Annotated in this window: 218 protein-coding genes and 6 tRNA genes (2 of these 224 only partly in view); 135 read left to right on the top strand and 89 right to left on the bottom strand. The window is 67.5% G+C overall.

The features are described 5' to 3' along the window. Both FOC84_RS20215 and lnt read left to right on the top strand, forming a co-directional pair. Positions 1-807, top strand: the 3' portion of a protein-coding gene (locus tag FOC84_RS20215; RefSeq protein ID WP_173145997.1) for an HlyC/CorC family transporter. 84 nt of this gene lie to the left of the window's left edge; only the last 807 of its 891 coding nucleotides appear in the window; its start codon lies beyond the left edge, outside the window; the stop codon is at positions 805-807. Next, a complete protein-coding gene (lnt, locus tag FOC84_RS20210; protein WP_173145996.1) occupies positions 804-2,432 on the top strand; it encodes an apolipoprotein N-acyltransferase in 1,629 nt (542 codons plus the stop codon). Before FOC84_RS20215 ends, lnt begins: the two co-directional genes overlap by 4 nt. Before the next feature lie 7 nt (positions 2,433-2,439). On the opposite strand, the gene FOC84_RS20205 is transcribed toward lnt, so the two are convergent. After that, on the bottom strand, positions 2,440-3,495 hold the full coding sequence (locus tag FOC84_RS20205; protein ID WP_173145995.1) for an aldo/keto reductase: 1,056 nt from the start codon (positions 3,493-3,495) through the stop codon (positions 2,440-2,442). 355 nt (positions 3,496-3,850) lie between these two features. Here FOC84_RS20205 and FOC84_RS20200 point away from each other — a divergent pair. The 9 genes from FOC84_RS20200 to FOC84_RS20160 all read left to right on the top strand — a co-directional run bounded on the left by FOC84_RS20200 (position 3,851) and on the right by FOC84_RS20160 (position 8,470). Continuing rightward, positions 3,851-3,926: transfer RNA gene (locus FOC84_RS20200), tRNA-Ala, on the top strand. Between the two features lie 39 nt (positions 3,927-3,965). Beyond that, positions 3,966-4,041 (top strand) — tRNA-Glu (locus FOC84_RS20195). A 63-nt stretch (positions 4,042-4,104) separates the two neighbouring features. Then, positions 4,105-4,181: transfer RNA gene (locus tag FOC84_RS20190), tRNA-Asp, on the top strand. A 102-nt stretch (positions 4,182-4,283) separates the two neighbouring features. Beyond that, a tRNA-Ala gene (locus tag FOC84_RS20185) sits at positions 4,284-4,359 on the top strand. Between the two features lie 39 nt (positions 4,360-4,398). Then, positions 4,399-4,474: transfer RNA gene (locus FOC84_RS20180), tRNA-Glu, on the top strand. A gap of 71 nt (positions 4,475-4,545) precedes the next feature. After that, a tRNA-Asp gene (locus FOC84_RS20175) sits at positions 4,546-4,622 on the top strand. 219 nt (positions 4,623-4,841) lie between these two features. Then, a complete protein-coding gene (locus FOC84_RS20170; RefSeq protein WP_173145994.1) occupies positions 4,842-6,335 on the top strand; it encodes a PAS domain S-box protein in 1,494 nt (497 codons plus the stop codon). A gap of 243 nt (positions 6,336-6,578) precedes the next feature. Continuing rightward, positions 6,579-7,598 (top strand): biotin synthase BioB, encoded by a 1,020-nt coding sequence (bioB, locus tag FOC84_RS20165; protein WP_173145993.1) that lies wholly within the window; start codon positions 6,579-6,581, stop codon positions 7,596-7,598. Further along, on the top strand, positions 7,595-8,470 hold the full coding sequence (locus FOC84_RS20160) for an EamA family transporter (RefSeq protein ID WP_173150296.1): 876 nt from the start codon (positions 7,595-7,597) through the stop codon (positions 8,468-8,470). Before bioB ends, FOC84_RS20160 begins: the two co-directional genes overlap by 4 nt. An 18-nt stretch (positions 8,471-8,488) precedes the next feature. Here the strand turns inward: FOC84_RS20160 and FOC84_RS20155 are convergent, their stop codons facing one another. Continuing rightward, positions 8,489-9,874, bottom strand: a complete 1,386-nt coding sequence (locus FOC84_RS20155) for an MFS transporter (protein WP_173145992.1) — start codon at positions 9,872-9,874, stop codon at positions 8,489-8,491. Positions 9,875-9,960: 86 nt separating this feature from the next. Continuing rightward, entirely contained in the window at positions 9,961-10,464 is a 504-nt protein-coding gene (locus FOC84_RS20150) for a peroxiredoxin (RefSeq protein WP_013395780.1), read from the bottom strand. A 243-nt stretch (positions 10,465-10,707) separates the two neighbouring features. Here FOC84_RS20150 and FOC84_RS20145 point away from each other — a divergent pair, with 243 nt between their 5' ends. Continuing rightward, a complete protein-coding gene (locus FOC84_RS20145; protein ID WP_173145991.1) occupies positions 10,708-11,130 on the top strand; it encodes a hypothetical protein in 423 nt (140 codons plus the stop codon). An 815-nt stretch (positions 11,131-11,945) separates the two neighbouring features. Here the strand turns inward: FOC84_RS20145 and FOC84_RS20140 are convergent. Together FOC84_RS20140 and FOC84_RS20135 are read right to left on the bottom strand one after the other, a co-directional pair. After that, positions 11,946-12,824: a dienelactone hydrolase family protein gene (locus FOC84_RS20140; RefSeq protein ID WP_173145990.1), complete on the bottom strand. Its 879-nt coding sequence runs from the start codon at positions 12,822-12,824 to the stop codon at positions 11,946-11,948. Positions 12,825-12,888: 64 nt separating this feature from the next. Then, entirely contained in the window at positions 12,889-16,578 is a 3,690-nt protein-coding gene (locus FOC84_RS20135) for a DUF748 domain-containing protein (RefSeq protein WP_173145989.1), read from the bottom strand. Positions 16,579-16,749: 171 nt separating this feature from the next. On the opposite strand from FOC84_RS20135, the gene moaC reads away from it, so the two are divergent. The 5 genes from moaC to FOC84_RS20110 are packed head-to-tail and all read left to right on the top strand — an operon-like array spanning position 16,750 to position 19,685. Next, the gene (moaC, locus tag FOC84_RS20130) at positions 16,750-17,238 is read left to right on the top strand and encodes a cyclic pyranopterin monophosphate synthase MoaC (protein ID WP_173145988.1); all 489 of its coding nucleotides are present in this window, start codon (positions 16,750-16,752) and stop codon (positions 17,236-17,238) included. Further along, positions 17,219-17,470, top strand: a complete 252-nt coding sequence (locus tag FOC84_RS20125) for a MoaD/ThiS family protein (protein ID WP_054451574.1) — start codon at positions 17,219-17,221, stop codon at positions 17,468-17,470. Before moaC ends, FOC84_RS20125 begins: the two co-directional genes overlap by 20 nt. Positions 17,471-17,475: 5 nt before the next feature. After that, complete coding sequence (locus FOC84_RS20120) at positions 17,476-17,958, top strand: molybdenum cofactor biosynthesis protein MoaE (protein ID WP_173145987.1); 483 nt, start codon at positions 17,476-17,478, stop codon at positions 17,956-17,958. Further along, complete coding sequence (gene moaB / locus FOC84_RS20115) at positions 17,955-18,476, top strand: molybdenum cofactor biosynthesis protein B (RefSeq protein ID WP_173145986.1); 522 nt, start codon at positions 17,955-17,957, stop codon at positions 18,474-18,476. Before FOC84_RS20120 ends, moaB begins: the two co-directional genes overlap by 4 nt. Positions 18,477-18,479: 3 nt before the next feature. Further along, positions 18,480-19,685 carry a molybdopterin molybdotransferase MoeA gene (locus FOC84_RS20110; protein ID WP_173145985.1) on the top strand — a complete coding sequence of 402 codons (1,206 nt, stop codon included), beginning with the start codon at positions 18,480-18,482 and terminating at the stop codon, positions 19,683-19,685. Here FOC84_RS20110 and mobA read toward each other — a convergent pair. Genes mobA through FOC84_RS20095 form a run of 3 tightly spaced genes read right to left on the bottom strand, consistent with a single transcriptional unit; the run spans position 19,670 to position 22,495 of the window. After that, on the bottom strand, positions 19,670-20,224 hold the full coding sequence (mobA, locus tag FOC84_RS20105) for a molybdenum cofactor guanylyltransferase MobA (protein ID WP_438800891.1): 555 nt from the start codon (positions 20,222-20,224) through the stop codon (positions 19,670-19,672). The two genes, FOC84_RS20110 and mobA, sit on opposite strands and share 16 nt — an antisense overlap. 52 nt (positions 20,225-20,276) lie before the next feature. Continuing rightward, entirely contained in the window at positions 20,277-21,380 is a 1,104-nt protein-coding gene (moaA, locus tag FOC84_RS20100; protein WP_173145983.1) for a GTP 3',8-cyclase MoaA, read from the bottom strand. 35 nt (positions 21,381-21,415) lie between these two features. Beyond that, positions 21,416-22,495 (bottom strand): substrate-binding domain-containing protein, encoded by a 1,080-nt coding sequence (locus tag FOC84_RS20095; RefSeq protein WP_173145982.1) that lies wholly within the window; start codon positions 22,493-22,495, stop codon positions 21,416-21,418. A 140-nt stretch (positions 22,496-22,635) separates the two neighbouring features. Between FOC84_RS20095 and FOC84_RS20090 the strand changes: the two genes are divergently transcribed. The 7 genes from FOC84_RS20090 (at position 22,636) to FOC84_RS20060 (ending at position 31,854) form a co-directional block, all read left to right on the top strand. Further along, the gene (locus FOC84_RS20090) at positions 22,636-23,193 is read left to right on the top strand and encodes a formate dehydrogenase subunit gamma (protein WP_173145981.1); all 558 of its coding nucleotides are present in this window, start codon (positions 22,636-22,638) and stop codon (positions 23,191-23,193) included. A gap of 107 nt (positions 23,194-23,300) precedes the next feature. Then, the gene (locus FOC84_RS20085; protein WP_438800890.1) at positions 23,301-24,821 is read left to right on the top strand and encodes a formate dehydrogenase beta subunit; all 1,521 of its coding nucleotides are present in this window, start codon (positions 23,301-23,303) and stop codon (positions 24,819-24,821) included. Between the two features lie 13 nt (positions 24,822-24,834). Continuing rightward, on the top strand, positions 24,835-27,711 hold the full coding sequence (gene fdhF / locus FOC84_RS20080) for a formate dehydrogenase subunit alpha (RefSeq protein ID WP_173145980.1): 2,877 nt from the start codon (positions 24,835-24,837) through the stop codon (positions 27,709-27,711). A gap of 29 nt (positions 27,712-27,740) precedes the next feature. Then, positions 27,741-28,562, top strand: coding sequence for a formate dehydrogenase accessory sulfurtransferase FdhD (gene fdhD / locus FOC84_RS20075; RefSeq protein ID WP_173145979.1), 822 nt, complete (start codon positions 27,741-27,743; stop codon positions 28,560-28,562). Positions 28,563-28,580: 18 nt separating this feature from the next. Next, positions 28,581-28,838 (top strand): formate dehydrogenase subunit delta, encoded by a 258-nt coding sequence (locus tag FOC84_RS20070; RefSeq protein ID WP_173145978.1) that lies wholly within the window; start codon positions 28,581-28,583, stop codon positions 28,836-28,838. Positions 28,839-28,948: 110 nt separating this feature from the next. Continuing rightward, complete coding sequence (locus tag FOC84_RS20065) at positions 28,949-30,616, top strand: OFA family MFS transporter (RefSeq protein WP_173145977.1); 1,668 nt, start codon at positions 28,949-28,951, stop codon at positions 30,614-30,616. A 119-nt stretch (positions 30,617-30,735) separates the two neighbouring features. After that, positions 30,736-31,854, top strand: coding sequence for a methyltransferase (locus tag FOC84_RS20060; RefSeq protein ID WP_173145976.1), 1,119 nt, complete (start codon positions 30,736-30,738; stop codon positions 31,852-31,854). A 126-nt stretch (positions 31,855-31,980) separates the two neighbouring features. On the opposite strand, the gene FOC84_RS20055 is transcribed toward FOC84_RS20060, so the two are convergent. Genes FOC84_RS20055 through FOC84_RS20045 form a run of 3 tightly spaced genes read right to left on the bottom strand, consistent with a single transcriptional unit; the run spans position 31,981 to position 33,801 of the window. Then, complete coding sequence (locus FOC84_RS20055) at positions 31,981-32,667, bottom strand: DUF1345 domain-containing protein (RefSeq protein ID WP_173145975.1); 687 nt, start codon at positions 32,665-32,667, stop codon at positions 31,981-31,983. A gap of 34 nt (positions 32,668-32,701) precedes the next feature. Next, complete coding sequence (locus tag FOC84_RS20050) at positions 32,702-33,226, bottom strand: chromate transporter (RefSeq protein WP_173145974.1); 525 nt, start codon at positions 33,224-33,226, stop codon at positions 32,702-32,704. Further along, positions 33,223-33,801, bottom strand: a complete 579-nt coding sequence (locus FOC84_RS20045; protein ID WP_438800841.1) for a chromate transporter — start codon at positions 33,799-33,801, stop codon at positions 33,223-33,225. Before FOC84_RS20045 ends, FOC84_RS20050 begins: the two co-directional genes overlap by 4 nt. 125 nt (positions 33,802-33,926) lie before the next feature. On the opposite strand from FOC84_RS20045, the gene FOC84_RS20040 reads away from it, so the two are divergent. The 4 genes from FOC84_RS20040 (at position 33,927) to FOC84_RS20025 (ending at position 36,672) form a co-directional block, all read left to right on the top strand. Continuing rightward, on the top strand, positions 33,927-34,847 hold the full coding sequence (locus FOC84_RS20040; RefSeq protein ID WP_173145973.1) for a LysR substrate-binding domain-containing protein: 921 nt from the start codon (positions 33,927-33,929) through the stop codon (positions 34,845-34,847). A gap of 46 nt (positions 34,848-34,893) precedes the next feature. Next, positions 34,894-35,697 (top strand): glutamate racemase, encoded by an 804-nt coding sequence (gene murI / locus FOC84_RS20035; RefSeq protein WP_173145972.1) that lies wholly within the window; start codon positions 34,894-34,896, stop codon positions 35,695-35,697. Positions 35,698-35,801: 104 nt separating this feature from the next. Then, positions 35,802-36,227: a universal stress protein gene (locus tag FOC84_RS20030; RefSeq protein ID WP_173145971.1), complete on the top strand. Its 426-nt coding sequence runs from the start codon at positions 35,802-35,804 to the stop codon at positions 36,225-36,227. Positions 36,228-36,243: 16 nt separating this feature from the next. Further along, a complete protein-coding gene (locus FOC84_RS20025; protein WP_173145970.1) occupies positions 36,244-36,672 on the top strand; it encodes a universal stress protein in 429 nt (142 codons plus the stop codon). Between the two features lie 12 nt (positions 36,673-36,684). Here the strand turns inward: FOC84_RS20025 and FOC84_RS20020 are convergent, their stop codons facing one another. Genes FOC84_RS20020 through FOC84_RS20010 form a run of 3 tightly spaced genes read right to left on the bottom strand, consistent with a single transcriptional unit; the run spans position 36,685 to position 39,073 of the window. Next, on the bottom strand, positions 36,685-38,067 hold the full coding sequence (locus FOC84_RS20020; RefSeq protein ID WP_173145969.1) for a sensor histidine kinase: 1,383 nt from the start codon (positions 38,065-38,067) through the stop codon (positions 36,685-36,687). Then, positions 38,064-38,726, bottom strand: a complete 663-nt coding sequence (locus FOC84_RS20015) for a response regulator transcription factor (protein WP_173145968.1) — start codon at positions 38,724-38,726, stop codon at positions 38,064-38,066. Before FOC84_RS20015 ends, FOC84_RS20020 begins: the two co-directional genes overlap by 4 nt. Next, the gene (locus FOC84_RS20010) at positions 38,726-39,073 is read right to left on the bottom strand and encodes a PepSY domain-containing protein (protein WP_173145967.1); all 348 of its coding nucleotides are present in this window, start codon (positions 39,071-39,073) and stop codon (positions 38,726-38,728) included. Before FOC84_RS20010 ends, FOC84_RS20015 begins: the two co-directional genes overlap by 1 nt. A 190-nt stretch (positions 39,074-39,263) precedes the next feature. Here FOC84_RS20010 and FOC84_RS20005 point away from each other — a divergent pair, with 190 nt between their 5' ends. From FOC84_RS20005 to FOC84_RS19985, 5 genes are all read left to right on the top strand, one after another. After that, a complete protein-coding gene (locus FOC84_RS20005) occupies positions 39,264-39,584 on the top strand; it encodes a PepSY domain-containing protein (protein WP_173145966.1) in 321 nt (106 codons plus the stop codon). Between the two features lie 58 nt (positions 39,585-39,642). Then, positions 39,643-40,977 carry a PQQ-dependent sugar dehydrogenase gene (locus FOC84_RS20000; RefSeq protein ID WP_217278773.1) on the top strand — a complete coding sequence of 445 codons (1,335 nt, stop codon included), beginning with the start codon at positions 39,643-39,645 and terminating at the stop codon, positions 40,975-40,977. Between the two features lie 19 nt (positions 40,978-40,996). Then, positions 40,997-41,701 carry an SDR family oxidoreductase gene (locus FOC84_RS19995; protein WP_173145965.1) on the top strand — a complete coding sequence of 235 codons (705 nt, stop codon included), beginning with the start codon at positions 40,997-40,999 and terminating at the stop codon, positions 41,699-41,701. A gap of 99 nt (positions 41,702-41,800) precedes the next feature. Next, positions 41,801-43,366 carry a DUF1800 domain-containing protein gene (locus FOC84_RS19990; RefSeq protein ID WP_173145964.1) on the top strand — a complete coding sequence of 522 codons (1,566 nt, stop codon included), beginning with the start codon at positions 41,801-41,803 and terminating at the stop codon, positions 43,364-43,366. Next, the gene (locus tag FOC84_RS19985; protein ID WP_173145963.1) at positions 43,363-44,754 is read left to right on the top strand and encodes a DUF1501 domain-containing protein; all 1,392 of its coding nucleotides are present in this window, start codon (positions 43,363-43,365) and stop codon (positions 44,752-44,754) included. The genes FOC84_RS19990 and FOC84_RS19985 overlap by 4 nt, the downstream gene beginning before the upstream one ends. Before the next feature lie 22 nt (positions 44,755-44,776). Here the strand turns inward: FOC84_RS19985 and FOC84_RS19980 are convergent, their stop codons facing one another. Continuing rightward, positions 44,777-46,414: an acyl-CoA synthetase gene (locus FOC84_RS19980; RefSeq protein ID WP_173145962.1), complete on the bottom strand. Its 1,638-nt coding sequence runs from the start codon at positions 46,412-46,414 to the stop codon at positions 44,777-44,779. A 36-nt stretch (positions 46,415-46,450) separates the two neighbouring features. Continuing rightward, on the bottom strand, positions 46,451-47,740 hold the full coding sequence (locus FOC84_RS19975) for a hypothetical protein (protein ID WP_173145961.1): 1,290 nt from the start codon (positions 47,738-47,740) through the stop codon (positions 46,451-46,453). Between the two features lie 101 nt (positions 47,741-47,841). Here FOC84_RS19975 and FOC84_RS19970 point away from each other — a divergent pair, with 101 nt between their 5' ends. The 17 genes from FOC84_RS19970 to FOC84_RS19890 all read left to right on the top strand — a co-directional run bounded on the left by FOC84_RS19970 (position 47,842) and on the right by FOC84_RS19890 (position 62,046). Continuing rightward, positions 47,842-48,687: a GntR family transcriptional regulator gene (locus tag FOC84_RS19970; RefSeq protein WP_173145960.1), complete on the top strand. Its 846-nt coding sequence runs from the start codon at positions 47,842-47,844 to the stop codon at positions 48,685-48,687. Between the two features lie 73 nt (positions 48,688-48,760). Continuing rightward, positions 48,761-49,942 carry an ABC transporter substrate-binding protein gene (locus tag FOC84_RS19965; RefSeq protein WP_173145959.1) on the top strand — a complete coding sequence of 394 codons (1,182 nt, stop codon included), beginning with the start codon at positions 48,761-48,763 and terminating at the stop codon, positions 49,940-49,942. 64 nt (positions 49,943-50,006) lie between these two features. Further along, positions 50,007-50,936 (top strand): ferritin-like domain-containing protein, encoded by a 930-nt coding sequence (locus FOC84_RS19960; RefSeq protein WP_088142367.1) that lies wholly within the window; start codon positions 50,007-50,009, stop codon positions 50,934-50,936. Positions 50,937-50,951: 15 nt separating this feature from the next. Then, on the top strand, positions 50,952-51,857 hold the full coding sequence (locus FOC84_RS19955; RefSeq protein ID WP_173145958.1) for a hypothetical protein: 906 nt from the start codon (positions 50,952-50,954) through the stop codon (positions 51,855-51,857). A 26-nt stretch (positions 51,858-51,883) separates the two neighbouring features. After that, on the top strand, positions 51,884-52,762 hold the full coding sequence (locus FOC84_RS19950) for a branched-chain amino acid ABC transporter permease (RefSeq protein ID WP_254241714.1): 879 nt from the start codon (positions 51,884-51,886) through the stop codon (positions 52,760-52,762). 11 nt (positions 52,763-52,773) lie between these two features. After that, positions 52,774-53,790 (top strand): branched-chain amino acid ABC transporter permease, encoded by a 1,017-nt coding sequence (locus FOC84_RS19945; RefSeq protein WP_173145956.1) that lies wholly within the window; start codon positions 52,774-52,776, stop codon positions 53,788-53,790. Next, on the top strand, positions 53,783-54,562 hold the full coding sequence (locus FOC84_RS19940) for an ABC transporter ATP-binding protein (RefSeq protein ID WP_173145955.1): 780 nt from the start codon (positions 53,783-53,785) through the stop codon (positions 54,560-54,562). Before FOC84_RS19945 ends, FOC84_RS19940 begins: the two co-directional genes overlap by 8 nt. After that, the gene (locus tag FOC84_RS19935) at positions 54,555-55,268 is read left to right on the top strand and encodes an ABC transporter ATP-binding protein (protein WP_173145954.1); all 714 of its coding nucleotides are present in this window, start codon (positions 54,555-54,557) and stop codon (positions 55,266-55,268) included. The genes FOC84_RS19940 and FOC84_RS19935 overlap by 8 nt, the downstream gene beginning before the upstream one ends. An 18-nt stretch (positions 55,269-55,286) precedes the next feature. Continuing rightward, the gene (locus FOC84_RS19930; RefSeq protein ID WP_173145953.1) at positions 55,287-56,159 is read left to right on the top strand and encodes an alpha/beta hydrolase; all 873 of its coding nucleotides are present in this window, start codon (positions 55,287-55,289) and stop codon (positions 56,157-56,159) included. Positions 56,160-56,178: 19 nt separating this feature from the next. Beyond that, a complete protein-coding gene (locus FOC84_RS19925; protein WP_173145952.1) occupies positions 56,179-56,571 on the top strand; it encodes a RidA family protein in 393 nt (130 codons plus the stop codon). Positions 56,572-56,605: 34 nt separating this feature from the next. Next, complete coding sequence (locus tag FOC84_RS19920; RefSeq protein WP_173145951.1) at positions 56,606-57,367, top strand: SDR family NAD(P)-dependent oxidoreductase; 762 nt, start codon at positions 56,606-56,608, stop codon at positions 57,365-57,367. 14 nt (positions 57,368-57,381) lie between these two features. Next, positions 57,382-58,605 carry an acyl-CoA dehydrogenase family protein gene (locus FOC84_RS19915; RefSeq protein WP_173145950.1) on the top strand — a complete coding sequence of 408 codons (1,224 nt, stop codon included), beginning with the start codon at positions 57,382-57,384 and terminating at the stop codon, positions 58,603-58,605. Then, the gene (locus tag FOC84_RS19910; protein ID WP_173145949.1) at positions 58,602-59,645 is read left to right on the top strand and encodes a phosphotransferase; all 1,044 of its coding nucleotides are present in this window, start codon (positions 58,602-58,604) and stop codon (positions 59,643-59,645) included. Before FOC84_RS19915 ends, FOC84_RS19910 begins: the two co-directional genes overlap by 4 nt. Before the next feature lie 107 nt (positions 59,646-59,752). Beyond that, positions 59,753-60,217, top strand: coding sequence for a GNAT family N-acetyltransferase (locus FOC84_RS19905; protein WP_173145948.1), 465 nt, complete (start codon positions 59,753-59,755; stop codon positions 60,215-60,217). A gap of 100 nt (positions 60,218-60,317) precedes the next feature. Next, positions 60,318-60,686, top strand: a complete 369-nt coding sequence (locus FOC84_RS19900) for a COG4315 family predicted lipoprotein (RefSeq protein WP_173145947.1) — start codon at positions 60,318-60,320, stop codon at positions 60,684-60,686. A 30-nt stretch (positions 60,687-60,716) separates the two neighbouring features. Next, the gene (locus tag FOC84_RS19895) at positions 60,717-61,229 is read left to right on the top strand and encodes an RNA polymerase sigma factor (RefSeq protein ID WP_042794858.1); all 513 of its coding nucleotides are present in this window, start codon (positions 60,717-60,719) and stop codon (positions 61,227-61,229) included. A 1-nt stretch (position 61,230) separates the two neighbouring features. Continuing rightward, positions 61,231-62,046 carry an anti-sigma factor family protein gene (locus FOC84_RS19890; protein ID WP_173145946.1) on the top strand — a complete coding sequence of 272 codons (816 nt, stop codon included), beginning with the start codon at positions 61,231-61,233 and terminating at the stop codon, positions 62,044-62,046. Here FOC84_RS19890 and FOC84_RS19885 read toward each other — a convergent pair. From FOC84_RS19885 to atzF, 3 genes are read right to left on the bottom strand one after another with little or no spacing between them, the layout of a single operon-like run. Further along, complete coding sequence (locus FOC84_RS19885; protein ID WP_173145945.1) at positions 62,043-62,792, bottom strand: GntR family transcriptional regulator; 750 nt, start codon at positions 62,790-62,792, stop codon at positions 62,043-62,045. The genes FOC84_RS19890 and FOC84_RS19885 overlap by 4 nt on opposite strands. A gap of 2 nt (positions 62,793-62,794) precedes the next feature. After that, positions 62,795-66,427, bottom strand: coding sequence for an urea carboxylase (gene uca, locus FOC84_RS19880; RefSeq protein ID WP_173145944.1), 3,633 nt, complete (start codon positions 66,425-66,427; stop codon positions 62,795-62,797). Between the two features lie 44 nt (positions 66,428-66,471). Then, positions 66,472-68,292, bottom strand: coding sequence for an allophanate hydrolase (gene atzF / locus FOC84_RS19875; RefSeq protein WP_173145943.1), 1,821 nt, complete (start codon positions 68,290-68,292; stop codon positions 66,472-66,474). A 367-nt stretch (positions 68,293-68,659) separates the two neighbouring features. Here atzF and urtA point away from each other — a divergent pair, with 367 nt between their 5' ends. The 10 genes from urtA (at position 68,660) to FOC84_RS19825 (ending at position 79,849) form a co-directional block, all read left to right on the top strand. Next, entirely contained in the window at positions 68,660-69,913 is a 1,254-nt protein-coding gene (urtA, locus tag FOC84_RS19870) for an urea ABC transporter substrate-binding protein (RefSeq protein WP_088142350.1), read from the top strand. Positions 69,914-69,933: 20 nt separating this feature from the next. Next, positions 69,934-71,565 carry an urea ABC transporter permease subunit UrtB gene (gene urtB / locus FOC84_RS19865; RefSeq protein WP_173145942.1) on the top strand — a complete coding sequence of 544 codons (1,632 nt, stop codon included), beginning with the start codon at positions 69,934-69,936 and terminating at the stop codon, positions 71,563-71,565. Then, complete coding sequence (gene urtC, locus FOC84_RS19860; RefSeq protein ID WP_173145941.1) at positions 71,562-72,689, top strand: urea ABC transporter permease subunit UrtC; 1,128 nt, start codon at positions 71,562-71,564, stop codon at positions 72,687-72,689. Before urtB ends, urtC begins: the two co-directional genes overlap by 4 nt. Next, positions 72,686-73,525, top strand: coding sequence for an urea ABC transporter ATP-binding protein UrtD (gene urtD, locus FOC84_RS19855; protein WP_173145940.1), 840 nt, complete (start codon positions 72,686-72,688; stop codon positions 73,523-73,525). Before urtC ends, urtD begins: the two co-directional genes overlap by 4 nt. A gap of 1 nt (position 73,526) precedes the next feature. Then, complete coding sequence (gene urtE / locus FOC84_RS19850) at positions 73,527-74,225, top strand: urea ABC transporter ATP-binding subunit UrtE (protein ID WP_173145939.1); 699 nt, start codon at positions 73,527-73,529, stop codon at positions 74,223-74,225. A gap of 76 nt (positions 74,226-74,301) precedes the next feature. After that, positions 74,302-74,715, top strand: a complete 414-nt coding sequence (locus FOC84_RS19845; RefSeq protein ID WP_173145938.1) for a DUF2946 domain-containing protein — start codon at positions 74,302-74,304, stop codon at positions 74,713-74,715. A gap of 188 nt (positions 74,716-74,903) precedes the next feature. Beyond that, the gene (locus FOC84_RS19840; RefSeq protein ID WP_173145937.1) at positions 74,904-77,105 is read left to right on the top strand and encodes a TonB-dependent receptor; all 2,202 of its coding nucleotides are present in this window, start codon (positions 74,904-74,906) and stop codon (positions 77,103-77,105) included. 23 nt (positions 77,106-77,128) lie between these two features. Then, positions 77,129-78,658: a PepSY-associated TM helix domain-containing protein gene (locus FOC84_RS19835; protein WP_173145936.1), complete on the top strand. Its 1,530-nt coding sequence runs from the start codon at positions 77,129-77,131 to the stop codon at positions 78,656-78,658. A gap of 65 nt (positions 78,659-78,723) precedes the next feature. Then, a complete protein-coding gene (arsC, locus tag FOC84_RS19830; protein ID WP_173145935.1) occupies positions 78,724-79,152 on the top strand; it encodes an arsenate reductase (glutaredoxin) in 429 nt (142 codons plus the stop codon). A 91-nt stretch (positions 79,153-79,243) separates the two neighbouring features. Next, positions 79,244-79,849 (top strand): phosphatase PAP2 family protein, encoded by a 606-nt coding sequence (locus FOC84_RS19825; protein ID WP_173145934.1) that lies wholly within the window; start codon positions 79,244-79,246, stop codon positions 79,847-79,849. Between the two features lie 13 nt (positions 79,850-79,862). On the opposite strand, the gene FOC84_RS19820 is transcribed toward FOC84_RS19825, so the two are convergent. The 3 genes from FOC84_RS19820 to ogt all read right to left on the bottom strand — a co-directional run bounded on the left by FOC84_RS19820 (position 79,863) and on the right by ogt (position 82,682). Further along, positions 79,863-80,843, bottom strand: coding sequence for a Bug family tripartite tricarboxylate transporter substrate binding protein (locus tag FOC84_RS19820; RefSeq protein WP_173145933.1), 981 nt, complete (start codon positions 80,841-80,843; stop codon positions 79,863-79,865). Between the two features lie 120 nt (positions 80,844-80,963). After that, entirely contained in the window at positions 80,964-82,049 is a 1,086-nt protein-coding gene (locus tag FOC84_RS19815; RefSeq protein ID WP_173145932.1) for a tartrate dehydrogenase, read from the bottom strand. 87 nt (positions 82,050-82,136) lie between these two features. Further along, positions 82,137-82,682 (bottom strand): methylated-DNA--[protein]-cysteine S-methyltransferase, encoded by a 546-nt coding sequence (ogt, locus tag FOC84_RS19810; protein ID WP_173145931.1) that lies wholly within the window; start codon positions 82,680-82,682, stop codon positions 82,137-82,139. Between the two features lie 147 nt (positions 82,683-82,829). On the opposite strand from ogt, the gene FOC84_RS19805 reads away from it, so the two are divergent. Next, a complete protein-coding gene (locus FOC84_RS19805; RefSeq protein ID WP_173145930.1) occupies positions 82,830-84,275 on the top strand; it encodes an AlkA N-terminal domain-containing protein in 1,446 nt (481 codons plus the stop codon). Between the two features lie 13 nt (positions 84,276-84,288). Here the strand turns inward: FOC84_RS19805 and FOC84_RS19800 are convergent, their stop codons facing one another. From FOC84_RS19800 to FOC84_RS19760, 9 genes are all read right to left on the bottom strand, one after another. Next, a complete protein-coding gene (locus FOC84_RS19800) occupies positions 84,289-85,194 on the bottom strand; it encodes a LysR family transcriptional regulator (RefSeq protein ID WP_173145929.1) in 906 nt (301 codons plus the stop codon). Between the two features lie 48 nt (positions 85,195-85,242). Then, positions 85,243-85,725 carry a YajQ family cyclic di-GMP-binding protein gene (locus tag FOC84_RS19795; RefSeq protein ID WP_173145928.1) on the bottom strand — a complete coding sequence of 161 codons (483 nt, stop codon included), beginning with the start codon at positions 85,723-85,725 and terminating at the stop codon, positions 85,243-85,245. Between the two features lie 69 nt (positions 85,726-85,794). Next, complete coding sequence (locus tag FOC84_RS19790; protein ID WP_173145927.1) at positions 85,795-86,583, bottom strand: heme ABC transporter ATP-binding protein; 789 nt, start codon at positions 86,581-86,583, stop codon at positions 85,795-85,797. Further along, positions 86,580-87,554, bottom strand: a complete 975-nt coding sequence (locus tag FOC84_RS19785) for a FecCD family ABC transporter permease (RefSeq protein ID WP_438800889.1) — start codon at positions 87,552-87,554, stop codon at positions 86,580-86,582. The genes FOC84_RS19790 and FOC84_RS19785 overlap by 4 nt, the downstream gene beginning before the upstream one ends. 22 nt (positions 87,555-87,576) lie before the next feature. Next, positions 87,577-88,410, bottom strand: coding sequence for a heme/hemin ABC transporter substrate-binding protein (locus FOC84_RS19780; RefSeq protein ID WP_173145926.1), 834 nt, complete (start codon positions 88,408-88,410; stop codon positions 87,577-87,579). A gap of 10 nt (positions 88,411-88,420) precedes the next feature. Further along, the gene (locus FOC84_RS19775; RefSeq protein WP_173150286.1) at positions 88,421-89,467 is read right to left on the bottom strand and encodes a hemin-degrading factor; all 1,047 of its coding nucleotides are present in this window, start codon (positions 89,465-89,467) and stop codon (positions 88,421-88,423) included. Positions 89,468-89,546: 79 nt separating this feature from the next. Beyond that, positions 89,547-92,102: a TonB-dependent receptor gene (locus FOC84_RS19770; protein WP_173145925.1), complete on the bottom strand. Its 2,556-nt coding sequence runs from the start codon at positions 92,100-92,102 to the stop codon at positions 89,547-89,549. A 175-nt stretch (positions 92,103-92,277) separates the two neighbouring features. After that, positions 92,278-93,291, bottom strand: a complete 1,014-nt coding sequence (locus FOC84_RS19765) for a FecR domain-containing protein (protein ID WP_173145924.1) — start codon at positions 93,289-93,291, stop codon at positions 92,278-92,280. Continuing rightward, positions 93,270-93,779, bottom strand: coding sequence for a sigma-70 family RNA polymerase sigma factor (locus FOC84_RS19760; protein ID WP_173145923.1), 510 nt, complete (start codon positions 93,777-93,779; stop codon positions 93,270-93,272). Before FOC84_RS19760 ends, FOC84_RS19765 begins: the two co-directional genes overlap by 22 nt. Before the next feature lie 136 nt (positions 93,780-93,915). Between FOC84_RS19760 and FOC84_RS19755 the strand changes: the two genes are divergently transcribed. Together FOC84_RS19755 and FOC84_RS19750 are read left to right on the top strand one after the other, a co-directional pair. Further along, the gene (locus tag FOC84_RS19755; protein ID WP_173145922.1) at positions 93,916-94,383 is read left to right on the top strand and encodes a CopD family protein; all 468 of its coding nucleotides are present in this window, start codon (positions 93,916-93,918) and stop codon (positions 94,381-94,383) included. 143 nt (positions 94,384-94,526) lie between these two features. Next, positions 94,527-95,387, top strand: a complete 861-nt coding sequence (locus FOC84_RS19750; protein WP_173145921.1) for a hypothetical protein — start codon at positions 94,527-94,529, stop codon at positions 95,385-95,387. Here FOC84_RS19750 and FOC84_RS19745 read toward each other — a convergent pair. After that, positions 95,384-96,340: a LysR family transcriptional regulator gene (locus FOC84_RS19745; protein WP_173145920.1), complete on the bottom strand. Its 957-nt coding sequence runs from the start codon at positions 96,338-96,340 to the stop codon at positions 95,384-95,386. The genes FOC84_RS19750 and FOC84_RS19745 overlap by 4 nt on opposite strands. A gap of 162 nt (positions 96,341-96,502) precedes the next feature. Here FOC84_RS19745 and FOC84_RS19740 point away from each other — a divergent pair, with 162 nt between their 5' ends. The 4 genes from FOC84_RS19740 (at position 96,503) to FOC84_RS19725 (ending at position 99,733) form a co-directional block, all read left to right on the top strand. Further along, positions 96,503-97,513 (top strand): tripartite tricarboxylate transporter substrate binding protein, encoded by a 1,011-nt coding sequence (locus FOC84_RS19740; RefSeq protein WP_173145919.1) that lies wholly within the window; start codon positions 96,503-96,505, stop codon positions 97,511-97,513. After that, the gene (locus FOC84_RS19735) at positions 97,510-98,484 is read left to right on the top strand and encodes a hypothetical protein (protein WP_217278772.1); all 975 of its coding nucleotides are present in this window, start codon (positions 97,510-97,512) and stop codon (positions 98,482-98,484) included. The genes FOC84_RS19740 and FOC84_RS19735 overlap by 4 nt, the downstream gene beginning before the upstream one ends. 76 nt (positions 98,485-98,560) lie before the next feature. Continuing rightward, positions 98,561-99,253, top strand: a complete 693-nt coding sequence (locus tag FOC84_RS19730; RefSeq protein WP_173145918.1) for a helix-turn-helix transcriptional regulator — start codon at positions 98,561-98,563, stop codon at positions 99,251-99,253. Between the two features lie 66 nt (positions 99,254-99,319). Then, positions 99,320-99,733: a VOC family protein gene (locus FOC84_RS19725; protein WP_173145917.1), complete on the top strand. Its 414-nt coding sequence runs from the start codon at positions 99,320-99,322 to the stop codon at positions 99,731-99,733. A gap of 68 nt (positions 99,734-99,801) precedes the next feature. On the opposite strand, the gene FOC84_RS19720 is transcribed toward FOC84_RS19725, so the two are convergent. Both FOC84_RS19720 and kynU read right to left on the bottom strand, forming a co-directional pair. Next, a complete protein-coding gene (locus FOC84_RS19720; protein WP_173145916.1) occupies positions 99,802-101,208 on the bottom strand; it encodes an amino acid permease in 1,407 nt (468 codons plus the stop codon). 77 nt (positions 101,209-101,285) lie between these two features. Beyond that, positions 101,286-102,536 carry a kynureninase gene (gene kynU / locus FOC84_RS19715; protein ID WP_173145915.1) on the bottom strand — a complete coding sequence of 417 codons (1,251 nt, stop codon included), beginning with the start codon at positions 102,534-102,536 and terminating at the stop codon, positions 101,286-101,288. Positions 102,537-102,674: 138 nt separating this feature from the next. On the opposite strand from kynU, the gene FOC84_RS19710 reads away from it, so the two are divergent. Further along, entirely contained in the window at positions 102,675-103,148 is a 474-nt protein-coding gene (locus FOC84_RS19710; RefSeq protein WP_088142320.1) for an Lrp/AsnC family transcriptional regulator, read from the top strand. Between the two features lie 7 nt (positions 103,149-103,155). Here FOC84_RS19710 and trhA read toward each other — a convergent pair whose 3' ends face one another. Together trhA and FOC84_RS19700 are read right to left on the bottom strand one after the other, a co-directional pair. Then, a complete protein-coding gene (gene trhA, locus FOC84_RS19705; RefSeq protein ID WP_173145914.1) occupies positions 103,156-103,785 on the bottom strand; it encodes a PAQR family membrane homeostasis protein TrhA in 630 nt (209 codons plus the stop codon). A gap of 85 nt (positions 103,786-103,870) precedes the next feature. Beyond that, positions 103,871-104,956, bottom strand: coding sequence for a P1 family peptidase (locus FOC84_RS19700; protein WP_173150282.1), 1,086 nt, complete (start codon positions 104,954-104,956; stop codon positions 103,871-103,873). A gap of 194 nt (positions 104,957-105,150) precedes the next feature. Here FOC84_RS19700 and FOC84_RS19695 point away from each other — a divergent pair, with 194 nt between their 5' ends. The 3 genes from FOC84_RS19695 (at position 105,151) to FOC84_RS19685 (ending at position 107,450) form a co-directional block, all read left to right on the top strand. After that, complete coding sequence (locus FOC84_RS19695) at positions 105,151-105,933, top strand: amino acid ABC transporter substrate-binding protein (protein WP_173145913.1); 783 nt, start codon at positions 105,151-105,153, stop codon at positions 105,931-105,933. A gap of 84 nt (positions 105,934-106,017) precedes the next feature. After that, positions 106,018-106,698 (top strand): ABC transporter permease subunit, encoded by a 681-nt coding sequence (locus FOC84_RS19690; RefSeq protein ID WP_173150280.1) that lies wholly within the window; start codon positions 106,018-106,020, stop codon positions 106,696-106,698. Continuing rightward, on the top strand, positions 106,695-107,450 hold the full coding sequence (locus FOC84_RS19685; RefSeq protein ID WP_173145912.1) for an amino acid ABC transporter ATP-binding protein: 756 nt from the start codon (positions 106,695-106,697) through the stop codon (positions 107,448-107,450). The genes FOC84_RS19690 and FOC84_RS19685 overlap by 4 nt, the downstream gene beginning before the upstream one ends. 53 nt (positions 107,451-107,503) lie before the next feature. Here FOC84_RS19685 and FOC84_RS19680 read toward each other — a convergent pair whose 3' ends face one another. The 7 genes from FOC84_RS19680 to FOC84_RS19650 form a co-directional block, all read right to left on the bottom strand. Next, entirely contained in the window at positions 107,504-108,043 is a 540-nt protein-coding gene (locus FOC84_RS19680; RefSeq protein ID WP_173145911.1) for a hypothetical protein, read from the bottom strand. Between the two features lie 110 nt (positions 108,044-108,153). Continuing rightward, positions 108,154-110,313 (bottom strand): TonB-dependent receptor, encoded by a 2,160-nt coding sequence (locus tag FOC84_RS19675; protein WP_173145910.1) that lies wholly within the window; start codon positions 110,311-110,313, stop codon positions 108,154-108,156. A 55-nt stretch (positions 110,314-110,368) separates the two neighbouring features. Beyond that, positions 110,369-111,019 (bottom strand): hypothetical protein, encoded by a 651-nt coding sequence (locus FOC84_RS19670; RefSeq protein WP_173145909.1) that lies wholly within the window; start codon positions 111,017-111,019, stop codon positions 110,369-110,371. Beyond that, positions 111,016-111,621 (bottom strand): hypothetical protein, encoded by a 606-nt coding sequence (locus FOC84_RS19665; protein WP_173145908.1) that lies wholly within the window; start codon positions 111,619-111,621, stop codon positions 111,016-111,018. The genes FOC84_RS19670 and FOC84_RS19665 overlap by 4 nt, the downstream gene beginning before the upstream one ends. Positions 111,622-111,624: 3 nt before the next feature. After that, entirely contained in the window at positions 111,625-112,362 is a 738-nt protein-coding gene (locus tag FOC84_RS19660; protein WP_173145907.1) for an ABC transporter ATP-binding protein, read from the bottom strand. Further along, entirely contained in the window at positions 112,355-113,440 is a 1,086-nt protein-coding gene (locus tag FOC84_RS19655; RefSeq protein WP_254241712.1) for a FecCD family ABC transporter permease, read from the bottom strand. The genes FOC84_RS19660 and FOC84_RS19655 overlap by 8 nt, the downstream gene beginning before the upstream one ends. Further along, entirely contained in the window at positions 113,424-114,494 is a 1,071-nt protein-coding gene (locus FOC84_RS19650) for an ABC transporter substrate-binding protein (RefSeq protein WP_173145906.1), read from the bottom strand. The genes FOC84_RS19655 and FOC84_RS19650 overlap by 17 nt, the downstream gene beginning before the upstream one ends. A 112-nt stretch (positions 114,495-114,606) precedes the next feature. Between FOC84_RS19650 and FOC84_RS19645 the strand changes: the two genes are divergently transcribed. Continuing rightward, complete coding sequence (locus FOC84_RS19645; RefSeq protein ID WP_173145905.1) at positions 114,607-115,302, top strand: Crp/Fnr family transcriptional regulator; 696 nt, start codon at positions 114,607-114,609, stop codon at positions 115,300-115,302. Positions 115,303-115,305: 3 nt separating this feature from the next. Here the strand turns inward: FOC84_RS19645 and FOC84_RS19640 are convergent, their stop codons facing one another. Beyond that, the gene (locus FOC84_RS19640; RefSeq protein ID WP_173150276.1) at positions 115,306-115,989 is read right to left on the bottom strand and encodes a peptidoglycan DD-metalloendopeptidase family protein; all 684 of its coding nucleotides are present in this window, start codon (positions 115,987-115,989) and stop codon (positions 115,306-115,308) included. A 207-nt stretch (positions 115,990-116,196) separates the two neighbouring features. Here FOC84_RS19640 and FOC84_RS19635 point away from each other — a divergent pair, with 207 nt between their 5' ends. The 10 genes from FOC84_RS19635 (at position 116,197) to cyoD (FOC84_RS19590) (ending at position 124,548) form a co-directional block, all read left to right on the top strand. Then, positions 116,197-116,622: a DUF2946 family protein gene (locus tag FOC84_RS19635; RefSeq protein ID WP_173145904.1), complete on the top strand. Its 426-nt coding sequence runs from the start codon at positions 116,197-116,199 to the stop codon at positions 116,620-116,622. 61 nt (positions 116,623-116,683) lie between these two features. Beyond that, complete coding sequence (locus FOC84_RS19630; RefSeq protein ID WP_173145903.1) at positions 116,684-117,307, top strand: SCO family protein; 624 nt, start codon at positions 116,684-116,686, stop codon at positions 117,305-117,307. A gap of 31 nt (positions 117,308-117,338) precedes the next feature. After that, the gene (locus tag FOC84_RS19625) at positions 117,339-117,827 is read left to right on the top strand and encodes a copper chaperone PCu(A)C (protein WP_173145902.1); all 489 of its coding nucleotides are present in this window, start codon (positions 117,339-117,341) and stop codon (positions 117,825-117,827) included. Positions 117,828-118,078: 251 nt separating this feature from the next. Next, complete coding sequence (locus tag FOC84_RS19620; protein WP_173145901.1) at positions 118,079-118,438, top strand: DUF4148 domain-containing protein; 360 nt, start codon at positions 118,079-118,081, stop codon at positions 118,436-118,438. Positions 118,439-118,674: 236 nt separating this feature from the next. Beyond that, positions 118,675-119,877 (top strand): HAMP domain-containing histidine kinase, encoded by a 1,203-nt coding sequence (locus tag FOC84_RS19615; protein WP_173145900.1) that lies wholly within the window; start codon positions 118,675-118,677, stop codon positions 119,875-119,877. Between the two features lie 5 nt (positions 119,878-119,882). After that, a complete protein-coding gene (locus FOC84_RS19610; protein ID WP_042794894.1) occupies positions 119,883-120,434 on the top strand; it encodes a response regulator transcription factor in 552 nt (183 codons plus the stop codon). A 258-nt stretch (positions 120,435-120,692) separates the two neighbouring features. Then, positions 120,693-121,601, top strand: coding sequence for a ubiquinol oxidase subunit II (cyoA, locus tag FOC84_RS19605; protein ID WP_173145899.1), 909 nt, complete (start codon positions 120,693-120,695; stop codon positions 121,599-121,601). Positions 121,602-121,603: 2 nt separating this feature from the next. Further along, entirely contained in the window at positions 121,604-123,580 is a 1,977-nt protein-coding gene (cyoB, locus tag FOC84_RS19600) for a cytochrome o ubiquinol oxidase subunit I (RefSeq protein ID WP_173145898.1), read from the top strand. Between the two features lie 3 nt (positions 123,581-123,583). After that, entirely contained in the window at positions 123,584-124,198 is a 615-nt protein-coding gene (cyoC, locus tag FOC84_RS19595) for a cytochrome o ubiquinol oxidase subunit III (protein ID WP_173145897.1), read from the top strand. Further along, positions 124,198-124,548, top strand: coding sequence for a cytochrome o ubiquinol oxidase subunit IV (gene cyoD / locus FOC84_RS19590; RefSeq protein WP_173145896.1), 351 nt, complete (start codon positions 124,198-124,200; stop codon positions 124,546-124,548). Before cyoC (FOC84_RS19595) ends, cyoD (FOC84_RS19590) begins: the two co-directional genes overlap by 1 nt. Positions 124,549-124,629: 81 nt before the next feature. On the opposite strand, the gene FOC84_RS19585 is transcribed toward cyoD (FOC84_RS19590), so the two are convergent. Beyond that, positions 124,630-127,146 (bottom strand): ankyrin repeat domain-containing protein, encoded by a 2,517-nt coding sequence (locus FOC84_RS19585; RefSeq protein ID WP_173145895.1) that lies wholly within the window; start codon positions 127,144-127,146, stop codon positions 124,630-124,632. A gap of 168 nt (positions 127,147-127,314) precedes the next feature. Here FOC84_RS19585 and FOC84_RS19580 point away from each other — a divergent pair, with 168 nt between their 5' ends. Continuing rightward, positions 127,315-127,950: a nitrogen fixation protein NifQ gene (locus FOC84_RS19580; protein ID WP_173145894.1), complete on the top strand. Its 636-nt coding sequence runs from the start codon at positions 127,315-127,317 to the stop codon at positions 127,948-127,950. A 6-nt stretch (positions 127,951-127,956) separates the two neighbouring features. Here FOC84_RS19580 and FOC84_RS19575 read toward each other — a convergent pair whose 3' ends face one another. After that, positions 127,957-130,050, bottom strand: coding sequence for a TonB-dependent receptor (locus FOC84_RS19575; protein WP_173150274.1), 2,094 nt, complete (start codon positions 130,048-130,050; stop codon positions 127,957-127,959). Between the two features lie 78 nt (positions 130,051-130,128). Between FOC84_RS19575 and FOC84_RS19570 the strand changes: the two genes are divergently transcribed. The 3 genes from FOC84_RS19570 (at position 130,129) to FOC84_RS19560 (ending at position 131,603) form a co-directional block, all read left to right on the top strand. Continuing rightward, a complete protein-coding gene (locus tag FOC84_RS19570; RefSeq protein WP_173145893.1) occupies positions 130,129-130,344 on the top strand; it encodes a SlyX family protein in 216 nt (71 codons plus the stop codon). A 285-nt stretch (positions 130,345-130,629) separates the two neighbouring features. Next, positions 130,630-130,986, top strand: a complete 357-nt coding sequence (locus tag FOC84_RS19565) for a DUF4148 domain-containing protein (RefSeq protein ID WP_054451663.1) — start codon at positions 130,630-130,632, stop codon at positions 130,984-130,986. A gap of 236 nt (positions 130,987-131,222) precedes the next feature. Then, positions 131,223-131,603 (top strand): hypothetical protein, encoded by a 381-nt coding sequence (locus tag FOC84_RS19560; RefSeq protein ID WP_173145892.1) that lies wholly within the window; start codon positions 131,223-131,225, stop codon positions 131,601-131,603. 165 nt (positions 131,604-131,768) lie between these two features. Here FOC84_RS19560 and FOC84_RS19555 read toward each other — a convergent pair whose 3' ends face one another. Beyond that, positions 131,769-134,069: an NADP-dependent malic enzyme gene (locus tag FOC84_RS19555; protein ID WP_173145891.1), complete on the bottom strand. Its 2,301-nt coding sequence runs from the start codon at positions 134,067-134,069 to the stop codon at positions 131,769-131,771. A 107-nt stretch (positions 134,070-134,176) separates the two neighbouring features. On the opposite strand from FOC84_RS19555, the gene FOC84_RS19550 reads away from it, so the two are divergent. The 5 genes from FOC84_RS19550 to FOC84_RS19530 all read left to right on the top strand — a co-directional run bounded on the left by FOC84_RS19550 (position 134,177) and on the right by FOC84_RS19530 (position 138,205). Continuing rightward, positions 134,177-135,145, top strand: a complete 969-nt coding sequence (locus FOC84_RS19550) for a LysR substrate-binding domain-containing protein (protein ID WP_173145890.1) — start codon at positions 134,177-134,179, stop codon at positions 135,143-135,145. Between the two features lie 104 nt (positions 135,146-135,249). Then, a complete protein-coding gene (locus tag FOC84_RS19545) occupies positions 135,250-135,798 on the top strand; it encodes a hypothetical protein (protein ID WP_173145889.1) in 549 nt (182 codons plus the stop codon). Continuing rightward, complete coding sequence (locus tag FOC84_RS19540; protein ID WP_173145888.1) at positions 135,795-136,289, top strand: hypothetical protein; 495 nt, start codon at positions 135,795-135,797, stop codon at positions 136,287-136,289. The genes FOC84_RS19545 and FOC84_RS19540 overlap by 4 nt, the downstream gene beginning before the upstream one ends. Before the next feature lie 85 nt (positions 136,290-136,374). Further along, positions 136,375-137,181 (top strand): AraC family transcriptional regulator, encoded by an 807-nt coding sequence (locus FOC84_RS19535; protein WP_173150272.1) that lies wholly within the window; start codon positions 136,375-136,377, stop codon positions 137,179-137,181. Between the two features lie 82 nt (positions 137,182-137,263). Then, complete coding sequence (locus FOC84_RS19530; RefSeq protein ID WP_173145887.1) at positions 137,264-138,205, top strand: DMT family transporter; 942 nt, start codon at positions 137,264-137,266, stop codon at positions 138,203-138,205. Here FOC84_RS19530 and FOC84_RS19525 read toward each other — a convergent pair. Further along, positions 138,202-138,684 carry a MarR family winged helix-turn-helix transcriptional regulator gene (locus FOC84_RS19525; protein WP_173145886.1) on the bottom strand — a complete coding sequence of 161 codons (483 nt, stop codon included), beginning with the start codon at positions 138,682-138,684 and terminating at the stop codon, positions 138,202-138,204. The genes FOC84_RS19530 and FOC84_RS19525 overlap by 4 nt on opposite strands. A 140-nt stretch (positions 138,685-138,824) precedes the next feature. Between FOC84_RS19525 and FOC84_RS19520 the strand changes: the two genes are divergently transcribed. After that, the gene (locus FOC84_RS19520; RefSeq protein ID WP_173145885.1) at positions 138,825-140,228 is read left to right on the top strand and encodes an MATE family efflux transporter; all 1,404 of its coding nucleotides are present in this window, start codon (positions 138,825-138,827) and stop codon (positions 140,226-140,228) included. Between the two features lie 4 nt (positions 140,229-140,232). Here FOC84_RS19520 and FOC84_RS19515 read toward each other — a convergent pair whose 3' ends face one another. Next, positions 140,233-141,123, bottom strand: coding sequence for a LysR family transcriptional regulator (locus FOC84_RS19515; protein WP_173145884.1), 891 nt, complete (start codon positions 141,121-141,123; stop codon positions 140,233-140,235). A 124-nt stretch (positions 141,124-141,247) separates the two neighbouring features. On the opposite strand from FOC84_RS19515, the gene FOC84_RS19510 reads away from it, so the two are divergent. After that, a complete protein-coding gene (locus FOC84_RS19510; RefSeq protein WP_173145883.1) occupies positions 141,248-141,661 on the top strand; it encodes a sel1 repeat family protein in 414 nt (137 codons plus the stop codon). Then, the gene (locus FOC84_RS19505) at positions 141,658-142,428 is read left to right on the top strand and encodes a sulfite exporter TauE/SafE family protein (protein ID WP_173145882.1); all 771 of its coding nucleotides are present in this window, start codon (positions 141,658-141,660) and stop codon (positions 142,426-142,428) included. Before FOC84_RS19510 ends, FOC84_RS19505 begins: the two co-directional genes overlap by 4 nt. A gap of 9 nt (positions 142,429-142,437) precedes the next feature. On the opposite strand, the gene FOC84_RS19500 is transcribed toward FOC84_RS19505, so the two are convergent. Further along, entirely contained in the window at positions 142,438-143,253 is an 816-nt protein-coding gene (locus FOC84_RS19500; protein WP_173145881.1) for an SDR family NAD(P)-dependent oxidoreductase, read from the bottom strand. A gap of 180 nt (positions 143,254-143,433) precedes the next feature. Beyond that, positions 143,434-143,583: a hypothetical protein gene (locus FOC84_RS19495; protein ID WP_173145880.1), complete on the bottom strand. Its 150-nt coding sequence runs from the start codon at positions 143,581-143,583 to the stop codon at positions 143,434-143,436. Positions 143,584-143,828: 245 nt separating this feature from the next. Here FOC84_RS19495 and FOC84_RS19490 point away from each other — a divergent pair, with 245 nt between their 5' ends. Then, positions 143,829-144,161 (top strand): hypothetical protein, encoded by a 333-nt coding sequence (locus tag FOC84_RS19490; RefSeq protein WP_173145879.1) that lies wholly within the window; start codon positions 143,829-143,831, stop codon positions 144,159-144,161. A gap of 34 nt (positions 144,162-144,195) precedes the next feature. On the opposite strand, the gene FOC84_RS19485 is transcribed toward FOC84_RS19490, so the two are convergent. Then, positions 144,196-144,732: a GNAT family N-acetyltransferase gene (locus FOC84_RS19485; RefSeq protein ID WP_173145878.1), complete on the bottom strand. Its 537-nt coding sequence runs from the start codon at positions 144,730-144,732 to the stop codon at positions 144,196-144,198. Between the two features lie 7 nt (positions 144,733-144,739). Continuing rightward, complete coding sequence (locus FOC84_RS19480; RefSeq protein WP_173145877.1) at positions 144,740-145,312, bottom strand: helix-turn-helix domain-containing protein; 573 nt, start codon at positions 145,310-145,312, stop codon at positions 144,740-144,742. 110 nt (positions 145,313-145,422) lie between these two features. Here FOC84_RS19480 and FOC84_RS19475 point away from each other — a divergent pair, with 110 nt between their 5' ends. The 6 genes from FOC84_RS19475 (at position 145,423) to FOC84_RS19450 (ending at position 150,853) form a co-directional block, all read left to right on the top strand. Beyond that, complete coding sequence (locus FOC84_RS19475) at positions 145,423-146,967, top strand: phospholipase D family protein (RefSeq protein WP_254241711.1); 1,545 nt, start codon at positions 145,423-145,425, stop codon at positions 146,965-146,967. Positions 146,968-146,973: 6 nt separating this feature from the next. Continuing rightward, positions 146,974-147,633, top strand: a complete 660-nt coding sequence (gene alkB, locus FOC84_RS19470) for a DNA oxidative demethylase AlkB (protein ID WP_173145876.1) — start codon at positions 146,974-146,976, stop codon at positions 147,631-147,633. 95 nt (positions 147,634-147,728) lie between these two features. Then, entirely contained in the window at positions 147,729-148,721 is a 993-nt protein-coding gene (locus tag FOC84_RS19465) for a formylglycine-generating enzyme family protein (RefSeq protein ID WP_173145875.1), read from the top strand. A 67-nt stretch (positions 148,722-148,788) separates the two neighbouring features. Further along, entirely contained in the window at positions 148,789-149,598 is an 810-nt protein-coding gene (locus tag FOC84_RS19460) for an AraC family transcriptional regulator (RefSeq protein ID WP_173145874.1), read from the top strand. Positions 149,599-149,693: 95 nt separating this feature from the next. Then, a complete protein-coding gene (locus FOC84_RS19455; RefSeq protein ID WP_173145873.1) occupies positions 149,694-150,062 on the top strand; it encodes a cupin domain-containing protein in 369 nt (122 codons plus the stop codon). A 44-nt stretch (positions 150,063-150,106) separates the two neighbouring features. Next, complete coding sequence (locus FOC84_RS19450; RefSeq protein WP_173145872.1) at positions 150,107-150,853, top strand: SDR family oxidoreductase; 747 nt, start codon at positions 150,107-150,109, stop codon at positions 150,851-150,853. A 16-nt stretch (positions 150,854-150,869) separates the two neighbouring features. On the opposite strand, the gene FOC84_RS19445 is transcribed toward FOC84_RS19450, so the two are convergent. Further along, positions 150,870-151,388 carry an MgtC/SapB family protein gene (locus FOC84_RS19445; protein WP_173145871.1) on the bottom strand — a complete coding sequence of 173 codons (519 nt, stop codon included), beginning with the start codon at positions 151,386-151,388 and terminating at the stop codon, positions 150,870-150,872. Between the two features lie 152 nt (positions 151,389-151,540). Between FOC84_RS19445 and FOC84_RS19440 the strand changes: the two genes are divergently transcribed. After that, entirely contained in the window at positions 151,541-152,314 is a 774-nt protein-coding gene (locus tag FOC84_RS19440; RefSeq protein WP_173145870.1) for an SDR family oxidoreductase, read from the top strand. 2 nt (positions 152,315-152,316) lie between these two features. On the opposite strand, the gene FOC84_RS19435 is transcribed toward FOC84_RS19440, so the two are convergent. The 4 genes from FOC84_RS19435 to FOC84_RS19420 form a co-directional block, all read right to left on the bottom strand. Next, the gene (locus tag FOC84_RS19435; RefSeq protein ID WP_173145869.1) at positions 152,317-153,006 is read right to left on the bottom strand and encodes an HAD family hydrolase; all 690 of its coding nucleotides are present in this window, start codon (positions 153,004-153,006) and stop codon (positions 152,317-152,319) included. A gap of 78 nt (positions 153,007-153,084) precedes the next feature. Further along, positions 153,085-154,020: an alpha/beta hydrolase gene (locus FOC84_RS19430; protein ID WP_173145868.1), complete on the bottom strand. Its 936-nt coding sequence runs from the start codon at positions 154,018-154,020 to the stop codon at positions 153,085-153,087. A 2-nt stretch (positions 154,021-154,022) separates the two neighbouring features. After that, positions 154,023-154,895: an alpha/beta fold hydrolase gene (locus tag FOC84_RS19425; RefSeq protein WP_173145867.1), complete on the bottom strand. Its 873-nt coding sequence runs from the start codon at positions 154,893-154,895 to the stop codon at positions 154,023-154,025. 28 nt (positions 154,896-154,923) lie between these two features. Next, the gene (locus FOC84_RS19420; protein WP_173145866.1) at positions 154,924-155,979 is read right to left on the bottom strand and encodes a sugar phosphate isomerase/epimerase family protein; all 1,056 of its coding nucleotides are present in this window, start codon (positions 155,977-155,979) and stop codon (positions 154,924-154,926) included. Positions 155,980-156,114: 135 nt separating this feature from the next. Between FOC84_RS19420 and FOC84_RS19415 the strand changes: the two genes are divergently transcribed. The 3 genes from FOC84_RS19415 (at position 156,115) to FOC84_RS19405 (ending at position 160,358) form a co-directional block, all read left to right on the top strand. Further along, positions 156,115-156,711: a TetR/AcrR family transcriptional regulator gene (locus FOC84_RS19415; protein WP_173145865.1), complete on the top strand. Its 597-nt coding sequence runs from the start codon at positions 156,115-156,117 to the stop codon at positions 156,709-156,711. A 120-nt stretch (positions 156,712-156,831) separates the two neighbouring features. Further along, positions 156,832-159,465, top strand: a complete 2,634-nt coding sequence (gene acnA, locus FOC84_RS19410) for an aconitate hydratase AcnA (protein WP_173145864.1) — start codon at positions 156,832-156,834, stop codon at positions 159,463-159,465. Then, positions 159,462-160,358 (top strand): GntR family transcriptional regulator, encoded by an 897-nt coding sequence (locus FOC84_RS19405; RefSeq protein ID WP_173145863.1) that lies wholly within the window; start codon positions 159,462-159,464, stop codon positions 160,356-160,358. Before acnA ends, FOC84_RS19405 begins: the two co-directional genes overlap by 4 nt. A gap of 6 nt (positions 160,359-160,364) precedes the next feature. Here the strand turns inward: FOC84_RS19405 and FOC84_RS19400 are convergent, their stop codons facing one another. From FOC84_RS19400 to FOC84_RS19355, 10 genes are all read right to left on the bottom strand, one after another. Beyond that, positions 160,365-162,830 carry a TonB-dependent receptor gene (locus FOC84_RS19400; RefSeq protein ID WP_173145862.1) on the bottom strand — a complete coding sequence of 822 codons (2,466 nt, stop codon included), beginning with the start codon at positions 162,828-162,830 and terminating at the stop codon, positions 160,365-160,367. 96 nt (positions 162,831-162,926) lie between these two features. Continuing rightward, entirely contained in the window at positions 162,927-163,916 is a 990-nt protein-coding gene (locus FOC84_RS19395; RefSeq protein ID WP_173145861.1) for a FecR domain-containing protein, read from the bottom strand. After that, positions 163,886-164,404, bottom strand: a complete 519-nt coding sequence (locus tag FOC84_RS19390; RefSeq protein ID WP_173145860.1) for a sigma-70 family RNA polymerase sigma factor — start codon at positions 164,402-164,404, stop codon at positions 163,886-163,888. The genes FOC84_RS19395 and FOC84_RS19390 overlap by 31 nt, the downstream gene beginning before the upstream one ends. A 92-nt stretch (positions 164,405-164,496) precedes the next feature. Continuing rightward, the gene (locus tag FOC84_RS19385) at positions 164,497-166,959 is read right to left on the bottom strand and encodes a TonB-dependent siderophore receptor (protein WP_173145859.1); all 2,463 of its coding nucleotides are present in this window, start codon (positions 166,957-166,959) and stop codon (positions 164,497-164,499) included. Positions 166,960-167,080: 121 nt separating this feature from the next. After that, a complete protein-coding gene (locus FOC84_RS19380; protein ID WP_173145858.1) occupies positions 167,081-168,082 on the bottom strand; it encodes a FecR domain-containing protein in 1,002 nt (333 codons plus the stop codon). Positions 168,083-168,093: 11 nt separating this feature from the next. Beyond that, positions 168,094-168,603 (bottom strand): sigma-70 family RNA polymerase sigma factor, encoded by a 510-nt coding sequence (locus tag FOC84_RS19375; RefSeq protein WP_173145857.1) that lies wholly within the window; start codon positions 168,601-168,603, stop codon positions 168,094-168,096. A gap of 117 nt (positions 168,604-168,720) precedes the next feature. Continuing rightward, positions 168,721-171,072 (bottom strand): ferric-rhodotorulic acid/ferric-coprogen receptor FhuE, encoded by a 2,352-nt coding sequence (fhuE, locus tag FOC84_RS19370; RefSeq protein WP_173145856.1) that lies wholly within the window; start codon positions 171,070-171,072, stop codon positions 168,721-168,723. A gap of 211 nt (positions 171,073-171,283) precedes the next feature. Beyond that, positions 171,284-172,282: a FecR family protein gene (locus FOC84_RS19365; protein WP_173145855.1), complete on the bottom strand. Its 999-nt coding sequence runs from the start codon at positions 172,280-172,282 to the stop codon at positions 171,284-171,286. Next, positions 172,279-172,782 carry an RNA polymerase sigma factor gene (locus tag FOC84_RS19360; protein ID WP_173145854.1) on the bottom strand — a complete coding sequence of 168 codons (504 nt, stop codon included), beginning with the start codon at positions 172,780-172,782 and terminating at the stop codon, positions 172,279-172,281. Before FOC84_RS19360 ends, FOC84_RS19365 begins: the two co-directional genes overlap by 4 nt. A gap of 105 nt (positions 172,783-172,887) precedes the next feature. Then, positions 172,888-173,130 (bottom strand): hypothetical protein, encoded by a 243-nt coding sequence (locus FOC84_RS19355; protein ID WP_173145853.1) that lies wholly within the window; start codon positions 173,128-173,130, stop codon positions 172,888-172,890. A gap of 248 nt (positions 173,131-173,378) precedes the next feature. Between FOC84_RS19355 and FOC84_RS19350 the strand changes: the two genes are divergently transcribed. Next, positions 173,379-175,484: a PTS sugar transporter subunit IIC/EAL domain-containing protein gene (locus FOC84_RS19350; protein ID WP_173145852.1), complete on the top strand. Its 2,106-nt coding sequence runs from the start codon at positions 173,379-173,381 to the stop codon at positions 175,482-175,484. Here the strand turns inward: FOC84_RS19350 and FOC84_RS19345 are convergent. Further along, on the bottom strand, positions 175,477-176,358 hold the full coding sequence (locus tag FOC84_RS19345) for a prohibitin family protein (RefSeq protein ID WP_173150268.1): 882 nt from the start codon (positions 176,356-176,358) through the stop codon (positions 175,477-175,479). The two genes, FOC84_RS19350 and FOC84_RS19345, sit on opposite strands and share 8 nt — an antisense overlap. Positions 176,359-176,645: 287 nt before the next feature. Here FOC84_RS19345 and FOC84_RS19340 point away from each other — a divergent pair, with 287 nt between their 5' ends. From FOC84_RS19340 to FOC84_RS19330, 3 genes are all read left to right on the top strand, one after another. After that, entirely contained in the window at positions 176,646-177,113 is a 468-nt protein-coding gene (locus FOC84_RS19340; RefSeq protein WP_173145851.1) for an anti-virulence regulator CigR family protein, read from the top strand. 132 nt (positions 177,114-177,245) lie between these two features. Further along, positions 177,246-178,310, top strand: coding sequence for a M4 family metallopeptidase (locus tag FOC84_RS19335; RefSeq protein ID WP_173145850.1), 1,065 nt, complete (start codon positions 177,246-177,248; stop codon positions 178,308-178,310). After that, positions 178,307-178,636 carry a protealysin inhibitor emfourin gene (locus FOC84_RS19330; RefSeq protein ID WP_173145849.1) on the top strand — a complete coding sequence of 110 codons (330 nt, stop codon included), beginning with the start codon at positions 178,307-178,309 and terminating at the stop codon, positions 178,634-178,636. The genes FOC84_RS19335 and FOC84_RS19330 overlap by 4 nt, the downstream gene beginning before the upstream one ends. On the opposite strand, the gene FOC84_RS19325 is transcribed toward FOC84_RS19330, so the two are convergent. Continuing rightward, a complete protein-coding gene (locus tag FOC84_RS19325) occupies positions 178,560-179,846 on the bottom strand; it encodes an MFS transporter (RefSeq protein WP_173145848.1) in 1,287 nt (428 codons plus the stop codon). The genes FOC84_RS19330 and FOC84_RS19325 overlap by 77 nt on opposite strands. A gap of 82 nt (positions 179,847-179,928) precedes the next feature. Between FOC84_RS19325 and FOC84_RS19320 the strand changes: the two genes are divergently transcribed. Next, positions 179,929-180,726 (top strand): AraC family transcriptional regulator, encoded by a 798-nt coding sequence (locus FOC84_RS19320; protein WP_173145847.1) that lies wholly within the window; start codon positions 179,929-179,931, stop codon positions 180,724-180,726. On the opposite strand, the gene FOC84_RS19315 is transcribed toward FOC84_RS19320, so the two are convergent. Further along, positions 180,719-181,096, bottom strand: a complete 378-nt coding sequence (locus FOC84_RS19315; protein ID WP_173145846.1) for a DUF4148 domain-containing protein — start codon at positions 181,094-181,096, stop codon at positions 180,719-180,721. The genes FOC84_RS19320 and FOC84_RS19315 overlap by 8 nt on opposite strands. Positions 181,097-181,366: 270 nt before the next feature. Here FOC84_RS19315 and FOC84_RS19310 point away from each other — a divergent pair, with 270 nt between their 5' ends. Genes FOC84_RS19310 through FOC84_RS19300 form a run of 3 tightly spaced genes read left to right on the top strand, consistent with a single transcriptional unit; the run spans position 181,367 to position 185,418 of the window. Further along, on the top strand, positions 181,367-182,884 hold the full coding sequence (locus FOC84_RS19310; RefSeq protein ID WP_173145845.1) for an MFS transporter: 1,518 nt from the start codon (positions 181,367-181,369) through the stop codon (positions 182,882-182,884). Positions 182,885-182,899: 15 nt separating this feature from the next. Beyond that, positions 182,900-183,955, top strand: a complete 1,056-nt coding sequence (locus FOC84_RS19305; protein WP_173145844.1) for an HlyD family secretion protein — start codon at positions 182,900-182,902, stop codon at positions 183,953-183,955. Next, positions 183,952-185,418, top strand: coding sequence for an efflux transporter outer membrane subunit (locus FOC84_RS19300; protein ID WP_173145843.1), 1,467 nt, complete (start codon positions 183,952-183,954; stop codon positions 185,416-185,418). Before FOC84_RS19305 ends, FOC84_RS19300 begins: the two co-directional genes overlap by 4 nt. On the opposite strand, the gene tam is transcribed toward FOC84_RS19300, so the two are convergent. Continuing rightward, positions 185,393-186,166, bottom strand: a complete 774-nt coding sequence (gene tam, locus FOC84_RS19295) for a trans-aconitate 2-methyltransferase (protein ID WP_173145842.1) — start codon at positions 186,164-186,166, stop codon at positions 185,393-185,395. The genes FOC84_RS19300 and tam overlap by 26 nt on opposite strands. 126 nt (positions 186,167-186,292) lie before the next feature. Beyond that, positions 186,293-187,291 carry a TerC family protein gene (locus tag FOC84_RS19290; RefSeq protein ID WP_173150266.1) on the bottom strand — a complete coding sequence of 333 codons (999 nt, stop codon included), beginning with the start codon at positions 187,289-187,291 and terminating at the stop codon, positions 186,293-186,295. A 106-nt stretch (positions 187,292-187,397) separates the two neighbouring features. Here FOC84_RS19290 and FOC84_RS19285 point away from each other — a divergent pair, with 106 nt between their 5' ends. The 3 genes from FOC84_RS19285 (at position 187,398) to FOC84_RS19275 (ending at position 189,449) form a co-directional block, all read left to right on the top strand. Next, positions 187,398-188,291 (top strand): LysR family transcriptional regulator, encoded by an 894-nt coding sequence (locus FOC84_RS19285; RefSeq protein WP_173145841.1) that lies wholly within the window; start codon positions 187,398-187,400, stop codon positions 188,289-188,291. Between the two features lie 84 nt (positions 188,292-188,375). Continuing rightward, the gene (locus tag FOC84_RS19280; protein ID WP_054451706.1) at positions 188,376-188,774 is read left to right on the top strand and encodes a hypothetical protein; all 399 of its coding nucleotides are present in this window, start codon (positions 188,376-188,378) and stop codon (positions 188,772-188,774) included. 54 nt (positions 188,775-188,828) lie between these two features. Beyond that, positions 188,829-189,449, top strand: a complete 621-nt coding sequence (locus FOC84_RS19275) for a hypothetical protein (RefSeq protein WP_173145840.1) — start codon at positions 188,829-188,831, stop codon at positions 189,447-189,449. Positions 189,450-189,455: 6 nt separating this feature from the next. Here FOC84_RS19275 and FOC84_RS19270 read toward each other — a convergent pair whose 3' ends face one another. Beyond that, the gene (locus tag FOC84_RS19270; protein ID WP_173145839.1) at positions 189,456-189,857 is read right to left on the bottom strand and encodes a hypothetical protein; all 402 of its coding nucleotides are present in this window, start codon (positions 189,855-189,857) and stop codon (positions 189,456-189,458) included. Positions 189,858-190,003: 146 nt separating this feature from the next. On the opposite strand from FOC84_RS19270, the gene FOC84_RS19265 reads away from it, so the two are divergent. Together FOC84_RS19265 and FOC84_RS19260 are read left to right on the top strand one after the other, a co-directional pair. Next, complete coding sequence (locus FOC84_RS19265) at positions 190,004-190,585, top strand: XAC2610-related protein (protein WP_173145838.1); 582 nt, start codon at positions 190,004-190,006, stop codon at positions 190,583-190,585. Between the two features lie 108 nt (positions 190,586-190,693). Continuing rightward, positions 190,694-191,737 carry a histone deacetylase family protein gene (locus FOC84_RS19260; RefSeq protein WP_173145837.1) on the top strand — a complete coding sequence of 348 codons (1,044 nt, stop codon included), beginning with the start codon at positions 190,694-190,696 and terminating at the stop codon, positions 191,735-191,737. Here FOC84_RS19260 and FOC84_RS19255 read toward each other — a convergent pair. After that, a complete protein-coding gene (locus FOC84_RS19255) occupies positions 191,725-192,624 on the bottom strand; it encodes a LysR family transcriptional regulator (RefSeq protein ID WP_173145836.1) in 900 nt (299 codons plus the stop codon). The two genes, FOC84_RS19260 and FOC84_RS19255, sit on opposite strands and share 13 nt — an antisense overlap. 149 nt (positions 192,625-192,773) lie before the next feature. Here FOC84_RS19255 and FOC84_RS19250 point away from each other — a divergent pair, with 149 nt between their 5' ends. Continuing rightward, positions 192,774-194,102 carry an aspartate aminotransferase family protein gene (locus FOC84_RS19250; protein ID WP_173145835.1) on the top strand — a complete coding sequence of 443 codons (1,329 nt, stop codon included), beginning with the start codon at positions 192,774-192,776 and terminating at the stop codon, positions 194,100-194,102. 52 nt (positions 194,103-194,154) lie between these two features. After that, complete coding sequence (locus tag FOC84_RS19245; protein WP_173145834.1) at positions 194,155-195,171, top strand: amino acid ABC transporter substrate-binding protein; 1,017 nt, start codon at positions 194,155-194,157, stop codon at positions 195,169-195,171. A gap of 72 nt (positions 195,172-195,243) precedes the next feature. Here the strand turns inward: FOC84_RS19245 and FOC84_RS19240 are convergent, their stop codons facing one another. Continuing rightward, positions 195,244-196,566 (bottom strand): MFS transporter, encoded by a 1,323-nt coding sequence (locus FOC84_RS19240; RefSeq protein WP_173145833.1) that lies wholly within the window; start codon positions 196,564-196,566, stop codon positions 195,244-195,246. A gap of 222 nt (positions 196,567-196,788) precedes the next feature. Here FOC84_RS19240 and cyoA (FOC84_RS19235) point away from each other — a divergent pair, with 222 nt between their 5' ends. The 8 genes from cyoA (FOC84_RS19235) to FOC84_RS19200 all read left to right on the top strand — a co-directional run bounded on the left by cyoA (FOC84_RS19235) (position 196,789) and on the right by FOC84_RS19200 (position 204,797). After that, complete coding sequence (cyoA, locus tag FOC84_RS19235) at positions 196,789-197,829, top strand: ubiquinol oxidase subunit II (protein WP_173145832.1); 1,041 nt, start codon at positions 196,789-196,791, stop codon at positions 197,827-197,829. A 73-nt stretch (positions 197,830-197,902) separates the two neighbouring features. Further along, entirely contained in the window at positions 197,903-199,906 is a 2,004-nt protein-coding gene (gene cyoB / locus FOC84_RS19230; RefSeq protein WP_173145831.1) for a cytochrome o ubiquinol oxidase subunit I, read from the top strand. Continuing rightward, positions 199,899-200,540 (top strand): cytochrome o ubiquinol oxidase subunit III, encoded by a 642-nt coding sequence (gene cyoC / locus FOC84_RS19225; protein ID WP_173145830.1) that lies wholly within the window; start codon positions 199,899-199,901, stop codon positions 200,538-200,540. The genes cyoB (FOC84_RS19230) and cyoC (FOC84_RS19225) overlap by 8 nt, the downstream gene beginning before the upstream one ends. Further along, on the top strand, positions 200,537-200,941 hold the full coding sequence (gene cyoD / locus FOC84_RS19220; protein WP_173145829.1) for a cytochrome o ubiquinol oxidase subunit IV: 405 nt from the start codon (positions 200,537-200,539) through the stop codon (positions 200,939-200,941). Before cyoC (FOC84_RS19225) ends, cyoD (FOC84_RS19220) begins: the two co-directional genes overlap by 4 nt. Continuing rightward, positions 200,941-201,720, top strand: coding sequence for an SURF1 family protein (locus FOC84_RS19215; RefSeq protein ID WP_173145828.1), 780 nt, complete (start codon positions 200,941-200,943; stop codon positions 201,718-201,720). Before cyoD (FOC84_RS19220) ends, FOC84_RS19215 begins: the two co-directional genes overlap by 1 nt. Before the next feature lie 112 nt (positions 201,721-201,832). Beyond that, on the top strand, positions 201,833-202,939 hold the full coding sequence (locus FOC84_RS19210; RefSeq protein WP_173145827.1) for a porin: 1,107 nt from the start codon (positions 201,833-201,835) through the stop codon (positions 202,937-202,939). A 134-nt stretch (positions 202,940-203,073) separates the two neighbouring features. After that, on the top strand, positions 203,074-203,457 hold the full coding sequence (locus FOC84_RS19205) for a hypothetical protein (protein WP_173145826.1): 384 nt from the start codon (positions 203,074-203,076) through the stop codon (positions 203,455-203,457). 35 nt (positions 203,458-203,492) lie between these two features. Beyond that, a complete protein-coding gene (locus FOC84_RS19200) occupies positions 203,493-204,797 on the top strand; it encodes a ParB/Srx family N-terminal domain-containing protein (protein ID WP_173145825.1) in 1,305 nt (434 codons plus the stop codon). 24 nt (positions 204,798-204,821) lie between these two features. On the opposite strand, the gene FOC84_RS19195 is transcribed toward FOC84_RS19200, so the two are convergent. Further along, complete coding sequence (locus FOC84_RS19195; RefSeq protein ID WP_173145824.1) at positions 204,822-205,427, bottom strand: glutathione S-transferase family protein; 606 nt, start codon at positions 205,425-205,427, stop codon at positions 204,822-204,824. Positions 205,428-205,545: 118 nt separating this feature from the next. On the opposite strand from FOC84_RS19195, the gene FOC84_RS19190 reads away from it, so the two are divergent. From FOC84_RS19190 to FOC84_RS19175, 4 genes are all read left to right on the top strand, one after another. Then, positions 205,546-206,529, top strand: coding sequence for a helix-turn-helix transcriptional regulator (locus FOC84_RS19190; RefSeq protein WP_173145823.1), 984 nt, complete (start codon positions 205,546-205,548; stop codon positions 206,527-206,529). Positions 206,530-206,628: 99 nt separating this feature from the next. Next, positions 206,629-207,045 carry a gas vesicle accessory protein GvpU gene (gene gvpU / locus FOC84_RS19185; RefSeq protein ID WP_173145822.1) on the top strand — a complete coding sequence of 139 codons (417 nt, stop codon included), beginning with the start codon at positions 206,629-206,631 and terminating at the stop codon, positions 207,043-207,045. Positions 207,046-207,211: 166 nt separating this feature from the next. Then, complete coding sequence (locus tag FOC84_RS19180; RefSeq protein ID WP_173145821.1) at positions 207,212-207,862, top strand: response regulator; 651 nt, start codon at positions 207,212-207,214, stop codon at positions 207,860-207,862. Positions 207,863-207,901: 39 nt separating this feature from the next. Further along, a complete protein-coding gene (locus FOC84_RS19175) occupies positions 207,902-208,597 on the top strand; it encodes a pentapeptide repeat-containing protein (RefSeq protein WP_173145820.1) in 696 nt (231 codons plus the stop codon). Here FOC84_RS19175 and FOC84_RS19170 read toward each other — a convergent pair. The 3 genes from FOC84_RS19170 to FOC84_RS19160 form a co-directional block, all read right to left on the bottom strand. Next, positions 208,565-209,572: a bifunctional helix-turn-helix transcriptional regulator/GNAT family N-acetyltransferase gene (locus FOC84_RS19170; RefSeq protein WP_173145819.1), complete on the bottom strand. Its 1,008-nt coding sequence runs from the start codon at positions 209,570-209,572 to the stop codon at positions 208,565-208,567. The two genes, FOC84_RS19175 and FOC84_RS19170, sit on opposite strands and share 33 nt — an antisense overlap. 100 nt (positions 209,573-209,672) lie before the next feature. Then, a complete protein-coding gene (locus FOC84_RS19165; RefSeq protein WP_173145818.1) occupies positions 209,673-210,317 on the bottom strand; it encodes a DNA-3-methyladenine glycosylase I in 645 nt (214 codons plus the stop codon). An 8-nt stretch (positions 210,318-210,325) separates the two neighbouring features. Continuing rightward, positions 210,326-210,736 carry a lysozyme inhibitor LprI family protein gene (locus FOC84_RS19160; protein ID WP_173145817.1) on the bottom strand — a complete coding sequence of 137 codons (411 nt, stop codon included), beginning with the start codon at positions 210,734-210,736 and terminating at the stop codon, positions 210,326-210,328. Between the two features lie 85 nt (positions 210,737-210,821). Here FOC84_RS19160 and FOC84_RS19155 point away from each other — a divergent pair, with 85 nt between their 5' ends. Next, positions 210,822-211,640, top strand: a complete 819-nt coding sequence (locus FOC84_RS19155; protein WP_173145816.1) for a metallophosphoesterase — start codon at positions 210,822-210,824, stop codon at positions 211,638-211,640. Between the two features lie 29 nt (positions 211,641-211,669). Here the strand turns inward: FOC84_RS19155 and FOC84_RS19150 are convergent, their stop codons facing one another. Both FOC84_RS19150 and FOC84_RS19145 read right to left on the bottom strand, forming a co-directional pair. After that, the gene (locus FOC84_RS19150) at positions 211,670-212,101 is read right to left on the bottom strand and encodes a YciI family protein (RefSeq protein WP_173145815.1); all 432 of its coding nucleotides are present in this window, start codon (positions 212,099-212,101) and stop codon (positions 211,670-211,672) included. Positions 212,102-212,292: 191 nt separating this feature from the next. Further along, on the bottom strand, positions 212,293-213,342 hold the full coding sequence (locus tag FOC84_RS19145) for an NADP(H)-dependent aldo-keto reductase (RefSeq protein ID WP_173145814.1): 1,050 nt from the start codon (positions 213,340-213,342) through the stop codon (positions 212,293-212,295). A 210-nt stretch (positions 213,343-213,552) separates the two neighbouring features. On the opposite strand from FOC84_RS19145, the gene FOC84_RS19140 reads away from it, so the two are divergent. Continuing rightward, positions 213,553-214,329: a hypothetical protein gene (locus FOC84_RS19140; RefSeq protein WP_173145813.1), complete on the top strand. Its 777-nt coding sequence runs from the start codon at positions 213,553-213,555 to the stop codon at positions 214,327-214,329. A 32-nt stretch (positions 214,330-214,361) separates the two neighbouring features. Here FOC84_RS19140 and FOC84_RS19135 read toward each other — a convergent pair whose 3' ends face one another. The 5 genes from FOC84_RS19135 to FOC84_RS19115 form a co-directional block, all read right to left on the bottom strand. Then, a complete protein-coding gene (locus tag FOC84_RS19135) occupies positions 214,362-215,372 on the bottom strand; it encodes a Dyp-type peroxidase (protein ID WP_173145812.1) in 1,011 nt (336 codons plus the stop codon). Positions 215,373-215,461: 89 nt separating this feature from the next. Continuing rightward, positions 215,462-216,250, bottom strand: a complete 789-nt coding sequence (locus FOC84_RS19130) for an alpha/beta fold hydrolase (protein WP_173145811.1) — start codon at positions 216,248-216,250, stop codon at positions 215,462-215,464. A gap of 71 nt (positions 216,251-216,321) precedes the next feature. After that, on the bottom strand, positions 216,322-216,630 hold the full coding sequence (locus FOC84_RS19125) for a DUF1634 domain-containing protein (protein ID WP_173145810.1): 309 nt from the start codon (positions 216,628-216,630) through the stop codon (positions 216,322-216,324). Beyond that, positions 216,627-217,484, bottom strand: a complete 858-nt coding sequence (locus FOC84_RS19120; protein ID WP_173145809.1) for a sulfite exporter TauE/SafE family protein — start codon at positions 217,482-217,484, stop codon at positions 216,627-216,629. Before FOC84_RS19120 ends, FOC84_RS19125 begins: the two co-directional genes overlap by 4 nt. A gap of 10 nt (positions 217,485-217,494) precedes the next feature. Beyond that, positions 217,495-218,238 carry a GntR family transcriptional regulator gene (locus FOC84_RS19115; RefSeq protein WP_173145808.1) on the bottom strand — a complete coding sequence of 248 codons (744 nt, stop codon included), beginning with the start codon at positions 218,236-218,238 and terminating at the stop codon, positions 217,495-217,497. A gap of 138 nt (positions 218,239-218,376) precedes the next feature. On the opposite strand from FOC84_RS19115, the gene FOC84_RS19110 reads away from it, so the two are divergent. Further along, positions 218,377-218,886: a DUF1993 domain-containing protein gene (locus FOC84_RS19110; RefSeq protein ID WP_173145807.1), complete on the top strand. Its 510-nt coding sequence runs from the start codon at positions 218,377-218,379 to the stop codon at positions 218,884-218,886. A 43-nt stretch (positions 218,887-218,929) separates the two neighbouring features. Here the strand turns inward: FOC84_RS19110 and FOC84_RS19105 are convergent, their stop codons facing one another. Further along, a complete protein-coding gene (locus FOC84_RS19105) occupies positions 218,930-219,691 on the bottom strand; it encodes a class II aldolase/adducin family protein (RefSeq protein WP_173145806.1) in 762 nt (253 codons plus the stop codon). A 160-nt stretch (positions 219,692-219,851) separates the two neighbouring features. Beyond that, positions 219,852-220,218: the 3' portion of a Bug family tripartite tricarboxylate transporter substrate binding protein gene (locus FOC84_RS19100; RefSeq protein WP_173145805.1), read on the bottom strand. 626 nt of this gene lie beyond the right edge of the window; only the last 367 of its 993 coding nucleotides appear in the window; its start codon lies beyond the right edge, outside the window — the gene reads right to left on this strand; it ends in the stop codon at positions 219,852-219,854.

Raw genomic sequence — 220,218 nt, 5'->3', positions numbered from 1 at the left:
TCCCTTGTGCGCCGCCAGCCCGAGGACCGCGAAGGCATCAAGGCCGTTCTGGAAGCCGCGCACGAACGCCAGTTGCTCGACGCGGAATCCTACAAGATGATCAAGGGCGCGCTCGCCGTGTCCGAAGGCACCGTGGGCGACATCATGGTCCCGCGTTCGCGCATGGACCTGCTGGACGTCACGCAGCCCATCCCCTACCTGGTGGCCTCCGTCATCGAGACCGCGCACTCGCGCTTCCCCGTCTACGAAGGCGACCGCGACAACATCATCGGCATCCTGCTGGCCAAGGATCTGCTGCGCTGCATGCTGGAACCCGGCATCGAAGTGCGCTCGCTGGTCCGGCCCGCCGTGTTCATCCCCGAATCCAAGCGCCTGAACGTGCTGCTGCACGAGTTCCGCGCCAGCCGCAACCACCAGGCCATCGTCATCGATGAGCATGGCGGCATTTCCGGCCTGGTCACGATGGAAGACGTGCTGGAACAGATCGTCGGCGACATCGAGGACGAATTCGACGAAACCGAGGAAGATTCCATCTTCCCCGAAGGCGAGAATCAGTGGCGCGTCCTGGCCGCCACCGACATCTCGCACTTCAATGAAGTGTTCGGTTGCCAGTTGCCCGACGACGAGTACGACAGCGTCGGCGGCTGGATGGGCGGACAGCTGGGCCGCATTCCGCGCCGCGGCGACACCGCCGAATTCGACGGCCTGCGCCTGGAAGTGGCCCGCGGCGACGCGCGCCGCGCCATCTGGCTGCGCGTCAAGCGCAACACCCCGGCCCAAGCCACCCGCCCCTCCGACGAAGCATGACCCCAACTCCGCGCAGCCGTACCCTGCGCGGCGCCGCCGGCCTGATGCTGGCGGGCGCCGTGCACGCCCTGACTTTCTCGCCCGGTCCCTTGCCGGATTGGGCGCTGGCGGTCACCCAGGTCCTGATGCTGGCCATCGCCGCCCGCGTCACCCTGTATGCGCCTTCCGCCAAGCAGGCCTGGGCGCGCGGCTGGCTGTTCGGTTTCGCCAGCTATGCGCTGGGCCTGTACTGGATCTTCATCAGCCTGCACCGCTATGGCGACCTGGCCGCGCCGCTGGCCGTGGCCGCGGTGCTGGCGCTGTCGGCCTTCCTGGCGCTGTTCCCGGCCACCGCCAGCGCGCTGGCGCGCCGCTACGCGCCGCTGGCATCGGATTCACCGCCCGCCCGCATCCTGTCGGGCACGCTGGCCTGGGCCGCAATGTGGGCCGCGTTCGAATGGCTGCGCGCCGTGCTGCTGACGGGCTTCCCCTGGCTCAACATCGGCTACGCGCAGGTCGACAGCCCCATTGCCGGCTGGGCGCCGCTGCTCGGCGTGCACGGCATGGCCTTCCTGGCCGCCTTCGTCGCCGCGGCCCTTGCAAGCCTGTGGCAACCCTCGCGCAAGAACGGCACCGGCTCGCGCCATGCCCTGGCCGCCGGCATCGCGCTGGCCCTGGCGGCCGCTGGTTGGCCGCTGTCCCGCATCGACTGGTCCACGCCGTCCGGCGATCCGCTGAACGTGCGCCTGGTCCAGGGCAACATCGGACAATCCCAGAAGTTCGACCCCGCCCTGCTCGACCAGAGCCTGACGCGCCATCTGGACCTGGCGGCCATGCCGCCGGCGCCGGGCGTGCCCGCGCCGCAGTTGATCATCCTGCCGGAAACCGTGCTGCCCATCTTCCAGAACCAGCTCGACCCGCGCGTCTGGGCCGTCTGGCGCGACCTGGCTGCCCAGCGCAAGACAACCATCGCAATGGGCGTGCCGCTGCACGACCGCGTCGATGGCCGCGACCGCTACACCAACAGCGTCATGGGCTTTGACGGCAATACGCCGGTCGAACAGCTCGTGGCCGGCACCACCGCCATGCGCTACGACAAGCGCCACCTGGTGCCTTGGGGCGAATACGTGCCGCCCGGCTTCCACTGGTTCGTGGACATGCTGAACATTCCGCTGGGCGACTTCGACCGCGGCGCGGTGCGCCAGACGCCCTTCGCGGTCGGCGGCCAGCACATCGCGTTCAACATCTGCTACGAAGACCTGTTCGGCCCGGACCTGCTGCCCGCGCTGCAGCCCGGCCCCAACGGCGAACCGGGCGCGACGATACTGGTGAACGTCAGCAACCTGGGCTGGTTTGGCGATTCCTGGGCCTTGCGCCAGCATCTGCAGATCGGCCGCCTGCGCACCATGGAAACGGCGCGGCCCATGCTGACCTCCACCAACACCGGCATTACCGCCGCCATCGATGCCAAGGGCCGCGTGGCAGCCCAGCTCGCGCCGCTGCAGGCCGGCGTGCTGCCGGTCGCCGTGCAAGGCATGACGGGGCTGACGCCCTACGCCCGCTTTGGCGACAAGACCGCGCTGGCCCTGATCGGCCTGGCGCTGATCGCGGCGGTCGGCAGCGGCCGCAAGACGCGCCGCGCCTGAGGCCCCCTCAGGCGAACAGATTGGCCGGCAGCGCGCCGCTCTCTTCGAGCGGGCGCAACGGCCCCACCCCTGCTCCCGTGCGCTCGATCGCATCCGCGATGGCGTCCATGTCTTCGCCGTCCAGTTCGAGCGACGCCGCGCCGAGCAAGCCATCCACCTGAGCCGCGCTGCGGACGCCCACGATGGCGCCCGTCACGCCCGGCCAAGCCAACGTCCAGCCCGCGGCCACGGCCGCCACCGTGGTGCCATGGCGTTCGGCGATGGGCTTGAACGCATCGGCCAGCGCCAGGTTGCGCTCGATGCCCGGCGTAGTGAATTCCGCGTTGCGCGCGCGCCAGTCGTCCGCCGGCAAGGCGCGGGCGCGCTCCAGGCTGAAGCTGCCGGCCAAGAGGCCGGATTGCATCGGGCTGTAGACGATCACCCCGGTCCCGCTCCGCTCGCACCACGGAATCAGATCCGCGCCCGCCGCACGCTGGATGGCCGAGAACGGCGGCTGCAGCGTATCCACATGGCCCAGCGCCTCGGCCTGCTGCAACTGCGCCAGATTGTGGTTGGACAGCCCCACCGCCCTGACCTTGCCCTCCCGCTTCAGGTCCAGCAGTTCCTGCCAGTACACCTCCAAGGGCGTGCCGTCGCCCGCCGGCCAGTGCATCTGGTAGAGATCGATACGCTCCACGCCCAGCCGGCGCAGCGAGTCCTCGACTTCGCGCCGGATGCTGGCCGGCGCGCCGGTGCGCCGCGGCATCGCCTGTGGCTGCTCCGCGGACCAGGTCAGGCCGCATTTGGTGAACACATAAGGCCGCGCGTCCGGCGCCATCTGCGCCAGCGCGCGGCGCACGATTTCCTCGGAATGTCCCAGGCCGTATACCGCCGCGGTGTCGATCCAGTTGATGCCGCGCTCGACGGCGCGGCGGATCGCGGCCACCGATTCGGCGTCGTCCTGCGGCCCCCAGCCCACCGCCCAGCCATTGCCGCCGATGGCCCAGGCGCCCAGCCCGATGCGGGTGATGTCCATGCCGCTCTGGCCCAGCGGGCGCGTGGGGAACGAAGTCTTGCTGCTCATGGCGATGTCCGTGTGTGCGGGTCCGGCGCAAAAAATCTTCCGGATCGGCGAAAAAAATTTCCGTCCACGATAGCATTCCCACAAGTCTTTGATTTACTTGATTTCCGCATCAATCACCTTTGCCCGCCCTGAGCAAGAAAAGCGCAAAATCTGGCCAAAAATGCCTTCCATCCCCTTTTTTTTCCCAACTTTTGGGCTTTTTGTCGCGAAGCGACTTGCACACCAAATTTAGTTCGTGCATAATCTCGTTTCTTCGCCAACGGCACTAAACAAAACCGGCAACGAACTACGAAAAAGCACTCGGTAAAACGTGTGCTCGGTTTCGTAAAACATTGAACGGACTGATTAGAAAGACGGGGGTATAGCTCAGCTGGGAGAGCGCTTGCATGGCATGCAAGAGGTCAGCGGTTCGATCCCGCTTACCTCCACCAGTCAACGGCGAAGGATGTAGTACCAGTTTGCAAGTCCAAGTCCCCTTCGTCTAGAGGCCTAGGACATCACCCTTTCACGGTGAGTACAGGGGTTCGAATCCCCTAGGGGACGCCAGTTTTTCTGGCAGCAGTATGTAGTGATGCAGTTGAAGTGACAATGTTGTGAGTACGCCGCTGCGGAGCGGTAGTTCAGTTGGTTAGAATACCGGCCTGTCACGCCGGGGGTCGCGGGTTCGAGCCCCGTCCGCTCCGCCAAAGCTCTCGCTCAGAGTCTTTCAAGAGCTCCGTTTTCGGGGCTTTTTTGCTTTATATAGTGTGAGACCTTGTTGTCTGTAGTTTGGGACATCGAGGATCCTGGGGGGTATAGCTCAGCTGGGAGAGCGCTTGCATGGCATGCAAGAGGTCAGCGGTTCGATCCCGCTTACCTCCACCAGTCAGCAGTACGATAGTAAAGTAGTTCTGTTTTGTTCAGGTCCCCTTCGTCTAGAGGCCTAGGACATCACCCTTTCACGGTGAGTACAGGGGTTCGAATCCCCTAGGGGACGCCAGTCTTTCTGGCATGTGGTACCAAGCTGCCTTGACACCGCAGTGCATTGAAGAAGTCAAAGCAAACCGCTGCGGAGCGGTAGTTCAGTTGGTTAGAATACCGGCCTGTCACGCCGGGGGTCGCGGGTTCGAGCCCCGTCCGCTCCGCCAAGCACTTTGTGCACGGTTCAAAATTCAGCTTCCATCGAAAGCTCCGGTTCCCGGAGCTTTTTGCATTTCTGCCCGTGGTATTTGCCGTCATCATCAGTCGGCAGCCATCTTCTCTACCCTCCCCCCCTACGCTCAGACTCGTCCATTTCGCCATCTGGACAGCCTTTCAGTGCGCCTTCATTCTCTTTGCGTCGTGCCCTGCGAAAAGAAGAGGACTACGTGACCGCGAACGCCGCCGCTCCCCATCCGCACCGCCAGCATCTGCAACGCATCATCGCGGGCCTGAACGAAGGCATCATCCTGCTCGAAGCGGACGGCGCCATCGCCTGGGCCAATGCCAGCGCGCTCAGGCTGCATGGCGCCGACAAGCTGGAAGATCTGGGCGGCACGCCGGCCGGCTATCGCAAGCGCTATGCCCTCACCTACCGCAACCACCATCGCGTACCCCCCCGCCAGTACCCATTGGACCGGCTGGCCGCGACCGAGCCATTCGACGAACTGCTGCTGGACCTGCTGCGCAAGGACGACGCGGAGTTCCTGCGCAACATACGTGCCAGCGGGCTGAACCTGGACAGTGGCGATGGCGCCGAATATCGCGTCCTGATCCTGTATGACCAGACCGAGCAGATCAACGCCGAAGTACGCTTCGAACGGGCCTTCGGCGCCAATCCCGCGCCCGCCCTCATCTGCCGCCTGTCCGACCTGCGCTATGTGAAGGTGAACCAGGGCTTCCTCGAAATGACCGGCTACGCGCGCGACGCCATCGTGGGCAAGTCGGCCTATGAGCTGGACGTGCTGGACGGCGGCGAGGACAAGGACAACGCGGTCGCCAGCCTCAACGAAGGGCAAACCATCGCGCAGCGCGAGGGCGTGCTGAAACTCGCGGACGGCAGCGTGAAGTTCGTCATCGTCGCGGGCCAGCCCATCGACATGCAGGGCGAGCCATGCATGCTGTTCACCTTCATCGACCTGGAACCCCGCAAGCGCACCGAACTGGCCTTGCGCGAAAGCGAGGAGCGCTTCTCCAAGGCGTTCCGCCTGGCGCCCGTGCCCATGGCCGTCTGCGAGGGCGAAACGCTGCTCGCGCTGGACCTGAACGACGCCTTCGCCACAGTCACCGGCACCTCTGCGCAGGACGGCATCGGCCAGGCCTTGACCGGGTTGGACCTGCAACTTCCCGAAGACCTGGAGGCCAGCCTCAAGCGCGGCGAAAGCGCCCGCAACCGCGACGTGGCATTGGCGGCCAGGGACGGCAGCCGGCTGGACTGCCTGCTGTCGGCCGAACCCGTGACCATCGGCGGCCAGCAGCGCGTGCTGCTGGCGATCCAGGACATCACGGAACGCAAGCGCTCCGAAACCGAACTGCTGACGGCGATCGAGGCTGTCATGCAGGACACCTCCTGGTTCAGCCGCAGCGTCATCGAGAAGCTGGCGCAATTGCGCGAACCCGCGCCCGCCACGCGCGACGTGGCCGAACTGGCGCAGCTCACCTCGCGCGAACGCGAAGTGCTGGGCCTGATGTGCCAGGGCCATGACGATGAAGGCATCGCCCGACAGCTGAAACTGTCGCGCAACACCGTGCGCAACCACGTGGCCACGATCTACAGCAAGATCGGCGTGCACCGCCGCAGCGCGGCCATCGTATGGGCGCGCGACCGCGGCATCACCGGGCACGAGCGTACGCGGCCCCGCGACAAGCGGGCCAAGGACTGACGGCCAGAAACTTACAATTCGATTCAAAATAATCGACTACCCAGTGTCCCCGAAGATGTGCGCGACTTAGAAGTCGGCAACCGTCAAAATCCTCCATTTCCTGAAAAAATAGCGACAACAGGCGGCTAACTTTCGCCTGACGGCCAGCATTGCGCAAACCCTGCGCAGCTTCTTACGATCCGCCGATCCCGCCCTGCCCCATGCCAGCGGCGCGATCCCCGCAAGACCGAAAGGAGCCCACCCATGCAGACCGCCTACATCCCCGTCCCGACCGTCGCCAAGCCGGCCGTCGCCCCCGCCTGGAGCGCCGCCGACATCATGGCGCTCTACGAACTGCCATTCATGGATCTGGTGTTCCGGGCCCAGCAGACGCACCGCGCCCACTTCGATCCGAACGCCATCCAGCTGTCCAGCCTGCTGTCGATCAAGACCGGCGGCTGTCCCGAAGACTGCGCCTATTGCCCGCAGTCCTCGCACTACGACACCGGTCTGGACGCCGACAAGCTGATGCCCCTGGCAGACGTGGTGGCCGCGGCCCGCAAGGCCCAGGAAGGCGGCGCGCAGCGCTTCTGCATGGGCGCCGCCTGGCGCAGCCCCAAGCCACACCACCTGGAGGCGGTGGCCGAGATGGTCAGCGCGGTGAAGGCCCTGGGCCTGGAGACCTGCGTCACGCTGGGCATGTTGCGTGAAGGCCAGGCCGAACAGCTCAAGAGCGCCGGCCTGGACTACTACAACCACAACCTGGACACCTCGCCCGAGTTCTACGGCAAGATCATTTCCACCCGCACCTACCAGGACCGGCTGGACACGTTGGACCGGGTACGCGACGCCGGCATCAACGTGTGCTGCGGCGGCATCGTGGGCCTGGGCGAATCGCGCCGTGAGCGCGCCGGCCTGATCGCCCAGCTGGCCAACATGGAGCCCTATCCCGAGTCCGTGCCGATCAACAATCTGGTGCAGGTGGAAGGCACGCCGCTGGCCGGCGTGGAAGCCCTGGACCCGTTCGAGTTCGTGCGCACCATCGCCGTGGCCCGCATCGCCATGCCGCGCGCGGCGGTGCGCCTGTCCGCGGGCCGCGAAACCATGGACGACGCGTTGCAGGCGCTGTGCTTCATGGCCGGCGCCAACTCCATGTTCTACGGCGATGCCCTGCTGACCACCGCCAATCCGCAGATGGAAGCCGACCAGCGCCTGTTGCAGCGCCTGGGCATGCGCATCGACGCCGCCCAGCACCAGCACCACGACGCCGTGGCATGCCGCTGACCCCGGGCCTGCTCTATCTGCTGGCCAGCGTCGCCTGCAGCGTGACCGTGGCCGTGCTGCTGAAGCTGGCGCGGCGCTACCAGGTGGACGTGCGCCAGGCCATCGCCATGAACTACGCGGTGGCCGCCCTGCTTTGCTGGGCCGTGCTGCGCCCGGACCCGGCCGCGCTGCTGGCGCCGCAAACGCCCTGGCTGGTGCTGGCCGCGCTGGGCGTGCTGCTGCCCAGCGTGTTCCTGGCGATGGCGGCGGCCGTGCGCCATGCCGGCATCGTGCGCAGCGACGCCGCGCAACGCCTGTCGCTGTTCATCCCGCTGCTGGCGGCCTTCCTGCTGTTCGGCGAACCGGTAAGCGGCCGCAAGCTGGCCGCGACCCTGCTGGCCGCCAGCGCCTTGTACTGCCTGCTGCGCCGCGCGCCTCGCACGCAGGCGCCAGGCGAGGACACCCCCGCCAGCAGCCGCGCCATGTGGCTATGGCCGCTGGTGGTCTGGGTGGGCTATGGCGTGATCGACATCCTGTTCAAGCAGATGGCGCGCGCGGGCACGGCCTTCGCGGGCGGGCTGCTGCTGGCCTTCGTCATCGCCGGCCTGCTGATGCTCGCCTATCTGCTGTGGCGCCGGGTGCGCTGCCAGCCGCGCCACCTGGCCGCGGGCGCGGCGCTGGGGCTGGCGAACTTCGGCAACATCCTGACCTACATCCGCGCGCACCAGTCGCTGCCCGAACATCCCGCGCTGGTATTCGCGTCCATGAACATGGGCGTGATCACCCTGGGCACGCTGGTCGGCGCGCTGGCCTTCCGCGAGCCATTGACCCGTCTGAACCTGCTGGGCATCGCCCTGGCCCTGGCGGCCATCACGCTGATGGCGCCCTGGTAAGACACGCCAATGCGGCCGTCAGGTGCCCGTACGGACCTGCCGGCGATCCTCTGCCGCATCGTCCGCCGCATCCGTGGCAGGCGCCGCGCCAGGATCAGCCGCTGGCGGTTCGGCCGCGGCAGCGACCGGGGCCACCTCGGGCTGCACCATTTCCATGGCAATGTCGGTTGCCGGATCCACGCGTGGGTCCAGCACCGCCGCGGCGGGCGAACTCTGCAGCGTGTCCGGCATGGGCACGAAGTGCGTGGGCGCCTCGTCCACCTGGTGCGCGCCGGTGACGCGGGTGGGCCGCACCTGCCAGACCAGGATCAAGGCGCAGGCGGATATGAAGACGTAGTACATGCTGGGGCCGGCCAGCGACATCAGTATCCCGGCAATCATCGGACCGATGCAGGCCCCGACCCCGTAGGTCATGAGCAGCACGGCCGACAGGCTGACCCGGCGCTCGGACTCGACGTGATCGTTGGCGAAGGCCGCGCCCAGCGGATACAGCGTGAATTGCAGCACGCCGAAGACACAGGACATGGCCACCAGCGCCCAGTACGGCAGCACGATCCAGCCCCACATGACCACCGGCAGCACCACCAGCAAGAGCGCGTTGAAGCGGATCAGCCCGGCGCGGTTGATGCGGTCGGATAGCCAGCCCATGGGCCACTGTGACAACAGGCCGGCAGTCACCGCGGCAGCCACGAAAATGGCCGCCTGCGAGGTGGACAAACCATGCTTGGCGCCGTAGACGGCCGCCAGCCCGTAGAAGGCCCCGGAAAGATTGCCCGCCACGAACAGCACCGTCATCGACAGCGGCACGCGCCGCATGAAGAAACGTATGTCCAGCGGCGCCGGCAGCGGCGTGGGCGGGTGCGAACGGGCGGTGACCGCAATCGGCACCAGGCACAGCACCAGGCACATGGCCACCAGGGTCAGCGGCCGCAGATCCAGCGTGGCATAGGCGGTCAGGGCCAATTGCCCCAGCACGGTGCCCAGGCCGGACACGACCATGTAGACGGAGAAGACACGCCCGCGCTGGTGGTTTTCGGTCTGCTCGTTGAGCCAGCTCTCGATGACCATGAATTCGGTCACCATCACGATGCCCGAAATGACGCGGAACACCAGCCACAACGGCATGGAGTCGACCAGCGTCTGGGCCAGGATCATGCTGGTAGCCACGGCCGCACAGGCGACGAACGCCCGGATATGGCCGACGCGGATGATGAGTTTGTGCCCAAGGCGGGCGCCGCACACCAGGCCCAGGTAGTAGCCGGCGATCAAGGCGCCGATCCACACCTCGCTGACAGACTGCGCTGTCAGCCGGAGCCCCATGTAGGTGTTGAACAGACCCGTGCCGATAAGCATCAGCAAGGTCGCGAAGTAAAGGGACGAGAAGGAGGAGATGGTGGCGAGCATGGCGTCGGCAACCGCTGCTGGCGGCAGCGCAACAGGCCGTCGGAGCGGCCCGCTGCGCTAAGCGGTAAAACAGGAACTACGTGGGATCAGACTTGCGACAGCATCGTGGCGGCGTCGCTGACTTCGAACTTGCCGGGGCCTTCGACGTTCAGCTGCTTGACCACGCCGTCAACGATCAGGGCAGAGTAGCGCTGCGAGCGCACGCCCATGCCGCGCTGGATCAGGTCCAGCTCCAGGCCCAGTTCCTTGGTCCACAGGGCGGAACCGTCGGCCAGCATGCGGACCTTGCCTTCCGTCTTCTGCTCGCGGCCCCAGGCGCCCATGACGAACGCGTCGTTGACGGACACGCACCAGATTTCATCGACGCCCTTGGCCTTCAGGGCCGCGGCCTGCTCCACGTAGCCCGGCAGATGCTTGGCCGAGCAGGTGGGCGTGAAGGCGCCCGGCAGGGCGAACAACGCGATGGTCTTGCCGCGGGTCAGGTCGGCGACCTGGAACGCGTTGGGGCCCAGCGAGCAGCCGGCGGATTCGGTTTCGATGAATTCGGTCAGGGTGCCATCCGGCACGCGGTCGCCGACTTTGATCGTCATGTAGATCTCCAGGAATAAGGGGCAATGCATTGGGGCAGGAGCGCCCCACAGCCTCCATCATAGTTCCTGCGCGGCCGCCTTGCTGGCCGCCAAGCCCGCAAGAAAAAAAGATGCACAGTCTGAAACGACTCCATACCGCGCTTACACGGGTTCGAAACGGCTGCTTGCCATAATGTTGTGCTGGCGATCACCGCCCGCGCACGCCGCGCTGCCGGCTGGCGGGCTCCATGCGGAGGTTCATCGATGCGCAAGATCTTGACCAGCCTGGCCCTGACGCTGGCCTCGGCCGCCACGGCCTGGGCGGCTCCGGATGCCGCCGAACAGGCCCAGTACGACTCCTTCATCATCGCCGCCGGCGCCTCCAACGGCGCCGCCCGCGCCTGCGGGGCATCCGAACCCGATCTGGCCGAGCATCAGGCCACGTCCCGCAAGAACCTGCTGCGGTATGCGCAGGAATATGGCTTTTCCTCGGGTGGGTATGACGGGCTGTTCCAGAAGGGACAGGGCCAGGGGAAGACGATGATGGACGAGATGAAGCGCTCGGGAGTGGATGGGTGCCGGGGGGTGCTGGGCGGGTTTCAGAATGAGAGGGTGATGGAGTATGAGGATATGAAGAGGGCGTTGGCTGAGGTTAGCGATGGGTTGCCGGGGGAGAAGGCGCAGTAGTTTTTGACGGGTCGCGGTTCGGTTCTTGAGACGCCTGACGCGGCGGTGGCCTGGGGCGCGCCAGGCTCCTGCATTTGAAACTTGACGTCAGCAGGGACGAATTGCGTGCTTAGGGTTCTCGCCGCCGGTGGTGTGTGGCGATGGATCTTGCAGGGCCCGCCCCCGGCCGGCCGCGCGGGCGGCCTCTGGGGGCTTACGCGGTGTCTTGCGGTAAAGAATGGCGCTTCGCGCTGATGGGGGGGCTCCGATCTCACGAGCCATTTTTCGTGACGGCGCGCCGAAACCCGCTGCCAGATCAATCGCCATTTGAACTCCGATGCCGGATGGGTGGCGCGCGTATGGATCTTCATGCGCAAACGGCTGCCTGCCGCGCGCCACCCATCACCGCCCCCCCTGACGGCAACGCCATCAGAAAACCGACCTACGCATGCGCGCCAGCGATCACAATCACACTTAAAAAAATGACGTATGTGTTTTTCGGCCGCCCGCGCGGCCGAAAAACACGGGCCGCCCAAGACTCGCCCCCGACCACAGCCCTAGCAGCGCCACAAGCCAAGATAGCGGCAGCCCGTGGGCGCGGGCGGCGTGGCGGCTCGCAACCTCGATGCGCCCGACGGAATCCGAAGGAGTCGCCGCAGGCGAGGACGAGGATGAGGAAGGGGTAGTCCGGAGCGAACGCTCCGGACCGCAATCGTGGGCGCGAGCCGCCACGCCGCCCGCGCCGACGGGCGACCTACAAAGAGCGACGCAGGCCACCAAACACGTACGTAACCTAAAACACTACCTACGTACACCCATGAGCACCCGCCATCACCTCAAAGCCCGTTCTGCTTGAACCAATCCAGCATCCGCCCCCAAGCCTGCTCCGCCTCCGCCTTCCGATAAGACGGCCGATAATCCGCATGAAACGCATGCGGCGCCTCCGGATAGACATCGATCCGCGAAGCCTTCGCCGCCGCCGGCCCCTGCGCCAGTTCCAGCCGCATCTTGTCCACGTCCGCCATCGAAATCCCGGCGTCCTTGCCGCCATAGGCTCCCAGCACCTTCGCCTTCAGGTCGTTGACCTCGCTCAGCACCGACCTGGGCTTGAGCTCGCTCGGCTGTCCGCCCAACTGCCCGTACCAAGCCGCGCCCGCCCTCAGTTTCGGGTTGTGGGCGGCGTACAGCCAGACCTGGCGGCCGCCCCAGCAGAAGCCCATGATGCCCAGCCGGCCCGGATTGCCGCCGTTGGCTGCGGCCCAGTCCGCGGTCGAGTCCAGGTCTGACGTCACCTGCGCGTCCGGGACCTTGCCGATGATTTCGGCCTGCAATTTGGGAATCTCGGTGTACTTGGACGGATCGCCCTGGCGCGCGAACAATTCGGGCGCGATGGCCAGATAACCCTGGTGGGCCAGCCGCCGGCACACGTCCTGGATGTACTCGTGCACCCCGAAAATCTCCGACACCACCAGCACCGTCGGCAAGTCCTTCTTGCCCTTGGGCGCCGCACGGTACGCGGGCATCTTGCCGTCCTTGACCGGGATGTCCACCTTGCCGGCCACGAGGCCGCCGGCGTCCGTGGTGATCGTGGTCTGCGCCACGGCCTGGCCGGCCGCCAGCGAAAACCCCGTCGCCACCGTGGTGGCCATGAAACCCCGCCGGTTCAACCGCAGGGGCGGAAGCAGGCTGTCGAAGTGCGCGTCCTGGTCATTCATCGAGAATCTCCTGGCAAAAAACTGGCGCGGGGCGGCGAGTCGCCGCCCCTTGAACCAGCCTGGTTCACTTCAGGGAGAAGTCCACGCGCGAGGGTTGCCCCTCGTCCTTGATGCCATCCGCGTCCAGTTGCGGCGCAACGATGAACACGCGATCCGCGAGTCCTTCCTGGGCTTGCAGCTTCTCATAAACCGCCTGCGCGCGCGCATCGGCCAGTTGGCGCAACTGCTCGTCGCCAACGGGCGCCACGCTGCGCAGCATCTCCTCCATCTGCGCCGCCGGCACGGATTTGGACATGCCGATGAAGTTGCGCGGCTTGTCCTTGATGTCCGTATCGTCGTAGACCTCTTCCAGGTACTTGGCGCGTTCCGCGCCCGATACCTCGACGCCCGCCGGGTTCGGCTTCTTGCCGCGCGGCGTGGTGGCGGCGGCCTTGGCGGAGCGGATCTTGCCGTCCACCCAGGCCTGGCGCAGGCCTTCCATGTCGGTCTTGGGGTCGGCGCGGCCGCTGATGTCCATCTTCAGCGCCGGGCGATCCGTCAACGCCTTGGTCAGCGTGTCGATGCGCTGCTGGCTGTCCTCGGTCAGCACCGCGCTGCCGGGCGCGAATTCCACGTAGGACAGTTCTTCGCCGCCCCCGAAGGCCGAGGCCAGCAAGCTGAAGGGCGAGGTGACGGCCTTGACCACCAGATTCAGCAGCACGCGCACCACGATGCCACCCACCGAGAACTCGGGATCATCCAGCGAACCGGAAATCGGCAGATTGATGTCGATGTTGCCGCGCGAATCCTTCAGCAAGGCGACGGCCAGCAGCACCGGCAGCTTGGTGGCGTCGGGGCTGTTGGTCTTGTCGCCGAAAGTCAGCTGGTTCAGCACCACGTGGTTGGTGGCCTGCAGCGCACGGTCCTTGATCTTGTATTCCAGGTCCACCGACAGCTTGCCGCGCTTGATGGGGTAGCCCACGTACTTGGCGGAATAGGTGTTGAAACGCGGCAGGTCCACGCCCTTGGCCGAGGCCTTCAGGTCCAGCAACAGGAACTTGGCAAAGGGCTGCACCACGCCGCTGATCGACAGCGGCGCGGTGGTGTAGACACGGCCGGTGACCTTGACCTTGGCGGGCTGGGGATTGGTGGACGACACCGCCGTGATCGAGCCTTCGATGCTGGACAGCTCGGCCACGTAGTTGGGCTTGACGAAGCGGTCCGTGAAGGTCATGCGGCCGCGGTTCAGCGTGACGCTGTTCACCGAGATGTCGGGCATGCCACCGCCCCCCTTGGCGGCAGGCGCGGCAGGCGCCGCGGGCGGCGGCGCGGCGCTGCGGCCGGGCGTCTGGGTGTCCTGGGTGATGGAGCCGCCGGCCTGGCCCGGGGCCGCCACCAGGTCCATGACATTCAGGCGGCCTTGTGCATTGAGCAGCACGCGGCCGTAGAAATCCTCCAGCGCTATGTCGCCCAGCTTGGCGCCGATCTTGTCGCCCGCCACCGAGACGTCCATGCCGGTGAAGCCCAGGCGCTTCCAGTTCAGGAAGTCGTCCTTGTTGACGCGATCCTGCAGGTCCACGCCGGTGACTTCGACCCCGCCCTTCCAGTTGACCTTCATCGGCGCCGAGCCAGCGGCGGCGGCGAACTCCGCGTTGCCCTTGGCGCCCAACGTGATGGCGCGCACCGTGGCGTTCAGGCTGGAAGCGGCATACGGCGCGAAGGACGCGACGTTCAGTTCCGACAGGTCCACCGAGGTTTTCACCGTGAGCGGCTGCGGCGTGAACGCGCCCTTGAGGTCCAGCTTGCCGTTGCCCTGGATGCCGGCGGCGGCCAGCGTGAAATTGCTCTGGCCCGGCCCCATTGCCAGGCGGTCGGCGGTCACGCGCAGGCTCTGCAGCGCGATATCCACGGCGGGCTTGAGGGATTCGTCACGGGCCTTGAACTGCGTCAGGTCGGCCTGCACGGCGCTGGCCGATGCGTCCACCGCGCCGTTCTTTTCCTTCACATGGATCTGCGCGCTGGCGGCCAGACGGCCATCCAGCAGCGCGATGGGCGAGGCGTTGCGCACGGCCGGCGCCAGGGGCGCCAGCGCGATGTTGCCCAGGCGCACGCCCAGTTCCAGCGACAGCGGCTTCAGGACCAGCGGGCCCTTGGCGCGCAGCCAGCCGCCATCGGTGCTGTTGTCCATGGTCAGCCACAGGTTGATCGGCTGATCCGGCACCTGCGGCAAGGTGACGCCCTCGACCGTCGCGGCCAGACCGGTCATCACATAGTCCAGCTTGCTGACTGCATCCGCAACGTAGACCTCGCCTTCGTGCAGATTGAAGGCGTCCAGCTCGACCTTCCATTCCGTGGGCGCGGGCGCCGGCTGGGGCGCGGTGGCGTTCGCGGCTGGGGTGCCTGCAGGAGTCGTGGCGGACGAGGCCGCGGGAGCACCCGCGGCAGGGGCAGCGGGGGCAGCCGAAGACGCCGCCGGCGTGTCCGGCGAAGGCGCGGAAGCGGCAGGAGACGCGGCCGCAACGGTGGCGGCAGGCGTACCCGTCACCGCTGGCGCAGCGCTCTTGGCGGCGGCATCCGTAGTTGCGGCCGGCGCCCCCTTGGCCGGGGCGGCGGCCGGGCCGGCCTTGCCGTCCGCCTTGGCGGGATCCAGGCCGCTGGCCTTGCGCAGCTTGTCGGCCACCGGCGTGGCGGTCGGCTCGACGCCGCCCAGCCGCTTCAGCCCGGCGACCACGTCCAGCCAGTTCAGGTTTGCATTGGCGTAGCGCCGCACGTGGATTTGCGGCGCCCACAGGCCCACCTCGCCCACATAGGCGTGGCGCGCGATGGGTTCCAGCTCCAGGCGGCTGACGGTCAGCGCGCTCCAGGCGACGAGGTTGGCGCCGGCGGTGTCGCGCAGGTCCAGCCGCCGCAGGCCCAGGTCGCCGACGACGCGGATCTTGGGCGGCGCGTCCTTGGGCTGCTCGAACACCACTTGCAGGTTGGAATCCAGCAGCGCGCTCTCGACCTTGAAAGGCAGCGGCATGGGCCAGACGTCCGCCCACTTTTCCAGTTGCAGGCCATTGAAGGCCACGCGCAGCGTGGACGAGGGCACCTTGTCGAAGGGGCGCGCCACGCCGTTCAAATCGAAGGGGCTGCCGTTGATGCGCAGGTGCACGCGCGGCTGCACGTCGATATCGGTGGCGTAGCCGAAAGTGGAGATGAACGGCACGCCCACGCCCAGTTCGTCGACCACCTGCTTGCGGCCAGTGACCTTGTCATCCAGCGTGATCGTGCCGTTCTCGATCACCATGTTGTTCAGCGAAAAACGCGGCAGCCCTTCATCCGGCTTGGGCGGTTCCTCGGGCTGGGCGGCCGTCAATTCGGCCACTCGTTGCTGAATATCAGAGAAATTGAAGCGCGCGACGTCCTCGCGCACGATGGCGATGTTAGGCTCGCGCAGCGTCATTCGATCAACGACCGGCGCAAACCAGAACAGGGAAGTCCAGGCCGCGCTGACATCCAGCTCGGCCAGCGTCAAGAGCGGCGTCTGCGAATCGGGCTGGGCCACGGCCAGGTCGCGCGCCCGGACGGTCAGCGTGAAGGGATTGAAGCTGATGTCGCCGACGGAGACTTCCCGCCCGATCATCTTGGAGACGTCCTGCACCAGGACGTTGTGCAGCACTTTGGGAACCTGCCAGGCGGCAACCCCGAAAAGGACAAGTACGAATGCCGCGATACCCAGAAGAATCTTGCCGACCCGGCGGGTTAACCGAAGCTTGGGCATCCGCAAGGGCATTGCGCGTCTCCTGATACGAATTGAAGGACGTGCGTTTCCGTCCTTCTAATGACTACAGGCGCGATTATCGCGCCCCCTGCACCGCTCGTCTATCATAGGCGTATCGATGGGCCGATCCGGCCAGCCGGGACCGCCCTTTTCAATCATTAACAATTATCGCTCCCGATTCCCATGTCCACGCCCACCCCAACCTTGAGCCACCTGGATGAAGCCGGACAGGTCCGCATGGTCGACGTCATCGCCAAGACCGACACCGAGCGCGTGGCGATCGCCACCGCCAGCGTGCGCATGAACGCCGTCGCCTACGGCCTGCTGACCCAGCCGGGCCAGGGCAAGGGCGAGGTCCTCAACACCGCCCGCGTCGCCGCCATCCTGGCCGCCAAGCGCTGCGCCGACACCATCCCGCTGTGCCACAGCCTGCCGCTGGCCTTCGTCGGCATCGAATTCGCGCTGGACGACGCCGAGCATCGCATCGACGTGCTGGCCACCTGCCGCACCAGCTACAAGACCGGTGTGGAAATGGAAGCCATGATGGCCTGCAGCGTCGCCGCGCTGACCATCTACGACATGTGCAAGGCTGCCGACAAGGGCATCGTCATCGAGCAAGTTCGCCTTAAGTACAAGGCAGGAGGAAAAAGCGGTGAATGGCGCAACGATTAATCTTCTCTACTTCGCGCGCGTGGCCGAACTGGTCGGCAAGCGCTCCGAAGCCTGGCCCCTGGAAGGCGAATCCACCGGCGCGCAGCTGCTTGCCGCGCTGGGCGAACGCTACCCCCAGCTGGCGCCCTCCGCGCGCCTGAAACTGGCCATCAACCAGACCCACTCCAAGCCGTCGGCCCCCATCCGGGCAGGCGACGAGGTCGCGGTATTCGAACCCGTCACCGGAGGTTGAACGCCATGATCAGCGTCCAGGAAGCCGACTTCGACGGCGCCGCGCTCACGGCCGCGCTGCGGGAGAGCGCGGGTCCGGGCGTGGGCGGCATCGTCACGTTCGTGGGCTATGTGCGCGACTACGCGCCTGACACGCCCACCGACACGCTCTTTCTCGAACACTACCCGGGCATGTGCGAACGCGAGCTCGAGGAAATCGCCGCGACCGCCCGCGCGCGCTGGAACCTGGACGGCACGGTCATCGTGCACCGGGTGGGCGCGCTGCACCGCAACGCCCAGATCGTCTTCGTGGCGGCGGCCAGCGCCCACCGCGGCGACGCCTTCCGCGGCTGCGAATACATCATCGACGCGCTCAAGACCCGCGCGCCCTTCTGGAAGCGCGAGACCCTCGCGGGCGGCAGCAGCTTCTGGGTGGAACAACGCCAATCCGACCAGGACCGCACGCAGTCCTGGGATGAAGACACCACCTCGAAGAAGGAGCATCCATGAGCGACGAAAGCCTTGTTTCGCTGGCCTGCGCCGTGCTGACGGTCAGCGACACCCGCAGCGCGGGCGACGACACTTCCGGCAATCTGCTGGCCCAGAGCCTCGCGCAAGCCGGCCATCAGTGCGTGCGCCGCGACATCGTCAAGGACGACATCTATCAGATCCGCCGCGTCATGAGCGATTGGATCGCCGATCCCGAGGTGCAGATCATCCTGACCACGGGCGGCACGGGCTTCTCGCATCGCGACCATACGCCCGAGGCCATCCAGCCCTTGCTGGACCGCGACATCCCCGGCTTCGGCGAACTGTTCCGCCAGATCTCCTACACCGAGATCGGCAGCTCCACCATCCAGTCGCGCGCCTTTGCCGGCTCGGCCAACCAGACGCTGATCTTCTGCCTGCCCGGCTCCAACAACGCCTGCGAAACCGCTTGGTCGCGGATCATCCGCGAACAGCTGGACAGCAGCCAGCGCCCCTGCAATTTCGCCACCCAATTCAAGCAACGCGAAGAAGACAACTGACCCATGCTGGATTTTGATCAAGCCCAGACCCTGCTGGCCAATGCCGCGGGTCCGCTGCAACGCAGCGACGAGGTAAGCCTGGCCGATGCCGCCGGCCGCGTGCTGGCCGCCGATCTCACCGCCACCGTGGACATTCCGCCCGCCGACAACAGCGCCATGGACGGCTACGCCTTGCGCGTGGCCGACTGGGGCGCCGGCGTGCGCCTGCCCATCCAGCAACGCTGCTATGCGGGCGAAATGCCGGAACCTCTGAAGCCCGGCCACGCCATCCGCCTGTTCACCGGCAGCCTGATCCCGCAAGGCGCGGATACGGTGGTGATGCAGGAAGACACCACCGAAGCCGACGGTCAGGTGGAAATATCGCGCGCTCCCAAGCCCGGCCAGCACATCCGCCGCCGCGGCGAAGACACCATGGCCGGCGCCCCCCTGCTGGCCGCCGGCACGGTACTGGAAGCGGCCCACGTGGCGCTGATGGCTTCGCAAGGCCTGGCCCGCGTGCAGGTCTTTGGCCAGTTGCGCATCGGCATCCTGACCACGGGCGACGAGCTGGTGCTGCCCGGCCAGCCGCGCGCAGCCGAGCAGATCTACAACTCCAACGGCCCCATGCTGGCCGCGCTGGCGCGCGGCATGGGCGCCCTGCCCGTGCACGTGCTGCACGCCCGCGACACCGAGGCCGACCTGCTGACCGCCTTCAAGACGCTGCTGGCCGATTGCGACCTGGTGGTGAGCGTGGGCGGCGTGTCGGTGGGCGAACGCGATCTGGTCAAGCCCGCGCTGGCCGCGCTGGGCGGCGAACTGTCGCTATGGAAGGTACGCATGAAGCCGGGCAAGCCGGTGGCGCTGGCGCAGATCGACGGCAAGCCCGTGGTCGGCCTGCCCGGCAACCCCGTGTCGGCCTACGCCGTATTCACCCTGCTGGTGACGCCGCTGATGCGCCGCATGCAGGGCCGCGAGACGCTGTTCCCGCCGACCAGCCTGCTGCCCCTGCGCACTGAACACCCACGCCAGGACAGCCGCGAGGAATTCCTGCGCGTGCAGCGCCGCCTGGCCGACGACGGCAGCGCCGAACTGGTGCCTTACGGCCACCAGGGCTCGGGCGTGATCAGCTCGCTGCCGTGGTCGACAGGCCTGGCCCGCCTGACGGCCGACGTGCTGGTGCAGGACCAGGACCGGGTCGCCTACTACGACCTGCGTCACTGGCTGGCGTAACGCTCGGCCTGCGCCAGCTCCGCTGGCGTATTGACGTTCATGAAGGCGTCGGGCGCGTCGTCGAAACAGGCTTCGACCGCGCCCGTCCTCGCCTGCCACAGCCCCACCTTGCGGTCCCCGCTGCGCAGGTACGCAAGCAGATCCGGCAATAGCGACGTGCGCAAGGCCATGCAGGCCGAATGCCGCTGTCCGCCTGCCATCGCATAAGCCATGGGCGCGGCGCTGGACTCGGCCGCGCCGATCAGACGCGCGGCCAGATCAAGGGGCAGGAATGGCGTGTCGCAAGGGACCGCCACCAACCAGGCATCCTGCCGCGCCGCCGCCAGGCCTGCGGCGATGCCCAAGAGCGGCCCTTGCCAGGCCCCCAGCTCGGCTTCGCCGTCCTGCACCACCTCGCCATACCGGCCATAAAGGTCCAGGTGGCGATTGGCGCTGATGATCAAGCGCGACACCTGCGGCGCCAGCCGGCGCGCCACGTGCGCCACCATGGGCTCTCCGCGCAGCACGACCAGGCCCTTGTCCTGGCGGTTCATGCGCATGCCTTGGCCGCCCGCGAGGATCAGGCCGGCGATGCCCTTGCCGGCAGGCGCTTCAGCCACCGATGTAGCTCATCTCGATCTTGCGCGCCGGGTCGGCCATGTTGCGGCCGCGCAGTTCGGAGTAATGGTCGTTGCGCCCCGCCCAGATGCCCGCGATGATGCCGGCCAGTTCGGCGTCGCTGGCGCCGTCGCGCAGCGGCGCGCGCAAGTCGTAGCCGTCGTGCGCGAACAGGCACAGGAAGAGCTTGCCTTCCGGCGACAGGCGCGCGCGGGTACAGCCGCCGCAGAAGGCGTGCGTGACGCTGGAGATGACGCCGACCTCGCCGCCGCCGTCCAGGTAGCGCCAGCGTTCGGCCACGCGGCCCATTTCGCCGCTGACCACGGGCTCCAGCGGATAGGCCGCGCCGATGCGGTCCAGCACTTCCTGGCTGGGCACCACTTCGGCCAGATTCCAGCCATTGGTGTTGCCCACGTCCATGTATTCGATGAAGCGCAGGATGTGGCCGGAATGGCGGAAGCGTTCGGCCATGGGCAGGATCTGGCCGTCGTTCAGGCCGCGCCGCACCACCATGTTGACCTTGACCGGGGCAAGCCCCGCCTCGGCCGCGGCGTCGACGCCGCGCAGCACGTCGTCCGGCGTGAAGCCGCTGTCGCTCATGCCCTGGAACATGGCCGGATCCAGCGCGTCCAGGCTGACGGTGACGCGCGTGAGCCCGGCGCTCTTGAGCGCGGCGGCCTTGCGCGCCAGCATGCTGCCGTTGGTGGTCAGCGTCAGGTCCAGCGGACTTCCGGCGGGCGTGCGCAGTTCGGCCAGCAGGCCCACCAGGTTCTCGATGTGTTTGCGCAGCAACGGCTCGCCGCCGGTCAAGCGGATCTTCTCCACGCCCAGCTGCGTGAAGATGCCCGCCAGGCGGCTGATTTCCTCGAACGACAGCAACGCCGAATGCGGCATGAAGGTGTAGCTGCTGTCGAAGACTTCGCGCGGCATGCAGTAGGTGCAGCGGAAGTTGCAGCGGTCCGTGACCGAGATCCGCAGGTCGCGCAGGGGACGCGCGCGCTGGTCCAGCGCGGGCTGTCCGTGCGGCGGCAGTTCGCCGGGCGCCAGAGGGGCCAACGGGCCGCTGCGGCGATCGGCAAGAAAGATCACTTTGCTCATGGGAGCATCATATCCCGGCGCATCGCGTTGCGCGCTCATGGAAAGGCCTCCTGCAGCGACTGCAGCCGGCCGGTATCGCGGGCGTCGTAGCCCGCCAGCTGGCTGACGTAGCCGACATAGTCGGGGCTGCGCATGATGGAAAGCAGGTCGCGCATGGCGGGCGTCTCCAGCGAGGACTTGCGGATGGCGAAGAAATAGCGCTCGCGCACCAGCGGTATGAAGTCCAGGCCGAAGCGGCAGGCGGCCGTCTCCACCCCCACGCCCGTGTCGGCCATGCCGCTGGCGATGTGCGCGGCGATGGCCATATGGGTGAATTCATTGGTTTCGTAGCCCTGGACCTCGCTGATCGAGACCCCCGCGCGCTGCAGCATCAGCCCCACCAGATACCGGGTGCTGGAGCCGATCTGGCGGTTGACGAAGCGCACGTCGGGCCGCGCCAGGTCCGCCATGCCGCTTATGTGCTTGGGATTGCCCGCGGTGACGAACAAGCCGGCGTTGCGCACCGCCAGGTGGATCAGCATGTACTCGTCCGCGTGCAGCCATTGGGCATAGCGCTCCATGATGGGCGCTTCGAAATCGCCCAAGGGCACCTGGAAGCCGGCCAGGTCGCACTCATGCCGCTCCAGCGAGGCCAAGGCCTCGATGGCGGTGCGATAGCGCAGCTCCAGGCCAGGCTTGCGGTTGCCCATGTGCTGCATCAGCGATTCCACCGCGAAACCATGGCTGGCGTGCAGCCTCAGGTGCGGGCTGCTCTCGGGCAGCAGGCGCTCCAGTTCTTCCTGCAGTTCCGAGGCCATGCTGTCCAGCGTCGGCATCAGGCGCGCCTCGATGCGGCGGTTGGCCCACAGCAGGCGTTGCGCGAAGGGCGCCAGTTGCGTGCCCTGACGGCGGTTGGTGATGAGCAGCTGCGTGCCGAAGATGGCCTCGAAACGGCGCAGCACGCCCCAGGCGTGCCGGTACGACAGGCCGCAAGCGCGACAGGCCCCGGCAATATTGCCAGTGGCGTCGATCGCCGACAGCAGCGCCAGCATATCCTGCAGCGGTACGGGCGCCGGGTCGTCGTCTCCGCCCAGGCTCCATTGAGGCCGCAGCCCGATACGGAACTTATATGTCATTTATTTCTTATTGAAGACGGTGAATTACCCCGCTAGAGTACACAAATAACGCGGCTGGAAGGATTTTTATATGCTTTTTAAAACATATAAAACCGCAAAACATCCAGCCCGACACAACAGCAACACAGGAGGAGACCGACGTGCAACAGCGCGAGGCAACATCCGATCTGGCGTCCAGCGGCGGCGCCCGCGGCGGCCAGATGGCCCTGGACGCGGCCCAAGCGTCCCCCACCCCGGCCATCGCGGCCACCGCCCGCATACTCGCCCAGCTGAAGGACCAGCCCGGCCCGCTGCTACCCGTGCTGCATGCGGTCCAGCATGAACTGGGCTGTATTCCGGCCGCGGCGGTGCAGACCATCGCCGAGGCCCTGAACCTGTCCCGCGCCGAGGTCCACGGCGTCATCACCTTCTATCCCCATTTCCGCAGCGAACCCGCCGCGCGCCACACCCTGGAGGTCTGCCGCGCCGAAGCCTGTCAGGCCATGGGCGGCGAACACCTCGCCGCCCATGCCCGCACGGCGCTGGGCTGTGATTTCCACGCCAACAGCAAGAACGGCGATTTCACCCTGGAACCGGTGTACTGCCTGGGCCTGTGCGCCCAGTCGCCGGCGGTGATGATCGACGGCCGGCCCCATGCCCGCGTCACGCCGGAAAAGCTGGACCGCCTGCTGGCCCGCACGCTGGAGGCCCAATCATGAGCGCGCCGAGCCGCCTCAAGGGCGAATGCCGGAGTGCGCAGCACGAAGGTGATCCGATCCGCGCCCCCATCGTCATCTACGTACCGCGCGACGCCGCTGCGCTGGCCATGGACGCGGACACGGTCGCGCGCGACATCAAACGCGCCGCCGACGCCCGCGGCCTGTCCGTGCAGATCGTGCGTAACGGCTCGCGCGGCCTGCTGTGGCTGGAACCCATGGTCGAAATCAGTACCCCGCAGGGCCGCGTCGCCTACGGGCCGGTGCAGCCCGAGGACGTCGCCGCGCTGTTCGACGCCGGCTGGCTAAGTGGCGGCGAGCACCCGCTACGCCTGGGCCCGACGGAAGAGATTCCCTACCTGAAACACCAGGAACGCCTGACCTTCGCCCGCGTTGGCGTGACCGATCCGCTGTCCTTGCAGGACTATGCCGCCCATGGCGGCCTGCAGGGCCTGCAACGCGCGCTGGCCATGGAGCCGGGGCAGATCGTCGACGAAATGGTGGCCTCGGGCCTGCGCGGCCGCGGCGGCGCGGCGTTCCCCACCGGCATCAAGTGGAAGACGGTGGCCGGCACCCCCAGCGCCCAGAAGTACATCGTCTGCAACGCCGACGAAGGCGACTCCGGCACCTTCGCCGACCGCCTGCTGATGGAAGGCGACCCCTATGTGCTGATCGAAGGCATGACCATCGCCGGCCTGGCGGTGGGCGCGACCTACGGCTACATCTACGTGCGCTCCGAATATCCGCAAGCCATAGCCACGCTGGAAGCCGCCATCGCGCGGGCGCGCAGCGTGGGCTGGCTGGGCGATGACGTGCACGGCAGCGGCCGCCGCTTCGACCTGGAAGTGCGCAAGGGCGCGGGGGCCTACATCTGCGGCGAAGAAACGTCCCTGCTGGAAAGCCTGGAGGGCAAGCGCGGCGTGGTCCGCGCCAAGCCGCCGCTGCCCGCGATCTCGGGCCTGTTCGGCAAGCCCACGGTCATCAACAACGTGATTTCGCTGGCCACCGTGCCCATCATCCTGGCCAAGGGCGCGGCCTACTACCGCGACTACGGCGTGGGCCGCTCGCACGGCACGCTGCCGTTCCAGCTGGCCGGCAATCTGAAGCACGGCGGCCTGGTCGAAAAGGCCTTCGGCCTGAGCCTGCGCGATCTGCTGTACGGTTTCGGCGGCGGCAGCGCCTCCGGCCGCCCGCTGCGCGCGGTGCAGGTGGGCGGCCCGCTGGGCGCCTATCTGCCCGAATCGCAATGGGACGTGCCGCTGGACTACGAGGCCTACATCCAGATATCCGCCATGGTTGGCCACGGCGGGCTGGTGGCCTTCGACGATACCGTCGACATGGCGCGCATGGCGCGCTACGCGATGGAGTTCTGCGCCATCGAATCCTGTGGCAAATGCACGCCCTGCCGCATCGGCTCCACGCGCGGCGTGGAAACCATAGACAAGATCGTCGCGGGCGGCCCCGGCCGCGAGCAGCAGGTGCACCTGCTGCGCGACCTGTGCGACACGATGCTCGGCGGCTCGCTGTGCGCCCTGGGGGGCATGGCGCCCTACCCGGTGCTGTCCGCGCTGAACCACTTCCCGCAGGACTTCGGCATCGAGTCCTCCCAGTCTGCCGCGCACGCGGCCTGAACCCGAGACCGACATGCTAGAAACCGTCATCAAGCGCGATCGCGACCTGGGCACGCCGGCCCGCGAGTCCACCGTAACCGTCACCCTGACCATGGACGGCCAGGAAATCACGGTGCCCGAAGGCACCTCCCTGATGCGCGCGGCCGCCGAGGCCGGCATCAACATTCCCAAGCTGTGCGCGACCGACAGCCTGGAGCCCTTCGGTTCGTGCCGGCTGTGCCTGGTGCAGATCGAAGGCCGCCGCGGCTATCCCGCGTCGTGCACCACGCCGGCCGAGAACGGCATGGTGGTCCACACCGAAACCCCCAAGCTGCATGACCTGCGGCGCGGCGTGATGGAGCTGTACATCTCCGACCACCCGCTGGACTGCCTGACCTGCCCGGCCAATGGCGACTGCGAGCTGCAGGACATGGCCGGCGTGGTGGGCCTGCGCAACGTGCGCTACGGCTACGACGGCGCCAACCATCTGAAGAGCGAAAAGGACGAGTCCAATCCGTACTTCACCTATGACGCCTCCAAGTGCATCGTCTGCAACCGCTGCGTGCGCGCCTGCGAGGAGACCCAGGGCACCTTTGCCTTGACGATCTCCGGCAAGGGCTTCGAGTCGCGCGTGTCGCCGGGACAGGATCAGCCCTTCCTGGACAGCGAATGCGTGTCCTGCGGCGCCTGTGTGCAGGCCTGCCCAACTTCCACCCTGCAGGAAAAGACCGTCATCATGATGGGCCAGGCCGAGCACTCGGTCGTGACCACCTGCGCCTACTGCGGCGTGGGCTGCGGCTTCAAGGCCGAAATGAAGGGCCAGGAAGTGGTGCGCATGGTGCCCTGGAAGGATGGCCAGGCCAACCGTGGCCATTCCTGCGTCAAGGGCCGCTTCGCCTGGGGCTACGCCACGCACAAGGAACGCGTGCTCAAGCCCATGATCCGCAAGCACATCACCGATTCTTGGAAGGAAGTGTCCTGGGACGAGGCGATCAACTACGCGGCCTCCGAATTCCGCCGCATCCAGGACCAGTACGGCCGCGACGCGGTCGGCGGCATCACCTCGTCGCGTTGCACCAACGAAGAAACCTGGCTGGTGCAGAAGCTGGTGCGCGCCGCCTTCGGCACCAACAACGTCGATACCTGCGCGCGGGTCTGCCATTCGCCCACCGGCTACGGCCTGAAGCAGACGCTGGGCGAGTCCGCCGGCACGCAGACCTTCGATTCCGTCATGCACACCGACGTGGTGGTCGTGATGGGCGCCAACCCCAGCAGCGGCCATCCGGTGTTCGCCTCACGCCTGAAGCGCCGCCTGCGCCAAGGCGCGCGCCTGATCGTGATCGATCCGCGTCGCATCGAACTGGTCAGTTCACCCCACATCAAGGCCGACTTCCACTTGCAGGTGCGCCCCGGCACCAACACCGCGCTGCTGTCCTCGCTGGCGCACGTGATCGCCACCGAAAACCTGATCGCCGAGGACTTCGTGGCCGAACGCTGCGAGGCCAAGGCCTTCAACGAGTGGCGCGACTTCGTCTCGCTGCCAGAGAACTCGCCGGAGGCCATGGAAGAAATCACCGGCGTGCCGGCGCAGGCCGTGCGCGGCGCGGCGCGCCTGTTCGCCACGGGCGGCAACGGCTCCATCTACTACGGCCTGGGCGTGACCGAGCACAGCCAGGGCTCCACCACCGTCATGGCGATCGCCAACCTGGCCATGGCCACCGGCAACATCGGCCGCGAGGGCGTGGGCGTGAACCCGCTGCGCGGGCAGAACAACGTGCAGGGCTCCTGCGACATGGGCTCGTTCCCGCATGAGCTGCCAGGCTACCGCCACATCTCCGACAACACGGTGCGCGCGCAGTTCGAGCAGGACTGGGGCGTGACCCTGCAGCCCGAACCGGGCCTGCGCATCCCCAACATGTTCGAAGCCGCGTTGGGCGGGACGTTCAAGGGCCTGTACTGCCAGGGCGAGGACATCGTGCAGTCGGATCCCAACACCCAGCACGTGGCGGCGTCGCTCGCGGCCATGGAGTGCATCGTGGTGCAGGACCTGTTCCTGAACGAAACGGCCAAGTACGCCCACGTGTTCCTGCCCGGCTCCTCGTTCCTGGAAAAGGACGGCACCTTCACCAACGCCGAACGCCGCATCTCGCGAGTGCGCAAGGTGATGGAACCCAAGAACGGCAAGTCCGACTGGGAAGTGACGGTGGCGCTGTCCAATGCGCTGGGCTACCCCATGGACTACAAGCACCCGCGCGAGATCATGGCCGAGATCGCGCGCCTGACGCCCACCTTCGCCGGCGTCAGCTACGAAAAGCTGGACAAGCTGGGCAGCCTGCAATGGCCTTGCAACGACGAAGCGCCGGATGGCACGCCCATCATGCACATCGACGAATTCGTGCGCGGCAAGGGCAAGTTCATGATCACCAAGTACGTGCCCACGGACGAGCGCAGCACGCGCCGCTTCCCGCTGCTGCTGACCACCGGCCGCATCCTGTCGCAGTACAACGTGGGCGCGCAGACCCGGCGCACCCCCAACGTCATGTGGCATGGCGAGGACGTGCTGGAACTGCATCCGCAGGACGCCGAGGACCGCGGCGTGAAGGACGGCGACTGGGTCGGCATCCAGAGCCGCGCGGGCGAGACCGTGCTGCGGGCCACGCTGACCGACAGGGTGCAGCCGGGCGTGGTATACACCACCTTCCATTTTCCCGAGTCCGGCGCCAACGTCGTCACCACCGACAGCTCCGATTGGGCCACCAACTGCCCTGAATACAAGGTGACGGCCGTGCAGGTCACGCGCGTGTCGCAGCCTTCGGAGTGGCAACGCCAGTGGTCGCGCTTTGCGGACATCCAGCACAAGCTGCTGCGCGAGCGTTCGCGCGAAAACGAGGCGGCGCTGACCGGGAAATAACCGCCAGCCCGAACCGCCAGGACGCCGCCATGCCCACGCCCCCCCCCTCCCGCCCCGATTTCGCGCAGGTGCAGGTCACCCGCGTGCGGGGCGGCGCCCTGGTCCCCGAGGTCGAAACCGACTCCGTGGCCGAGGAAACGCCGGTGGCGTTGGAGTTCAACGGCATCAGCCACGCCACCATGCTGGCCACGCCGGCCGACCTGGAGGACTTCGCGGTGGGCTTCGCGCTGTCCGAAGGCATCATCGACGGCGTCAGCGACGTGCGCGGCATCGATCTGCTGCCGCAATGCGACGGCATCGTGGTCCAGCTGGAAATCTCCACTGCCTGCGAGGTGCGGCTGAAATCCCGCCGGCGAGCGATGGCCGGGCGCACGGGCTGCGGCCTTTGCGGCGTGGAAACGCTGCCCGAAGTGCTGCGGCCGGTGGCGCCGGTCACGAATGGAGCGCCCGTGCGCATCCAGGCGGTGCTGGCCGCCATGCGCGACATGCGGGCGCGCCAGGCACTGCACGACATCACCGGCGCCACCCACGCCGCGGGCTGGGCCGGCGCCGACGGCGCCGTGGCGCTGGTGCGCGAGGACGTGGGCCGCCACAACGCGCTGGACAAATTGATAGGCGCGCTGGCGCGCCAAGCCGTGCATGCTGGCGACGGCATCGTGGTGGTGTCCAGCCGCGCCAGCTTCGAAATGGTGCAGAAGACCGCCGCCGCCGGCGTCGCGGTGCTAGCATCCGTCTCCGCGCCCACGGCGCTGGCCATCCGCCTGGCCCGTGACGCCAACGTCAGCCTGCTGGGTTTTCTGCGCGGCGACGACGCCACGCTGTACTCACACCCCCAACGCATCATCTCCTGAACCGGACCTCACGCAAGCATGGAAATCGGCAACCTGATCCGCATGGCCAACCGCATCGGCCAATTCTTCGAAGCCATGCCCGACCGGCCAGAGGCGCTGGAAGGCGTGGCCAACCATATCCACAAGTTCTGGGAGCCGCGCATGCGCAATGAGCTCCTGAACTTTCTCGAACAAAGCCCCGACGGCGACGCCGGCAGCGAACGCCTGCACCCGCTGGTGCTGGAAGCGGTCACGCAGAACCGCCAGCGCCTCACGCCGCTGGCCCGCGTGGCGTAACCCGGCGGCGTCGGACAAGACAGCAAGCACATCACAAGAAAAAGGCGACGGGACTGGCCGATTGCCAGGCTACGCGCGCCATCGAGCGGCCCCCCCCAAGAGGAGAGAACATGCAAAGCACTGCCACGCTGGACCTGCCCGGTTCAAAGCCGGGATTTTTCGATAAGGAACGCACCATCGCCGGCCCTGGCTTCTCGCGCTGGCTGGTTCCGCCGGCCGCCCTGGCGATCCACCTGTGCATCGGCATGGCCTACGGCTTCTCGGTGTTCTGGTTGCCGCTGTCCAAGGTGGTGGGCGGCGCCAAGCCGCTGGCCTGCCCCGCGGACATGAGCCTCGTCGCCGAACTGTTCGCCACCAACTGCGACTGGAAAATTTCGACCATGGGGTGGATGTACACCCTGTTCTTCGTGCTGCTGGGCTGCTCGGCCGCGCTGTGGGGCGGCTGGCTGGAACGCGCGGGCCCGCGCAAGGCAGGCGTGGTGTCGGCCCTGTGCTGGTGCGGCGGCCTGGTCATCTCCGCCATGGGCGTGTACCTGCACCAGATGTGGATGCTGTGGCTGGGCTCGGGCGTCATCGGCGGCATCGGCCTGGGGCTGGGCTACATCTCGCCCGTGAGCACGCTGATCAAGTGGTTCCCCGACCGCCGCGGCATGGCCACGGGCATGGCCATCATGGGTTTTGGCGGCGGCGCCATGATAGGCGCGCCGCTGGCCGACCTGCTGATGCGCCACTTCGCCACCCCCGATTCGCCGGGCGTATGGCAAACCTTCCTGACCATGGCGGCGGTGTACTTCGTCTTCATGATGTCGGGCGCGCTGGGCTACCGCGTGCCGCCCACCGGCTGGAAGCCCGAAGGCTGGACCGCCCCGGCCAAGCATGCCGCCAACGCCATGATCACCAAGGGCCACGTCCATGTTCAGCGCGTCTGGGGCGTGCCGCAGTTCTGGCTGGTGTGGTGGGCGCTGTGCCTGAACGTCACGGCCGGCATTGGCATCCTGGGCATGGCTTCGCCGCTGTTGCAGGAAGTGTTCGGCGGCGGCCTGATCAACCAGCCTGAACTGGGCTACGCGCAGCTGGACAAGAGCCAGTTGGCGGCCATCGCCGCCATCGCCGCCGGCTTCACCGGCCTGCTCAGCCTGTTCAACATCGGCGGCCGCTTCTTCTGGGCCAGTCTGTCCGACAAGCTGGGCCGCAAGACCACCTACTTCATCTTCTTCGTGCTGGGCTTCGCGCTGTATTCGGCCATCCCCTGGACCGCGCATATCGGCGCGCTGGCCCTGTTCGTGGCCGCTTTCTGCATCATCCTGTCCATGTACGGCGGCGGCTTCTCCACCGTGCCGGCCTATCTGGCCGACCTGTTCGGCACGCAGATGGTCGGCGCCATCCATGGCCGGCTGCTGACGGCCTGGTCGGCGGCGGGCATCTTCGGACCGGTGCTGGTGAACTACATCCGCGAATACCAGCTGTCCATCGGCGTGCCGCGCGCGCAGGTGTACGACATCACCATGTACATCCTGGCGGGCATGCTGGTGCTGGGCTTCCTGTGCAACCTTGCAATCCGGCCCGTGAATCCCAAGTACTTCATGAACGACGAAGAACTGGCGCGTGAAAAGGCCCTGGCCCACGAACGCGCGGTCGCGACGGAAACGCACGGGGTCGGAACATCCGCGTTCCGCACGCCAGCGGCGCTGGTGGTATTTGCCTGGGCCTGCGTGGGTATCCCCATGGCCTGGGGCATCTGGATCACGCTGCAGAAGGCGGTGGTGTTGTTCCACTGAGCTGGGCGCCGCCCGCCGCGACGGGGCGCGAAGCTGCTACATTGGCAGCCCGCGCCCCTTCTTTTTGCTTTTTCCATGACCACCCTGCCCCGCGCGCCCCGCCTTGCTGGAGCGACACGTTGACCACCCCTGAAATCCACTGGGAAGAAAACCAGACCCCGCACGCCGCCCGCTGGCGCTCCGAATCCGGCGCCGCGCCGCCCAAGCGCGTGGTGGTCGCGGACGACACCATGACCGCCGACATGGCCTACCGCCAGGCCTGCGAAGGCGTCGGCCTGCTGTGGCGCGGCGACTTCCAGAACGCGCGGCAACTGCTGCAGGCCATCACGCGGCGAGTCGACAAGCGGCCCCGCAAACCCGTGGACAGCCTGCTGGACGCCTTCAACCAGCATCGCCAGATCCAGTCCCAGCGCGCCCGCATCCTGGGCATGCTGCTGATTCCTTTCGACGCCGGCCACGACATTCCGCTGCGCCGCGCGCCCGACGCCCGGCAGGCCTGCGAGGAGGCCCACGGCCCAGCCGCAGAGCCCTATGTCGCATCGCTGCGCGAGCTGCTGGGCCTGATCGGCGCCTTCGAATGGCGCAAGAAAGGCGTGGAAATTCCCGCCCTGAACGCCCGCATCCATCCGCACTACGGCGTGTTCTCGCCCCTGCGCGGCGAGTACGTCGACCTGGTGGCGCGCACCCCGATGCCGCGCGGCAGCGTGGCCTTCGACATCGGCACCGGCACCGGCGTGCTGGCCGCCGTGATTGCGCGCCGCGGCGGCAAGCGTGTCATCGCCACCGACATGGATCCCCGCGCGCTGGCCTGCGCCCGCGAGAATCTGGAGCGGCTGGGCCTGTCCAAGCAGGTCGACGTCGAAGAAACGGACCTGTTCCCCGAAGGCCGGGTGTCTCTGATCGTCTGCAACCCGCCGTGGCTGCCCGCCCGCCCCAGCTCGCCCGTCGAGAATGCGGTCTACGATCCCGACAGCCGCATGCTGCGCGGTTTCCTGAATGGCCTGACGGCGCATCTGACGCCCAACGGCGAAGGTTGGCTGATCCTGTCGGACCTGGCCGAGCACCTGGGCCTTCGCAGCCGCGAAACGCTGCTGGAAATGATCAGCCAGGCTGGCTTGCACGTGATCGAGCGCATCGACACGCGCCCCACGCACGGCCGCGCGCAGGACGCGAGCGATCCGCTGCATGCCGCCCGCTCTAAGGAAGTGACGTCCTTGTGGCGCCTGGGCGCAGCCTGACTCGCGGCCCGGCCTAACTCGCGGCCCGGCCTAACTCGCGGCCCGGCCTAACTCGCGGCCCGGCCTGACTCGCGGCCCGGCCTGACTCGCGGCCCGCCCCCCGGCCACGGCGCCGGGGAAGCGTCCCTAAGCCCGCCCCGCCGCCACATTCACGCTGATGGCGATGATGAAGACGTTGAAAAAAAAGGCGATGACGCTGTGCGTCAGCGCGGTGCGGCGCAGGCGCCGGTTGACGATCTGCACGTCCGACACCTGGAACGTCATGCCCAGCACCAGCGCGAAATAGGCGAAGTCCCAGTAATCCGGGTCTTCCGTGCCCGGAAAGTCCAGCCCCTTGTGCATGGCGTTGCGATGGCCGTAATAGCCATGCGCGTAGTGCAGCGCGAAGATCATGTTCATGTAGAGCCACGACAGGATGATGGTCGCGGCGGCGGCCAGCATGGCCAGCACGCTGCCCACGCCGCTCTCGCCCCGCAGCTCCACCCACAAGGCCATCATCACCATGCAGGACAGCGCCACGCTGCTCCACAGCACGCCGGTGCGCCCCACGTCCTGTTGCTGCGCATGCTGGCGCATGGCCGCCGCGCTGGTGCGGCCAAACACCCGCGCCGTCATCAGCAGGAATACCAGCGCCCCCGCATCGAATCCCAGCAACAGCGCCAGCACCCACGGCACGCCCAGGGCGTACAGCCCGCCCGCCATGACCAGCAGCAGCGCGGCGCAGCCGACCAGGCGGCGATGCGCATGGAAGAACGGCAAGGCTGCGCTGGACGAGGCATCGTCCTCGGGCTCGAAATCCTTGAGCGGCGGCATGCGGCGCTCCATTTAGTGTCAGCAGGCCCTAACGCTAACCGATGCCGAGCAAACCGACCAGTGCGCCGCCGAACAGCAGCCATAGCGGATGGATGCGGGTAAAGCTGCCCAACAGCGCCACCACGGCGGTGATGACACCCAGCAGCCAGGTATGCACGGAGGCCTCGGTGATGAGCGCCGCGCTGGCCGCCACCAGCCCCACCGTCATGGGGAAGATGCCCGCCTGAATCACCCCGCGCCAGGGGCGGTCCTTGAACCGTTCCCACAGCCCCAGGGCGATCACGGTGATGATGGAAGAAGGGCCGAACTTGGCGATGGTGGTGACCAGCATGCCCAGCCCGCCGGCCACGTGCCAGCCGACCAGCGTGACCACCATCAGGTTGGGCCCCGGGGCCGCCTGCCCCAGGGCGAACAGCGCGGAAAAGTCGGCCGCCGTCATCCAGCCATGCACGTCCACCACTTGTCGCTGCATCTCGGGCAGGATGGTGTTGCCGCCGCCGAATGCCAGCACGGACAGTTCGGAAAAGATCAGGGCCAGGGCGATCAGCGTGTGGATCATCGACGTTGCCTCCAGACCATCAGGATGCTCAGCGGCGTCAACACCGCCATGGTGGGCAGAAGCGGAATGCGCAGCACGGCGATGGCGATGAAGCAAGCCGTGGCCACCACGCCGGCCAGCCAGTCGCGGCGCTTGAGCACCGGCAGCCCGATCTTCACCGCCATCGAGATCAGCAGGCCCGCGGCGGCCGCGGCCAGCCCGGCGAACAGATGCTGGATATGCGGATCGTTCTGGAAACGGTCGTACACCATGCCCAGCAGCACCACGATTGCGGACGGCGCCAGGATCAGGCCCATCAGCGCCGCGAAGGCGCCGCGCGGGCCGCGGAATTTCATGCCCAGCGCCACCGACAGGTTGATGATGTTGCCGCCGGGCAGGAACTGGCATAGGCCCAGCAGGTCGGTGAACTCGGCGCCGCTGAGCCAGCGGTGCTTTTCGACGACCATGCGGCGCGCCAGCGGCAAGGCGCCGCCGAAGGCCGTCAGGCCGAGCATCAGGAAGCCGTAGAACAATTGCCCGCAAGTGGGCGGAGGCCGCAGATCGGCCTCTGAGAGGGAAGGTGCTGCGTTCATCATTTTCATGCCGGCGCCGCCGAAGAGGCGCGGGGTGGAACCAGGGGAAAGACAACGAGATTGCAGCCTACTCTTCGCCCTGGATAATGTCTAATATATGACTATCTATTTATTCATATCGGTTGAATATGGCATCCGTAGACTTGAGGCTGTTGCGCTACTTCCTGGCCGTGGCCGAGGAATCCCATCTGACCAAGGCCGCGGCGCGGCTGGGCATACGCCAGCCGCCGCTCAGCCAGCAGATCCGCGTGCTGGAGCAGGAACTGGGCGTGACGCTGTTCCACCGCCTGCCGCGCGGCATGGAGCTGACCGAAAGCGGCCGCGCGTTGCTGGACGACGCGCGCAACATCGTGGCCCTGGTGGACCAGGCCGTGGAAGGCGTGCGGCGCGTCTCGCTGGGCGAGGCCGGACGCCTGACCGTCGGCTTCACCGGATCCGCCGCCTTCCATCCCTTCGTGCCGTCCGTCATCCGACGTTTCCGCGAAGCCGCGCCCAACGTGCGGCTGGTGCTGGAGGAAAGCAGCACAGGCGAACTGATGGAGGCCGTCGGCGCGGGCCGCGTGGACGTGGCCTTCATCCGCGGTCCCTATGGGCTGGGGCCTGGCGTGGTGGTGGAGACCGTGCTGGAAGAGCCCATGCTGGCCGCGTTTCCCGCCGACCACCCGGCCGTCAAGGGCCGGGCGCGCAAGCGCATCGCACTGTCCGAACTGGCCGACGAATCCCTGATCCTCTACCGCCGCCACAGCGGCCCTGGCCTGTACGACGCCATCATTGCCGCCTGCGGCGCGGCCGGCTTCAGCCCCCGTGTGGCCCAGGAGGCGCCGCGCATGCTGTCCACCCTGAGCCTGGTGGCCGCCGGCTTGGGCGTGTCGCTGGTGCCCGCCTCGCTGCGCCGCGTGAACATCGAGGGCGTGGTCTACGTCAACCTGGCCCGGCCCGCGGAACTGCGCGCGCCGCTGAACCTGATCTGGCGCGACGAACCCCTGTCCGGCGCCACCCGCAAGCTGATCGACGAAGCACGGCGGCAACGGGAGGAATCCCTGCCCTGAGCGCGCGGCGCTACACTGCCCGGCACCCGCACTCCGCATTGCAGCCATGTTTCCAGATTCACCCATAGGCATTTACGACTCCGGCGTCGGCGGACTGAGCGTGCTGCGCGCCATCCGCGACGCCCTGCCCCGCGAATCCCTGTTGTACGTGGCCGACTCGGCCCACGTGCCCTATGGCGAAAAAACGCAGGACTACGTCGAGCAGCGCGCTGCCACGATCGCCGATTACTTCGTGTCGCGCCAGGCCAAGGCCATGGTGGTGGCCTGCAATACCGCCACCGCGGCCGCCATCGCCCAGCTGCGCCTGCGCCATCCTCAACTGATCATCATCGGCGTGGAACCGGCCATCAAGCCTGCCGCGCACCTGACCAGCAGCGGCGTGATCGGCGTGTTCGCCACCACCGGCACCCTGGCCAGCCCCAAATTTGCCGCCCTGGTCCAGCGCGAAGCCCCCGAGGTCCGCATCCTGTTCAAGCCCTGCCCCGAGTGGGTCCGGCTGGTGGAACAAGGCGTGCTCAGCGGCCCCGAGGCCGAGGCCGCCGTGCGCGCTCCCGTGGCTGAGCTGCGCGCGGCCGGCGCCGACGTGCTGGTGCTGGGCTGCACCCACTTCCCCTTCCTGCGCGACGCGATCCAGGCGGCTGCCGGCGCCGATGTGCCGCTGCTGGAAACGGGCGCGCCGGTGGCGCGCCGGCTGCGCCACCAGTTGCAGGAACGCGGCCTGTTGTGCGCCGACGGTCCGGGCGGGCTGCGCCTGGAGACCAGCGGCTCGGCCGAGGCGTTGAGCACTTTGGCCGCACGCCTGCTCGGGCAGGCGCCCGCCGCGCACACGCTGGAGCCGCACTGGCGCTGATTGCGTCCGGTTTGATCCCGCGCATGACGCGCCTGTCCGATTCGGCGAATAATTCGGATACAGTGGACTACAACGCCGCCCGCGGCGCGCACAAGGAGACGCTCATGAAACGCATCCTGATCCCCGTGGACGGCTCGCAGCCCGCCGTCCACGCGGTCCAAGCCCTGCTCGACGCCCGCAGCTACGATCCCGTCGAACGCGTGGAACTCGTGACGGTCCAGATCCCCCTGAAGGCGGGCAAGATCGGCCGCGGCCTGTCGCAAGCCGAAATCGACGCCTATCACGAGGAAGAAGGCCGCAACGCGCTGCAAGCCGCCAGCGAGCTGCTGACCCAGGCTGGCGTGCCCTTCCAGACCCGCATCGAGGTGGGCGCCGCCGCCGAGACCATCGTGCGCGTGGCCGACGAGTCCGGCGCCGACGAAATCTACATGGGGTCGCGCGGGCTGGGCTCGGTGTCGTCCTGGTTCCTGGGTTCGGTCGCGACCCGCGTCCTGCATCTGACGGAGTTGCCCGTCACCCTGGTCAAGTAACCGTCAAGGAGCATCCATGCTGAACATCCTGGTCCCTGTCGACGGCTCCGAGAACGCCAACCGCGCCGTCCTGTACGCCCGCCAGCTCGCCCAAGGCGCCGGCGCCGCGCGTATCCATCTGCTCAACATCCAGACGCCCGTGCAAGGCCGCGCGGGCCTGTCGCGCCTGATCACGCAGGACATGATCGACGAGTTCTACCTGCGCGAAGGCCAGGAGGCCACGGACGAGGCGCGCAAGCTGCTGGATGTGACCGGCGCCGACTACATCAGCCATGTCGAATTCGGCCACGTGGCGACGGAAATCGCCGGCTACGCCCAAGACCATGGCTGCGCCCGCATCGTCATGGGCACGCGTGGCAACGGCTCGCTGACGAACATCCTGATCGGCTCGGTCGCCAATCAAGTGCTGCAACTGGCCGAAGCGCCGGTCACGCTGGTGAAGTAGACGCCGGCCGCGTCAGGCAGCCGGCAGCCATAAGGACACTCTCAAGCCACCCAACGGCGAACGCTGCGCGCGCACGTCGCCGCCATAGGTGCCGGCCAGGTCGCGCACGATATCCAGCCCCAGGCCCGATCCCGGGCGCTGTTCGTCCATGCGCACGCCGCGCAGGAAAATGCGCTCGCGCTCGTGGTCTTCGATGCCTGGACCGTCGTCATCGACCTGGAGCAACAGACGCGCGGGCCCGATCCGTTCGGCCGTGATCAGCACTCGGCCACTGGCCCATTTGCAGGCATTGTCCAGCAGATTTCCCAACATCTCCTGGAGGTCCTGCTGTTCGCCCCGGAACATCAGGTCCGGCGGAAAATCCGCTGTTTCAATACGCAAGTCCCGCCGCGCGTACAAGCGCCGCATCACGCGCAGCAGACCCTCCGCCGTATCCCGCAGCGGGGTACGGCCGTCCGCCGCCCCGGACGCGGCAGCAGCCCGGGCGCGCGCCAGATGATGGTCGATCTGGCGGTTTGCGAGACCGACTTGTTCCCGCACCAGGGCCGCCAGCGCGTTATTGTCGCGCGCAGCGGCGTTGGCCAGGATCGTCAGCGGCGTTTTGACGGCGTGCGCCAGATTGCCCGCCTGCGTCCGCGCGCGCTGCACGATGCCGGCATTCATTTCCAGCACCTTGTTGAAATCATCGACCAGCGGCTGGATTTCGCTGGGAAAGCGGCCTTCTATCCGGCTGATGTCCCCGGCGTTCTGCGCGGCCAATTGGCGCCGCAGCCGGGCCAGAGGCTGCAAGCCTATCACCACCTGCACGATCGCCGCGATGGTCAGGCCCGCCGCCAGTGCGCCCAGCGCTATCGCCAGCATATGGTTGAAACGCCCTATGGGCTCCGCCAAAACCGCCCGGTCCGCGGCCACCAGCAGCCGCAACGGGGCAGCGTCCTCTTCAGCGGGCTTGAGGATGCGCGCCAACACCGCCACCTCACGCCCGGCAGGCCCGGCGACATCATGGAACCGGTCGCCCTCGCCCGTGTCCTGCAGAGGCAGCTCCAGCGTCTGGTCCCACAGAGACCGCGAACGCGCCACGCCGATGGCGGCCGGCCGCGAGCCATCGGCCAGCCGGTCGATCTGCCAGTACAGGCCGGACAAGGGCTGCTCCAGCCGCGGATCGCTCAGCGGTGGCGCGACCACGGGCCTGCCGTCCGGGCCGATGTTGACGGCAGCGGTCAATTGATTGAGATGCAGCGCCAATTCGGCCTGCAACTGCTGGGTGATGTGCTGGCGGAAGAGACTGGCCAGCCCCCAGCCCGCCAACGCCACCGACAGCAGGATCCACGCAAGCGTGCCGGCCAGCAAGCGCAGCCGCAGCGATCCCGCCAGGCTCGCCGCCGCCCGCGTCATGCGCGCGCCGCCAGGCGGTAGCCCAGCCCGCGCACCGTCTCGATGGTGTCCGGCGGCAGCTTCTTGCGCAGGCGGCCGATGAAGACTTCGATGGTGTTCGAATCGCGGTCGAAATCCTGCGCGTAGATGTGCTCGGTCAGCTCGCTGCGCGACACGACTTCGCCTGCGCGCTGCATCAGCACCGACAGCACTTTGAACTCGTGGCTGGTCAAGGCCAGCGCACGCCCGTCCACGGTGACCCGGGCCTGACGCGTATCCAGCACCAGCGGGCCGCAGCGCCACTCGGCGCTGGCGTGCGCCGTGCTACGCCGCAACAGCGCACGCACACGCGCCAGCAGTTCTTCCATGTGGAAAGGCTTGGTCAGATAGTCGTCCGCGCCAGCATCTATTCCCGCGACTTTCTCGTGCCAATTGTCTCGCGCGGTCAGGATCAGCACCGGCATGTTGCGTCCGGCGGCGCGCCACTTCTTCAGGACGGTCAGGCCGTCCAGGACGGGCAGGCCCAGGTCCAGCACCACGGCATCGAATGATTCGACGTCGCCAAGATAGTGCGCCGACTCGCCGTCGGCGGCGGCATCCACCGCGTAACCGGCGCCGCCAAGCGCCTCGGCGAGCTGAGCGGCCAGTGTGGGTTCGTCTTCCACCACGAGTATGCGCATCAGGGCCTGTCCTTGAATTTGATTTCGCGGCCCTTGACGCCCAGCAGGGCGCCGTCGCGCGCGTCGATCTTCAGCTTGAGTATGCCGCCGCCGGCTTGCAGCACACGGATCTCGTAGATGAATTCGTCGTCGTCTTCTTCGAACTCGACCTTGACCACCTGCCCCGGGAAATCGCGCTCGACGATGTCCAGCACCGCGCCCAGGGGCAGCACCTTGCCTGCCTGCAGGGCCTGGCGCGCGCGCTCGTGGTCGCTCTCGTCGGCCAGGCCCGCGCCTGGCCCCGCGGCCAAGGCCAGCGCAAGCGCGCAGGCGGACAATAGTATGCCGCCGCGCCTACGCCAGATCATGCTGAACTCCGTGATGCGGCAAGGCCGGGCCTCTCTGGAAATGGGGATGGATCCAGCGTCATTTATACCGCGCCGCGGATGAACCTCACATGAACGGCGGCTTCAGAATAGGTTCATGCGCCAAACCGAATAATGGCGGCATGGTTGTGAAGACGGCCAGCCCTTTTGAAAACCCAAGGAGAGATTCATCATGACGCGCATTCAGCAAACCCTGGCAGCACTGGCAATCGGCACCTCGGCCCTGGTTGCAGGCGCACCAGCCTTCGCCCAGGCCGCCGCGCCCGCGGCGCCGGCCGCGACGACCGCCCCGGCCACGGCGCCCGCGCCGATGCTGACGATACGTCAGGTCTACGACAAGATGGAAGCGGCCGGCTACCGCAACATCTCCGAGATCGAGCGTTCCAGCAAGCATGGCTACGAAGTGAAGGCCTATGACCCGCAAGGCCAACGCGTCAAGCTGTACGTCGATCCGCAATCCGGCGCCGTCACGCGCAGCCGTTTCGACGATTGACCCCATGCGGGCTTGCGCCCGCCTGAGTATGATGGGACACACCGATAGGAGTCGCATCATGCACATGTTGCGTATGTGGGCCGCGGCCGGCTTTGCGCTGGCCGCCCTCAATGCCTGCGGCGAAATGGCCACCTTGCCGGTCGAAGCCGGCATGGGCCCATCGCCCCAGTTGCCCGCCCCCAATCCCACCGCCATCCCCACGGTGAAGACAGCCAAGGCCGTGGGCTGGCCCGCGGGCGCGCATCCGGTGGCCGCCAGCGGCCTGGCGGTGACGCCGTTCGCCGGCGGCCTGGACCATCCACGCTGGCTGTACGTGCTGCCCAACGGCGACGTGCTGGTGGCCGAGACCAACGCGCCGCCCAAGCCCGAATCGGCCTCCGGCGGCTTCAAGGCCTGGGTCGCCGGCCTGGTGATGAAACGCGCCGGCGCCAGGGCCCCGAGCGCAAACCGCATCACCCTGCTGCGCGATGCCGACCATGACGGCGTCGCCGAAACGCGCAGCGTATTGCTCGACGGCCTGAACTCGCCCTTCGGCATGGCCTTGATCGGCAATCAGCTATACGTCGCCAATGCCGATGCCGTGCTGCGCTTTCCCTACCAAACCGGACAAGAGCGGATCAGCGCCCCCGGCGTGAAGGTCACCGACCTGCCCGCGGGCCTGAACCATCACTGGACCAAGAACCTGCTGGCCAGCCCCGACGGCAGCAAGCTGTACGCGTCCGTGGGCTCCAACAGCAACGTCGGCGAAAACGGCATGGACATTGAAGAGGGCCGCGCCGCCATCTGGGAAATCGACGTGGCCAGCGGCAGCAAGCGCCTCTATGCCACCGGGCTGCGCAACCCGGTGGGCATGGCCTGGGCGCCGGACGGCAAGACGCTGTGGACGGCCGTCAACGAGCGCGACGAACTGGGCAGCGACCTGGTGCCCGACTACATGACCTCGGTGCGGGACGGCGGCTTCTACGGCTGGCCCTACAGCTATTTCGGCCAGCACGTCGACACCCGGGTCCAGCCGCCGCGCCCCGACCTGGTGGCGCGCGCCATCGTGCCCGATTACGCGCTGGGTCCGCACACCGCCTCGCTGGGGCTGGCCTGGTCGGGCGGATCACGCCTGCCCGCCCCCTACACGGACGGCATGTTCGTGGGCCAACATGGTTCATGGAACCGCGATCCGCGCAGCGGCTACGAGGTCATCTTCGTGCCCTTCCGCGGCGGCAAGCCCGACGGCCCGGCGCGCGACGTGCTGACGGGCTTCCTCAATGAAAGCGGCGAAGCCCAGGGCCGTCCGGTAGGGGTGGCGATAGACCGCCAGGGCAACCTGCTGGCGGCCGACGACGTCGGCAATGTGGTGTGGCGAATCGCTCCCGCTTCTACAATGACCGCTCCCCAATGATTCAAGACCAGGAGTGAGCATGAGCACGGAAAAAGTGGCGATCGTCACCGCCGGCGGCAGCGGCATGGGCGCGGCGGCGGCGCGCAAACTGGCGGCCGACGGCTGGCGCGTGGCCATCCTGTCTTCCTCCGGCAAGGGCGCAGCCCTGGCGCAGGAACTGGGCGGCCTGGGCATCACGGGCTCCAACCGCTCGCCCGAGGACCTGGCGCGGCTGGTGGACGCCACACAGCAGAAATGGGGCAGGATCGATGCCGTGGTCAACAGCGCCGGCCACGGCCCCAAGGGGCCGCTGCTGGAGATCAGCGACGAAGACTGGCACCTGGGCATGGAGTACTACCTGCTGAACGTGGTGCGCATCGCGCGCCTGGTCGCGCCGGTGATGAAACAGCAGAAATCCGGCGCCATCGTCAATATTTCAACCTACGCCACCTTCGAACCCGAAGCGCTGTTCCCGACGTCGGGCGTGTTCCGCGCCGGGCTGGCCGCCTTCACCAAGGTGTTCGCGGACGAATACGCCGAGCACAATGTGCGGATGAACAATGTGCTGCCCGGCTTCATCGACAGCCTGCCCGAAAAGGAAGACCGCCGCACGCGCATTCCGATGGGCCGCTACGGCACCGCCGAAGAAGTTGCGGACCTGATCGCCTTCCTGGCTTCCGACGCGTCTTCCTACATCACCGGCCAGAACATCCGCATCGACGGCGGCATTACGCGCTCGGTCTGAATCTCATGCTTTTGGACTAGTCTCTCGTCCGAATGACGGTATTGAAGCCCGTGCCGGGCTTCAGTACCGTAGGTTTTCGCATTCGACGAGGTGCCGCGCATGTCCGCTACGCCGTCAGCGGCTGCGCCGCAGTCCGCCGATATTTCCCCCGCAAAACCGACCCCGGGCCAGGCCTCGCGTTTCCTGGCGCAGGCCACGTTCGGCCCCACGCCCGCCGACATCGACGCCGTGGTGCGCGAAGGCTACGCGGCCTGGCTGGACGCGCAGTTGGCCATGCCGCCATCGCAGACCCATTTCGACTGGCTGCTGCAGCAACGCAAGAACACCGAGGCGTTCAAAGGCAACGGCATCAACGCGCCCCTGGAATCCACGCTGTGGCGCAAGTTCATCTCCGCCCCGGACCAGGTGCGCACGCGGGTGGCGTTCGCGCTGTCGGAGATCTTCGTGGTGGGCGTGTCGTCCATCACCGCGTCCTGGCCGCTGTTCGGCGCCGCGGGCTTCATGGACCTGCTGGCCGAGCATGCCCTGGGCAACTACCAGCAGTTGCTGACGGCCGTGACCCGCAACCTGTCCATGGGCTGCATGCTGACCTACCGCGGCAACCGCAAGGAAGACCCCAAGACCGGCCGCCATCCCGACGAGAACTACGCCCGCGAGGTCATGCAGCTGTTCAGCATCGGCCTGCTGGAACTGGAACCGGACGGCGCCGTCAGGATGGTCCAGGGCGCGCCCGTGGAAACCTACACCAATGCCGACGTGCAGGGGCTGGCCAAGGTCTTCACCGGCTGGGACATCAACGGTCCGGAAACCGACGTGGAGTTCCACCGCCGTCCCATGGCCCTGAACAACGCGCTGCACTCGCTGGCCGAGAAGCGCTTTCTGGGTGCGGTGGTGCCGGCGGGCACCGACGGCCACCTGTCGCTCAAGCGCGCCATGGAGGTGATCTGCGCCCATCCCAACGTAGGGCCCTTCATTGGCACCCAGCTGATCCAGCGGCTGGTCACCAGCAATCCCAGCCACGCCTATGTCGCGCGCGTGTCCGCCGCCTTCAATGACGACGGTAGCGGCGCGCGCGGCAACCTGAAGGCCGTGGTGCGCGCCGTCCTGCTGGACCCCGAGGCGCGCCAACCTGACCTGGCCGCGCCCGGCTGGGGCAAGGTACGCGAACCCATCGTGCGCTTCGCGGCCTGGGCGCGGGCGTTCGGCGCCGCCTCCAACAACGGCGCCTGGGCCATGCCGGACACCACTGACAACACGATCCGGCTGGCCCAGAGCCCGATGCGCTCGGCCAGCGTCTTCAATTTCTTCCGCCCGCGCTATGTGCCGCCGGTGACCGAACTGGCGCGCCAGCACCTGGTGGCGCCGGAGTTGCAGATCACCGATGAAACCAGCATCGCCGGCTACCTGAACTTCCTGGCCATCTATGTGGACCGGGGTTGGGAGGATCTGCAGACGCCCTACGCCGCCGAGATCGCGCTGGCGCAGGATCCGACCGCGCTGGTGGCCCGGGTGCTGCTGCTGCTGGCGGGCGATGCCTATTCCGCCGAGACCGCCGGCAGCATCGCGCGCGCAGTGGCCACGATACCCGCGGACCGGCCGCGCGACCGCGTGCGCGCCACCATCATGCTGGTGGCCGCCAGCCCCGAATACCTGGTGCAGAAATGAAGACTTCCCGCCACGCCGCGCAAACCAGCCGCCGCGAATTCCTGCTGCGCGCCTGCGCGCTCGGCGCCTCCGGGGCCGCCGCGCCGCTGGCGCTGAACCTGGCGGCCCTGGGCGCGGCCGCGGCGCAATCGGCGCCGGCCTCCTCCTACAAGGCGCTGGTCTGCGTGTTTCTCTACGGCGGCAACGACCCCTACAACTCGCTGGTACCCTACGACACGGCCGCCTACAAGGCCTATGCCCAGGCGCGCACCGACATAGCGCTTCCGCGCAACGCCCTGCAGGCCACCGCGCTGCGCGGCAAGGAGCCCGCCCCCGGCGGCGCCCAGTTCGCGCTGGCGCCGTCGCTGGCGCCACTCAAGCCCTTGTACGAAAGCGGCGACATGGCGGTGCTGCTGAACATAGGCCCGCTGGTGGTGCCCACGTCCAAGCAGGAATACATAGGCGCGCGCGTGCCCCTGCCGCCCAAGCTGTTCTCGCACAACGACCAGCAATCGTATTGGCAGGCGCTGGCGCCGGAGGGCGCGGCATCGGGCTGGGCCGGACGGCTGACGGACCTGTACGCGGACGCCAACGCGCAGCGCACCTTCACGGGCATCACGGCGGGCGGCAGCAGCGTGCTGCTGGCCGGACGCAAGATCGCCGGATACCGCGTGGGCATCCATGGTTCGACGCAAATGGACCTGCTGACCCGCGACATGTATGGCTCCAGCGCCTGCACCGCCTTGCTGCGCCAGCTGATCACGCAGCCGCGCGAACACCTGATGGAGCGCGAAATGTCGCGCATCGCCGCGCAGTCCATCGACGCCGATGCGCGCCTGCGCGCGGCCCTCGCGGGCGTGGCCGTGCCAGGCGATTTCTCGACGCCCCTGGCCCAGCAGCTGAAGATCGTCGCCCGCATCATCGCGGCGCGGCAGGCGCTGGGCGCGCGCCGCCAGGTCTTCTTCGTATCGCAGAACGGCTATGACAACCACGCCGGTCTGAACGACACCCACCCCGCGCTGCTCAAGGAACTGGGCCAGGCCTTGGCCGCGTTCCAGCAGGCGCTGTCGGCAATCGGCGTGGCGGACCAGGTGACCACGTTCACGGCATCCGAATTCGGCCGTACCCTGGGCTCCAACGGCAACGGCTCCGACCACGGCTGGGGCTCGCACCACTTCGTGCTGGGCGGCGCCGTCAAGGGCGGCCGCTACTACGGCAGCCACCCGGAAATTGCCCTGGACGGCCCCGGTTTCGTCGACAACGGCCGCCTCTTGCCGACCCTGGCCGTGGACCAGCTCGGGGCGTCTCTGGGCGGCTGGTTCGGCGCCAGCCGCGACGATCTGGGCCTGGTGTTCCCGAACCTGCGGCGCTTCGACGCGCAGGCCCTGGATCTGCTGCCGCGCGCCTAGGGCCGCGCCGGCGGCGGCGGACTCACAGCTGCCGCGCCTGTTCGCGCAGCAGGTACTTCTGGATCTTGCCCGTGGCGGTCTTGGGCAGCGGGCCGAACACAAAGGTGCGCGGCACCTTGAAGCCCGCCAGGCGTCCCCGGCAGAAGCCGGCCAGTTCGTCCGCGGTCGCGGCGCAGCCGTCCTTCAGCGTGACGAAGGCGCAAGGCGTCTCGCCCCACTTGGCATCCGGCCGCGCCACCACCGCCGCTTCCAGCACGGCGGGATGCGCGTACAAGGCATCCTCGACCTCGACCGTCGAGATGTTCTCGCCGCCGGAAATGACGATGTCCTTGGCGCGATCCTTGATCTGCATGTAGCCGTCGGGGTGCACCACGCCCAGATCGCCGGTGTGGAACCAGCCTCCGGCGAAGGCCTCGGCCGTGGCCTGCGGGTTCTTCAGATAGCCCTTCATGAGCGTATTGCCGCGCATCATGATCTCGCCCACGGTGACGCCGTCCGGCGGCACGGGGTCCAGTGTGGCGGGATCCAGCACGCGGACCTGTTCCATCGTGTGCTTGCGCACGCCGATGCGGGCCTTCAGCGCAGCCTGTTCATCCAGAGGCAGATCGCTCCAGGCCTCATGCCAGGCGCAACTGATGGATGGGCCATAGCTCTCGGTCAGGCCATACAGGTGCGTAACGTCTATGCCCAGCTCGTCCATCGCCGCGATGACGGCGGCCGGAGGCGGGGAGCCGCCGGTAAGCACCTGCACCGGCCGGACGGCGCGCCGCTTGATCTCCGGCGGACTGTTGATGAGCATGCCCAGCACCACCGGCGCGGCGCAGAAATAATCGACCCCATGCGCCTGGATGGCGTCGAAGACGGCGCCGGCCTCGACCCGCCGCAGGCAGACATTGGTTCCCGCCAATAGCGCGATGGTCCAGGGAAAGCTCCAGCCATTGCAGTGGAACATCGGCAAGGTCCAGAGGTACACGGCATGCTGGCGCATATCGCAGGCCAAGGCGTTGCCTATCGCATTCAGATAGGCGCCGCGATGGTGGTACAGCACGCCCTTGGGGCTGCCGGTGGTGCCGGAGGTGTAGTTCAGGCACAGCGATTGCCATTCGTCCGCGGGCCAGGAAAACTCGGCCGCTGCATCGCCCGACGCCAGCAGCGTTTCGTAGTTCATTTCCCCGATCAGCTCGCCCGGCCCGCCGTATTCGGGATCGTCGATGTCCACCACCCGGATCCGCCTGCGGGTCTTGGCCAGCGCCTGCGCCATGACGGGCGCGTACTCGCGGTCCGTCAGCAGCACCGCCGCCGCGCCGTGCTCCAGGATGAAGGACAGCGTTTCCGCGTCCAGCCTGGTGTTCAGGGCATTGAGCACCGCGCCCGCCATGGCGACGCCGAAGTGGGCCTCGTACAACGCCGGGATGTTGGGCGCCATCACGGCCACCGTATCGCCGGGCCGCACGCCCAGGCGCGCCAGCCCGCTGGCCAGCCGGCGGCAGCGCGCATAGGTCTCGCGCCAGCTCTGGCGCAGCGCGCCGTGGACGATGGCGGTGCGCTGCGGATAGACCTTCGCCGCGCGCTCGATGAACGTCAGCGGCGAAAGCGCCAGATGGTTGGCGCTGTTGCGTTCGATATCCTGCACATGATGGTCGGGGGTGTCGGCGGGCATCGGAGTCTCACAGAAGCGAAACGCTCACCGCGCCCGTCAGGCGCCGGCTAGCGGGGACAGGCCGCGCAGCGTCGCGCGCAGCAGGGAATCGCTCAGGTCCGCGTCCGCCTGCATCAAGCGCTGCAGCAGGCGGTCGGGACTGTCGCCGGAAGTTTGCAGATGCCAGCCATACAGGTGCAGTCCATTCAGCACATAGGCATCGTCCAGGCCTTCCAGCACGGCCTGCCGGCGCGGCGCGCGCGCCGACGGAGGCAAGGCGTTGTCGGCGCAATCCGCGACCAGGATGGAGGTGGGCCGGGAGAAATAATCCGCCACCCGCAAGCGGGCTTCTTCCAGCCGACGCAGGGCCGCGGCGTCCAGCGGCTCATCCGCCAGGCGCACCTTGAGCAGCAGGTTGCGCTGGTCGAGTTCGACGATGTGCAGGTCTTTCTCGACCCAATCCGCATGCACCGGCACGCTCTTGCGGCGGAAGACTTCCGCGGCCGCCAGCCCCGCGCCCAGGCCTTCGCCGGCAAGCAGCTGCTTGAAGAAGTCCCGCTCGGCCATGGCGCGATCCAGTTCCTGCAGCTCCAGGTCTAGCGCATGGCGCTCGCGCAGGCACTGCGCGCGGCGGGCATGCAATTGCTCGTCTGCCGGGCCGCGCTGCAGGTCCAGCCACCCCGCCAGGCGCACGCCGCTGCGCTGGCCCAGGCGCTCGATGCAGCGGCGCAACTCCCGCAGGAACAGCGCCGCGCCCGCCTCGTCCTGCGCCATATCCGAGGCCAGCGCCGGAAGCAGCAGCAGGCGGCCCGGCGGTTCGCTGGCGTAGCTCGCCAACGTCATCCCCTGGCCGTCCTCGAGGATGCCCGCCCCCGGCGCCGCGGCCAGCGTCGCGCAGGGCTGGAAACAGCGCGCGGCTTCGGTGAAGAGCGTGCGGAAAGGCTCGCCCGCCTGGCGCGGCAGCGCATCGCCGTCCATCGGCTGGCTGCGCACCGTTCGCGGCCAGAGCGGATCGGACCAGTCGTAGGGAAGAATGTCTTGCAGGGTATGCACGCCCACCGTGCGCGGCGCGGGCACCAGCACCACCAGCGTGCCGCCCGCGCCCAGCAGGCGCTTGAATTGCTCGCGCCAGTGGCGGCTGGTGGCCAGCAGCCATTCCGACGCGCCCACGCCCAGCACCGGCGGATCGGCGCGTTCGCAGGCCGCTTCCAGCACCGGGTACAGGCCGGCCGGATTCCATATGAGCACGTCCGCCCGGTCCAGCGAGGCGGGCTGATCAAAGGACAGAACGGCATCCAGGCTGTGGGGCGCAAGCGCCAGCGCAAGGTCGAGCGTAGAAATATTCATATCGCTAATCCGTACTTGACTTTCGAAATCAATATATCATAAAGTCTAGTTAACTAGACAAATATACAAATCCTATATACATATTCCGGAATCCAGCTGTCATGTCTACCCTTACGAACGTCCGCAGCGAGTCCCCCGTCTCCAGCAGCCCCGTGGCGCTGGACCGGGACTCCCCTCTGCCGCTCTATGTGCAGATCAAGCGGCGCGTGCTGATGATGATCCTGAACTGGCAGCAGGAAAGCGACCGCTTTCATACCGACCACGAGCTGAGCGAACAATTCGACGTCAGCCGCATGACGGTCCGCCAAGCCATCCAGGAACTGGTGGACGAGGGCTATCTGCGGCGGGTCCGCGGCTCCGGGACCTTCGTCTGCGCCCCCAAGATCGACGAGCAGTTCAGCCCGGCCATGGACTTCATCGACCAGTGGTCCGCGCACGGCCGCCCCCTGAGCCTGCGCGTGCTGCACTGTGCCCAGGAACCCGCCACCGCCGCGGTGGCGCGCCAGTTGGACGTGACGCCGGGCACGCCGGTCTGGAGCATCCTGCGCCTGCGCACGGTCCAGCTGGTACCGATTTCCATCGACTACCGCTACGTGCGCGTCGACCGCATCCCCCGCATCGACGCCACCCAGGTCGAGGCCGGCTCCCTGCTGGAGTTGATCGGCCACCAGGTCGAACTGGCCTACGGCAACCTCAAGATCGAGGGCGGCGCGGTGCAGGCCGAGCATGCCGACTACCTCAGCCTGCTGCCCGGAGATCCCATCCTGACACGGCACCTGGTGTATTTCGACACGCAGGACCAGCCGGTCATGTCCGGTTTTTCCCACTATCGCGCGGACCAGGTCCGGTACTCGGTGCGCGTGCCGCTGCAGAACGGCGCAGGCAAAACGGACCAGGTGTCGGACTCGCTCGAATTCCGCAACCCACCCGGCGCGACGGAGAACTAGACCGCCGACGTTTTCGCTGTTCGTGGAAGTTGCTGCACCCCTCAAATCCCGCATCAGGCACAGGAGTAGCACCATGACTTGCATAAAGACGTTTCTGGAATTCTCGCGGCGCGCGGCCATTGCGCTTCCGGCCGCCGCGCTGATGCTGGGCATGCACGCGGCCGGCGCGCAGGATGCGGTGCGGATAGGCTCCATCCTGTCCGTGACCGGTCCCGCCGCCTTTCTCGGCGAAGACATGAAGGCCGGCATGGAAATGGCGATCGACGACATCAACGCCGCCGGAGGCATCGGCGGCAAGAACGTCGAATGGGTGTTCTACGACGCCGAAAGCCAGACCGCCAAGGCGATCAACGCCACCAAGCGGCTGCTGTCCCAGGACAAGGTGGACATCATCGTCGGCGGCGGCAACATGAGCGGCATCGCCATGGCCATGGTGCCGATGGTGGACAAGGCCGCCACGCCCTTCATTTCCACCGAGGGTTCGATGCAGATCGTGATGCCGGTGGCGGAACGCAAGTACGTGTTCAAGAGCACCGTGGACGACGACCAGGTGATCGACCGGGTGCTGGACTACTTCGACAAGAAGGGCATCAAGCGCGCCGCCCTGCTGGCCGACAACAGCGGCTTCGGCCAGAGCGCCGTCGAACAAATGAAGCGGCTGGCCGCCAAGCGCGGCATCGACATCACCTACGAATCCTTCAACCCCGCCGACACCGACCTGACGCCGCAACTCACCCGCATCAAGAACGCGTCGGTGCAGGCCATCATCTGCTGGACCGTCACCCCGGCCGGCGTGGTTTTCATCAAGCAGGCGCAGCAGCTGGGCCTGGACAAGCTGACGCTGGTGCATAGCTATGGCTTCGTCGACCAGCGCTACATGAAGCTGGCGGGCGACTCGGTCAAGGACCTGCTGCTGGTCAGCGTCAAGTTCCCGGTGGGCCAGGACCTGCCCGACGCCGATCCCATCAAGACCCGCATCATGGACCTCAGCAAGCGCTTCGAGGCCCGCTACAAGCGCAAGCCCAATCAGTTCGTGGCCCAGACCTACGACGCCATGATGCTGGCCCGCACCGCGCTGGAAAAGAGCGGCGGCGACAAGGAGAAGACCCGCGAACAGCTGGCCGCCATCACCGGTTACCAGGGTGTGGGCGGGGTCTTCAATTTCTCGCCCCAACGCCACTCCGGCCTGGCCAAGGACGACATCGTCATGCTGGGCTACCGGGACGGACAGTTCCGGCTGGCCGACTACAAGTAAGCAGTCCATCTCCGCAACCTCCACTCACGCGCGCCGCCGGCGCGGCAAACCTGGGAGTGCAGTCATGAACGTAGCAAGCGCCGAGCCGCGTACGATCCTCGACGATCCTGAAAGCATCTTTCCGCTGGATCTGGATACCCGGATCCCCAAGATCCGAGATCTCTACCACCTGGCAACGGTCAAGCAGTGGGACCCGCGCACCGACATCGACTGGCATCTTTTCGACGCCTCGCAGTACACGCCCGAGCAGCGCTACGCGGCCCGCCAGTACTGGAGCCGCCGCGCCTGGAGCGAGTACGGCGCCATCTCGGAAAGCCCGGCCTTGCAGATCCGCTTCTGCCACGACAAGTGCGAGCCCGACCTGCGCCTGTTCTTCACCATCCGCTCGCAGGAAGAAAGCCGCCACGCCGAAGCCTGCTACCGCATGGCCGAAGCGCTCGGCGGCTACATGGAGCAGCCGGCCCAGGCCGCCTACCAGGGCTCCGTCGCCACGCACGGCGTGCGCAAGATGGCGCTGGACCCCGAGGTGTCGGTCGAGGCAATCCTCGCCGCGCTGGTCTGCGCCGCCGAGGAAATCGCGTTCGACGTCTTCCGCCACCTGGTCGAAATCACCCGCGACCCCGTCGCCAAGCAGATCTGCGCCCGCATCATGCGCGACGAGGTGCGGCACTGCGCGTTCGGCTGGCGCTTCCTCGACCACCGCATTCCGCAGATGTCCGCCGCCGAAATCAAGGTGGTGGAAAACGCCGTGATCAACATGATGGAAAAGGTCGAGCTCAACGGCTATCACAGCGCATGGCTGGCGCCCGACAACCCGGCCTCGCGCGCCGAAATGGAAGTGGACCGGCTCACCTGGGAAGCCGGCCTGGGCTCCACGGTCGAGGAACTGGAAAAGCCCCTGTTCGTTGAAACAGTGCAGCGCGTGCGCCGCCAGATGGAGCCCTGGGGCGTGCGCCTGCCCCTGCTGCACCACCCGAAGATCGGCGAATTCTGAACCCGAGGACCCGCCATGAACGCAGCTACGACCAGAATTCCCGTTGAGCGCCGCTTCCCGCTGACGCTCAAGCAATCCATCACCTCGATCCGCGAACTGTACGAAACCGGCAAACAGCAGCGCTGGGCGCCTGAAACGGACATTCCCTGGGCCAGCCTGGACCTCGGCGCGCTCGATGCGCGGGTCCGCGACGCGGCCCGCCTGACCTGGAGCCGCCGCGCCTGGGTGGAATACGCGGGCCTGAGCGAAACGCCGGCGCTGCTGGTGCGCCTGTGCCTGGAGAGCGGCCGCGAGTCCGACCCCAAGTACTTCCTGACCGTGCGCAACACCGAGGAAGCCTGGCAGATCGAGTGCTTCCATCGCTACGCCACGCTGCTGGGCGGCTACCTGAACCGCCCGCCCAGCCCGCAGCAGGAAGCCATCTTCAACCAATGCCGGCATCGCCAGGTGCTGGATGCCGCCTGCAATGCCGACGCCTTCTTCACCACCCATGCCGCAGTGGAAGACGGACTGGAGCTGGAACTGTTCCGGGCCTACCTGGAAAACGCCAGGGAACCGGTGGCGCGCCGCATCCTGGAACAGTGCGTCCAGGCCAAGGAGCGCCACGCCACCTTCGGCTGGCTCTACGTCGCCGAACGCGCCGCCGCCTGGTCCGAAGCCGACCGCGCCGCCGTGGCCCAGGCCGTGTCGGGCTATCTGAACGACGTCGAACTGCGCGGCTATCACTGCCCCTGGCTGGCGGAACCCGATGGCCCCGAAAGCCGGGCCAACGCGCTGACGGCCGAGGCCGGCCTGGGCGCCGCGTCCGCCGACCGGGAGTACGAGGTCCTGTGGTCGTACCTGGAGACGGTGACGCGGCGCCTGGCCGAGTTCGGCGTCGAATTGCCGGGCATCGCGCTTACCACGCGCCGGCCCAACTGAGCCGGCGCCGGGGCCCTGCCATGGACATGTCCGCGCAAATCATCCAACTGCTGGTCGCCGGAATCACCACCGGCAGCATCTACGCCATCGTGGCGGTGGGGTTCAACGTCATCTTCAAGAGCACCGACGCCATCAACTTCGCCCAGGGCGAATGGGTCATGATGGGCGGCATGGTGGCGGCCGCCTGTTACGCGGTCGCCGAGCTGCCGCTATGGCTATCCTGCCTGGCCGCGGTAGCCCTGGTGGCCCTGGCGGGCGGCGTGTCCGAACGCCTGGTGATCCATCCGCTGAAAAAGCCCGCGCCCCTGCTGGTGACGCTGCTCAGCATCGGCCTGGCCATCTGCACCAAGAGCCTGGTGATGCTGGGGCTGGGCAAGACCCCCATGGGCTATCCCGCGTTTTCGGGCGACACCCCGGTGCCGCTGGCCGGCGCGCAGATTCCGCCGCAAAGCTTCTGGGTGATGGGGGTGGCGCTGGTCTTCATGCTGGGCACGCATTTCTTCTTCGAACGCACACTGCTGGGCAAGACCCTGCGCGCCACCGCCATCGACCGCGACGCCGCCGCCCTGGTCGGCATCAACGTGCGGCGATCGGTGACGGTGGCCTTCGTGCTGGCGGCGCTGGCCGGCGGCATCGCGGGCGTGATCATCGCGCCGCTGACCTTCACTTCCTATGACCACGGCACCATGCTCGGCTTCAAAGGCTTCAGCGCGGCCATGCTGGGCGGCCTGGGCAGCCTGCAGGGCGCTTTGCTCGGCGGCGTGCTGCTGGGTGTGATCGAGGCGCTGGGAGGCGGCCTGATTTCCTCGCAATACAAGGACGCGCTGTCCTTCATCGTGCTGCTGATGGTGCTGTTCTACCGTCCCCAGGGCTTGCTGGGCAAAGCCGAAATCAACAAGGTCTGAAGGGGGTGACGATGAAATCCGAAATCCATCCGCCCGGGGACGGCGCGCGCCGCGACCTGCGCATCCTGCTGGCGCTGTGGGGCCTTTTCCTCCTGTTTCCGCTGGTGGCGCCGAACAGCTATGCCGTGGGCCTGGCGGTGACGTTCAGCATCAACCTGATGCTGATCGCCAGCCTCAACTTGCTGATGGGCTACTGCGGACAAATCTCCATGTGCCAGGCCGGCTTCTTCGGCCTGGGCGCCTACGTCAGCGGCGCCTTGTCGGCCAAGTACGGCATTCCCGCGCTCGTCAGCATTCCGGCCGCGCTGGCGGTCGCAAGCACGGCAGCGCTGTTGATCGCCCTGCCCGTGCTGCGGCTGCGGGGTCACTACCTGGCGATGGCAACGCTGGGATTCAACGCCATCCTGTCGGTGCTGTTCGTCGAACTGGTGGATTTTACCGGCGGCCCCAACGGCCTGTCGGGGGTCGAATCCATCACGGTCGCGGGCTATGCCTTCGATACCGACCGGCGCTTCTTCTACCTGGCCTGGGCCGCGGGCCTGCTGCTGATGTGGGGTTTCCTCAACCTGACCCGCTCGCGCATCGGCCGCGCCATGATCAGCGTGGCCGGCAGCGAGGTCGGCGCGGCCAGCCTGGGCATCAACACCTATGCGCTCAAGGTGGCGGTATTCGTGCTCTGCGCCGCGGTCGCGGCCCTGGCGGGCACGTTCTACGTCCACTTCAACCAGTTCGCGTCGCCCGAGACCTTCAGCTTCTCCGCATCGGTGCTACTGCTGGTCATGGTTGCCGTCGGCGGCTGGGGCAAGTACTGGGGACCGCTGTTCGGCGCGTTGGTCTACACCGCGGTGCCGGAACTGCTGCGCGCCTTCCATGACGTCGAGCTGCTGCTGTTCGGGCTGGGCATGATCCTGGTCCTGATGTTCTTCCCCGGGGGACTGGCGGGACTGGCGCAGCGGCTGTGCCGGCGTTCAGCCCGTCTGCCGGCATCCCCGGTGGCGGCAACGAAGGGAAAGGTGCGCCATGGCTGATCACGATTTCCTGTCGGTGCGGGATCTGGGCATCAATTTCGGCGGGCTGGCCGCGCTTGCCGACCTGTCCTTCGACCTGAAGCAAGGCCAGATCAAGGGCCTTATCGGCCCCAACGGCGCGGGCAAGAGCACCTTGTTCAACATCGTCGCGGGGCTGCTGCAGCCGGGCAACGGCGACGTGCGCTTGCGCGGCCGCTCGGTGCAGGGCCTGCCGCCGCACCAGCGCGTCAGGCTGGGCATCGCCCGCACCTTCCAGAACCTGCAGATCTTCAAGGACCTGACGGTAATGGAAAACGTCATGGTCGGCTGCCATGCGCGCTTCGGTTCCGGCCTGTGGGCCTGCATGCTGCGCACGCCCCGCCAGCGCCGCGACGAGCGTCAGATGCGCGACATCGCGATGCAGCGGCTGGAACAGCTGCACCTGGCCCGCCACGCCGACGTGTTGGCCGCGGACCTGAGTTTCGGCCAGGCCAAGATCCTGGAAATCGCCCGCGCCCTGGCCGCCGACCCTGTGCTGCTGCTGCTGGACGAACCGGTCGCGGGCGTGCCGCATGCCGAAGTGGCGCAGGTGGCCCAGGTCATACGCGAAGTGAACGCCAGCGGGGTGACCGTGCTGCTGGTCGAGCACAACATGAGCTTCGTCATGCAGCTGTGCGACGACATCCTGGTCCTGAACTACGGCCGCAAGATCGCCGAAGGCCAGGCCGACGCGGTGCGCGTCGATCCCCTGGTCCTGAAGGCCTATCTCGGGGAGGACATGCCCGATGCTTGAGATCACCAATCTGTGCGCCTCGTATGGCGCTGGCGACGTGCTGCGCGAAGCCAGCCTGGAAATCCCGGCCGGGCAGATAGGTTGCCTGCTCGGCGCCAACGGCGCCGGCAAGACCACGGTCATGCGCAGCCTGAGCGGCCTGCTGCGGCCCCTGCGCGGCAGCGTGCGCTTCGAAGGAGAAGCGATAGAGGCGCTGCCCGCGGACCGCATCGTCGACCGCGGCATCGTCCTGGTGCCCGAAGGCCGGCGCGTGTTCGCGCCGCTGTCGGTCAGCGAAAACCTGGAGATGGGCGGCTACAAGCTGCTGAAGCAGCGCCGCCAGGCGGAGTTCCGCCGCAACCTCGAATTCGTCCTGGACCTGTTCCCGCGGCTGTCCGAGCGCGCCCGGCAGGCGGCGGGAACGCTGTCCGGCGGCGAACAGCAGATGGTCGCGATAGGCCGGGCGCTGATGAGCAGCCCGCGCCTGCTGATGCTGGATGAACCTTCCATGGGCTTGGCGCCCCTGGTCGTAAAGGATATTTTCCTGTCGCTGCGGCGGCTCAAGCAGGAAGGGCTGACGCTGTTCATCGCCGAACAGAACGCCAAGCTGACCTTGAGCGCCGCGGACTACGGTTACGTGCTGCAGGAAGGCCGAGTGGCGTATTCGGGCAGCGCCCAGGCGCTGCGCGACGATACACGGGTACAGGCTGCCTATCTGGGCGCCTGACAGGAGACAGGTGAAGCGATGATGTTTTCTTCCCAGGAGCAGGCGATCGATCCGGAGCAGGAAGCGCAGTACAACCTGCGCGCCCGGCATCCCGAACGCGAGGAAATCTACTTTACCTACGCGCGCCGCAGCGCGGACACGCGCAGCCGGCGCGAAGCGCGCCTGGACCTGCGCTTCGGCGAACGGCCCTCGAGCGTGTTGGACCTGTTCGTTCCCAGCCACGTGCCGGCGCCGCCGCTGCTGGTCTTCATCCACGGCGGCTATTGGCGCGCGCTGGACAAGCACGGCTTCTCCTTCATCGCCGACGAATACCTGGCGCGCGGCGTGGCCGTGGCGCTGCCCAACTACACGCTGGCGCCGCACGCGAGCGTCTCCGAGATCGTCGACGAGGCCTGCGCCGCCGTGTCCTGGCTGACCACGCAAGGCGAGCGCCACGGCTACGACGCCAGCCGCATCGTGCTGTCCGGCCACTCCGCCGGCGGGCACATGGCCGCCCGCGCGCTGCGCCGCGACCTGGTGCCCGCCCTGGCGGGCAGGATACGCGGCTATGTGGGGCTGAGCGGGCTGTTCGATCTGGAACCGTTGCTGCGCACTTCCATCAACCGCGATCTCCACATGAGCGCGGCCGAAGCCCGCCGCCTGGGGCTGTACCAGCAAGCCACGCTGTACGAAGTCCCCATGGTGTTCGCGGCCGGCGCCCTGGAAACCGAGGGTTTTCGCGGGCAAAGCCGGGATTTCTCGCAACATTGCGCCAGCCACGGCCACGCGGTCGAAAACCTGGTGGTACCGCAGCGCAACCATTTCGACCTGCTGACCGATTTCGCCGGCGACGGCTATCCGCTGTTCAACAAGACGCTCGATCTGCTGCTGTCAGGCGCGGGCCGGGCCTGATCTTTCACGAGGAGTCCCCATGGCAGGCCAACCACTCAATCCCGCGGGCGTCTGCGCCCCGTTGGGCCCCTACAGCCAGGGCGTGCTGACCGAAGGCGCCGGGCGCTGGCTGCACATCGCCGGCCAGGTGGGAGTATCGTCCGAGGGCGTGCTCGCGCCAGGCTTCGAAGCCCAGGCCCATGCCGCCTGGCGCAACATCCAGGCCATGCTGGAGGCCGCGGGGATGCATGCCGGCGATCTGGTCAAGGTCGTGACCTACATCACGGACGAAAGCCAGCTGCCCCTGCTCGGTCCCGTCAGGCTGGCCTATCTGGGCGAGGCCCGCCCCGCCGCGACGCTGGTCGTGGTGCGGGCCCTGGCGCGGCCCGAGTGGCTGATCGAAGTGGAAGCGTCGGCGTACAAGCCTGCATGACCCCCGTGGCGGCATCGCCCGAAGGAGAGTGAGCATGTTCGAGGACCTACGCAACAAGCGGGCCCTGGTGACCGGCGCCTTCGGCGGACTCGGCGAGGAGTTCGCGCGCACTCTGTCCGCCGCGGGCGCGCACGTGGCCCTGGCCGGACGCAGGCTGCAGGCCGGCGAGCAGCTGGCCGCGGAACTGGCGGCCACGGACCGGCAGGCATGCGCCATCGCGCTGGACGTGACCCAGCCCGACAGCGTCGCCGGCCTGTTCGATGCCGCGTCAGAGCGCCTGGGCGGCGCCATCGACATCCTGGTCAACAACGCCGGCATTACCGCCGCCCGCCCGGCGCTGGAACACACCGAAGCCGACTGGATGGACGTGATCGACGTCAACCTCAACGGCACCTGGCGGGTGGCGCAGGCGGCCGGCCGCCATATGCAGGCGCATGGCGGCGGCAGCATCATCAACATCGCCTCCATCCTGGGGCTGCGGGTGGCCCAGCAGGTGCCCGCCTACGCCGCCTCCAAGGCCGCCCTGATCCAGCTGACGCAAGCCCTGGCGCTGGAATGGGCGCGCCACGGCATCCGCGTCAATGCGCTGGCGCCGGGCTACATCGAAACCGACCTTAACCGCGAATTCTTCGCCAGCGACGCGGGGCAGGCGCTGATCCGGCGCGTGCCGCAGCGCCGGCTCGGGCAGGCGCGGGAGCTGTCGGCTCCCCTGCTGCTGCTGGCTTCCGATGCCTCCTCGTTCATGACCGGATCGGTCCTGGTGGTGGACGGCGGGCATCTTGTTTCCACGCTTTGACTCCGGGACGCAACATGGACTTCAGCCTCACACCAGAAATCGAAAGCTACCGCCTGCGCATCAAGGCCTTTGTCGAGACGCATATCCTGCCGGTGGAGGCGGACCCGTCCTCCTACGACGAACACGAGAACATCCGCGAGGAAGTCTTGCAGCCGCTGCGCCGCCGCGCGCAAGAAGCCGGGCTGTGGGCCCTGCAGATGCCGCGCGAACGCGGCGGCCAGGGCCTGTCGCGCGTCGGCATGGCGGCCTGCTACGAAGAAATGAACGTGTCGATCTTCGGACCCGTGGTGTTCAATAGCGCGGCGCCCGACGACGGCAACATGATGGTGCTGGAGAAGGTCGCCACCGAGGCGCAGAAGGCGCGTTGGCTGCAACCCATCGTGGACGGCAAGGTGCGATCCTCGTTCGCCATGACCGAGCCGCATCCGGGCAGCGGCTCCGACCCATCGATGATGCGCACCACCGCCACCCTGCAAGACGGCAAATGGCGGGTGCATGGCAAGAAGTGGTTCATCACCGGCGCGGGCGTGGCGCAGCATTTCATCCTGATGGCCAAGACTTCGGATGATCCGCGCAAGGGCCTGACGGCCTTTCTCTTCGACGCGGACCAGCCCGGCTGGCGCATCGAACGGCGCATCCCCATCATGGGCCCGGAGGAACACGGCGGCCATTGCGAACTGGTGTTCGACGGACTGGAGATCCCCGACGAGAACCGCCTGCTCGGCGTGGGCGACGGCCTGAAGGTCACGCAGATCCGCCTGGGCCCCGCGCGGCTGACGCATTGCATGCGCTGGCTGGGGCTGGCCCGCCGGTCCCTGGCGATCGCGCGCGACTACGTGGCGACCCGGCAGAGCTTCGGCACCGCGCTGGCCGAGCGCGAAGGCGTGCAATGGATGCTGGGCGAATGCGCCATGGCGATCGAGGTCGGCCGCCTGCTGACGATGCGCGCCGCCGTCGCCCTGGACCAGGGCAGCTACGCGCGCAAGGAAGTCTCGATGGCGAAGATCGTCGTCTCCGAAACGCTGCACAAGGCGGTCGACACCGCCATCCAGCTGACCGGCGCGCGCGGCTATTCCCGCGATACCGCCCTGGCCTGGATTTACCGTTACGCGCGCCAGGCCCGGCTGGTCGATGGCGCCTCGGAAGTGCACAAGATGGTGCTGGCGCGATTCCTGATGGACGAAGGCGACGACTTCTGGCATTGGCAGGCGCAGGAACCAAGCGGGGCGCAATCGTGACGGGCGCGTCGGAAGATGGGATCGCCGGCCACGACGCGCTGGCCGCCTATCTGGTGCGCGCGGGGTACGCCGGGCGGACGGAGGAAGTGGCGCTGCGCCGTCTGGCAGGCGGCCAGTCGAATCCGACCTACGTCGTGACGACTGCCCGCGGCCAGTACGTGCTGCGCAAGCAGCCCGCCGGCAAGCTGTTGCCTTCGGCGCACGCCATCGACCGGGAGTTCCAGGTCATGCGGGCGCTGGAGCGCAGCGAGGTGCCCGTGCCGCGCATGCTGGACTATTGCGCCGACGACAGCCTGCTCGGCACGCCCTTTTACCTGATGGACTACGTGCAGGGCCGCAGCTTCGTCGACCCGGCACTGCCGGGCCTGGAGCCGGCCGAGCGCAGCGCCATCTACGCGGAAACCAGCCGCGTCCTTGCCGCCCTGCATGAGCTGGACTACGTGGCCCTGGGTCTGGAAAACTACGGCCGTCCAGGCAATTACTACGCGCGCCAGATCTCGCGCTGGACGCGGCAATACCGCGAAAGCCGGCCGGCCGCCGACCTGCCCGCCATGGAATCGCTGATCGACTGGCTGCCCCGCAACATTCCCGCCAGCGACGAAACCCGCCTGGTGCATGGCGATTTCCGGCTGGACAACCTGATCTTCCACCCCACCGAGCCCCGCGCCCTGGCCCTGCTGGACTGGGAGCTTTCCACGCTGGGACACCCGCTGGCGGACCTGGCGTATTACTGCATGTGCTGGCGCGTATCGCCGCAGCTGTGGCGCGGCGTGGCCGGATCCGATCTCGGCGCGCTGGGCATCCCCACCGAGGACGAGGCCGTGGCGGCGTATTGCCGGGCGCGCGGGCTGGCCGGCGTGTCCGATTGGGGCTTCTACCTGGCCTACAGTTTCTTCCGCATGGCCGCCATCCTGCAGGGCGTTGCCGCGCGCGCCTCGAGCGGCAACGCCGCCGCCGACGACGCACTATCCATGGGCGCCAAGGTGGAACCGTTGGCCGAGCTGGGCTGGGAGTGCGCCCGCAACGGCGGCGCGGCTTGAACGGCGGACGCCGGCGGCGGGCTGGCGTCCGGAGCGCAACCGCTCTATAACCTGATAATCGGGCCGGCGCGGTAGCCGGACGCCCCCCCCCTACTTCCCCCGTTTCCATGAACCAGACCTGCTCCCTGGCGTTGCAACCCGCCACCGAAGACGACCTGCCCTTCCTGCTCACCCTGCGCAAGACCACCATGCAGGAACACCTGCAGCGCGCGGGCGCGCCGCTGGATGACGACCACCATCTGGCCCGCATCCGCTACCGCTTCGAGGATGCCCGCATCGTCTGGCTGGACGGCCGGCCCGCCGGCCTGTTCAAGCATGGCCGGGACCCGGCCGGCTGGCGCATCGTGCAGATTCAGATCGACCCCGCCTTCCAGGGCCGCGGGCTGGGCCGCCGCCTGCTGGAAGGCGTGCTGGACGAAGCCGACGCCGAAGGCGTCCCCGTCACCCTGAGCGTGCTCAAGGGCAGCCCCGCCCGGCGCCTCTATGAAGCGCTGGGCTTCATCCCCGTGGAGGAGACCGACCTGGAATATGAAATGCGTCATGAACCCGGCGCGGTCCGGCCGGCCGGCTGACCCTTTGCAACTTCTTTCAATCCGGCTGGAATAAAGCCGGAACCGGCAGCGTCTGTAGGGGGCAGTCTCCCACTTTCCCTATCTACGTACGAGGCACACCATGCGTAAACACATCGCCGCAGCCCTGGCCATCTCCGCCGCCGCCCTGTTTTCGGCCGGCGCCCAGGCCCAGGCCGTCAAGGCCCAGGACGGCATGCTGGTCAACAGCGCCGGCATGACGCTTTACACCTTCGACAAGGATGCCGGCGGCAAGAGCGCCTGCAACGACCAATGCGCCAAGATCTGGCCGCCGGTCATGGCCAGCGCCGACGCCAAGCCCATGGGCGACCTGACCGTCATCACCCGCGACGACGGCAGCAAGCAATGGGCCAGCAAGGGCAAGCCGCTGTACACGTTCGCCAAGGACGCCAAGGCGGGCGACAAGACCGGCGACAATTTCAAGGAAATCTGGCACGTCGCCAAGCCCTGATACGGTGCCCGCCATCCAACGCAGCCATCCATGCGCGCCGAAGACGAAGCCCTGATCCTGGCCTGCATCCCCAGCCTGCGGCGTTATGCCCGCGGGCTGACGGGCGACCCCCACCGGGCCGACGACCTGGTCCAGGACACGCTGGAGCGCGCATGGAGCCGCTATTCGCGCTGGCAGCGGCGCGGCGAGCTGCGCGCCTGGATGTTCGGCATCATGCATAACCATTTCATCGACGGCGTGCGCGCCAGCAGCCGGCGGGCCGAACAGACCGCCCTGGGCGAACTGCCCGACGCTCCGGTGCGCGCCACGCAGACCGACCACCTGGAGGTGCGCGACCTGGACCGCTGCCTGCAAGCCCTGCCCGCCGAACAGCGGGAAGTGCTGTTGCTGATATGCGTGGAGGACCTGTCCTATCAGGAAACCGCCCGGATACTGGACGTGCCGATGGGCACGGTCATGTCGCGCCTGTCGCGCGCCCGCGAAAAGCTGGGCGCGCTGATGCAGGCGCGCGATACCGTCAGCAAGCTCCATCGCGTGAAATGACATGAACGAAAAACACCTCCATGCGGTGCCCGGCGCGGGCACCCCGATTACCGAAGCCGACCTGCATGCCTATGCGGACGGCCAGTTGCCGCCGGCGCGCCGCGCCGAGGTCGAGGCCTTCCTGGCCGCGCATCCGCAGGACCAGGCCCGCGTCGACGAATGGCGCGAACAGCGGCGCCTGCTGCACGCCATGCTGGACCCGGTGCTGGACGAGCCGCTGCCGCTGCGCCTGCCCCTGGCGCGGCCCGCGAACCCCTGGCCCTGGCGGGCCCTGGCCGCCGGCGTGGCGATCGCCGCCGTCAGCGCCAGCGCCGCCTGGATCACGCGCGGCGCCATGGACGCCCGCCAGTTGCAGGCCGCGCTGGCGACCGCCGCGCCCGAGCGCATCGCGGGCGGCTATGCGCAGCGCGCCGCCATCGCCCACGCGGTCTACGCGCCCGACATGGGCCGGCCCGTGGAAGTCGGCGCCGACAACGAGAAAGGCCTGGTCACCTGGCTGACCAAGCGCATGGGCGCGACCATGCGCCCGCCGTCCCTGTCGCAGGCCGGCTATGAACTGGTGGGCGGCCGTCTGCTGCCCGGCGGCGCGGGGCCGGTGGCGCTCTTCATGTACGGCGCGGCCGACGGCCAGCGCCTGACGCTGTACGTCACCCGCGAGGCCGCCGGCGGGCAAACCGCCTTCCAGTTCACCCAGGAAGGTCCGGTGCGTGTGTTCTATTGGGTCGAAGGACAGTTCGGCTATGCGCTGTCCGGCGCAGTCAGCCGCGATGAGCTGCTGCGCGTCTCGCAGGAGGTCTACCAGCAGCTGCAGGGCTAATCCGGAGACGCAAGGCTCCGCCCGCCGGCGTGCTCGCGCGCCTGGTGCAGCATGTGCAGCGTGATCTTGCGCACCTCGGCGCGGCTCATGCCGATATGCGAACGCAGCATGCGCGCGGCCTCGTCGGCGCGGCGCGCCAGCACCGCGCGCAGGATGGCGGCGTGCTCGTCGTAGGTGGCGTCCACGCGGAAATCCTTGGTGAAGTCCAGCCGCCGCACGATGCGTATCTTCTCGGTCACGTCGCGATGGATCTGCGCCAGCTCGGGATTGCCTGCGGCGGCCACCAGCGAACAATGAAAAGCCTCGTCCAGCTGCGCCACCAGCCGCCCGTCCAGGATGCGCTGGCGCGGCGGCGCCAGCCACACGTCCTTCAGCGCGCCCAGGATGCCGCCCTCGTCCATGTGCTCGCGCGCACACAGCCGTTCCACCGCGGCCTGCTCCAGCACCACGCGCACGTCGTACAGCGCCTCGAAGCGTTCGAAGTCGAAAGGCCGCACCTGCCAGCCGCTGCGCGGACGGGGCAGCACATAGCCCTCGCGCTCCAGCCGCGCCAGTCCCAACCGCACCGGCGTGCGGCTGACGCCCAGCCGCGCCGCCACCTCGGCCTCGGTAAAGCGCTCGCCCGGCAGCACGCGGAAGTCGAACAGGTCGTCCTTCAGCCGCTGGTAGACCTGGTCGGCCAGCGAGCCGGCCAGGGCCGGCGCCTGGCGGATGGCCGGCGCGGCCTGCACGGATTCCAGGCGCATGGTCAGGCCACGGGGCAGGTCGCGTCTTCGGCCAGCACGATGAGCGGGTCGCCCGCGTTCACCGGTTTGCCGGGCACGCAGCGGATCGCGACCACGGTTCCCGAAGCGGGCGCGATGACGGACAGCTCCATCTTCATGGCCTCGACCACCACCAGCGTGTCGCCGGCCGATACGCTTTGGCCCACCTGCACCGGGATCTTCCAGATGTTGCCGCACATGTCGGCGCTGACCAGGCTTTCGCCTTCCTTCAATGCCGGCCCGGCTTCGGGCTCGGGCGCGGCCGCGTCCTGATCCACCGCGGCATCCTCGCTTTTCCATAAGGCGACCTCGGCATCGAAGGCGCTCTTCTGGCGCGTCTGGAACGCGGCGATGCTGTCGGCCTCTTGCGCCAGGAAGCGCTGGTGCGCGGCGAAGTCGAACACCTCTTCCTCGATGCGGACCGTGGCCCGGCCTTCGCGGAAGTCCTCGCGTAGCAGGTCGAGTTCGGCCTCGGTCACCGGATAGAAGCGCACCTGATCGAAAAAGCGCAGCAGCCAGGGCTTGCCATCCTGGAACACCGGATTCTTCAGGAACTTGTTCCAGATCGGCAAGGTGCGTCCGACCAGTTGATAGCCGCCGGGCGAATCCATGCCGTAAATGCACATGTAAACGCCGCCTATGCCCACGGTGCCTTCGGCCGTGTAGGTACGGGCGGGGTTGTACTTGGACGTCAACAGGCGGTGGCGCGGATCTATCGGCACCGCGCAGGGCGCGCCCAGATACACGTCGCCCAGGCCCATGATCAAGTAGCTGGCGTCGAACACGATGTCGCGGACCTGCTTGCGGCTGGCCAGGCCGTTGATGCGCTGGATGAAATCCACATTGTTCGGCAGCCATGGCGCGCTGGCGCGCACGGTTTCCTGGTAGCGCTGCACCGCGCCCAGTGTGGCCGAGTCCTCGAACGCCATGGGCAGATAGACCACGCGGGTAGGCACCTTGAGCGTGGCCACGTCGGCCAGGCCGGTCTCGATCCGCAGCAGACGCTCGATCAGCGCGCCTTGCAGGATGACGCGGCTGTCGTAGCGGATCTGCAGCGAACGCACGCCGGGCGACAGTTCCAGCACGCCGGCGATGGGCTCGGCGCTGAGCGCCTCCATCAGCAGATGGATGCGCATGCGCAGCGCCAGGTCCAGCACGTTGTCGCCATATTCCAGCAGCAGGTAGCCGTCGCCCGCCTGGCGGTAGGAAACCGAAGGGCGTGCGCCCTCGGCCGGCAGCGCCGCGATGATGGGTTCCGCCACGGCGGCCGGCGCCACAGTCCGCCCGGCCTGCGCGGGCGCCGACAGCTCGGCCACGCAGCGGTCCTGCGCCGCCTCCAGCGCCACCGCCTGCTGATAGTCGATGCGCACGAAGCGGATGCGGTCACCCGGCTTGACCTGCCCTACCTTCCACAGTTCGGCGCGGGCGATGGTGACGGGGCAAACGAATCCGCCCAGGCTGGGACCGTCGCGCGTCAGGATCACGGGGCTGTCGCCGGTGAAGTTGATGCTGCCGATGGCGTATTCGCAATCGTGGATGTTGGACGGATGCAGGCCGGCCTCGCCGCCGTCCTCCCGCGCCCAGGCGGGCTTGGGGCCGATCAGGCGCACGCCCAGCCGGTTGGAGTTGTAGTGGACTTCCCAGTCCGCGGCGAAGAAGGCCTCGATGGCTTCGGGCTGGAAGAAATCCGGCGCGCCATGCGGGCCGTAGAGCACGCCGATCTCCCAGGTGTTGCCATAGGCTGGGATCAAGCTTGCGGGCGCTGCCTGGGGCTCGGACACAGGCTCGGCGGCATTACTGGCCAGCTCCGGGCGGATCCGTGGCAGCATGTCGCCCACGCGCAAGGTGCGGCCGGCATGGCCGCCAAACTGGCCCAGCGCGAAGGTCGAACGGCTGCCCAGATAGACCGGCACGTCCAGGCCGTTGCGCACCGCCAGATAGCTGCGGCAACCTGACAGCGCGCGGCCGGTCGCCAGCACCTGGCCGGAACGCACGGCCAGCGGCGTCCACATGGGCACCGGTTCGCCGTCCAGGGTGGCGGCGCAGGCCGCGCCCGTCAGCGCCACGATGGCATCGCCGTGAAAGCGCAAGGTCGGGCCGACCAGCGTCGCCTCGATGCCGGCTGCGTCGGGCGCATTGCCGACGATGCGGTTGGCCATGCGGAAGGCGTAATCGTCCATCGGTCCCGAGGGCGGCACGCCGATGTCCCAGTAGCCCACCCGTCCCGGGTAGTCCTGCACGCTGGTGTAGGTGCCAGCGGCCAGCACCTCGATCGCCGCGGGCCGGTAGATGAAGGTCTCCAGGAAGCGCGTGGACAGCTCGCCGGCGCGAAAACGCGCGTCATCCACGATCTGCCGCAGATAGTCCAGGTTGGTGGCGATGCCGTGCAGGCGCGTGCCGGCCAGCGCGTGCGCCAGCTTGTCCTGCGCGGCCTCGCGCGTGTCGGCATGCACGATCAGCTTGGCCAGCATGGGGTCGTAGAACGCCGGCACCTCGGTGCCGGTCGCGACCCAGCCGTCCACCCGCACGCCTTCGGGAAAGAACACATCGGTCAATACGCCCGGCGAAGGCTGGAACTGGCGCAGCGGGTCCTCGGCATACAGGCGCACCTCGATGGACGCGCCTTGCGGCGCGCGCGACATGGCGGCGTAATCCAGCGCTTCGCCCGCGGCCACGCGCAGCATGCACTCCACCAGGTCCAGGCCCGTGACGGCTTCCGTCACGGGATGCTCGACCTGCAAACGGGTATTGACCTCCAGGAAATAGAAGCTGTCTCGCGCCGGGTCGTAGATGAACTCCACGGTGCCGGCGGAACGGTAGTTGACCGACTCGCCCAGCCGCACCGCGGCGGCGTGCAGCGCCTGGCGCGTGGCGGCGGGCAGCAGCGGCGCAGGCGTCTCTTCGATGACCTTCTGGTTGCGGCGCTGCACCGAACAATCGCGCTCGCCCAGGGCCAGCACGCGGCCGGCGCCGTCGCCGAAAATCTGCACCTCGACGTGGCGCGCGTTATCGACGTAGCGCTCGATAAAGGCGCCGCCGTCGCTGAAGAAGTGCTCACCCATGCGCTGCACGCTATCGAAGGCCGCGGTCAGCTCGGCCTCGCTGTCGCAGCGCGAAAGGCCGATGCCGCCACCGCCCGCCGTGCTCTTGAGCATCACCGGATAGCCGATGCGCTCGGCCTGCGACAGCGCGGCGCCCAGGCTGTCCAGCAGGCCCGTGCCCGGCGTCATCGGCACGCCGGCCGCGGCCGCCAGTTCTCGGGAACGGTGCTTCAGGCCGAACTCGCGGATCTGCAAGGGCGTGGGGCCGACGAACGCAATGCCCTCGTCTTCGCAGGCCTGCGCGAACTCGGCGCTTTCGGACAGGAAGCCGTAGCCGGGGTAGATGGCCTGCGCGCCATGCGCGCGGGCGGCGGCCAGCAGCAGGTCCATGCGCAGATAGCTGTCGGCGGCTTTTTCGCCGCCCAGGGCCACGGCCACGTCGGCTGCGCGCACGTGGGCGGCATTGCGGTCCGGGTCGGAGTAAACGGCCACGCTGCGGATGCCCAACCGCTTGAGGGTGCGGATGGCGCGGACGGCGATCTCGCCGCGGTTGGCAATCAGAACGGTATCGAACACGGTGCGACTCCCAGGTGTCTTGCGGGGGTTATCGAAAACGGAGATCAGGCCAGGCTGGCCAGGTAGGCGCGCCAGCCGCCGAACTCCGTGATGTCGCGCGCGCCCTCCAGGCCGCGCGGCTCGCAGATGAAGCCCTTGACCTGGCGGCCGTCCTCGAGCTCCAGCGTGCCGATGCCCAGCGGCGCCGGAATCTCGGCCACGAAGGCGCCGAAGGCGGCCAGCGGCACGTCCCAGAGTTCGACCTCGATGGGCGCGCCGCTCGCGGACTTCACCAGGCCGGGCTTGGGCGGCGTGGTATTGGCCAGGGCATACAGGCGGTAATCACCGGCCGTGCGCGCCGCTTCGACGAACACGGCGCGGCGCGAGGTCAGTTGATGGTTCAGCGGCATGCCGCGCAGGTGCGCACCCACCACCGACACGCGCACGGTGTCGCGCGCGGGCGCACCGGCATGGCCGGCAACTGGCAGCGGCGCGCCGGTGGCGCCCAACGGCAGGCCGAGGCACGCCTGCCACTGGCGTCCGAACTGCGCCAGCGCGTGGTCCTGCCATGCCATTCCGATCAGCGTGATGCCTGCGGGCAGGCCGTCGCCGCGCATGCCCGCGGGCAACGCCAGTGCCGACAGGTCTGCGAGATTGGCGAAGTTGGTGTAGACCCCCAGCCGCGAATTCAACGTCACCGGATCGGCTTCGAGTTGGGCAATGGTGTAGATCGAGGGCGCGGTCGGCACGACCAGCGCGTCAAAGCCTGCCAGCGCCTGATGGATGCGCCGCGCCAGTTCCGCGCGTCGGTACTCGGCCTTGAACGCGTCCAGCGCGCTGTAACCGGCGGCCTGTTCCACGATGCCGCGTACCACCGGATGGATGGCGCCTGGGTTCTGCTTCCACAGCGCTTCCACGGCGGCGAAGCGCTCGGCCACCCAGGGACCTTGATACAGCAAGGCCGCAAGCTCGTTGAACGGCGTGAAGTCGATCGGCTCGAGCGTCGCGCCGGACTCCTTCAGGACGCGCACCGCTTCCTCGAACGCGGCTGCCGCCTGCGCATCGCCGAAGAATTCCAGCTGCGCGGGTATCGCCAGCCGGGGCTGCGCGGGCCAGGGATGCCCGCTGCCGACAGGCTGGGCGCGCGAGTAGGGATCCCGCTCGTCCCAGCCCGCCGCGATGTCGGCCACCAGTTCGGCATCGTCCACCGTCAGCGCAAACACCGAGACGCAGTCCTGCGTGCGGCATGCCGGCACCACACCCGCCGTGCTGAGCCGCCCCTTGGTGGGCTTCAGGCCGACGATGTTGTTGAAGCCCGCCGGCACGCGTCCCGAGCCTGCGGTGTCCGTGCCCAGCGCGAACGCCGCCAAGCCGCGCGCCACCACGGAAGCGGAACCCGAGCTGGAGCCGCCGCTGACGTAGTCCGGATTGAAGGCATTGGCCACGGCGCCCAGCGGCGAACGCGTGCCCACCAGTCCGGTGGCGAACTGGTCCAGGTTGGTCTTGCCCACCAGGATGGCGCCGGCCGCGCGCAGGCAGCTGACCACGGTCGCATCCTGCTCTGGCGCATAGGCAAACTCGGGGCAGGCCGCCGTGGTGGGCCAGCCGGCGGCGTCGATGTTGTCCTTGACGGCGAACGGCACGCCATACAACGGCAAGCGCGTCAGGTCGCCGCCTGCCGCTTCGAGCAATCCGTGCAGCGCATCGAGCTGCCGTGCCAGCATGGCGCCGTCCACGCGCTTGATCCAGGCATTGTCCGGTGCGCTGCCGCGTTCGGCCCAGGCGGCCAACAAGGTCTCGGGCGTGGCGCCCTCGTTGCGGTAGGCGGCCTGCCACTGCGCGATCGTCCAGGCGAGCGGGCCCTTCTGCGTTGCTACGGCGTTCATGCTGGAATCCTTTCTTGTATACAAGTACGGATTCCCAAGCAATCGGCGTGCCATGTTGGCCGCCGCCTCGCGCCTGCCCCTGTTCCCTGCGGCAACGCGCCGCCTGCGGCCCGATGCCAGCGCGGCGGCGCGGCGCGCGCGCACCGCCAGCGGGCGGCGTGCGCACCCATGTTGTGCACGCGGCACCAGATCGGCTCCTGCCGCCTCGCGCGCCGCCATCGCAGGCGCGCGTTTCGTCTTCTCCCTACATATAGCGGACCGTGCGTGCGCGCGCGGTTGGCATGCCTTTTGCTTTTAGGTCCTCGTTGTCGGGTGTTTTCAGATCGTTCTCGCCGGCGCGGCCGGCACATTCCATTCAGGAGTCACCATGAAACGCAGACTAGCCCTTAAGCAACTGACCGCCGTGAGCCTGTTGGCCATGTCCGGATGGATGCCGCAGGTACTCGCCGCCGAGGACACCATCAAGGTTGGCATCCTGCATTCACTCTCGGGCACGATGGCGATCTCGGAAACGTCGCTCAAGGACGTGGCTCTGATGACCATCGACGAAATCAACGCCAATGGCGGCGTGATGGGCAAGAAGCTCGAAGCCGTGGTGGTGGACCCCGCGTCGAACTGGCCGTTGTTCGCCGAGAAGTCGCGCCAGCTGCTGTCCCAGGACAAGGTGGCGGTTGTCTTCGGCTGCTGGACCTCCGTGTCGCGCAAGTCCGTGCTGCCGGTGTTCAAGGAACTCAATGGCCTGCTTTTCTACCCCGTGCAATACGAAGGAGAGGAGCTGGAGAAGAACGTGTTCTACACCGGCGCCGCGCCCAACCAGCAAGCCATACCCGCCGTCGAATACCTGATGAGCGAAGACGGCGGCGGGGCCAAGCGCTTCGTGCTGCTGGGCACCGACTATGTCTACCCGCGCACCACCAACAAGATCCTGCGCGCCTTCCTGCATTCCAAGGGCGTCAAGGACAGCGACATCGACGAGGTCTACACGCCCTTCGGCCATTCCGACTACCAGACCATCGTCGCCAACATCAAGAAGTTCGCCACCGGCGGCAAGACCGCCGTCATCTCCACCATCAACGGCGACTCCAACGTGCCTTTCTACAAGGAACTGGGCAACGCCGGCCTGAAGGCCACCGACGTGCCGGTGGTGGCGTTCTCGGTGGGCGAAGAGGAATTGCGCGGCGTGGACGCCAAGCCGCTGGTGGGCCACCTGGCCGCGTGGAACTACTTCCAGTCGGTCAAGAACCCGGTCAACGACGCCTTCATCCAGAAGTGGAAGGCCTATGCCAAGGCCAAGAACCTGCCCAACGCGAATACGGTGGTGACCAACGATCCGATGGAAGCCACCTACATCGGCATCCACATGTGGAAGCAGGCGGTGGAACAAGCCAAGACCACGGACGTGGACAAGGTGATCGCAGCCATGGGCGGCCAGAAATTCAATGCGCCCGACGGCTACACCATCGAGATGGACCAGACCAACCACCACCTGCACAAGCCGGTCTACATCGGCGAAATCAAGGCGGACGGCCAGTTCAGCGTGGTGTGGAAGAGCAAGGGTCCGATCCGCGCCCAGCCCTGGAGCCCGTACATTCCGGGCAACGAAGGCAAGCAAGGTCTCTAACGCACTGGGAACAAGCAGCCATGCGCATCGCGGCAATCGCACTCTACTTGCGTCGTTTCCTGCTGGCATGGCTGGTGTCCCTGCCGCTCGCGGCCGCCCCGGCGGCGGCTGGTGGCGTGGACCCGGCCTTGCTTGCGCCACTAGCCGGCGACGACACGGACGCCAAGCTCCAGGCGATTGCCGCGCTGGGCCAGTTGCCCGAACCCGAGGCGGCAGCGGTGCTGCAGGCGCTGGGCGAGGACCGGCTCCATGCCGCCAATGATGGCCGCGTGCTGATCGGCAACGGCGGCGCGCGCGCCACCGACGCGGCCACCGGCGCCGCCGCCGAGCTGCCCGCGGACGCGGGCGCCATAGGCATCAACAACCGCCTGCGCCGCGCCATCGAGGCCGCGCTGGCCGGCTCGCGCCTGTACTCCGAACAGCCCGCCGAGCGACTGGCGGCGGCTCGTCGCCTGCAACAGACCGGCGACCCGGCGCGCCTGCCCATGCTGGAAAAGGCCTTGGCCGCGGAAAAGAACGAGGCCGTGCACGACGCGTTGCTGATCGCGCAGGCCAATCTCGAATTGAAAAGCAGCGATCCCGCCAAACGGCGCCACGCGGTGGAGCTGCTGGGCGGCACCCGCAACGCCGCATTCCGCCCCACCTTGGCGGCGCTGGTCCAGGATCGCGATGGCGTCCCTGCCGAACCGGATGCCGGCGTGCGCGCAGCCGCCGAACAGGCGCTCAAGCAAATCGACCGACACCTGGCCACCATCGAATGGGCCGGCAACCTGTTCTACGGCATCAGCCTGGGCAGCGTGCTGCTGCTGGCGGCGCTGGGCCTGGCCATCACCTTCGGCCTGATGGGCGTGATCAACATGGCGCACGGCGAGCTGCTGATGATCGGCGCCTACGTGACCTACGTAGTGCAGACGGCGTTCCGCGCCTGGTTGCCGGACTGGCTGGACTGGTACGTGCTGGCCGCGTTGCCGCTGGCCTTTGCCGTGACCGCGCTGGTCGGCATGGCGCTGGAGCGCACCGTCATACGCTGGCTCTATGGCCGGCCGCTGGAAACGCTGCTGGCGACCTGGGGCATCAGCCTGATGCTGATGCAGGGCGTGCGCACGCTGTTCGGCGCGCAGAACGTGGAGGTGGGCAATCCCAGCTGGATGTCCGGTGGCGTCACGGTGCTGGGCGGACTGGTGCTGAGCTACAACCGCCTGGTCATCATCGGCTTCGCGTTCTTCGTGGTGTTCCTGGTCTGGGCGCTGCTGAACCATACCCGCCTGGGCCTGTTCGTGCGCGCCATCACGCAGAACCGCCGCATGGCCGACTGCGTGGGCGTGCCCACCGGCCGCGTCGACATGCTGGCCTTCGGCCTGGGCTCCGGCATCGCCGGACTGGCGGGGGTGGCGCTGTCCCAGCTGGGCAACGTGGGCCCGGACCTGGGCCGCGGCTACATCGTCGATTCGTTCATGGTGGTGGTGCTGGGCGGCGTGGGCCAGCTGGCCGGCACCGTCATCGCGGCGCTCGGCCTGGGCGGCATCAACAAATTCCTGGAACCTTACGCGGGAGCCGTCATGGCCAAGATCACCATCCTGGCGCTCATCGTGCTGTTCGTCCAAAAGCGGCCGCAAGGCCTATTCGCCCCCCGCGGCCGGAGCGTCGAATGAAACAGAACGCGCTGACTGACCTGAATCTGCTGACCCGCCGCCCGCTGTTCTCTGGCCGGGTGTGGACCGCCCTGGCTGCGGCCGTGGCGCTCCTGGCGCTGCTGCCCCTGCTGAATCTGGTTTTCCCGCCCGGCCACGCGCTGCATGTGTCGGCCTATGCCGTGGCGCTGCTGGGCAAGTTCATGTGCTACGCCATGGCGGCGCTGGCGCTGGACCTGGTGTGGGGCTATGCCGGCATCCTGTCGCTGGGACATGGCCTGTTCTTCGCGCTGGGCGGCTATGCGCACGGCATGTATCTGATGCGCGCCATCGGCCGCGACGGCGTCTACCAGAGCGACCTGCCCGACTTCATGGTGTTCCTGGACTGGAAGAGCTACCCCTGGTACTGGTCCTTTACCGAGCACTTCTGGTACGCCATGCTGCTGGTCGTGCTGGCGCCCGGCGCGCTGGCCTTCGTGTTCGGCTACTTCGCCTTCCGCTCGCGCATCAAGGGCGTGTACTTTTCCATCATCACGCAGGCGCTGACCTTCGCCGCGATGCTGCTGTTCTTCCGCAACGACACGGGCTTCGGCGGCAACAACGGCTTCACCGACTTCAAGCGCATCCTGGGCTTCGACATCACCGCGCCCGGCACGCGCGCCGCGCTGTACTGGATCACGCTGGCCGCGCTGGCGGGCGCGCTGGTCCTGGCGCGCGCGGTCACGCAGAGCAAACTGGGCCGCGTGCTGACCGCCGTGCGCGATGCCGAAAGCCGCCTGCGCTTCATCGGCTACGACCCGCTGGGATTCAAGCTGTTCGTCTGGACGCTGTCCGCGGTGCTTTGCGGCATCGCCGGCGCGCTCTACGTGCCGCAGGTCGGCATCATCAACCCCAGCGAAATGTCCACCGAAACCTCGATTGAAATGGTGATCTGGGTCGCCACCGGCGGGCGCGGCACGCTGGTCGGCCCCATCATCGGCGCGGGCGCCGTCAACGGCCTGAAGACCTGGTTCACCAGCGTGCTGCCGGAGTTCTGGCTGTACGCGCTGGGCCTCATCTTCGTGCTGGTGACGCTGTTCCTGCCCACCGGCATCGTCGGCCTGGCGCGCCGCATCTCCGCCCGCATCCAGGGGAACAAGGCATGAGCAGCACGCACATCGAATCCACCGCGCTCGACGGCGGCCCCAGCGGCGACGCCGGCTACGGCCGCGTCAGCCCCAAGGGCCTGGACACCAGCCACGGCGCCATCCTCTACCTGGAAGGCATCACGGTCAGCTTCGACGGCTTCAAGGCCCTGAACGACCTGACGCTGGACATAGGCGTGGGCGAACTGCGCTGCATCATCGGCCCCAACGGCGCGGGCAAGACCACGATGATGGACGTCATCACCGGCAAGACCCGACCCACCTCCGGCACGGCCTACTTCGGCCAGAGCATAGATCTCACCACGCTGAACGAAGCGCAGATCGCGCATGCCGGCATCGGCCGCAAGTTCCAGCGACCCACGGTGTTCGAGCAGCACAGCGTGTTTGAAAACCTGGAGCTGGCGATGAAGACCGACAAGCGCGTGCGGTCCACGCTGTTCGCCCGGTTGAGCGGCGAACAGGCCGACAAGATCGGCGAGACGCTGGACCTGATCCGCCTGCGGCCCGAGGCGGCGCTGCCCGCCGGGCTGCTGTCGCACGGCCAGAAGCAGTGGCTGGAGATCGGCATGCTGCTGATGCAGGAGCCGCAATTGCTGCTGCTCGACGAGCCGGTGGCCGGCATGACCGACGCCGAGACCGAACGCACCGGTGAGCTGCTCAACGAATTGCGCGGACGCCATTCGCTGATGGTGGTGGAGCATGACATGGACTTCGTCAACCAGATCGCGGGCGACGGCAAGGTCACGGTGCTGCACGAAGGCTCGGTGCTGGCCGAAGGGCCGATGAGCAAGGTGCAGGCCGATCCGCGGGTCATCGAAGTCTATCTGGGGCGCTGAGATGCTGGACGTGAACGCGATCGACCAATACTACGGCGGCAGCCACACCCTGCGCGGCGTGTCGCTGTCCCTGCGCCAGGGCGAATGCCTGGCACTGCTGGGGCGCAACGGCGTGGGCAAGACCACCCTGCTCAAATGCGTGATGGGCGTGCTGCCGGTGGCGCGCGGCGACATCGCCTTCGACGGCGCGGATGTCACTCGCCTGGCGCCGCACCAGCGCGCCGCGCGCGGCATGGCCTATGTGCCGCAGGGCCGCGACATTTTCGCCCGGCTGACGGTGGAAGAGAACATCCTGATGGGCATGGCGGCCAAACCCGCGGCGCGCGCCCGCCGCATCAAGGACGAGGTGTACGAACTGTTCCCGGTGCTGCGGACCATGCTGTCGCGCCGCGGCGGCGATCTGTCCGGCGGACAGCAGCAACAGCTGGCCATTGCCCGCGCCCTGGTGGCCGAACCCAAGCTCATCATCCTGGACGAGCCCACCGAAGGCATACAGCCGTCCATCATCAAGGACATCGCCCGGGTCATCCACCTGCTGCGCCAGCGCGGCGACATCGCCATCCTGCTGTGCGAGCAGTACTTCGACTTCGCCCGCGAGCTGGCGGACCAGTTCGTGGTGCTGTCGCGCGGCGAAGTGGTGGCGCGCGGCGACCGCGGCGCCATCGACGGCGAGGACGTGCGGCGGCATCTGTCGGTCTAGACCCGGTTCGATGCGGCATTTTTTTGCCGCCAACCTCTGGACGGCAGCCCCATCTGCTCCGATATAATCGGGCGCCATGTGCTCCGCTGCCTACCTGACCCGCCCCGCCGTGTGGATCGCGCTCGTCGCGATCCTGTGGGCGTCGTTGGCGCCGTCGCTGGCGCATGCGTTGAACCTGTCTCCGGCCAGCCACAACGTCCATCGCATCAGCGTCGACTTCTGCACCAGCGAAGGCGCGGGGCAAGCGTCCTTGACCCTGGAGGTGCCGGGCGGCAGCAATGACGGCACCCAGGCCGACGATCATGGCGACAGCCATCATTGCCCGCTTTGCCGCAACCCCAACGCCGACGTGGGCATTCTGCCCGCGCCCGTTCCCGTCGTGCCCGCCCCCCTTGGGCGTGCCATCACGTACCCGCCGCTGTTCTTCCTTGCGGCGCATCCTCTTCATGCCTGGAGCGCGGCCCAGCCGCGCGCACCGCCCACGGTCTGAGCCGGCGCGTCCCGCCGCCTGACGGCGGCCGGTTTGCGTCCACAGCTGTTACCCCGCCGCCACGTTCCGTCCGCGCCCCCCCCGGCGCGTCCGGATGCGTGCAGTCATTCAGGCTCATGCGTCCCGGCCAGCCCCGCCCGCTTCCGCGAGGGCCGCCGGGCGCGCGGGCCGGACCACCGGTTCCAGACATGAAGAAAACCACGACCTACACCCTGCTGCTGGGCGCGCTCGCCAGCGGCTCCGCCCAGGCCCTGACCACCGAGCCCGCCGTGCCCACCCTGGCGCCCACCACCGTGCACGGCGCCGCCGCCGAAGAACCCGCGCCGAACGGCCCCATCGACCTGAACGTGCGCGACAGCACCGGCAGCCGCCTGGGCCTGACCCTGCGCGAAACCCCCGCCAGCGTCACGGTGATCTCGCGCGAACAGATCGAGGCGCGCGGGTCCTTGAACACGCAGGAGATCGCGCGCGGCATCCCCGGCGTGGACAATGCTTCCCCGCCCGGCAATGCCGGCGCGGTCAGCTACCGCGGTTTCTCCGGCGGCCAGGTCTCGCAGCTGTTCAACGGCATTTCCGTGCAGTACGACTCCATCGCCGCGCGGCCGGTGGACAGCTGGATCTACGACCGGGTCGAAGCGATAGGCGGCCCCTCCACCTTCCTGTTCGGCGCGGGCGCGGTAGGCGGCGCCATCAACTACGTCACCAAGCTGCCCGAGCGCGACACCTTCTACGACGGCCAGCTGCGGCTGGGATCGTTCGACAGCCGTCAGGCGTCGGTCGGCCTGAACCAGCAACTGGCGGGCGAACCCGGCGGCCGCGGCCACTATCTGCGCATCGACGCCAACACGGGATCCAGCAACGGCTGGGTCGACGGCAACCATTCCCGCGCCAGCCAGATCGCTGCCTCGCTGCTGTCCGACCTGGGCGCGGACGTGACCCAGACCTTTGCCTTCGAATACCAGCGCGAACAGGTCGACCGCCCCTACTGGGGCACGCCCCTGAAAACCGACGCCAACGGCGTGGTGCAAGGCACGGGCCGCATCCTGGATGGCACGCGCTTCAAGAACTACAACGTCAATGACGGCCTGTACGAGCAGTCGGTGCTGTGGGCGCGGTCCCTGACCGAATGGCGCGCGAGCTCCAATCTGACCTTCAAGAACACGCTCTACTACTACCGCGCCGAACGCGATTACCGCAACCTGGAAAACTACCGCCTGAATGCCGGCAACAGCCTGGTGCTGCGTTCCGGGGCGCTGTTGCAACGGCACGAACAAAGCCTGATCGGCAACCGCGTGGAAGGCCTGTACCGTTCCACCCTGGCCGGCCTGCCCAGCGACTGGTCCTTCGGCGTGGACGTCAGCCAGAACAAGATCACGCGCTATCCCACCAGCCTGCCCGCGCAGGTCGACGCGGTCGATCCCTACGACTTCTCGCCCGGCGATTTCTACGACATTCCCGGCATGAAGCGCGGCCATGTCGCCGACCGCGACAACCGCATCCGCACGCTGGCGCTGACGATGGAAAACCGCACCACGGTACTGCCGGGCGTGGCCATCGTATCGGCATTGCGCAAGGACTTCATCGACATGGACCTGACTAACCGCCGCGCCGTCACCGCCGCCTCGCCCGCCAGCGCGCAGCGCAGCTACTCGCCGCTGACCGGACGGCTGGGCGTGAACTGGGAGCTGAGTCCGGAAGCCTCGCTGTACGCGCAGTACGCCACGGCGGCCGATCCCCCCTCGGGCATCCTGGCCACCGCCTCGTTCGCCGACGTGCTGAACAATGACAAGCTCACCACCGGCCGGCAGGCCGAGGTGGGCGGCAAGTTCAACTTTTGGGACGGCCGCGGTTCGGCCACGGTGGCGCTCTACGAGATCAAGCGCAAGAACATGGCGACCTCGGACCCGAACAACCCCGGCGTCAGCGTGCCCGTGGGCGCGCAATCGGCGCGCGGCATCGAACTGGCCGGCGGCCTGCAACTGACCTCCCAACTGTCCCTGCAGGGCAACGTCGCCTTCGTCGATCCCAAGTACGACGACTTCTCGCAATCCGTGGGCGGCGTGGCGGTATCGCGCAATGGCAACGTGCCCACCAACACCCCGCGCCGCCTGGCCAACGTCTGGCTGGACTATGCCTTCCTGCCCGACTGGACCGCCAGCATGGCCGCGCGCTACGTCGGCCGCATGTACGCGGACGCCGCCAACAGCGTCTGGACGCCGTCCTACACCGTGTTCGACGCGGCGCTGTCGCACCGCATCAACCGCAACCTCAGCGTGACGGCGCGCGTGCGCAACCTGACCGACAAGGTCTATGCCGCGAACGCGACGCCGACCATGTACTACCTGGGCGCCCCCCGCTCGGTCGAGCTCACCTTGCAGGCCCGCTTCTAAGCGGCGCGCCAGGACAGACCGCCATGAACACGACGCTATCCTCCTCGTCCCGCCATCGCGCCGGACCGCCGTTGCCGGCGCGCGCCAAGCGCTGGCTGTACCTGATCCACCGCTGGGCAGGCATCGTGCTGTGCCTGTTCTTCGCCATGTGGTTCATCTCCGGCGTGGTGATGATGTACGTGGGCTATCCCAAGCTCACGCCACAGGAACGCCTGGCGCATCTGCCGCCGCTGGACGCGGCGTCCATCGCCGTGACGCCCTCGCAGGCGCTGGCCGCGGCGGACGTTCAGGACTCCGCCGGCATGGTTCTGGCCGCCGCTCGCGGCGGCGCGCCGGTCTATCTGGTGCCGGACGGGGCGCGCCGCGCGCCCAAGGTGGTGGACGCGGCCAGCGGCGCCCTGCTGCCTGCGGCCGATGCCGCGACCGCACTGGCGACGGCGCAAGTCTGGTCCGGCGGGCAGTACCCCGCCCGCTACGAGGGCACGGTGGAGGAGGACGCCTTTACCCATTCGCGCGCGCTGACCCCTGACCGGCCGCTGCACCGGGTAGATCTGGACGATCCCGCGGGCACGCGGCTCTACATCTCGTCCGCCACCGGCATGGTGGTGCTGGATGCCACGCGCGCCGAACGCGGCTGGAACTACGCGGGCGCCTGGATCCACTGGCTGTATCCGTTCCGCGGCAATGCGCTGGACGGCTGGTGGCATGACATCGTGGTGTGGCTGTCGGTGGCCGGCGTATTGCTGGCAGTGACGGGCACGGTGGTCGGCATCCTGCGCTGGCGCTTTTCGCGGCCCTATGCCAGCGGCAGCCGCTCGCCCTACCGTGAAAGCATGATGCGCTGGCACCACTTGAGCGGCCTGCTGTTCGCGGTCATCACCATCACGTGGATCTTCAGCGGGCTGATGTCCATGAATCCGTGGAAGCTGTTCAGCAGCGGCGCGCCGCCCTTGGCCCAGGCGGCCTATGCCGGCGCGCCGGGGGGCACGCTGGCCGCGCCCGGCGCGCTGATCGCGGCCCTACCCACCGCGCCGCGCGAACTGCGCTGGGCGCGCGCCGACGGCCAGGACGTGGTGCTGGCGCGTAGCGCCGCGGGCGCCCCGCTGGTGCTGTCCGCCGGCAACGCGCGGCCGCATGCGTTCGATCCGGCGGCCCTGCGCGCCGCGGCCGCCCGGCTGGTTCCCGGCGCCCGGCTCGCCAGCGCCGAAACGCTGGAGGCTTACGACTTCTATTACTACGCCCGCGACGAGCACGCGATGCTGGGCCATGTCGAAAAGCCCTTGCCCGTATGGCGGCTGGCCTATGACGATCCCCAGGCGACCTGGGTCTATCTGGATCCGCGCACGGGACAGATCGTGAGCCGGCAGGACAGCGGCGCGCGCGCCAGCCGCTGGCTGTTCGCGTTCCTGCATAGCTGGGACTGGACCGGCCTGCTATCGCGCCGTCCGCTGTGGGACGCCCTGCTGCTGTTCCTGAGCCTGGGCGGCGCCGCGCTCAGCCTGACCGGCGCGGTGATAGGCTGGCGGCGGCTGGGCAAGAAGCTGCGGGCCTGAAGCGCGGACACGGATGCACTATGCTCACAGCCTTGCATGACGATCTACCGGAAAGAGGAGCTTCCATGTCCGACGTAACCATCTACCACAATCCCAAGTGCGGCACTTCGCGCAACACCCTGGCCATGATCCGCAACGCCGGCATCGAACCCGAAGTCGTGCTGTACCTGGAAACGCCGCCCTCGCGCGCCGCCCTGAAGGCGCTGTTCAAGAAGGCCGGCGTCAGCGTGCGCGAGGCCTTGCGCGAAAAGGGCACGCCTTACCAGGAACTGGGCCTGGACAACGCGTCCCTCTCGGACGACGCGCTGCTGGACGCGATCGAACAACATCCCATCCTGCTGAACCGTCCCTTTGTCTCGACGCCGCTGGGCGCGCGCCTGTGCCGTCCGTCGGAACTGGTGCTGGACATCCTGCCGGCCCCGCAGCAAGGCGCGTTCGCCAAGGAAGACGGCGAAGCCGTGATCGACGCGCAGGGCAAACGCATCCAGAAGTAAAAGAACGCAGCCCGGCGCCTTTTGTAAGCGGACTGACGGCTGGGATCATTACCATCGCGGCAATCGTTTCATTACGCCGCGATGACAAGTCATGCATTCCCTTGAAAGCCTCAACCAGTCCCTTTTTCTTTCGATCAACGCCGACCCGGCCACCCCGGTCTGGCAGATCCACGCCGCCATGCTGGTGGCGAACCGGCTGATCCTGCTGGTGCCGGCCGTGCTGGCTGCCCTGTGGCTGTGGGGCGGCCGGCCGCAGCGCGATGTGGCGTTGAAGGCGCTGGCCAGCATCGCCGCAGCGCTGTTCGCAAGCTACCTGTGCGGCGCGCTGTGGCCGCATGCGCGGCCCTTCGCCATCGGGCTGGGACATGCCTTCTTCCCGCACAAGGCGACGTCCTCGTTTCCCAGCAACCACACCATCATCATCGCCACGCTGGCGTGCGCGCTGATCCACGACCGGCGCTGGGCCGGCTGGGGCTGGCTGACGCTGGCCGCGGCCGTCCTGGTGGGCGCTTCGCGCGTGTACCTGGGCGTGCACTTCCCGCTGGACATCGTGGGCGGACTCTTGCTGGCGCCGGTGGCCGCCGGACTGACCGCCATGGCATGGCGCCGCTGCGGCGAACCTGCCACGGGCGTGGCGCAGGGCCTGTACCGCAAGGTACTGGCCCTGCCGATCGCGCGCGGCTGGATCCGCGCTTGAAGGGAGACCGCGCTCAGTTGATCGCGACTTTGGCGTCCTTGACCAATTTGGCGTAGTTCTCGGTATCCGTGCCGATACGCGCCTTCATCTCGGCAGGCGTATCGCCGATCGGCACCGCGCCGATCTCGGCCATCCTCCGCGAGAAGTCGGGCGAACGGATGATCTTGACCATCTCGGCATTCAGCCGCGCCACCACATCCACGGGCGTGGCAGCCGGCGCCAGCACGCCGAACCAGGTCCCCATGTTGAAGGGCTTGAGGCCAGCCTCCTCCATGGTGGGCACATCGGGCAGCGCGGCCGAACGCTGATTGGTGGTGACGGCCAGCGCGCGCAGCTTGCCGCTCTGGATGTGCGCCAGCACCGGCGTCACGGTATCGAAGGACATGTCGATCTGGCCGCCCAGGAGATCGGTGGTCAGGGGACCGCTGCCTTTGTAGGGTACGTGCAGCAGTTGCACATGCCCTTCCTTTTCGAATTGCGCGCCGATCAGGTGCTGTCCCGTGCCCATGCCGTTCGAGCCATAGGTCAGCTTGCCCGGCTGGCCTTGCGCCAGCTTCAGCAGAGACTTCACATCCTGCGCCGGCAGCTTGGGATTGACCACCAGCACGTTGGGCACCAGGGCCACGGTGGTCACCGGCGCGAAATCCTTCTGGAAGTCGTAATGCAGGCTCTTGTAGACGCTGGTGGCGATGGTGTGGTGCACGGCGCCCATCAGCAGCGTGTAGCCGTCGGGCGCGGCGCGGGCCACGTAGTCCGCGCCCAGGGTCGAGCCCGCGCCCGGCTTGTTCTCCACCACCACCGGCTGGCCCAGGCTCTTGGCCAGCTCCTGGCCCAGCGCGCGCGCCAGCACGTCGGTGGTGCCGCCGGCCGGAAACGGCACCACCAGGTTCACGGGCCGGACTGGATAGCCCTGCGCCTGCGCGCCGCCGGCCAAGGACAGGCCCGCCAGGCAGGCCAGCGCCAGGACGCGCGCAGGGTTCGTTCTCTTGTGCATGCTTGTCTCCTCGGTACGAATGGAATTCGCTTTTTGTCGTGGAACCTGAAGCGGGCCTTGGGGGTTCGCGCCCCGGTCCGGCTTCGGGTCTGCTTCGGGTCTGCTTCGGGTCTGCTTCGTCTATGCAGCCTTGGCCTTGGCCGCAACCGCCAGCTTCGCGCACACAGCCGCCGTGACTTGCTCCGTGGTGGCGGTTCCGCCCAGGTCACCCGTATGCAGCGAGGGATCGGCGGTCACGTTCTCGATCGCCTGCATCAGCCGCGCGGCGGCCTGCGTTTCGCCCAGATGCTCCAGCAGCATGACCACGGACCAGAAGGTGCCGACCGGGTTCGCCAGGCCCTTGCCCATGATGTCGAAGGCGGACCCGTGGATGGGTTCGAACATGGACGGATAGCGGCGCTCGGGATCGATGTTGCCGGTGGGCGCGATGCCCAGGCTGCCGGCCAGCGCCGCCGCCAGGTCGCTCAGGATGTCGGCGTGCAGGTTGGTGGCGACGATGGTGTCCAGCGTTGCCGGGCGGTTCACCATGCGGGCAGTGGCCGCGTCGACCAGTTCCTTGTCCCAGGCCACGTCCGGGAACTCGCGGCTCACCTCCATGGCGATCTCGTCCCACATGACCATGGCGTGGCGCTGCGCGTTGGACTTGGTCACCACCGTCAGCAGCTTGCGCGGACGGGATTGCGCCAGCTTGAACGCGAAGCGCAGGATGCGTTCGACACCCGCGCGGGTCATGATGGACACGTCGGTGGCGGCTTCCAGCGGATGGCCCTGGTGCACCCGGCCGCCCACGCCGGAGTATTCGCCTTCGGAGTTCTCGCGCACGATGACCCAATCCAGCTGCCCCGGCGCGCAGCGCTTGAGCGGCGCGTCGATGCCGGGCAGGATGCGCGTCGGGCGCACGTTGGCGTACTGGTCGAAGCCTTGGCAGATCTTCAGCCGCAAGCCCCACAGGGTGATGTGGTCGGGGATGTGCGGGTCGCCCGCCGAACCGAACAGGATGGCGTCCTTGCCGCGCAGGGCGTCCAGGCCGTCTGCCGGCATCATCACGCCGTGCTTGCGGTAGTAGTCGCCGCCCCAGTCGAAATCCTCGAACTCGAAGCTCAGGCCGCCGTCCCGGGCCAGCTCCTGCATGATGCGCTGCCCGGCGGGAATCACTTCCTTGCCGATACCGTCGCCGGGGATGGTTGCGATGCGATAGGTCTTCATATGCCGACTGGGCTCCTTGCTGGTGAGATGCTGTCGGCACTGTACTGAGCCTCGCGGGCGGCGGGCGCAGTGGAATTCAAAACATTATTAACCTGGAGTTGAAGGTGGGGCGTTCCAACGCGCTTCGTGGTCCAGCAGCCAGCGCTTGCGATGCAAGCCGCCGCCGTAGCCGGTCAGCGAGGCGTCGGCGCCCACCACGCGGTGGCAAGGCACCACGATGCCGACGGGATTCGCGCCGTTGGCCAGCCCCACGGCGCGCACCGCCGAGGACCGCCCGATGCGGCCCGCGAGGATGCCGTAGCTGATGGGCTGCCCGCCCGCAATCTCCCGCAGCGCTTGCCACACCAGGCGCTGGAAATCGGTGCCGCCGGTGGCCACGTCCAGGGCATCGATGGCGCGCACATCGCCGTCGAAGTAATCCAGCAGCGCGCGCCGCGCGGGCGACGCCTGGGCCGCATCGCGCAGTTCGACGTGCTGATTGCGGTACTGCCTGCGCAACAGCAGGTGCATGCGCGATTCGTAGTCTTCCCAATCGACCGCCCGCAGGCGTTGCTGCTCGTCGCTCAGGACCAGCATCAGGCCGATGGGCGTGGGAACGCGTTCAAGAAAGAAGGCCTGGGTTCGGGCGGGCATGGCAGACTCCAGCGGAGGGGATCGACGCAAGCAATATAGGCGCGGACGCGGGCCTTGCGCTGGCGGTTTTCGGACAGGAATGCCACGTCCACAACACTGTCCGAAAACCGCTAGATCCTACACCCGCCACGGCGTTAGCATCATCCCATGGACCTGAACCACGACGCCTGCTACAGCGCCATCCAAGTGCGCGACTCCCGTTACGACGGCCGCTTCTTCACCGTCGTGAAAACCACGCGCATCTATTGCCGCCCGGTCTGCCCGGCGCGCACCCCATTGTCGAAGAACGTCACGTTCTATGCCACGGCGGCGGCGGCACAAGAAGCCGGCTACCACCCCTGCCTGCGCTGCCGGCCCGAGACCGCGCCGGAAGTCGGGCCGGGGCATGAACTGCCGGATGACGTCGCCCGCGCGCTGCAGCTGATCGAGCTGGGCGCGCTGGACGAGGACGGCGTGGACGTCCTGGCGCAGCGCCTGGGCGTGGGCGAACGCCAGCTGCGGCGCCAGTTCCGCCAGCACCTGGGCGCCTCGCCCGTGGCCGTGGCCCAGACGCGGCGCGTGCTGCTGGCCAAGCAGTTGATCCACGAGACCCGGCTGCCGATGGCGGAGATCGCCTTCGCGTCGGGCTTTGGCAGCATCCGCCGCTTCAATGAGATCTTCCACGACCTGTTCGCGCGCGCCCCCGGTGAACTGCGCCGATCCGGCAAGCCGGAAGTGTCCGCGGCGCAGGAAGGCGAGATCAAGCTGCTGCTGCGCTACCGCCCGCCCTACGACTGGGACGCGATGCTGGCCTTCCTGCGGCTGCGCGCGATTCCCGGGATCGAACAGGTCACGGACGACAGCTATGCCCGCACCGTCCTGCTGGACGGCTGCCAGGGCACGGTGACGGTGCGCCCGGGCCGCGGCGATGCGCTCGAGGCCACGGTGCGCTTTCCCCGGCTGCAGGCGCTGCCGGCCATCATCGCGCGCCTGCGCCGTGTCTTCGACCTGGCCAGCGATCCCGTCGCCATCGCCGCGCAATTCGCCAGCGATCCCGTCATGACGGAACTGATCCGCGCGCGGCCCGGCCTGCGCGTGCCCGGCGCCTGGGACGGCTTCGAACTGGCGATGCGCGCCGTGTTGGGCCAGCAGATCACCGTGGCCGCGGCCATACGCCTGGCGGGCAAGCTGGTGGCCGCGCACGGCGCGGCCATGGCGCGGCCCGAAGGCGCGCTGACGCACGTGTTCCCCTTGCCTGAAGCCGTGGCGGCCGCCGAGCTGGCGTCGCTGGGCATGCCGCGCAGCCGCGCCGCAACCTTGTCGGCGGTCGCCGCCGCGGCGGTGGCTGACAGGCACCTGTTCGAGGCCGCCGGCGGCCTGGACGACGCGGTGCGCCGCTTGCGCACCATACGCGGGGTGGGCGAATGGACTGCGCAATACATCGCCCTGCGCCAGCTGCGCGAGCCGGACGCGTTTCCGTCCGCCGACATCGGCCTGATCCGCGCATTGGAAAGGCTGGAAACGCGGACCTACACGCCCGCGCAACTGCTGGCCCGCGCCGAAACCTGGCGGCCCTGGCGCGCCTACGCGGCGCAGCACCTGTGGACGGCCTGAGCGAAGGCCGGGTTCACCACCGGTCTTCCGCGCCCTTCCTGAAGTACGCCACCAGGAAGTCCACGAACACGCGCACCTTGGCCGACAGGTGGTGCCGTTCCGGAAAGATGGCGTAGATGTCGGCCTGCGGCAAGGCGTAGTCTTCGAGCACCTGCACCAGCCTGCCGCTGCGCAGATAGCGCGCCAGGTCCCATTCGGCGCGCTGCAGGATGCCCAGGCCGGCCAGGCCCCAGGTCAGCGTCACTTCGCCGTCATTGCTGCTGAGGTTGCCGCGCACCTTCACGGTCTCGCTGCGGCGTCCCTTGGTGAAGCGCCACAGGCCGTACGCGGCTTCATTCTGCCGCAGCACGATGCATTGGTGCCGCGCCAGGTCGTGCGGCGTGGCGGGAATGCCGTGGGCCTTCAGGTAGCCCGGCGATGCGCAGACCAGCCGCCGGTTGGGTGCGATCTTGCGGGCGATGAGTCGGGTATCAGGCAGGTCGCCGAAGCGCACCGCCACGTCGACAGCGTCCTGCACGAAGTCCGCGGGGCTGTCGGTCAGCTGCAATTGTAGCGACACTTCGGGGTACTTCTGCGCGAACTCCGCCATGGCGGGCGCGATGTAGCTGCGGCCGAAGCCCAGCGGCGCGTTGACCTTTAGCAGGCCGCGCGGACTGTCCTGGCGGCTGGCGATGAGCTGGTCCAGGTCCTCGAGCTCGCCCAGGATGCGGCGGGCGTTTTCCAGGTAGACCTCGCCTTCCGCGGTCAGGCTCAGGCGCCGCGTGCTGCGGTTGACCAGCCGCACGCCCAGCCGGGCCTCGATCTGGGCCAGCCGCTTGCTGACCGCGGCCGGCGTGACGCCCAGCTCGCGGGCGGCGGCGGACATGCCGCCGGCGCGCACCAGTTCGACCACCAGCTGCAACTCGTTGGAATGTCCCATGGCCCCCTCGAGGTCCGCCGGACGCCAGGCGCCCCGGCGCGGGGCGGATCAGTCGCGGAAGTTCTCGAACTGCAGGGGCAGGTCGACGTCGGTCTTCTTCAGCAGCGCGATGGCGGTCTGCAGGTCGTCGCGCTTCTTGCCGCTGATGCGCAGCTTGTCGCCGTTGATCTGCGATTCCACCTTGAGCTTGGCGTTCTTGATGGCGGCGATGAGCTTCTTGGCCACCGGCTGTTCGATGCCCTGCTTGATGGTGACCTTCTGGCGCGCGCCGCCCAGGTTTTCGAGGGGATCGGCCACGTCCAGGCAACGCACGTCGATGCCGCGGGCCGCCAAGCGCCCGCGCAGGATGTCCAGCATCTGCTTGAGCTGGAACGCGCTGGAAGCGACCTGGGTCACGACAAATTCGTCGAGTTCGAACTTGGCGTCGCTGCCCTTGAAATCGAAGCGGGTGGCGAGTTCGCGGTTGGCTTGGTCGACAGCGTTGGAGAGTTCGTGTTTGTCGACTTCGGAGACGACGTCAAAAGTAGGCATGACACGGGGTCCTGTAATTGGGTGGGAAAAATACTTGCTGCCTCCATTTTACCGACCCCGCGCCCCGCGTCACGTCGTCACCACCAACAGCCGCTCCGGCCGCAGCGGATGCGCGATGACCTGCGCTTCGATGCCATAGGCCAGGTACAGATTGGCCGGCGTCAGCACCTGCGCGGGCGTGCCCGCGGCGATGGCGCGGCCCGCACAGAGCAGCAGCAGGCGGTCGCACCAGCGCGCGGCCAGGTTCATGTCGTGCAGGATCACCAGTACGCCCGTATCGCCGGCATGGGCCAGCTCCGCCGCGACCCGCAGCAGATCGCCCTGGTGCTTGGGGTCGAGGCTGGCGGTGGGCTCGTCCAACAGCAGGTAGCGCGGCTCGCCTGGCGCGCGCGCCGCCTTGCACTGCACCAGCACCCGCGCGAACTGCACCCGCTGCTGCTCGCCGCCCGACAGTTCGGGATAGCGCCGCGCTCGAAGGTGGAATACGTCGGCCCAGCCCAGGGCCAGATCCACCAGCGCGTCCACCTCGGCCGGCGACAGCTCCGGAAAGGGGTAGGCGCCCATCGCCACCACTTCACGCACGTCCAGATCGAAGGTCAGCCCGGGCTTTTGCGGCAGCACGGCGCGCTGCCGCGCCTGCTGCCGGTGCGGCAACCGTGCCAGTTCGGTATCGCCCAACCGCAATTGGCCGGCTTCCGGCGCCAGTTCGGCCGACAGCGCCCCCAGCAGCGTGGACTTGCCCGCGCCGTTGGCGCCCAAAAGGCCCACGACTTCGCCGGGCCGCAAGGCCAACGACACGCGGTCCAGGATGCGGTTGCCGCCGCGCACCAGTATCAGGTCTTCGGCCGCCAGCATCATCCCTGCCTCCGGCCGCGCGCCAGCAGCCACAAGAAGAACGGCCCGCCCACCAGGCTGGTGACCAGGCCGATGGGCAATTCGGCCGGCACCACCGCCACGCGCGATAGCCAGTCCGCCAGCACCAGCGCCAGCGCGCCGCCCAGCACGCAAGCGGGTAGCAACCAACGGTGATTCGCGCCCAGGGTCATGCGCACCAGATGCGGCACCACCAGGCCGACGAAGGCGATGCCGCCCGTGGCGGCCACCAAGGGTCCTATCATCAGTGCGCAGGCCAGCACCAGTTGGGCGCGCACGCGCTTGAGCGCGTAGCCCAGATGCTGGGCCTCGCGCTCGCCCAGCAACAAGGCGTTCATGACCCGCCACTGCCCCATCAGCCACAGTGACAGCAGCAGCACCCAAGGCCCCAGGAACGCCAGCAGCGTCCAGTTCGCCCCCGCCAGGCTGCCCATGCTCCAGAAGGTCAGGTCGCGCAGCTGGGCGTCATTGGCCACGAAGGTGAACAGTCCGATCAGGGACCCGGCCACCGCATTGATCGCAATGCCGGCCAACAGCAGCCCCGCCACGCCAGGCACCCTGCGGCCCAGCACATAGGCGCAGAACGTGGCCAGCAGGCTGCCCAGGAAAGCCGCCGGCGCCAGTATCCAGAAACCGCCCGAGGTCAGGACGATGGCGCCGACCGCGCCCAGCGCGCCGCCGGCGGAAATGCCGATCAGCCCGGGCTCGGCCAGGGGATTGCGGAACAGGGCCTGCATGGCGGCGCCCGCGACGGCCAGCGCGGCGCCTGCCACCAGCGCGAACAGCACCCGCGGCAGTCGGATGTCGATCAGCACGTTGCGCCAGAGTTCGCTGCCGGGAGCGGGCTGTCCCCACAACAGGGACGGCAACTCGCCCAGCGGAATGCGGACCGCGCCGCTGCTGCTGGCGGCCAGGGCCGCGACCACCAGGGCAGCGCCCAGCGCCAGCAAGGCCAGCGGCGCCGCCGTGCGCCCCGTGCTAGCGCGCCATGGCACCGGCCGCCTCCCGCTTGAGTTCGGTCAGCGCCTGCGGCAGCCGCGGCCCCATGCCCAGCAGCAGTAGGTCGTCCATGACGATCACGCGCTTGCGGGCAGCGGCGGGCGTCGAGGCAAGGCCCGGCATGGCCAGCAGTTTCTCCATGCCGCCGGAGGCTTCGAGCGAGGTCCTGGTCACGACGATCACATCCGGCGCCAGCGCGCTGACGGCCTCGGCCGACACGGGCTTGTAGCCCTGCTGGTCCTTCAGCACGTTGACCAGCCCCGCCATCGCCATGACCTCGTTAGCGGCGGTGCCGCGCCCCGCTCCCTGCAACGCGCCGGTACGGTTGAGCAGCAGGATGGCGCGGGCATTCGTGACCGGGATGGCTTCGACCGCCTTGAGGTCGCGCGTGATGTCCTGCACCATGCGCTCGCCAGCCGGGGCCACGTCCAGCGCCTCGGCGATGTTGCGGATGCGCGCCTTGAGCGAATCGACCGAGGGCGAATCCGGCACCGTCACCACCGGCACGCCCACCTCGCCCAGACGCTTGAGCGCGTCCGGCGGGCCGGCCTGCTCGGACGCCAGTACCAGGTCGGGCTTGAGCGCCAGCACGCCTTCCACCGGTACCGAACGGTAGTAGCCCACCCGCGGCAGCCTGGTCGCCGCCTCCGGGTAGAGGCTGGAGAGATCGTCTCCCACCAGCTTGCCGCCCTGCCCCAGCTGATACACGATTTCGGTCACGCTGCCGCCCAGCGTCACCACCCTTTCGGGCGGCGCCGCTTGCGCGGCGGCGGCCAGCGCCCATCCCACAGCCACTGCCAACCATGTCTTCATTGCGTCGTCCTCAGGCGGCCAGCGGCACGCTGCACAGGCTGATCATCAGTTCGCGCCATTGCGCCAGTTCCGGCTTGCCCGGCTTGCGTTCGCCGAAGAACTGCGCGATCAGGTCGCCGGTGGAGGAATACAGCTCCAGCGAGGTGACCCAGCCGTCCGAGGTCGGCTTGTTCACCACCCAGGCCGAGGCGATGGCGGTGGTGTCCAGGTGCAGGTTGAACTTGGGATCCAGCACGTTGTACCAGGGGCCGGTGCGGCGCAACTGCTGCACCGGGCCGGTATGGATCTGGATCATGCCCCGGTTGCCCACGAAGCACATGATGGACAGCCCGGACTGCGCCGCGGATTCCAGCATGCGTTCAACGGCGTCGGCCGGCACCGGCTGCGCCAGATCCTCGCCCGCGGCCGCCAGGGCCGCCAGGCGCGACACCTTGAACTTGCGCAGCAGGGGGAAGAACTCGTGCGTATCCTGCATGCCCAGCCAGGCCTCGCGCCATTGCGCGCTGTCCTCGACCCGGTCGGCGTCGGCGGCGGGCGCATAGGGCTGGGTCTCGGGCCATTGCGCCTCGCCCGCGAACTTGGCGACCAGAGCGTCGTAGGCGGTGGCATCGGTGGCCTCGGTGCGATAGACCTTGTGCACCGCCACGCCCGCGCCGTCGAAGAACTGCAGGCTGTGGCGGCCGTCCTGCTCGACTGCCCAGGCCGACTTCCAGGCCGTGAAGAACACACGCAGGTCGATGTCCGGCCCCAGCACCAGGCCTACCGGACCGTCGGCCTGGATGTCCTCATACACGCCGTGACGCTCGTGCACACACCAGTCGTTGCGCGTCAGCGCCATGACCGGACCCAGCGTGCCCAATTCGCGGAAGATCTCCTGGGGCGTGCCGTGCAGGGCCGTAGCCTTCAGGCCGCCGCACTCCGCCGCCACCCACTCGGCTTCGGACACTCCCAGCGCCTGCGCCAGGTTGCGGGCGCGCAGCTTGGGTTGCGAGGCGGCCAGGGCCTCGTTGCGGGCGCGCAGTTCCTGGGCGCGGGACGTGAAATCGGTATTGCTCATCATGGGCCCTCCGGCCGTTGCTAAGGTTTGCGTAGACCGCCGCCGCCCCGGTATTGCCCGGACCGGCGGCGGGTCTGGATCAATACTGGTATGTCAGTGAGACGCGCAGGCTGCGTCCCGGTTCCGTGTACCAATCGACCGGCCGCGGAATGGCGATGGCGCCGGCGGTCGGCACGTTGATGGCCTCCCAATACTTCTTGTCGAACAGGTTGAATACGCCTGCCTGCACCTGCAGCCCCTTCACCGCGGCCGGACGCCAATAGCCCATCAGGTCCACCACGCCGTAGCCGGGCGCCTGGAAATCGGGATTGCGCGCCGTGGCCGTGGGCTCGGGATACTCGACCTTGTCGCGCTTCAGGGCGGTGGTCAGCATGGCGTCCACCCCCCACGCGTCGCGGCTGTAGCCCAGACCCAGCACCGCCTTCAGCGGCGCCACCGAGTTCAGGTACTGCCCCGTGCCTTCGTCCTTGCCCACGGCCCACGCCAGCGAGCCCCAGGTGCGCCAGCCTGGCGAAAACTTCCAATGCGCGCTGGCTTCGGCGCCATAGATGCGCACCTTGGCGCGATTGACGTTGCCGGTCACGCCCAAGGGATACTGTCCGGCCCAGCCCGGCTGCCACTGGGGCGAGGACGCGTTCAGCGGCACATCGCCGTCGATGAAGTTCTGGTAGCGGTTGTCGAACAACGATACCGCGCCGCCCAGGGAATCGGAACCGATCTTGGCGCCCAGCTCCCAGCCCTTGCTGGTTTCGGGCTTCAGATAGGGGTTGCCCACGCGCAGGTAGGTGCCGGGGCCGCCGTAGTTGGTGTAGAGCTGGGTCGGGCTGGGCGCCTTGAAGCCGTAGGCGTACTGCGCATACAGGCTCAGCTCGTCCGCCGCCTTCCAGGTGGCCAGCAGCTTGGGCGAGAAGCGGCTGCCGCTGTTGGACGGCGGCAGCGCGCCCGCATTCGGGTTGCTTTCGTAGCTGGCCGTGGACTGCGGCTTCTGTTCGTAGTGGTCATAGCGCAGCGCCGGCATGATGGTGTAGCGGCCGTCGGCGAAACTGAATTCGTCCTGCACCCACAGGGCCCATTGATTGCCCTTGGACTGCGGCACGTCGGCCTGGTTGGTGTGCAGCATGTCGCACAGGCGCGGGCCCATGGGCGCCGCCGTGCCGGGGGGAATCGCGGGGCAATTGTCGTAGCCGCTGGAGTACTGCTCGGTCTTGTTGCCGTACCACTCGCCGCCTATCGTCCACAGCTGAGATGCCGTCGCGCCCGCCAGCCGCTTGGTGACTTCGCCGTTGAAGCCGAACATCGTCTGTCGGATGGAATTGCTACGGCCGTAGGGGCCGCTGGGATAGCCGTAGTAGTAGGGATCCCCCCGCCAGCGGTAGGCACGGGAATCGACGCTGCGCACGCCGCTCAGCGAGCTGTCCAGCTGCAGGCGCTGCCAATAGACGACCGCCGTGGCGGTGTCGATCAGGCTGCCCTCGCCAGGCGCCTTGTACGAATAATCGAAGGACACGCGCTGGCGCTCGGTTTCCTTGCGCGTGCTGTTCTCGCCGTACAGGTAGCTGGTGCCCGCGCCCTGCTCGAACATGCTGTCGATGTCGGCGTTGCGCTTGAAGTATTCGCCTGTCAGGCCGAAGCGGTGGCCGCCTTCGACGCGCTGCTGCAGCTTCAAGAGGAAGCTGCGCTGGTCATAGTCTTCCGGACTGGGTTCACTGCGCTTGGGGCCATAGCCGCCCACGTCGCCGCGGTTGTCCAGGGCATGGCCGTTGCGCACGCCGGCCTGCACCAGCCAGAACGTGTTGCTGTGGATCTGGCCGGCCAGCGCCGCGTTGGCACCCCAGCTGCTGTCGGCCGTGTCGTAGTCTGTCTTGGCCAGCGCGCCGAGGGTCTTGCCGTCGGTCAACAGGTCCGACGGCTGCAGCGTGTGCAGGTCGGCCATGCCGGAAATCGCGCCGGAACCGCCGCTGCTGGCGTCGGCGCCGCGCACGATGTCCAGGCGCGACAGGCTGTTGAAGTCCACCGCCTCCAGCCCGCCCTTCAGGCCGCGCGCGCCGTCGTCCAGCCACGGCAGGCGGATGCCGTCCACCCGCGTCAGCACGCGGTCCTGGTCCAGGCCGCGGATGTTGATGCTGTTGGTCGTGCGGTTGAAGTTCACGCCGGGCTCGGCGCGCCTGCCGAAGTCGGTCCAGTTCCTGACCTGCAGCTCGTCCAGGCGCTTGCGGTCGGTGCTGGTTTCCCAGGCCGGCGTGACCGGCGCACCCTCGCCGTCGACCTGGACAGGCGCCAGCTGCGTCACGTCCGCGGGCGTGACCGCCTGCAGCACGTAGACGCGGGCACTGCGCTCCTGCACGCCCAGGCCGCTGCCCGCCAGCAAGCGCGCAAAGCCGTCATTCACGGAATAGACCCCATCCAGCCCCGCCGTGCGGCGCTGGCCCACCAGCGCCGCATCGAACAGCACCGTCACGCCCGCGCTGTCGGCAAAGCGCGGCAGCGCCTCGGCCAGCGCGCCCGCGGGAATGCGATAGCCGCGCGCCTGCGTCTGCTGCGCAGGCTGGGCCCATGCGCCGCTCGCCGGCAGCAGAGCCGCGGACAGGGCGGCCAGCGCCAGCGCGGCATGCACGGCGGCGGCGACGCGGGTCATACGGCATTGCAGGCCTCGGGCGGGTCGGGAGCCGCTTGCGCGGCCGGCGGGTAGATAAGCCATGGTCGTCCTTTCGATCCAACAGGTGTCGGCATTCGTTTGCCTCTACAGACCATGACCCTCGTGAAATCCGAATCGGACAGCTGGCCCTCCAGTTTTTTGTAACAGCGCGGATTCAGGCCTCGGCGGCCGCGCGCAAGGTGATCGTCACCCAGTACGGCGTGCGGTAGCGCACCTGCACCGGCAGGGTCGCGGGCAGCGCCGCCAGGACCGCATCGGTGTCGCGCAGCTGGAACGCGCCCGAGATGCGCAGGTGCGCAGCCTCGGGGTCGCACCGCAACATGCCGGAACGGTAGCGGCCAAGTTCCGCCGCGAAGGCGTCCAGGCGCATGCGCTGGGCGTACAGCACGCCGCGCTGCCAGTCGCTGGCATGCGGGTCCGCGAGTGACGGCGGCGACGCGCCCTCGTCCGTCAAGCTGCTCTGTTCGCCAGCCGCCAGGCTGACCAGGCTGCGCGGATGCGCGGCGCTGCCGACACGGACCCGCCCTTCCTGCACGCTGACGCGGCACAACCCGCCCTCTTGCCGCACGCAGAAGCGCGACGCCTGCGCCTCGATGTCTCCCAGGCGGGTGCGCACCACGAAGGGCCGTGGCGCAGGCGCCGTATCGGCCACGGCATGTACCGCGATCTCGCCGGCGCGCAGGCGCAGCAGGCGGGCCGTGGAGCTGAACATCACGTCGACGGCGCTGGCCGTGTTCAACAGCAGCGTGGAGCCGTCCGCCAAGGCCACTTCGCGCCGCTCGCCCGGCGCGCTGCGATAGTCCGCGGTCCAGTCCAGCGGATCGGCGCGCCAGGCGGCCCAGCCGACGGGCCCGGCCACCACCAGCGCAACCAGCGTCTTGAGCGCGGCGCGGCGGCTGCCGAGTTCGGGGCGGTTCAAGGTCGCCATGCCCAGCGCCGCCGGAATCAGGCCGAAGCGTTCGTTCACGCGTTGCGCGCGCTGCCAGGCATGCTCGTGCTCGGCCTTGCTGGCGCGCCATTGTTCACAGGCACGCTGGTCGGCGTCGGTGGCGCGGCCCGAACTCAGCCGCAGCAGCCAGCGCGCGGCCTCGCGCGCCACGCTGCGTTCGACGGGCGGCGGCTCGGGCGCCGCCTCGGCCTGCGGGCTCAGATCGACGCCATGATGCATTGCTCGAATCCCTTGGCGATGTAGCGGTGCACGGTGCGCAGCGACACGTTGAGCCGGGCGGCGATTTCGCCATGGCTCAAGCCTTCGAGCTGCGCCATCAGGAATGCCTGGCGGGCCGGCAGGGACAGGCCCGCCAGCATCTCGTCGATTTCCTGCAGCGTTTCCAGGATGATCAGGCGCTGCTCGGCCGAGGGCGCCAGCGCCTCTGGCATCAGAGCCAGGGCTTCCAGGTAGGCCTGCTCCACCGAGCGCCGCCGATGGTGGTTCAACAGCAGGCGCTTGGCGATGGTGGTGAGATAGGCGCGCGGCTCGCGCAGGGCGTCCAGTTCGTGGCGGTGGCGCAGCACCCGCACGAAAGTGTCCTGCGCCAGGTCGGCCGCGTCGAAGGGGTTGCCCAGCTTGGCGCGCAGCCAGCCATGCAGCCATCCATGATGAGCGCGGTAAAGCAGATGGACGTTGTCGCTGGCTGCGACCGCGGGATTCGGCACGGAGGGCTCCCTGAACTATCAACTACAAATAGAAATCAATCTCATTCTAAATGCAAAACCATGATTCCGGTCAAGTCCGCGCGCAGCGCTTGACGGGGATATGATGGGGACGGATTCCCCCCTACAGGCCTGCCCCATGCTCTATGCCGCGCTCAAATTCATCCACCTGATGGCCGTGATCCTCTGGGTCGGGGGCATGCTGTTCGCGCACTGTTTCCTGCGGCCGGCGGCCGCGCAGCTGGAACCGCCGGTACGGCTGCGGCTGATGGCGTCCGTGCTGGGGCCGTTCCTGAACGCCGTGCTGGCGGCCATCGTGCTGATCCTGTTTTCCGGCGCGGTCATGATCGGCCAGGAAGCCAGCCAGGCCGCGCAGACGGGCGGCGCCTTCTTCATGCCGCGCAGCTGGACCCTCATGGCCTCGGGCGGCCTGGTCATGACGGCCATCTACGCCTATATCCGCTTCGTGCTCTACCCGCAGCTGCGGGCGGCGGTCGCAGCCGCGGACTGGCCCCAGGGCGGGCAAGCCATGGGCGGCATCCGCCGCTGGGTCGGCATCAACCTGCTGCTGGGCATCGCCATCGTGGCCATCGTCTTTCTGGGGTAGCTGGATATCAGCCGGCGCCCGCCAGCTATCGGTCATGCGATGACTGGTATCGGAATTCTTTTGCTTGGTGCAATACGCATTACATCCGCGCTGGCCACACTGCGGATGACTCTCGCGGGCCTACACAAACAAAAGGAATCTCCATGATCAAGCGTGTCTTCCAGCTGGCCGCCCTCGGCCTGTTCGTTTCCGCCTCGGCCGCGCATGCCGCCGCCCCCATCGACAACAGCTCCCTGGACCAGCCTGGGTTCCGCGAGCACAAGGCCACCTACGGCGTGGTCTACCGCCTGCCCCAGGACGTCAACGCCGTCCTGGATGCCAAGATCAACGGCACGCTGAAGGCCGACCTGCTCACACTGGGCCTGAAGACCGAAGCCGAGACGCCCAACATGCCGCACGTGACGGTGGTGCACATCCACAGCGCCGACCCGCAAACGCCTGCCCGCATGCTCAAGGCCCTGCCCAAGCCGCCGGCCCCCTTGCAGATCACGCTGAAGACTTTCTATCCCACCGAAGCCGCCAAGGGCGCGGGCCACCCGTGGTGGCTGGACCTGGGCGTGGTCAAGAGCGGCCAGGGCTTCGAGGACATGATGCGCTACAACACCGTGGCCACCGCCGCCCTGGCGCCGCTGCGCGACGGCCCGCTGCCGCGCGTCACCGGCCCGGTCTACGCCAAGATGGGCGATGCCGGAAAGGACCTGGTCAAGACCATGGGCGTGAGCGGCGTGAACATCATGCAGGACGGCAAGGAAGTGCGCGCGCACAACCCGCACACCACGCTGGTCTACAGCATGGCGCCGTACGACGCGCGCCTGCAGGACGCCATGAAGCAGGAGTCCGACAAGTTCAACGCCGTGCTGCCGGACGGCATCAACACCACCTTCAAGGACGTCTCCATCGTCGAGATCGGCTTCGCCGGCAACGTGGTGCGCGAAATCTACCGCGTCAGCCTGGAAGACGGCTCGGCCATCGACGTGGCCACGGGCAAGAAGGTCGGCTCCTAAGCCGCGCCGGCTGCGGGAGCGCCCGCGCGTTCCCGCAGCACCTCGCGGATCAGCCCGCGCAGCCAGGCCTGCAGCGGCGAGGTGTGCAGGCGCCGCGGCCACACCATCACCAGCTCGATCTTGCGCAGGCTGGCGGGCAGCTCCAGCGTCGCCAGCGGAAAATGCCGGGCGTGCGCGCGCGCCACGCTGGCCGGCATGGTGGTCGCGTAATCGGTGTCCAGCAGCACATAGGGCGTGATGCCAAAGCCCGACAGATAGGCCGAAAACTCCAGGCGGGCCGCGTCCGGCTTGAGCGCCCGGTCGAAGTTGGTCTCCCGGCCGTACATCTGGGCGAAGGCAAACCACTTGATGGACGGCAGGTCCGCCAGCGTCAGCGCGCCCCGCCCGGCCCAGGGATGTTTGGCCGACACCACGCAGACGCGCCGGTCCTTGAACAGCGTGTCGCGGTGGAACCGCGCCGGTACCTTGCCGAACAGGCCGATGGCCAAGTCCAGGCGTTCCGCGTCGAGATCGTCGGGAACGAAATCCCCGTGCACGGACTGGAAGCGCAGCGTGATGCCGGGTGCGGCGCGATGCAGGCGTTCGATCAGGGGCGCCGCCAACAGGATCTCGCTGTGCGCGCCGGTGCCGATATTGACCACGCCGCCGGCCTTGGCAGGATCGAAGGCTTCCGGCGGACGCAGCGCGGATTCGATCTGCGCCAGCGCGTCGTGCACCGCCGAATGCAGCTCCAGCGCGCGCTCCGTCGGGATGAAACGGCCTTTCACCACCACCAGCAAGGGGTCCTCCAGCCGCAGGCGCAAGCGCGCCAGGTCGCGGCTGATGGCCGGCTGCGTCTTGTGCAGCAGGGCCGAACTGGCCGTGGCGCTGCGCGTGCGCATGAGGGCGTCGAACGTCAGCAGCAGGTTCATGTCCAGCCGGCGCAGATAGGGCAAGGATTGGGCGTCGCTCATGCCACCCATACTATGCTCTAAAGGCATGCATTGGAAATTTCATATCATTTTTGGCATATATGGCTTGCGCAACCGGCATTGGGCAAGGCGGCCGGCCTTGGCTACAGTCCGCGGCAGATCGGGGCCTTCCGCACCCGACCCGACTTTCCGGAGACCGCCGCAATGAACCCCTTGGGCCTGACCGCCGCGCGCTGGCGCGCTTCCCCCCGCCGCTGGATGGCGGCCGCGCTGACCGGTGCGGCGCTGCTCATGGGCGCCGCCCAGCCGGCCGTGGCCGCCTTCCCCGAACGTCCCGTGACGCTGGTGGTGCCCTTCCCCGCTGGCGGCACGCCCGACATCCTGGCACGCCTCCTCAGCGACAGCCTGGCCAAGCGCTTGGGCCAGCCGCTGATCGTGGAAAACCGCGCCGGCGCCGGCGGCAATATCGGCGCGCAGGCCGTGGCCCGCGCCGCGCCCGACGGCTACACGCTGCTGATGTGCGCCTTCGGCTGCACGGTCGCGCCCTCGCTCTACCAGCCCGCCCCCTACGACATCGTCAAGGATTTCGCTCCTGTGGCCATGGTCGGCACGGTGCCCAGCGTGCTGGTCGTCAATCCCAAGGTGCCGGCGCAAACCGTGGCCGAGCTGCTGGCCTACGCCCGCGCCCATCCGGGCAAGCTGAACTCGGCCTCGTCGGGCGTGGGCGGCTCGGCCCACCTGGCCACGGAACTGCTGAAGCTGCGCACCGGCATCGACGTGGCGCACATCCCCTACAAGGGCGCCGGGCAGGTCGCGGCCGACCTGCTGGGCGGGCAGGTCGACATGTATTTCGACAACCTGCCGGCTTCGCTGGCGAACATCCGCGCGGGCAAGCTACGGGCCCTGGCCGTGGCCAGCGCCAAGCGCGCGCCGGCCATTCCGGACGTGCCGACCTTCGCCGAGGCCGGCGTGGCCGACTTCCTGATCACGCCCTGGTTCGGCATCATGGCCCCGGCCGGCACGCCGGACGCCACGCTGGCCGCGCTGCACGGCGCCTTCAACGACGCCTTGCAGGCGCCCGAGGTCGCCGCCAAGATGCGCGAATTGGGCGTGGAAACCGCCGCCGGCCCGCGCCAGGCGCTAGGGGACTTCGTAGTGGCCGAAACCGCGCGCTGGAAGGACGTGATCCAGGCCAACCACATCCGGGCGGAATGATGGCGGACGACGAACCCGGCCGCGCGGCATCGGACGCGCTCGCCCCGATCCGGCTGCGAGACATGGGCGCCTTCCATGTCGGCGGGCGCGAGGTGAGCCTGTCGGGCCAGCCGCGGCGCGAAGTCGTCATGGCCGAGGGCGGTCAACCCGTCGCGCTGGACCCCAACGGCACCTACCGCGTCGAGCAGATGTATGCGCAGTACTTCCTGGCCGAACCGGCCAGCGGCCGCGCGCCGCTGGCGTTCTGGCACGGCGGCGGCATGACCGGCGCGGCGTGGGAGACCACGCCCGACGGCCGCCAGGGCTGGCTCCACGCCTTCCTGCGCCGCGGCTGGGACGCCTATCTTTGCGATGCCGTGGAACGCGGCCGCTCGGGCTACGCGCCGGTCCCCGGGGTCTGGCCCGAAGGCCCCATCGTGCAGACGCAAGAGGACTGCTACACGCGCTTTCGCATCGGTCGCCCGGGCGCCCGCCCCGGCCCCGACGGCGCCTATGGCAACACACAGTTCCCGGTGCAAGCCTTCGGCGACCTGGCCGCGCAGATGGTGCCGCGCTGGGTGCATACCGACGCCGCCATCCTGCGCGGCTATCTGGCTCTGCTGGAGCGGGTCGGCCGCATGATCGTCATCTGCCATTCGCAGGCGGGCGTGTTCGGCATCCGCGCGGCCGCCGCCCGGCCCGACCTGGTGCGTGCCGTGGTGGCGCTGGAGCCGGCCAGCATCCCGCCGCTGGACGCCGGCTACCGCACGCCCACGCTGATCCTCATGGGCGACAACATGGACACGGACCCGCGTTGGCCGAACATGCGCGAGCGGGTGCGCGATTTCACGCAGCGGCACGCTTGCGTCACCCTGCTGTCGCTGCCTGAACTGGGCATCGCCGGCAATTCGCACATGCTGATGATGGACCGCAACAGCCTGGACCTTGCCGCGCGCGTGCACGACTGGCTGATGGCCCTGCCGCCGGCCTGAATTCCCGCCGCGGACGGGTCCCCGCCTGCTGCCATTTCGTGGCAGCATTATGGATCCGTCATCCCCGCCTGCCCCCATGTCCCGCACCGAACGCCTCCTGGGCCTGATGCAGACCTTGCGCTGCCATCGCCGCCCCGTCAGCGGCCGCCAGCTGGCCGCCGACCTCGGCGTCAGCATCCGCACGCTGTACCGCGACATCGCCACCCTGCAATCGCAGGGCGCCGAGATCGAGGGCGAGCCGGGCGTGGGCTACGTGCTGCGGCCCGGTTTCATGCTGCCGCCGCTGATGTTCAGCACCGAAGAGATCGAGGCGCTGGTGCTGGGCACCCGCTGGGTGGCCGACCGTGCCGACCCGCGCCTGGCGCAGGCCGCGAGCAACGCGCTGGCCAAGATCGGCGCGGTGCTGCCGGCGGAACTGCGCGACGGGCTGGACGCGATACCGCTCTTGGTCGGTCCCAGCGCGATGCAGGTGGTGGACCGCGTGGACCTGTCGCTGATCCGCCAGGCCATACGCTGCGAACAGAAGATCGACATCACCTACCGCGACGACAAGGGCGCCGATTCCACGCGGGTGATCTGGCCGTTTGCGCTGGGTTTCTTCGACAGCGTGCGCATCGTCATGGCCTGGTGCGAACTGCGCCAGGATTTCCGCCATTTCCGCACCGACCGCATCGCCACGCTGACGCCGGGCGCGCGTTATCCCAAGCGCCGCCATGCGCTGCTGAAGGAGTGGCGCGCGATCGATCGCTCGCCCAAACAATGCGGATGAAAGCTACTGCCAAAAACTGACAGCACCCCTGTCTAAGATGAGCGCGTCTACCACCCGGAGCGCATCATGTCAGACACCAATTTCGTGATTTTCTACGTCGAAAAGCCGGCCGCCAGCGCGGCGTTCTACAGCGCCCTGCTGCAGCGTCCGCCCCTGGAAAGCTCGCCCACTTTCGCGCTGTTCAGGCTGGATTCCGGCCTGATGCTGGGCCTGTGGTCGCGTTATACCGTGGAGCCTGCCGCCGCTGGCCGCGGCGGCGCGACCGAACTGGCCTTCACCGTTCCCGACGCGCAGGCGCTGGACCGCCGCCACCTGGACTGGAGCCTGCGCGGCCTGCCCATCCTGCAGGCGCCCACCGACATGGATTTCGGCCGAACCTTCGTGGCGCTGGATCCCGACGGCCACCGGCTGCGCGTGTTCGCGCCGGCGCCTCAGGAACAGGCCGCGGAGCAGGCCGCGCCCGCCATGGCCAGCGCTTGAGGTACGGGGATCAAGTACGGGCCTGAGGCGCTGGCCTCGGGCCCGTGGCTGAACCGGGCGCAGCAATATCAGGAGCGCTGATCGCGCGGGGTCAGCGCCACGGTTTCGGCACGCCTGCGGAACAGCAGCTGGTACAGCACGGCCAGCACCAGCAGGAACGGCACGCCGAACACCAGCGTCATCTTGAAGACGCTGGTGAAATAGGTGGTGGCCAGGATGGCCAGCATCGCGCCCGCGCCCAGCAGGGTCAGCACCGGAAAGCCCGGCATGCGGAACGACAGTTTCCCGCCGCCTTCGCGCGCCCAGCGGCGCCGGAAGCAATAGTGGGTCACGAAGATCATCATCCACGTGAACAGCGCGCCGAACATCGAAATCGCCATCATCAGCGTGAACGAGGTCTCGGGATACAGCACGTTCAGCACCGCCGCGATGGCGATGCCGCTGGTCGACAGCAGCAGCGCGTTCAGCGGCGTGCCGTTGCGGGTCAGCCGGCCGAACGCGGACGGCGCATGGCCGGCGCGCGACAGGCTGAACATCATGCGCGTGGTGATGTACAGCTGGCTGTTCATGGCCGACAGCGCCGCCACCAGCACGATGAAGTTGATGACGCCCGCCGCCCCCGGAATCTCCAGCGCCTGCATCACCTTGACGAAGGGGCTGCCGCCCTTGCCGGCCTCGTCCCAGGGCACGATGGCCAGGATCAGCGCCAGCGTCAGCAGGTAGAACACCACCAGCCGGACGATGGTGGCGCGGAACGCCTGCTTGACCGCGCGCTCGGGGTCTTCGGCTTCGCCCGCCGCCACCGCGATCATTTCCACGCTGAGGTAGCTGAAGATCGAGATGACCACGGCGATCCACATGCCCCAGACGCCGTTCGGGAAGAATCCGCCGTGCGAGGTGTACAGCGCGGTGCCGTACTGCGGGTTGCCCCAGACCACGTAGGCGCCCAGGATGATGAAGGCCACGATGGCGGTGATCTTGATCGTGGAGAACCAGTATTCGACCGTGCCGAAGGTCTTGACGCTCATGGCGTTGATGACGATCAGCGCCGCCGAGAACAGGCAGACCCACTGCCAGCCGGGCACGTCCGGAAACCAGAACTTCATGTACTCGGCCACGGCCGTGACCTCGGTGCCTACCGCCAGCACCACGCAGGACCAGTACGCGTAGCGCACCAGAAAGCCCGCCAGCGGGCCGACATAGTGCTCGGCATAGGCGCCGAACGAGCCCGAGGTGGAATGCGCCACCGTCATTTCCGCCAGGCAGCCCATCAGCAACAGCGTGATCAGGCCGCCAATGGCGTAGCTGATGATCACGCTGGGGCCGGCAAAGCCGATGGCGAACTTGCTGCCCAGGAACAGGCCCGTGCCGATGGCGCCGCCGATGGCGATCATGCTCATCTGGCCCGACGTCAACCGCCGCTTCAGGCCCTGCTCGCGTTCGGCGATCTGGCCGAATCCTCTTTGTTGTTGCATTGTCTCCTCCAGGTCCTGCGCTCTCTTTATGGATGTAGGGCCGGTTTGGCCCGCGCAATGGGGTTGCGCCGCGGGGCTCAGGTCACGGCGGCGCGGTGCTTGAATTCCGGCTTGTCCCAGGAACGCGTGTCCAGCACGTCCTTCAGGATGTCGACGGCGTCCCAGACGTCGGCATAGCCGAAGTACAGCGGCGTCAGGCCGAAGCGCAGCACCTCGGGCTCGCGGTAGTCGCCGATCACGCCGCGCGCGATCAGCGCCTGCATCACCTCGAAGCCGTTGGGATGGCGGAAGCTGACATGGCTGCCGCGGTCGGCGTGCTTGCGCGGCGTCACCAGCGTGAGCGGATGGCCGGCGCAGCGTTCTTCGACCAGCGCGATGAACAGGTCGCCCAGCGCCAGCGATTTCTTGCGCACCTCGGCCATGTCGGCGGCATGCGCCACGTCCAGGCCGCATTCCACCAGCGACAGCGACACGATGGGCTGGGTGCCGCACAGGTAGCGGCGCACGCCGCCGGCCGGCTCGTAGGCCACGGCCATGTCGAACGGCCGCGTGTGGCCCCACCAGCCGGACAGCGGCTGCCAGAAGTCCTTGGTGTGGCGCGGCGCCACCCAGATGAAGGCGGGCGAACCGGGGCCGCCGTTCAGGTACTTATAGGTGCAGCCCACGGCGAAGTCGGCGTCGGCGCCGTTCAGGTCCACCGGCACCGCGCCCGCGGCGTGCGCCAGGTCCCAGATGGCCAGCGCGCCGCGCTCGTGCGCCAGCGCGGTCACGGCGGCCATGTCGTGCATCTGGCCGCTGCGGTAATTCACGTGCGACAGCAGCATCACCGCCACGGACTCATCCAGCGCCTTTTCCAGCGGCAGGTCGTCGTCGATCAGGCGCATTTCGTAGCCCTGCTGCAGCAGGTCGATCATGCCCTGGATCATGTAGAGATCGGTGGGGAAGTTGTCGCGCTCGGACAGGATGACGCGGCGCTTGGGGTGCTCGTGCTGCTGGATGCGCAGGGCGGCGGCCAGCGCCTTGAAGATGTTCAGCGAGGTCGTGTCGGTCACGACCAGCTCGCCGTCGCGCGCGCCCAGCAGGCGGCCCAGCTTGTCGCCCAGGCGGGCGGGCAGTTCGAACCAGCCAGCGGTGTTCCAGCTGCGGATCAGGCCCGAGCCCCATTCCTGGCTGATCACGGCGGCGGCGCGGGCGGCGGCGGCCTTGGGCATCACGCCCAGGGAATTGCCGTCCAGGTAGAGGACGCCCGGCGGCAGGTCGAAACGGTCTTTGAGAGGCGCCAGGGGGTCCAGGCGGTCGGCGTTGACGCAGGCGTCGCGGGTGTTCATTTTCTGCTCCAAAGGGCTATATTCTGGATACATACTATCAGCGCGATCAGGCTGATAAATTGCAAAATCAGGCGCGGAATACCCTAGGTTTCCGCATTGGATTGCACATAACCAATATTTTTGGAATTTGATTGCACCATGCAAATCGATGCCATAGACCAGCGCATTCTTTACCGGCTGCAGGAAGACGGCCACCTCAGCAACCAGGACCTGGCCGAGCAGGTGGCGCTGTCGCCCTCGGCCTGCCTGCGGCGGGTGCGCGCGCTGGAAGAAAGCGGACTGATCCGCAACTATCGCGCCGTGCTGGACGCGGAAAAACTGGGTTTCGAGCTGGAGGCCATCGTCCACGTGTCGCTGGACCAGTCGCGCCCAGGCTGGCACGAGGAATTCCTGGCCGGCATCGCGCTGCATGACGAGATCACCGAGGCCAGCATCGTGACGGGCGCCTCCAACTACATCCTGACGGTGTGCACGCGCAATCTGAAGGCGTTCTCGCAGTTCGTCGAAGACAAGCTCAGCAAGATCCCAGGCGTGCGCAACCTGTCCTCGCATATCGTCATGCGCAAAGTGAAGAACCGCGGCGGCATGCTGCCGCTGGCCAGCTGGCGTTAGGGCCGGCTCAGGCCGGGCTCAGCCTCAGAAAGCCGAACACCGTCACGAAATGGCAGGCCGTGCCGCCCATGACGAACAGATGCCAGATGCCGTGGGCGTGCGGCCAGCGCTGGTCATTGGCGTAGAACAGCGTGCCGGCGGTGTAGATGGCCGCGCCGGCCAGCAGCCAGGCCAGTCCGGCCGCGGACAAGGCGCCCGCGATCGGCGCGGCGAACATCACGCCCAGCCAACCCATCGCCAAATACAAGGGCAAGGCCGGCGCCGCGCCGCGCGCCCACCACAGCTCGCGGCTGATGCCGATGGCGGCCAGCGCCCAGATCGCCACGCCCATGGCCGCGCCCCAGCCGTGCTCCACCGGCCCGTAGGCCAGCGGCGTGTAGGTGCCGGCGATCAGCAGGTAGATCGCGCAATGGTCGGCCTTGGCCCACAGCGCCTTGCGGCGGCCGCGCGAGCAATGGAACAGCACCGAAGAGGCGTAGACGGCGATCATCGACGCGGCGAACACGGCGCAGGCGACGACTTGCCGCGTATCCACCTTGAGTTCGGCGGCGCGAGCGATCAAGGCGCCCGAAGCAGCCACGGCCAGCGCCAGGCCGGCCAGGTGGGTCGCGCCGTTGAATCGTTCGCCCTTGTACATGCACGCCCTCCGCCCGCCGGCCACGCGCCGGCGCCCCCCATGATGGCGCTCTTGTGTGACAGGCCGAGGTCAGGACGCGCGGCCTTCAGGCGACGAAGTCCACCGCCGCCGGATAGCCTTCCAGCGCGCGCGCCGACAGGATGGCGCGCTGCACCGCGATCGCCATCGCCTCGGCCGCCATCACGCCCAGCAGCATGACGTTGCCCGGCTTGCCGGACGTACCCGTGCCCAGCGCGAAAATGGTGTCGCCGTCCAGCATGGTGTGGATGGGATTGATGGTGCGGGCCAGGCCATCGTGCGCCATGCCGGCGATCTTCTGCGCCTGCGCCTTGGTGAGCTTGGCGTCGGTGGCGACCAGCCCTATGGTGGTGGCGGTGCCCGGACGCATGGACTTGGGCAGGTCGCCCGCCAGGATGGCGGCGCGGGTGTCCAGCAGCATCTTGCCGTCCGCGGTGCGCGCGCCGGCCAGGATGCGCCCGGTGGCCGGGTCCACCACGTCGCCCACCGCATTGACCGCGACGATGGCGCCCACCGTCACGCCCGCCACGGTCAGCGAGGCGCTGCCGATGCCGCCCTTCATGGCGCGCTTGGGGCCATACAGCTTGCCCACTGTCGCGCCCGCTCCCGCGCCCACGTTGCCCTCCTGCGGCGCGGCGTCCGTGGCCGATTTGCAGGCCTGGTAACCGGCGGCCGCGTCCGGCCGGATCGAGGCGTCGCCCACGCCCAGGTCGAACAGGATGGCCGAAGGCACGATGGGCACGTGCGCCACGCCCACGTCAAAGCCGATCTTCTTTTCTTCCAGATAGCGCATGACGCCCGAGGCCGCATCCAGACCAAACGCGCTGCCGCCAGACAGCACCACGGCGTGCACCTTTTCCACCATGTTGACGGGATTGAGCAGGTCGGTCTCGCGCGTGCCCGGCGCCGCGCCGCGCACATCGACCCCGGCGGTCGCGCCGGCCTCGGCGATGATGACGGTGCAGCCCGTGGGACGGCGCGTGTCGGTGTAGTGCCCTACCCGCAGCCCCGCCACCTGCGTGATGCTGCCGCTGCCCGGCATCAGCCGCGTGCCGTCCGCGGCCTGGGCGGGCATCGCGCCCGCTGCCGCCGCGCCCGCGGCCGCCATCATGAAAGCCCGCCTGTTCCATTGCTGTTCCACACCGATCTCCATCGAAGTCCTGCCTGGATGAACCCCGGCGGAAACGCGCCGGGGCATGGGTATCACCATATGACTTGCAGCTATATTTTTACTATTCCTTATGCTTTGTGGAAAAATAGACGCGTTGTTAGAGTGCGGCTACGCCGGAGGGCATTGCAGGCACGGATGCTCTCCACCGAGATATCTGCCATCCGTGGAGCACCGCCATGAAACTCTTCCGTATGCTGTTCGTCGCCGGCCTCGTCCAGGTCGCCGCCTTGTCCGCGGCCCATGCCCAATCCGGACTGGACCAGATCAAATCCGCCGGCGTGTTCAAGATCGGCACCGAAGGCACCTACGCCCCCTTCACGTTCCACGACGCATCCGGCCAGCTTACCGGGTTTGACGTGGACATCGGCCGCGCCATCGCCGAACGCCTGGGCGTCAAGCCGCAATTCGTCGAAGGCAAGTGGGACGGCCTGATCGCCGGCCTGGACGCCAAGCGCTACGACGCGGTGATCAACCAGGTCGGCATCACCGACGCGCGCCGCGCCAAGTACGATTTTTCGGACCCCTACATCTCGTCGGCCGCCGTGCTGATCGTGCGCGACGACAACACCAGCATCAAGTCCTTCGACGACCTGAAGGGCAAGAAATCCGCCAACACGCTGACCAGCAACTTCGGCAAGCTGGCGCAAAAGCATGGCGCGGAAGTGATCGCGGTGCAGGGCTTCAATGAAGCCATCGACCTGCTGACTTCGGGCCGGGTCGAGGCCACGGTGAACGACAACCTGTCGTTCCTGGACTTCAAGAAGCAGAAGCCCAATGCCAAGGTCAAGATCGCCGCCACCGACAAGACCGCCGAGTTCAGCAACTCGGGCGTGCTGATCCGCAAGGGCAATCCCGAACTGCAGGCCGCCATCAACAAGGCGCTGGCCGACATCAAGGCGGACGGCACCTACAAGACCATCTCGGTCAAGTACTTCGGCACGGACCTGTCGGCGCAATAAACGAGCGGAGCGCACATGACGCTACCCCCCTGGCTGCAAGCCGTCCTGCCCGACTGGCTGCTGGCGCAACTCGGCACCTGGGCGGTGCCGGCCTGGGTGCAGCTGATGCTGGACTCGTTCTGGCCCCTGCTGCACGCGGGGCTGATGTTCACGGTTCCGCTGACGCTGATGTCGTTCGCGCTGGGCCTGGCGCTGGCCTTCGTGGTGGCGCTGATCCGGCTGTTCGGCCCCGCGCCGCTGGTGGCCGTGGTGCGCTTCTACGTCTGGCTGATCCGCGGCACGCCGCTGCTGGTGCAGCTGTTCGTGATCTTCTACGGCCTGCCCAGCGTCGGCATCGTGCTGGATCCGCTGCCCGCCGCGCTGATCGGCTTCACCCTCAACGTGGGCGCGTACAACTCGGAAGTGATACGCGGCGCCATCGAATCCATCACCAAGGGCCAATGGGAAGCGGCCTATTCGCTCAGCATGACGCGCGGACAGGCGCTGCGCCGGACCATCCTGCCGCAGGCGGCGCGGGTGGCGGTGCCGCCCCTGTCCAATTCCTTCATCGCGCTGGTCAAGGACACCTCGCTGGCGGCGGTGCTGACCGTGCCCGAGATCTTCCAGGCCGCGCAGCGCATTGCCGCCGTCACCTATGAACCGCTGATCCTGTACACCGAGGCGGCGCTGATCTACCTGGTGTTCAGTTCCGTGCTGTCCGCCGCGCAGGTGCGCCTGGAACGGCGCTTCGGCCAGCACGCGGTCTTTAACGAGAAGAACCGATGATCCGCCTGGAAAAGATAGAGAAGGCGTTCGGCGGCAATCCCGTGCTCAAGCAAGTGGACGTGAGCATCGCCGAAGGCAGCGTCACCGCCCTGATCGGTCCGTCCGGCAGCGGCAAGAGCACCTTGCTGCGCTGCGTGAACCTGCTGGAAGTGCCGGACCGCGGCACGCTGGAGATCGGGCCGGAGACGGTGCATTTCGAACCCGGCCGCAAGCTTTCGCGCGACCAGGTCCAGCGCGTGCGCAAGCAGACCGGCATGGTGTTCCAGAACTTCCAGCTGTTCCCGCATCAGACCGTGATCGGCAATGTCATGGAAGGCCTGCTGACCGTGCAGAAGTGGCCGCTGGAGCGCGCGCGCGCCCGCGCCGAGGAGCTGCTGCGCAAGGTCGGCATGCTGGAAAAGCGCGACGCCTGGCCCGCCAACCTGTCTGGCGGCCAGCAGCAGCGCGTGGCCATCGCCCGGGCGCTGGCGCCCGCGCCGCGCGTGCTGCTGTGCGACGAGCCGACCTCGGCGCTGGATCCGGGCCTGGCGGCCGAAGTGGTGGACGTCCTGCGTCAGCTCGCGGCCGAAGGCATGACCATGCTGATGGCCACCCACGACCTGCGCCTGGCAGCCAGCGTGTCGCGCGAAGTGGTATTCCTGCTGGACGGCAGCGTGGTCGAATCCGGCGATTCGCGCACCCTGTTCACCCAGCCCTCCGACCCGCGCACCGCCGCGTTCATCTCGACGCTGACGCAGGAAGCGGCGCTGTAGGACGGCTGGGGCCGATGGCGGGAATCCCGCCCGGCCCCCTCGTCCGCGCCGTGTCAGTCCTGGCTTTCTGTCACGAAAAAGTCGAACAGCGTTGCGGGTTCGGCCGCGATGACCCGCGCGGCGATGTCGCGCCGCAGTTCGGCGTGGACGCGCTGCGCGTCCGGCGCGGGATTTCCCAGCAAATCAAAGAACTCCGGCGGCAGCACGCCCGGGCGCAACACGCCCTGGACGCTGCGCGCGCCGCGGCGCAGATGGAAGCTGTACGACTTGTCCGCGCCACGGCTGTAGCGCGCTTCGGGCAGGGTCAGATCTACCGAGTAGCAGCCGCGCGTGACGGCGCGCGTGACGAATTCGAATGCGTCGCGCACGCCCGGACCCGGATGCCCGCTGATGACGGACAGCTCCTTGCGCGGCACAGGCACGCCGTCTTGCTCCAGCGTGGGCAGCGCGCCGCGCAGGCCCTGGAAAGTCAGCGCCAACATGGCAAGCGCGCCGTGGCCATGATAGGCCTGGACCGCGTCGAAACAGATGGGCAGCGGCCCTTCTTCGGCCATCACGGTCAATGAGGAAGCGCGTTGTTCGGGGGTAGTCATGGAATATCTCCGTGTCGTGCGCGGTCGCGGGCCGCCATGGCGGCCCGCTGGCGCAAGAGTAGGTCAGGGTTGAAGGACGCGCCGGGGCGCGTCCAGATGGACAGGCGGATTCAGAAGCGCGTGCGCAGCGTCAGGCTGAAACTGCGGCCGGGTTCCAGCAGCGGATTCAGATCGGTCATGGCGTAGGCCACGTTGGATGAGGTGGCCGCCGTGCGGTAGGCGCGATCGAACAGGTTGTTCACGCCCAGCACGACCTGAGTATTGCCAGCCTGCGGCAGCCCCAGGCGATCCAGCTGGAACTGGGCGTAGAGATTCACGACGCCGAAGCCCGCCGCCGGATACTCCGCGCGTTCCGCATAGCGGCTCTGGCCCTTGGCCCATTGCAGTTCGCCGCTCAGCGCATAGGCTTCATTGGGGCTCATGTATTGCAGACCGACCAGGCCGCTGAAGGGCGCGATCGATTGCAGCGGCGTGTCCGTCGTGCGGTTGGTGCCGTGCAGGTAGCTGGCGTTGCCGTACAGGTTGACCTCGCGGCTCAGCTGCCAGCGCCAATCCAGCTCCAGCCCCTGGATCCGCGCCCGGCCCACGTTGCGGCGCTGCGTGGCGGGCAGGCCTTCGTAGGTGGTGGTGACGTTCTCCAGGAAATCGCTGTAGTTGCTGCGGAACGCGGTCAGGCCGACCGTGGCCTGCTCGAAGTGCAGCCGGGTGCCGGCTTCCACGGTGACGCCGCGTTCCGGCTTCAGGCCCGGATTGGGGATGGTGTAGCTGGTTCCGGTATAGCCGCTGCTGAACATCTCCGAGGTCCACGGCATGCGGAACGAACTGCCCACGCTGCCCAGCAGTTCGACCACGTCAGTGGCGCGGTAGGACAGCCCCAGGCTGCCGGTGGTGGCAGTCTCGGTCGTGTTCTGCGCGGCGCGGAAGGCCGGCAGCAGATTAGGCGACGGCAAGGGCTCCAAGCCCACATCCGACTTGAACCAGTCGAACCGGCCGCCGGCGGTAACGGTCCACTTGGGAGCGGGCTTCCATTCCGTGGTCAGGAACGCGCCGACGTTGGTCTGGTACTGGTCTGGCCCCGTCTTGACGTAGGGCGTGCTGGTGGTCGTGGTGGTGCCATTCGGACGACGCACCGTGATATCGCTGCGCGATTCCGATCCGGGACGGCGTTCATGCATGAAGTCCAGGCCGAAGGTCGTGTTGGTGTCGGCCCACGGCACCGTCGCGGCAACGCTGCCGCCCCACACGACGGGACCGATCACGTTGTTGCGCGCATCGACCACGCGCGCCGGATTGGTCTGGTTATGCGTAGCCATGACGGTGCCGAACTCGTTCACATAGACGCTGGCCTTGAGCACGCTGATGGCGCCGTCGAACTCGCCCGTGTAGGCCAGCCTGCCCTGCTTGACCTTCAACGGATCGCGGCGGCTGTAGCTCAGTGGATATGGCGGCACGGTCCCGGCCGCGCCGTCCTTGACGTAGGCCACGCGCGCGCTGGCCTCGATGCGCTGACGGGCATCGGGCATGTAGCCCAGCACGATGCCCCCGCCGGCGCCGCGGAAGTCGCTGTTGGGCACTTCGCCCGCCGCGCTGTCGTAGTTGCTGGCGCGGCGTCCGGTGGCGTAGACGCGCAGGTCGAAGCCGTCGCCGGCGCCTTCCAGCGCCACGTTGCTCTGCACGCCATCGCCGTTGGTGTTGTACGTGACCGAAGCTTCGCCGCCGTTCAGGCCGAAGGGCTGGCTCAGGTTGCCATGCGCCCGCTTGGTCACGAAATTGACCAGTCCGCCCAGGCCGTCGCTGCCGAAGCGCGAGGAGTTCGGCCCGCGCACCACGTCGACCTGTTCGATCTCGGTCGGACTGATGAGCATGAACTGCAGCGTATTGCGGCCGCGGAAGCGGTCGCCGTCGATGAACATCGGCACCCGCATGTCGTTGGTGTTCAGCCCGCGCAGGAACAACGTGCCGGCGATGCCGCCGCTGCGGCTGATGGTGGCGTTGGGCACGCGGCCCAGCAGGTCGAGCGTGCTCATGGTGTTCAGGCGGTCGATGTCCTGGCTGTCGACCACGCTGACCGCCTGCGTGACATTGTGGTCGATCGAGGCTGCGGGCGGCGTCGCCCCCATCGGCCGCAGGCGGCCGTCATCGGGCTGGCCTTCGGCGGTGACCTGGATCGACGGCAGTTGCGGAATATCGGCCGCGGCGCTGGGCGCGGCCATGGCGGCGGTCAGCAGTCCGGCGCCGACCAAGGGGGCATACAGATAGAAGCGTTGCATACATGCACACAAAAGGGGGGGGCAAAATCGGAATCGGCGCGGAGAGCCTGCCGCGTCAGGCGGGAGCCATGTCCTGATCGACGGCAGGCGTGGAATCCCTCAGCCAAGGCAGGAATCCGCGCAGGAAACGGCTGGACGCCGGCATGAAATAGCTGCCGTGGTGATACATCGGGTCCAACGAGGTCACGATCAGGCGGCCCGGCGTGCTGCGCCTGTCTTCGTACAGCACCGATCCGGCGCCAGCCTTGTCGATCAGGGACAGCGCACCCGGCGGCGGCTCGAAGGAGCCGTGCTGATGCCAGGTGGCGTCGGCCAGCGTCAGGTAGCTGAACAGGGGATGCTCGGGCGCCGCGAGACGCAGTCCCGAGTCGGCGCCCGGCTCCTTCCACCACCAGAAGTTCACTTCTGACGGAGTCCAGCGCACGCCGTCCAGCCAGCGTTCGGAATGCGTTTCGCCCATGGCGACCAGGGTCTTGCCCGCAGCCAGGAAGCGGCGCCAGAGTTCCCGGTGCGGCGCCAGCAGATCCGGATTGCTGCGGCAGGACACGATCAGCGCATCGCAGCCCTGCAGCGCGGCTTCGCCCAGGTCGCGGATGTATATCGTCCGGTCGATATGCGGCATCAGCTCCGGCGTGCGGAAGGTGCGGTGGTGGTAATAGGTGCCGGCGTCCAGCGCCGCGATCACGGGGGTGCGTGCTGCGGTCATGCCGCGTCTCCCTGCAGCCAGGCGAACAGTTGCGGGACGATGCGGCCAGCGCTGCCGGCGCTGCCGGCATACATCCACAGGTCATTGCCGGAATGCACCAACAGTCGCCCGCCACCCGGCAGGGCCAGGACCCAGTCGATGGCCTGGGCATCAGGTCCCAGCGTGTTGAGCACCTGCGCGCCGGCCGGCGCGGGGTTGCTGCCGCGCGCATAAAAGCCCGCCACGCCGCGGCGGAACGTCAGGTGCTCAGGGTCCACGCCGTCAAAGAGCGGATGGGGCGCGGCGCGATGCACCCGCAGGCCGGCGATGCCTGCGCCGGATCCCGGCACGAACGGCGCGAGCCAGCGCAGGAAGGGATAGGCGACATGGCCGTTGAAAACCATCGTGCCGCCCGATTCGAGATAGGCTTCCAGCAGCGCGCCCTGCTGCAACAGATAGCGCTGGTCCGCGTGCGCGGGGACCAGCAACGCGCGGAATCCGGAAAGATCGCGCTCATGCAGTTGATACAGCGGCACGCAGGCGCTGCGCGGCGCGGGGCCGCCAGTCAGCGCGGCGGGTCCGTCGCCGCTCCAGTTGTTCAGGTAGGCAATCGTGTTTTTCATGATTCAACGGAAGACGGGGATCACGCCCAGGATGTCGCCGGATTCGCCGCGCAGCGTGGCCACGCGCACCGGCAGGCCGTACAGGCGGCTCAGGCGTTCGTCCACGCACATGCTGGCGGTGGGGCCGGTTTCGCAAGCGCCGGCATGCATGAGCAGGGTCTGGTCGGCGATATGCTGCGCATGCTGCGGCTGGTGCGTGGTGAAAATCACCGCCAGTCCCTGTTCCCGCGCCAACCGGCGCAAAAGCGAAAGGACCACGTCCTGGTTGCGCAGATCCAGGGCCGCCGCGGGCTCGTCCAGGATGATGATGGGGCTGGCGCTGGCCAAGGCGCGCGCGATGCAGGCCAGTTGTTGCTCGCCGCCGCTCAACGCGTGGAACGGGCGGTCCGCCAGATGCGCCAGGCCGACCTGTCCCAAGCAGTCGCGGGCGATGCTCCAGTCACGGGCGCCAGGCGCCGCGTACCAGCGCAGATGCCGCGCGCGGCCCATGCTGACCATGGTCAGCACGTCGTAGGCGTAAAGCGTGTCGCTGCGCTGCGGGACATAGGCGGCGTGGCCTTGCAGACGCACGGCGCCCGCGGCGGGAGGGTTCAGTCCCAGTATCGTGCGCAGCAGCGTGGTCTTGCCGCGCCCGTTGGGCCCCAGCACGGCCAGGATCTGGCCAGCGGACAGACTTAACGACAGGTCGCTCAACAGACGCCGGCCGCCGGCCTGCACGGACAATTGCGTAAGTTCAAGCATGCTGCACTCCCCGGCTCTGGGCGCGGCGCAACAGCCATGCGAACAGCGGCGCGCCGATAAGCGCGGTAATCACGCCCAGCGGAATCTCGGCGCTGGTGGCGCTGCGGGCCACGGTATCGACCCACACCATGTAGGTGCCGCCGATCAGGGCGCTGGCGGGCAGCAGCACCCGGTGGTCCGGGCCGACCAGCATGCGCGCGATGTGCGGCACCACCAATCCCACCCAGCCCACCGTGCCCGATACGGCCACGCTGGCCGACACCACCAGCGTGGCGCAGCCCAACAGCAGCCAACGCAAGGGCTCGACCGCGATGCCCATGGCGCTGGCCTGCTCGTCGCCCAACGACAGCACGTTGATGCGGAAACGCAGCGCGTATAGCAGCGCCATGCCAACCACGATGGGCGGCACGGCGGCCGCCAGCTTGACGTAGGTCGCGGTGGCGAAGCTGCCCATCAGCCAGAACACGATGGCCGGCAGGCTATCGTTCGGATCCGCGAAGTACGTGGTCAGCGAGATCAACGCGGAAAAGAAGGCGCTGGTCACCACGCCGGCCAGCACCAGCATCAGGATGGTCGTGCGGCCGTTGGAACGGCCCAACAGATAGACCACGGCCACCGCCAGCAGGCCTCCGGCAAACGCCAGGCCCAGCGTTGCCCACAGCGATGAGAACAACAGGATCGCCGCGCAACCGCCAAACGCCGCGCCCGAGGAAATGCCCAGGATCTGCGGACCGACCAGCGGATTGCGGAACGCGCCTTGCAGCGCCGCGCCGCACATCGCCAGGCTGGATCCGGCCAGCACCGCCAACAATACGCGCGGCAGCCGCACCTGCATGACGACGCGGTGCTCCGTGGCGCCGACCGACGGCAGCCAGTTCGCCAGGCCGTCCGGCAATGCAAGCCCGGCCAGCACGCCGGACACCTGCGACAACGCCAGGGGGTAGCGGCCGACGCACAGCGCCGCCAACACGGACACGGGTAGCGCCAGCGCCATCAACAGCCATGGCCACGCCCACAACCCTGGACGCGCGCAAGTCCCCGCGGCCGGCGCGCGCGCCGTTTCAACGGAAGCGTTCATAGCCCGCGGCCCCCTCGTTCATTTTCAGACGCAGCACCGCGTCGATCTCGCGGGCGGCGGGCTGATATCCATAGAGTTCGCCGTAGGCCCGCCCGATGTTGTCCCGCAAGGGCCAGGAGAACCTGTCCGGGTGCAGCAGCATGCTCAGCCACTGCCAGTACAAGGGCGATTCCTGGCTGGGGGGATCCCACAGATAGCCGCCCATCGGCACCTTGTAGACGCGGCGATCGCGCACGGCGGGGATGTCGGCAAACAGCGGGTCGCCATACAGGGTTTCGGGCGTCAACCCCGATTCAAAGTTGTTCAGCAGGATCACCTCGGGCGCCCAGGCCATGATCTGCTCGATGTTCACGGCCTGGCCGCCGGCGATGGATGCCGAAACGTTGCGCCCGCCCGCCAGGGTGATGTCGTCCTCGAAGCTGGAGTTGCCGCCGGCCGCGCGCAGCTGCGGCGCATGACGCGACAGGTACAGCACCCCCGGCCGCCTGGCGGCCGGGATGCCGTCGGTGACGGCGCGGATGTCCGCGCGTACCTGATCGCGCCAGCGCAACTGGGACTGCGCGCGAACCTCCTGCCCCAGCGACAGGCCCATCAGGCGTATCCATTCGCGGGTACGGTCTTCGGTGCCGTACACCAGCGCCGCGGTCGGCAGGCCTGCATTGCGCAGGGGCGCGATCAGATCGTCGCCCATATGCCCCCACTGCCACACCAGGTCGGGCTGGATCTGCAGCAGCGTTTCCACATTGGGCACGAAACCGGACCGGGTGATGTCGGTGCGTACCTTGGCCGTGGCCGGAAAGATCCGCGCCAGCAGCCCGTCCTTCATCAACCCGTAGGCGCTGGGATGCATGCCGGCCAGGCGCCCAGCGCCCCCGTCCAGCGAGATGAGCAGCGATCCGGCCGGCATGGGCAGCGTCACTGCCCGTTGGGCCGGCGCGGACAGGTTCACGGGATTGCCCAGCATGTCCTGGAACACGATGGACGCCGCACTCGCGGCGGACGACAAGAGAACCCCTGCCGCCAAGGCGGTGCGGAAGTACGCTGAGATGGTCATGTGGGAGCGGGTTACCTGGCAAAGGCCTGCCATTGATGACGGCCTCCGCAGTGGTACGATCACAAATAAGAATCAATCGCATTAATTCTATAGTCCCGACCCCCCAGACCAAATGACTATTGTCAATTCACGATCCGCGCCCTTGATCGCGGCGCTGCGCCAGCATCCCTGGTTCGATGGCGTGGACGATGCCGCCCTGCTCGCCCTGGCGGGCTGCAGCCGATGGTTGGAGTTCGACGCGGGCGACACGATTTTTTCGGAGGGCCAGGCGGCTTCCTCCTGCCTGCTGGTATGCGCGGGATCGCTGCAGGGCTTGCGCTACACGGCGGATGGCGGCGACAAGGTATTCGGCCATGTCGGGCCGGGCGGCTGGCTATCCGTGTCCACGCTGTTCGAGGCCGCGCCGCGGCACCTGCACGGCGTGCGTGCGCGCACCGACGGCAACGGCTGCCTGCTCAATGGCGCGGCATTCCGCCAGCTCTGCCTGAACGACGCGCGCTTCGCCTGCCGCGTCATGGCGCATGGCGCCAACCTGATCCGCCATCACACGGACCAGATCGATTGGCTGACGTCGAGTTCGGCCGAGGAGCGCCTGGCCGAATACATCCTGCGCGCGGGCAAGCCGCAAGGCACCCAGCCCGTGGTGTTGCCGCTGAGCCATTCGCAGATCGCGGTCAAGCTGGGCATGCGCGCCGAAACGCTGAGCAGGATATTCGCAAAATGGCGGCGCCAGGGCTACATATCGGACCGGCGCGGCGAGCTATGCATCCTGAAGCTGGATTCGCTCAAGCAACTGGTGCACATCTAGCGCCTACTTCGACGGCAGGGACCCCGCAGGATCGACTGCCTGGCCGTCGTAGCGCAGCTCGAAATACAGCCCGACCTGCTTGCTGTCGCTACTGCCCATTTCGGCGATCTTCTGGCCCTGGCTGACGCGTTGGCCTTCCTTGACCAGCAGTTTGCTGTTGTGGGCGTAGATGCTCAGGAAACTGGCGTTGTGCTTGACGATCACCAGATGGCCATAGCCGCGCAGGCCGCTGCCGGAATAGGCCACCGTGCCTTGCGCCGCGGCCACCACCGGCGTGCCGGAGGAATTGCTGATGACGATGCCGTTGGAGCCCGAGCCGTCGTAGCCGCGCGTGACCTTGCCCTGGGCGGGCCAGACCAGCGAGATTGCGCCCGGCGGGGCGGTACGGCGCTTGGCGGTCGAGGTCGACGACTTGGGCGAGGGCGCGGGCTTGCCGCGCGCCTTGCTGGGCGCGGTGGACGTGCTGGCCTGCCCGGCCGGCGGCTCGACCCGCAGCAATTGCCCGACTTCGATGGCATTGGAATTCGGCAGATTGTTCCAGCGCACCAGATTGCTCACGCTGGTGCCCTGCTTGCGCGCGATCTGAGTCAGCGTGTCGCCCGATTGCACGCGGTAGTAGCCAGGCTGGACCTTGGTGGTGCCGCAGGCGGACAACAGGGCCAGCAGCGCCACCGCCAGCACGCACATCCACAAGCGGAAGGACGGCCAGGCCCGGCGGGCAGTGGCGGGCAAGACGGGAACGGACAGGGTCGGGGCGGACGAGGAAAGCACTGAAACCTGGGGCACTGAGTGGGATGTCGGGATTTGAGTGCGTTCAAGGGTACCAAGATTTTGCCGTGCCATGGGCGCCGCCGTCAGATGCTTGGCGCCCGTGGCGCAGGATAGAATGCCGCCATGTCCCGCCTCACCCGCCTCCAGCACCTAGGCTGCGCCGCGCGCGCGCGGGGCGTGCTGTGGCTGGCGCTCCTGGCCCTGGCGCTGCGCGCGCTGGTGCCGGCGGGCTACATGCCCGACGCCCGGGCGCTGCACGACGGCCGGCTCGAAGTTACGTTCTGCTCGGCCGCCGGCGACGTCAAGGCGCTGACGCTGGCGCTAGCGCCCGGCGACCAAGGCAAGGCCGGGCACGACACGGCCGACGCCGGGGCGCTCTGCCCCTTCGGCTTGCTGGCGCACGTGGCCCCCGCCCCTGCTCCCGCGCTCACTCCCTTGCTGCTGGCCGTCGGCCGGCACGCGCTGCCGGCGCCCGCAAGCGACGCCCCGCCCGCCCCTAGCGCCCAGGGGCCGCCGCTGGGTTCCCGCGCCCCACCATTCCTCGCCTGACTCCGCCTGAACGCGCGGCCCCGCCGCGCCCCTGGACGAACCGTCAACCGACGAGGTTTTCATGCATTCCCCTCTTCTGCGCGCGCCCGCCGACGCGGCGCGCTCCCACGCGCCCGATCCGCGGCGCCGCCTGCTGCTGTCCTCTTTCGCCCTGCTGGCCCTGGCGGGCTGCGGCCCCGATGCGCCCAAACTGCACGGCATGGATCTGTCCGGCATGCCGTCCGGCGACTTCCAGCTGCAGGACACCGAAGGCCGCGAACGCAAGCTCGCCGACTACGCCGGCCAGCCGGTCATGCTGTTCTTCGGCTTCACGCAATGCCCCGACATCTGCCCCACGGCGCTGACCCGCGCGATCGAGATCAAGGGCCTGCTGGGCGCGGACGCCAAGAAGCTGCGCGTCCTCTTCATCACCGTCGACCCCGAACGCGACACGCCGGAGATCCTGCGCGCCTACACCCAGGCCTTCGATCCGGATTTCGTCGGCCTGCGCGGCGATGCCGAGCAGACGCGCGCCGCCGCGCAGTCGTTCAAGGTCTTCTACCAGAAGGTCGCTACCGGTTCGTCCTACACCATGGACCATACCGCGCTGACCTACGTCATCGACGCCAGCGGCAAGCTGCGCATCGCCCTGCGCCATCAACAGAGCGCTCAGGAGTGCGTGGACGACCTGCGCACCGTGCTCTGACCCGAACCATATATAGATAGAGGCAACCATCATGAAAAAATCCGCGATCAAATCCCTGGCCGCCTTCGCCTTCTGCGCCCTGGCCAGCGCCCACTCCGCCGCGTTCGCCCAGGATGCCGCCCTGAAGGTCGACGACGCCTGGGTGCGCTCCACCGTGCCCAGCCAGCACGCCACCGGCGTCTTCATGCGCCTGACGTCCGCCGCCACCGGCCGTCTGGTCGGCGTGGAATCGCAGGCCGCCAAGCACGTGGAAATCCACGAAATGGCGATGCAGGACAACGTCATGAAGATGCGCCAAGTGGCGGGCATCGCCCTGCCCGCGGGCCAGGCCGTGGAACTCAAGCCCGGCGGCTACCACGTGATGCTGATCGACCTGGCCGGCCAGATCTCGCCGGGCGACCACGTCGCCCTGACGCTCGTCGTCGAGGACGCCGACAAGCGCCAGCGGCGCGTGCCGGTCGACGCGGTGGCGCGTCCGCTGAACGCGGCCGCCGCCCCCGCCGCCGGCCACGGCCATTGACGCGCGGCCCGCAGCGTCCCCATGAAAGGGGCCTGACAGCTGTGCTGCACGGCTGAAACAGCTTCCTTGCAACAAGGCCGTCCGGCGTGCAACGCCGCGCCGCGCGCCGGGTCGAATGGGAAAAGGTCCGGCGCGCGCCATCGCGGCGCGCCCGGCCAGGCTTTCCCGCATCCAGGAATCGTCCGCGGACAGCATTGCGGACGCAGGTGCGGCCGGCCACGGCCGCAAGCTTTGATTGCCAGGAGCGTTTCATGAAGACCCTCAGCAGGACCTTATTGCTATGCGCCGGCTTGGCCGCCGCCGGGGCCGTCCAGGCCCAGACCACGCAGTACACCCACGACCTCTACGGCGACTGGCGCGTGACCTACGCCGCCCCCGCCGCCAAGACGGCGGATCAGGTCAGCGCCGAACTGGCCCAGGCCAAGACCAATGGCCAATACACGTTCGGCGAGGAAGACTATCCTCCCCCGGTCATGTCGCACCAATCTGAAACCCGCGCCCAGGTTGACCAGGAGCTGCGGCAAGCGCAGATCCAAGGCCAGATGGCGTCCGACGAAGAAGACTATCCGCCGCCCGTGATGGCGCACAGCGGCACCTCCGATATCCATTGATGCAGAGGCGGGGTGACGGCAGGCCCAGGCGCCATTCGCGTATATTGGGGACGCATAAATCGCCAGCTGACCGGCGGCGGCGCCTGATTCACCATACAATGCCAGCACATCCACCGCCGGCCTGCCTGAGGGCGCGGCGGCAGCCGGCCCCCCTGCGCCGCGCCCCGGATGCCAGCGTTCCGCGCAGCCGGGCGCGCGTACCCGCCGGCAGCCTGCCGGCACCTCTGTGTCTGGATATGCCCGGTAGTTCCGCCTTTTCATTCCTGCGTACCCTCTGCAGCCTGCGCTGGCTCGCCATCGCGGGCCAGGCCGCCACCATCCTGCTGGCCAGCAGCGTCCTGGGCCTGGCCCTGCCGCTGGAGCCGCTGTGGATCGGCGTCGGCGCGCTGATCGGCTTCAACGTCTACGCCAGCCTGCGCCTGCGCCACCGCCGCGACCTGTCCCACGCCACGGCCTTCGGCCATCTGTTCGTGGACATGGCGGTGCTGGCCTGGATGGTGGGCTGGAGCGGCGGCATCAGCAATCCGTTCGGCATGATGTTCCTGATCCTGACCGCGCTGGCGGCCCTGGCGCTGCCGCGCAACTGGGCGCTGGCCGCGGCGGTGGCGGGCATCTCGGGCTACGCGGCGGCCGCGATCTTCGGCCAGCCCCTGCGCGGCGAGGTCGACACCCATACCCTGCTGCTCTGGGGCATGGGCGCCAACTTCCTGATTTCGGTGGTGGTGGTGCTGGTGTTTTCGACACGCCTGGCCTCGGACCTGCGCGACCGCGAGCGCGAACTGGCGCGGCTGCGCGAACGCTTCACCCGCAACGAAGGCATCGTCGCCCTGGCCACCCACGCCGCGGCCATGGCGCACGAACTGAATACCCCGCTGGCGACCATGACCCTGCTGACCGACGAGATCGCCGCCGAGGTCAAGGACGAGGACCTGCGCGCCGACGTCTCCACCCTCAGCCAATTGCTGGCCCTATGCCGGGAACGTATCCGCAACCTGGCGGTCCCAACCGCGGTGGACCTGGTCCGCGTGGTGGGGCAATGGCGTTTGATCCGGCCGACCATCGATCTGCAGCGCTCGGGCGCCCTGCCCGGCAGCCTGCGGGTGGATCCGGCCATCGCCCACCTGCTGCAGGCGCTGCTGAACAATGCGGCGGACGCCGGCGAAGCCGCCGACGCGCCCCGCGTGGACCTGCATCTGGAATACGGTTATGGCGCCCTGCGCGGCGAAGTCAGGGACTACGGGCGGGGCTTCGATCCCGACCAGACCCTGCTGCCGGCAACCAGCCTGTTCAACAGCGGCAAGCCGGGAGGGCTGGGCGTGGGCCTGGCGCTGTCGCACGCCACGGTGGAACAGATGGGCGGCGAAATGACCATGACCGCCGCCGAGGAAGGCGGCACGCGTATCCGCTTTTACCTCCCGTTAGGGAGTACCGGGACTTGAGTGCAATGAACCCAACCGATCTTGGCCTGCTGATCGACGACGACGAACTCTATGTGCGCACCCTGCAGCGCAGCCTGTCGCGCCGCGGCCTGGAAACCCGTACCGCCACCGGCATCGCCGAAGCGCTGCGCGTGGCCGAGGAAATCCGTCCCGCCTTCGCCCTGGTGGACCTGCGCCTGGGCGAAGATTCCGGCCTGACCCTGATCCGCCCGCTGCGCGCCCTGCGCGCCGACATGCGGATCCTGCTGGTCACCGGCTACGCCAGCGTGGCCACCGCCGTCGAGGCCATCAAGCGCGGCGCCGACGACTACCTGCCCAAGCCCGCCACGGCGCCCATGATCCTGCGCACGCTGGGCCTGGTGAAGCCGGAAAACGTGACGATCGAAACCACCATGACGCCGTTGCACCGTCTGGAGTGGGAACATATCCACCAGGCTCTGCACGAAACCGGCGGCAACGTCTCGGCGGCGGCGCGCCTGTTGGGCATGCATCGGCGCTCCCTTCAGCGCAAACTGGCCAAAAAACCGGGGCCGGAACGCGAAGTGCTCATCGACTGATTTGTGCGGATGCGACAAAACGTCGCATGCCCCAGATGTGCGAGTGCGACATATCGTCGCACCCCGGTACCTGGTAGCAGGCCCCTGCTCCCCTAGGAAAACCCTGAATCTGTTCCCCTTGGGGCGGAATCCTCCCAGGCAATGCGACCATTCGTCGCATGCTTGACCCATATCAAGCCGATAGGATGGACGTTGCTGCCTAGCAGCATTCCAGTCTGCTGCTATGCAGCATTTCTCACCTTCCATCCAAGGCTGTACGTGAAACACCCCCTCCTTGCGACCCTTACGCGCATTCTCAGCGTCGGCGCGGTCATGCTGCTTGGCGGCTGCAACATGGAAATCCTCTCCCCCAAGGGAGATATCGGCATCCAGGAACGGACTTTGCTGTTCACGACGACCGGGCTGATGCTCATCGTCGTGATTCCGGTCATCGTCATGATCCTGGCTTTTGCCTGGAAATACCGCGCATCCAACACCAAAGCTGACTACCAGCCCAAGTGGGCCCACTCCACGGCGATCGAAGTCGTGGTCTGGACCGTCCCTTGTATCATCGTGGCCATCCTGGCCGTGATCACCTGGCGCTCGACGCATGCGCTGGATCCCTACAAGCCGCTCGTGTCCGAACACAAGCCGGTGACCATCGAGGTGGTTTCGCTGGATTGGAAGTGGCTGTTCATCTACCCCGAGTACGACATCGCCACGGTCAACGAGATCGCCTTCCCGGTCGATGTTCCGGTCAATTTCCGGATCACCTCGGCCACGGTCATGAACTCGTTCTTCATCCCCCAGCTGGGTAGCCAGATCTACTCGATGGCCGGCATGGAGACCAAGCTGCACCTGAACGCGCGCGAAGCCGGCACCTACGCAGGCATCTCGGCCAACTACAGCGGCGCCGGCTTCTCCGGCATGCGCTTCAAGGCCATCGCGATGTCTCAGGAAGGGTTCGACAACTGGGTCAAGGAAGCCCGCGCTGCCCCGACCGCGCTGACCCCCGAGGTCTATGCGGAGCTGAGCAAGCGCAGCGAGCGCAACCCGGTCGTCAAGTACTCCTCGGCGCCCCCCGCCATGTTTGATTTCATCCTTGGCAGCACCATGACCAAGATGGCCGGCGTGGACTCCGCCACGTGCACCCCCACGTCGAACAATCTGATCGCAGGAATTAACTAACAATGCTCGGGAAACTCACCCTCGAGGCCATTCCGTACCATGAACCCATCGTCATGGTTACGCTGGCCGCCGTGTGCCTGGGAGGCCTAGCGGTCTTCGGCGCCATCACCTACTTCCAGAAGTGGAAGTATCTCTGGACGGAGTGGCTGACCTCGGTCGACCACAAGCGTATCGGCGTGATGTACATCATCGTCGCCTTGATCATGCTGCTGCGCGGCTTCGCCGACGCCATCATGATGCGCACCCAGCTGGCGGTCGCGTCCGCCGACTCGGCCGGCTTCCTGCCGCCGCACCACTACGACCAGATCTTCACCGCCCACGGCGTCATCATGATTTTCTTCATGGCGATGCCCTTCATCACCGGGCTGATGAACATCGTGGTGCCGCTGCAGATCGGCGCCCGCGACGTGGCCTACCCGTTCCTGAACTCGCTGAGCTTCTGGCTGTTCGGCGCCGGCGTCGCGCTGATGATGATCTCGCTGTTCGTGGGCGAATTCGCCGCGACCGGCTGGCTCGCCTATCCGCCGCTGTCCGGGCTGGACTACAGTCCGAGCGTGGGGGTGGATTACTACATCTGGGCGCTGCAGATATCCGGGCTGGGCACCACGCTTAGCGGCATCAACTTCATCGTGACTATCCTGCGCATGCGCGCGCCGGGCATGAGCCTGATGAAGATGCCGATCTTCACCTGGACCTCGCTGGTCACCAACGTCCTGATCGTCGCCGCCTTCCCCGTGCTGGCCGCAACGCTCGCGCTGCTGACGATGGACCGCTACCTGGGCACGCACTTCTTCACGAACGACATGGGCGGCAACGTCATGATGTACGTGAACTTGATCTGGATCTGGGGCCACCCCGAGGTCTACATCCTGGTGCTTCCGGCGTTCGGCGTGTACTCGGAAATCGTCGCCACCTTCGCCCGCAAGACCCTGTTCGGCTACAAGTCCATGGTCTACGCCACGGCCGCCATCGGCGTGCTGTCGTTCCTGGTCTGGCTGCACCACTTCTTCACCATGGGCGCGGGAGCCAACGTCAATGCCTTCTTCGGCATAGCGACAATGATCATCTCGATCCCGACGGGCGCGAAGATCTTCAACTGGCTGTTCACCATCTACCGCGGCCGCCTGCGCATCACCACGCCGGTGCTGTGGACGCTGGGCTTCATGATCGTGTTCGTCATCGGCGGCATGACCGGCGTGATGCTGGCCATCCCCGGCGTGTCGTTCGTGCTGCACAACAGCCTGTTCCTGATCGCCCACTTCCACAACACCATCATCGGTGGCGTGGTGTTCGGCTGCATCGCCGGCATGACCTACTGGTTCCCCAAGGCTTTCGGCTTCACGCTGAACGAGCGCCTGGGCCGCTATTCGTTCTACTGCTGGTTCGTCGGTTTCTTCATGGCCTTCATGCCCCTGTACATCCTGGGCTTCAAGGGCATGACGCGCCGCCTGAACCACTACGACAACCCCGAATGGCAGCCCTACCTGCTGGTCGCGCTGGCCGGCGCCGCGCTGATCATGCTGGGCATCTGGTTCCTGCTGCAGCAAGTGTTCGTCTCGATCCGCCAGCGCAAACAGAACCAGGACGTCACCGGCGACCCCTGGGATGGCCGCACGCTGGAATGGGCCATCTCTTCGCCCGCTCCTTTCTACAACTTCGCCCACGTGCCGCAGGTTGACTCGCTGGACCAGTTCTGGGAAGACAAGCAGAACGGCAAGGCCTACAAGCGCCCGGCCAAGTACGAAGACATCCACATGCCGCGCAACACCGCCATGGGCGTGGTCATCGGCGCCTTTGGCCTGGTCATGTGCTTCGCGCTGATCTGGCACATCTGGTGGCTGTCCATCGTTGGTTTCGTCGGCATGGTCGGTTCGTTCATCGTCCGCGCCTATGACCGCGACGTCGACTACTGGGTCCCGGCCGCGGAAGTCGAACGCATCGAAAACGCTCACTTTGACAAAATGCAGAAGGCCGCCTGAGCCATGATTCAAGCCGTAGCCACTCACCCCCACGCGGGTCACGACGATCACGCGCATCATGACGATGGATCCAAGACCGTTTTCGGTTTCTGGGTCTATCTGATGAGCGACTTGCTGATCTTCTCGGTACTGTTCGCCACGTTCGCGGTGTTGTCCAACGCCACCGCGGGCGGCCCCACCGGCAAGGAACTTTTCGATCTGAAGTTCGTGCTGGTCGAAACGCTGTTGCTGTTGTTCTCCAGCTTCACCTTCGGCATGGCCAACCTGAACGTGCACGCCAACAACAAGAGCCGCGCCATGGGCTGGTTGATGGTGACGTTCCTGTTCGGCGCGGGCTTCATCGCGATGGAAGTCTATGAATTCCATCACCTGATCTCGATCGGCGCCGACCCCGGCCGCAGCGCTTACCTGTCGGCGTTCTTCACGCTGATCGGCACCCACGGCCTGCACGTCACCTTCGGCCTGATCTGGATCATCGTCCTGCTGGACATGATCCGCCGCCATGGCCTGGACTCGATCAACAAGCGCCGTCTGGCGTGCCTGAGCCTGTTCTGGCACTTCCTGGACATCGTCTGGATCTGCGTCTTCACCTTCGTCTATCTCATGGGAGCCCTCTGATGTCGCACTCCGCTGCGGCCGCACACGGCCACGACGACCACGCCGCCGACCACGGCAGCCTGAAGTCCTACATCATCGGTTTCGTACTCTCGCTGCTTCTCACCTTCGGCTCCTTCGGCCTGGTGATGAACGGCGGGCTGTCCCACGCCATCACCATCGCCGGCGTGGTGGCGCTGTGCGTGCTCCAGTTGCTGGTGCAACTGGTGTACTTCCTGCACATGGGCGCATCGAAGTCGGCCCGCGACAACCTGGCCACGTTCGTCTTCACCTTGATGATCATCTCCATCATCGTCGGCGGTTCGGCATGGGTGCTGTACAACATGAACGTCAACATGGGTCACGCCATGTAATGACGGCTCGCCGTTGAAGCAAAAAAGCAGGCGCCTTCGGGCGCCTGTTTTTTTTCCGGTGATCCTGCGATCGCGCCAGCCTTAACGCGCCGGCCGCACGTTCAGCGGCACATTGGCGCGCCGCGCCAGTTCGTTCGCGCTGACACCCACGAAAGGCTGCACCCGAGAACGCTGGTTCAGGTCACAGGCGGACGCCGCCTCGGCGCCGTCCAGCACCTGCCTCACGGCGCGCGCGCCGGCCGGTCCCTGCGGGCTGCCGTCCTGGCTCGATTGCCAGGCCAGCATGTCCGCCACCGCCGCGCCGCAGCGCCACGGCGTGCGGTACAGGCCGGCATCGTGCTCCAGCAACATCTTCACCTTGGCCTCCTGGCCCAACCTCAGCATGATGACCAGCGGCAAGGCGTCGGCGTCCGTCACGCCTTCGATGCGGATGCTTTGATCGGTGCGATCCGACGCATCGGCGCCCGCCTGCAGCCATTCCAGATACAGGTCGTCCGGCAGCCAGGGCAGGCTCAGCGGAGCAATGCGGTTGGCCAGCACGCCGGTCGCGTCGGACGCCACCGCCAACGGCACGCCAGCCGCCAGCAGGCGCGCGGCGGTGGCGCGCAGCCGGGTACGCAGCCCGTCCCATTGCGGGCCGTTCTGCTTGACCTCCGCGCGGATCTCGACCTGGTTCCACACGCCCAGCAGACTGGACAGCGGTTCCGGCGTCAGCGGCGCTTGCGGCTTGCCGGCGGCCTGCGCCAACTGGTCCACCAGCGCCGGCTGCATATAGCGCGCCGCCAGGCCCAGCGCTTCATTCAAGCCGTTGCGCTCCAGCGCCTTGCCCGCGCCATAGCCGCCCACGGCCGGGTCCGCGCCATGCGCCAGCGCGAAGCTGACCCGCTCGGGGATGGGATAGGCCACGCCAGGCGCCAGCTCGCCGCGGAGGGATTCGCGCAGGGCTTCCAGCAGTGGCGTTTCCCACATGGCGCGGTTGCCGTAAACCATGCGGACGTAGGCGGCGTTGATGTCCGCGCCCTTGGCCAGCAGCTTTTCGGCGTACCAGAAGTTCTTCGGGCTTTGCATGGCGGCGTGCAGCAGCGAGCGCCCGTTTTTCTCGCGGGCGTTCGGGTTGGCGCCCTTGTCCAGCAGATAGAGCAGGTTGTCCTTGTCGCCGCTGTAGTAGGAAATGCGCCGCATCAACAGCGGCGTGCCGCCGCTGTCCACGGCATCGACGGGCGCGCCCGCGGCGATCAAGGTATCGGCCAGTGCATAGCGCTCGGCGGCCGGGCGCGTGTCCCGGCCGTCGGGCAGCGCGCTGGCCAATAGCGGGTAGCCATTGTTGGACCCATCGGCCCTGGCGCCCGCCGCCAGCAGGATGCGCACGATCTCCAGCTGCTTGCGCGCTACCGCCGCGGCCAGCGCCGGCGTGCCGTTCTCGTTGACGCCATTGGGGTCTTGCCCGCGCGCCAGTTCGGCCTGTACCGCGGCCGCATCGCCGGCCTGGATCGCCTGGAAGATGGCCAGGCGCGGCCGGCAGGCGGCCTCGTCCAGGGCCGCGACGCCCAGCGCCGCCCCGATACGGTTGGCGATATTGCCCGGAATGGGCTCCTGCGCGGCCAGCCGACGCGAACAATACAAGCGGTAGTCCTCGCGCGCCAGCGCCTCGAAATAGCCGCGCTTGTCGCCTGCCCTTCCCGCCTGCTTCCAGCGCGCGTCGGCGCGGTTCAGATAGGCCGCCGTGCGCGCCGGATCGCGCCGCAGCACCTCGCCGAGGATGCGGTCGGCTTCCTGCATATCGCCCGACTCGGCCAGCCAGAAGCCATAGTCGTTCAAAGCGGTCAGCACTGCGGCATCCTTGCCCGCGGGGTCGATCTGACGATAGTCCTGCAGCATGACGAAGCGACGCAACGCCGCCAGGGCGCTGGCGAACTCGGCGGCTTTGGCGCGCGGGATGGCGCGCGCCGCCTGATGCAGGGCAAGAAACCCGGCCCGCGCGTCCACCGGCGCGCGCAGCTCGAAACGCACTTGCGCGGGGAACGCCTTCAAGCGGTTGGGATAGTCCAGCAGCGCCGGCCTCAACGCGGCCAGGATCGCGGCCTTGCCCGCCTCATCCCAGGGCTGGCTGCCGGTCACGACCGCAAGCGCGCCGTCCGCAGTCACCTCGTAGGCCACGCCCGCCCCGTCCACCAGAAAGCCGGCGGCGCGCGCGTCGCCCGCGTCGTTGTACGAATAACCCACCCAGTAATGCGTTTCCTCGTTGCGCGGCGTCCGGACGCTTATCCGTTCTTCGCGCGACGCGTTCCAGGAGCCCGGGTCCACCGCCAGCGGACCGGAACGGAATTCCAGCTTGAATTCCTTGCCCGTCTGGCGCAGGTAGCGGTACAGGTACAGCCGGTTCTCCACCTGGCCCACCAGCACCGCGTCCTTGACGTTCTCGGTGCCCCACACGCGCCTCTCGGGGTCCTGCAGCGGATAGCGCGACAGGCGGGCGGACTCGATGACGGCGCCGATGTCGGAGGCCAGTGCCGGCCGGGGCGTGGCGGCCAGGCCGGCCAGCGCCAGCGCGACGGCGCCGAACAGGCGGGAAACAGCAGGACGGGCGGAACGCGGCATGCGGAAGCTTCGGGGGACGGATAGGAAGGCGCCGATGATACGCGCCTTCCCACACAAGCCGCGCCGCTTATGCCGTAGGGCAAAGACGGCGGACAACTTTCGTTATATATTCAACGATATAACGCTTTCATTAACAGTTTAATTATTCTGCGTCCACGCTCCCAAGCCATGCATGCCGTTTCGATCGCCCCAGCAGCAGCCCCGGCTGACAACGCCGAACCCATCCTGCGGTTCGCCGGCGCGCTGCTGCGCCATGCGCCGCCCGGACATCCCGACGCGGGTTTCTTCGCCACCGTCATCGGCAAGAGCCTGGCCTGCGGCGGCCTGGGGCGCAGCGGCCTGTCGCCCCGGGAACTGGAAAGCCTGATCGCCCGCCTCTTCCCCGGCGCGCTGACCGGCCACGACCCAGCGCTGGCTACCTTGCGCGCGCAGGCCGCCATCTACCCGGCCCGCGGCATGGATGCGGCCCAGGCGGAGTTCACGCGCTTGCTGCGCGCCCTGCTGGACACCTGGGCTGCGCCCGGCGGCGCGGGCACCACAGCCTGGGTCACCAGCGTGCTGACGCACGCCTGTTTGCGGCCCGACCACCTGTGGCGGGACCTGGGCCTGTCCGGCCGCGAGGACGTGACTTTTCTGCTGGCGCGCCACTACCCGGGGCTGGTGGTGCGCAACGTGCGCAATCTACGGTGGAAGCAATTCCTGGCCTATTCCGCCTGTAAGCAGGCGGGCCTGCCGCCCGCCGCCGCGCCGGGCTGTCCGGCCTGCGAGGACCATGGCTTCTGCTATCCGGAAATGCCGGACTGAGCCGCCTCAAAACCGGTAGGTCGCGCCGACGCCCACGCCCAGGCTGCGCCCGGCGGCCGGCTCGTAGTAGCGTCCGTTGGTCTCGTTGACGATCACGGATCCGGCGTAATGGCGGTCGAACAGGTTGTCCACGCGCCCATAGGCGTTCAGTTCCCAGGCCCCCGCCTTGAGCACGTAGCCCGCACTCAATGCCGCAACGAAGTAACCCGGCGCATCGCCGTCGTTGGCGTCGTTCACGTAGACCTTGCTGAGGAAACGCCCTTCCACCGAGGCCTGCCAACCTTCGGACGGCGCCCAGGCCAGCGAGGCATAGGCGGCCTGCCGCGCGATGCCGGGAATCTTGTTGCCGGCGCGGATATCGCCCGGCCCGTCGTCGGCGTAGCGCGCATTCAGCCAGGTATAGGCCAGCTGCACGCGCCCATGCCGCGCGAATTCGCCGGACCAGCCCAGCTCCACGCCGTCGCGCCGCGTGCGGCCGGCGTTCTGATAAGTGGTCCGGCCGCCCGCGCTGCCCGCGGACACGATCTCGTCATCGGTGCCGGTATGGAACACCGCGGCCGTCAGCAAGCCGCCGCCCAGCCCCGCCTTCACCCCGGCCTCCAGGTTGGTGCTGAGGGCGGGCGCCAGGCCGAAGTTCAGGCCGGGCTGGCCGCCGGGGCGGTATGAGATCTCGTTGAGCGTCGGCGTCTCGAAGCCCCGGCCATACGAAGCGTAAAAGCTCAGCTCCGGATTCGGCGCATAGCGGATGGCCGCCACCGGCAAGGCCTTGCGATAGCGCGCATCGCCGCTGTCATCGGCATTGCCGGGCGCCAGGTAATGGTCGTTGGAATCGAAGCTGACGGTGCTGTAGCGCAGGCCCGCGTCCAGCGTCCAGCGCTGCGACACCTGCCAGGAGGCCTGCAAGTAGGGATCGGCGTTGTAGACCGTATTGGTCTCGTCGCGTCTGAGCGCGCCCTGCACGCCCAGTTGGCGGCTCGTGCCCTGGCCTGTGTAGTTTTGGTAGCCCTTGCGGTCCTCGCGCATGGAATCGTAGGAAAAACCGCCGATCAGGGTCAGCGGCCGGCCCGCCATCGTCTGCTCGGAGGTCCAGCGCAGGTCCGCCCCGCCGTACTGGCGCTTCAGATCGATGACGCCGCCGGCCTGGGTGGGCGCCAGCTGCGCGGCAGGGGGGATCGCCTGGTACTGCGTGGTATCGCGCTGGCCGTAATAGGCCATCAGGCGCAAGGTGTTGCGGCTGTCGACCTGGCGCTCGTAGATCACGCCGCCCTGGGTCTGCCTGACCGTCTTGCGGGTGTCGTACAGCTCGGCCACGGGCGCCGCGCGCGGGTCGTCCTGGAATTGCTGGTAGGTCAGCCCCAGCGGATCCTGCGCCTTGAGGTCCACGCTATTGGCCACGATGGTCAGCCGGCTGGCGTCGTCCAGTTGCAGGCCCAGCTTGGCATTGCCCAGGTTCTTGCGGGCCGCGCTGTGGTCACGATAGCCGTCGGCGGTGAAACGGGTCAGGTCCAGCACATAGTCCAGCCCGCCGGCCGCGCCGCTGGTTCCGCTCGCGCGCGCCCCATAGCGCCAGGTGCCGTAACTGCCGCCCCAGCCGCTGGCCGCGAGCAACGGCGGCTCCACGCCATCCTCGGTAAACACCTGGATCACGCCGCCCGAGGAATTGCCATACAAGGCCGAAAACGGGCCGCGCAGCACTTCGACGCGGCCGATGGAGCCTATGTCGATATTCGACGTCTGCCCCTGCCCGTCCGGCATGGTGGCCGGTATGCCGTCCACATACAGGCGTACGCCGCGCACGCCAAAGGTGGAGCGCGCGCCAAAGCCGCGGCTGGATATCTGCAGGTCCTGCGCGTAGTTCTGGCGGTTCTGGATCTGCAGGCCGGGCACGCCGGCCAGGCCTTCGGACAGGTTGATGCCCGGCTGGTTCAGGCGCATGGCCGCGCCTTCCACCACGTTCACCGAAGCGGGCGTGTCCAGCACTGACGTGCCCAGCCGCGTGCCCGTCACCACCACCGCGGGCAGCAGCGGTTCGGCCTCCTGCGCCCAGGCGGCTGCCGCCGGAAACGACGCCAGCAGGCCCTGCATGGCCCAGCGCCCCATGCCCGAACGCCACCACTCCTGTTCCGCCAAGCACGCCTCCTGTAGGGACCGCGGCGGGAATCGGTTCTAATACCCGCCATGGATAACTCGCAAGACATCGAACGCCGCCTGCTGGAGCTGGAGGTCAAGGCCAGCTTCTCCGACGATCTGCTGGAACAACTCAACCAGATCATCGTCCGCCAGCAACAGCAGATAGACCGACTGATGCGTGAAGTGGCCGACCTGCGCCAGCAAGCGCCCGAGGGCGCCGCCCCCTTCCGCAGCCTGCGCGACGAACTGCCGCCGCACTACTGAGCTGAGGCCGCCGCCCTAGCGGCTTTCCCCCTATCCGCTGCCGGATCTCATGGAATCGCCGATTTCCAGGCTTCTGTCCGCCTGGAACGCCTGCCATGCGTTCCACCAATGGAAAATATATCCCAAGAAAATAGCTATCTTTCCACTGGTGGGAATATCTTTTACCAATATACGGGTTTATCCCTAGTCCGATTCAGCGCACTATTGAGCCATCGGGAAACAGCAACGAACCAGACGGATAGGCCGCCGATTCGCTCCCAAAGCTCTTGAAATCGGAGATTTACCATGAAGACCCTTGCTACCGCTTTGATGATGTCCCTGGCCGCGCTAAGCGCCGGCGCCTACGCCGCCTCGCCCAACATCGAACCCAACAACGTGCCGTTCCAAGGCGTCTACGGCACCCCGTACGAAGGCCCGACCCGCGCCCAGGTGCAGGCCGAACTGGCTGCTGCCAAGGCGGCCGGCCAGATGGCCGAAGTGGAACCGAACAACGTCCCCTTCCAAGGCGTCTACGGCACGCCCCACACCGGCAAGACCCGCGCTGAAGTCCGCGCCGAACTGGCCGCCGCCCGCGCCGCCGGCCAGATGGCCGACGTGGAACCCAACAACGTGCCCTTCCAAGGCGTCTACCACGGCAACTGAGCGCACGCGGATTTACCCCTCCCCTTGTTGTACCTTGGCCGCCAGCATCTGGCGGCCTTTTTTCGTCTGTGCGGAAGGTGGCAACCGCGCTTCATGAAGCGCGGCTTTCATCATTGCCGTGCGGCCTCAAGGCAAAAACGGCCGATTTCAAGGACCGCGCAAGGCATTGTTCCATCCGTTCGCGTACTATCGCCCCAAGATCAGGCATAACACTACGACTCAACAGGGAGCCCATCTTGAAACACACCCGCGTTCTCGCCTCTTTGCTGATGGCTTGCGGCATCTCCGCGCCGGCCTTCGCCGCGCCTCCGGTGATGCTGAACAATGCCATCATCACGCAGATCCCCAAGGGCGATCAGCCCTCGTTCCACCAAGCCGTGGCGCAGTCGCTGAACAGTTCGGCCGACGGCCAGCGCACCCAATGGAGCAGCACGCACCAGCCCAAAAAGGCTCCGCCCATCACCGTGCAGCTGACCCCCACCCAGACCAGCAAGGTCAAGGACGACCGCGTCTGCCGCTTCCTGGTGGGCGATTTCGCCCGCGGCGCCACCACTGAAAAGTGGCAGTTCTGGTTCTGCAAACAGCCTGACGGCACCTGGAAGGCCAGCAGCAATTAAAAGGTCGTGCGGCGCTGAACCCCAGCGCCAGCTACAACTTCTGCGCCAGCGCAAAAAGCAACTTCTGCGCCAACGCAAGAAAAAGCGCGCCGCTCCATGATGGAGCGGCGCTTTTTTTTTTGTGCCGTGTCCGCGCGCGCCATGCAGGCGCGCGCAAGAACCGGATCAGGCCGAGGCTTCGGTCCGGTTGGCGTCCAGCACCGTCATCGCGGTCATGTTGATGATGCGGCGCACGGTGGAGCTGGAGGTCAGGATGTGCACCGGTGCGTTGGCGCCCAGCAGGAACGGCCCCACCGCCACGTTGCCGCCGGCAGCCGTCTTCAACAGGTTGTAGGCGATGTTGCCCGAGTCCACGTTCGGGCACACCAGCAGATTGGCCTGGCCCTTGAGCGAAGACGAGGGCAGGATGCGCATGCGCAAGGCTTCGTCCAGCGCGCAGTCGCCATGCATTTCGCCGTCGATCTCCAGGTCCGGCGCGGCCTGGCGCACCAGCTCCAGCGCGCGGCGCATCTTCGCGCCAGACGCCGAACTGCCCGAACCGAAGTTCGAACGCGACAGCAGCGCGACCTTGGGCGCCAGGTTCATGCGGGCCATTTCCTGCGCCGCCATCACCGTGAACTCGGCGATCTGCTCGGCCGAAGGCTCGTCATTGACATGCGTGTCCACCAGCACCACCGTGCGCTCGTTGAGCAGCAGGATGTTCATGGCGGCGTACACGTTGTGGCCGGGACGGCGGCCGATGACTTCGTCCACGAAGCGCAGGTGGTCGTGGTAAGCGCCCACCGTGCCGCAGACCATGCCGTCGGCGTCGCCCAGATGCACCATCATCGCGCCGATCAGGGTCAGGCGGCGGCGCATTTCCACGCGCGCCATTTCCTTGGTAATGCCGCGGCGGCACATCAGTTCCCAGTACGTAGTCCAGTACTGGTGGAAGCGCTCGTCGTATTCGGGGTTGGTGACTTCAACGTCTTCGCCCAGGCGCAGGCGCAGGCCGAACTTCTCGATGCGCGACAGCAGGACCGCGGGGCGGCCCACCAGGATGGGACGGGCCAGGCCTTCGTCCACGATCACCTGCACCGCGCGCAACACGCGCTCGTCTTCGCCTTCCGTGAACACGATGCGGGCTTTGCCGCCTTCGCGCACGATGCGCTTGGCCGCCGAGAACAGCGGCTTCATGAAGGCGCCCGAGTGGTACACGAACTGCTGCAGCTGCTCCGCGTAGGCCTCCAGGTCCGCCAGCGGACGCGTGGCCACGCCGCCTTCCATCGCGGCCTTGGCCACCGCCGGGGCGATGCGCACGATCAGGCGCGGATCGAAGGGCTTGGGAATCAGGTATTCGGGGCCGAACGAGATGTCATACGTGCCGTAGGCCGCGGCCACGACTTCGTTCTGTTCCTCTTCGGCCAGCTCGGCGATGGCGTACACCGCCGCCTTTTCCATCTCGCGGGTGATCGTGGTCGCGCCCACGTCCAATGCGCCGCGGAAAATGTAGGGGAAGCACAGCACGTTGTTGACCTGGTTCGGATAATCCGAACGGCCCGTGGCCATGACCACGTCGTCGCGCACCGATTGCGCCACTTCCGGCAGGATCTCGGGCGTGGGATTGGCCAGCGCCAGGATCAGCGGACGCGGACCCATCGCCGCGACCATCTCGGGCTTGAGCACGCCGCCGGCCGACAGGCCCAGGAACACGTCGGCGTCCGGGATCACCTCGGCCAGCTTGCGGGCGTCGGTCTTCTGCGCGAAGCGCGCCTTGTCCGGGTCCATCAGCGCGGTACGGCCTTCGTAGACCACGCCTTCGATGTCGGTGACCCAGATGTTTTCCAGCGGCAGGCCCAGGTCCACCATCAGGTCCAGGCAGGCCAGCGCGGCCGCGCCGGCGCCCGAGGTCACCACCTTGACCTGCTTGATGTCCTTGCCCACGACCTTCAGGCCGTTGATGAAGGCGGCCGAAACCGTAATGGCCGTGCCGTGCTGGTCGTCATGGAAGACGGGGATCTTCATGCGCTCGCGCAGCTTGCGCTCGACGGTGAAGCACTCCGGGGCCTTGATGTCTTCGAGGTTGATGCCGCCGAAAGTCGCTTCCAGGCCGGCAATGATCTCGACCAGCTTGTCCGGATCGGTCTCGTTGATCTCGATGTCGTACACGTCCAGGCCGGCGAACTTCTTGAACAACACCGCCTTGCCTTCCATCACCGGCTTGGAGGCCAGCGCGCCGATGTTGCCCAGACCCAGCACCGCGGTGCCGTTGGTGATCACGCCCACCAGGTTGCCGCGCGCCGTGTAGCGGTACACATTGGCCGGATCGGCCACGATTTCTTCGCAGGCTGCCGCCACGCCGGGCGAGTACGCCAGGGCCAGGTCGCGCTGGTTGACCAGCGGCTTGGACGCCACGACGGAGATCTTCCCCGGGGTGGGGAACTCGTGATAGTCCAGGGCGGCCTGGCGGTCCGATTGCGTATTCATGGGGCAGAGCCTCCTTGTCTTGATATAGGAAAAATTCTAGGCTTCAATACATAAGCAGATCATTCAACTTTGATATCGTTCCATAATCTTTACCTTATGCACCGCCTATGACAGCCTTTGATCCGGACCTCGTTATCCGGAAACTGACCTCGCGGCTGAAGATGCGCCACCTGGTGCTGCTGCTGCAGATCGAGCAGCACGGCTCGCTGACCCGGGTGGCCGAGCACATGGCCACCAGCCAGCCGGCCGTCACCAATGCCCTGGCCGAACTGGAAAGCATGTTCGACGTGCCCCTGTTCGAACGCTCGGTGCGCGGCATGACGCCCACGCCCCTGGGCGCGGTGGTGCTGGCGCGGGCCCGCGCCCTGGTCCACGACCTGGGGCACCTGGTCCAGGAAATGGAGGCGGTGGCGGCGGGCCATGCCGCCCATCTGCACATCGGCGTCATCCCCTTCGTCTCCGGACAGATGCTGTCGTCCGCCATCAGCCGCACGCTGCCCCAGGGCCGCCGGATCACCGCCACCATCCACGAAGGCCAGGGCCCGGCGCTGCTGCGCCAACTGCGCGACCACACGCTGGACCTGGTGGTGGGCTGGGCCACGCCTTCGGTGGACATGGACAATCTGGGCTTCGAGGTGCTCTACCACCAGCAGCCGCGCCTGATCGCCAGCCGGCGGCTGGCCGCCCGCCTGGGCCGCTCGCGGCTGGAATGGAACCGGCTGGCCGACCTGGACTGGATCCTGGGCACGCCGGACAGCCCGATCCGCGAACAGGTGTCCGAGATCTTCCTGCGTGCCGGCCTGGCGCCGCCCACCCCATCGGTGCAGAGCGATTCGTCCAAGCTGATCGGCGAAATGATCGTGGCCAGCGACCGTGCCGTCGCCATCCTGCCCGCCGACATCGCCGACGAGCTGGTGCGCATCGCCGGCGCGGCCATCGTGCCCTACTCCTTCGACTGGACCCTGCCGCCGATCGCGCTGTTCACCCGCGCCGGGGGCTTGCGCCGCAATGTCGACGCGCTGTTCGCCGCCGCGCTGCGCGAGGCCTATACCAAGGGTGCGCGCCCGTCCGCCTGAGCCGCGCGGCAGGAAAATTGCCAACAAATGCAAATACGCTCGCACTGCGGCGGCGCGCCCTCCTATACTTCCCGCGCCAAGCAACAAGCAGGAGGGCATGCAGTTTGTTCACACTTCCGCCTATCAACCCGGGCCGCGGCGCGATCGCCCTCCTCATCTTCGCCGCGCTTGCCGGATTGTCCGGCTGCAATTCGCTGCTGAACGAAGGCACGGGCGCGGCGGCCGGTATCGCCGGCACCGCCATCGCCAACAAGGTCACCGACAACGCCACCGTCGCCACCGGCATCGGCCTGGGCGTGCAGGCCGGCGCCAAAGCCGCGCTGGCCTACGCCCAACGCAAGACCCGCGGCGAAGAGCAGGACGCCATCGCCATGGCCGCCGGCCCGCTGGCGGTGGGCAAGGTGGCCAACTGGCAGGTCAAGCATCAGATCCCCATCGAAAGCGATGCGCAAGGCCAGGTCACGGTCAGCCGGCTGATCGGCGGCGTGAACCTGGAATGCAAGGAAGTGGTCTTCTCCATCGACACGCCAGCCGACAAGGCCGGCGCCGATCCGCTGCGCGAGTTCTACGTCACCACCGTCTGCCGCGACGGCGAGCACTGGCGCTGGGCCAGCGCCGAGCCTGCGACCGCCCGCTGGGGCTCCCTGCAGTGACGCGCGCCGCAAGCCTGCTGGCGCTGGCCGCCTGCCTGGGCCTGGCCGGCTGCCAGAGTTCCTCCATCGGCGGCGCGGCGGGCGCCGTGGTCGGCACCGTCAGCGGCGCGGCCACCGCCAATCCGGTGGCGGGCTACGCCATCGGCGTCACGGTGCAGGCGGCGGTGGATGCCACCGTGAAGTACGTGCTGCGCGAGTGGAAGAACGACCAGCAGAACGTCATGGCCAATGCGGCGGGCGCCCTGCCCATCGGCCAGGTGCGCCAGTGGGAAATCCGCCACGCGCTGCCGGTGGGCAGCGAGCGCGGCGGCATCCAGGTGGTGCGCGACATCGCCACGCCCTTGACCCACTGCCGCGAAGTGCTGTTCACGGTGGAACAGAAGGACGCGCCCGCGCCCGCCTACTCCAGCATGATCTGCCAGCAGCCGGGCGGCCAGTGGAAGTGGGCCGCGGCCGAACCGGCGGTGGCGCGCTGGAACGGGCTGCAATAGCCTGAGGGCGGGGCCGCCGGCCCTTGATTCGCCTGGGGCGAGCAGGCGATACTGCCCGCAAGTCCTCTTGCCCCTCCTACTCCCCATGACCTCAGGCCAGTTCGTCATGCAACGCAGCGCCCTCGCCGGCGTGCAGGCCGTGGCCGCGCATAGCCGGCATGCGTTCGCGCGCCACACGCACGAGCAATTCGGCATCGGCGTCATGCGCCAGGGCGCCCAGGTCTCGCACAGCGGCCGTGGCCAGGTCGAGGCCGGCCCCGGGCACGTCATCACGGTGAACCCCGGCGAAGTGCATGACGGCGCCCCCATCGGGGACGGCGGACGCGCTTGGCAGATGCTGTACCTGGACCCGGAAGTCGTGGCCCAGGCCGCGGCCGAGCTGGGCGCAAGCGGACGCGCCTACGAATTCGAACACCCCGCGCAGGACCGCCCGGCGCTGGCGCGCGATGTGCTGGCGCTGTATGCCCAGGCCACCGCCGGCACGGCGCCCCTGGCTTGCGAGGCGCTGCTGCTGCGCATCCTGGCGCAGGCGCGCGACCGCGACGCCGAACGTCTGGCCCGGCCTGCGCGCTCGGCTCCCGGCGCCATCCGCCATGCCCGCGCGCTGATCGACGACAACCCGGCGGCCGCGCTGTCGCTGGCCGACCTGGCCGCGGCCAGCGGCCTGAGCCGCTACCAGGTGCTGCGGGCCTTCGCCCGCGACACCGGTCTCACCCCGCACGCCTACCAGGTGCAGCGCCGCCTGCTGCTGGCGCGCAGCCTGATCCGGCAGGGCTCGGCCCTGGCCGATGCCGCGGCCGCGGTCGGCTTCGCCGACCAGAGCCACATGACCCGGCTGTTCGTGCGCGCCTACGGCGTATCGCCGCGGCGCTACGCGCTGGCGGCCGGCTGATCCCTGCAATTTCGTTCAAGACCCGGCCGCGACCGGGCGCTTAGCCTGTGCGCCTTGCTCTCACAGAGGCGTGGATCGGGTCATGAACAGTCGGACGCGGGGCTATTGCTATCTGGCGGCCGCCATGGCGCTGGTAGGCAGCACGGTGGCCGCCAGCAAGATCATCGGCACGGGCTTGCCGCCCTTCACGGCGACCGCCCTGCGCTTCGCCATTGCCCTGCCCTGCTTTGCGTTGCTAATGGCGTTGACCGGCGCGCGCCTGCCGCGGCTTGAGCCGCGCGACTGGCTGCTGCTGGCCGTCCAGGCCATCGCTGGCAGCGTCGGCTACACCGCGCTGCTGATCGCGGGCCTGCAGCGTGCATCGGCGGTGGACGGCGGCATCATCCTGGGCACCTTGCCCCTGGTTTCGGCCGCCATCGCCATCCTGCTGCTGGGCGAACGCCCGGGCAAGGCGACGCTGGTCGCCATCGTCGCGGCGGCCTTCGGCGTCTGGCTGATGATGCGTCATTCGGCCGGCGCCGGCGGTGCGCGTTCGCTGGCGGGCAACGCGCTGATCCTGGGCGCGGTGCTGTGCGAGGGGCTGTTCATCCTGTTGAACAAGCGGCTGCGCCAGCCAGTGGCGCCGCTGGCGCTGTCCACGCTGATGACGGGCTTTGGCCTGGCGTTCTCGGCCGCGGCCAGCGTGGCGGAAGCGCCCTGGAACCTGAGCCTGTCCGCGCCGGCCATGGCGGCAGTGGCGTATTACGCGCTGCTGCCCACGGTGGGCGGCTTCCTGCTCTGGTATGCGGGCGCGGCCCGCGTCAACGGCGCCGAGGCCGCCTTGTTCACGGCGCTGGCGCCGGTGTCGGCAGTGGCGCTGGCCGCCGGACTGCTGGGCGAGTCCCTGGCCCCCGCGCAGTTGGCGGGCATGGCTTGCGTGCTGGGCGCGGTGCTGGCACTAGGCTGGTCGGGGGTCCACTCGCGCGGCAAAGCGCTACGCACCGGGCCTGCAGCCTCTGGCGGGTGCAGCCCGCACAGGCCCTAGCCGCGGCTGAACGCCAGCGCGAACTCGTCGGAAAAGATGTCCGCCAGCGAGCGCCGCAACGCGGCCGCGCGCTCGGCGCCATAAGCCGCCTCGAAGCGGCGCTGCGCGTCTTTCCACAGGCGCTTGGACTCCGCCAGCTTGGCGCGTCCCGCGTCCGTCAGCGCCACGCGGCGACTGCGGCCGTCGAAAGGATCGCGCGACATCTGCACATAGCCGTCGCGCTCCAGCGGCTTGAGGTTGTGCGCCAGCGCCGACCGGTCCAGCACCATGATGCGCGCCAGGTCCGTCATGGACGGCGTGCCCGCGCGCGCGATGTGCACCAGGATGGAATGCTGCGACACCTTCAGGCCGCAGGGCGCCAGCACCGTGTCGTACAGCTGCGATACGCGCCGGGTCGCCTTGCGCAGCGCCGCGCCGTTGCAGACCAGCGGATCGGGCGTAATGGAGGCGGCGGGAGCGGAGGGCTGTTCGTCGGACATGACAGGCGCAAGAAGTGGAGGACGGGGAGGACGGGGAGGATTCAACGCTACCGCCGGCTTGGGTTCCAAGTCTAGCCCAATCTTGACTTTTATTGGCATATGCACGTAAATATCCAGACGCCATCCACGGGTTCCTCCCTATGTCCGCGCCTTTGCCGCCTCGTCCCGCCAACGCGCGCTTGCAGGCCATGCTGCATGCGCCCATCGCGCCCACGCTGGCGCGCCTGGCATGGCCGAACATCCTCATGATGCTGGCGCAGTCCTCCACTGGCCTGATCGAGACCTGGTTCCTGGCGCGCCTGGGCACGCCGGTGCTGGCGGGCGTGGCGCTGGTGGTGCCGGTGTTGATGCTGATGCAGAACATGTCGCAGGGCGCGATGGGCGGCGGCATCTCGGCCGCGGTGGCCAGGTCGCTGGGCGGCGGCCGGCAACGCGAGGCAGACCAACTGGTGCTGCACGCCGTGGTGCTCAACGGATTGCTGGGGCTGGCGTTTTGCGTGGTGCTGCTGCTTGGCGGTCCATGGCTCTACCGCAAGCTGGGCGCAGAAGGAGAGGCGCTCGAGGCGGCCCTGGCCTACTCCGACGTCATCTTCGGCGGCATCGTCCTGATGTGGCTGATGAACGCGTTCGCCAGCGCCATCCGCGGCACCGGCAACATGCTGGTGCCCGGCGCCGTGATCTGCGGCGGCGCCCTGCTGCTGATCCCGCTTTCGCCCTGCCTGATTTTCGGCTGGGGGCCTTTTCCCGCGCTGGGCGTGGCCGGCGGCGGCTGGGCGCTGGTGATCTACTACGCCCTGGGCGCGCTGATCCTGGGCCTGTATTGCGCCAGCGGACGCAATGCGGCGCGGCTGGTGCCCAGCCGCCTGTATCCGGGCCTGATGCGCAACATCCTCAGCGTGGGCGCGCTGGCCACCATCAACCCGTTCCTGACCAACGCCCTGGTCGCGCTGACGGCGGCACTGGTCGGCGCCTACGCCGGCACCGCAGCGGTCGCCGGCTACGGCATCGCCGTGCGCCTGGAGTACCTGCTGATGCCCATCGCCTTCGGGCTGGGCGCGCCCATGGTGGCAATGGTGGGATCCAACATCGGGGCGGGCCAGCCCGAACGCGCGCAGCGCATCGCCCTGACCGGCGGCGCCATGGCCTTTGTGCTGGCCGAAGCCATCGGGCTGGCGGCTGCATTCTTTCCCGAGGCCTGGCTGCGGCTGTTCGGCGCGCAGGACCATATGCTGGAGGCCGGCGCCAGCTACCTGCGCACCGTCGGCCCGGTCTATGGCTTCTTTGCGCTGGGATTCTCCATGTACTTCGCCTCGCAAGGCGCCGGCCGCCTGAAATGGCCGCTGATCGCGGGGTTCCTGCGCCTGCTGCTCGGCATCGGCGCCGGCGCCATCGCCTTGCGCCTGACGGGATCGCTGAGCCTGTTCTTCGCGATCGCCGCGCTGGCGATGTGCGTCTATGGCCTGCTCATCCTGGGCGCCGTCGCGTCGGGCTCCTGGTTCGACCGCCCCGCCCAGGGCTGGCGCCGGCTGTTCGCGCGCTCCTAGCGCCCTATCGCGCAGGCGCGTCCCGCAGCGCGTATTCCACCAGCGCCGCCGCATAGGCCGGCAGCGTCTCGCGCACGCACAGCACCAGGTCGCGCCTGGCCCAGTCGTCGGCCAAGGCCACGCGCCGCACGCCCGCGGCCCGGCCGTAGCGCGCCGCGGCGACGCGCGGCACGATGGCCACGCCCACGCCCTGCCCCACCATCCGGCACACGGCGTCGAAGCTGCGCAGCCGCACGCGGTACGACAAGGCCTTGCCGCCGCGGCGCGCATGATGCGCAATGTGTTCCTGCAAGGCGCTGCCTTCGACCAGCCCGACGAATTCCTGGTCGGCCACGTCGGCCAGCAGCACCGCCTGGCGGCCGGCCAGCGCGTGGTCCGGCGGCACGATCAGCGTCAAGGGATCGTGGCGGAAGACCTGCGTGCGCAGGCCGTGCAGGTCGGCCGTATCGGCCAGTACGCCGATATCGCAAGTGCCTGCCCGCAACGCGTCGGCGATCTCGTGGCTCAGGCGTTCCTCCAGGTCCACCGAGACGCGGGGATGGTCCTTGAGAAACGCGCCCAGCACCGGCGGCAGGTATTCGCTCAATGCCGTGGTGTTGCACAGCACGCGCACCAGCCCCTTCAGCCCCAGGCCGTAATGGTCCAGTTCACCGCGCATGCGGTCCATCTGCGCCAGCACCACGCGCGCGTGGTGCGCCAGCGTGCGGCCCGCGGGCGTGGGTTCGACCCCGCGCGGCTCGCGCAGCAGCAGCGGCACGCCCAGCGTGTCCTCCATGCCGCGGATGCGTTCGCTGGCCGACGCCAGCGTCATGTGGGTGCGCCTGGCCCCCGCGGTGATGGAGCCGGTTTCCTGCACGTTGAGGAACAGCCGCAGATCGGTGAGATCGAATCGCATGCGAAAAGCGTAGCACGCCGACCCTCAGGCCGTGCCATAGGATAGCTATGCGAGATCCCGATACAGGATCCATGGCGTGGAAGATGACAATGAAGTCCCAGCCCTTTCGATCCGGGGAAATTCCATGAAGACCTTCAAACCGCGATGCGCGCAGGCCCATTGGGCCGCCCCCGCCCTACTCGCCCTGATTCTGCAAGGCTCAGGCCTGGCCGAAGCCGGCAGCCTGGACCCGCACACCACGCCGGCGCAGAAATATGCCCTGGCGCTGGAGGCCCAGACCCAGGGCGACTATGCCGCCATGGAGCAGTGGCTGCGCGCCGCCGCCCGCGACGGCCATGCGCCCGCCCAGCGCATGCTGGGCATCGCCCTGCTCGGCGGCCCCGCGCTGTACGGGGAGTCCCTGCGCGCTGATTTGTGCGAAGGACGGCGGTGGCTGCTGCGCGCCGCGCGCCAGGATGGCGCGGGCGCGGACGACGTCGCCTACGCCCTGTTCGGCCGTCCACGCGAGGGGCTGACCGCCCGCTGCGAGCCCGCATGACGTTCCCGGATCTGCTTCCCGGCGGCACGCCCGCGCTGCTCGCCGTCACCGTGTCGGTGTTCATCCTGGCCGGCGTGGTCAAGGGCGTGGTCGGCCTGGGGCTGCCCACGATCTCCATGGCCATGCTGGCGCTGGTCATGGCGCCGGCGCAGGCCGCGGCGTTGCTGATCGTGCCGTCCCTCATCACCAATCTGTGGCAGGCCCGGCCATGGACCACGTTGCCCCAGGTGCTGCGCCGCATCGGCGCCATGCAGGCAGGCATCTGCGCAGGCACGATAGGCGGCGCGCTGTGGCTGGGCCCGCCGTCGGGGCACTGGGCCAGCGTCTGCCTGGGACTGGCGCTGGTGGCCTACGCCGCCTGGGGCCTGTTCGGCTCGCCGCCCAGGGCGCCGCAACGCCATCGGGGGCTGGCCGGCGCGGCGGTGGGCGCAGCGACCGGCGTCATCACCGCCGCCACGGGCGTGTTCGTGATCCCCGCCGTGCCCTATCTGCAGGCCCTGAACCTGGGCCGGGACGGGCTGATCCAGGCCATGGGCATCTCGTTCACGGTGTCCACCCTGGCCCTGGCGCTAGGCCTGGCGCTCACTGGCGGCTACACGCCCGAGGCCGCCGGCGCGTCCGTGCTGATGTTGCTGCCCGCGCTGGCCGGCATGGCGCTGGGGACCTGGCTGCGCGGCAGGATGTCGGCACAGGCCTTCAAGCGCTGCTTCATGGTGAGCCTGGCGCTCTTGGGCGCCTACCAGGCGGTGCAGGGCTGGACCGCCTGAGCCCGACCGTCAGGCCGCCATCCGCCTTTCGTCGACGCAGCCGATGGACACGGACATCTCGCGCCAGCGCGCCAATTCCTGCTGCACCGACTGGATCTTGGCGCGCGCCTGGTCGAAGGCGTCGCGCCCCAGGAACAGGTGCAGGGGCGCGTACTGCGCCTGCGCCGCATTGATCAGCGTGCGCGCCATTTTGGCCGGATCGCCGTCCGCGTCGCCCGCCTGCGCATGGCGCGCCGCCCGTTCGGGCGCTTGCTCGCCGTCCGCGGCGCGCAGCGCGCCCGGGTACACCAGCGACACCCGGATGCCGAACGGCGCGACCTCGGCGGCCAGCGCTTCGGTCAGGCCGCTGACGGCGAACTTGGCCGCGCTATAGGCGCCCCAATCGGCCCGGCCGCCGTCAAAGCCCAGGATGGACGAGATATTGAACACATGGCCGCTGCGCTGCGCGCGCATGCGCGGCAAGGCCGCGCGGATCACGTTCAGCGTGGCGAACACATTGATGTCGAACGTGCCGCGCAGGTCCTGGTCCGGCAGGCTGTCCAGCGCGCCGCGCAGGCCATGGCCCGCGTTGTTCACCACCACGTCGAGGCCGCCGAAGGCGGTCACCGTGGCATCCACCGCGCGCTGCACCTTGCGCTCATCGGCCAGGTTCACCGTCAGGGGCAGGAACTGCCCCTCCAGCTTGGCGCCTACCGCATCCAGCAGCGCATCGCCGTCCTGCGACGTCGCAGCCACCTTGTGGCCCAAGTCCAGCAGCATCTTCACCAGGACCAGGCCCAGCCCTGTGGATGCGTCCGTCACCAACCAGATTTTTTCGGTATTCATGCGATTCCCTTCCCTTGCGTGCGCTGCCGGCAACGCGCCCGGCAGCGTGGCGGAACCAGCGTATCCGCAATGGACACGCCGCCCCGACCCTGGAAGAGATGGTAAGAATCGCGAGCCTGCGCGTACAGGCTCGTTCTTGCTTGAATCCTGCCTATTCCTGCAACGGTGTGTTCCGCGCGCTCAGCCCAGCGCGCTGCGGTAGTGCTCGCTGTCGAATGCAGGCGCGCTTGCCGCCTGCGGCGCGGCGGACGGTTCCAGCGCCGCGCCCGGCGTCTCGACGCCGAAGAGAGAGAGTTCCGCATTGACCAATGCCAGTATGAAATTTGCCATGATGACTCCTAGGATTTCGCGTCCGGACCGGCGCGGGCCGCGCAGGTCTTATAGAGGACATGGGTGCCATGGTGCTGGCCTGGCCGCGCGCCGTCCATTTGCTTTACTCAATGGCGCCGATTGACGGGATGCAAGCCGGGAGACGTCCGGGCCTGGAATGACGGATAATTCGGGGTGTTTGCCGCGCCGCCGCGGGAAACGGCACTTTTCTTGGGCCTTGCGCCCACCTGCATTCGGAGTCAGTCATGCATCGCGGTATCGAGGCGATCGAAAAATTCATGGAATCCGTCGGCCTGGCCTGGCGCCCCGGCTCGACCGCGCGCGCCGAACTCAAAGTCAGCTACCGCATCGGCAACACCCGGCCGCTGGGCATAGACCGCACGCTGGTCGAGTTCCACTGCGATGCCAAACGCGCCAAGGTCTGGGTGCCTGAATTCTCGCGCACCAGCTTTCATCAATGGTTCGAAGTGCCCTTCCAGGACTTCGAATACACCCCGGGCGGCTCGATGCTGAAAATCAAGGCCCCGGCGCGCGGCAACGCCCCGCCGTACAGCGTGGGCATCAAGCCGCTGGCCTGAGCCCTATCGCTGCCGCCCGCGGCGGCAGCGTCCATTACAGCTGCTTGTACATGATCGTGGTGCCGTCCAGCTTGGCGGCATCATGCGGATCGCGGCTGAAACCCGGTATCACTCCCACGGTCTGGTAGCCCCGCGACGCATACAGCGGCTCGGCGCTATCGCCCGTGCGCGTGTCCAGCGTGATCAGGCTGCGGCCTAATCGCACCGCCATGGCTTCCGTCTCGGCCAGCAAGGCGCGGGCGATGCCGCGGCGGCGGAAATCCGGATGCACCAGCAGCTTGCGCACCTCGGCGCGGTGCGGCTGATTGGGCGGCGTGTCCCAATCCAGCTGCACCGATCCCGCGATGCGCCCTTCCTGCCGCGCCACCCACAGCGCCGACTTGCCGCCGGCGATCGCCGGCACCACCTTGGCGCGCCAGAAGGCCTGCGCCTCCTCGGACGAGTACGGCAGCACGAAGCTGACGCTGGCTCCGCCCTGCACGCAGGCGCGCAGCAATTCGGCCAGTTCGGGCACGAGGGCGTCGGCGGCGTGGGCCGACAACAGGATCAATTCAGGATTCGGATGGGACATGATGGACTCAGACGATGAAGAGCAGGTAGCGGGCGCCGCAATGCGGCGGGGTTGAAAATTCGCTTGCGCCGAACAGCTGGTAGCGCAGGCAATCGCCCTGGGACAGACGATGCGCCTGCCCATCGACGGTGATGGCCAATTCGCCTTCCAGCATCAGCAGATGGTGTTCCAGCCCCGCCCTGGGCGAACGTTCATAGGCAATGCGCGCGCCAGCCTCCAGCTCGCACGCCAGCACCTCGCCCGCCAGTTGCTGCGCGGGCGGCGACACAGAGCGGCGGCGAAAGCCGGCGCTGCCGTCCACCCACACGGCCTGCGCCTGCTGCGGCACCAGCGGCACGAAGTCGTCTTCGACCATGAGCATCAGGCGCGACATGGTCAGGCCATAAGCCGAACAGAGCTTGCCCAGCGCGCTGGCGGTCGGACTGACCTCGGCGTTTTCCAGGCGGGACAAGGTGGCGCGGCTAAGACCGGCGCGGGCGGCCAGCTCATCCAGGGACCAGCCGCGCTCCTGGCGCAGCGCCTTGAGCCGGCCGGCGATGCGCCGGTCCAGATCGGCTTCGGGTGTCGTGTTATTTTCCATATTAGAGAATTTCTCTCAAATACGGAAAATCGTCAAGCCCTCCCGGGGAAAACGGCCAGCCAGACAGGCCCGAACCCAGTCCGTTCCGCGATTTCGGCACAATACGGGTCATGCACTTGGCCAAACCCCTGATCATGACCGCCCTCTGCCTGAGCTTTCTGAGCGGCTGCGGCTTGCCCCCCCAGGACAACCGCAGCGTGTCCCACGCCCTGACGCCCGAGGCGTCTCTGGACACACCCCTGGGCCGCGCCATCGCGCCGCTGGCCGCCGAACATCCCGGCAAATCCGGCATCCACCCCCTGCCCGACGCCTACGATGCCTTCGCCGCCCGCATGCTGCTGGCGCGCGCCGCCGAGCGCAGCCTGGATGTGCAGTACTACATCTGGCACAAGGACATGACGGGCACCATGCTGCTGGAGGCCCTGCACGTAGCCGCCGACCGCGGCGTGCGCGTGCGGCTGCTGCTGGACGACAACGGCACCTCCGGGCTGGACCAGGAACTCTCCGCGCTCGATGCGCACCCGAACATCGAGGTGCGGCTGTACAACCCCTTCGTGCTGCGCTGGCCCAAATCCCTGGGCTACGTGACGGACTTCAGCCGCCTGAACCGCCGCATGCACAACAAGTCCTTCACCGCCGACAACCAGGCCACCATCATCGGCGGCCGCAACATCGGCGACGAATACTTCGGCGCGGCCAGCGGCGTGCTCTTCACCGACCTGGACGTGCTGGCCCTCGGCGCCGCGGTCAACGACGTATCGGCGGACTTCGACCGCTACTGGGCCAGCGACTCGGCCTACCCGGTGGACCGGTTGCTGAAGAAGACCGGCTCCGGCGAGCTGGACGAGCTGGAACAGGCCGCCGCCCAGGTCGAGCGCTCTCCCGAAGCCGCCGCCTACGCCGACGCCATGCGCAAGCTGCCTTTCATCCAGCAACTGCTGCGCGGCGAGCTGACGCTGGAATGGGCCGACACGCGCATGGTCAGCGACGATCCGCGCAAGACACTGGGCACCGCGCCGCCCGAAGCGATGCTGCCGCACCAGCTGCATGAAATCATCGGCACGCCCGCCATCGATCTGGAACTGGTGTCGCCCTATTTCGTGCCCACCGCAGTAGGAACCGAGTCCTTTGCCCAGATGGCGCGTAGCGGCGTCAAGGTCAAGGTGCTGACCAATGCGCTGGAAGCCACCGACGTCGCCGTGGTGCACTCCGGCTACGCCAAGCGCCGCAAAGACCTGCTGGCCAGCGGCGTGGAGCTCTACGAAATGAAGCGCATGGGCGCCGAGGTCGAGCGCAACAAAAGCATGGGCCCGTTCGGCAGCTCGGGCTCCAGCCTGCACGCCAAGACCTTTGCCGTCGACGGCAGGCGCATCTTCGTCGGCTCCTTCAACTTCGATCCGCGCTCGGCCAAGCTCAACACCGAACTGGGCTTCGTCATAGACAGCCCCACGCTGGCGCGCCATATCGCCGACGCTTTCGAGAAGGACATCCCCAAGTCCGCCTACCGTGTCTGCCTGGACGACAAGGGCCAGCTCTACTGGCTGGAACAGCGCAACGGCGACACCATCCGCCACGACACCGAACCCGGCACCACGCTGTGGCAACGCCTGTCGGTATGGTTCGTGTCGCTGTTGCCGCTGGAACCCCTGCTGTAGGCCGACATGGCTTCGAACCTGGACCTGTTCGGCAACGATGGCGCCGCGCAAGACGGACGCGTCACGCTGGGCGCGCAGGCCGTGGTGCTGCGCGGCTATGCCCTGCCGGTGATGGACGCCCTGCTCGCCGGAGTTGACACCGTGACCGCGCAAGCGCCCTTCCGGCATATGGAAACGCCAGGCGGCTACACCATGTCGGTGGCGCTGACCAATTGCGGGCAACTGGGCTGGACCAGCGACGCGCGCGGCTACCGCTACGCGCGCATCGATCCGCTCTCCGGCCAGCCCTGGCCCGACATGCCCGGGGCCTTTCTGCAGTTGGCGCAAGCCGCCGCGGCCGAAGCCGGTTTTCCCGGCTTCGAGCCGGACGCCTGCCTGGTCAACCGCTATGAACCTGGCTCACGCCTGTCGCTGCACCAGGACAAAAACGAACGCGACTACGGCGCGCCCATCGTGTCCGTGTCCCTGGGCATGCCCGCCATGTTCCTCTTCGGCGGCGAGCAGCGCGCGGACAAGGCCAGCCGCACGCCGCTGTTCCACGGCGATGTGGTCGTGTGGGGCGGCGTCGACCGGCTGCGCTACCACGGCATCATGCCCATCAAAGACCTGCCGCATCCGCGCCTGGGCAGCCTGCGCATCAACTTCACCATCCGCCGCGCCGGCTGAGCCGCCGCCGCGGCATGAGGGTTCCCCGCGTCTGGCCGGCCGCAAGCGGCGGCTCTACTATTGCGCACCCCTCATGCTCCGCCCACCGGATTCCCATGCGCACACGCACCGCCCTGGCTTTGCTCTGCACCCTCGTATCGGCGCCATCCTGGTCGGCTGAACCGCCCGCCCTGATCGAAAATTCACTCGGCATGACCTTTGTCCGCGTACCGGCCGGCACCTTCCAGATGGGCAGCGACGAAGCGCCCGAGGCGCTGGCGCGCGCCTATCCGCTCTATCCGCCGGACCGCTACGCCCAGCTGTCCGACGAAGCGCCCGTGCATGCCGTGCGCATCACCCGCCCGTTCTACCTGGAGCGCACGGAAGTCACCGTGGGCCAGTTCCGCCGCTTCATCGAAGCGTCGGGCTACGTGCCGGAATCGGAGGCCGACGGCACCGGCGGCTATGGCTACAACCCGCAATACGACCCCGACAAGTCCGCGAGCGGCGACGCCTTCGAAGGGCGCGACCGCCGCTATTCCTGGCGCAACCCCGGCTTTGCGCAGGGCGACGACCACCCCGTCGTCAACATCAGCTGGAACGACGCCACGGCGCTGGCACGCTGGCTGACCCAGACAGAGGGCAAGGTCTACCGCCTGCCCACCGAAGCCGAATGGGAATACGCCTGCCGTGCCGGCACGCGCACCCGCTACCAGAATGGCGACGATCCCGCCGCCATGCCCGACATCGGCAACGGCTTCGACGCGGACGCGGCGCCGCTCTGGCCGAAATGGCAGGCGCACGCCTCCGCCCGCCCCGACGGCCACGCCTTCACTGCGCCGGTCGGCAGCTACGCGCCCAATGCCTTCGGCCTCTACGACATGCACGGCAATGCCTGGGAATGGGTCGCGGACTGGTACGGCGAGGACTACTACGCGCATTCGCCAGTGGACGATCCGCAAGGCCCCGCCAGCGGCAATGTGCGCGTGCGGCGCGGCGGCTCCTGGCATACCTGGGCGCTGTACACGCGCGCTTCCTACCGCAACTGGAACACGCAGGAAACGCGCTATCCGCTGGTGGGCTTGCGGCTGCTGCGGGAGGCGGATTGAGGCAGGGCCTCGGCAGGCCGGGACCGGGCCTAGAATAGCTGCAAGCACGATCTCCACGGACTCCCCCATGCCGCCCGCCACACTGAAACAGGACTGGATACTGCGCGCCGCGCCCTCGGGCCAGTTGGAGCGCATCGAGGCCTATTTCGGCGGCCACGGCTACGGCATGCACCGCCACGACACCTATGCCATCGGCCGCACGCTGGCGGGCGTGCAGAGCTTCCATTACCGCCGCGGGCTGCGGCACAGCCTGCCCGGCGGCACCATCGTGCTGCATCCCGACGAAGTCCACGACGGCCAGGCCGGCACCGAGGCCGGTTTCCACTACCGCATGATCTATGTGGAGCCTGCGCTCATCCAGCAGATCCTGGGCGGACGGCAGCTGCCGTTCATCCCGGGCGGCATCTCGGCCGATCCGCGGCTGTACGCCGCCAGCGCCAGCCTGCTGCAGGACACGCATGACCCAATCGACCCGCTGCAGGAAGACGACGCGCTGTACGAGCTGAGCCATGCCCTGTGCGCCGCGGCCGGCGGCAAGCCCGTGCGCCGCAGCGCCGACTACGCCGCCGCCGAACGCGCGCGCCAGTACATCCACGCCTCGCTCGAACAGTCCATCACCCTGGAACAGCTGTCAGCGGCCGCGTGCACGGACCGCTGGAGCCTGTCACGCGACTTCCGCGCGCTGTTCGGCACCAGTCCCTACCGCTACGTGATGCTGCGCCGCCTCGACCAGGCGCGGCGCCTGATCGCCGCGGGCATGCCGCTGGCGCAGGCGGCGGCCGCGTCGGGCTTTACCGACCAGAGCCACCTGACGCGCCGCCACGTCCAGACCTACGGCATGGCTCCCGACCGCTGGCGCCGCATGCTGCGCCGCTGAGCCGCCGGCCCGCGCAAAGCTGCTCGATCGTACAAGACGGCGCCGGCGCCGCCTTCTATCCTGGGGCTTGCTCAACCCTGCCCGTAGGCCGTCCCATGCCCGATATCCGTCCCATCAACTTTGCCGGCAAGCTGGCGCTGTTTTCCGAACACTGGATGCCCAAGGTCGTCGCCGAAATGAACGACTACCAGTTCAAGCTGGTGAAGATCCAGGGCGAATTCGTGTGGCACAGTCACGCCGACACCGACGAAACCTTCATCGTCATCGAGGGCCGATTGCGCATCGAGCTGCGCGACGGCCACATCGACCTCGGCCCTGGCGAAATGGCCGTGGTCCCCAAGGGCGTGGAGCACAAGCCCTGTGCGCCCGAAGAAGTCAAAATGCTGCTGATCGAGCCGCGCGGCGTGCGCAACACCGGCGACCAGGGCGGCGGGCGCAGCGCCCCCAACGACGTCTGGATCTGAGCCGGCCGCCATCTGCTAAGGTGAAAGCCCATCAGGAGCAAGCCATGTCCAAAATCATGCTCGTCACCGGCGGCGGCCGCGGCATCGGCGCCGCCGTCGCCAAGCTGGCCGCCCGCCGCGGATATGCGGTAGGCGTCAACTACCATGCCAACGCCGACGCCGCCCGCGCCGTGGTCGCGGATATCGTGCAGGGCGGCGGCCGCGCGGTCGCCCTGCAGGCCGACGTCTCGCAAGAGGACCAGGTGCTGCGCATGTACGGCGAACTGGATCAACAGCTGGGCCGCATCGACGCGCTGGTGAACAACGCCGGCATCCTGGAGCGGCAGATGCGCGTGGACCAGATGAGCGCCGACCGCCTGCTGCGCGTGCTGTCCACCAATGTGATCGGCTCCTTCCTGTGCGCCCGCGAGGCGGTGCGCCGCATGTCGACGCGCCACGGCGGCCAGGGCGGCGCCATCGTCAACGTCTCGTCCGCGGCCGCCCGCCTGGGCTCGCCCAACGAGTACGTGGACTACGCCGCCTCCAAGGGAGCCATGGACACGATGACCATAGGCCTGTCCAAGGAAGTCGCGCCGGAAGGCATCCGCGTCAACGGCGTGCGCCCCGGCACCATCTACACCGACATGCACGCCAGCGGCGGCGAACCCGGCCGCGTGGACCGCCTGAAGGGCGCGATTCCGCTGCGCCGCGGCGGCACCGTCGAAGAAGTGGCGGGCGCCGTGATGTGGCTGTTCTCGGACGAGGCCGGCTACACCAGCGGCTCCTTCATCGAGGTGTCCGGCGGCAACTGAGGCGCCTGCTGCGGACCTACTTGGCGTCGGTGGAGATGACGCCGTGTTCATGCCGGGCGGCGATGCGCGCCTCGACGCGCCGCAGCACCGCCAACACGAAGAGGGCCATCAGCGTGCTGACCACCGCGGTGGCCTCGCGCCCCATGCCCGCCGCGGCGCCTATGGCGGCCGTCATCCAGATGCCCGCCGCGGTAGTCAGTCCGCGGATCTCGCGCTCGCCGCTCAGCTTGATGATGGCGCCCGCGCCCAGGAAGCCAATGCCGGCGATCACGCCCTGCAGCACGCGGCTCAGGTCGCCGACTTCCATGCCGCCTTGCAGCGGCACCAGCACGAAGATCGCCGCCCCCAGCGCCACCAGCATGTGGGTGCGCAGGCCCGCATCCTTGCCGCTGCGCTCGCGCTCGTAGCCCAGCAAGCCACCCAGCAGCATCGCCACGCTCAGGCGCAGCACGATGCGGGTCGCCTCGCCCACATCGGGGATGTCGGCAAACTCGCTGCGCACGGTGGACCAGACTTCCAGCCAGATTTCCGTCATCGCCGCCCCCTCGTGGGAAATGGTCAGGCCAGCATAGCAGGCGCTGCGCGGCCGCCGCCATGCCGCGCACGCACTGGCACATGTGGGCACAACTGGTTTACAACCGAGCTGGCGTCGCGCGCAATCGCGGACGGAATCAACCGGAGGGTTACATGGATTTGCAGCTAGACGGTAAACGCGTGCTCATCACGGGCGCATCCAAGGGCATAGGTCTGGCCTGCGCGCTGGCCTTCGCCCGCGAAGGCGCCGAACCAATCCTGGTGGCGCGCGATGACGCGGCGCTGCGCGCGGCGGCCGAGACCATACGCGATGCGACCGGCAAGCAGGCGCGGGCCGTCACGCTGGACCTGGCTCAACCCGGCGCGGCGCAACGCCTGAGCCAGGAAGCGGGCAATATCGACATCCTGGTGAACAATGCCGGCGCGGTGCCGGGCGGCGCCATCGATCAGGTGCAGGACGAACGCTGGCGCGCCGGCTGGGAACTGAAGGTCCACGGCTACATCGATCTGGCCCGCCACTACTACCCACGCATGCGTGACGCCGGCGCGGGCGTCATCGCCAACATCATCGGCATGGCGGGCTCCGCGCCGCGCGCCGACTACATCTGCGGCGCGGCAGCCAATGCCTCGCTCATCGCCTTCACCCGCGCCCTGGGCGGGGATGCGCCGCGCCACGGCGTGCGCGTCTTCGGCGTGAACCCCTCGCGCACCCGCACCGACCGCGTGCTGACGCTGGCAAAACAGCGCGCCCAAGCGCGCTGGGGCGACGAAAGCCGCTGGCAGGAAACGCTGTCGGACCTGCCCTTCGGACGCCTGATGGAACCCGGCGAAGTGGCCGACATGATCGTGTTCGGCGCTTCGCCGCGCGCGGGCTACCTGAGCGGCACGGTGATAGACCTGGACGGCGGCGAGCAGTACACGCGCTGAACCTAGGCTGCCGGCCGCCAGCCCGCCAGCAGCGCCGGCAGCGAGTTCATGTCGGTGAACACGTGGGCCACGCCCACGTCGCGCAAAGCCTCGGCGCCGCTGTGCCCATTGGCGTCCGGACTGTATCCGAACACCGTGGCGCCGGCGGCCACCCCGGCTGTCGCACCGGTCACCGTATCTTCCACGATGGCGCAACGCTTGGGGTCCACGCCCAGCGCCTGCGCGGCCGCCAGGTACACGTCCGGATAAGGCTTGCTGCGCGGCATCTCATGGCCGCTGAAAACGCGCTCGCCAAAGCAGTCGGCGATGCCGACCTTGGCCAACTGCAGCTCCACCTTGCGGCGGTCCGCGCCCGAAGCCACGGCGATACGGCCGTCCAGCGCCTCGTGCAGGGCGCGCACCGCGTCCGGCGCGCCGGGGATCTCGACCAGATCGCGGTCCAGCGCGGCATTGCGGCGCAGGCGGAACTGGTCGAACCAGTCCGGCGTGATCGTGGCGCCCGTGCGGGACTCGATCAGCGGCAGCTCGTCCCTGACGGCCTTGCCCGTAAAGATCCGCATGGTTTCCGCATGCGTGATGCCCCAGCCCAATTCATTGAGCATCTCGGTCAGCACGCGGCTGGTGATGGGTTCGGAATCGACCAGGACGCCGTCGCAGTCGAACAGCACGGCATCGAAGGGAAAATCAGTCATTGCGGCAACATCGGGAGGTCCATGAAGCCGGTAAGCATACTGCAAGCCTCCTGCGCGACGCAGGAGGCTTGCGTCGCCTCAGGTCCCGAAGGCGGATCGCAAAGCCTGTCCTGCCAGGTCGAAAAGCCGCCGGGCGGCAGGGGTCAGGCCCAGCATATGGATGCAGGCGTGAACCATGCCTTCCAGCCTGTGGGCATGGACTGGAACGCCGGCGTCGCGCAGGCTCCGCGCATAGGCCTCGGCCTCGTCGCGCACGGGGTCGTACTCGCAGGCCAGCAGCGTTGCGGGCGGCAGGCCGGCCAGCGATTCCGCCCGCGCCGGCGAGGCGTAGGGCGAGGCGCCGTCGCGCTCATTGAGCAGGTATGTGAACCAGCAATAGCGCATGACCTCTTCGGTCAGGAAAAAATTCTGCCCATAGGTCCTGTACGACTCGGTTGAAAACGAATGGTCCAGCACCGGATACAGCAGCAGTTGGTGGGCGATGGCCGGACCGCCCCGGTCCCGCGCCATCAACGCTGCCGCGGCCGCAAGGTTGCCCCCCGCGCTGTCGCCACCCACCGCCACGCGGGCGGCATCGATGCGCAGGCTCTGGGCGTTTTCGCACACCCATTGCACGCCGCGATAGAAATCCTCGACCGGCACGGGGAACTTGTGCTCCGGCGCCAGGCGGTAGTCCACCGAAAACACCTTGCACTGCGTGGCGTTGGCCAGCGCCCGGCATGGATTGTCGTAGAGTTCCAGCGAACACTGGAACCAGCCGCCCCCGTGCGCATACACCAGGGCAGGCAAACCGGTTTCGCCTTCCTTGCCGGCGGGCGTGTAGGACCTGATCCGCAACGGCAGGCCCTGCCCGCGGACGGCCAGGTGCAGCTCCATCGCCCCGACCGCTACGTCCGGGCCCTGCAGCTTGCGCAGGCTGATTTCAGTCTCTGCCCGGATTTCTTCGAGCACCATGGGCCCCGACACCGCGGACAGACGGCTCAGATAGGCATTGATGCGAGGGTCGAGCGCCACGTTCAGCCCTCCCGCGACAGGAACGGGAGCAGGTGCTCCAGGAAGGCTTCATGGCATTCCTCGGTAACGAAGTGTCCGCAGTCGGCAATGATCGCCCCTTGCAGATCCCTGGCGTTCTCGCGCATGGTGATGAGCGGCGCGTCGCGGGTCGCATGCTCGGCGCCGATGGCCAGCGTGGGCATTTCCAGCATGCGCTTGGCGCGCAGCGCATTCTGCCGGATGGTCTCCGGGATGGCTCGGTAGTACGCGAATCCGCCGCGCAGCCCGCCGGGCGCCGCATAGGCGTCGATGTAGACCTCGGCCGCGACCCGGTCGCGGCGATGCGACCACTTGTCGAAGATGAAGGTCAGGTAGGCCTTCTCCCTGCCCGCGATCAGCGTCTCGGGCAGATCGTGCAACTGATTGAACATGAAGTGCCACAGAAAAATGTTCTCCTGCGGCGGCGCAAAGATCGTCGGCGCGGGCGCCAGGCCCGGTATGACGGCCTCGGTCAGGGCCAACCGGCTCACGGCCGCCGGAAAATCGCTGGCCAGCGCATAGGCCACCCACATGCCGATATCGTGGCCCACCACCTGGTAGCGCGCGTGGCCCAGCTGCGCCATCAACTGGTGCAGCGTGGCGGCGATCGCGCCGGTGTCATAGCCGGACGCCGGACGGTCGGAATCGCCGGTGCCCGGCGGATCCACCGCGATCGCCTGGAAGCCGGCCTGCGCCAGCGCCGCCATGACGTGGCGCCACGTGTACCAGGTCTGGGGCCATCCCGGAATCAACAGTACCGGCGTGCCCTGCCCGGCCATGGCGCAATGGATGCGGTGTCCGTCGACGAGGACGTACTGGTGCTCGAAGGCGTCGAAGGAAGAGTTCTGGTGTGTCATTGATGGTTCCCGATGCGGCGCGGGCCGCTCATGCGATGCCCAGCAGGGCGTTGATCTGTTGCTTGTCGATGGCGGCGCCGGCGAAATCGTCGAACACCTTGGACGTGACCGGAATGATGTGGCGGTTGATGAACTCCACGCCCTCGCGCGCGCCGGTCTCCTGGTCCTTCAGGCAGCATTCCCATTCCAGCGTGGCCCAGCCCTGATAGTCGTAGTGCGCCAGCTTCGAGAAGATCGCCTTGAAGTCCACCTGCCCGTCGCCCAGCGAGCGGAAGCGCCCGGCCCGGTTGATCCAGGACTGGTATCCGCCATAGATGCCTTGCCGGCCGGTCGGATTGAACTCCGCATCCTTCACATGGAACATGCGGATGTGGTCCTTGTAGATGTCCAGGTATTCCAGGTAGTTCAGTTGCTGCAGCACGAAGTGACTGGGGTCGAACAGGATGGCGCAGCGCGCGTGGTCGCCCACGCGTTCGCGGAACATCTCGAACGAAATGCCGTCGTGCAGGTCTTCGCTGGGATGGATCTCGAAGCACAGGTTCACGCCCTGCTCTTCGCACTCGTCCAGGACCGGCAGCCAACGTTTGGCAAGCTCATCGAACGCGGCTTCGATCAGGCCTTCGGGGCGTTGCGGAAACGGGAACAGATAGGGCCAGGCCAGCGAACCCGAGAACGTGCCCATGTCGGTCAGACCCAGCCTGCGCGATGCGCGTGCCGTATCCAACAGGCCTTGCCGCGCCCACGCCGTCCTGGCCTGCGGATTGCCCCGCGCCTGGGCCGGCGCAAAGTTGTCGACCATGGCGTCGTAGGCCGGATGCACCGCCAGCGACTGGCCGTAGATATGGCTGGTCAGCTCGCTGATCACCAGGCCATGACCGGCCAGCGTGCCCTTGATCTCGTCGCAATAGTCCTGGCTGACGGCCGCCGTCGCGCTGTCGAAGAAGCGCTGGTCCCAGGCCGGAATCTGCAAGGCCTTGAAGCCTACACCCGCCGCCCATTCGGCGATGGCGGGCAGGCTGTTGAACGGAGCGGCGGCGTCGCTGAACTGGGCCAGGTGCAGGCTGGGGCCTTTGATTGTTTGCATGACTGTTTAACCTAATTGTTTGTCGAACGACAAAGAATAGACGATGCCGGAAATCGGTGCAAGCGCAGGCTCCGCATGCCTGGCTGCGCACATGCGGCGTTACACTGCGCCTCAGTTCATTTCCACGAGACCGTCATGGCAGGCAGACCCAGAGAATTCGACCGCGACCTGGCGCTTCAGCAAGCAATGCTTGCATTCTGGAAGCAGGGCTACGAGGGCACTTCGATGGCGGATCTGGTGGCGGCGACGGGACTGGCTTCGGCACGTCTCTATGCGGCCTTCGGCTCCAAGCAGGAATTGTTCCGCGAAGCCGTGGAGCGCTACGAGGCAGGCGACGGCGCGTTCGCCGAAAAGGCGCTGGAAGGTACGGAAAGCGTGCGCGAAGCGATCGCCAAACTGCTGGCCGACGCCGTCGCTACCTACACCCGGCGCGGCCGTCCACAAGGCTGCATGGTGGTGTCGGCCGCCACCAATTACGCCGCCGAAAACGAAGCCGTCATGGCGTGGCTCACCACCCACCGCAAGGCGCGCACGCAGTCCATCATCGACCGGCTCGAAGCCGCGTTGAAGGCAGGCGAACTCAAACCCGGCACCGATGTGCAGGCCCTGGGCGATTACTACGCCGTCGTGCTGCACGGTCTCTCGGTACAAGCCCGCGACGGCGTGGGCAAGGCCCGCCTGCTGGCCATGATCCCGCCGGCCCTGAGCGCGCTGGACGCCGTCATGCGCTAGCCCGGTCTGGCGGCGGGCGCTACGCGAACGCCGGGCGCGGCGGCTCTTGTACGCCCGGCTAATGCGTCCCTTTATTTTCTACAATTGCATTTTGACAATTCAATATGCAAAATAGCGGGCATGGAAACCCCCATCGCCACGCCCCGGCACGCCAGTTTCACGCTGGACGACGCCCGTTACACCTACCTGGACCTGCCCGGCATGTACGGCGCCGAGTACTTCCGCCTGCCCGTGGTGTTGCGGCTGCTGCTGGAAAACGCGCAGCGCAACATGCAGGACGCGGAACGCGACGCCGCGGCCGCGGCGCTGTTCGGCTGGCTGGAGCGCGGCACGAGCGAGGCCGAAATCGCTTTCCAGCCCGGCCGCGTACTGATGCACGACACCACCAGCACCCCGGCGCTGGTCGACATCGCCGCGATGCGCGACGCCCTGGCCGAAGCCGGCGTCGATCCCGCCGCGCTGAACCCGGTGTTGCCCGTGGATGTATCCGTGGACCATTCGCTTGCGGTGCAGGCCTACGCACGCGCCGATGCCGCCGCGCTGAACCTGGACCTGGAACTGCGCCGCAACGCGGAGCGCTACCGCTTCCTGCGCTGGGCCGCCAAGGCCTTGTCCAATGTGCGCATCCATCCGCCGGGCACCGGCATCATGCACACCATCAACCTGGAGCAGCTGGCCACGGTGGTCTGCGCACGCGAAAGCGCCGAAGGCATCGCGCTGCATCCGGACATGATGATAGGCACCGACAGCCATACGCCCATGATCAACGGCATCGGCGTGCTGGGTTGGGGCGTGGGCGGACTGGAGGCGCAGACCGTGATGTTCGGCATGCCCACCCTGCTGCGCATCCCCGATGTGATCGGCGTGCGCCTGAGCGGCGCGCTGGCGGCCGGCGTCACTGCGACCGACCTGGCGCTGACCGTGACGCAGCGCCTGCGCGAGATCCAGGTGTCCGGAGAGTTCGTGGAATTCTTCGGGCCAGGCGTGGCCACGCTGCCGGCCGGCAGCCGTTGCGTGGTGGCCAACATGGCGCCCGAATACGGCGCCACCACGGGCTACTTCCCGATCGACGCCGAAACGCTGGCCTATCTGCGCCAGACGGGCCGGCCCGAATCGCTGATCGCGCAGGTGCAGGCCTATGCCGAACGCGCCGGCATCGCCTACGACCCCGCCGCCGCGCCGCGCTATACCCGCGTCGTCGACATCGCGCTGGACCGCGTGCAGATGCATGTGGCCGGCCCCAGACGGCCACAGGATCTGCATCCGTATGGGCACACCAAGGCCGTCCTGGCCGGGCTGGCGTCCAGCCCCACGCCGGCCACCGGCGGGCTCCCCCGCCACGCAATCGCCATCGCCGCCATCACCAGCTGCACCAACACCTCGGACCCGCGCCTGTTGACGGCCGCCGGCCTGCTGGCCCGCAAGGCGCGCCAGGCCGGCTTGCGCGTGCCCGCCTGGGTGAAGACCTCGCTGGCCCCAGGCTCGCCCGCGGCCGCTGCGTATCTGGCGCGCGCCGGGCTGCTGGACGACCTGGCCGCCGTGGGCTTTGACATCGTGGGCTACGGCTGCACCACCTGCATCGGCAATTCCGGGCCCCTGCCCGAAGCCGTACGCGAGGCCATGGCGGCCGGCTCGGTCCATCCCGTGGCGGTGCTGTCCGGCAACCGCAACTTCGCCGGCCGCATCCACCCGGACCTGGACTTGGGCTTCCTGATGTCGCCGGCATTGGTTATCGCCTTCGCGCTGGCGGGCGATGCCGAACGCGACCTGAGCCTGGAACCCGTGCAGACCGCGCCAGACGGGCGTCCCGTCCCTCTGCGCGAGCTGTGGCCGGACGACGCCGAGATCGACGCCGCGCTATCCGCCGGCCAGCAGCCGGCCGACTACCGCGCAGCCTTCCAGGCCGCCAGCGCCAACCCGTCATGGCAGACTCTGCAATCGCCGGATTCGGCGCGCTTTCCCTGGGACCCCGCCTCCACCGCGCTGCGCCGCCCGCCCTTCGCCAGCACCGCGGAGGCCAGCCAATTGGGCCGCTACACCGCGCATCCCCTGCTGGTGCTGGGCGACGACGTGACCACCGATCATCTGTCGCCCGCCAGCGCCATTCCGCCGGATAGCCCGATTGCGGACTTCCTGGTCGAACGCGGCGACGACCGCAACGATCTGAACGTCTTTGCATCGCGCCGCGGCAACTGGCAGGTGATGATGCGCGCGGCCTTCTACAGCAAAAGCCTCGCCAACCTGCTCTGTCCCGACGCGCCCGTGGGCCACACGCTGCACGCACCCAGCGGCCGCGTGGAGCCGATCTGGGAGGCCGCCGGCCGTTATGCACGGGCCGGCCAGCCGGTGGTCCTGGTGGCGGGCGAACGCTATGGCACGGGCTCCTCGCGCGACTGGGCCGCCAAGGGTCAGCGCCTGCTGGGCATACGCGCGGTGCTGGCGGTCAGTTTCGAACGTATCCACCGCTCCAACCTGATCGGCATGGGCATCCTGCCCCTGCGCCTGCCCGCGGGCGCCACGCCGGAGACACTGCGGATCCAGCCCGGCGACCAGATCGAGATCGATGCCCAGGCCGCCGCGCTGACGCCGCGCATGCCCGTGGCAGTGCGCATCCTGCGCGCCGGCGGCGCCGTCGACACCCTGCAGGCCACGGCCGCGGTCGAGACCCGGCTGGAAGTCAGGCTGCTGCGCATGGGCGGCGTCATTCCCGCTATCCTGTCGGACACCCTCCATTCCGCCGTCCGCAACGCATGAGCGCCCAAACCCATACCGCCGCGAAAATCCTGGCGCTGATCCAGGAGGATCGCCTGTCCGCGGGTGCGCACCTGAGTGCGCAGAAGATCGCCGACCGGCTGCGCCTGTCGCGCTCGCCGGTCAACGACGCGCTCGGCGTCCTGGAACAACGCGGCGTCGTTTCACGCAAACCCAACCGCGGCTACTTCCTGGAGCAGGGGCACGACACGCTGGCTGACCTGCGCGAAGATCTCGCGCCACCGTCCGCGGGCGACATCGTCACGCATAGCTACTTCAAACTGGCCGACGAACTGCTGCGCGGCGCCCTGCCCATGCAATGCAGCGAGGCGTTGCTGCGGGCGCGCTATGGCTTGACGGCTGCACAAGCCCAAGTCTTGCTGGAACGCATCTCGCAGGAAGGCTGGGTGCAGCGCAGGCCCGGCTACGGCTGGGAGTTTTCATCCATGATGACCACGCCCGACAGCCTGCTGCAGTCCTATCGACTGCGGCTGGCGCTGGAGCCGGCGGCGCTGCTGGAGCCCGGTTTTCGCATTGACAAGCAGGTGCTGGCGCGCTGCCGCGCCGCCGAAAAACACCTGCTGGACGGCGGCATCGCCACCGACACCGCCGACCAGTTGCATGAACGCGGGGTGCGCTTCCACGAATCACTGGTGGAAGCCTCGGGCAATCCTTTCTTCATCGACGCCATCAAGCGCGTCAACCGCGTGCGCCGGCTGCTTTCCTACCGCTCCATGCAAGACCGCAGCCGCTACACGCAGCATTGCGACCAGCACCTGGCCATCCTGGAGCTGCTGGAACACGAACGCAACGAAGAAGCCGCTGCGCAGTTGGCGGACCACCTGCGCAGCACGCTGGACAATCTGGCCCGTATCAGCGGGCTGCTGGCATCCTAGCGCCGGTCAGAAATCCATCGACGCGGACAGCATCAGCGTGCGCGGCACCCCTTGGGAAATCGTGCCATACGAGGCCACGCCCGACCAGTAAGCCCGGTTGAACACGTTGACCACATTGGCGCGCAGCGTGAGGTCCTTGCCATAGACCTTGGTGGCATAGCGCGCCCCCAGGTCGAACGTGGTCCACGACGGCACCGACTGGGTGTTGGCCTGATTGATGTATTCACTGCCGGTGTGCATCATGCTGCCGGTCAGGGTCAGGCCCGCAACCCAGGGCGTATCCCATTCCGCGCCCAGGTTCACCGACACCTTCGGCACGCCCACGGGCCGGTTGCCCACCACGGCCTTGTTGCCCGCGCGCGTCAGCTCCGCGTCCAGCCAGGTCACTCCGCCCAGCAGGCGCAGGCCGCGCCACGGTTCGCCGGCCAGGTTCAGCTCCAGCCCGCGATTGCGCTGCTCGCTGTCCGCGCCGTACACGCCGTTGGTCAACTGGCCGCTGGGCTTGGTGATCTCGAAGGCGCTCAAGGTCAGCATGGCGCTGTCCATGTCCACCTTCACGCCCACTTCCTTCTGCCTGGCCTTGTAGGGTTTGAACACCTGGCCGGCATTGGACGCGGTGGCCGGCGCCACATCGCCCTTGCTCAGGCCTTCGATGTAGTTGGCATACAGCGAGACATTGCTCCAGGGCTTGATGACGATGCCCGCCAGCGGCGTGGTTGCGCTTTCGTCATAGCTGACGGTACGCGCGCCGGTCGCGGCGTTGAAATTGCGGGACTGGATGCGCTGCTGGCGCACGCCCAGGGTCAGCTGCGCGCGCTCGTCCAGGATGCTGAGCGTATCGGCCAGCGCCAGGCCGGAAAGATCGGACGAGGAGATCTTGGGCACGTTGGCCGGCGCCGGGATGTGTTGCTCCGGCCGCGTGATCGGATGGTAGATGTTCGACGTGAGCGGCGTACCCATCACACTGGCCTGCGAATTCCGGTCGCTGTACAGGCTGCCCATGAAGCTGATGGCATGGCGCACCGGGCCTGTGTCCAGCTTGGCGCGCAGGCCTGCGTTGTAAGTGCTGCGGTTGACTTCGAACCTGAAGTTGTTCGGCGTGACCACCGTGTCGCCCGCCGCGTTGACGATGGTGGGCGTCTGGTCCGACAGGCGCGACACGTTCGTGTCCGAGCCGCCCGCGTCGGCGAACACCGTCAGGCGCTCGCTGATGTCGTACTCGACCCGCAGCAGCGCCGATTGCCCGTCGGATTTCCACCAGCCCCAGGGCTGGGTGGCGTTGCGCCGTCCGTCCGCTGCGTGCGGAACATCGATGCCGGCAGCCACCAGGAAGGGCCGCGTGGGCGCGTCGATCTTTTCATTCTGCGTCAGCAGGTCCAGCGAGGCGCGCAGCCGCTCGCCCTGGTAGTCCAGCGACAGCGCGCCGATGTCGGTGCGCGAATACAGATTGTCCAGCGGCGTATCGCCCTGGCGGTGCATGCCGTTGACGCGCACGCCCCACTCCCCATCCTTGCCGAAGCGGCGGCTCAGGTCCGCGCGCGCGCCGAATTGCGAGTCGCCCACATAGTCGGCGGACACGCGGCTCAGGTCCTGCGGCAGCGCCCGCTTGGGCACCATGTTGATCACGCCGCCCACGCCGCTGTTGGGCGACATGCCGTACAGCAGCGCGGCCGGCCCTTTCAGCACTTCGACCCGCTCGATGTAATCGGTGAAGACGTGATAGTTGGGCGCCACGCCATAAACCCCGTCAAAGGCGATTTCGCCCAGGTTGCCTTCGCCGATGGGAAAGCCCCGGATGTAGAACGAGTCAGTCACGCCGCCGATCTGCCCGGTAAAGCGCACCGAAGGCTCGACGTTCAGCGCGTCGGCCAGCGTTACCGCCTGACGGTTCGCCAGCAGGTCCGAGGTGTAGTTGGTGACGCTGAACGGCGTATCCATCACGTCGCGGTTGCCCAGCAGGCCCAGGCGTCCGCCCCTGGCCACCTGGCCGCCGTCGTATTCCGCCGGCAACGCGAAAGGAGCCGCGCCGGCGCCCGCGACGGTGACCGCGGGCAGCACGGTCGCCGACTCGTCCGCCCCCGACGGCAGCTTGCGCAGGGAATAGGCTCCGCCGCCCTGCTCCGACAAGCCATAGCCCGACCCTGACAGCAAACGGGAGAAGCCTTCCTTCACGCTGTAGTCGCCGTCCAGTCCGTTGCTGTGCAGTCCCGCCACCATGGCCGGATCGAACGACAGCGGCACGCCCGCGGCGGCGGCGAACCGGGCCAGCGCGTCGCCCAGAGGGCCTGCCGGGATCGCGTAGGCCTTGCGCGCCGCGGCGCTGACGGTGTCGGCGGCCAGCGCTGGCGGCGCCGTCCCCGCCGCGGCCAGCAAGGCCAAGCCCATGCCGGCGGCCCGCAACGTCGCCATCAGCGGCGGCAGGACGGCTGCGTCACGGGCCGGGCGTGGCGGACGGGAGATTCGGGAAACCATGAAGCTATCCTTCGTAAGGGTCTGGGTGGCGCGCGATACGCGGCGGTTCACCCGGTACACCGGACGAAGCGGAAAAAAGGTTCAGCCCGACTGCGATTAATTTGTAACGCCGGCGCGGGCAGCAACCGTGGTCCAGTACGGCGTGATCCGGCTCACTCTCACGGGCAGGGTCTTTTCCAGCAGCCTCAAGCTGGCATCGGTGTCGTTCAAGGGAAAAGCCCCCGATACCCGCAGCCCCGCCACCGCCGGATCACAGCGCAGCACGCCCCGGCGATACCGGCCCAGCTCATCCACGAGGTCCGCCAGCCGCCAGCCGCGCACGGCGAGCATGCCCTGTTCCCATGAGGCGGCCGTGGCGTCCACCGCCACCTGGGGCTGCACCTCGCGCCCATTGAAGACAGTCTGCTGCCCGGCCGGCAGCACCGTGGCGCCGGCCCCCGCCGACTTGGGCCGGATCTCCACCGCGCCCTCGAATACCGCCACGCGCACGGCCTCGCCTTCGTCGTGCACCATGAAGCGCGTGCCCAGCGCGCGTATCGCGCCTTGCGCGGTCTGGACGACAAAGGGCCGCTGCAGCTGCGGCGAGTCGCGGCCCGTGGTCAACAGGATTTCGCCCGCCCGCAGCCACAACGTGCGCTGCCTTGCGGTGTATTCGATATCGACCGCACTGGCCGTGTTGAGCACCAACTGCGTGCCGTCGGCCAGTTCCATGCGGCGCTGTTCGCCAGTCGCGGTGCGCGCATCCGCGCTCCATTCGCGCCAGGGCAGCTCGCGTCCGGCCAGCCAGGCCGCCGGTCCCAGCACCAACAGGCCAGCCAGCGCCCGCAGCGCCTGCCGGCGTCCCGGGCGATCCAGCCGCCGCAAGGTATCGCCGGCGATCCGCGGCGGAACCTGGCCGAATCCGCGCAGCATTTCTTCGGCGCGCTGCCAGGCGGCGGCATGCGCCGCGCTGCGCCCGCGCCAGCGGTCGAAGGACTCGCGGTCCGACGGCGACAAGGTCTCGGATTGGAAGCGTACCAGCCAGCCGGCCGCTTCCTTCAGGATGGCGGGATCGATCACGCGTCGGCCTGGCTGGCGATCAGGCATGCGGTCAGCGCCGCCTGCACATGGCGCTTGACCGTGGACAGCGACACGCCCAGGCTTTGCGCGATTGCGTCGTAGCCCATGCCGTCGAACTGCGACATCAGGAAGATCTCGCGCGTTTTGGCGGACAGCGTCCGCAACGCCCTATCGATGGCGCGCAAGGTTTCCAGGATCAGGGCGCGCGCTTCCGGCGAAGGCGCCTGCTGCTCGGGCAATTGCGCCACCGCGGCCAGATAGGCCTCTTCCAGCGCCCGGCGGCGCCAATGGTCCACCACCAGACCCTTCGCAATGTGGGTCAGCAACGCGCGCGGCTCGGCGCCCGCGTCGGTCCTGCGCCGCCCGGCCATCAGCCGCACGAAGGTGTCGTGGGCCAGATCCGCCGCGTCGAAGGAATTGCCCAGCTTCTTGCGCAGCCAGACCGACAGCCAGCCGTGATGGTCACGATAGATTTTCGCGACGGTATCGGCGGGCGGAGAATCGGGCGTAGGCAAGGCGCACCTGGCAATAGAATGTAAATAGGAACCATTTATATTCTATCGCATCCGTGCGCCCGGCCTGGGCGTTCTCGCGTCCGCGGCCCGCGCTACAGCTTGGGCGCGTAGCGCAGCGTCAACATCACGTTGCGCGGCTCGCCGTAGTAGTTGTTGCTGCTGAGCGTGTTGTACGAGGGCACGTAGTACTTCTTGTCGAACACGTTGTTGAGGTTCAGCCCGATGCTCAGTTCCGGCGTGGCCTGATAACCCAGGCGCGCGTTCCAGATCGAGAACCCCGCCATGGTGAACTTGCGGTCCGAACTGATCGTGTGCGTCTGCGCGTTGACGCCGGCGCCCACGCTCAGGCGGTTCAGGTCGCCCGGCAGCCGGTAGTTGGCCCACAGGCGCAGCATGTGCTTGGGCGTCCAGGTGTTGAAGACCTTGCCCTGGTTGTCGGGATCGTCCAGATACTTGGTGGTGTTGTAGGTATAGCCGGCGTACAGCTCCAGGCCCTTGACCACTTCGCCCGAGATCTCGGCCTCCAGGCCCTGGCTGCGGACCTTGCCCGCCGCGCGCGAGCAATACCAGCCGTCGCAGGCGAACCCGGCGTCGTAGTCGTTGACCGCGCGGTTCTTGTGGTCGTAGCGGAACAGCGCCAACAGCGTGTTGACGCGGCCGTCCGCCAGCTCGCCCTTGACGCCGATTTCGTAATTATTGCCCTCGATCGGTTTGAGCAGGCTACCCGTTGCGCTGCGCTCGGTCTGGGGTTCGAACACCGTCGTGTAGCTGGCATAGGCCGACCAGTTGTCGGTCAGCGAATACACCAGGCCGGCGTAGGGAATGAAGCGCCCCGACTCACTGGAGGTGGTGACGCTGCCGCCGCCATCATAGGTGTAGTCGTACCAGCCTACGCGCCCGCCGCCGATCAGCGCGAGTGATTCGGTCGGCTTGACGCGCCAGGTGCCGTAGATGCCCTTTTGGCGGATGTCGTAGCTGCTGCGCGCGTCATAGCCGCTGGCCTGCGCAATGGTGTCGATGTCCTGCCACGGGCGATGGTGATCGAGATCAAAAATATTGCCGCCGGTCTGCCAGGCGCGCGTGAACCGGTCCTGCGTGGTCAGCTTGGAATAATTGGCGCCCACCACGACTTCCTGCTGCATCCCCAAGGCGGTGAAGTTGCCGCTCACCGACATGTCCAGGGCGCGCTGCTTGTTGTTGAAATCCACGCCGAAATCGCCGTAGGACAGGCCGCTGCCATCCGGGTTCACCGCGCCGGCGACGCGCTGGTGCACGGTCGTGTTCTTCTCGTTCATGGCGACGCCGCCCAGCTTGAACTGCCAGGCATCGTTGAAGCGGTGCGCGAGGTCGGCGTAAAAAATGGTCTGATCGTTCTTCGCGCGATTCCAGGTCGAGCCCGTGAAGGTCGAGCGCGGCAGGTCAAGGTCACCGCCGTCCTTGTACCGGGGGTAGCCCACGAACATCGGCCGCGAACGGCTATAGCGGTTGCTGATCCCGATGCCCAGCGTGGTGTTCTCGGTAATGTCGTAGTCCAGCGCGGCGTACAGGTTGCGCGTCTTTTCCCACACGTAGTCAATGTAGGAATGGCTCTGGTCTTCATCCAGCACGACGCGGCCGCGCAGCGTGCCGGACTCATTCAAAGGACTGCCCGCATCCAGCTGCAGGCCGTAGTGATCCCAAGATCCGGCCTTGGCCGTCACCACCAGCGCCGGTTCCGCCCCGCCGCGCTTGCGCACCAGATTGATCGCGCCCCCCGGGCTGCCCGCGCCCTGCAGCAGGCCGGCTGCGCCGCGCAGGATTTCCACCCGGTCGTAGAACACCAGCGAGTCCTGCTCCCAGTTGCCCAGGCTGTAGTTATTGCGCAGCACGGACACGCCGTCGTATTGCAACAGGTCCACCGGAAAGCCGCGGGCGTTGATCGCCACCCCGGCTCCCACGCCCTGCACCCCGACCATGCCGGCGGTATTGTTCACCGCGTCCGGCAGGCTGACCATGTCCTGGTCGTCCATGCGCTGCCGTGTCAGCACGGTGACGGACTGCGGTATGTCTTTCAGAGCCTGCGCCGTCTTGCCGATGGTGACGGCGGGCGAGGTGTAGGAGCCGGTGCCATCCGTGGTGGTGGCGTAGCTGCCCGTCACCGTGACCGGCGCCAGCGTGGCGGCCGCCGCCGGAGCCGCCTGCCGCAGGCGGTAGCCGCCCTCGGGGCGGGCCACGGCCTCCAATCCCGTGCCGGCCAACAGGCGCTGAAGCGCCGCGGCTATGGCATGGGTGCCCGTCACGCCCTCGGTCACGGCGCCTGCCGTCAGCGCGGGATCGGACGCCACCATGACGCCCGCCTGCACGCCGAACGCGCCCAGCGCCGCATTGAGCGGGCCAGCCTCGATGCTGAAGGCGACGGCGCGCTGCCCGGATGCCGGCGCTTGGGCGTGCGCGGCTGCCGGCCACAGCGCGGCCGCCATGACGCCAGGCAGGGCGCAGCGCAGCGCGGCGCACAAGGCCGTGCTCGGCAAGGGAAGGCGGACGCGGGACGCGGCGCGGACTGGACGAGAAGACATGAATGGGTTCCCTGGCTCATGAAGAATCGGCGCAGCCTGAAGACAGGCTGCTTGCTCTACATGAAGCGCGAGATCGGGATATCCGCCGCCGCTGTTACAAAATAGTCCGGCCACGCCAGGTTCACGCCAACCCCACGGTCACCCAATAGCGGGTGTAGCGGCGCACGCGCACAGGCAGGACTTCCTGCAGCATGGCCAGCACCTGGTCGCTGTCCATCAGCGGGAACGCCCCCACGACGCGCAGGCCAGCCGCCTCGCCCGAACAAGTGAGCAACCCCGGGCGGTACCGGCCCAGCTCGCGCAAGAAATCCGACAGCGGCATTTCATCGGCGATCAGCATTCCGTCCAGCCACGCCGACGCGCCCGCGTCCAGCGGCTCAGCCGCGAAGCCGCCGGCCGCCGAGAACTCCGCCTGCCCGCCAGCCGGCACCCGCCGCGGCGCATCGTTCGGATCCAGGCCGCGCACGTCCACCGCGCCTTCCAGCACCGCCACCCGGATGCGGCCGTCTTCCAGGTCGCGCACCAGGAACCGCGTGCCCACCGGCGTCAGCACGCCGGCGCGCGTGCGCACCGTGAAAGGCCGGCCCAAGGGATCGCGCCCGGTGGTCACCAGGATCTCGCCTTCCAGCAGCACCAGTTCGCGCCGGCTGGCCGTAAAGCGCAGGTCCAGCGCACTGGCGGTATTCAATTCCAGCAGCGTGCCGTCCGGCAGCGTCACGGCGCGGCGTTCGCCGGTGCCGGTCCGCAAATCCGCCGACAGCGCACGCACGGCGCCGCTCTGGCTCGCCGCCCAGGTGCCCAGGCCCAGCCCGGCCGCCGATACCATCCAGCGTATGGCGTTACGGCGCGACTGAATCAACGGCGCCTGCCGCAGTGTGCGCGCCGCCACATCGCCGCCGGCTTCGGCCACGCCCGCCGCCACATCGCGCGTCAAGGCGTTCAACCGTTGCCAGGCCAGCTCATGCGCGGGCTGCGCCTGGCGCCAGCGTTCGAAGCCCGTGCGGTCCTCATCCGTCGCGTCCTCGCGCAGCCGCGACCACCAGTCGGCGGCCTGCCGGACGATCTTGGGATCAACGGACCCCGCTTCCGGTGCGTGCGGCCGCAGCAGTTTTGCGCTTTCCATCCTGCCCTGCCTCACCCGTAGACGGCCGCGTAGCAATGCACCAGCGCGCGCGCCAGGGACTTCTGCACGGCATTGGGCGTCAGGCCCAGCCGTTGGCCGATCTCGGCATAGGACATCCCGTCCACCTGCGCCATCAGGAAGATCCGTCGGCTGTTCATGGGCAGGCTGTCGAGCAATTCGCAGACCTGCTCCAGGGCCTCCAGGATCAGGGCGCGCGCTTCCACCGAAGGCTCCACCGCCACCGGCTGCAACGCCATCGACTCGGCATAGGCCGCTTCCAGCGCGGCCCGCCTGGCTCGGCCGATCAGCAGGCGCGTGGCGATGGTGCGCAAATAGGCGCGCGGCTCGTTCAGCGGTTCGCGAATGTCGGCGCGGATCAGCCGTTCAAACGTGTCGTGCGCCACGTCGGCCGCGTCGGACACGTTGCCCAGCTTGCGCTGCAGTACGCTGCGCAGCCACTGGTGATGAGCCTGATAGACCGATTGCACCTCGGCGCGAGGAGCGAATGAAGAGGATGGCATGACGGTGCGCCCGGGCGTCGCGGCCAGACGTTTCCACTTAATGAAAATGATTCGCAATTATAATTATCTTCAGCCTCTTTACAAGAACCGCGGACAGATGCCCGGCGCGCCGCGCAATCAGAACTTGGCGGTCAGGTTGACGAACACGCTTCTGGGCTCGCCGTAGTAGACCTGGTTGCCCACGCCGCCCAGGTAATACTTCTTGTCGAACAGGTTGTTCAGGTTCATCTGCGCCGACAGGCGCGAATTGAAGTCGTAGCGCGCCATCAGGTTGTAGATCGCGTAGGCCTTCTGCTTGACCGTGACCGTGGCGTCGCCGGCGCTGACTTCGGAGTAGCTCGACAACTGCCAGTTGACGCCGCCGCCCACCGTCAGGCGGCTCCACTGACCCGGCAGCCGATAAGTCGTGAACAGCTTGGCCACCGCGCGCGGACGCTCGGGATTGACCGACACGCCCTGCGCGTCGCGGCTGGTGTAGTACGTGCCGCCGGCATAGGCGTTCCAGCCCTCCGACAGTTGCCCGCTCACTTCCAGCTCGATGCCCTTGGTGGTGACGCCGTCGGCGGTCTTATAGGCCTGATCGGGCGTGCCCGGCACCAGCTTGTCTCCGTCCAGCACCGCAACCTTGCTTTGCCTGACCTTGAACAGCGCGACGGAAGTATTCAGCCTGCCATCCAGGTACTCGCCCTTCAGGCCCACCTCATAGTTCTGGCCCTGCACGGGGTCCAGATAATTGCCGCTGCTGTCCCGATTGTCCTGGGGCTGGAAGATGTCGGTATAGCTGACGTAGGCGGAGTAAGTGTCACTCAGGTCGACCACCAGGCCGGCGTACGGAATGAACTGGGAGTCCTTCTGGTCGCGCGTGGGCGATTTCGATTCCCAGGTCGCGTAACGGCCGCCCGTGATGGCGGTCAGGTTGTCGGTCAACGACCACCGGGCCGCGGCATAGACGCCGCGCTGGTGCGTCACCGTGTCCCGCAAGCTGGCGTCGGTCCAGGACGGCTGCGCATACGAGCCGTCCCACTGGTAGAAGTTGCCGGTATCCGCCAGCGTGGCGCGGTCGAAGCCGTAGCGGTAGAAGTCCTCGCCGTAGCGACTGCGCATGGCGCCCACCACCAGTTCATGCTTGCGGCCGAGCAGGCTGAAGGGCCCCGTGGCCTGCAAGTCCAGCGAGGTCTGCTGCGCGTAGGAATTCCAGTATCCCGGCAGCGCCGCCAGCCCGGTTCCCGTTGCGCGGTCCAGGTCTCCGTACAGGTACAAGAGCTTGGCGTCGTACTTGCTCTTGCGCTGGGACCAATCGGCCTTGACCTCCCAATCATTGGCGAAACGATGCTCGAGCGTGGCGAACATCGTCTGGTTGGTCGTGTGCCAGTAGGTCCAGTCCGCCGCCGTGGTCTTGGAACGCCGCCAGTCCGTCGGCGTGCCGTCGCTGAACACCACGGGCAGGCTGCCCCAAGTGGATCCGCGCGGACGCTTGTCCTGATAGTCCGCCCCCACGCTCAGCCGGGTCGATGGCGTCAGGTCCGCATCGATGACGCCATAGAACACCTGCTTGTTGGCATGGTAAAGATCGATGTAGGAATCGCGGCCCTGATACAGCGCCACCATGCGCGCACGCACCGTGCCTTCCTGGTTCAAGGGCGTGGACAGGTCCACGGCGCCGCGGTACTGATTCCACGAACCCGCGCCGGCGCTCACCGTTGCGGTGAATTCGCGGCTGTTGGCATGCTTGCGCACCAGGTTGATGGAAGCGCCTGGGTTGCCCGCTCCAGTCATCAGACCGGTCGCGCCGCGCACCACTTCGATGCGGTCATAGATGAACGAATCGTTGTCGGATTCGCCATACATCGACAGGCCGATGGTGGTGGGCACGCCGTCGTACTGCAGGCTGTCGATATAGAAGCCGCGCGACCAGAAGTCCGTGCGATCGGTGTCCTCGCTGACCACCTGCACACCCACCACGCTGGCCATCACTTCGTCCAGCGACCGCAAGTTCTGGTCGTCGATGCGCTGGCGCGTCACGACGCTGACGGACTGCGGCGTTTCGCGCAGCGACAAGGTCAGGCCCGTGGCTGCGGCCGATGCAGGGGTGGTGTAGGAGCCCGTGCCTTCGGTCACCGCCGGATTCAAGTTGCCCAGCACCGTCACGGGCGCGAGGCTGGCCACGCCGCCATCGCGCGACAAGATGATGCTGTCTCCCTGCCAGCGGTACGTCACGCCCGTGCCTTGCAGCAGGCTGCGCAAGGCCTCCTCGGGCTGTAGCCGGCCGCGCAGGCCGTTGCTGCTTACGCCGGCCACCACTTCGGGCGCGTAGAACACGCGCACCTGGACTTGCGCCGCCCATTGCAGCAGGGCATCGCCCAAGGGCTGCGCCGCGATGTCGATGGGCACGGCAGACGCTTGCGTCTGTGCAATCGCGGGCGTGCCCGCCGTCGCCACGGCCACTGCCAACACCAAGGAAGCAAACATGAAACGGGAAGGCCCGCACGCGGGACGCGTGGCGGCGGGGAAATGCCTGGCTGCTGGAGTAGTCACAAGTACCTGCTGTTCTGTTCGACGATACGGGGAACGTTTCCCGGGATGGAAACGCGGCGGCTGCCGCCTTCCTTCGTAGAACGAATCAGCTCAAGATAAACCTGAATCCCATTCTCATTTATTTTGTAACCGTGCCTCGATGAAGCTACTTTGCGCTGATTTCGAGAGCGCCGTCAGGGCGCGGCGTCAGGCGCACCGGCGCGACCGCCGGCAAGGCGTCTACCAGGGCTTCGGGCCGATCCAGGCTGAATGACGCCGATACCCGCAAGCGCCCCACCTTGTCGTCCGCCAGCCGCAACGGCACGGACAAGTAGCGGTTCATATCCCGTACCACCTCGGCCAGCGGCGCGTTCTTGAACACCACCCGCCCTTCCCGCCACGCGATCGCGCTCTGGACATCGGCGGGCGCGGACACCCCGATCGCGCCGCTGCCTGGCACGCGGATGCCGTCGCCCCCGCGCAGCACGGCATGACCCATGTTCCACCAGTGGCCGCCCGACACCTCCACCGTGCCGGACGCCACCAGCACGGCGACCTGATCTTCGTCGCGCCGCACATCGAAGACCGTGCCGGTCACGCGCACCACGCCGCTGCCGGCGCGCACGATGAATGGCCGCGCCGCATCGGCGCTGACGGTAAACAGGATCTCGCCACTGTCCAGCGCCACTTCCCTGCGTCCGGCGTACAAACGCACGTCGGCGCGCGTCGCGCCATTGAGTTCCAGCACGGAACCATCGGGCAACGTCACTTGCCGGCGTTCGCCGCGCTCCGCCCCAAGCGTCGCGGAGTAGCCCGGGATCTCCGCCGGCAGGTTCCACCACGCCACCATTGCCGCCGCGCCCAATGCCGCACCGCCCGCGGCAAGGCGCAGCGCGAGGCGGCGCTGCCGTTGCGGCCGGGGCCGGGCCGGGATCTCTCCGCCCAGCAAGACCCGGACTTGATCGCGGGATATTCCGGCGGCGGCCTTTCCCAGTTGCTGCAGGCGGTCGAATTCGCGCGCGGCCTCGGGATGGTCACGCCGCCAGCGGCCAAACTCGCGCCGCTGGCGGCGCGTCAGCTCGCCCGAATGCCAACGCGCGAACCACTGCGCCGCAGTATCGGGCGCGCGCTGCTCGTCGCGGTCATTGGTGGAAGGCATCGTCATGGATAGTGTTCACGCATGCGGTCGCGGACGAATTCGATTGCCCGCATGACGTAGCGTTCGATCATGTTCTTGGACAGGCCCATATGCTGCGCCACCTCGGCCTGCGTCCAGCCTTCGATGCGGTTCAGGACAAAGGCCTCGCGGCACTTGGGCGGCAATTCTGCCAGGACTTGCGCCAGATCATCAGCCAGGCGCGATGCGCGCACTGGCGCCTCGGGGTCAGTCCAGGCGGGCTGGTCAGCCTCGTCCAAGAGGTCCAGCGGCACATGCTCGGTCCGCTCCTGGCGGCGCCAGCGATCGATCAAGCGATGTCCGGCAGCCTGGAACAGGTAGCTGCGCGCCTTCAACGCGACGCTGGCGTCCGCCTTCAGCAGGCATTCGATGGCATCGTGCGCCGCATCCTCCGCGTCATGCCGATTGCCGACTCTGCGGCTCCATACCCCCACCAGCTCGTCGTAGTAGGCGAGCCAGCCGGAACGGGGCGGAGAGGAGCGGGACATGGACCGATCGGACAACGGAGGTGGCGACGCCGCGAATTTTACAAATAATTCTCATTATCGCAACTATCCGCCATCGTTCTTGATCAGGTCCTTTCACACGCCCCGTCAGTAGTCCATGGGAACGTGGCTTTGCGCCTCTCGCAGTTCCTGTATGTGGCGCTCGGCCTCCTGCCTTTCGACGGCGGGCGGCAAGGGGCGCCAGCTCACCATGTTGCCGGGCGTTTTTACCGGCATCCAACCCAGCACGCTGTACAGCGTGATGGCGGTGCATCCGGTGTCGTACCGCGTTTCGTAGTATCCCTGCCGATCCGGCGTGGTATCGCCGGACGTCCAATCCAACTGAGACATCCACGTCTCCTCATTCTGAAGCTTGTAGTCCCGCGCGTCGGGCGAACGACTCTTGATCGTATAGCGGTCCTGCGTGCCCGTGCTGCCACCTTGCGCCCGCTTTGCAATTCTTGATAGAGGGGAATCCCTGACATTCTGATAGGCGTCGATTGCTAAACCTGGAAAAGCGGGGCTAGGATGTAGCAAAAATATTCTTACAAACACGGGAGCGGGGATCTTCGCTTGCACGGACTCTTGGGCGAACCGCCATGCCGAAACTGGCCCTGATGCGTTATCCAAAAGATCGGCTGGCTGCGCTGGCGGGCGCAAGCGCCCTGCGCGCCATACGCGAGGGCCTGCTCTGGACCCTGCCCTGCCTGCTGGTCACGGCGCTGTTCCTGGTGCTGACCGTCATCGCCCGCCAACTGGGCCTGCCCGCCACGGTCGTGGAACTGCTGACCGCCGTCCACGACAAGCTGACGAGCCTCATGCCCATCCTGGCCGGCACCTCCATCGGCTACATGCTGTCGTTCCGCCATCGCGTGCCGCATCTGCCCACCGCGTTCCTGTGCCTGTCCTACGTGATGATCGCCGAAGGCCTGCTGGCGCCCTATCCGCAGGCCGCAGCCACCCTGGTGCTGTTCATCGCCATCGTCTCGCCCTTGCTGACGGTGCCGTTGATGGCCTGGCTGCACCGCCGCCGCTGGACGCAGCTGGCGCCTGACGGGGTCATCAGCGAAAACATCCGCGACACACTGAACATGGTCGTCCCGGGACTGCTGACGGCCGGCCTGGTGGTGCTTGCGCTGTCCGCGGTGCTGCAGATTCCAGCCGTGGCGCAATTCAATATTCCCTTGAGCCTGGCGTCGCTGGACAGCCCTTTCACCTCGGGCGCGCTGATGGCGGGATTGAACTCCCTGCTGTGGTTCTTCGGCATACACGGCTACCATGCGCTCGCCCCCCTGATGAGCGTGATGGACCAGGCGGCCATGCTGAACTCCGCCAGCCAGTCCGCCGGCTACGAAGGCATGTATGCCTTGAACAGCACGCTGCTGGGCGCCTTCGTCTTCATCGGCGGATCGGGCGCGACGCTGTCGCTGGTCGCGGCCATGCTGGTGTTCGCGCGCAGTGAATCGCTGCGCCTGCTGGCGCTCGCAAGCCTGCCGGTCGCGCTCCTGAACGTGAACGAAATCCTGCTCTTCGGGCTGCCCCTGATACTGAATCCGCGCCTGCTGGTGCCGTTCATCCTGGCGCCGGTGATCAACGTCATCCTGGCCCTGGCCGTCGTGCAGCTGGGCTGGCTGCCCTCCGCGGCGGCGACCCTGCCCCTGACCTCGCCGGTGCTGTTCAACGCCTACATCGCCGCCGGCGGCAATCTGGGCGGCGTGGCGCTGCAGCTCGCGCTGGTGGCCATAGGCGCTTGCCTGTACGCGCCCTATGTCGTCGCGCTGGAGCGCCAGCGCGAGGAAAGCTCCACCGTCTACTTCAAATCGTTGGACACCACCTTCACCCGCCTGCAGGAAGAATCGCTGCTGTACGCGCATGACCCGGTGGTGCAGACCTACGCCGACCGCGCACGCCGCAATGCCGAAAACACCCGCATCCGCGCCATCAGCCAATACGATTTCCACCTGGAATTCCAGCCGCAGGTGTCATTGCGCAGCGGCCTGTGCACCGGCTGCGAAGCCCTGCTGCGCGCCACCGGGCCGGACGGCGCGCGGCAGACTCCGTTGGAATTCCTGCGCTGGCTGGCGCAGGCCGACCTGATGCGGGAGGTGGATCTGTGGGTGGCCAGGCAGGCCGTGCAGCAATGCCTGCAATGGCGCAAACGCGACTTCGCCTTGCCGATGACCATCAACGTCACGGCCGGCACCCTGACCTCCGGCGACTACCTGGAGAAACTGATCAAGGTGCTGGCGCAGGCCGGCGGGCAGATCTCGGTCGAGTTGACCGAAGACGCGCTGGTGGAGGACACCCAGGCGCTGCACACCGCCTTCGACCGCCTGCATGCCATAGGCGCACGGGTCTACATCGACGATTTCGGCACCGGCTATTCAGCCCTGAGCTATCTGCACCAGTTCGAGATCGACGCGGTCAAGATCGACCGCAGCTTCGTCGTGGCGCAAGACAGCGACAGAGGCGTGCTGGTCTTGAACGGCCTGCTGCGCTTTTGCGAAGCGCTGAACCTGCAGATCGTGGTGGAGGGCGTGGAAACGGACCAGCAGTTGATGGCGCTGGAATCCCCCGCCGAGATCATCGTGCAGGGGTGGTACTACAGCAAGGCCTTGTCGGGCGACAGCCTCGTGGACTATGCGCGCGGCCGGCAGGCTGCGCCGCCGGTGCGTGCGCAGCCCTCGCCCGCGTCGCCTACTTGATGCCGATGAACGGCAGGGCCGAGCCCGGCACCTGCGTGGCCGGCAGCACGCCATCCCACTTTTCCACCGCGTTCAGGCTCACCAGATTGGTGTTGGCGGCCAGGGCCTCGGCCTTGGCGCGGATCGCGGCCGCTTCAGCGTCGCCGCGCATGCGGATGCCGTCGGCCTCGGCGGTGAACTGCTGGCGGCGCGCATCGGCTTCCGCCTTGGCCTTGACCACCTGGATTTCGGCGGTGATCATCGCCGTTTCCTTTTGTTGGCGGGTCGTCTCGATCTGCACCTGCGCCAGCATGCGTTGTTCGATCGAGTGTTCGTAGGCCTGCGAGAACCCAACTTCCTCGATCTGCACGCCCACCACCTGCACCGGCGCGCCTTCCATTGTCTTGAGCACGGCCGTGTTCACGTCCTGGCCCAGCTTCTGGCGTTCCTGGATGGCGCGCACCGCGGTGTACTGGCCGAACACGTTCTTCACCGAATCCGGCGTCTTGCGCTCAAGCACGCGCATCTGCAGGTTGCTGATGGTGCCGTACTCCGAGTACAGCTCGGCCACGTGCTCGGGCGGCACGCGGTAGGTCACCGACACGCGCAGCGTCGCCGGCTGCTGGTCATAGCTGTAGGCTTCCAGCTTTTCAAACACGAACGTGTGGTCGCGCACCGACACCGTCATGACGTTGTCGATGAACGGGGTCTTGAAATCAAGGCCCGGCTCCGACACGCGCACCAGCTTGCCGTTGCGCAGGACCACGCCGCGCTCGCCCTGATCGACCTGGAACCAGGAATCGAAAGCCAGGAACAGGATCAGCAAAAACAACACCGCCGTGATTACCGCGATCTTGAAACCACGCGGCTTTACAGCACCAATCGTCTTGACCATCTGGATATCTGTCGGCTTCACTTCGAATCCCTTTCTGATTTTGAACGTTTACGGTCCGAGAGCACGGCGGCGATGCCGCGCGCCAGCAAATAGGCGACCACGGCCGCCCCAACCAAGATCAGGAAATACCTCATCGTGCGTTCCCCCGGAAAATAAGCAGGGGATTCTATCGCGAGTGGAAGTCAAACGAATTGTGGCGATTGTTGCGACGGCATCGGCAAGCGGCAGTGGCGCGGGTCCAACGACGGCGCTACGCTAGGCGCCTCTACCCTGCAGGAGCCGCAACCATGCGCCGCAAACCCTCGATGATCATTGCCATCCTTGCCTGTGCCGCCGCGCTCGGCGCGCCGGCGCAAGCCGCGCCGCCCGAGGGCAAAGGCAAGCCGGACCACGCCGGCCAAGGCAACGGCAACGGTAACGGTAACGGCAATGGCAAGAACAAAGGCCAGCAGAGCCAAGACGGCGGCGTCAGCGTCACGCTCAGCACCGCGGGCATCACCGTGTCCACCGCGCGCGGCTACGCCGTGCAGGCGGGCGCAACCGGCTATGGCTCGCTGCCGCCGGGCATACGCAAGAATCTGGCGCGCGGCAAGCCCCTGCCTCCGGGCATCGCCAAGAAGATGGTGCCTGGCCCGATGCTGGCGCGACTGCCGGTCCATCCCGGCTACGAATGGCGCGTCGCGGGCAGCGACCTGATCCTCGTCGCCATCGCCACCGCCGTCGTGGCCGACGTGCTCACGGGCGTGTTCAACTAGACGGCCATGCGCGGCGTCCATAGTTCCTAGCATCAGGCCGCACACTGTTACGTCCCCGCGGCGGGTCTATCTGCTACCGTTGAATCGCCTCGCGCCGCGGCCCTGGCCCGGCGCCCACGACGGAGACCGCGCATGCCACGTCCTTCCGAGTCCGCGCCGTTGATTGGCGTGATCCCCCCCTACATGCTGGATCGGCTGGCGCAGCACGCCGACGCGCGGGTCAGCATGCCCGCGGTCAAGACGCTGATCATCGACCAACAGCAGCGCAGCCTGCGCGAGATGGCGGTGCAGCCCCCGCGCGCCAAGCCCGCCCGCCCCAAGAAAGCGGCGCCCGCCGGCACGCCCCAGCGCGCCGTGCACGACGCCGCCAACACCACCACCCTGCCCGGCAAGCTGGTGCGCGCCGAAGGCGCCCGCGCCAGCGGCGACGTGGCGGTGGACGAAGCCTATGAACACCTGGGCTCGACCTACAAGCTGTTCTGGGAGGTCTACCAGCGCCATTCCATCGACGGCCAGGGGCTGCCGCTGATCGGCAGCGTGCATTACGGCGAAGACTACGACAACGCTTTCTGGAACGGCGCGCAGATGGTGTTCGGCGATGGCGATGGCGAAGTCTTCAACCGCTTCACGGTGGCGGTGGACATCATCGGCCACGAGCTCACGCACGGCGTGATCGACGCCGAAGCCGCCCTGCTTTACCAGGGCCAGTCCGGCGCCTTGAACGAATCCCTGTGCGACGTGTTCGGCGCGCTGGTCAAGCAGCACACGCTGGGCCAGGACGCGCGCCAGGCCGATTGGCTGGTGGGCGCCGGGCTGTTCAAGCCCAAGATCCGCGCCCGCGCGCTGCGCTCCATGGCGGAGCCTGGCAGCGCCTACGACGATCCCCTGCTGGGCAAGGACCCGCAGCCCGCCCACATGCGCGATTACGTGGATACGCCGAACGACAACGGCGGCGTGCACATCAACTCCGGCATCCCCAACCGCGCCTTCCATCTGGCGGCCACCGCGCTGGCCGGCCCCGCATGGGCCGGCGCCGGCCGCGTCTGGTACGACACGCTCTGCGACAAGCGCCTGCGCCACGACGCCGACTTCGCGCAGTTCGCGAAGCTGACGCTGGCCGTGGCGGCGGAGCGCCACGACGCCACCGTGCGCGACGCCGTCGCCCGGGCATGGGCCGGCGTGGGAGTCCAGACATGATCGAACTGCCTCCCCTGGACCTTGCCCTGCTGGTGCGCCTGACGCGCGAAGGCGGGCTGGCGTACGTGCCCGCGCTGGCGCAACCGCGCAGCATAGACCTCGTCACCTGCCCGCCCGATGTAAGACAGGAAGTGTGCGACGCCCTGCAACGTTCCGCGCCTGTCGCCGTTCCGCGTTGCGCCGCAGGCGGCGGCGACCAGCGCTACTTCCACGTGGAGGTCGTGTACGAAGGCGACGACGCCGCGGACATCAGCTTCGACGTGCCGGAGACCGACGCGCCCGAGCCGCTGGTGCGCTTGTGGAAAAGCCGGGCCGGACAGGCTTGAGCGCGGCATCGCGGTATTGCCCGATCTGGATGGCGCGGCCCGCGTAAAGGCCGATGGCCGCCATTGCCAGGCACAAGGCCGCGCACAGGCCCAGCGCCACGTTCCAGTCGCCCTGCGCGTCATGCAGCGTCCCCGCCAGCGCAGGACCGCTGGCGGCGAACAGGTAGCCTACGCATTGCGCCATGCCCGACAGCGCCGCCGCCTGCTGTGCATGGCTGGCGCGCAAGCCGACGAATGCAAGGCCCAGGATGATGCCCCCGCCCGTGCCCAGGCCCATCAACACGATCCACAGCGTCGCCCAACCGGGCGCGGCGATCAAGCCGACGAACGCGGCGAACGAGGCCACGGCCGAGCAGAACGCAGCGCCGCGCTGGTCCTTCAAGCGCCCCACCACCGGAGCCAGGAACAGCGCCGGGACCGCCGACATGAGCTGCAGCAGGCCATGCAACGCGCCGGCCCGTTCGGCCGTATAGCCGGCATCGCGCAGGATGGCCGGCAGCCAGCTCACGCCCACATAGAACACGAAGGAATTGATGCCCAGGAACAGCGTCACCTGCCACGCCAGCGCCGAATGCCACAGACGAGGGCCATGCGGCGCGTGCGCCGTGGATGCCGCGGGCGCGGTGTGATTGGCCAGCTGCGGCAGCCACAGCAAGGCGCTGAGCACGGGCACCACCAGCAGGCAGCCCGTGGAGAAGCGCCAGGTCGCGTCCGACAGGTCCGCCAGCGGGATGGCGACGGCGGACGCCAGGCCCGCGGCCAGGCTCATGGTCAGCACGTAGGCAGACGTCAGGCCCGCGACCTGCTGCGGAAAATCGCGTTTCAAGAGGCTGGGCAGCAGCACATTGCCGATGGCGATGCCGGCGCCGATGACCGCGGTGCCCAGGAACAGGCTCCAGGCCGGGCCCAGCGTGCGCACGAGGATGCCTGCCGCGACCAGCAGCATGGCGGCAAACAAGCTGCGTTCCAGGCCGTGGCGGCGGGCCAGGCCCGCGGCGAACAGCGACACCACGGCAAAGGCCAGCAAGGGCAAGGTGATCAGCATGCCCGCAGCCGTGGCGCTCAGCCCCAATTGCTCGCGGAGCATGCCTGTCAGCGGCGGCACGCCGGTAATCGGCGCGCGCAGCGCCATGGCCATGCAGAGGATGCCCGCAATGAGCAACACGGGATTGCCGGCGGGACGCTTGGAAGAGAGAGGATGCGAATTCATGCAGCCAGCTTACGCATCGCCGTTCACGCCGAATTTCGAGATAATGACAACTTATCCCTAGATTCAGCCAAAGCGATATCCGATGCACCGCCTGGACGACCCCGCCCCGTTTTTCAATCCCGACATCGACTCGCAATGGACCTATGCGATGCGCGTGCACGCGGACGAGAACGACCAGGAATCTCCGCCGCACCGGCACGCAATGGGCCAACTGGTCCTGTCCTTGCAAGGCGGCGTGACCTGCTCGGTGCCGCAAGGCTTGTGGATGGTGCCGCCGCAATGCGGCGTCTGGATTCCCGGCGGCGTGCCGCACAGCAACCGCGTCACGCAGAACGGCCGAGTGTGCTTTCTGTTCGTGCCGCCCGACGCTGCCGGTCTGCCCGGACAATGCTGCACGCTGGCCATCTCGCCGCTGGTGCGTGAACTGGTCGCCTACCTGGCGGACCTGGTCCCGGAAGAAACGGCGACAGCCCCCCACCGCAAGCTGGCCGAGGTGCTGGTCGAGCAACTGGCGCGCATGCCGGCCGAGCAGCTGCATCTGCCCATCTCGCAACACCCGCGCCTGCGCGAGATCGCCGACGCCCTGCACGATGATCCCGCCGACCGCAGCACGGTGGCGCAATGGGGCAGGCGCGTCGCCATGAGCGAGCGCACGCTGGCGCGGCTGGTGCAGCAGGAGCTCGGCATGAGCTTTGGCCGCTGGCGCCAGCAGATGCACATCATCCAGGCCTTGCAGCGCCTGTCCGCGGGCGTCTCGGTGCAGCGCACGGCGGAAGACCTGGGCTACGAATCCGTCAGCGCCTTCATCACCATGTTCCGCAAAACGCTGGGCAAGACGCCCGCCCGCTACTTCGCGGACAAGGCCGACGGCATCAATTGACGGCGGGCGGGTAGTCCAGCTCGCCCGACTTCATCTGGCCGCGCAGGCGCGCCTCGCGCAGTTCCGCGACCGTCTGGTCCCGGGTCTGGTCCGATTGCGACGGCAGCGCGGGCGGGTAATCCTGTTCACCGTACGTGACCAGGCCGGCCGCGCGCGCGGCGTCGAGTTCTTCGCGCACTTGCTGGCGGGTCTTGCTGCTGACATTAGGCAGATCCACCGGGTATTGCTGTTCGCCGTAGGTCACCAGGCCGGCAGCCTTGGCTTCCATCAATTCGGCGCGCACCTGTTCACGCGTCTTGCCTTCGGCATGCGCGGCGGCGCCAGCGAGCGCCATGCTCAGCGCCAGGACGGAAAGTCGGAATGTATTCATGAAATCCTCTGCGGTTAACGAGTGCTGCATTATTCGTTCGCCGGCCCGCCGGGATAAATCCCGCGCGGCGCAATCCAAGGTTGCCTGCCGCGCAAGCCTCGCCGCCTGCTGGCGCCGCGCCAAGCGCACCCTTGCGTCCCGCGCAAGGGTGGGTTGATCCAGGAATGGTTTTTCCGGTCCCCGCATCTACCTAGACTGAATAGCTCCTGTTATCCAAGGACGCTATTCCATGTTGTCTTCCTCATCCCCGGGCAGGAGCGGCCCGCGATCATGACGGCCGCTGCTCCCCCCGCCCCGCCCGCCGCGGCGGCCTTCGGCTGGCGCATCCTGACCGGATTGCTAGGCGTGCTGCTGGCGGTGATCCTCGCCGGGCTCAACGAAAACGTGACCAAGATGGCGCTGCCGGACATCCGCGGCGCGCTCGGCATCAGCTATGACCAGGGCACCTGGTTCGTGGCCGTCTATGCCGCCGCCTCGGTATGCGCCATGGCGTTCGCGCCCTGGTGCTCGGTCACGTTTTCATTGCGCCGCTTCACGGTCACGGCGCTGGCCGCTTTCGCGCTGTTCGGCGCGCTCTGCCCGTTTGCCCCCAACCTCCCCGTGCTGCTGCTCCTGCGCACCCTGCAGGGCCTCGCGGGCGGCGCACTGCCGCCCATGCTCATGACGGTGGCGCTGCGCTTCCTGCCGCCGGGCATCAAGCTCTACGGACTGGGCGGATACGCCCTCACTGCCACCTTCGCGCCCAGCCTGGGCATACCGCTGGCCGCCTTCTGCACCGAGGTGCTGGGCTGGCGCTGGGCCTTCTGGCTGATCGTCGGTCCCGCGGCGCTCGCCGTCTGGGCCGTCTGGCGCGGCCTGCCCCAGGACCCGCTCAAGCTCGACCGCCTGCGCCTGTTCGACTGGCGCGGCCTGCTGCTGGGCGCTCCGGCGCTGTCCATGCTGGTCATTGGCCTGTTGCAGGGCGACCGGCTGGATTGGCTCAACTCGCCGCTGATTTCCGTGCTGCTGGGCGGCGGCGGCGTGCTGATGGTGCTGTTCATGATCAACGAATGGTCCCATCCCTTGCCGTTCTTCAAAATCCAGCTCTTGCGCCACCGCAACCTGAGCCATGCCTTGCTGACGCTGGGCGGCGTGCTGATCGTGCTGCTGGGCGTGATCCTGATCCCGTCGAGCTTCCTTGCCCAGTTGCGCGGCTATCGCCCGCTGGAAACGGCGCCGGTGCTGCTGACCATGGGCCTGCCGCAGCTGATCGCGCTGCCGCTGGTGGCCGCGCTGTGCAACCTGCGCCAAGTTGACTGCCGCTGGGTGCTGGCCACGGGCCTGGGATTGCTGGCCCTGTCCTGCCTGCTCGGGTCGCAACTGACGCCCGTCTGGTCGCGCGAGCAGTTCTACCTGCTCGAAGCCGTGCAGATCTTCGCCCAGCCCATGGCCGTCATCCCGCTGCTGATGCTGGCCACCGGCGGCCTCGCGCCGCAGGACGGCCCCTGGGCGTCGTCGTGGTTCAACACCATCAAGGGCTTTGCCGCGGTGGCCGCCACCGGCCTGCTGGACGCGCTGACCACGTCGCGCCGCAATTACCACTCCAGCATGCTGGCCGACCAGTTAGGCAATTTTCCGCTGAACACGGCCGGCGAAAGCGCGGCGGCGCTGTCCCGCCGCATCCAGGAGCAGGCCGCCGTGCTGACCTCCGCCGATCTCTATCTGTGCATGGCCGGCGTGGCCGTGCTCCTCATCCTGCTGATCCCCTTCGTCGCGACCCGGATCTACCCTCCGCGCGCCGCGGCCTGAAATCGAGTCCATATCATGCCTTTCTCTCTCTTACGTTCTCCGCTTCCCCGCGCCGGCGCACTGGGCGCCCTGGTCCTCCTGGCCTATGCCGGCTGGTCGTGGTCCGCCACGGGCGCCGCCGAATCCACCGACGACGCCACCGTCGTCGCCGATCACACCATCGTCGCGCCGCAGGTATCGGGCTTCATCGACGCCGTGCTGGTCGAAGACAACCAGGCGGTCAAACAAGGGCAACTGCTCGCCCGCATCGATGACCGCGACCACCAGGCCGCGCTGGCGGCCGCCAGCGCCGAACTCGCAGTCGCCGCCGCGCGCCTGTCGGACGCGGCCGCAACGCTGGAACGCCAGCAGGCCGTGATCGACCAGGCCCAGGCCGTCACGCGCGCCGACCTGGCGGACATCCGCTATGCCGAAAGCGAAGCGCAGCGCCATCGCAGGCTGGCCAGCGAGGGCGCGGGCACCCAACAGGCCTATGAACAGGCCCGCAGCCGGCTGGAGATGGCGCAGGCGCATCAGGCCGAGCACGCGGCTACCCTGCAGGCGGCGCGCAAGCAGCGCGAAGTGCTCGAAGCCAACCGCGAGGCCGCACAGGCCGGGCTGCTGCGCGCGCAGGCGCTGAAGGACCGCGCCGAACTCAATCTGTCGCACACCCAGGTCGTCTCCCCGATAGACGGCATCGTCGGTCGGCGCTCGCTGCGCGTGGGCGCCTACGTCAGCCCGGGCACGCCCATCCTGGCGGTGGTGCCGCTGCAGCAAGCCTATGTGGTGGCGAACTTCCGTGAAAAGCAGTTGACCCGCATGCGTCCGGGCCAGCCCGCGACCATCACGGTCGACGCCTATCCGGATACGCCTCTGCGCGGCCGCGTCCAAAGCATCGCGCCGGCCACCGGCCTGAGCTTTTCGCCGGTCGTCCCGAGCAATGCCACGGGCAACTTCACCAAGGTGGCGCAGCGCCTGCCCGTCAAGATCGTGCTGGATGCGCCCGCCGAAGGCGCGCCGCCGCTGCGCGCCGGCATGTCCGTCGAAGCCGTGGTCGATACCGGGGCCGCGGCCGAGGAGTCTGCCCAATGACCCCGCGCCGCTTGATCAACGCCGCGCTGGCCGGCACGCTTTCCGCATTGACGGGCTGCGCCGTGGGTCCCGACTTCCAGGCTCCCCAGGCGCAATTACCCCCGCAATGGCGGATGCCCGACGCCTCCGCCGCAGGCAGCGTCCCTGTCCCGCAAGACGTGAACACGTCCTGGTGGGACAGCTTCGGCGATCCCACCCTGAGCGCCCTGATCGCCGAAGCGACCGCGGCCAACCTGGACATACGCATCGCCCACGAACGCCTGCTGCAAAGCCGCTCGGCCCTGCGCGTGGCTGAAGCCGACGGCCTGCCCGGGATCGGCGCGGGCGCAAGCTACAAGCGCGGCCAGAACAGCGAAGCCGGCCTGGCGGACCCTTCGGGACGCGGCGGCAAGTCCTCATTCAACCTGTGGCAAGCGAGCGTGGACGCCAGCTGGGAACTGGACCTGTGGGGCCGAGTGCGGCGCGAAGTCGAACAGGCCGGCGCCCAATCCCAGGCGGCGCTGGAGGCCCAGCGCGGCGTGGTCTTGGCCATCCGCGCCGAAACGGCGCGCAACTACATCCTGCTGCGCGGCGCGCAGAACCAGCTGGACGTGCTGCGCCAAACGCTTGCCAATGCCGAACGCAACCTGGCGCTGACCCGCCTGCGCCAACGCGAAGGCGTCGCCACCGAACTGGACGTTTCGCAAGCCGACGCGCAGGCCGCCTCCATCGAGGCTGGCGTGCCGCCGCTCGCGCTGCGCATCGAGCAGTTGATGAACGCGCTGGCGCTGCTGCTGGAGCAGCCGCCCGGCGCGCTGCAACAGCGTCTGGCAGCTGTGGGCCCGATACCGGGCGGTCCGCTGCAAGTCCCCGTCGGGCTGCCGAGCGAGCTGGCCGAGCGCAGGCCCGACATCCGGCGCGCGCAGGCCAATCTGCACGCGGCCGTCGCTGCCATCGGCATGGCGGAGGGCGATTTCTATCCGCGCATCACGCTGTCCGGCAATCTCGGGTTGCAGGCTTTGCAGCTACGGGATCTGGACACCGACAATGCCGGCATCTTCGGCGTCGGCCCCGCATTGCAGATTCCCATCTTCCAAGGCGGCCGTCTGCGAGGCCGTCTGCGGCTGCGTGAATCGCAGGCTCAGGAAGCGGCGCTGCTGTACCAAAAAACCGTGCTGAATGCCTGGCATGAAGTCGACAACGCCATGACCGCCTATCAGGCGCAGCAACTGACCCGCGCCAGTCTGGAACGCGCCTCGGAGAGCGCCCGCCAGGCGCTGCTCAACGCGCAGCGGCAATACGCCGCAGGCGCGTCGGACTTCGTGAACGTGCTCAGCGCGCAGAACGCGGTACTGGCCAGCGACCAGGCCCGCGTGACGACCCAGGCCACGGTGTCGCTGGTGCTGGTGGATCTGTACCGCTCGCTGGGCGGCGGCTGGGAACCGCCTGCCGCGGGTCTCAGCCCTGCTGCGGCCCCGCAATGATGAACAGCCGCGGGAACGGCAGCAGCACGGTGCCGTCGGCCAGCGCCGGATAGGCCTCTTCGATCAGCGATTGGTAGCGGGCCAGGAAACTGGCCTGCCCGGCGGCGTCCAGCCGGTCCAGATAGGGCCGCAGCGCCGTGCCCTTGAACCACTCCACGACCGCCGCCGCGCCCGCCAACGGATGGTGGTAGGTCGTGCGCCACACGTCCAGCAGACCGCAATGCGGCTTGAGCAGTTCGTAGTACCAGGCAGCGCTGTGCCGCGGCGGATGCTTGAAACCGCCGATGGCCGCGGCCCAGGGCGTTTCGCCGGCGACCTGGCGCGCCAGGCGATGGGCCGGCTCTTCCAGGTTGTCCGGCGTCTGCACCGCCAGGCAGCCGCCCGGGGCCAGCTTGCCGACCAGGCGGGGATAGAGCGTCGCGTGGTCCGGCACCCATTGCAGCGCGGCGTTCGCCAGGATCACGTCGTAGGTCCCGGCCGGGTCCCAGGTGGCGATATCGGCAAGTTCGAATTGCAGCCCCGGCAAGCGTTTCCTGGCCGACTGGAGCATGTCCTCCGAGCTGTCCATGCCGCTGACCTCGGCGCCGGGGTAACGGCTGGCGAGCACCTCGGTGGAGTTGCCGGGGCCGCAGCCCAGGTCCACTGCGCGCTTCACGTCCTGATTGGGCAAGGCGGCGACCAGGTCCCGCACCGGACGGGTGCGTTCGTTTTCAAAGGCGGAATACTGTTTGGCGGACCAGCTGGTCATGAGGGCTCCTTGCGGCATTTGGACTGTCCAGCACTCTACGCCCGCCGCACTGGCGCGACAAATCCCAAAAAATGCGCCCGCCATATCCATCGGATATGGCGGGCGTCTTGCCTCAGGCCGCGAGGCTTATTCCGCCGCGAGTTCCTGCTTGGAGGCGTCCGAGCGGGTTTTCCACAGCGAGAACAGCACGCCGCCGGCGATCAGGCCGAAGGTCACCGACAGGGACACGGCGGCCGGCACCTTGCCGATGAAGCCGACCAGGAAGATCTTGGTGCCAATGAAGACCAGGACCAGGGCCAGCGCGTACTTCAGGTAGTGGAAACGGTGGATCATCGCGGCCAGCGCAAAGTACAGCGCACGCAAGCCCAGGATGGCGAAGATGTTGCTGGTGTAGACGATGAACGGGTCGGTGGTGATGGCGAAGATCGCCGGCACGGAGTCCACCGCGAACAACAGGTCCACGAACTCGATCAGCACCAGCGCCAACAGCAGCGGCGTGGCCCAGCGCACCTTCTTCGACGTGGCGGGATCGGTCTCCATCACCCAGAACGCGTTGCCGCGCAGCCCTTCCGTGACGCGCATGCGGCGCTTCAGGAACTTCAGGATCGGGTTGGACGCGATATCGGGCGTCTGGTCCGCGATCATCCACATCTTGATGCCGGTGAACACCAGGAAGGCGCCGAACAGATACAGCAGCCAGCCAAAGTTGCTGACCAGCGCCGCGCCCAGGCCTATCATGATGGCACGCAGCACGATCACGCCGAGGATGCCCCAGAACAGCACGCGATGCTGGTACTGGCGCGGAATCGCGAAGAAGCTGAAGATCAGCGCGATCACGAAGACGTTGTCCATCGACAATGACTTCTCGATCATGAAGCCCGTGTAATAGGCCATGCCGCTGGCGGCGCCCATCTGCCACCAGACCCAGGCGCCGAACAGCAGCGCCGCGCTGATGTAGCCGGCGGAAAGCAACAGGCTCTCGCGCACGCCGATCTCGCGGTCTTCCTTGTGCAGCACGCCCAGGTCAAAGGCCAGCAAGGCGACCACGATGCCGATGAATAGCAGCCAGCTCCAGGCCGGTGTGCCGAAGAAATCGGCGGAGAGAAAGGTGAGCAAGGTGTCCATGATGTTCCCGCTGTGTTCGAAGGGGCTCATGATCCGGATCTGGGGCTGATGTAAAAATCAGCCTGAAAGTGAGTTAAGGTTCGAAAAAACCGAAGTGATTCCTGCCATGCTCAATTACCGACACCTGTACTACTTCTGGATGGTCGCCAAGGAAGGCGGGTTTTCCCGCGCCGCCGAAAGGCTGGACATGGCCATCCAGACCATCAGCGCGCAAGTGCGCGAACTGGAAAAAAACCTGGGCCACCAGTTGCTCAAGCCGGCCGGCCGCGGCGTAGCGCTGACCGACGCGGGCGAAGCCGCCTTCGCCCGGGCCGAAGAGATCTTCCAGATCGGCCAGGTGCTGCCCCAGGAGGTGCGCGCCGCCGCCACCAAGCCTGTCATGCGCCTGGCCGTGGGGCTGTCCGACGGCATTTCCAAACTGGCCGCCCAGGCCCTGCTGGGCCCGGTACTGCACACGCCGGACCTGCGCCTGACCTGCCACGAGGGCGAGGTCGAGGAACTGCTGGGCGAACTCGCCCAGCATCACCTGGATCTGGTGCTGGCCGGCCAGGGCGCGCCGGCCAACCCCAACCTGCGCCTCACCAGCGACCGTCTGGTGTCCTCCCCCGTGGACTGGTACGGCCCCGCCAAGCTGGTCCGCAAGGCCGACACCCTGGACTTCCCGCGCTGCCTGGAGCGCCTGCCGGTGCTGCTGCCCACCGGCCATTCCGTGCTGCGCCAGACGCTGGACCGCTGGTTCGCCGAGCAAGGCATCTACCCCAACGTGGTGGGAGAATTCGAGGACAGCGCCCTGATGTCGGTGTTCGCGGCCCGCGGCCTGGGCGTGTTTCCGCTCAGCCGCCTGGGCGGCGGCGACATCGGCGTGCTGCGGGGCTTGCGTCCCCTGGCCCGCTGCGACGATGTGCACGAGGAAATCCACGCCATCCGCAACCGCCGGGGACAGCACCATCCGCTGGTCCAGATCGTGCTCGCCAAGGCAAAAACTTCGGTTTTTTCTTAATGTTTGTCACAACCACGCTGGTTTTTCAGAAATAAAATCCGCTTTATCGTGGACCCTCTTTTGAAACATCGGAGTACCACCTCAATGAAAAAGATCATCTGGCTCGCTTTCGCCGTGCTTGCAGCACTCTGGACCGGGCTGGTTGCGCTGACGCTGCAGCTGACCAACTGGGTCCTGTCGACCATCGCCACGACCCAGGTGCCCGGCACGGCGCTGGACACGTCGCAATGGGTCCCGCCCGCCTGGGCGGCGGCCTGGGTCGACCCCGCCTGGCTGCAGACGCTGCAAGGAGGCCTGGTCTGGGCCGCGCAGGGCCTGAACCAGATGCTGCCCTTCGCCGGCAGCCTCGGCACGCTGATCTCGGTGCTGGCCTGGATCTTCTGGGGCTTCATCATCGTCGGCCTGCTGGTGCTGGCGCTGATCCTCCACTGGCTAGCCGGCAAGCGCGAGCAAGCCGCGGCGCCCGGCCGCCAAGTGGTGTAATAGGGCAGGCAACGCGGCAACCCGGCGCGCTGCCCCTTACAAGAGGAGCGTGCCGTGCCCACCGTCCATTCCCCTGCCCCCAAGCTGTTCCTGGCGGCCCTGCTGGCCATGGCCGCCACGGCAGCGCAGGCGCATCCCGTGCGCGCCGCCTACGGCGTCGAAGTCTGCACGGTCACGGGCACTTCCGGGGAATACAGCGTGCGCGTGCGCAACAGCGGAACCGCGCCCCTGGCCCGCGCCGAAGTCCACGGCGTCAGCCTGGATTCCAGCGGCCAGGCGGCCGGTCCGCTCATCGTCAACCTGACCGACATCCCTCCCGGCAAGTACAAGACCGCGGTATTGGGACGCCCCGGCAATGGCGCCGCGCTGGTCAGCATCGCCACCTATGTCACCGCCAACGGCGCGGAAACGCATCAACAGGACCTGTTCGCCGGCAAGGTGGCGCACGTTTCGCCAGGCTCTGCCCTGCAATACACCCTGGCGCCGCTGGCCGTGCGCGGCTGGACGGTGGCCTATGGCACCAAGCAGGATCCCAAGCTGGAAGCCGGCAGCGCCGTGCTGCTGATCTACCCCGTCACCCCGGGCAAGAAACGGGATCCGACGCGGCCGGACGCGGGACGCACGCCTGCCGACGTCGTGCCGCTGGCGCCTTGCGGCGCAGCCAGGAGATCCTGAGCGTGCTCAGGTGCCGCTAAGCAGGTCGCGCTCGTTCAAGAGCGCATAGACGATCTCGGGCCGGTTGTCGAAGCCGCGGCGGATGGCGGCGGGAATTGCCGTGCGGGTCTTGCGGCACAGCCCGAGCTGATCCTCCAGCTGGATCGCGATGCCACGCGACGTGCGCACCTCGTTTTCGCTCGGCGTGATGTGGATCACGATGCCCAGCTGCGCATGGATGCGTCCCTGCATGGCGCGCAGGTCTTCCAGGCTGGTGATGTTCTCCAGCCGCGCCACCAGGCGCTTTTCCTCTTCCTTGGTCAGCCGCAGCACGCGCGCGTCCGCGGCCGGATTGGCCAACAGCCGGTCGCGGTCGCACACGCAGGCGCCCGGCGGGCATTCTTGGCGGATAGGGAACGGAAAATTCATGGCGGGCAGAGCGCTTCGCTGCAATCTTGCGTATCTTGGAATTCTACCCAGGATCCCCCGCCCGACGTCGGGCAGCAAGTCCTGGTTTCCCCGCAAGCCGCTGCGGCATAATGCCTCACCAAACCGACGGCGCGGAGGGCGCCCGCATGAGAGCATTCCTGCCCGTGGCGGCGCTGGCCGCCCTGTCCGCGTTGAGCCACCACGCCGCCGCACGCGATTACCCCTATGCGATCCAGCCCGGCCTGGCCGCGGTGGTGACCGTTACCGAACTGCCGCAGCAGCGCCTGAGCGCGCGCGTGGGCGACGGGTCCACTCAGGCAATCGCGGACATCGGCGACGACGAGGAAGTCGACCAGTTCCTGGATGTGGACGTGGACCATGACGGCTACCGCGACTTCGTCATCGGTCAGACCGGCGGGAGCACTCAAGCGATTTCGCGCATCTTCCTCTACCGCCCCAAGGACGGGCGCTACCAGGAGATCCCGCATCCCGATGCGGCGGCCAGCCCCTGCCGTGGCTTCGTCAATCCCGGGTTCGATGCGGCCCAACCCATCATCTCCGTGGCCTGTCGTTATAGCGCCGACACCTATGGCTTCGAGCAGTACCGGGTGTGCCCGGACGGCTCGGCGCGCGTCATTTCCTGGACGCGGCGCGAGGGCGAATCGGAGCGCAAGATTCCGCATCCCGGCGCCCAGGGCGGAAAATGCGCGGCGCGGCCTGGCCGTTGAACCCGTCCCTGCGTCGCGCATCCGCCGCCCGCCATGGCGCCGCAAGCACCACGGCCGCTATAGTTGCGCTTCCGCCTGCCAGGCTCTACGTCCGAGGACACCCCCGCCGTGCTGATCTTCCACAACCCTGTCCATGAAAAGCATGCTGGCCGACAGGAGATGTTCCGCGGCAAGCTGGTGCCCTGCCACGAAACCCCGGCGCGCCTGGAGTTCGTGCTGGAAGCGCTGCGCCAGCGCGGCATCGGAGAACTGCGCACCCCGTCGGCGGCCGACCTGGACCTGGTCAAGCGCGTGCACACCCCGCGCTACGTGGATTTCCTGGAAGCCGCCTGGCGCGACTGGGTGGCCCTGGATCCGTCCAACGCCGGACTGGACATCCTGCCTTCGGTCTGGCCCGTGCGCGGATTCCGCCACGACATCGAACCGACAAACTTCGCCGCGCGGGTCGGCCTGTTCTCGTTCGACAGCGGTTGCCCGCTGACTGCCGGCACCTGGGAAGCCGCCACTGCAGGCGCCGCCTGCGCCATCGACGCCGCGCGCGCGGTATCCGCGGCGGGCGGCCCTCGTGTCGCCATGGCGCTCACGCGCCCGCCCGGCCACCATGCGGGCGCCGACTTCTTCGGCGGGTACTGCTTTCTGAACAACGCGGCGCTGGCCGCGCAAGCGCTGCGCGACGCCGGCGCCGAGCGCGTCGCCATCGTCGACGTGGACTACCACCACGGCAACGGCACGCAGAGCATTTTCTACGAACGCGCCGACGTCCTGACCGTGTCGGTGCACGGCGACCCGACCACCGAGTACCCCTTCTACCTGGGCTACGCCGATGAGCGCGGCGCCGGCGCGGGCCTGGACGCCAACCTGAACCTGCCGCTGCCTGCCGGCACCGGCTTTGCGGCCTGGACGCAGGCGCTGGAACAAGGACTCGCCGCCGTGCGCGCTTTCAAGGCAGACGCGGTGGTGATCGCGCTGGGTGTCGACACCTACGAGGGCGATCCCATCTCCAAGTTCCAGCTCAAGAGCGCCGACTACCTGCGCCTGGGCCGGCTGCTGGCAGGCCTGGGCCTGCCGACGGTGTTCACGATGGAAGGCGGCTACGCCGTCGCGGACGTGGGCATCAACGTCGCCAACGTGCTGGAAGGCTACGCAGGCTGAGCGGTCACGCGCATCCGCTGCCACATCGCGTCCACCGCGGGGCGCGAATCGGCTCGGTCCTTGAACGCCAGGATGGACACCTCGATGTCCCATAGCCGGTTGGCCAGCGGCACCAGATCCGCGGACGCCAGCCGTTGCAGCGCGCTGTCGGCCAGCCAGGCGACGCCCAGTTCCTGGGCCGCCATGTCGCCCAGCACGTCCGACATCTCGGCCTCGAACACGCGTACGCCATGCAGCGGCGCGGCGGCCCCGTCAATCGCCGCGTCGATCAGACGCGCGAAGTAGACGTTGGCCGAGTACATCAACAGCGGCACGGGGCTCGCCGCCGTGCCGGGCAGGTCCAGCCCCGTGCGCTCGATCAGCGTGCGCGCCGCGTACGGCCTGATCAGCTCACGGCCTAGCGTCAGGCAGTCGTAGCGCGCGGGGTCCAACGGCAAAGGCTGGGCGACCTGATGGAAACAGATCAGGAAATCCGCGGCTCCCGAGGTAAAGGCCGTCACGGTGTCGTGGACGTTGCCCGTCTGCAGGCTGCAGCTGAGCAGCCTGCCCTCGCTCCAGGTCCGCCACCACTTCGGCAGGTGCGCGGTCGCCAGCGCATAGGACGTGGCCAGGCGCAGCTGGTTCTGCGCCGGCACCCCCGCGATGCCGGCGCGCGCTTCGGCCAGCTGGTTGATCAGTTCCATCGCCGCGCCGCGAAAGCGCTCGCCCGCCTCGGTGAGCTGGGTGGGAAACGCCGTGCGGTCGATCAGGCGCGCGCCCGCCCAGTTCTCCAGGCTCTGGATGCGGCGGCTGAACGCGGCCTGCGACAGATTGCGCGCCTCGGCGGCGCGCGTGAAATTGCGCACTTCCGACAGCGTGATGAAGTCCTGCAACCAGCGGGTATCCATAGTGCTCCTTGCGCCATGCGCCACGCGCATCGGCCATGCGCGCGGCGCATCGCCGCGCATGCTTAGTTCGCATTGGACGAGGTCCGCGCCCTGCCGGACACTGCGGCCATCGGTTCCGCATTGGAGCCCACACGCCACGGAGTGTAAACATGGATGAAACCCTGCGCGCCGCCGCCCGCGAATACCTCGTACGCTACGGCGGCGATACCTTCCCCAACCTGTTCACGTCCGCCAAGGGCGCCATCGTGCGCGACGACACCGGGCGCGAAATCCTGGATTTCACCTCGGGCCAGATGTGCGCCACCATCGGCCACAACCATCCGGCCATCGTGGAGGCCGTGCACAAGGCGGGCGAAACCGCCTTTCATTTCTTCAGCGGCATGATTCCGGAGGCCGTGGCCCAGTTGGCGGCCACCGTCGCGCGCGACTGGATGCCCGCCGGCCTGAGCAAATCGATCTTCGTCAACACCGGCTCGGAGAGCAACGAAATCGCCTTGCGCATGGCCAAGATGCACAAGAGCGGCTTCGAAATCCTGGCCATCGGCGGCTCATGGCACGGCGTCACCAGCGGCGCGGGCTCGGTGTCCTATGCCAGTGACCGCAAGGGTTACGGCGTGCCCCCAGCCGGCGTGTACGTCATGCCGGAGCCCAATGCCTACCGCCCCTACATCGCCGGCATGGACGCCGAGCAGTCCGCCCTGGCCTGCCTGGAAATCGGCCTGAAGATGTTCGACATGGCTTCCGCCGGCAGGCCGGCCGCCATCATCGTCGAGCCCGTCATCAGCGCGGGCGGCGTGCTGGTGCCGCCCAAGTCCTACATGCAAGCGCTGCGGCAGGCAGCCGACGCGCGCGGCATGCTGCTGATCTTCGACGAGGCGCAGACCGCGTTCGGCCGCATCGGCTACCGCAGCGGCTCCGAGTACTTCGGCATCACGCCCGACATCATGAGCGTATCCAAGACGCTGGGCGGCGGTCTGCCGCTGGCCGCCGCCATCACTACGCCCGCCATCGAGCAGGACGTGCACGAAAAGGGCTTCACCTTCTACACCAGCCACGTCTCCGACCCGCTGCCCGCCACCGTGGGCCTGGCCGTGCTGGATACCATCCAGCGCGAAGGCCTGATAGAACGCGCCCGCAGCCAGGGGGACTACCTGCGCCGCGGCCTGCTGGAGCTGCAGCAGCGCCATGAGGCCATCGGCGACGTGCGCGGCCTGGGACTGCTGCTGGGCGTGGAGCTGGTGCGCGACCGCGGCACCCGCGAACCCTTCCATCAGCTCGGCGCCCTGACCACGCAGCGCTGCTTCGAACTGGGCCTATCCATGAACATCCGCCGCCGCCCCGAACGCGGCTCGGTGTGGCGCATCGCACCGCCCTTGACCGTGAGCAACGCCGAGATCGACCGCGCCATTGCGATCCTGGATCAGGCCCTGACGGAGAGCCTCGACAAAATCGCCAAGCCGGCCGCGCGCGCCGCCTGAAGCCCCCTTTTCCGCAATCACCCGGCGCCGGCCCGCCCGGCGGGAGAACGACATGCACCGACGCACCTTCGCCCTTTGCGCCCTGGCGCTGGCCGCCGTATCCAGCCAGGCGCTCGCCGGCCCCACGCTCGACACGGTCCGCAAGCGGGGCTACCTGCAATGCGGCGTATCGACCGGCATACAGGGCTTCTCGGCCCCCGACAGCAAAGGCGCCTGGCATGGCCTGGACGTGGACATGTGCCGCGCCATCGCGACCACGGTGTTCAATGACGCGACGAAATACCGCCTGACGCCGCTCACGACGCAGGCTCGCTTCACCGCGCTGCAATCCGGCGAAGTCGACGTGCTGACCCGCAACGTTACGCCCACCATGGCGCGCGACACCACGCTCGGCCTGCTGAGCGTGGCGGTCAACTATTACGACAGCCAGGGCGTGATGGTGTCGAACAAACTGGGCGTCAAGAAGCTGCGCGAGCTGGACGGCGCCACGATCTGCGTGCAGCCTGGAACCGTGACCGAACTCGATCTGGCCGACTGGTTCCGTTCACAGTCGCTGCGCTTCAAGCCCGTGGTCATCGAGAAATACGACGAGATCGTGCGCGCCTTCTCGGCCGGGCGCTGCGACGCCTTCACCTCCGACAAATCGCAGCTGGCCGCCTCGCGCATGACGCTGGAAAATCCCGACAGCTATGTGATCCTGGACGAGAACATCTCCAAAAGCCCGCTCGGGCCCATGGTGCGCCAGGGCGACGACAACTGGATCAACATCGTGCGCTGGTCGCTGAACGCGATGCTGGAGGCCGAGGAATTCGGCATCACCTCGTCAAACGTCGACGCGCAGCTCAAGGCCAACAGCCCGAACGTGCAGCGCATCCTGGGCGTCACGCCCGGCATGGGGCGCAACATGGGCGTGGACGACAAATGGGCCTACAACATCGTCAAGCAAGTGGGCAATTACGGCGAAAGCTATGAACGCAACCTGGGCATGAGCAGCCCGATGAAATTGCCGCGTGCATTGAACGCGCAATGGCGCGATGGCGGCCTGATGTACGGCTGGCCGGTGCGTTAGCCCTGCCACTGCGCAACACAAAAAAAGGCCACGCCTGCGGGAATTCCGCGGGCGTGGCCTTTCTTCATCCATTCAATCCCGCGTTTCCAGCACCTTGTTGATGCGCAGCGCCAACAGCGTGCAAGCCGCCCCGGACAGCAGATAGATGCTGACCGCCACCAGCCCGAAGCGTGCCGACAGGCCCAGCGCGACCAGCGGCGCGAACGCGGCGCCGATCAGCCAGGCCATGTCGGAAGTCAGCGCCGCGCCCGTGTAGCGGAAGCGGCGCGTGAAGTTCGCGGTGACGGTGCCCGAAGCCTGGCCGTAGGACAGCCCAAGCAGCACGAAGCCCACCAGAATGAACGCGTCCTGCGCCTTCGGCCCTCCGCCCAGCAGCCAGGGCGTGAACAGCGCGAACACGGCAATCAGCATGGCCAACAGGCCCAAGGTGGTGCGCCGGCCGATGCGGTCGGCCAACCAGCCCGATGCAATGGTGCCCAGAATGCCCAGCACGGCGCCGATGATCTGCACGATCAGCACATCCTGGATCTGCTGGGTGGCGCTGACCGCGATCCAGGACAGCGGAAACACCGTGACCAGGTGGAACAAGGCATAGCTCGCCAGCGCGGCGAACGCGCCGATGAACAGGTTGTAGCCTTGCTCGCGCACCATCTTCGTGATGCTGATCGGTTCGAGTTCGCCTTCTTCCAGCAGCTGCGTGTATTCCTCGGTCACGACCAGCCGCAACCGCGCGAACAACGCCACCACGTTGATCGCGAACGCCACGAAGAAGGGATAGCGCCAGCCCCATTCCAGGAAATCGGCCTCGGTCAGCGTCACATGCAGGAACAGGAACAGCGCGCTGGCCACCATGAAGCCGACGGGCGCGCCCAATTGGCCCAGCATCGAATACCAGCCGCGGCGATTGGGCGGCGCATTCAAGGCCAGCAGCGAAGGCAGGCCGTCCCACGAACCGCCCAGCGCCAGGCCCTGCAGGCAACGGAACACCGCCAGCAGCGTGATCGCATGCGCGCCGATGACGTTGTAGCCAGGCAGGAAGGCCATGCCCACCGTGGCCGTTCCCAGCAGGAACAGGGCGATGGTGAGCTTGGTCGCTCGCCCCCAGCGCCGTTGCGCCGCCATCGACAGCGCGGTGCCGATGGGCCGCATGATGAACGCGAACGAGAAGATGACGAAGGACCAGAGGATGCCTTCCAGCCGCGGTTCGAAGGGGAAAAAGACCTGCGGAAACACCAGCACGCAGGCGATGCCGAAGACGAAGAAATCGAAGTACTCGGATGCGCGCCCCACCACCACGCCCACCGCGATTTCCCCTGGCGCCACCTTGGCGTGACTGCCGCCGCCGGCCGCGGGGGGGGAAGGAGCATGACCGGGATATTGCGTGGTGGTCGCCATGTGAATGCTCGCTGAAAGGAGGTTCGGAACAGCCTTGCCTGCGATCCTGAAACACCCGCGCGCGCCTGCAGCCCATATCGCGCAGAGCCGCTCCAATATTGGCATGCAGCCCTGGTCCGCGCGCGTCGCCCTGCACATTTTTGTTCTTTTTACCCTAGATTTTTCGCGGCTTCCAGCGTAGTGTTGCGTTTACTTCCCACGGTTACGTTTCGGGGTATGGTCATGCCGTCCTTCCCAAGGTTCCGCGGATTGGTCCTGGTTGCCGCTCTGCCATTGCTCGCCGGATGCAATGCGGTCCTGCTCTCGCCCTCGGGCGATGTCGCCCTGCAACAGCGCAACCTGATCATCATTTCAACCGGCTTGATGCTGCTGATCATCGTGCCGGTGATCTTCCTGACCTTCCTGTTCGCGTGGCGTTACCGGGCCAGCAACAAGGAAGCGCACTACGACCCCGAATGGAACCACTCCACCATGCTGGAGCTCCTGATCTGGGCGGCTCCGCTGCTGATCATCATTGCGCTGGGCGCGCTCACCTGGGTCAGCACTCATCAGCTTGATCCCTACCGTCCGCTCGCGCGCCTGTCCGAAGGCCGCGAAGTGCCGCCCGGCACCAAGCCGCTGGTGGTCGAGGTCGTGGCGCTGGACTGGAAGTGGCTGTTCATCTATCCCGAACAAGGCATCGCGGCGGTGAACGAAATGGCGGCGCCCGTGGACCGCCCCATCCAGTTCAGGATCACCTCGTCCACGGTGATGAATTCGTTCTTCGTGCCTGCTCTGGCGGGCCAAATCTACGCCATGCCCGGCATGCAGACCACGCTGCATGCGGTGATCAACCATCCTGGCGAATACGAAGGCATTTCCGCCAACTACAGCGGTTCGGGCTTTTCCGGCATGCGCTTCAAGTTCCACGGCGTGGACCAGCAGGGTTTCGACAAGTGGGTGGCGGGCGCGCGCGCCTCCAACGCCACGCTCAGCCGCGAAATCTACCTGAAGCTGGAACAGCCCAGCGAGCGCAATCCGGTGCAACTCTACGCCTCCAGCGCGCCCGGCCTGTTCGAGGCGATCGTCAACCGCTGCGTGGAACCCAACCGCATGTGCATGCGCGACGCGATGGCGATCGACGCGCAAGGCGGCATGGGCATACCCGGCGCGCTCAACGTCACGACCCTGGACGAGGATACGCGCGAGCGCCTGGGCCTGAGCGGCGCGCCACGAAAATATGTGGGCGCGATGTGCACGGCCACCGAAGGATTGGTCCTGTAGCGGATCGCTGGCGCACGGCGATCCGGATGATGCAGGGGCTACGTGAAATTGCGGTCTTTTTGCTGGAATCGAGATGCCTGATCAACCAGACCTCACCAAGCTGATCTTCGGTAAGTTGACCTGGGAAGCCATTCCCTACCATGAACCGATCCTGCTCTTCACTTTCATCGCGGTCGCCATAGGCGGCATCGCGGTGGTGGGCGCCATCACCTACTACGGCAAATGGGGCTATCTGTGGCGCGAGTGGTTCACCAGCATCGACCACAAGAAAATCGGCATCATGTACGTCATCCTGGGCATCGTGATGCTGCTGCGCGGCTTCGCCGACGCCATCATGATGCGCTTGCAGCAGGCGGTGGCGTTCGGCGATTCGACCGGCTACCTGCCGCCGCACCACTACGACCAGATCTTCACCGCGCACGGCGTGATCATGATCTTCTTCGTGGCCATGCCGCTGGTCACGGGCCTGATGAACTACATCGTGCCCTTGCAGATCGGCGCGCGCGACGTGGCATTTCCGTTCCTGAACAACTTCAGCTTCTGGATGACCACGGGCGGCGTGATCCTGGTCATGATGTCGCTGTTCGTGGGCGAGTTCGCGCGCACCGGCTGGCTGGCGTATCCACCTTTATCGGGGATCATGCAGAGTCCCGACGTGGGCGTCGATTACTACATATGGGCCTTGCAGATAGCGGGGGTGGGGACGCTGCTGTCCGGCGTCAACCTGCTGGTGACCATCGTCAAGATGCGCGCGCCGGGCATGACCATGATGCGCATGCCCATCTTCACCTGGACCGCGCTGTGCACCAACGTGCTGATCGTGGCCGCCTTCCCGGTGCTGACCGCGGTGCTGGCGCTGCTGTCCATGGACCGCTACGTGGGCACCAACTTCTTCACCGCGGACTTCGGCGGCAACGCCATGATGTACGTGAACCTGATCTGGATCTGGGGCCACCCCGAGGTCTACATCCTGATCCTGCCGGCCTTCGGCATCTTCTCCGAAGTGGTCTCCACCTTCTGCCGCAAGCGCCTCTTCGGCTATGCGTCCATGGTGTACGCCACGGTCGTGATCACGGTGCTGTCGTACCTGGTGTGGCTGCACCACTTCTTCACCATGGGGTCCGGGGCCAGCGTGAACTCGTTCTTCGGGATCACCACCATGATCATCTCGATCCCCACGGGCGCCAAGATCTTCAACTGGCTGTTCACCATGTACCACGGCCGCATCCGCTTCGAGGTCCCCATGCTGTGGACCCTGGGCTTCATGGTGACCTTCGTGATCGGTGGCATGACGGGCGTGCTGCTGGCCGTGCCGCCCGCCGACTTCGTCCTGCACAACAGCCTGTTCCTGATCGCGCACTTCCACAACGTGATCATCGGCGGCGTGCTCTTCGGGCTGATGGCCGGCATCACGTACTGGTTCCCCAAGGCCTTCGGCTACAAGCTCGATCCGTTCTGGGGCAAGTGCTCGTTCTGGTTCTGGCTGGTGGGCTTCTACGTCGCCTTCATGCCGCTGTACGTGCTGGGGCTGATGGGCGTGACGCGGCGCGTGAACCATTTCGAGGACATGTCCCTGCAGATCTGGTTCCAGGTGGCGGCCTTCGGCGCGCTGCTGATCGCCTGCGGCATCGCCAGCTTCCTGATCCAGCTGGTGGTCAGCTACCGCCGCCGCGAATCGCTGCGCGACGATACCGGCGACCCTTGGGACGCGCGCACCCTGGAATGGTCGACTTCGTCACCGCCGCCCAACTACAACTTCGCCTTCACGCCGCGCGTGCATGACCAGGACGCCTGGTGGCAGATGAAGCAGCATGGCTACCTGCGGCCGCAGCAGGGCTTCATCCCCATCCACATGCCCAAGAACACCTGGGCGGGCATCGTGCTGGCGGGTATCAGCGTGGTGATGGGTTTCGCGTTGATCTGGCATATGTGGCCGCTGGCCGTGCTGTCGTTCGCGGCGCTGATCCTGGTGTCCATCGTTCATACCTTCAACTACAAGCGCGACTACTACGTGCCGGCCGAAGAGGTCGTGCTCGCGGAAGACGCCCGTACTAGGTTGCTAGCGAAAAATGTCTGATACCCTGGCCCCCAATCCGCCCGGCGGCGCCGCGCCTCCCGCGCAGCCCATGTTCCACGTTCCGGGCGAACATCATCCCAAGAACGGCACCCTGCTGGGGTTCTGGGTCTATCTGATGAGCGACTGCCTCATCTTCGCCTGCCTGTTCGCCACCTATGGCGTGCTGGGCCGCAACTACGCGGCAGGCCCGTCCGGCGCCGACCTGTTCGACCTGCAGCTTGTGGCGGTGAATACCGCGCTGCTGCTGCTGTCGTCGATCACCTACGGTTTCGCCATGCTGGAAATGCGGCGCAACCGCGTCGGCGCCACCCAGCTGTGGCTGGCCGTGACCGGCATTCTGGGGCTGGGCTTCCTGTCGCTGGAACTGTACGAATTCTCGCACCTGATCCACCAAGGCGCCGGTCCGCAGCGCAGCGCCTTCCTGTCATCCTTCTTCACGCTGGTCGGCACCCACGGGTTGCACGTCACCTTCGGCATCGTGTGGCTGGTGACGATGATGATCCAGGTCCAGATGCACGGCTTGATCCCCGAAAACCGCCGCCGCCTGATGTGCCTGTCCATGTTCTGGCACTTCCTGGACCTGATCTGGGTGGGCGTCTTCACCTTCGTGTACCTGATGGGAGTGCTGCCATGACCGCGCACCTGGATCATCCGGCCGATCACGGCCACGGCGGCCATGACCACCACGACGACGATGACGGCGCCGCCCACGGCACCCTCAAGAGCTACATCACCGGCTTCGTGCTGGCGGCCATCCTGACCGCCATTCCGTTCTGGCTGGTCATGAACCGCGTATTTCCCGAATCCCGCACCACCGCCCTGATCATCCTGGCCTTCGCCGCCGTGCAGATCGTGGTCCACATCATCTACTTCCTGCACATGGACACCAAGTCCGAAAGCGGCTGGAACATGTTGGCGTTAATATTCACGTTGGTGCTGGTCGTAATCACGCTCAGCGGATCCATCTGGATCATGTATCACCTCGACTCCAATATGATGCCCATGTCCACTCACGACATGCGGAAAATGCCCTGATGGCCGCAGTAAACGACTCCACTACCCGCGACACCTCCTCCCGCAATCCGCGCAGCAAAATCACCCTGGTCATCCTCGGGGTGCTTGCTGTCGCCATCTTCGCGGGCCTCTGCGCCCTGGGCACCTGGCAGGTGCATCGGCTGGCCTGGAAACGCACCCTGATCGCGCAGGTCGAACAACGCGCCCATGCGGCGCCCACGCCGGCTCCGGCCCAGGCCGAATGGCCCGCGCTGACGTCCGACAACGCCGAATACCGCCGCGTCACGGCCACGGGCACCTACCTGTACGACCGCCAGACCCTGGTGCAGGCCGCGACCGAACTGGGCAGCGGCTACTGGGTCATGACCCCATTGCAGTTGCCTGAAGGTGGCACCGTGCTGGTCAACCGCGGCTTCGTGCTGCCCGAATGGCGCAAGAGCAAGTCCGCCATACAGTCTGCGCCCGAGCAAGCCAGCGTCACGGGCCTGCTGCGCATGGGCGAGCCCGGCCATGGATTCCTGCGCACCAACGATCCGGCGACCAACCTCTGGTACTCGCGCGACCTGCCCGCCATCGCCGCGGCGCGCGGCCTGACCGACGTGGCGCCCTACTTCATCGACGCCGATGGCACGGGCAAGGACGGCAGCGGGCGCACCGCGCCGGTCGGCGGCCTGACGGTGCTGAACTTCCCCAACAACCACCTGAGCTACGCCATCACCTGGTACGCCCTGGCGGCCATGGTGCTGGTCGGCGTATTCATCTTCATACGCGAGGAAAAGCGCTCGCGCCGCAAGGGCTGAGCCTGCCGGCCGCGGCCGGTGTCCTACAATGAGGGCTGGGAACAGCGCTGGGCATCATGCTCGCGTGCTGTTCCCTTTTGTTTTTTCCACCCCTCTACAGGAGTCCCCACGGATGAAAAAGACGCTGCTCGCAGCCGCAATGTTCACCACTTTTGCAGGCGTCGCTCAGGCAGAATCGTCGGTAACTCTCTATGGTGTCATCGACACCGGCATCGGCTACAACAAGATCAAAGGCGATGGATACGACGGTAACAAGATAGGCATGATCAACGGCATCCAGGCCGGCTCGCGCTGGGGCCTGCGCGGCTCCGAAGACCTGGGCGACGGCCTGCGCGCCGTGTTCAAGCTGGAAAGCGGATTCGACTCGGCCAACGGCCAGCGCGGACAATCCGGCCGCCTGTTCGGCCGCCAGGCCACCATCGGCCTGGCCAACGACGCCTGGGGCACGCTGGAGTTCGGCCGGCAGGCCACGGTGGGCTCGAACTACCTGGCCGACATCGACCCCTTCTATACCAGCTATACCCAGTCCAACATGGGCCTGGGGTTCAGCGCCGCCAACACCATGCGCTGGGACAACATGGTGATGTACAAGTCGCCTTCGATGAGCGGCTTCGAGTTCGGCGTCGGCTACTCGTTCAATGCGGACGACACGGTCGCGGACCAGACGGGCTTTCGTACCGCCGACAATACGCGCGGCATCACCGCCGGCCTGCGCTATGTGCAAGGTCCGGTGAACGTCACGCTGACCTACGACCAGCTCAACGGCTCCAACCGCGGCGCCATCGACCATGACGCCACGCCGCGCCAGTACGCGCTGGGCCTGTCCTACGATCTGGAAGTCGTGAAGCTCGCGGCCGCCTACGGCCGCACCACCGACGGCTGGTTCGTCGGCCAGGACCTGCCCGCCGGCACGCCCTTCAGCGACGAATTCGGCACCAACCGCTTCGTGGACGGCTTCAAGGCCAACGCCTACATGCTGGGCGCCACCATGCCCGTGGGCGGCGCGGGCAGCCTGTTCGCCTCGTGGCAGCACGTATCGCCGAACAACGACAAGCTGACCGGCGGCGACGCCAACATGAACGTCTGGAGCGTGGGCTACACCTACGACCTGTCCAAGCGCACCAACCTTTATGCCTACGGTTCGTACGGCAAGGACTATGCCTTCATTGACGGCTTGAAGAGCACGGCCGCCGGCATCGGCGTGCGCCACACGTTCTAAGCAGAGTGGCGGAGCGGCTGCGGGGCCGCCTCCGCCCCTGACGAATCGGTCCGATTACCGGCCTCCTGGTATCGGACTTTTTTAATATCGCCCCAGAGCCTGACGTCATCAGCATGTACGCCTAGGAGGCTCTCATGCACAAACCGCTCCCCCATACTTCCGCCTTCCCCGCCGCGGGTACGCTCGCGGTGTACGCCGCGCTTGCCCCGGACCATCGCCAGCTGATCAAGGACACCATGAGCCAGGATCTCGACGCGCTGGAGCAGGCCGCCGAAAAGCCAGACGCCATCGCCGCGGCGCAGATGCTGCACCGCATACAGGGCGCGCTGCTGGCCCTGCAGATGCGGGCGCCGGCCTCGCACTTCGAAGCCCTGGAAGAGGAGCTGGCGGCGGGCCTGTCGGCAGGCGCTGCCGCCCGCATCCACGATCAGGCCGCCGTCGTGCGCGACCTCATGGACAGGCTGCATGCGTGGCAACCCGCAGCCGTGCAATCTGCGGGAAACACGCGTCCCTCATGATCGGCTATCTTTGAAACCCGATCCTGAAGCAGATCATGCCCTCTACCTCCCGCCTTGCGCGCCGCGCTTTCCTTCCCGACCGGCAACGCCTGTTGCGCGCTTTCGTCGCGGCCTTGCTGCCGCTGGCCCTCGCGGCCTGCAACGGCGGCGGCGACGGCCATGACGACGCTCCCGTTGCCGTCACGCCGCCTCCCGAAACCCAGCCGCCGCGCAATACCGCATATCTGGATGCCAAGCCGGGCGACGTCATCCAAGTCCGCATCGAGGAACTGCACCCGACCCAGGCCGCCATCGGCTACGACCAGATCTACTACAAGCTGGGCCGCTGGCAAGGCGACTTCGAACGCCCCACTTGGGCGGACAAGCCGGCGCAGCAGCTGGATTACCTCAACCGCACCGTCGGCAAGAAGTTCGACGACTACTGCGAGGACATGGGCGGCGCCGAACGCGCGCAGGCATTCCAGACCATCGCCGAGGCGCGCGCCGCCCGCCTGGACCAGCCCGCCACCTACGCCTGCAAGAACGCCCCCGGCACCAATGCGGCCAACCTCAAGACCGTGGTGGTCGGCTGGGACGGCAATCTGTATCTGACCGACGGCCACCACACCTTCTCGTCCCTGCGCGAGATCGCCGACGGCGGCCCCAAGCTGCCGGTCTGGGTCAAGGTGGACGCCAACTACAGCAGCCTGCCCAACGCGGCCGCGTTCTGGCAGCGCATGGTGGACGAACGCCGCGCCTGGCTGCGCGACGGCCAGAACCAGCCCATCACCGTGGACCAGTTGCCGGCCCGCCTGGGGCTGGCCAGCCCCCAGGAGGCGGGCGGCATGCAGGAAGACCGCTACCGCTCGCTGGTGTACTTCACCCGCGACATCGCCTACAGCAACGGCAATCTGCCGGAATTCGCCGAGTTCCTGTGGGGCGACTGGTTGCGCCGCCAAGCTGCTGGCGGCCAGTTGCCCGGCCTGGACCAGTACAAGATGATGGCGCCCGCCGCGCCCGCGCAGATCCTCGCCGCCAGCACGCTGGACAAGAACCTGGCGCCTGCCGGCGCGAATGACAGCTACGCCGCCGCGGTGCGCGACGCCTCCCTGAAGATCGCCGCGCTAAAGGACACCGACATCGTCTTCGACGACCGCGACGCCGCCGGCCTGGGGCGCATTGCCCTGGCGCCCGACGCCGCCGGCGGCTCGCCCACCAAGAAGGCGCGCGACACCCTGGAAGAGCTCCCGCGCAACGATGCCAAGGCCGACGGCAGTCCTCGGGGCGCGGGCAAGCTGTGGTTCGCCGTGAACTACCGCAACTGCGGCAAGCCCGCGGCAGGCGCCTGCTGGGGCTGGTAAGCCGCGGCGCCCGCCCCACCCACGCTAGGCGTCGATCTGCATGGCGGGCCGGGCCTGGACCCGGTCCATCCATGCCTGCACATGCGGGTGCGAGGCCACCCTGGCGCCGAGATAGGCGCTATAGCCGACCACCGACCCCACCACCAGGTCGGCCAGCGAGTAGGCCGCGCCCAACATCCAGGGCTGCTGCGACAGATGGCCGTCCAGCACGGCCAGCAATGCGTCCACGTCGTCCAGCACGCGCTCCGCCTCGGCGCCACCGGGCGCGCCCTCGGCCTGCGTGGCGAGAAACAGGCGCATCACGGCCGCGCCGTAGCTGACGTAGGACCAGGCGCACCACGACATCGCCAGCAGGCGTTCCGGCGTGCCGGCGGCGGGCCACAGGCCGCGCTCCACGCCGTAGCGCTCCCCCAGCCATAGGTGTATCGCCAGGGCTTCGAACAGAGGAGCGCCATCCACCGTCAGCGTGGGGACCTTGCCGTTGGGATTCAGGGCCAGGAATTCGGGGCGGCGCTGTTCCCCCGTCCTGATGTCCACCTTGACGCGCTCGTGCGGCACGGCCAGTTCGGCAAGCGCGCTGGCCACGGGGGTGGCGCTGGACATGGGGTGCCAATAGAAAACGATAGACATGGGTAGATCTCCAATTCAATCCAGGGATGAGCGTCGCGGCCCCTGCCGCTGACTACGGGAGCCACTGTAGAATCCATTGAGGACAGATTCCGCCCTCGATACGCGTTAACGTGCCGCCATGCTTACTTCCAGCAACCGCCTCCTGCGCCTGCTGTCGCTGCTGCAGACCCGCCGCCATTGGGCCGGCACCGAACTGGCCGCAACGCTCGCGATCCATCCCCGCACGCTGCGGCGCGACATCGACAAATTGCGCGAACTGGGCTACCCCATCCATGCCAGCAGCGGCGTAGCTGGCGGCTACGCCTTTCGCGCGGGGCAGGCCCTGCCGCCCCTGCTGCTGGACGACGACGAAGCCCTGGCCGTGGCGCTCACCCTGCGCATCGCGGCCACCGGCACGGTGGGAGGCATAGAGGAAACCGCGCTGCGGGCGCTGGTGAAACTGGAACAGGCCATGCCGCAGCGCCTGCGGCGCCGGGTCGACGCCCTGCGCTCGGCCATTGTGCCGATACCGCGCGGAGGCGCCACGGTCGACGCCACCTTGCTGGCCACGCTGGCCGCCGCCTGCCGCGACCAACTGCGGGTCGGCTTCGATTACGCGGACGGCCAGGGCCGGGCCAGCACCCGGCTGGTCGAACCGCAAGGACTGGCCCACACCGGCTATCGCTGGTATCTGGTGGCCTGGGACCCGGCGCGCGACGACTGGCGCACCTTCCGCATCGACCGCATCGCGGGCGCTCCGCAGGTCGGCGCGCATTTCGCGCCACGGCCTCCGCCCGAAGGCGGCGACCTGCGCGCCTATGTCTCCCGTTCGGTGAACATGGCGCCGCATCCGGAACCGGCGCGCGTGATCCTGCACGCCCCGCGCAGCGTCATGGCCGCGCGGATTCCGCCGGGCGCCGGCCAGATCGAGCCGCTGGACGAAACGCGCTGCCTGCTGCAATGCGCCGTGCCTACGCTGGACGCGCTGGTGTACTGGCTGATGGCGCTGGATGTGGAGTTCGACGTGCTGGCACCCCCGGCGCTGCAGGATCGCCTGCGGTTGGCTGGCGAACGGCTAGCGCGCAGCCTGGAAAAAATGACAGTTCCCAAAGCTGGGGGATAAGGGTCGTATTTGGCTGTTTTTCGGCCTATCCCATTCGGTGTATTTCGCACGCGATTCGAGTATCTTGGCTGCTTTCCAAACATTTCCAAGAATCACGCCATGAGCCAAGTTCCCGACGCCGACGCATTCCTGCAATTCCTGGTCAACCTGGTAAACAACGGCAGCCAGATCGAGAGCCTCGGCGTCACCCTGCAAATGGGCGGCATGCTGGTGTCGGGTTCCATCGTGTCCGGCGCGGAATACTTCGACAGCTTCGCCGCCAGCTTCACGGCGTCCCTGGACAAGACGGACGACGCCACCCGCAAGGCCGTGCATGCCTCCCTGGCGGAACTGGGCGACGTTTTCCGCGTACCGCAACCGGCGGACCCGCTGCCGAACTACATCCATCTCGCCGACGCGCTCTTCTTCACCGCCGACGGCACCCCCATCGCCGGACAGCCCACGCTCTGGCGCGGCCGCACCAGCGCGGTCGACGGCTTCGTGCTGGGACGCCTGCAGGAAGAAGCGGCCGGCTGACGCCGCCTGCCGTCCTGTCCCGCACATGCCCCGCCCCGGATCTCCGGCGCGGGGCGCACGGCTACGCAAAAACCACTACGCTATCGGTTTGCCTCCGACCTCAACCCTGAGTCCGACCGTCATATCCCTACTTGAAACAAGGGCTCGCTTGAAGGCACACCCCCGCATGGAAAGACTCCGTATCGTCCTGGTCGACGACCACCCCCTGGTCTTGATGGGAATGCGCGACCTGCTGGAAAAGGACCTCAATTTCGAGGTCACGGCCACCCTGCCCGGGTCGACCGCGCTGATCCAGCACCTGGAACGCGACGCGCCGCACGTGGTCATCACCGACTACTCCATGCCTGGCGACGACACCTATGGCGATGGCATCCGCCTGGTCAAGTACCTGACACGCCACTATCCGCAGGTCCAGATCGTGGTGCTGACCATGGTGTCGAATTCCATGATCATCTCGGCGCTCTACGACGCTGGCGTCGCAGCCGTGGTGCTCAAGCGCGACAACCTCAGCGAAATCATGACCGCGCTGGAAACCCTGCATGCCGGCCGCAAGTACTATCCGCCCGGCTTCCAACGCGACGGCGCGGCCGATGAGCGCAGCAAGTTCATCGGCGAACGCATCAACAGCCTGTCGCCCAAGGAATTCGAAGTACTGCGCCACTTCATCCGCGGCGAATCCATGATGCAGGTGGCCGATGCCTTGAAGCGCAGCGTCAAGACGGTCAGCGGCCAGAAGATCTCGGCCATGCGCAAGCTCAACGTCCGCACCGACCAGGAATTGATCGCCTTCTGCGTGGAAAGCGAGATCTTCCAGTAGGCTGTCCGTTTTCCAGGAATTCAGGCAGGAATTTGCGGCATGACGCAAGAAGCAATCGAAACAGTGGCGGGCCAGGAAGTGGACCGCAAGATAATGCAGGCCTTGATCGAACGGGCCGCCGGCCGGCCGCTGGCGTTCCACGACTGCGACTTCCAGCACGCGGACTTCTCGCGCCTGGATTTGCGCGGCGCGCAACTGACGGCCTGCGCAATCGCTGGCGCCTCCTTTCAGGGCACCACCCTGGCGGACTCCACCTGGCTGCGCTGCCGCGGCGGCCAGGTCGATTTCGCCTCGTGCGACGCCAGCGACGCCGTCTTCGAAAACTGCGACCTCAACAATGCCAGCTGGCGCCGCGCCCGGCTGGCCGCCGCCCGTTTCCAGGGCTGCAAGCTCACCGGCAGCGATTTCGACGGCATCGCCTGCCTGGGCTGGTCGCTGCAGGAATGCCTGCTGGTCGGCGCGCTGCTGCGCGGCGTGTCGTTTCGCAAGACCGACGTGCGGCAGCTGGACTTCTCCGATGCCGACCTGAGCGGCAGCGACTTCCGCGACACCGTGTTCCACGGCGGCAGCCTGCGCAATGCCATCCTGAAGAACGTCCGCTTCGAGGGCGCCGACCTGCGCGAAGCCGACCTGGGCGGCCTGGACCTGAACTCGGCCGCGCGCCTGGCAGGCGCCACCATCTCCAAGACTCAGGCGGCGGCCCTACTGGCCGAGCTGCGCATCAGCGTGATCTGAGGCGCCCCGGCCGCGGCGCACGAAGCGCTGCTCGACCACCACGCTGCCCCACTGCCTGCCTTCGGACTCCTCGGCCAGCGTAAAGCCCGCCGCCTCGTATAGATGCCGGGCGGCATCCAGGCCCTTGAAGGTCCACAGATAGGTCTCGTCGTAATGCGCGTCGGCAAAAGCCATGGCCCGCTGCAGCAGGGCGCGGCCCACGCCCATGCCGCGCAGCGACTCGTCGACGATGAACCAGCGCAGGTGCGCCTCGCGGGTGGCGAGATCGCCATCGATGACAATGGAGGCCAGCGTCCTGCCGTTGTCCGCGTACAGCCACATGTTCTTGCCGGCGGCGGGCAGGCCTTCGGCGAATTCGGCCAGCTCGGTCGCCACCTTGCGTTCAAAGTACACGCCGAATCCCGAGGCCTGCGCGTAGTAGCGCGCATGCAGGCCGGCCACGTCGCCGATGCAGCCCGGCAGGTAGCCGGCGTGGATCTGGTCTGCGAGGCCGCCAGCGGCGGCCGGCGCGATGTTGGGGTTCTCGTGCGACAGGGCGTCGGCGTAGAGGGAAAGAAAGCGGATCAGCGACTGCTGATCCTCGGGCGCCAGCTGCCGCAAAGCGCGCGACACCTGATCCGTGGCGAACTGGTCGATCTGCGAGCGCAGCCGGATCCCTGCCTCGCTCAGGTACAGCCGTGACGAACGGGCGTCCACGCTGTCGGCCTCCCGCGTCAGCAGCCCGGCGGATTCCAGCTTGGCGACCTGCCGGCTGGTATTGGACTTGTCCAGCCTGAGTATGGCCGCCAGATCGCGCGCCTGGATGCCTGGCTGCAGACCGATCTCGATGATGGCGTGGACGGCGGAAGGCGCCAGTTCGCTGCCCGCCAGCGAGCTGCGCATGAAGCCCAGCTCGCGCACCAGTTTGCGGGAGAACTCCCGCAGGTCCCGGATGGTCTGGTCGCGGGGTTGGATGGGGGTGTCGATCAGATCCATGGCGCGCTCTTAAAGTTGCGATTCGCAACCAATATACTTGCGAAGCGCAACCAACTCAATATTTTTTTTGAGCCGCAAGAGAGTGTGAGCCCTGGGACGTCTAGCGGGGCCGCTCGAATCCCGCCCGCGCCGCCTCGACCGCCGCACGACAGACGCAGCCGCTCATGTGGTCGTTGACCATGCCGACCGCCTGCATGAAGGCGTACATGGTCGTGGGCCCCACGAAGGTCCAGCCGCGCTTCTTCAACTCGCGCGACAGGCCCGCCGACGCCGGCGAAGTCGGATTGCCGTTCCAGTAGTCCAGGTCCACCGTCGCGGGCCGGTCCTGCGCCGGCGGCTCATGGCGCCAGAGCCAGGCCGACAGCGAACCCGACTCATTGGCCAGGGCCTGTGCGCGCCTGGCGTTGTTGATGGCGGACACGATCTTGCTGCGGTTGCGCACGATGCCCGCGTTGCCCATCAGGCGTTCGACATCGCGTTCCGTGTAGCGCGCCACCCGCTCGAAGTCGAAGTCGTCGAAAGCCTCGCGGAACGCCTCGCGCTTGCGCAGGATCGTGATCCAGGCCATGCCGGCCTGAAAGCCCTCCAGGCAGATCTTCTCGTACAGGCGGCGGTCGTCCGCCACCGGCCTGCCCCATTCGTGGTCGTGATAGTCCGGCATGGACGGCTGCCAGAAGCAGCGCGCCACGCCCCGCTCGTCCATGATGAGGCTCGGATTACTCTCGCTCATGTCATTCGTCTTCATGCGGCGGCTTACTGCTTGCCTGGCACCGGGCAGCTCAGGTCGCCTTCCTCGCATTTCAGGTAGGCCCGTAATTCCTTGGTGCGCGCCTGCGTCAGCTTGTCCAGGCACAGGCTCAGCGTCATGGGATAGGCGCTGCCGCCGGACGTGCTGCTGGAGGCAAAGGCGCACTCCGCATCGCGGAAGAACAGCCAGGCCTTCTGGGCGGCATGCAGCTGGGTCGTCGCGTCCCGGTCGTTCTTCAGGCGCGCGGTCACTTCCTTGTAGGCGGCGTTCAAGTCGGCGTCGGACTTGCGGTACGCCTGGTCGGCGCACAGGCTCATGTCCGTCTGCGTGGCCGCATTGCCGCAATCCAGCGGCTGCGCCTGCGCGCTAGCGGCCAGCGCAAGCGCGGCAGCCGCGGCCATGATGGCGATACGCATGGAATTCCTCCTGTGTGACTGGGTAAACCGGGAAAGTGTCGCATGGAACAATGGCCCCCGCTGCCGGTGGCCTAAGATGGCGGCTATGAAGATCCAATTGCTCTCAGACCTGCACCTTGAAACCGACCCGGATTTCGTGGCCCGGCCCGCGCCCGGCGCCGATCTGCTGGTGCTGGCCGGAGACATAGGCTCGTATCGCCGCGGCTCGCTCATGACCGGCGCCGACTTCGGCCTGGGCACCTATGCCCCGAGCAAAGGCTGGCCCACGCCCGTGGTCTACGTGCCCGGCAACCATGAATACGACAACGTCGATTTCGACGAAACCCACGCAAAACTGCGCGAGCTTTGCAGCGAACTCGGCATCCACTGGCTGGAACGCGAAACGCTGGTCATCGATGGCGTGCGCTTGGTCGGCACCACGCTATGGACGGACTTCGACGCGCTGGCCGCCCCCGGCGACACCGTGGGCTCGGCCCTGAAAAAACGCGAAAAAGCTTTCCGTGCGGCCGACTTCTACCTGGAAAAGGCGGAGATGCGCCGCAACGGCGCGCCCTTCATGGCCGAGCAGATGCGCGAACAAGGACTGCTCTGCCAGCAGTGGCTGGACGCCGCCCTGCACGTGCCCCACGCCGGCCCGACCGTTGCCATCACCCACTTCGCGCCGACGCTGGCCAGCGCGGACCCGCGCTACGGCGTCACCCCGGGCACCGCGGGCTTCTGCAACGCGTTGGACGCCCTGTTGCCCCTGGCCGACGTCTGGATGCACGGCCATCTCCACTGTCCACAGGACTACGTGAAGAATGGCTGCCGCATCGTGGCCAATCCGTTGGGCTACGCCAAGAAGGGCGAGCAGCAGGATTTTGCGCCGGACCGTTTGTGGGAGGTGGCGGCGACCGGGGCTTGATGGCCATGCCGCCCGCCCCGGCCGCCAAATCACTGCTTGGACGCTTTCTCCAACTGATCGCGCAGCCGTCCCTCCTGGGCCCGCAGCTCCGGCGTGAATTCCTCGCCGAAGTCCTCCATCTCGTATAACGGGCGGATTTCGATGTCGGACGGACCCGGCATCGGATTGGGACAGCGCTTGACCCATTCGATCGCCTCCTGCAGCGAGGCGCACTCCCAGAGCCAGTAGCCGGCAATCAGCTCCTTGGTTTCCGCGAAGGGGCCGTCTATCACCTGCCGGCTGCTGCCCGAAAAGTGTACCCGCGCCCCCTTGGAACTGGGCTTCAGGCCGTCGCCCGCCAGCATCACCCCCGCCTGCACCAGCTCCTCGTTGAACCGTCCCATGTCGGCCAGCAACTGCTCTGTGGGCATCACCCCGGCTTCGCTATCGGCGGTGGCCCTGACTTGAACCATGAATCGCATCTCGGTCTCCTAGTGTGGATGGTGGAACTTGCATGCTCCATCGACACGACGAACCGCGCCAGACGAAATCGACAATGGACAGGAAAAAAAATGTATCCGTGGCCGGATCGGCGTCCTCCATGAAAAAACCCATGACGCCCCGGAAAGCGTCATGGGTCCTGGCCGCTGCGGCGGACGGGGCGATCAGCGCATCACGGCGCCGGATTCGGCTGGCGGGCGTGGATCTTGTCGATCGCCTCCAGCACCTCGGCCGACAGGGTCACGTCCACGCTGTCGATGTTTTCCTTCAACTGTTCGAGCGTGGTGGCGCCGATCAGGTTGCTGGTGACGAAGGGGCGCTGGTTCACCCAGGCCAGGGCCAGGTGGGTGGGCGAAATGCCGTGCGCGCGCGCCAGCTCGACGTAGGCGCGGGCGGCGGCCTCGGCTTGCTCGTTGCTGTAGCGGGTGAAGCGCGTGTAGAGCGTCAGGCGGGCGCCCGCCGGACGCGCGCCATCCAGGTACTTGCCGCAAAGCACGCCCATTGCCAGCGGCGAATAGGCCAGCAGGCCCACGCCTTCGTGGTGCGAGTACTCCGACAAGCCGATCTCGTAGACGCGGTTCAGCAGGCTGTACGCGTTCTGGATGGTCGCGATACGCGGCAAACCCTTGTTCTCGGCATGACGCAGGAACTGCCCGACACCCCAGGGCGTTTCATTGGACACGCCGATGTGGCGCACCTTGCCGGCGCGCACGAAGTCCTGCAGCACCTCCAGGGTTTCCTCGATCGGCACGGTGTACTCGTCCTGGACCCAGGGATAGGACAGCTTGCCGAAGGTGGCCGTGGTGCGGTCCGGCCAGTGCAGCTGATACAGGTCCAGGTAGTCCGTCTGCAGCCGCTTCAGGCTGGCGTCCAGCGCCTCGGTCAGATTCTTGCGGTCCAGGTGGGTCTTGCCGTCGCGGATGTGGCCGGGGCGCTTGGCGTCGCGCACGGGGCCTGCCACCTTGCTGGCCAGCACGATGTCCTGGCGGCGCTTGCTGCGCGCCAGCCAGGTGCCGATATAGGTCTCGGTCAGGCCCTGCGTTTCGGGCTTGGGCGGCACCGGATACATCTCGGCGACGTCAACCAGATTGATGCCACGCTCCAGGGCGTAGTCCAACTGCTGGTGCGCCTCGGCTTCGGTGTTCTGCTCGCCCCAGGTCATGGTGCCCAGTCCGATCAGGCTGACATCCAGGTCGGTACGGCCGAGTTTGCGGGTTTTCAATTTCTGCTCCGTGCGGTGTCGCTTACAAGGGAAGCGACACCTTACTCCAAGACGCATTTCAAGAACCTGGCAACCAGGGCCTGTTCACACTAAAAGGAGCCTTGCACAGGCCGGCTATCGGGCGTCTGGCTAGGCGCGGGTCATTCGCCCCTTGCCCACCGCGCCGCACTCGGCATACGCTCTATCCCCAAATAACCACCGGGAATCAACGTGCTGCGCGAAATTGATGAAACCTATGTATTTTTCATCTGCGTCATCGTTTGCCTGGCCATCATCGAGCTGGGCTTCCGGTTGGGGCGCAAGCATCGCCGCGCCTCCGACGACGCCGCCAAGACCCATATAGGCGCGCTCCAGACCGCCCTGCTGGGCCTGCTGGCGCTGCTGCTGGGGTTTACTTTCGCCATGTCGGTGACGCGTTTCGAGACGCGCAAGAACCTGGTGCTGGAAGAGGCCAACGCCATCGGCAATGCCTACTGGCGCTCGCAGCTGCTGCCTCCCGCGGCCCGCGATCCCATCGCGAAGCTGTTGCTCGAATACACCACGACGGCGCTGGAATTCAGCGACGCCGACAATGACAAGGAACGCCTGACGGCGGCCAGCGCGACGTCGCGGCGCATCGAACGCCAGATCCGGAGCACCGCGGCCAGCGTCCTGGAGAACCCGCCCTCGATCTCCACCGTCATGTTCATCCAGGCCATCAACGAGATGGCGCAGGTCAACGAGAAACGCCGTGTCGCGCTGGAAAACCACGTTCCCGAACCCGTCTTCTATCTGCTCTTCATCGTCACCGCCGGCGCAATGGGGTTCATCGCCTACGGCACCGGGCTGCACAAGCGCAGACGGCTGATCTCGACCGGCCTGTTCGCCATGCTGATCTCCCTGGTGCTGACCTTCATCCTGGACATCGACCAGCCCGCCAGCGGCGTCATCATGGTCAGCCAGGAGAGCATGGTGCGGATGAAGGCGACGCTGGAGCAGGAGCGCTAGGCGCGGCGACTCGCCGCGCCCGAAGCCCCTCCTCAGTTGGCCTTGCCCGCCGACGCGAGCGCCGGCGCCTCGGGCTCGTCCGCGTCCGTACAGGCGGCCGGGCTGCGCTCGGCAAGCGCTTCCAGCAACTCGGACGACGGCACGAAGAACAGGCCGCCGGTAACCGCGTGGCTGAAGTCGAGCAGGCGGTCGTAGTTGCCGGGCGGGCGTCCGACGAACATGTTCTCCAACATCAGTTCGATGGGCCGCGGCGAACGCGCGTAGCCGATGAAGTAGGTGCCGAACTCCCCTGCCCCCGGCCGGCCGAACGGCATGTTGTCACGCAGGATCTTCAGTTCCTGGCCGTTTTCCTCGATGGTCGTCAGGGCGCTGTGCGAGGACGACGGCTTGATGTCGTCGTCGAGTTCCACGTTGGACCACTTGTGGCGGCCAATCACGCCTTCCTGGCCCTCGACCGTCAGCGCGTTCCATGCCGCCATGTCGTGCAGGTACTTCTGCACCAGCACGTAGCTGCCGCCGGCGAACTCGGCGTCCTCGTCGCCGATGACGGTGAAATCGACCGCCTCCTGCCCTTCCGGATTCTCGGTCCCGTCCACGAAGCCGATGATGGCGCGCCGGTCGAAGTAGCGAAAGCCTTGGACTTCATCCACGACCGTCACGGCATCGCCCAGGCCGCCCAGCAGCAAGGTCGCCAGTTCGAAACAGAAATCCATCGAGTCCGCGCGGATGTGCAGCAGCAGGTCGCCCGGCGTCGCGACGGCCAGGCGCTCGCCCGAACCGAATTCACGGAAAGGATGCAGCGCGGCAGGACGCGGCGCTCCGAAAAGCGGGTCCCAGGCCGTGGAGCCGAAGGCGGTGACACAGGAGAGATTCTGCTCGGGCGCGCGCGTGCCCACCGTGCGGACGACGGCAGCGACATCGGCGCACCAGCCGCGCACGGTTTCGGCGGCGGCAGCGCCCCCGTTGAGCGTGGCAACGATGAAAATCGCGTAGCGGGTGGTCGTGTTGTGTACGGCTTGGGGTGCGGGTTGACGGTCTGACATCGGATCGGGGACCTCAAAAAACGAGCGCGGCGGCGCGGAAGGGCTAGTCCGATTCTAAGCGCGGACTGTGAACGCTGGAACCGGGTTGGTCAAGGAACCGCCCGCAACCACTCGCTCACCACATCCAGCACGATGCGGCTTTGTTCGCGGTGCGGGACATGGCCGCAGTTTTCCAGCAGCAAAGGGCGTGCGCCCGCCAGCGCCACGAGCTTGTCCTGGTGCCGGGGGGAGCCGTATTCATCGACTTCGCCGTGCAGCGCCAGCACGGGGCAACGCACTAGGCGCAACTGCTCGTCCAGATTCCAGGCGGCAAACTCCGGCGATAGCCAGGTGTCGATCCAGGCGCCCAGCACCCATGCGGCTTTTTCCCCGTGGTACTTCTTCAGGCGGTCCAGTTGGCCGGGTTCCGCGAAAGTCTGTTTGGCGGCCCGTATGCCTTCCAGCGTGCGGCCTTCGGCAAACATCTGCGCGGACTCGGTGATCAGCGCCCGGCAATCGTCGACGTACACGCCGGCGCTGCAGACGGCCATGCCGCCGCCCACGCTGTGGCCGAACCCCACGTAGGGGCCGATGCCCAGTTCTTCACGCAGGCGGCGGAATCCCCCCTGCGCCTCGTCTGCCACAAAGCCGGGCTCGAACACGGCGGTATTGGGATCGGAGCGGCCAAAGCCCAGGCGGTCATAGGCGATGACGCTGCGCCCGGTGGCCTGCGCCAGTTGTTCGGGAAAATCCCGCCACAGCTCCACGCAGCCCAGCGAATCGTGGAACATCACGATGGGCGCCACGGCCACCGCGTCCCCGGCGGGATCCCAGCGCCGCGCGTAAAGGCGGCCCTCGCTGGTGTGCACGTAGACATCCTGGCTGGTAATCGCAAGCATCAAAAATCCTGGGGAAGGTATCCAGCGATGCGCCATCGCACCGCGCTCCGATTATAGGAAAGCCCGCAACCTCACCGCAGCCCCGACACCACGCCAGCCGCGATGATGAGCAGCACCAGCGCGGAGATCGCCGTATAGGCGTAGTCGCGTTCGCGCAGGAAGATAGCCAGCATCAGCGCCACTCGCGCCACCGGCAGCAGGATGAACAGGGCCACCCCGGCCTTGACGAGCTCCAGGTCCCGCAGGCCGGCAAGCGCTTGCGGAAGGAAATCGAGGGCCATGCCCGCGGCGATGAGGGCCGAGGCGAGCCATGTCCCGTACCATAGCAAGCCTGCGATGACGCGATCGCGCCATGCCTGTTTGTCCGCTGCCTGCGTCATGCCGGACCTCCCGGCATGTGCATGCCCAGCGCGCTCAGCAGCATCTGTACGGCCAGCAGGGACAGCACGACGACGAAGAAGAGGCGTAACTTGTCCGCGGGCAGGCCCATCAGCAGGCGCGCCCCGAGCAACGCGCCCGCGACCGAGCCCAGCGCGACCGGCCCGGCGATGCCGATGTCGATGTCGCCGCGCACGAAGTAGGCGCCCGCGCTGGCTGCGGCGGTCACACCGATCATGAAGTTGGAAGTCGCGGACGAAACCTTGATGGGCAGCTTCAGCGCGGCGTCCATGGCGGGAATCTTGAGCACGCCCGAGCCTATGCCGAGCAAGGCGGATATCAGGCCGGCGCCGTACATCAGCGACAAGCCCAGCGGCACGCGGTCCACCTGATAATGCACCTCGCGGCCCAGCGCGCGGTCGGGAAAACTGGCATGCAGGCGCAGCGCCGTGGCCCAGCTTGCGGCGCCGGGCGCAATGGCGACGGCCTCGCGGCGGCGCGCCAACATTTGCTGCGCGGACAGCGCCAGGATGACCGCGAACAGGCCATAGAGAAATCCGGTCGAGACGATGCCGATGAGGAACACGCCGGTCAGGGCGCCCAGCGTGGTGGCCGTTTCCAGGACGATGGCGAGCCTGACGTTGGTCAGCCGCCCTTTCAGGAACGGCGCCGCGCTGCCGCAGGAACAGGCGATGACCGAGATGATGCTGGCCCCGATGGCCACATGGATGTCCACGCCGAACAGCAGCGTCAGGATGGGCACGATGAAGATGCCGCTGGCCATGCCGAGCACCCCGCCCAGCGCGCTGGCGCCGAAGGCGGCGGCGAACAGCCAGAAGATCGTCGAGGTCTGCATGGCCGCCGGCTCAGGTCGGCCTGCGCGGCTGGCGCGACAAACGGGTGCTGAACCGGATCAGGTCGCCACGGTAATACAGCTTTTCGTAGTCGACGGGCTGCTGCCCCTCGGTGTAGGAAGTGCGTTCGATGAGAAAGATCGGGCTTCCCGCCGCAACACCCAGCGCCTGCGCGACACGCTCGTCCGCCGTCACGGCTTCCAGCTGGTACTCGGCCTCGATCAGCGGCAGGTCGTAGCGCAGCTCCAGCAGGTCGAAGATGGGCTCGGCCTCCAGGTCGTTGCTGGCGACCTTTTCGCCGACGTCCAGCGGCAGATAGGTTTCATCGAACGACATGGCCACGCCGTCCGCCAGCCGCACGCGCTCGATGCGATAGACCAACGCGCCGCGCGCCACGCCCAGTTGGCGCGCGACGTCTTCCGTTGCCGGCACCGGCCGCTTATCCAGCAGGCGCGCCGTGGCCTGACGGCCAAGCGCGGTCATGTCCTCGACGAACCCGCTCAACGCCGTCAGCGGTTGGGTCAGCTTGGGTTCCGTGACGAACGTGCCCTTGCCGCGCCGGATTTCCACCAGGCCGCGGGCGACCAGGTTTTCCACCGCCTTGCGCACCGTGGTGCGGCTGACGGCGAAGCGCTCGATCAACTGGTCTTCCGTCGGCAAGCGATCGCCGGGCGACAGGCTGCCAGCCGAGATTTCCGCGGCCAAGGCCGTTTCCACCCGGGCGTAGAGGGGGGCATATTCGGAGTCGTTTTGCATAGGGTCATCATAACATCATGATGTCATGATGACTCAAACACTGACGTGGATTGCGAATGCGGACGCCGGCAACTGGTAGTCTTCGCAAGCCTGCCCGGCGCCTCCCGCGCCGGCGCCCACTCTCAAGCGAGACACGATATGAGCAATTTCATGCACAGCGCCTCCGTTCCCGTCCTGACGCAAATGCTGTCGGCCCTGTCCGACGTGCTGAAGAAAGCGGAAGCCCACGCCACGGAAAAGAACATCGATCCGGACGCCTATCTGGGCGCCCGCCTGTTCCCCGACATGTTCCCGCTGGCGCGCCAGGTGCAGATCGCGTCGGATTTTGCGAAGGGCATTGCCTCGCGCCTGGCCGGCGCGGAAGTGCCGTCGTGGCCGGATAGCGAAACCAGCTTCGCGGGCCTGCAGGCCCTGATCGCCAAGACGCTGGAGCACCTGGGTTCGTTCGGCCCCGAACAATTCGCACAGAGCGAAGCCCTCGAAATCGTGCTGCGCCCGGGCACGCCCAAGGAAAAGAAGCTGAGCGGCAGCGCCTACCTGCTGCACTACGGTCTGCCGCAGTTCTTCTTCCACGTCACCACGGCCTACGACATCCTGCGCCACAACGGCGTGGAAATCGGCAAGCGCGATTACATGGGCAAGTACTGATCCGGCCCTGCGGACCCCATGCCACGGGGTCCGCGCCCGACGGCTACTCCGCGTAGCCCGGGTTGCGGCGGTCCAGGCGGCGCAGCAGGCCCGGCCAGGCCAGCATGGCCTTGTGCGCGCGGTCGGCCTGCGATTCCACCGTGGCGTTCTTCAGGATGTCGGGCGGAATGTAGGTCAGCTCGCCGCCGGCCTGGGCCCGCACCTGCACCATGCAGGCGGCTTCCAGCCGGTGCATCGCCTGGAAGGCCTCGGCCATGCTCTGCCCCACGGTCAACAGGCCGTGGTTGCGCAGGATGAGATAGGTATTGCTGCCCAGGTCGCGCACCAGGCGCGGCTGTTCCTCGGGATTGAGCGCCAGACCCTCGTAGTCGTGGTAGCTGAGCGAACGCAGCACGATGAACGCGAACTGCGACAGCGGCAGCAGCCCGGCCTTCTGCGCCGACACCGCCACCCCATTGATGGAGTGCGTGTGCAGCACGCACATGGCGTCCTTGCGCGCGGCATGGATACAGCTGTGGATGGTGAAGCCGGCCGGATTGATGTCGTACTCCGACTCCATGACCTTGCGTCCATCCAGGTCGATCTTGACCAGGCTCGAAGCCGTGATCTCGTCGAACATCATGCCGTAGGGGTTGATCAGGAAATGTTCGGTCCCCGGCACCTTGGCCGTGATGTGGGTGAAGATCAGGTCGTCCCAACCGAACAGCGCCACCAGCCGGTATAGCGCCGCCAGGTCCTTGCGGACCTCCCACTCCGTTGCACTGACCTGTCCGCGCACGCGGGCGCCCTTGCCTACCGTATCCATGTCGTCTCCGTGTCTTGATGATTGCCCGCCGCGATTGAGCGGGCCCTGTCTGGCACTTTATTCGTTTTGCCAGCGGCAGGCACCAGACGCGGCCAAGGGACGGTCACCGCGCCCCCACGAAGAAAGGGCGCCCTCGGGCGCCCTGTTCCTTTCCCGCCGCTTACTGCGGTTCGATCTTCGCGTCGACCGCGCGCTGGGTCCAGACCTGGCGCTGCGACTGCGCGAAGGCCTGATGCTCGGCCACGGTGTTGGGCGAGACCTGCATGCCCAGGGATTCGAAGCGCTGCAGCACGTCCGGCTCGCGCAGGATGGCGGCGACTTCCTGGTTCAGCTTCTGCACGATGGCGTCGGGTGTCTTGGCCGGCACGGCCACGCCGACCCACACGACCAGGTCGAACTTCTGGTAGCCCAGCTCGGCCAGGGTCGGCACGCCGGGAAACTCCTTGGCGCGCTCATGGCCGGTGTAGGCCAGGCCGCGCAGCTTGCCGGCCTGCATGAAGGATGTGACGACGGACAGGTCGGCGAAC

It is taken from the genome of Achromobacter pestifer (assembly GCF_013267355.1).
In the GTDB taxonomy this organism is placed as follows: Bacteria; Pseudomonadota; Gammaproteobacteria; order Burkholderiales; family Burkholderiaceae_B; genus Achromobacter; species Achromobacter pestifer_A.
Note: the sequence above shows the minus strand (reverse complement) of the source record. Positions and strands in the feature narration are given on the sequence as shown.

What these genes read in the sequence shown, in the direction of transcription:
- lnt (WP_173145996.1), top strand. Translation starts at nt 804, where the DNA reads ATGACCCCAACTCCGCGCAGCCGTACCCTGCGCGGCGCCGCCGGCCTG.
- FOC84_RS20205 (WP_173145995.1), bottom strand. Translation starts at nt 3,495, where the DNA reads ATGAGCAGCAAGACTTCGTTCCCCACGCGCCCGCTGGGCCAGAGCGGC.
- bioB (WP_173145993.1), top strand. Translation starts at nt 6,579, where the DNA reads ATGCAGACCGCCTACATCCCCGTCCCGACCGTCGCCAAGCCGGCCGTC.
- FOC84_RS20155 (WP_173145992.1), bottom strand. Translation starts at nt 9,874, where the DNA reads ATGCTCGCCACCATCTCCTCCTTCTCGTCCCTTTACTTCGCGACCTTG.
- FOC84_RS20150 (WP_013395780.1), bottom strand. Translation starts at nt 10,464, where the DNA reads ATGACGATCAAAGTCGGCGACCGCGTGCCGGATGGCACCCTGACCGAA.
- FOC84_RS20145 (WP_173145991.1), top strand. Translation starts at nt 10,708, where the DNA reads ATGCGCAAGATCTTGACCAGCCTGGCCCTGACGCTGGCCTCGGCCGCC.
- FOC84_RS20140 (WP_173145990.1), bottom strand. Translation starts at nt 12,824, where the DNA reads ATGAATGACCAGGACGCGCACTTCGACAGCCTGCTTCCGCCCCTGCGG.
- FOC84_RS20135 (WP_173145989.1), bottom strand. Translation starts at nt 16,578, where the DNA reads ATGCCCTTGCGGATGCCCAAGCTTCGGTTAACCCGCCGGGTCGGCAAG.
- moaC (WP_173145988.1), top strand. Translation starts at nt 16,750, where the DNA reads ATGTCCACGCCCACCCCAACCTTGAGCCACCTGGATGAAGCCGGACAG.
- FOC84_RS20120 (WP_173145987.1), top strand. Translation starts at nt 17,476, where the DNA reads ATGATCAGCGTCCAGGAAGCCGACTTCGACGGCGCCGCGCTCACGGCC.
- moaB (WP_173145986.1), top strand. Translation starts at nt 17,955, where the DNA reads ATGAGCGACGAAAGCCTTGTTTCGCTGGCCTGCGCCGTGCTGACGGTC.
- FOC84_RS20110 (WP_173145985.1), top strand. Translation starts at nt 18,480, where the DNA reads ATGCTGGATTTTGATCAAGCCCAGACCCTGCTGGCCAATGCCGCGGGT.
- mobA (WP_438800891.1), bottom strand. Translation starts at nt 20,224, where the DNA reads ATGCGCATGAACCGCCAGGACAAGGGCCTGGTCGTGCTGCGCGGAGAG.
- moaA (WP_173145983.1), bottom strand. Translation starts at nt 21,380, where the DNA reads ATGAGCAAAGTGATCTTTCTTGCCGATCGCCGCAGCGGCCCGTTGGCC.
- FOC84_RS20095 (WP_173145982.1), bottom strand. Translation starts at nt 22,495, where the DNA reads ATGACATATAAGTTCCGTATCGGGCTGCGGCCTCAATGGAGCCTGGGC.
- FOC84_RS20085 (WP_438800890.1), top strand. Translation starts at nt 23,301, where the DNA reads ATGGACGCGGACACGGTCGCGCGCGACATCAAACGCGCCGCCGACGCC.
- fdhF (WP_173145980.1), top strand. Translation starts at nt 24,835, where the DNA reads ATGCTAGAAACCGTCATCAAGCGCGATCGCGACCTGGGCACGCCGGCC.
- fdhD (WP_173145979.1), top strand. Translation starts at nt 27,741, where the DNA reads ATGCCCACGCCCCCCCCCTCCCGCCCCGATTTCGCGCAGGTGCAGGTC.
- FOC84_RS20070 (WP_173145978.1), top strand. Translation starts at nt 28,581, where the DNA reads ATGGAAATCGGCAACCTGATCCGCATGGCCAACCGCATCGGCCAATTC.
- FOC84_RS20065 (WP_173145977.1), top strand. Translation starts at nt 28,949, where the DNA reads ATGCAAAGCACTGCCACGCTGGACCTGCCCGGTTCAAAGCCGGGATTT.
- FOC84_RS20055 (WP_173145975.1), bottom strand. Translation starts at nt 32,667, where the DNA reads ATGCCGCCGCTCAAGGATTTCGAGCCCGAGGACGATGCCTCGTCCAGC.
- FOC84_RS20050 (WP_173145974.1), bottom strand. Translation starts at nt 33,226, where the DNA reads ATGATCCACACGCTGATCGCCCTGGCCCTGATCTTTTCCGAACTGTCC.
- FOC84_RS20045 (WP_438800841.1), bottom strand. Translation starts at nt 33,801, where the DNA reads ATGATGAACGCAGCACCTTCCCTCTCAGAGGCCGATCTGCGGCCTCCG.
- FOC84_RS20040 (WP_173145973.1), top strand. Translation starts at nt 33,927, where the DNA reads ATGGCATCCGTAGACTTGAGGCTGTTGCGCTACTTCCTGGCCGTGGCC.
- murI (WP_173145972.1), top strand. Translation starts at nt 34,894, where the DNA reads ATGTTTCCAGATTCACCCATAGGCATTTACGACTCCGGCGTCGGCGGA.
- FOC84_RS20030 (WP_173145971.1), top strand. Translation starts at nt 35,802, where the DNA reads ATGAAACGCATCCTGATCCCCGTGGACGGCTCGCAGCCCGCCGTCCAC.
- FOC84_RS20025 (WP_173145970.1), top strand. Translation starts at nt 36,244, where the DNA reads ATGCTGAACATCCTGGTCCCTGTCGACGGCTCCGAGAACGCCAACCGC.
- FOC84_RS20020 (WP_173145969.1), bottom strand. Translation starts at nt 38,067, where the DNA reads ATGACGCGGGCGGCGGCGAGCCTGGCGGGATCGCTGCGGCTGCGCTTG.
- FOC84_RS20015 (WP_173145968.1), bottom strand. Translation starts at nt 38,726, where the DNA reads ATGCGCATACTCGTGGTGGAAGACGAACCCACACTGGCCGCTCAGCTC.
- FOC84_RS20010 (WP_173145967.1), bottom strand. Translation starts at nt 39,073, where the DNA reads ATGATCTGGCGTAGGCGCGGCGGCATACTATTGTCCGCCTGCGCGCTT.
- FOC84_RS20005 (WP_173145966.1), top strand. Translation starts at nt 39,264, where the DNA reads ATGACGCGCATTCAGCAAACCCTGGCAGCACTGGCAATCGGCACCTCG.
- FOC84_RS20000 (WP_217278773.1), top strand. Translation starts at nt 39,643, where the DNA reads ATGCACATGTTGCGTATGTGGGCCGCGGCCGGCTTTGCGCTGGCCGCC.
- FOC84_RS19995 (WP_173145965.1), top strand. Translation starts at nt 40,997, where the DNA reads ATGAGCACGGAAAAAGTGGCGATCGTCACCGCCGGCGGCAGCGGCATG.
- FOC84_RS19990 (WP_173145964.1), top strand. Translation starts at nt 41,801, where the DNA reads ATGTCCGCTACGCCGTCAGCGGCTGCGCCGCAGTCCGCCGATATTTCC.
- FOC84_RS19985 (WP_173145963.1), top strand. Translation starts at nt 43,363, where the DNA reads ATGAAGACTTCCCGCCACGCCGCGCAAACCAGCCGCCGCGAATTCCTG.
- FOC84_RS19980 (WP_173145962.1), bottom strand. Translation starts at nt 46,414, where the DNA reads ATGCCCGCCGACACCCCCGACCATCATGTGCAGGATATCGAACGCAAC.
- FOC84_RS19975 (WP_173145961.1), bottom strand. Translation starts at nt 47,740, where the DNA reads ATGAATATTTCTACGCTCGACCTTGCGCTGGCGCTTGCGCCCCACAGC.
- FOC84_RS19970 (WP_173145960.1), top strand. Translation starts at nt 47,842, where the DNA reads ATGTCTACCCTTACGAACGTCCGCAGCGAGTCCCCCGTCTCCAGCAGC.
- FOC84_RS19965 (WP_173145959.1), top strand. Translation starts at nt 48,761, where the DNA reads ATGACTTGCATAAAGACGTTTCTGGAATTCTCGCGGCGCGCGGCCATT.
- FOC84_RS19960 (WP_088142367.1), top strand. Translation starts at nt 50,007, where the DNA reads ATGAACGTAGCAAGCGCCGAGCCGCGTACGATCCTCGACGATCCTGAA.
- FOC84_RS19955 (WP_173145958.1), top strand. Translation starts at nt 50,952, where the DNA reads ATGAACGCAGCTACGACCAGAATTCCCGTTGAGCGCCGCTTCCCGCTG.
- FOC84_RS19950 (WP_254241714.1), top strand. Translation starts at nt 51,884, where the DNA reads ATGTCCGCGCAAATCATCCAACTGCTGGTCGCCGGAATCACCACCGGC.
- FOC84_RS19945 (WP_173145956.1), top strand. Translation starts at nt 52,774, where the DNA reads ATGAAATCCGAAATCCATCCGCCCGGGGACGGCGCGCGCCGCGACCTG.
- FOC84_RS19940 (WP_173145955.1), top strand. Translation starts at nt 53,783, where the DNA reads ATGGCTGATCACGATTTCCTGTCGGTGCGGGATCTGGGCATCAATTTC.
- FOC84_RS19935 (WP_173145954.1), top strand. Translation starts at nt 54,555, where the DNA reads ATGCTTGAGATCACCAATCTGTGCGCCTCGTATGGCGCTGGCGACGTG.
- FOC84_RS19930 (WP_173145953.1), top strand. Translation starts at nt 55,287, where the DNA reads ATGATGTTTTCTTCCCAGGAGCAGGCGATCGATCCGGAGCAGGAAGCG.
- FOC84_RS19925 (WP_173145952.1), top strand. Translation starts at nt 56,179, where the DNA reads ATGGCAGGCCAACCACTCAATCCCGCGGGCGTCTGCGCCCCGTTGGGC.
- FOC84_RS19920 (WP_173145951.1), top strand. Translation starts at nt 56,606, where the DNA reads ATGTTCGAGGACCTACGCAACAAGCGGGCCCTGGTGACCGGCGCCTTC.
- FOC84_RS19915 (WP_173145950.1), top strand. Translation starts at nt 57,382, where the DNA reads ATGGACTTCAGCCTCACACCAGAAATCGAAAGCTACCGCCTGCGCATC.
- FOC84_RS19905 (WP_173145948.1), top strand. Translation starts at nt 59,753, where the DNA reads ATGAACCAGACCTGCTCCCTGGCGTTGCAACCCGCCACCGAAGACGAC.
- FOC84_RS19900 (WP_173145947.1), top strand. Translation starts at nt 60,318, where the DNA reads ATGCGTAAACACATCGCCGCAGCCCTGGCCATCTCCGCCGCCGCCCTG.
- FOC84_RS19895 (WP_042794858.1), top strand. Translation starts at nt 60,717, where the DNA reads ATGCGCGCCGAAGACGAAGCCCTGATCCTGGCCTGCATCCCCAGCCTG.
- FOC84_RS19890 (WP_173145946.1), top strand. Translation starts at nt 61,231, where the DNA reads ATGAACGAAAAACACCTCCATGCGGTGCCCGGCGCGGGCACCCCGATT.
- FOC84_RS19885 (WP_173145945.1), bottom strand. Translation starts at nt 62,792, where the DNA reads ATGCGCCTGGAATCCGTGCAGGCCGCGCCGGCCATCCGCCAGGCGCCG.
- atzF (WP_173145943.1), bottom strand. Translation starts at nt 68,292, where the DNA reads ATGAACGCCGTAGCAACGCAGAAGGGCCCGCTCGCCTGGACGATCGCG.
- urtA (WP_088142350.1), top strand. Translation starts at nt 68,660, where the DNA reads ATGAAACGCAGACTAGCCCTTAAGCAACTGACCGCCGTGAGCCTGTTG.
- urtB (WP_173145942.1), top strand. Translation starts at nt 69,934, where the DNA reads ATGCGCATCGCGGCAATCGCACTCTACTTGCGTCGTTTCCTGCTGGCA.
- urtC (WP_173145941.1), top strand. Translation starts at nt 71,562, where the DNA reads ATGAAACAGAACGCGCTGACTGACCTGAATCTGCTGACCCGCCGCCCG.
- urtD (WP_173145940.1), top strand. Translation starts at nt 72,686, where the DNA reads ATGAGCAGCACGCACATCGAATCCACCGCGCTCGACGGCGGCCCCAGC.
- urtE (WP_173145939.1), top strand. Translation starts at nt 73,527, where the DNA reads ATGCTGGACGTGAACGCGATCGACCAATACTACGGCGGCAGCCACACC.
- FOC84_RS19845 (WP_173145938.1), top strand. Translation starts at nt 74,302, where the DNA reads ATGTGCTCCGCTGCCTACCTGACCCGCCCCGCCGTGTGGATCGCGCTC.
- FOC84_RS19840 (WP_173145937.1), top strand. Translation starts at nt 74,904, where the DNA reads ATGAAGAAAACCACGACCTACACCCTGCTGCTGGGCGCGCTCGCCAGC.
- FOC84_RS19835 (WP_173145936.1), top strand. Translation starts at nt 77,129, where the DNA reads ATGAACACGACGCTATCCTCCTCGTCCCGCCATCGCGCCGGACCGCCG.
- arsC (WP_173145935.1), top strand. Translation starts at nt 78,724, where the DNA reads ATGTCCGACGTAACCATCTACCACAATCCCAAGTGCGGCACTTCGCGC.
- FOC84_RS19825 (WP_173145934.1), top strand. Translation starts at nt 79,244, where the DNA reads ATGCATTCCCTTGAAAGCCTCAACCAGTCCCTTTTTCTTTCGATCAAC.
- FOC84_RS19820 (WP_173145933.1), bottom strand. Translation starts at nt 80,843, where the DNA reads ATGCACAAGAGAACGAACCCTGCGCGCGTCCTGGCGCTGGCCTGCCTG.
- FOC84_RS19815 (WP_173145932.1), bottom strand. Translation starts at nt 82,049, where the DNA reads ATGAAGACCTATCGCATCGCAACCATCCCCGGCGACGGTATCGGCAAG.
- ogt (WP_173145931.1), bottom strand. Translation starts at nt 82,682, where the DNA reads ATGCCCGCCCGAACCCAGGCCTTCTTTCTTGAACGCGTTCCCACGCCC.
- FOC84_RS19805 (WP_173145930.1), top strand. Translation starts at nt 82,830, where the DNA reads ATGGACCTGAACCACGACGCCTGCTACAGCGCCATCCAAGTGCGCGAC.
- FOC84_RS19800 (WP_173145929.1), bottom strand. Translation starts at nt 85,194, where the DNA reads ATGGGACATTCCAACGAGTTGCAGCTGGTGGTCGAACTGGTGCGCGCC.
- FOC84_RS19795 (WP_173145928.1), bottom strand. Translation starts at nt 85,725, where the DNA reads ATGCCTACTTTTGACGTCGTCTCCGAAGTCGACAAACACGAACTCTCC.
- FOC84_RS19790 (WP_173145927.1), bottom strand. Translation starts at nt 86,583, where the DNA reads ATGATGCTGGCGGCCGAAGACCTGATACTGGTGCGCGGCGGCAACCGC.
- FOC84_RS19780 (WP_173145926.1), bottom strand. Translation starts at nt 88,410, where the DNA reads ATGAAGACATGGTTGGCAGTGGCTGTGGGATGGGCGCTGGCCGCCGCC.
- FOC84_RS19775 (WP_173150286.1), bottom strand. Translation starts at nt 89,467, where the DNA reads ATGAGCAATACCGATTTCACGTCCCGCGCCCAGGAACTGCGCGCCCGC.
- FOC84_RS19770 (WP_173145925.1), bottom strand. Translation starts at nt 92,102, where the DNA reads ATGACCCGCGTCGCCGCCGCCGTGCATGCCGCGCTGGCGCTGGCCGCC.
- FOC84_RS19765 (WP_173145924.1), bottom strand. Translation starts at nt 93,291, where the DNA reads ATGCATCATGGCGTCGATCTGAGCCCGCAGGCCGAGGCGGCGCCCGAG.
- FOC84_RS19755 (WP_173145922.1), top strand. Translation starts at nt 93,916, where the DNA reads ATGCTCTATGCCGCGCTCAAATTCATCCACCTGATGGCCGTGATCCTC.
- FOC84_RS19750 (WP_173145921.1), top strand. Translation starts at nt 94,527, where the DNA reads ATGATCAAGCGTGTCTTCCAGCTGGCCGCCCTCGGCCTGTTCGTTTCC.
- FOC84_RS19745 (WP_173145920.1), bottom strand. Translation starts at nt 96,340, where the DNA reads ATGAGCGACGCCCAATCCTTGCCCTATCTGCGCCGGCTGGACATGAAC.
- FOC84_RS19740 (WP_173145919.1), top strand. Translation starts at nt 96,503, where the DNA reads ATGAACCCCTTGGGCCTGACCGCCGCGCGCTGGCGCGCTTCCCCCCGC.
- FOC84_RS19735 (WP_217278772.1), top strand. Translation starts at nt 97,510, where the DNA reads ATGATGGCGGACGACGAACCCGGCCGCGCGGCATCGGACGCGCTCGCC.
- FOC84_RS19730 (WP_173145918.1), top strand. Translation starts at nt 98,561, where the DNA reads ATGTCCCGCACCGAACGCCTCCTGGGCCTGATGCAGACCTTGCGCTGC.
- FOC84_RS19725 (WP_173145917.1), top strand. Translation starts at nt 99,320, where the DNA reads ATGTCAGACACCAATTTCGTGATTTTCTACGTCGAAAAGCCGGCCGCC.
- FOC84_RS19720 (WP_173145916.1), bottom strand. Translation starts at nt 101,208, where the DNA reads ATGCAACAACAAAGAGGATTCGGCCAGATCGCCGAACGCGAGCAGGGC.
- kynU (WP_173145915.1), bottom strand. Translation starts at nt 102,536, where the DNA reads ATGAACACCCGCGACGCCTGCGTCAACGCCGACCGCCTGGACCCCCTG.
- FOC84_RS19710 (WP_088142320.1), top strand. Translation starts at nt 102,675, where the DNA reads ATGCAAATCGATGCCATAGACCAGCGCATTCTTTACCGGCTGCAGGAA.
- trhA (WP_173145914.1), bottom strand. Translation starts at nt 103,785, where the DNA reads ATGTACAAGGGCGAACGATTCAACGGCGCGACCCACCTGGCCGGCCTG.
- FOC84_RS19700 (WP_173150282.1), bottom strand. Translation starts at nt 104,956, where the DNA reads ATGGAGATCGGTGTGGAACAGCAATGGAACAGGCGGGCTTTCATGATG.
- FOC84_RS19695 (WP_173145913.1), top strand. Translation starts at nt 105,151, where the DNA reads ATGAAACTCTTCCGTATGCTGTTCGTCGCCGGCCTCGTCCAGGTCGCC.
- FOC84_RS19685 (WP_173145912.1), top strand. Translation starts at nt 106,695, where the DNA reads ATGATCCGCCTGGAAAAGATAGAGAAGGCGTTCGGCGGCAATCCCGTG.
- FOC84_RS19680 (WP_173145911.1), bottom strand. Translation starts at nt 108,043, where the DNA reads ATGACTACCCCCGAACAACGCGCTTCCTCATTGACCGTGATGGCCGAA.
- FOC84_RS19675 (WP_173145910.1), bottom strand. Translation starts at nt 110,313, where the DNA reads ATGCAACGCTTCTATCTGTATGCCCCCTTGGTCGGCGCCGGACTGCTG.
- FOC84_RS19670 (WP_173145909.1), bottom strand. Translation starts at nt 111,019, where the DNA reads ATGACCGCAGCACGCACCCCCGTGATCGCGGCGCTGGACGCCGGCACC.
- FOC84_RS19665 (WP_173145908.1), bottom strand. Translation starts at nt 111,621, where the DNA reads ATGAAAAACACGATTGCCTACCTGAACAACTGGAGCGGCGACGGACCC.
- FOC84_RS19660 (WP_173145907.1), bottom strand. Translation starts at nt 112,362, where the DNA reads ATGCTTGAACTTACGCAATTGTCCGTGCAGGCCGGCGGCCGGCGTCTG.
- FOC84_RS19655 (WP_254241712.1), bottom strand. Translation starts at nt 113,440, where the DNA reads ATGAACGCTTCCGTTGAAACGGCGCGCGCGCCGGCCGCGGGGACTTGC.
- FOC84_RS19650 (WP_173145906.1), bottom strand. Translation starts at nt 114,494, where the DNA reads ATGACCATCTCAGCGTACTTCCGCACCGCCTTGGCGGCAGGGGTTCTC.
- FOC84_RS19645 (WP_173145905.1), top strand. Translation starts at nt 114,607, where the DNA reads ATGACTATTGTCAATTCACGATCCGCGCCCTTGATCGCGGCGCTGCGC.
- FOC84_RS19640 (WP_173150276.1), bottom strand. Translation starts at nt 115,989, where the DNA reads ATGTGCGTGCTGGCGGTGGCGCTGCTGGCCCTGTTGTCCGCCTGCGGC.
- FOC84_RS19635 (WP_173145904.1), top strand. Translation starts at nt 116,197, where the DNA reads ATGTCCCGCCTCACCCGCCTCCAGCACCTAGGCTGCGCCGCGCGCGCG.
- FOC84_RS19630 (WP_173145903.1), top strand. Translation starts at nt 116,684, where the DNA reads ATGCATTCCCCTCTTCTGCGCGCGCCCGCCGACGCGGCGCGCTCCCAC.
- FOC84_RS19625 (WP_173145902.1), top strand. Translation starts at nt 117,339, where the DNA reads ATGAAAAAATCCGCGATCAAATCCCTGGCCGCCTTCGCCTTCTGCGCC.
- FOC84_RS19620 (WP_173145901.1), top strand. Translation starts at nt 118,079, where the DNA reads ATGAAGACCCTCAGCAGGACCTTATTGCTATGCGCCGGCTTGGCCGCC.
- FOC84_RS19615 (WP_173145900.1), top strand. Translation starts at nt 118,675, where the DNA reads ATGCCCGGTAGTTCCGCCTTTTCATTCCTGCGTACCCTCTGCAGCCTG.
- FOC84_RS19610 (WP_042794894.1), top strand. Translation starts at nt 119,883, where the DNA reads ATGAACCCAACCGATCTTGGCCTGCTGATCGACGACGACGAACTCTAT.
- cyoB (WP_173145898.1), top strand. Translation starts at nt 121,604, where the DNA reads ATGCTCGGGAAACTCACCCTCGAGGCCATTCCGTACCATGAACCCATC.
- cyoC (WP_173145897.1), top strand. Translation starts at nt 123,584, where the DNA reads ATGATTCAAGCCGTAGCCACTCACCCCCACGCGGGTCACGACGATCAC.
- cyoD (WP_173145896.1), top strand. Translation starts at nt 124,198, where the DNA reads ATGTCGCACTCCGCTGCGGCCGCACACGGCCACGACGACCACGCCGCC.
- FOC84_RS19585 (WP_173145895.1), bottom strand. Translation starts at nt 127,146, where the DNA reads ATGCCGCGTTCCGCCCGTCCTGCTGTTTCCCGCCTGTTCGGCGCCGTC.
- FOC84_RS19580 (WP_173145894.1), top strand. Translation starts at nt 127,315, where the DNA reads ATGCATGCCGTTTCGATCGCCCCAGCAGCAGCCCCGGCTGACAACGCC.
- FOC84_RS19575 (WP_173150274.1), bottom strand. Translation starts at nt 130,050, where the DNA reads ATGGGGCGCTGGGCCATGCAGGGCCTGCTGGCGTCGTTTCCGGCGGCA.
- FOC84_RS19570 (WP_173145893.1), top strand. Translation starts at nt 130,129, where the DNA reads ATGGATAACTCGCAAGACATCGAACGCCGCCTGCTGGAGCTGGAGGTC.
- FOC84_RS19565 (WP_054451663.1), top strand. Translation starts at nt 130,630, where the DNA reads ATGAAGACCCTTGCTACCGCTTTGATGATGTCCCTGGCCGCGCTAAGC.
- FOC84_RS19555 (WP_173145891.1), bottom strand. Translation starts at nt 134,069, where the DNA reads ATGAATACGCAATCGGACCGCCAGGCCGCCCTGGACTATCACGAGTTC.
- FOC84_RS19550 (WP_173145890.1), top strand. Translation starts at nt 134,177, where the DNA reads ATGACAGCCTTTGATCCGGACCTCGTTATCCGGAAACTGACCTCGCGG.
- FOC84_RS19535 (WP_173150272.1), top strand. Translation starts at nt 136,375, where the DNA reads ATGACCTCAGGCCAGTTCGTCATGCAACGCAGCGCCCTCGCCGGCGTG.
- FOC84_RS19530 (WP_173145887.1), top strand. Translation starts at nt 137,264, where the DNA reads ATGAACAGTCGGACGCGGGGCTATTGCTATCTGGCGGCCGCCATGGCG.
- FOC84_RS19525 (WP_173145886.1), bottom strand. Translation starts at nt 138,684, where the DNA reads ATGTCCGACGAACAGCCCTCCGCTCCCGCCGCCTCCATTACGCCCGAT.
- FOC84_RS19520 (WP_173145885.1), top strand. Translation starts at nt 138,825, where the DNA reads ATGTCCGCGCCTTTGCCGCCTCGTCCCGCCAACGCGCGCTTGCAGGCC.
- FOC84_RS19515 (WP_173145884.1), bottom strand. Translation starts at nt 141,123, where the DNA reads ATGCGATTCGATCTCACCGATCTGCGGCTGTTCCTCAACGTGCAGGAA.
- FOC84_RS19510 (WP_173145883.1), top strand. Translation starts at nt 141,248, where the DNA reads ATGAAGACCTTCAAACCGCGATGCGCGCAGGCCCATTGGGCCGCCCCC.
- FOC84_RS19505 (WP_173145882.1), top strand. Translation starts at nt 141,658, where the DNA reads ATGACGTTCCCGGATCTGCTTCCCGGCGGCACGCCCGCGCTGCTCGCC.
- FOC84_RS19500 (WP_173145881.1), bottom strand. Translation starts at nt 143,253, where the DNA reads ATGAATACCGAAAAAATCTGGTTGGTGACGGACGCATCCACAGGGCTG.
- FOC84_RS19495 (WP_173145880.1), bottom strand. Translation starts at nt 143,583, where the DNA reads ATGGCAAATTTCATACTGGCATTGGTCAATGCGGAACTCTCTCTCTTC.
- FOC84_RS19490 (WP_173145879.1), top strand. Translation starts at nt 143,829, where the DNA reads ATGCATCGCGGTATCGAGGCGATCGAAAAATTCATGGAATCCGTCGGC.
- FOC84_RS19485 (WP_173145878.1), bottom strand. Translation starts at nt 144,732, where the DNA reads ATGTCCCATCCGAATCCTGAATTGATCCTGTTGTCGGCCCACGCCGCC.
- FOC84_RS19480 (WP_173145877.1), bottom strand. Translation starts at nt 145,312, where the DNA reads ATGGAAAATAACACGACACCCGAAGCCGATCTGGACCGGCGCATCGCC.
- FOC84_RS19475 (WP_254241711.1), top strand. Translation starts at nt 145,423, where the DNA reads ATGCACTTGGCCAAACCCCTGATCATGACCGCCCTCTGCCTGAGCTTT.
- alkB (WP_173145876.1), top strand. Translation starts at nt 146,974, where the DNA reads ATGGCTTCGAACCTGGACCTGTTCGGCAACGATGGCGCCGCGCAAGAC.
- FOC84_RS19465 (WP_173145875.1), top strand. Translation starts at nt 147,729, where the DNA reads ATGCGCACACGCACCGCCCTGGCTTTGCTCTGCACCCTCGTATCGGCG.
- FOC84_RS19460 (WP_173145874.1), top strand. Translation starts at nt 148,789, where the DNA reads ATGCCGCCCGCCACACTGAAACAGGACTGGATACTGCGCGCCGCGCCC.
- FOC84_RS19455 (WP_173145873.1), top strand. Translation starts at nt 149,694, where the DNA reads ATGCCCGATATCCGTCCCATCAACTTTGCCGGCAAGCTGGCGCTGTTT.
- FOC84_RS19450 (WP_173145872.1), top strand. Translation starts at nt 150,107, where the DNA reads ATGTCCAAAATCATGCTCGTCACCGGCGGCGGCCGCGGCATCGGCGCC.
- FOC84_RS19445 (WP_173145871.1), bottom strand. Translation starts at nt 151,388, where the DNA reads ATGACGGAAATCTGGCTGGAAGTCTGGTCCACCGTGCGCAGCGAGTTT.
- FOC84_RS19440 (WP_173145870.1), top strand. Translation starts at nt 151,541, where the DNA reads ATGGATTTGCAGCTAGACGGTAAACGCGTGCTCATCACGGGCGCATCC.
- FOC84_RS19435 (WP_173145869.1), bottom strand. Translation starts at nt 153,006, where the DNA reads ATGACTGATTTTCCCTTCGATGCCGTGCTGTTCGACTGCGACGGCGTC.
- FOC84_RS19425 (WP_173145867.1), bottom strand. Translation starts at nt 154,895, where the DNA reads ATGACACACCAGAACTCTTCCTTCGACGCCTTCGAGCACCAGTACGTC.
- FOC84_RS19420 (WP_173145866.1), bottom strand. Translation starts at nt 155,979, where the DNA reads ATGCAAACAATCAAAGGCCCCAGCCTGCACCTGGCCCAGTTCAGCGAC.
- FOC84_RS19415 (WP_173145865.1), top strand. Translation starts at nt 156,115, where the DNA reads ATGGCAGGCAGACCCAGAGAATTCGACCGCGACCTGGCGCTTCAGCAA.
- acnA (WP_173145864.1), top strand. Translation starts at nt 156,832, where the DNA reads ATGGAAACCCCCATCGCCACGCCCCGGCACGCCAGTTTCACGCTGGAC.
- FOC84_RS19405 (WP_173145863.1), top strand. Translation starts at nt 159,462, where the DNA reads ATGAGCGCCCAAACCCATACCGCCGCGAAAATCCTGGCGCTGATCCAG.
- FOC84_RS19400 (WP_173145862.1), bottom strand. Translation starts at nt 162,830, where the DNA reads ATGGTTTCCCGAATCTCCCGTCCGCCACGCCCGGCCCGTGACGCAGCC.
- FOC84_RS19395 (WP_173145861.1), bottom strand. Translation starts at nt 163,916, where the DNA reads ATGCCTGATCGCCAGCCAGGCCGACGCGTGATCGATCCCGCCATCCTG.
- FOC84_RS19385 (WP_173145859.1), bottom strand. Translation starts at nt 166,959, where the DNA reads ATGTCTTCTCGTCCAGTCCGCGCCGCGTCCCGCGTCCGCCTTCCCTTG.
- FOC84_RS19380 (WP_173145858.1), bottom strand. Translation starts at nt 168,082, where the DNA reads ATGGAAAGCGCAAAACTGCTGCGGCCGCACGCACCGGAAGCGGGGTCC.
- FOC84_RS19375 (WP_173145857.1), bottom strand. Translation starts at nt 168,603, where the DNA reads ATGCCATCCTCTTCATTCGCTCCTCGCGCCGAGGTGCAATCGGTCTAT.
- fhuE (WP_173145856.1), bottom strand. Translation starts at nt 171,072, where the DNA reads ATGTTTGCTTCCTTGGTGTTGGCAGTGGCCGTGGCGACGGCGGGCACG.
- FOC84_RS19365 (WP_173145855.1), bottom strand. Translation starts at nt 172,282, where the DNA reads ATGACGATGCCTTCCACCAATGACCGCGACGAGCAGCGCGCGCCCGAT.
- FOC84_RS19360 (WP_173145854.1), bottom strand. Translation starts at nt 172,782, where the DNA reads ATGTCCCGCTCCTCTCCGCCCCGTTCCGGCTGGCTCGCCTACTACGAC.
- FOC84_RS19355 (WP_173145853.1), bottom strand. Translation starts at nt 173,130, where the DNA reads ATGTCTCAGTTGGATTGGACGTCCGGCGATACCACGCCGGATCGGCAG.
- FOC84_RS19350 (WP_173145852.1), top strand. Translation starts at nt 173,379, where the DNA reads ATGCCGAAACTGGCCCTGATGCGTTATCCAAAAGATCGGCTGGCTGCG.
- FOC84_RS19345 (WP_173150268.1), bottom strand. Translation starts at nt 176,358, where the DNA reads ATGGTCAAGACGATTGGTGCTGTAAAGCCGCGTGGTTTCAAGATCGCG.
- FOC84_RS19340 (WP_173145851.1), top strand. Translation starts at nt 176,646, where the DNA reads ATGCGCCGCAAACCCTCGATGATCATTGCCATCCTTGCCTGTGCCGCC.
- FOC84_RS19335 (WP_173145850.1), top strand. Translation starts at nt 177,246, where the DNA reads ATGCCACGTCCTTCCGAGTCCGCGCCGTTGATTGGCGTGATCCCCCCC.
- FOC84_RS19330 (WP_173145849.1), top strand. Translation starts at nt 178,307, where the DNA reads ATGATCGAACTGCCTCCCCTGGACCTTGCCCTGCTGGTGCGCCTGACG.
- FOC84_RS19325 (WP_173145848.1), bottom strand. Translation starts at nt 179,846, where the DNA reads ATGAATTCGCATCCTCTCTCTTCCAAGCGTCCCGCCGGCAATCCCGTG.
- FOC84_RS19320 (WP_173145847.1), top strand. Translation starts at nt 179,929, where the DNA reads ATGCACCGCCTGGACGACCCCGCCCCGTTTTTCAATCCCGACATCGAC.
- FOC84_RS19315 (WP_173145846.1), bottom strand. Translation starts at nt 181,096, where the DNA reads ATGAATACATTCCGACTTTCCGTCCTGGCGCTGAGCATGGCGCTCGCT.
- FOC84_RS19310 (WP_173145845.1), top strand. Translation starts at nt 181,367, where the DNA reads ATGACGGCCGCTGCTCCCCCCGCCCCGCCCGCCGCGGCGGCCTTCGGC.
- FOC84_RS19305 (WP_173145844.1), top strand. Translation starts at nt 182,900, where the DNA reads ATGCCTTTCTCTCTCTTACGTTCTCCGCTTCCCCGCGCCGGCGCACTG.
- FOC84_RS19300 (WP_173145843.1), top strand. Translation starts at nt 183,952, where the DNA reads ATGACCCCGCGCCGCTTGATCAACGCCGCGCTGGCCGGCACGCTTTCC.
- tam (WP_173145842.1), bottom strand. Translation starts at nt 186,166, where the DNA reads ATGACCAGCTGGTCCGCCAAACAGTATTCCGCCTTTGAAAACGAACGC.
- FOC84_RS19290 (WP_173150266.1), bottom strand. Translation starts at nt 187,291, where the DNA reads ATGGACACCTTGCTCACCTTTCTCTCCGCCGATTTCTTCGGCACACCG.
- FOC84_RS19285 (WP_173145841.1), top strand. Translation starts at nt 187,398, where the DNA reads ATGCTCAATTACCGACACCTGTACTACTTCTGGATGGTCGCCAAGGAA.
- FOC84_RS19280 (WP_054451706.1), top strand. Translation starts at nt 188,376, where the DNA reads ATGAAAAAGATCATCTGGCTCGCTTTCGCCGTGCTTGCAGCACTCTGG.
- FOC84_RS19270 (WP_173145839.1), bottom strand. Translation starts at nt 189,857, where the DNA reads ATGAATTTTCCGTTCCCTATCCGCCAAGAATGCCCGCCGGGCGCCTGC.
- FOC84_RS19265 (WP_173145838.1), top strand. Translation starts at nt 190,004, where the DNA reads ATGAGAGCATTCCTGCCCGTGGCGGCGCTGGCCGCCCTGTCCGCGTTG.
- FOC84_RS19255 (WP_173145836.1), bottom strand. Translation starts at nt 192,624, where the DNA reads ATGGATACCCGCTGGTTGCAGGACTTCATCACGCTGTCGGAAGTGCGC.
- FOC84_RS19250 (WP_173145835.1), top strand. Translation starts at nt 192,774, where the DNA reads ATGGATGAAACCCTGCGCGCCGCCGCCCGCGAATACCTCGTACGCTAC.
- FOC84_RS19245 (WP_173145834.1), top strand. Translation starts at nt 194,155, where the DNA reads ATGCACCGACGCACCTTCGCCCTTTGCGCCCTGGCGCTGGCCGCCGTA.
- FOC84_RS19240 (WP_173145833.1), bottom strand. Translation starts at nt 196,566, where the DNA reads ATGGCGACCACCACGCAATATCCCGGTCATGCTCCTTCCCCCCCCGCG.
- cyoA (WP_173145832.1), top strand. Translation starts at nt 196,789, where the DNA reads ATGCCGTCCTTCCCAAGGTTCCGCGGATTGGTCCTGGTTGCCGCTCTG.
- cyoB (WP_173145831.1), top strand. Translation starts at nt 197,903, where the DNA reads ATGCCTGATCAACCAGACCTCACCAAGCTGATCTTCGGTAAGTTGACC.
- cyoC (WP_173145830.1), top strand. Translation starts at nt 199,899, where the DNA reads ATGTCTGATACCCTGGCCCCCAATCCGCCCGGCGGCGCCGCGCCTCCC.
- cyoD (WP_173145829.1), top strand. Translation starts at nt 200,537, where the DNA reads ATGACCGCGCACCTGGATCATCCGGCCGATCACGGCCACGGCGGCCAT.
- FOC84_RS19215 (WP_173145828.1), top strand. Translation starts at nt 200,941, where the DNA reads ATGGCCGCAGTAAACGACTCCACTACCCGCGACACCTCCTCCCGCAAT.
- FOC84_RS19210 (WP_173145827.1), top strand. Translation starts at nt 201,833, where the DNA reads ATGAAAAAGACGCTGCTCGCAGCCGCAATGTTCACCACTTTTGCAGGC.
- FOC84_RS19205 (WP_173145826.1), top strand. Translation starts at nt 203,074, where the DNA reads ATGCACAAACCGCTCCCCCATACTTCCGCCTTCCCCGCCGCGGGTACG.
- FOC84_RS19200 (WP_173145825.1), top strand. Translation starts at nt 203,493, where the DNA reads ATGCCCTCTACCTCCCGCCTTGCGCGCCGCGCTTTCCTTCCCGACCGG.
- FOC84_RS19195 (WP_173145824.1), bottom strand. Translation starts at nt 205,427, where the DNA reads ATGTCTATCGTTTTCTATTGGCACCCCATGTCCAGCGCCACCCCCGTG.
- FOC84_RS19190 (WP_173145823.1), top strand. Translation starts at nt 205,546, where the DNA reads ATGCTTACTTCCAGCAACCGCCTCCTGCGCCTGCTGTCGCTGCTGCAG.
- gvpU (WP_173145822.1), top strand. Translation starts at nt 206,629, where the DNA reads ATGAGCCAAGTTCCCGACGCCGACGCATTCCTGCAATTCCTGGTCAAC.
- FOC84_RS19180 (WP_173145821.1), top strand. Translation starts at nt 207,212, where the DNA reads ATGGAAAGACTCCGTATCGTCCTGGTCGACGACCACCCCCTGGTCTTG.
- FOC84_RS19175 (WP_173145820.1), top strand. Translation starts at nt 207,902, where the DNA reads ATGACGCAAGAAGCAATCGAAACAGTGGCGGGCCAGGAAGTGGACCGC.
- FOC84_RS19170 (WP_173145819.1), bottom strand. Translation starts at nt 209,572, where the DNA reads ATGGATCTGATCGACACCCCCATCCAACCCCGCGACCAGACCATCCGG.
- FOC84_RS19165 (WP_173145818.1), bottom strand. Translation starts at nt 210,317, where the DNA reads ATGAAGACGAATGACATGAGCGAGAGTAATCCGAGCCTCATCATGGAC.
- FOC84_RS19160 (WP_173145817.1), bottom strand. Translation starts at nt 210,736, where the DNA reads ATGCGTATCGCCATCATGGCCGCGGCTGCCGCGCTTGCGCTGGCCGCT.
- FOC84_RS19155 (WP_173145816.1), top strand. Translation starts at nt 210,822, where the DNA reads ATGAAGATCCAATTGCTCTCAGACCTGCACCTTGAAACCGACCCGGAT.
- FOC84_RS19150 (WP_173145815.1), bottom strand. Translation starts at nt 212,101, where the DNA reads ATGCGATTCATGGTTCAAGTCAGGGCCACCGCCGATAGCGAAGCCGGG.
- FOC84_RS19135 (WP_173145812.1), bottom strand. Translation starts at nt 215,372, where the DNA reads ATGTCAGACCGTCAACCCGCACCCCAAGCCGTACACAACACGACCACC.
- FOC84_RS19130 (WP_173145811.1), bottom strand. Translation starts at nt 216,250, where the DNA reads ATGCTTGCGATTACCAGCCAGGATGTCTACGTGCACACCAGCGAGGGC.
- FOC84_RS19125 (WP_173145810.1), bottom strand. Translation starts at nt 216,630, where the DNA reads ATGACGCAGGCAGCGGACAAACAGGCATGGCGCGATCGCGTCATCGCA.
- FOC84_RS19120 (WP_173145809.1), bottom strand. Translation starts at nt 217,484, where the DNA reads ATGCAGACCTCGACGATCTTCTGGCTGTTCGCCGCCGCCTTCGGCGCC.
- FOC84_RS19115 (WP_173145808.1), bottom strand. Translation starts at nt 218,238, where the DNA reads ATGCAAAACGACTCCGAATATGCCCCCCTCTACGCCCGGGTGGAAACG.
- FOC84_RS19110 (WP_173145807.1), top strand. Translation starts at nt 218,377, where the DNA reads ATGAGCAATTTCATGCACAGCGCCTCCGTTCCCGTCCTGACGCAAATG.
- FOC84_RS19105 (WP_173145806.1), bottom strand. Translation starts at nt 219,691, where the DNA reads ATGGATACGGTAGGCAAGGGCGCCCGCGTGCGCGGACAGGTCAGTGCA.